The following is a 224,791-nucleotide window of genomic DNA, read 5'->3' as shown; positions in this document are numbered from 1 at the left end:
CGGCCGTGCTCATCCACCACCCGGAAGTTCATGAACAGGTGGGCCGGCAGGGTCTCCAGCTTGAAGTCCGCCGCGGCTGGGCGGATCTGCACCTGGTCCCACATGTCGGCGATGATGGCATCGACCAACCCCTGCTGCGGGTCGGCCTGGCGCTCGAACCAGCGGTCGTAGAAGCCTGCGGCATAGTCCGGCAGCGGCACGCAGTGGCGGCGCAGCTTCTGCGGCAGCGACTTCAGGAGCAGGTGCACCTTTTCCTTCAGCATCCCGGGCACCAGCCATTCGCAGCGCGCCGGATCGATCTGGTTGAGCGCGAACAGCGGCACCGACAGGGTCACACCGTCACGCGGCGAACCGGGTTCGAAGTGGTAATCCAGCGCCATCGACACGCCCTGCCATTCCACCTTCTTGGGAAAGACATCGGTCGTGACGCCCGCGGCCTCGTGGCGCATCAGTTCGTCGCGCGTCAGCAGCAGCTTGGCGGCGGCAGCCTTGTCCAGCCCCGACACCCACTTTTCCAGCGTCGCCGTCTGCGAAATGTCGGCCGGCAGTTGCCTGTCGTAAAAGGCGTGGATCAGCTCGTCGTCGACCAGGATGTCCGGGCGGCGGGTCTGATGTTCCAGCTTTTCGATGCCTGCGATCAGCTTGCGGTTGTGCGCCACGAACGCCAGCCGCGTGTCGATCTCGCCCGGCACCAATGCCTGACGGATGAACAGCTCGCGCGCCTGGGTCGGATTGACCCGGCCGTACTGGATGCGCCGGCCGGTGTAGATGGTCAGCCCGTAAAGCGTGGCCCGTTCATTGGCCACCACCTGCCCGGCCTTCTTTTCCCAACGCGGATCGGACCAGTTCTTGCGGATCAGGTGCGCGCCGACTTTTTCCAGCCACACCGGATCGATGCGCGCCACGCAACGCGCGTACAGCCGCGTGGTCTCGACCAGTTCGGCCGCCACGATCCAGCGCCCCGCCTTCTTCACCAGCCGCGAACCGGGGTGGATATGGAAGCGGATCTCGCGCGCGCCCTGGTAATGACCGCCTTCGTCGCTCTTGAAGCCGATATTGCCCAACAGGCCCGACAGCAGCGCCATGTGCAGCTGCTCGTAGGTGGCCTCGGTCTGGTTCAGGCGCCAGCCCTGCTCGCCCACCAGCGCGGCCAGCTGCGTGTGCACGTCGTGCCATTCGCGCAGCCGGATCGGCGACAGGAAGTTCTGGCGCAGCAGGGCCACCAGCTTGCGCTGCGAGGCCTTGTGCTGCACCTGCTCGCCGTACCAGCGCCACAGCTTCAGGAAGGAGATGAACTCGGACTTGTCGTCGGCGAACTTGGCGTGCGCGGCTTCAGCCGCCTCGCGTTCCTGCATGGGGCGATCGCGCGCGTCCTGCACCGACAGGGCCGAGGCGATGATCAGCATCTCGGCCAGGCACTGGTGTTCGCGCGCGGCCAGGATCATGCGGCCGATGCGCGGGTCCACCGGCAGCTTGGCCAGTTCATGTCCCGTGCGCGTCAGCACGAAGGACGAGCCGGTACGGGAAGCGTCCGTGTCGTCGTCCGAGGCCGACGCCAGTTCGATCGCGCCCAGTTCCTGCAGCAGATGGTAGCCGTCGGCCACCGCGCGCCCGGGCGGCGCCTCGACGAAGGGGAACTGCTCGATGTCGTCCAGCTTCAGGGACTTCATCCGCAGGATGACCGAGGCCAGCGACGAGCGCAGGACTTCCGGGTCCGTGAACGGCGCCCGGTTGTTGAAGTCCAGCTCGTCGTAGAGCCGGATGCAGACGCCCGGCCCGACCCGGCCGCAACGGCCGGCGCGCTGGTTGGCCGAAGCGCGGCTGATCGGCTCGATGCGCAGCTGCTCGACCTTGTTGCGCCAGGAATAGCGCTTGATGCGCGCCAGCCCGCTGTCGACCACGAAGCGGATGCCCGGCACGGTCAGCGAGGTTTCCGCCACGTTGGTGGCCAGCACGATGCGCCGCGCATTGGTGCGCGGATGGAAGATCTGCTCCTGCTCGGCCTGCGACAGGCGCGCGTACAGCGGCAAGACTTCGGTGCCGGCCGGATGGCGCTTGCGCAGCGCCTCGGCGGATTCGCGGATCTCGCGCTCGCCAGGCAGGAACACCAGCACGTCGCCCGGGCCGTGGCGCGCGCACTCGTCCACCGCGTCCACGATGGCGTCGATCAGGTCGCGCTCCTCGTCGCCCGACATCCGTTCGCGGTCCCGGCCGGGCTTGGCCGGGGCGGCCTCGTCTTCCGGGAGCTCCTCGCGCACGGGACGGTAGCGGACCTCGACGGGGTACAGGCGGCCGGACACCTCGATGACGGGCGCGGGCCGGTCCTCGGAAGCGCCGAAGTGCCGGGCGAAGCGCTCGGCGTCGATGGTCGCCGAGGTGATGATGATCTTCAGATCCGGGCGGCGGGGCAGCAGCTGCTTCAGGTAGCCCAGCAGGAAATCGATGTTCAGGCTGCGCTCGTGCGCCTCGTCGATGATGATGGTGTCGTAGCGGCGCAAGAGCGGATCGCGCTGCGATTCGGCCAGCAGGATGCCGTCCGTCATCAGCTTGATGGACGCGTTGGGGCCGGTGCGGTCGTTGAAACGCACCTGGTAGCCCACGACCTCGCCCATGGGGGTGTTCAGCTCTTCGGCGATGCGCTTGGCCACCGACGTCGCGGCCAGGCGGCGCGGCTGGGTGTGGCCGATCATCTTCTGGCGGCCGCGGCCCAGCTCCAGGCAGATCTTGGGCAGCTGGGTGGTCTTGCCCGACCCGGTTTCGCCGCTGACGATCACCACCTGGTGGCTGGCGATGGCACGCGCGATCTCCTGGCGCCGCGCGCTGACGGGCAGGTCTTCGGGGTAGGTCACCACGGGTATGGGCCGCTCGGGGCGCGGCGCGCGGCGCGCGTTCTGCGCGTCTGCCGCTGCCGCCGGAGCCGCCGCGTCCGCGGCCTTGGGCGCACGCGGGCTGGAGGATTCAGGCATGTACGATTAGTCCGGTTAGTCCGGCATTATAAATTTCCGCGAGCCCGCTGCCGGCGCCGCGGGCGCAAACCGGTAAATCCGGCACCAAATTGGCACTCTTTTCCGGCTGCGCCGGGGCGCGACGGTCATATAATTTCGCCACGCCGTCGTCCGACGGCGCTATGGCGCGGCACGGCGCCGCGTTTTTGCTTACTCTCAGGAATCCTTCCGCCCATCATGCCCGACCTGGAACCAGACACCGTCTCCGCCCTTGAAGCCCCAGAATTCGCACCCGCCCAGTTCGTCCGATGGTTCCGAGAAGTGGCGCCTTATGTGCATGCGTTCCGAGGCAAGACGTTCGTGGTGGCTTTCGGCGGTGAACTGGTGCAGGCCGGCGCGCTGAACGCGCTGGTGCAGGACTTGTCGCTGCTGTCCTCGCTGGGCATCCGCCTGGTGCTGGTGCACGGCTCGCGTCCGCAGGTCAATGAGCAGCTGCGCCTGAAGGGCTTTACCCAGCAATTCGACCGCGGCCTGTCGCCCACCGACGCCGCCGCGCTGGAATGCGCCAAGGAAGCCGCCGGCGAAATCCGCCTGGACATCGAGGCCGCCTTCAGCCAGGGGCTGCCGAACACGCCCATGTCGCACGCCCATATCCGTGTCATCTCCGGCAACTTCGTCACCGCCCGCCCGACCGGCGTGCTGGACGGGGTGGACTACAAGCACACCGGCCAGGTGCGCAAGATCGACATCGACGCGCTCAAGTTCGCCATCGAAAAGGGCTCGTCCGTGGTGCTGTTGTCGCCGCTGGGCTTCTCGCCCACCGGCGACGCGTTCAACCTGGCCATGGAAGACCTGGCCACCAGCGTCGCGGTGGCGCTGCGCGCTGAAAAACTCATCTTCCTGTCCAGCTCGCAGGGCGTGCTGAACGACGACGGCACGCTGGACACTGAACTCGCCCGCGTGGACGCCGACGCCCTGCTGGCCGGCGGTGAACTCGACGAAGAGACCCACGCCTTCCTGCAGTACGCCTCGCTCGCGGTCAAGCGCGGCGTGGCCCGCGCCCACCTGCTGCCGTTCGCGCTGGACGGCAGCGTGCTGCTGGAAATCTTCACCCACGACGGCGTCGGCACCATGGTGGTGGAAGACACGCTGGACGACCTGCGCGCCGCCACGATCGACGACGTCGGCGCCATCCTCAGCCTGATCGAACCGCTGGAAGCCGACGGCACGCTGGTGCCGCGTCCGCGCAGCGTGGTCGAGCGCGACGTGGAAAACTTCACCGTGCTGGAGCACGACGGCGTCATCTACGGCTGCGCGGCCCTGCACAGTTTCCCCGAAGAGCAGATGGCCGAAATGGCCTGCCTGATCGTGCATCCGGAATGGCAGGGTTCGGGCGAAGGCGAAATCCTGCTGCGCCACATGGAATCGCGCGCGCGCGCCGTCGGCGCCAAGCGCCTGTTCGTACTGACGACGCGCACCTCGCACTGGTTCATGAAGCGCGGTTTCGTGCAGGGCGGCATCGCCGACCTGCCGCGTGAGAAACAGCACAATTACAACCGTTCGCGCAACAGCCTGGTCTTCATCAAGAAGCTGTAACACCCGGGCTACCCGCAGGGTCCGCAGGGGCTTGGCGCCATCAGGTCGCCAAGCCCGTTAAAATGCAGGATTACTCATTTCTTCCGGCAGCGAACCATGGCCCGTATCGTCAACTGTGTAAAACTGAAGCGTGAAGCCGAAGGGCTGGATTTCCCCCCCTACCCCGGCGAACTCGGCACCAAGATCTGGCAGAGCATTTCCAAGGAAGCTTGGGAAGAATGGAAGGCCATCCAGACGCGCCTGGTCAATGAAAACCGCCTGAACCTTGCGGACGCCCGCGCCCGCAAGTACCTGAAGGAACAGATGGAGCGCTTCCTGTTCGAAGACGGCACCGTCGAAGCGCAGGGCTACGTTCCGCCCTCGGCCTGATCCGGCCGCGCCTTTTCCGGCCGCAAGCTGATGGCGGCCCACCCGATGCAGCCCCTCGCCCGCGAGGGGCTGTTCATTTCCGGCGCCAGCGTCCGACTTGGCGCCGGCCTTAAGATTCAAGTACTGCTGGCCGTATCATCGCTGTCATGAAAGAAGAATCGCGCCTGTCCCCCTCCTCGCCCATCGAACGCGCGCTCGGCATCGCGCCCGACCGCCGCGCGGGCACGCTGCAGGACGTGCAGCACGTGGTGATCCTGATGCAGGAAAACCGCTCTTTCGACCACTATTTCGGCACCTTGCCCGGCGTGCGCGGCTTCGCCGATCCGCATCCCGCCCCCACGCTGACGGGCAATGTGCTGACGCAGGCGGATGGTGCGGCGCAAGTCCGCCCCTATGCCCTGCAGGCCGAATACGCCAGCGATGCACAGGTGGGCTACATCACGCCGCACACCTGGGACGACGCGCAGCGCGCCTGGAACGACGGCCGCATGGACCAATGGCTGCCCGCCAAGAGCCGCCTGGGCATGGGCGCCTACCGTGGCGAGGAGGTGCCGTTCCAGACCGCGCTGGCAAACGCCTTCACCCTGTGCGACGCCTATCATTGTTCGATCCATGCCGGCACCAATCCCAACCGGCTGTTCCTCTGGACCGGCACCAATGATCCGCAAGGCCTGGCGGGCGGCCCAGCCCTGGTGAATACCTTCGACCGCCTGGGGCCCGCCAGCGAAGGCTATGCCTGGACCACCTATCCCGAACGCCTGCAGGACGCCGGCGTGGACTGGCGCATCTACCAGGACATGGCGGACAACTATCACGACAATCCGCTGGCCGGCTTCCAGCAGTACCGCCGGCAGCATGCGGGCGCGGCCGGCGACGCGCCCCTGCGCGACCGCGGCCTGTCCACGTGCACGCTGGACCAGTTGGCCCGCGACGTCGCCGCTGGCACGCTGCCGCAGGTGTCCTGGATCATTGCGCCCACGGCCGATTCCGAACACCCCGAGGTCTCGTCGCCGGCAAGGGGCGGTGCCTACACGGAGCGCGTGCTGGACATCCTGACCCGCAATCCCGAGGTCTGGAGCCGCTGCGTGTTCTTCGTCACCTACGACGAGAACGACTGCTTCTTTGACCACATGCCGCCGCCTGCGCCGCCTGCCCGCGCGGCCGACGGCCTATCGGGCGGCCTCTCCACGGTCGAGCTGGACGGCGAATACCACGATGTGCGCCATGGGCCCAGCGCCGCCACGCCCGACGACCCTGCCGGACTGCATGGGCGCGGGTTCGGGCTGGGGCCGCGCGTGCCGATGCTGGTGGTCTCGCCCTGGAGCCGTGGCGGCTGGGTCAATTCCCAGGTGTTCGACCACACGTCGGTGATCCGTTTCCTGGAAGCGCGATTTGGCGTGCTGGAACCCAATATCAGCGCCTGGCGGCGCGAGATCGCCGGCGACCTGACCTCGGCCTTCGACTTCGCTGCCGCCCGCGGCGCGCACGCCGAAGGCCTGCGCCAGGCTTGCGCCCTGCCGTACGCGCTGGACGTCCAAGGCCGCATGGCTGCCGACGGCGGACATTACCGGCTGACCCTGCGCAATCCCGGCGCCGCAGGCGCGGTGCTGCATGTCTACGACCGCCACGCGCTGGAACACGCGCCGCGCCGCTATACCGTGAGCGCGGGCGCGCGGCTGGACGACGGCTGGCGCCTGCACGCCGATGGCGCCTATGACTTGTGGCTGCTGGGCCCCGACGGCCTGCACCGGCACTTCCGCGGCGATGCGCGCGATGCCGGCACGCTGGAGGCGCAAGTGATGCCGGCGGCGACCGGCCTGAGCCTGCGTCTCGTCAATCGCGGCGAAACGCCGCAGGCGGTAAAAGTGGAGTCGCGCATGGGCGACGGCTGGTGCGCCATGGCGCACGTGCAAGCGGACGGCTCGCTGGATCTTGCCTACGGCGGTTGCCAGGGATGGTACGACCTGGAGATCACCGCGCTTGCCTTGCCGGCATTCGGCCGCAGGCTGGCGGGCCGCATCGACGCCGGCAAAGCCGGCCTGCCGGACCCGCGCCTGCAGGCAGGGGCGACGCTGCCCCTGGACTGACGCTTACTCTTCCGTGTCTTCTTCTTCACCGCGCGCCAGGCGCTCGGTGTTCTTCACGCCGGTATGGCGCACGTCGGCGCCCTTGACCATGTAGATCACGCGCTCGGACATGTTCTTGGCGTGGTCGCCGATGCGTTCCAGCGCGCGCGCGATGAAGATCATGTCGATGGCGCGCGAGATGGTGCGCGGATCTTCGATCATGTACGTGATCAGGTGGCGCAGCGCGCCCTTCCATTCCTTGTCCACTTCCTTGTCGCTGCGCACGACGGCGGCGGCCTGGATGGGATCGAGGCGGGCGAACGCGTCCAGCGCCTGATGCAGCATGGTGCGCACATTGGCAGCCATGTGGCGCAGTTCGATCACCGGGATGTGGCGCAGTTCGGCTTCGTGGATGCGGCGCGCGACGGTGGCGACCTTCTCGGCTTCATCGCCGGAACGCTCCATGTCGGTCAGCATCTTGGACACGGCCATCAGCATGCGCAGGTCGATGGCGGTGGGCTGGTGGCGCGCCAGGATGCGGCTGATGCTCTCGTCGATTTCGACTTCGTGGCGGTTGACTTCCTTTTCACGCTCACGGACTTTCTCGACCAGCGAAATGTCGCCGCTGGCGAGCGCGTCGATGGCCTCCTGGATCATGGCTTCCACAAGGCCGCCCATTTGCAGGAACTGCGAACGGACGCTTTCGAGGTCCGCATCGAACTGCTTGTTTGTATGCTCCGACATCCGGGCTCCCTGCGTGTTTGGTCTCATTGCACTGCCCTGAAAAAAGGATATTACGAGATGGGCCTGCACAACCCGCAAGGTTATGACCCAAGTGTGACAGGATTATGAACACGGACCCCGGCGGCCACAAGGCGGGCCGGCCGGGGCAACGCCGGGAGGCGTCGGCAAGCGGACTCAGGCGCGGCGGTCCAGCCGACGGATGCCGTTTTGCGTGGCCAGCAGGGCCACGTCGGCGCCCGCGATCGCGAACAGGCCGCAGGTCACTACGCCCGCCAGATTGTTGACCCGAGCTTCCAGGCCCGGCGCGTCGGTGATGGACAGGCCGGACACGTCCAGGATGACGTTGCCGTTATCGGTGACGAATCCCTCGCGCAGCTTGGGCTGACCGCCCAGCGCCGCCAGGGCGCGCGCCACGGATGCGCGCGCCATGGGGATGACTTCGACGGGCAGCGGGAACTTGCCCATGGTCTGCACCAGCTTGGACTCGTCGGCGATGCAGATGAAGCGCTCGGCCACCGAAGCCACGATCTTCTCGCGCGTCAGCGCGCCGCCGCCGCCCTTGATCATGTGCAGGTTGGCGTCGATCTCGTCGGCGCCGTCGACGTAGATCGGCATCGTCGTGATGTCGTTCAGGTCCAGCACCTTCAGCCCGTGTCCGGCAAGCCGGGCGGCGCTGCGCTCGGAACTGGCCACCGTGCCGCCGATCCGGCCCTTGAAACGGGCCAGGCCGTCGATGAAGAGATCCGCCGTGGAGCCCGTGCCCACGCCGATGATGGCGTCGGGTCCTGCGACCTGTTCAACGAATTCCAGGGCCGCGTCGGCGGCTTGCTGCTTGAGTTCTTGCTGGGAAAGCATGGCGAAAAATGCGGGAAGGTTGGTCAAGCCAGGAAATTTAGCATGCGGCAGCAGGCCACGCCCGCGCCAGGATGGCCTGCACATCCGCGCCCGCCGCCAGTTCGCCGAACACGCCGCCGCCCGCGTTCAGGCGGCTGGCGACGAAAGCCTGCGCCACCGGCGCAGGCGAATGCTGGATCAGCAAGGCAGCCTGCCACAAGCGCGCCAGGCCGGCGGCGATGCGGCGAGCCTGGAACTCGGCCTGGACGCCATCAGCCAGCAAGGTCCGCCAGCGCGCCAGCGCGTCGTCGAAGTCCTGGTACTGCCCCGCCGCCTGCGCGAACTCGCGCTCCAGCGCGGGCAGCGCTCCGGCCTCGCGCTGCAAGGCGCGCAATACGTCCAGCGCCATGACGTTGCCGGAGCCTTCCCAGATGGAATTGACCGGGGTTTCGCGGTAAAGCCGGGGCATAGGGCCGTCGTCCACGTAGCCGTTGCCGCCCCAGACCTCCATGCATTCGGCCACCGCGGCGATCGCGCGCTTGCAGACCCAGAGCTTGGCGGCCGGCGTGCCCACGCGGACCAGGGCCCGCGCCGCGGCGTCGGCGCGCTCGTCCACGGCGCGCGCCAGCCGCAGGCCCAGCATCATGGCCGCCTCGCTTTCAAGCGCCAGGTCGGCCAGCACGTTGCGCATCAGCGGCTGCTCGATCAAGGGCTTGCCGAAGGCGTGACGGTGGCGCGCATGATGCGCCGACTGCACCAGCGCCTGCCGCAGCAGCGCCGCGCTGCCCAGCACGCAATCCAGCCGGGTGGTGGCGGCCATCTCCAGCAGCACGGCCAGGCCGCGGCCCGGTTCGCCCACCATGACGCCCCAGGCTTCCTCGAATTCGACCTCGGCGCTGGCGTTGCTGCGGTTGCCCAGCTTGTCCTTCAGCCGGCGCACGCGCACGGCATTGCGCGGTCCGTCCGGTATCCAGCGCGGCACGAAAAAGCAACTGAGTCCTTCGTCGGTCTGCGCCAGCACCAGATGCGCGTCGGCCTGCGGCACCGAGAAAAACCATTTGTGGCCGACCAGCAAATAGGCGCGGCCGCGGCCGGGCGCGCCTACTGGCGTGGCGCGCGTGGTGACGGCGCGCAGGTCGGAGCCGCCCTGCTTCTCCGTCAGGCCCATGCCGATCAGGGCCGAGCGCTTCGCGGCCAGCGGCGCGTCGGCGCCGTCGAACTCCCGCGAATACAGGGCGTTCAGCCATTGCCCGCCGAAATCCACGACGCCCGCAGGTTCACGCTGCAACAGCGGCACCGCGGCAAACGTCATGGTGGTGGGACACAGGCTGCCCGCCTCGACCTGCCCCTGCATGACATAGGCCGCGGCCCGCGCCACCTGCGCGCCCGGCTCGGGCTGCGCCCAGGCGCGGCTGTGCAGGCCGCGCGCCATGATGCCGCCCATCAGCAGATTCCAGGACGGATGGAATTCGACGCGGTCGATGCGGTGGCCGCCGCGGTCGTAGCTGACCAGGCGCGGCGTGCAGCGGTTGGCCTGCGCGCCGGCTTCCAGCGTCTGCGCGCGGCCCAGCCAGGCGCCATGCGCCGCCAGGTCCGGCTCCCAGGCTTGCGCGCCTTCGCGCCGCACCGCCTCGCGCAAGGCCGGGTCGGTTTCGTACAAGGAGTAGTCCTCCAGGGGCGGCACCTGGTTGGATACGGTATGTGTCGCGAACGATGACATGGCTGCTCCCTGGATCGGTCCACTGATGCGCCGCCAGCCCGCGGCGCGGTCAGCCCCTTCGGGCCTATCTGGCCATCGGCGCCACCAGGGCCCAGGGCCGCAGCGCCTCGACCTGCGCCGCCAGCTCCAGCAGCAGCGCCTCGCTGCCCAGCGGCCCCATCAGCTGGATGCCGATGGGCAGGCCGTCGGACGACATGCCGAAGGGGATGGAGATGGCGGGCATGCCGGTCAGATTGGCCAAGGGCGCAAACGGCGAATAGCCGATGACGCCCTTCTTGCCCAAACGGTAGGCCAGGTAGTCGGCGTTGTCCATGGCGTAGCGGCCGATGGGCGCCGGCGGCTGCGCCAGCACCGGGCTCAGGAACAGGTCGTAGCCTTGCGCGCCGTCGCGTTCCAGGAAGCGGCCGACCCGGCGCGTGATCTCGTGGCAGGTATCGACGCAGGCCACGTACTGCGCGCCGGAGATGGCGCGGGCGTATTCGCGCGCGCCCAGCGTTGTTGGTTGCAATTCATCGGCGGCCAGGCGGCGGCCGCGCGCGGCCACGAAGGCGTCAATGGCGTTGGCCGCCGCGCTCGCGATCAGCGGCAGCATCGGCGACAGCACCTCCTCGGATCCCACCGGCGGCGCGGCAGGCACGAGTTCATGGCCCAGCGACGCGAAAAGCTGCGCGGCCTCGTCCACGGCGGCCGCCACTTCAGGATGGATGGCCTCGCCCTCGTAGGTCGTGTTGACGAAGGCAATGCGACGCCGTGCGGCCGATTGCGGATCAGCAGCGACGCGCGCCACCACGGCGCGGTAGGAGTCAGCCGGCAGTGCCGGCGCGGCGTAAGGCGCACCCACGTCGGCGCCGGCGCTGATGTCCAGCGACGCGGCGCAGTCGCGCACCGACAGGGTCATCATGTGTTCGGTGGCCAGGCCGCCCCAGCCTTCACCCTTCAGCGGGCCCAGCGGCATCAAGCCGCGCGAAGGCTTCAGGCCCAGCACGCCGCAGCAGGACGAAGGAATGCGGATCGACCCGCCGCCGTCACTGCCATGGGCGATGCGCACCATGCCGCTGGCCAGCGCAGCGCCCGCGCCGCCGCTGGACCCGCCCGCGCTATGGCCCGCCTTCCAGGGGTTCTGGGTGGCCGGCCCGTAGACCGGCGATTCGGTGGTGGGGCTCAGGCCCAATTCGGCGCTGGTCGTGCGACCGAACGGAATCAGGCCCGCGCGGCGGTAGCGCTTGACGATCTCGGCGTCGACGTTCCATTCCACCTGGCCGTACAGCACCGAACCCATGGCGCTGGGCAGGCCCAGCGCCGCCGTGCCCAGGTCCTTGAGCAAGGTGGGTACGCCCAGGAACGGCCGTTTCTGCAATTGCGCCAACCGCTGTTCCTGCGACAGGCCGCCCAGCTCCTCGTCCAATGACTGCGCCAGGCGCAGGCCGATTTCCGCCTGCAGGCCGCAGGCGGCGTTGATCGAGGGATTGCGGGCCGCCACCCGGTCCACCGCCTGCTGCATCGCAGCAAGCGCAGTGGTGACCCCTTGTGCGATATCAGCGCCCAGCGCCGTCGCGTCCAGGGTGGAGGAATCATGGCGTTCAGCGATGCTCATGCTTGCAATGCTCCAGGTGACTGACGGCGGATTGCCGCTGACGCCAGGATATCGGCAGTCGCTGCGGGCAACAAGCTCACGCCCCTGCGATGCCGCCGCGGCCGGATCAGTTCTGGCCTGCGGCCTGGTCTTCGTCGTCGTCCCCGGCGTCGCCCTCGTCCGCAGTGCCGAGCAGGAGCCGGGCGTCGGCTTCGGGTAGCGCCTCGACGGCTTTCAGGTTCTTGAGCATGGCGCGGGTGCGCACTTCCGTCTGGCCGATCTTGTTGCTGGCGGTGTCCAGCGTCTTCTTGACGCTGGCCAGGGATTCACCGAACTTGCCGAATTCCGTCTTGACCGCGCGCAGCACCTGCCAGACCTCGGACGAGCGCTGTTCGATCGCCAGCGTGCGAAACCCCATCTGCAGGCTGTTCAACAATGCCGCCAGGTTGCTGGGGCCGGCCACGTTGACGCGCAGGTCATGCAGCTTATCGAGCAGGCCCGGGCGGCGCAGCACCTCCGCGTACAAGCTCTCGGTAGGCAGGAACATGATGGCGAAGTCGGTGGTGTGCGGCGGCGCCACGTACTTGCCGGCGATCAGGCGCGCCTGCAGTTCCACCGCGCGGCCCAGCGCGGCGCCGGCGTTCTTCACGCCTTCGGTGTCGGCGGCTTCCTGCGCGTCCATGAGGCGCTCGTACTCTTCCTTGGGAAACTTGGCGTCGATCGGCAGCCAGACGGGTTCGCCGCCATCGCCGCGCCCCGGCAGGCGGATGGCGAACTCCACCACGGCATCGCTGCCCGGCACGGGCTTGATGTTGCTGGCGTATTGGTCCGGCGTCATGTTGTCCTCGATCAGCCTGGCCAGTTGCACCTCGCCCCAGGTGCCGCGCGACTTGACGTTGGTCAGCACCCGCTTCAGGTCGCCCACGCCCGCCGCCAGGGCCTGCATTTCGCCCAGGCCCTTGTGCACGGCCTCCAGGCGGTCCGACACCAGCTTGAAGGACTCGCCCAGGCGCTGCTCCAGCGTGGCGTGGAGCTTTTCGTCCACGGTGCGGCGCATTTCGTCGAGCTTGGCGCTGTTGTCGGTTTGCAACGATTGCAGCCGCTGGTCGACCGTGGCGCGCACTTCCATCAGGCGCCGCTCGTTGATCTGGATGAGGCCCTGCAGTTGCTCGGAGAAGCCCGCCGCAAAGCGCGCCAGCGATTCCGCCGACTCCGCGCGCGCGGCCTGGGCGTCACGCGACAACCCGGCGCGCAAATCGCCATGCGACTGCGACAGCTCCACCCTCAGGGCGCGGGTGGAGTCCGCGAATTCGCTGCGCAGGCCGCGCTGCCCTTCCGCGATGTCGGCGCGCAGCGCGCGCTCGGTGCGTTCCAGGCTTTCCAGCAGCGCATCGAGCCGGGCATCCTGCGCGGGCGGGCGCAGCCATGCCAGCAAGGCCGCCAAAAAGGCCAGAACGGCGCCGCCCGCGGCGATCCAAAGCAGATGTATGTCGTTCAAAAGATGCGTCTCCAAAGCCGGGATTGTAGGACTCCGGCCACGCCTTCCCCGGTAAATCCGGCCGAGATTCGGCATCTGGCGGACTCATGCTCCAGCTCAAGGATTAAACTCGGGAGCATCCAAACAGGCTTGATCTCCCCTTGAACCCCGCAGATCCTTCTCTCTGTACGCCCGCGGCGTCTTTCCAGTCCATCTTCGGGCCGCTGGACCTGAACGCCGCCACGCCGGTCGCCTCCGGCCATGACCGGCACATCTTCCAGCACCCCAACATGCCGTCCTTGCTCGTCAAGGTCATGGACATGCGCGCCCGCGCGATTTATCTGGAGGCCCGCCCGTTCAAGCGCTGGTATAAGCAATACCAGCGCGAAAGCGCGTACCGCGTCTACCTGACCGAAATCTACGAATACGTCACCACCACCACCCGCCCCTCGGGCGTATGGCAGGTGCCCATGGCGCGCATACTCGGCGTGGCCCAAACCACGCTGGGCTTGGGCCTGGTCGTCGAGAAAATCCGCGACGCCGACGGCAACATCGCCCCCACCGTGACGGACCTGGCCAGGCAGGGCAAGCTCGACGACGCCCTCAGCGCGCAGCTGGACGAATTCTTCCAGGATCTGGCCGATGCCCACGTGGTTCTGCACGATGTCTCCGCCAGCAACATCGCCTGTGGCCTGAATGCCGACGGCAAGCAGGGCTTGTACCTGATCGACGGCTTCGGCGGCCTGCCGCTGATCCCGATCTATGCCTGGAGCAAGCGCCTGAACAGCCGGCGCATCCACCGCAAGTACGTGCGCATGCGCGCGGCCCTGGCCGAACGTATTGCCACCGGCGGGTTCTGACGCGCCCTGCGCAGACGCGGCCGGGGCGCGGGCCGGTCGGTTACGCCTGCGGCGCCTCTGGCAACACCACGCCCTGGCGGTCCACCCATACGTAGTCGTGGCCGGCGCGCTGTCCGCGGCGCAAGGGATTGCGCGTGCAAAAGGCCGCGTAAGCAGGGTCCACAAAACGGTAGTGCAGGTGTTCGTCCCGGCCCAGCGGAATGCCCAGGCGCGTGGTGCAGATCAGGGCTTCGGGCGACTCCCCCACATCCTCCACATACAGCGCCTGCGGGTCGAAACCGCGTGCGTCCCAGTCCGGCACTTTCAGGCCCAGCGCCCGGCACAGCAGGGTCTGGCCGGCGCACAGGCCGGAGACCGGTCGCGGCCGCCCCTGTGCATCGGGGTTCAACTCCAGCATGCGGGCCAGCGCTTGCGGTCCGGACAGCGCGTCCGTCCAGGGATAGGCGGATTTGATCAGCACGGCATTGCCCGGCCCTCCCGCGCTGAAATTCAGCGAATCCCCGCCGCGGGCGTAATACATGTAGACCGTACCGCCGTCCATGAACAGCGCGCGCCGCTTATGGGTGTACCCCAGCGACGCATGGCTGCCCTTCTCTTCCAGGTAATAGGCTTCGGTCTCGATGATGCGGGCCGACAGCCACAGGTCGCCCACGCGGTGGCGGATGACCTTGCCCGGCAGCTCGCGCGCCAGCTGGGCGGCATCGCGGTCGAAGAAGGCGTCAGGCAAGGCCCGGCCGGACGCGCCCGGCGCCAGGCCGGCCTGGGCCGGCGCCTCAGGCGAAACGTTCGCCGTAGCGCTTTTCGCTGAAGCCAACGCTCACCTCGCCATCGGGCGTGACCGTGACCGGGCGGCGCACCAATGCCGGATACTCGGCGATCAACTGGGTCCACTGCGCATCGGTGTGCGCCGTCTTGCGCTCTTCGGGCAGGTTGCGCCAGGTCATGGACGTGCGGTTGACCAGTTTTTCCCAGCCGCCGACCTGGTCAGCCCAGGCTTTCAGCGTGGCGGCCGGCACCGGGTTGTCGCGGTAGTCCACGAACCCGTGGGCGACGCCATGCGCCGTCAGCCAGTCGCGCGCCTTGACGCAGGTGCTGCACTTGGTCAGGCCATACAGGGTGGTTTGCTTCATTTGGGTTCGGACTCCTTGCGCCATTGCATGCGGTTGGCCAGGATCACGCAAGTGCCGACCGCCAGGATGAAGAGGGTCGCCAGCGCGTTGATCTCGGGTTTCAGGCCCAGGCGCACGCGCGAGAAAACTTCCATGGGCAACGTGCTGGAGCTGGGGCCGGACAGGAACGAGGCCAGCACCACGTCGTCCAGCGACAGGGTGAAGGACAGCAGCCAGGCCGAGGCCAGCGCCGGCGCGATCAGCGGCAGCGTGATCTTGAAGAACACGGTCATGGGCGTGGCGCCCAGGTCCAGCGCGGCTTCTTCCAGCGAACGGTCCAGGTCGCGGATGCGGGTCTGGATGACCACCGCGACAAAGGCCATGCACAGGGTCACGTGGCCGACCCAGATCGTGAAGATGCCGTTTTCGGCGGGCCAGCCCAGGCTGCCGCGCAGTTCCACGAACATCAGCAGTAGCGAGATGCCCAGCACCACTTCGGGGATGACCAGCGGCGCGCTGAGCATGCCCACGTACAAGGCGAAGCCGCGGAAGCGCCCCATGCGCCCCAGCACGTAGCCGGCCCAGGTGCCGATGATGACGGCGGCGGTGGCAGTCATGGCGGCAATGCGGAACGACAGCCAGGCCGCGCGCAGCAGCGCGTCGTCGTTGAACAGCGAGTGATACCAGCGGAACGAGAAACCGGTCCAGGACGTGACGGTGGGCGACTCGTTGAACGAGAACACCATCAGGCTGATGATGGGCACGTACAGGAAAAAGTACCCCAGTCCCAGCACGACGGCGCGCAAAGTCTTGTTGGGCCCGTTCATTTGCGGCCTCCGTTCGCCTGTTCCTGCTGCTTGACCTGGTTGTATTGGAAGTACACCAGCGGCACCAGCAGCAACAGCACCATCACGCAGGTCACGGCCGAAGCCATGGGCCAGTCGGCGTTGTTGAAGAACTCATTCCACATCACGCGGCCCATCATGAGCGTGTTGGCGCCGCCCAGCATTTCGGGGATCACGTACTCGCCCACCGCCGGGATGAACACCAGCATGGCGCCGGCAATCACGCCCTGGCGCGACAGCGGCACCGTGATCTGCCAGAACGCCTGCCAGGGCTTGGCGCCCAGATCGTAGGCGGCTTCCAGCAGGCGCAGGTCCATCTTCACCAGCGTGGCGTACAGCGGCAGGATGAAGAATGGCAGGTAGGCGTAAACCATGCCGATGTAGACGGCGACGTCGGTGCGGTAGATTTCCAGCGGACTGGAAATGATGCCCAGGCCCTGCAGCAGGTTGTTGAGCAGCCCGTCGTTGCGCAGGATGCCGACCCAGGCGTACACGCGCAGGAGCAGCGAAGTCCAGAACGGCAGGATCACACCCAAAAGCAGCAGGTTGCGCACCGCCGGCGACGAACGCGCGATGTAATAGGCGATGGGATAGCCGATCAGCACGCAGAAGAGCGTGGTGATGGCGGCGATCTTCACCGAATTCAGATACGTGGCGAAGTACAGGCTGTCCGTGAACAGCAGGATGTAGCCGCGCAGGTGCAGGCTGAACTGCACCGCCTCGTCCTTGAATTCCGCCAGGGACGTATAGGGCGGAATGCCGAACTTCAGTTCGGCGAAACTGATCTTCAGGACCAGCAGGAACGGCACCAGCAGGAACAGCACCAGCCAGGCGAACGGCGGCACCACCGCCAGCGCCCGGCCCGACGGCAACCAGTCGCGGGGCGAAAAGCGGATCATGACGCCAGCACCGTGGCGCTGTCGGCGTCCCAGCTGACGAAGATCTCTTCATCGATGCCGGGCGCGTCCATCTGGGCCAGCAACTGGCTGGGCACGCTGGCCTCGACCGTCTTGCCGGAATCCAGGCGGATCTGATAGAGCGCGTAGCTGCCCATCCAGGCCATGTGGCTGACCATGCCATGGGCCCAGTTGTATTCGGCTTCGGGCTGCTCGCGCGACACCACCAGCCGTTCAGGGCGGATGGAGACGTGCACTTCCATGCCCAGCGGCTCGCTCACGCCGTGGTTGACGAAGAGCGGACGGGTCAGCTCGCCGCACTCGATGGCGACGTGGTCCGGTTCATCGACCACGATGGTGCCGGTGAACATGTTGGTCGACCCGATGAAGCTGGCGACGAAGCGGGAATTCGGAAAGGCGTAGACGTCCTGCGGCGTGCCGCATTGGACGATCTGGCCTTCGGTCATGACGGCCAGGCGGTGGGCCATGGTCATGGCTTCTTCCTGGTCGTGCGTGACCATGATGCAGGTCACGCCGACCTGCTCCAGGATCTTCACGAGTTCGATCTGGGTCTTCTGGCGGATCTGCTTGTCCAAGGCGGACATGGGTTCGTCCAGCAGCAGCAGCTTGGGCCGCTTGACCAGGCTGCGCGCCAGCGCCACCCGCTGCTGCTGGCCGCCCGACAGCTGGTTGGGCTTGCGGCGCGAATAACCGGCCATCTGGACCAGGTCCAGGGCTTCGAACACGCGGTCATGGATCTCGGCCCGGTCCACGCCTTCCTGCTTCAGGCCGAAGGCCACGTTGGCCTCGACCGTCATGTGCGGGAACAGCGCGTAGGACTGGAACATCATGTTCACGGGCCGGCGGTACGGCGGCACGTGCGTGATGTCTTCGCCGTCCAGGAATATCTGGCCCGAGGTGGCTTCCTCGAAGCCCGCCAGCATGCGCAGCAAGGTGGACTTGCCGCTGCCCGAACTGCCGAGCAGGGCGAAGATCTCGTTGCGCTTGACCGAGAGATTGACGGAACGGACGGCGACCACATCGCCGAAGATCTTTACGACATCGGAAATCCGGACGAACTCGTCCGGATCGGCCGAATGCTGCGCCGAGTAACGGCTATCGCTCATGATGACTTATCTTCCAGACTTCAGCTCGGACCACATCCGGTTTTGCAGGCGTTGGATGTTCAAGGGCAGCGCCTTGATCACATACAGGGTCTTGGAGACGTCCGCCGGCGGGTAGATCATGGGGTTGTCGGCCACGTCCTTGACCACGAACTGCCGCGCCTCTTTGTTGGCGTTGGGATAGAACATGGTGTTGGTGATGGCCGCATGCACCTTGGGCGTTTCGATGTAGTTGATGAAGGCCAGCGCCTCTTCGGGATGCGGAGCATCCTTGGGGATGACCATCAGGTCGAACCACGCGGGCGCGCCGCCCTTCGGAATGAAGTAGTTCACTTCATAGGACTTCTTGGCGTCCTGGGCGCGCTTGCGAGCGATCATCACGTCGCCGGAAAAGCCGTAGACCATGCACAGGTCTCCCACGGCGAGCTCGTCGATATAGCCCGACGAGCTGAACTGGCGGATGTACGGGCGGATCTTCATCAACACGTCCAGCGCGGCCTTGTAGTCGTCGGCGTTGGTGCTGTTGGGATCCTTACCCAGGTACTTCAGCACGGCCGGGAACACCTGGGCGGCTTCGTCCAGCATGGAGATGCCGCACTCTTTCAGCTTGGCGGCGTTCTCGGGCTTGAAGATCATGTCCCAGTTAGCCAGGTCCACGCCGTCGCCCATGATCTGCTTGACCTTGGTGACGTTGTAGCCCAGGCCATTGGTGCCGTAGCCCCAGGGAATGGCGTATTCGTTGCCGGGATCGACGGTGGCGACCAGCGCCATGATTTCGGGATCCAGGTACTTCCAGTTCGGGATCTTGGACTTGTCCAGCTTCTGGAACAGGCCGGCTTCGATCTGGCGCGAGGCGTAATGCGTGGACGGGACAACGACGTCATAACCCGACTTGCCGGCCAACAACTTGGCCTGCAGGGTGTCGTTGCTGTCGTAGACGTCATAGCGGACCTTGATGCCGGTTTCCTTTTCAAAACCGGGAATTGTGTCCGGAGCCGTGTATTCGGCCCAGTTGTAGACGTTGACGACCTTGTTCTGCGCCACCGCCGCCGACGAGGCCGCCATGACCAGCATCGCCCCAAGCGCCAAGCGCATACCCGCCCGTAGTTTCATCACCAGCCCCCTTGCGTTATGCCGTATGTGACAGGAGTACCAAAAGGCGAAATGATAAAGCTTTTTAGCGAGGACCTGCCCAACTTTGCCGGGTGATTGGCGCGATTTGGGCCAGATGGCGGCATTTGGCCGCCCCCGCCGGGATCAGGGCTGGATCCCCACGCCCCAGGCCGTCCAGTAGCTGTCGCGCAGGCGCAGCCAGAAGCGCTCGCCCTCTTCCCCGGCAACCTTGCGCAGCGAACGGCGCAGGCGTTCCAGGTTGGCCTCGCGCTGGCGGTCGGACAGGGAACCTTGCGTGCCGCGGTCGAAATCGATCAGCCAGATGCGACCGTCGCTGCCCACCAGGATGTTGAAGGCATTGAGGTCTGCATGCCAGACGCCCGCCCGGTGCATGCGCACGATGGCCTCGGCCGCCGCCTGCCAGACCGGCTCGGCCAGCACGTGGGCCAGCGGCCGCACGCCGGGAATGCGCTCGACCACGATGGCGGCGCGGTAGATCGGACCTTGCCGCCAATAGGCGGCGGCCAGCGGCGCAGGCACCGCCAGGCCCTGGGCGCGCATGGCGGCCAGCAGGCGGTATTCGCGAAAGCTGCGGGTGCGGGCCTCGCCGTTCCAGAGATAGGCGTCGCGGCTGATGCGCGCGATCATCCCGCCGCGGCGGTAGCGGCGCAGCACGCCCTGCCAGCCCGCCCCCTGCACGAACCAGGCGGCCTGGCGTCCGCCGGCATCCACCGGCCGCGCCCGGTCGCCATAGTGCGCCGGGTTGAACAGGTCCGGGCCGGCTTCTGTCAGGCGCGAGGGATCGCTCAGCATGGCTCCGCCCAGGGGGCCGGACCAGGCCTGGCGCCGTTCACCGGATCGGGAATCGCCTTCAGCCTTCACGATTGCGCATCCAGTCGGCTACGCCGTAGAAGGACTGCAGCAGGCGTTCGACCAGGGCCGGTTCGATCCCCTGGTCTTCCATGGCCCGGCCAATGCAGGTCACCCACTGGTCGCGCTCGACCTCACCGATCGAGAACGGCAGGTGGCGGGCGCGCAGCCGGGGATGGCCGAAGCGTTCTATATAGTGGTCCGGGCCGCCAAAGTAACCGCAAAGAAACCAGAACAGCTTGTCGCGCGCCTGGTCCAGGCTGGGACCATGGGCCGCCCGCAGCTCCTTCAGGTCGGGCTCCATGTCCATTAGGTCATAGAAGCGGTCCACCAGGGCGCGCACGCCCGGCTCGCCGCCAAGTAGGTCAAAAATGCTGCTGGAGTTTTCCACGGGTTCGGTAATCGTATGGACGCGCGTCGGCATCAGGTTTCTCGTAGGGTGACCAGGGGCGGCGTGCGCAACACGCCGCGCAGGGCCAGGGCGCCGCCGGCCCAGGCGCCCAACATGCCCGCGGCGATGCCCGCCAGCCACGGCCAAAGGCTAAGAGTAATAGTGAAATCAAAGACCTGCGTTGACAAAGCCCAAGCGATTGCGGTGGCGCCGGCCGCTGCCAGCAGACCAGCCAGGCCACCCACGGCCCACAGCTCGATGCGCTGGGAGCGCGCCAGCTGGCTACGGGTGGCGCCCAGAGCGCGCAGCACGGCGGCTTCGCGCATGCGCTCGTCGCGCGTGGCCGTCAGCGCCGCGGACAGCACCAGCACGCCGGCGGCCAGCGTGAACAGGAACAACAGTTGAACGGCCTTCCCCACTTCGTTCAGTACTGATTGCAGCTGTTGCAGGATGGCGCCTACGTCGAACACCGTCAGGTTCGGGAACTCGCGCACCAGCGCGGGCAGGACCGAGGCCTTTTCGGGCGGCAGGTAGAAGGACGTGATCCAGCTCTGGGGCATGTCGGCCAACGCGGCGGGCGTCAGGATGGCGAAAAAATTGACGCGCATCGTATCCCAATCGACCCGTCGGGTGCTGGTGACTGCCGCCTCGACCTGCTGCCCCGCCACATCGAAGGTCATCTTGTCGCCCAGCGCCAGGCCCAGGCTCTTGGCCAGGCCTGACTCCAGCGACACCTCGGACGCGCCCGGCTCCAGCCAGCGGCCCTGCTCGATACGGTTGGAAGACGGCAATTCGTCGCCATAGGACAGGTTGAACTCGCGGTCCACCAGCCGCTTGGCGCGGGGCTCCTCGTAGTCGTCCGGCCCCACGGGCTTGCCGTTGATGGCGATCAGCCGCCCGCGCACCATCGGCGCCAGCGTGATGCGGCCCAGGCCTTCGCGGGTGAGCGCGTCGGTCACGGCCTGGCGCTGGTCCGGCTGCACATTGATGAGGAAACGGTTGGGTGCGTCCGGCGGCAAGGTCCGCTGCCAGCCCTGGATCAGGTCGGTGCGCGTCATGGTCAGCAACAACAGCGCCATCAGGCCCACCGCCAAAGCGCACACCTGGGTGATGGTGGCGGCGCGCCGGCGCACTACGCCAGCCAGCGCGAAACGCAGCGCCGGCAGGCCGGCGGCCAGCCGGCGCACGCGTGCCAGGCCCAGGATGCAGAGCCAGGCCACCAGCGCGAACACGGCGAAGGCTCCCAAGAAGCCGCCCGCCACCACGCCGCCCAGCTTGGCGTCGCCGGCAAACCACCAGATCAGCAGTGCGAAGCCCGCGGCCCCCAGGACATAGCCCAGGGCGCTGCGCGCGCTGAGCGCGTCGGCGTCGCGGCGCAGCACCCGGGCCGGCGGCACGTGGCGCAGCTGGGCCAGCGCCGGCAAGGCAAAACCCAGCAACAGCAAAAGGCCGGTCAACAGCCCCTGCAAGGCCGGGATGGCCGAGGGCGCAGGCAAGCTGGTATCGATCAGCGAACCCAGCAGCATGACCAGCACCTGATGCACCGCATAACCCAGCAGGCAGCCCGCGGCCGACGAGAACAGGCCGACCAGGGTGAACTCCAGCGTCAGCATGCGCGACACTTGCGACTGCACCGCCCCCAGGCAGCGCATGACCGCGATGCCGTCGCGGTGGCGCGTCATGTAGCGGCCGGCGGCCAGGGCCACGGCCACGGCCGATATCAGCACCGCCAGCAGCGCGACCAGCGACAGGAAGCGCTGCGCCCGGTCCAGCGTGCGGCGCACTTCGGGCCGGCCGGACTCCAGGGTGGCAACCTTCTGGCCGCGCTTCAGATTCTGCTTGAGCCACGTCGAGTAGCCCGCCACGGCGTCGGGCTGGCCCGCAACCAGCATGGCATAGCCGATGCGGCTGCCCGGCGCGATCAGGCCGGTGGCGGGCAGATCGCTGGCGCGCAGCAGCACCCGCGGCGCCACGTTGACGAATTGCATGCCACGGTCCGGCTCATAGGTAATGACGCGGTCCACCCGCAGGTGGGCGTCACCCACGTTCAGCGTGTCGCCCACCTTCAGGTTCAGCAGGGACAGCAATTGGGCGTCCACCCAGACCGCCCCTTCAGGCGGAATATCGCGAGTCGGGGCATCGGGTTCGAACGGTGCGCCCGCCACGCGCAGGGCGCCGCGCAGCGGATAGCCCGGCTCCACCGCCTTCAGCGCAGCCAGTTGGGTGCCGTCTCCGGCTCCGACCATGGAAGGAAACTGCCAGGTACTGGAGACGGCCAAACCGCGTTCGCGGGCCTGATCCATGAAGACCGCTGGCACCGGCTCGTCGGCGTCCAGCACCAGGTCGGCGCCCAGCATCTGCCCGGCGTCGCGCTCCAGCGCCCGGCCGACCCGGTCCGCCAGGAAGCCGACGCTGGTCACCGCGGCAACCGCCACGACCAGCGCCAGCACCAGCAGCCGCAGTTCCCCGGCGCGGGCGTCGCGCATCATCATCCTGGCGCCCTGGCGCAAGGTGGACCAAAAACCTGGGCGCCTGGCCCGTGACGTATCAGGGAAATCCATCATTCCACAATGTTAACCAACGGCCTAGATCGGGGCCGAATCCCGATATCATCCCGGGGCGGGAGGCTAAGCCACCCATAAAGATACTCAAAACCTGGAGAAGACGATGCGTAAATCCTGGCTTGCCGCCACGATACTGGCCGCCTGCACGGCCGCAACCGCCCTGCCCGCCGTGGCGCAGAACACCCTGAAGATGGCCTACGCGCTGTCCACGTCCTCGCACTATGGCGCCGGCGCCGACGCGCTGGCCAAGTCCATCGAAGCCTCCACGGGCGGGAAGTACAAGGTACAGCAATTCGCCAACAGCGCGCTGGGCGGCGAACGCGAAGTGATCGAAGGCCTGCAGATCGGCACCATCGACCTGGCCATCGTGTCCACCGGCGCCACGCTGAACTTTGTTCCCGAAACCGGCGTGTTCGACATCCCCTTCCTGCTGCGCGACCTGCCGCACGCCCGCAACGTGCTCGACAGCAAGATCGGACAAGATATGCTGGCAAAGTTCCCCAGCCGCGGCATCATCGCCCTGGCCTGGGGCGAACAGGGCTTCCGCCACCTGACCAACAACGTCCGCCCGGTCAAGACGCCGGCCGACGCCAAGGGCCTGAAGATCCGGACCACGGAAAACCCGATCCACATCACGGCCTTCCGCCAGATCGGCATCCTGCCGACCCCCATGGCCTGGCCTGAAGTCGCCACCGCCCTGCAGCAAGGCACCATCGACGGCCAGGAGAACCCGCTGTCGGTGATCACCTCGGCCAAGCTGTCGCAGATGCAGAAATACCTGTCCTTGACCGGCCACGTCTACGGCCCGGCCCTGGTGCTGATGTCGGCCAACGTGTACGAGGGCCTGTCGGCCTCGGACAAGGCCAACTTCGACAAGGCTGGCAAGGAATCCGCCCAGGCCATGCGCGCCTACGTGGACAACATCGAGAAGACGGGCGTCGAACAACTGAAGAAGGAAGGCATGCAGGTGACCGAAGTGGACCGCGCCGCCTTCGCCGCCGCCGTCGAGCCCGCCTACCCCGAGTACTACAAGAAGTTCGACAAGAAGCTGATCGACGCGATCCGCGACACCAAGTAAGCAGGGGTCGCCCCGATCCGGGGCGCATCCCCTTGGCGGCGGGATCCCGGTCCCGCCGCTTTTGTTCCCATCCTTTGCGTACAACGCCAACGGGATTCATCATGCGTTTGCTCTGCGCCTTCGACCGCGGCCTGTTCAAACTGGTCTCGGTCCTTGCCCAACTGCTGCTGGTGGCCGCCGCGGCCGCCGCCTTCTACCAAGTCATCGCGCGCTTCGTGCTGCACTCCCCGGCCGACTGGAGCGAGGTGCTGACCCGCGCCCTCCTGATCTGGACCGTGCTGCTGGGCGTGGCCCTGGCCTTTCGCCACGGCGCCATGATCAGCGTGGAACTGCTGCGCAACCTGCTGGGCGGCACGCGCCGCCGCGTGCTCGAAGCCGTGATCGGCCTGATCTGCGCCGGATTCCTCGGCTTTCTGGCCTGGATTGGCGGCAACATGACCTACCGCGTGCGCTTCCAGACCGTGCCGAGCCTGGACATTTCGATTTCCTGGATCTATCTGGCCATCCCCGTGGGCGCCACCCTGGCCGCCATCGCCGTGCTGGCCCGCTGGTGCGCCGGCGAAGAAGACGACGTGCCTGTGCGCAACGACGCGCAAGGCTGAGCCGCCCCCCACAGAACATAAGCAGCAGATATCGCCATGTCCCAATTAATGATTGTCTCGATGCTGATTTTCTTCGGGCTGTCCGTGCCGGTCGCCGTGTCGATCGGCCTGGCCAGCCTGGCGGGAGTCGGCGCTGCCGGCCTGCCCTGGGTGGTGGTGGCCCAGCAACTCTTCGCCGCGCTGGACAAGTACCCGCTGGTCGCCATCCCCTTCTTCATCCTGGCCGGCAACCTGATGGAAGCCGGCGGCATCTCCGAACGCATGGTGGAGTTCGCCAAGAGCGTGGTGGGCGGCATCCAGGGCGGCCTGGCCTGCACCTGCGTGCTGACCTGCATGATCTTCGCCGCCGTGGCCGGCTCCAGCGTGGCCACCACCTTCGCGGTGGGCGCGATCCTGATTCCCGCCATGATCCGGCACGGCTACCCGGCGCCCTTCGCGGCGTCATTACAGGCCAGCGCGGCGGAACTGGGCGTGATCATCCCGCCTTCGATCCCGATGATCCTGTTCGCGGTGTCCACCGACACCTCGACCGGCGAACTGTTCATCGCCGGCGTCATGCCGGGCATCCTGATCGGCGTGGCGCTGATGCTCTACGTCTGGCTCTACGCCAAGCGCAACAACCTGGGCAAGCGCGACGGCGAAGGCCGCCTGCCGCTGTGGCCTGCGTTCAAGAACGCCTGGCTGGCGCTGATGATGCCGGTCATCATCCTGGGCGGCATCTACGGCGGCATCTTCACGCCAACCGAAGCCTCGGTCGTGGCAGTGATGTACGCCGTGGTGGTGGGCAAGTTCATCTACCGCCGCCTGAGCTTCAAGCAGCTGTCCGCCACGCTGCACAAGTCGGTGGTGTCGACGGCGGTGATCATGTTCGTGATCGCCAATGCCGGCATCTTCAGCTTCCTGCTCAACCGCGCGGGCATCCCGGACGCGCTGGGCGTGTGGCTGGCGCAGATCTTCGACACCAAGTTCACCTTCCTGATGGGCGTGAACGCGGCGCTGTTCGTGATCGGCATGTTCATCGAAACCTCGGCATCCATCGTGGTGCTGGCGCCCTTGCTGCTGCCGGTGGCGCTGAAATTCGGCGTGGAGCCGGTGCACTTCGGGATCATCATGGTGGTGAACCTGGCGCTGGGGATGATTACGCCGCCGTTCGGCGTGAATCTTTTCGCGGCTTGCGCGGTGGCCAAGTTGCCGTTGGAGAGGTTGATCAAGCCGTTGATTCCGTTTGTGGGGGTGGTGATTGTTTGCCTGATGGTCATTACTTATTGGCCGGGGTTGTCGCTGGGGTTGCGGGATCTGGTCTACGCTAAGTAGGTCTGTTTGCAGGTTCTGTTGTAGTGGCGGGCGTCAGGGCTTCTTCGTAGGCCGCTCGCCGGCGCGGGCGCCTTGGCGGCGAGCGCCCACGATTGCGGTCCGGAGCCTTCGCTCCGGACTGCCCCTTCGTCATCTTCGTCCGGGCCTGCGGCCCTCCCTTCAGATTCCCTCGGGCGCATCGAGGTTGCTCGCCGCCAAGGCGCCCGCGCCGGCGAGCTACCGAATTCTTGGCCTGTTGCGCTGCTAGACCTGTGGTTGGTGGCGAGTCTTGCGTTGCCCGCTGCTTGCGGCCGCGCGGGCGGCCGCAAGCAGCATACGTGTTGATGGGCGTCGTGGCTGTCTGCGCTTGCGCGAATACGGGGAACTGTTTGCTAATGGCACCTGCATCTGGGGTGTGGGCGGTGATGGGTGGCGCGCGGCGAGCAGCCGTTCACGCATCGAGATCCGTTCGCGCGCGCCACCCATCCGGCGTCGGAGTTGACATGGCGATTTGGCCGACCTGTACTCATTGGCGGCGGAGTTGAAATGCCAATTGTTGGCCCACTGTGTATTGGCATCCGAAATCAACCACCAACAGTGCGCAGCGTCATTGCAAATCGCAAGACACCGCGTAAGCCCCACGAGGCCGCCCGGGCGGCCGGCATGGGGCGGGCCCCGCAAGACCCGCCATCTCTCACCGCCCGTGACCAGAACGCCAAGAACACCGCCCCCCCCCGATTGACGTCAAGTTTCAAACGCCGGAGCCAGCCGCGCCGTGGGCCTGGGGCGAGCGGGGCGTCGATAAGCCCGAGGGAATCTGAAGGAACCGCCGAAGGCGGTGACGAAGATGACGACGGGGCAGTCCGGAGCGAACGCTCCGGACCGCAATCGTTGCCCCGCTCGCCCCAGGCCCACGGCGCGGCTGGCGCCTTAAGAACCAGGACGCAACAAGCAAACAACGATCAAGCGGCCCGCACCACATCCCAAGCCACCGCATGACACCGTAACTGCCGCCCGCCCACCCCGACAACCACCGGCGCCTCCATCTTGCACTGCTCCCGCGCCATCGAACACCGAGGATGAAACGTACACCCCGACGGCGGCAAGATGGGATTAGGCACCTCACCCCCCATCGGCTCCCGATCCCGCCGCGGATCATCCAGGTCCGGAATCGTATCCAGCAGCATCCGCGTATACGGATGCTGTGGCGAGTCGAACAGCTGATCCGCAGGCGCCTGCTCCACGATGCGCCCCAGATACATCACCGCCACGCTGTCCGACACGTGCCGCACCACCGACAGGTTGTGGCTGATGAACACATAAGTCAGCCCGAACTCCTTCTGCAGATCCCCCATCAGGTTCAGGATCTGCGCCTGCACCGACACATCCAACGCCGAGGTCGGTTCATCGCACACCAGGAATTCCGCCTCCGTCGCCAGCGCCCGCGCGATCGAAATCCGCTGGCGCTGGCCGCCCGAAAACTCGTGCGGAAAGCGGCCGGCGTCGCTGGCGGACAGGCCAACCAGTTCCAGCAGCTCGTCCACCCTTCGTCGCGTTTCCGCCGGCGTGGCTCGCAAGCCCAGCGTCGTGATCGGTTCGGCCACGATATTGCCCACCCGCCAGCGCGGATTCAGGCTGGCGTAGGGGTCCTGGAAGATCATCTGCGGATGCAGCACGCCACCCTTGCGGTTGCGCCCGTAGCGCAGCGTTCCGCGCTTCGGCGCCACCAGCCCAACCAGCAGCTTCGCCAGCGTGGACTTGCCGCAGCCCGATTCGCCCACAATGCTCAAAGTTGTACCGCGCGGCACGGATAGCGACACCCCGTCCACCGCCTTCAAGGTCTGCTCGGGCTGACGCGACAACGTGCGTTCCAGCCAGGGCGGCGACACGTCGAACCAACAGGCCAGGTCATCGGCCCGCAACAACACATCATCGTTAAGCGGCATGGGCGACTCCTCCTTGATGCAGCCAGCAGGCGCTGACGGTGGCGCCGGCCGGAGATGCGGCCAGCGGCGGGCGCTGCTGGCCGCAACGCGGCCCCGCCATCGAGCAACGCGGGTGGAAAGCACAGCCGTCGGGCATGGCGTGCAGGCGCGGCATGGCGCCGTCGATCTGGTTCAACCGGGCAGCGCGCTGGCGCAGGCCGGGAATCGCATTCATCAGGCCCTGCGTGTACGGATGGCCCGGGCGGCGCAGCACGTCCAGCACCGGTCCGATCTCGACGATGCGCCCCGCATACATCACCGCCACGCGGTCCGCGGTCTCGGCGATCACGCCCATGTCGTGCGTCACCAATAGCACCGAAGTGCCCTGCTCGCGACACAAGCGCCGCAACAGCGCCGTGATCTGCGCCTGCACCGACACGTCCAGCGCCGTGGTGGGCTCGTCGGCGATGATGAGCGCCGGCCGCGCCGCCAGGGCCAGCGCAATCACCACGCGCTGGCGCATGCCGCCGGAGAACTGATGCGGATAGTGATCGATGCGCTTGTCCGCCGCCGGGATGCCCACGGCCAGCAGCAGCTCCAGCGCCCGCTGGCGCGCGGCCTGGGCGCTCACCTTGTCATGGTGGCGGATCGTCTCGACCAACTGGTCGCCCACCGTGAACAGAGGATGCAGGCTGGTCAGCGGATCCTGGAAGATCGCGCCGATTTCCTTGCCGCGCAAACGCTGGCGCGCCTTGGGCGGCAGGTTGTCGATGCGCCTGCCCGCCAGGTGGATCTCGCCGCCGCCCAGCCGCCCGGGCGGCTCCAGCAGGCCGATCACCGCCATGCCGGTCAGCGACTTGCCGGCGCCGGATTCGCCGACCATGCCCAGGATCTCGCCCGGCTGGATGTCGAAACTGATGTCGCGTGTGGCGACCAGGACGCCGTGGCGCGTCGGGAACTCGACCGACAGGCCGCGCACCGACAGGGTCGGCGCGGTGTTGGCCGCGGCCGGCGGCTGCGTGGAGTTGGGAACGAGGGCCATCATGACGGACTCCTTGCGGGACGCGGATAGCTGGAGGAAAAAATCTGCTCGGCCGGCGGATGCCCCCAGGTGCGGTCAGGGTAGCGGGCCACCAGCCCGTCGAACTGCGTCTGCGCCTGCTCTTGCGCCAGGCGCGCATCGAAGCCGGGGATCCGCCCGTCCACCATGACGAAGCGGCCGTCGATCACGACCTGCGACACGTCGCGCCCGCTGCCGCTCACCATCAGCGTCTGAATGGGATCGATCAGCTGGCCGTTGCGGTCGTGCGAAAAATCGAACACCACGATGTCGGCCTTGGCGCCCACGGCCAGCCGGCCCAGGTCCGGACGGCCCAGGGCGTCAGCCCCGCCCACGGTGGCGGCGTCGTAGTAGTCCTCGGAGCGGACCGCCTCGGTCGAGCCGTCGGCCACCCGGCACAGCATCATGCCCACCTGCATGTTCAGGACCATGTCGGGCGGCCAGGTGTCCGTACCCATGCCGATGTTCACGCCCAGCTTGCGGTAGCGCGCGAACGATTCCAGCGTGGCGCCATGTCGCCCCGACACCAGCGGGCAATGCACGATGCTGGCGCCGGCGTCGCGGATGATCTCCAGGTCGCGCCCGGGCCGTTCGATATGGCGCGAACCCGACACATAAGTGCCATGCGGCAGCAAAGCGCGCTCGGACAGGAAGTCCAGGCTTTGCAGCCATTCCGGCGGGCTCATGCCATGCTGCTCCAGCACCAGGTCGTACTCCAGGCGCGACTGGCAGCAATGCAGCCGGATCGGGATATTCCGCTCGCGCGCCGCCGCAGCCGATGCGCGCAACAGCGCAGGCGTGCAGGTTTCGATGCGGTCGGGCGACAGCATGGCGCGCACGCGGCCGCTATGACGGCCTTCGATTTCGTCGCAGAAGGCCAGGGCCGCCTCCAGTCCCGCCAAGCCGCGCGCCTCGTCGTAATGACAGCGGATCGTGCCGCCGGCGTCCACATATGTATGGCCGCTGCGATAGGCCGGTCCCAGGTAGACGCGCAGGCCCAGCTCGCCGGCGGCATTGGCCGCAGACAGGAATTCATCGCGGGTCTCGCCCCAAACCCGGTAGAACAGCGACGCGATCGGCAGCGCCGTCGTGATGCCGTTGCGTATCAGCTGGGCAAACGCGTAGCGCTTCTGGAATGCAAGTTCGGCCGCCGTATACATCTCGTACGGCCCCCGCTTCATGTAGGTCTCGGGCCAGATGCGGCCCTTCTTCCAGGCGGGCGAGTTGTCGAAGCCCAGGATGGTCGTGTCCAGGTCGGACAGCGCATCCAGGTCCACGAAACCCGGGCCGATCAGCGCCCGGCCATAGTCGCGACGCTGCGCGACCTGCCCCGGGTAGCGGTGGCCGACGTAGACGATGCGGTCGCCCTCGAACACCACCTCGCCGTTCTCGTACAGGCAATGGCGGCCGTTCTCGTGGCCCACCACCCAGCGGGCGGTCAGCAGGATGGGACCTTGCGGCGCGCTCATCACGGCGCCTCCGCCAGCGCCCGGCCGTTGCGCGCGACCACGCGCCCGCCCTTGACGACCAGCTTGCGTTGCGGGCGCGATACGATCGCTTCGGCCACCGTCTCGGCGTCCACCAGCACGAAGTCGGCGTGGCAGCCTGGCGCCAAACCGTAGTCGGACAGGCCCATGACCTGCGCATTGCCGTAGGTCGCCACGTGCAGCGCCAGATCCAGCTCGTCGTCGCGACGGAAGTTGTTGCGCAGGCCCACCAGCATGGTCCGTTCCAGCATGTCGGGCTTGCCGTAGGGACCCCAGGTATCGCGCATGCCGTCGTTGCCCGTGCAGACCGTGACGCCGGCCGCGTGCAGCTTCGCCACATTGGGCACCGGCCGCGAGGCCGAGCCCGTGGTCATGATGTGCACACCGGCCTTCAGCAAACCTTCCGTCAGGGCCTGCACCGCCTGCGTGTCGGGCATGCCCAGACAGAAGGAATGCGACAGCGTGACCTTGCCCTGCATGCCCAGCGCCAGCACCCGGTCTATGGTCATCTGCATCGAGAACGCGCCGAGTTCGCCCGCTTCGTGCAGATGGATGTCGATGGGCTTTCCATGCCTCTGTGCAAGCCCGAAGATGGCGTCCAGATGGCCCTTGGGATCGCGGTCCATGCTGGCCGGGTCCAGCCCGCCCACCACTTCCGCGCCCATGCGCAAGGCCTCGTCCATCAGTTCCAGCGTGCCCGGGCGGATCAGCAGCCCGCTCTGCGGGAACGCGACGATCTCCACGTCGATCTGGTCGCGATACTGTTCGCGCGCGCGCATCACGCCTTCGATCGCGCCCAGTCCGATGTCCGTGTCCACGTCCACATGGCTGCGGATATGGCTGGTGCCGTCGCCGATCGACATCACCAACTGGCGGGCCGACTGGCGGTACGGATCGATGCCCAGGCGCTTCTTCTCGGCGCGCTCGTTCTCGATCTTGTCGATCAGGCGCGGGCCGACCTCGTTGCGGTACCAGGGCATGCCGTACATGGTCTTGTCCAGGTGCGCGTGGGCGTCGATCAGGCCCGGCAGCATCAGCGCGCCGCCCCCGTCCACCACCGGCACGCCGGCGGGCGCCGGCCCGCCCAGCGCCTGGATGCGGCCGTCGCGCACCAGCACCGAGGTCATCTCGCCGCCGGCCGGGCGGACTTGGGTATACAGCGTTGCGTTTTCCATGGTTCTACTCTTGTCGGTTTGCGTTCAGCGCAGGCGGGGGTTCAGGGCGTCGCGCAGCCAGTCGCCCAGCAGGTTCACCACCAGCACGATCAGGCTCAGGTACAGCGCGGGAAACACCACCACCCACCACTGCCCCGAAAACAGGAACTGGTTGCCCAGGCGGATCAGCGTGCCCAGCGACGGTTCGGTGGGCGGCATGCCCACGCCCAGGAAGCTGAGCGTGGCCTCGATCAGGATCGCCAGGCCCAGGTTCAGGGTGGCCGTCACCATCACCGGCGTCAGCGTGTTGGGCAGGATGTGCGTCAGCATGATGCGCAGCGAACTCACGCGGATCAGGCGCGCCGCCTGCACGTATTCCTTGCCGCGCTCCACCAGGGCCGAAGCCCGCACCGTACGCGCGTATTGCACCCAGTTGGTCATGGAGATGGCCAGGATCAGGATCACGGCCGACAACGTTTCACGCATGCCGGGCGGCAACAGCTGGCGGAATACCGCCGTCACCAAAATCGCGACCAGGATCGTCGGGATGCTCAGCAGCGTGTCACCCAGGCGCATCAGCGCGTTGTCGACCCAGCCGCCGAAATAGCCCGCCGCCAGCCCCACCAGCAGGCCGATGGCCAGCGACAGCACCACCGTGGCCAACCCGATCACCAGCGACATGCGCGAGCCGTACAGGATGGCGGACCAGACATCGCGGCCCTGCGTGTCCGTGCCCAACAGGAACTGCGGGTCCGAGCCGGCCTCCCACACAGGCGGCAGCTCCGCGTTCAACAGGTCCAGCTGCGCCAGGTCGTAGGGATTCTGCGGCGCGATCCAGGGCGCGAACACGGCCAGCAGCACCACCGCCAGCAGCACGATGCCCGCGCCCATGGCCACATAGTCCCGCCTCAAACTCCACCAGAGGTCGCTCTGCAGGAAGCGGGCAAGCCGGCCCTGCCCCGTTGCGGAAAATGGCTTAGTGAGCATTGGCGCCTCCCTTGACGTGCTGGCTGCGCAGGCGCGGGTCGACCACGCCGTACATCATGTCCACCAGCGTGTTCAGCGCCACGAAAATGAAGGACACGATCACCAGATAGGCGGCCATGACGGGGATGTCCACGAACATGACCGATTGGATGAACAGCAGCCCCATGCCGGGCCACTGGAAGACCGTTTCGGTAATCAGCGCGAAGGCGATCAGGTTGCCGATCTGCATGCCGGTCACGGTGATCACCGGCATCAGGCAGTTGCGCAGAGCCAGCCGGAAATGCACGATGCGATCCGGCAGGCCGCGCGCGCGGGCGAACTTGATGAACTCGGTGCGCAGCGTCTCCAGCATCTCGGCCCGCACCAGGCGCATGATGAGCGTGATCTGGAACAGCGCCAGCGTGATGGACGGCAGCACCAGCGCGGCGCGGCCCGAGGGCGTGAGCAGGCCGGTGGTCCACCAGCCGATCTTCACCGTGTCGCCGCGCCCAAAGCCCGGCAGCCAGCCCAGCTGCACCGAGAAGATCAGGATCAGCATGATCCCGACCACGAAGCTGGGCAGCGATATGCCCAGGATGGAAACGAACTGCAGCGCCTGCGCCAGGTGCGACTTGCGGTAGATGGCGGTCAGCACGCCCAGCGGCACGCCGATGACCAGCGACAGCAGGGTCGCCATCAGGACCAGTTCGAACGTGGCGGGGAAGCGTTCGGCCACCAGCGCAAATACGTCCTGCTGGTTGCGGTAGGAAATGCCGAACTCGCCCTGCGCCGCGTTGGTCACGAAGTGCACGAACTGCATGCCCACCGAGGCGTTCAGACCCAGGCGTTCGCGCAATTCATCGCGCTGCGTCTGCGAGGCCTGCTCGTTGAGCATCATGTCGACGGGGTCGCCGACGAACCGGAAAATCACGAAGGCCATCAGCGCCACCGCCAGCATGACGCCGACCGCGTTGAAGACCCGTCTCACTATGAATGCCAGCATGTGCGGCTCCCCTTCAGACCCTAGTCATACGCAGGACCGCCGGCGGGCGGCGGTCCGCGGCGTTACTGCATGCGCACGGTCCACAGGCGCGCCTTGTTGTCCGGCATCTGCAGCACCTCGCCCACGTTCTTGCCCACGGCCCAGGCCATCGGCTGCTGGTGCAGCGGCAGGAAGCGCGCGTCGTCATGCAGCGTCTGCAGCACGTCGGCCATCATCTGCACCCGCTTGGGACGGTCCATCTCGGCCGCGGCCGCGTCGATCCTGGCGTCCAGCGCCGGATCGCCCCACTGGCCCCAGTTGAAGACGCCGGCCGGGCCGCTGCGGCTATGCATCACCTGCAAAAGGATGGACAGCGCGTCGATCTGCGGCTCGTTGGCCCAGCCGTGGATGGTGATATCGAACTCGCCGCGCGAACGCTTGGGGTTCTGCAGGGAACGCGGCCCGCTGGCCAGCGAGGCCTTCACGCCGATGCGCGCCCACATGGAGGCGGCGGCCTGGCAGATTTCCTCCTCGTTGACGAACATGTCGTTCGAACAGAGCAACGACACCGTGAAGCCGTCCGGGTAGCCGGCCTCGGCGAGCAGCTTCTTGGCGCGCGCGGCGTCGAACGGCAGGCGCTCTTCCTGCTTGGGCTCGTAGCCCGGGATGGACGGCGCCACCAGTGCGCCCGTGGTACGCGACAGGCCGCGCATCACGCGTTTCTGGATCAGCTCCGGCGACAGCGCCATGTACAGCGCCTGGCGCACCTTCAGGTCCTTCAGCGGATTCTTGTCGGTGATGTTGGAGCCGACCAGCTTGTCGCCCAGGTTGAAGCCAAAGTACAAGGTGCGCAGCTCGGTCGAGGCCAGCACCTTGACGTTGGACGCCGCGCGCAGCCGGTCCAGGTCCTGCAGCGGCGCGTTCTCGGTGAAATTGATGTCGCCCGACAGCAACGCCGCGACCCGCGTGGGCGCGGACGCAATGGGCGTGAATTCGATGCGGTCCAGGTTGTGGCGCGGCTTGTCCCACCAGGCGGGGTTGACCACCAGCACGGTGCGCGTGTCCGGGCGGTACGACTCCACCTTGAAGGGGCCGGTGCCGTTGGCGTTATGCGTGGCATAGCCTTCGATCTTCTTGGCGGCGTCGGTGGGCTTCAGGCTGTTGTTGTCCACCAGCCATTGGCGGTTGAAGATGAAGATGTTGGTCAGGTCGTTGAGCATCAGCGGATACGGATGCGTCATTTCGATGTCGACGGTGTAGTCATCGACCTTGCGCACCGCCTTGAAGGCCGGCAGGTTGCCCTTCAGCGGCGAGGCTTCGTCCGAAACCCGCGTCATCGACGCCACCACATCGTCCGCCGAGAACGGCGCGCCATTGTGGAACTTCACCCCCTTGCGCAAATGAAAGCGCAGCACCGTGGGCGACGGCGTCTCCCAGGACTCCGCCAGCGCGGGCGTGATGTTGAACTTGTCGTCATAGCGGATCAGCGCTTCATACACATGGTTCAGGAACGCCAGGTTGAAGGTGCTGCCGTAGGAATACGGGTCCAGCGAATCCAGGTCCCGCGCCGCGCCCCACTTCAGCGTGTTGGCGGCGCTGGCCCCCGTGATGGCCGACAGCGCGATCACGGCGCCCGCGGTCCACTTGAGCAAAGTCTTCATGGCTGCAACTCTCCCTTGTGTATCGGTCTGAACTCGCCGGGGTCGAGCCCGGCGCGGTGGGTAAGACGAAAAGACTAGGAATGCGCGCCCTGGCCGATCAGCGACAGCCGCTGCGCGCGCTCCAGGGACGCCAGCGCCAGCACCTGGGCCAGGGCGGCGCGATAGGAATCGATGATGGGCACGGCCGGCAGGCGCGGCAGGCTGGGCAGGTAGCCGGCCAGCGCGGCGCCCGCCACGATCACCACGTCCGCCCCCTGCGCCACTGCGGCGTCCAGCGCACGGCTGACGTGCAAGGCCGACTCGGCCGAACGCGACACGTAGTCCAGGGCATTGCCCGGCAGGGCCAGGATGCCGGCGCAGCGGGACTCCAGCCCCAACTGGCGGATCTGTTCGCGCAGCATGCCCGGCCAGCGCTGCCCCACCGTCACGATGGCGTAGCGGTCGCCGCGCTGCATGGCGCTCAGGATGGAGGCCTCGGCCATGCCCACCACGGGCACGTCCAGGCGTTCACGCACCGCGCCGATGCCGGGTTCGCCAAAGCAGGCCAGCAGGCAGGCGTCGAATCCGCCGTCAGGCGCCTCGCCTGTCGCGCGCTCCACGACGTCCAGCACGGCATGGGCGGCAACGGCCGCCTCCGCGCGGCTGGCGATGTAGGCGGGGCCGAACCCGGCGGTGACCGCATGGATGCGGACCATGTCCCCGTAAAAGGCCTCGGCCTGGCTGGCCAGGCTGGTCGTCAGTTCGGACGTGGTGTTGCCATTGACCACCAGCAGGCGGTAAGGCGCGGAAAGGGACGGCTCGGTTGCGGCGGCCTGCGGTACAGCGGACATGGATCAGCCTTTGTGAATTTGTATACAAACAATCGAACCATTAAAGAACAATCGGATCAGTTTTGTATAAAAATTTGTATACGATTTATGTCGCCAATGTACTCCGCACAATCTCGCAAACAAGCTATCGCTAACCCTTAGCCCCGGGTGTAGTATGCTTTCCAGCACAGAGAAAAATGCGCGCCGGCAGCGCCTGCCAGACCATTCCAACACCCAGAAAAGCGCGCAGGCATAGGAGCCAACAAGAAGATGAAGTCCCTCGCGCCGGCGGCCGACGAGTCTGCCAAGAAAGACATCAGCCGCAACGAAATCGTATACAAAAATTTGCGCAGAGCCATCATCGAGCAGGCTCTGCTGCCCGGCGACAAGCTGCCCGAGGACATCATCGGCGAACGTTTCGGCGTCAGCCGGACCATCGTCCGCAGCGTCCTGACGCGCCTGTTCAGCGAAGGATTGGTGGATTTGCGGCCGAACCGCGGCGCCGCGGTGGCCCGCCCCAGCCTGGAAGAAGCGCACGACATCTTCGAGGCGCGCCGCTGCCTGGAACGCGACGTGGCGCGCCGGCTGTTGCAGCACATCACCGAGGCTGGACTGGCCAGGTTGGAACAGCACGTGGCACAGGAAGAGGAAGCCCGCAAGCGCAACAGCGCCAACGAGTCCATCCGGCTGTCAGGCGAGTTCCATATCCTGATGGCGGAGCTGTCGGGCAATGCGGTGTATGCGCGCTACGTGAACGAGATCGTGTCGCGCTGCTCGCTGATCCTGGCGCTTTACGGCCGGCCGCACTCGAGCGAATGCGCGGTCAGCGAGCACATGGAGATCGTGGCGGGCCTGCGCGCGCGCGACGAGAAGCACGTGCTGCATCTGCTGGAGCACCACCTGGAATCGGTGACCGCGCGCGCGCTGCTGACCGCGGACGGCCAGGGCGTGCGCGATATCCGCAAGATCCTGGACCGCTACGGCACCTAGGGGCGTGCGGCGTCCCCCAACGAAAAAGCGCCCGGTGAGGGCGCTTTTTTGGTTGGGGAGGCTAGATTTCGCGCTCTTCCGTCTTGAGGTTATTGTCGCGAGCGAAATCCACCACGAACTTGTACGCCAGCGGTTCCAGATCGCGCAAACGCAGATCGACCACGATCCCGCGCACGCCGTCGATCACGACGGGCAGCACATAGGGCGAATAGGTGAGGTGGTTACCGGCACAGCCGGCGGGCCGGAATTGTGCCATTACGCCGGCGAGCCGTTCCGCCCAATCGCTGGGGCGAAAGCGGCTACCGCTTTCGGTAACGCCATGAATTACGAATTGTCTGACGCGAGTTGCCATGAGTTCTTCACTACAGCGCGCCCTTCACGAAAGCCGGATCTTCGGCGTGATCAAACATGCGCCCTGCGCCGCGAATTGTATATGATTGATCCTTTGCCCTCTTTCAAAAAGCGATTCGCCTGGGAAAACGAGCTGCCGGCGCTGCCAAACCCGGCGGCATCCCACGGGGACTCCGGCTGAGTCCCGGCGCAATCCGCTTCATCCACGGGAGGATCCGCGATGACTTCGCCTCTGGCCAATATCTACGCCCGGCTGCCGGTATCGTTCACGCACGGCCAGGGCGTCTGGCTGTGGGACGCCGAAGGCCGCAAGTACCTGGACGCGCTGGCCGGCATCGGGGTGTCCTGCCTGGGCCACGCCCATCCGAAACTGGTGGCCGCCATCAGCGAGCAGGCCGCCCGCGTCATCCATACCTCGAACATCTACGAAGTGCCGCAGCAGACTGCGTTGGCCGCTCGTCTGACGCAACTGTCGGGCATGCAGGAGGTCGCATTCAACAACAGCGGCTCCGAGGCCAACGAAGCCGCGATCAAGCTGGCGCGTTATTACGCGTACCAGCGCGGTAACAAGCACGCCCACATCATCACGATGGATTCGTCCTGGCATGGCCGCACGCTGGCCACGCTGGCGGCCACGGGCAGCGAAAAGGCGCGCAAGGGCTTCGAGCCCCTGCCCTCGGGCTTCATCCAGGTGCCCTACAACAGCGTGGACGCGGTGCGCGCCGCCGGCGACGCCGAGCCGCGCGTGGCCGCGGTGCTGCTGGAAGTGCTGCAGGGCGAAGGCGGGATCCGCCCCTCCGACATCGCCTATCTGCAGGAAGTGCGCCGGCTGTGCACCGAGCGCGGCTGGCTGCTGATGATCGACGAAGTCCAGTCCGGCATCGGCCGCACCGGCAAATGGTTCGCCCACCAGTGGGCCGATATCGTCCCCGACGTCATGACGCTGGCCAAGGGCCTGGCGGGCGGCGTGCCCATCGGCGCCATGCTGGCCGCCGGCCCGGCCGCGGGCGTATCCACGCCAGGCAGTCATGGCACCACCTTCGGCGGCGGCCCGCTGGTCTGTGCGGCCGGGCTGGCCGTGCTGGATGCGCTGGAATCCGAAAACCTGCTCGCCAACGCCCACGATGTAGGCAATCACCTGAAAGCCGCCCTGGCCGATGCGCTGGCCGGCGTCGCGGGCGTCACCGACATCCGCGGCCGCGGCCTGATGCTGGGCATCGAGCTGGCGCGCCCCTGCGGCGTGCTGGCCCTGCGCGCCATGCAGGCCGGCCTGCTCATCAACGTCACGCGCGACCGCGTGATCCGCATGCTGCCGCCACTGATCCTCAACCGCGACGAAGCCGACCGCATCGTCGCCATCCTGGTTCCGCTCATCCAGGAATTCCTGGCCGAAACACCATAAAATCAACGTCCCGCCCGGGCCATGAGCCTGGCCGGGCCCCATGACCTGCGACATCACCATGACACCTCCCACGACTCAAAACGGCCCGCTGCGGCACTTCCTGCAGTTCAAGGACTTCTCGTCCGCCGAGATCGCCTACGTGCTGGACCGCGCGCGCCTGATCAAGGACAAGTTCAAACGCTACGAACCCCACATGCCGCTGCACGACCGCACGCTGGCAATGGTGTTTGAAAAGGCCAGCACGCGCACCCGCGTGTCGTTCGAGGCCGGCATGTACCAGATGGGAGGTTCGGTCATCAACCTGACCTCCAACGATTCGCAGCTGGGCCGCTCCGAGCCCATCGAAGACACCGCGCGCGTCATCTCGCGCATGGTCGACATCGTCATGATCCGCACGTTCGAGCAGACCCGCATTGAGCGCTTCGCCTCGCACTCGCGCGTGCCGGTGATCAACGGCCTGACCAACGAATTCCACCCCTGCCAGATCCTGGCGGACATCTTCACCTACATCGAGCACCGCGGCCCCATCGCCGGCAAGACGGTGGCCTGGGTGGGCGATGCCAACAACATGGCCTACACCTGGCTGCAAGCCGCGGAAATGCTGGGCTTCACGCTGCATGTGTCCACCCCGGCCGGGTACGAGCTCGAAGCCTCGCGCATCGGCACGCCGCCCGCCACGGTGCTGCGCCAGTTCAAGGATCCCATGGAAGCCTGCAAGGGCGCGCACCTGGTCACCACCGACGTCTGGACCAGCATGGGCTATGAAGCCGAAAACGAAGAGCGCCGCGCCGCTTTCGCCGACTGGTGCGTGGACGCCGAAATGATGGCCGCCGCCGATCCCCAGGCCGTGTTCATGCACTGCCTGCCCGCTCACCGCGGCGAGGAAGTCACCGGCGAAGTCATCGACGGCCCGCAAAGCGTGGTCTGGGACGAAGCCGAAAACCGCCTGCACGTGCAGAAGGCGCTGATGGAATTCCTGCTGCTGGGCCAGATCAAGTAAAAGGCCACCGCATGCAAGAAAGGCCTGCGCACCGACGGATGCGCAGGCCTTTCTTGCGTTCAAGGCAGGCTGGCAGATGGGAAGAGGCCCCCCATCCACCATCGGGACAACGGCAACAATTGGCGCCTGGACAATTAAAGAACCTTGCGCAAGAAGTCCCGAGTACGTCCATGGCGCGGCTCACCCAGCACTTGCTGCGGCGGCCCCTCTTCCATGATTACGCCCTGATCGATGAACAACACTCGATCTGACACTTCCTGCGCAAAGCCCATTTCATGCGTCACCACAACCATGGTCATGCCCTCTTGCGCCAGCGCCTTCATCACCGTCAGCACCTCACCGACGAGTTCGGGATCGAGCGCCGAGGTCGGCTCATCAAACAGCATGACTTTCGGCTCCATCGCCAACGCGCGCGCAATGGCCACACGCTGCTGCTGACCGCCCGACAACTGATTTGGAAAAGCGTCGATCTTTTCCAGCAGACCGACTTTCTGCAGCAGCCTTTCGGCCAACAGCACGGCTTCTCGACGGGATGCTCTCTTGACTTCAACCGGCGCCATGATCAGGTTTTCCAGCACTGACATGTGCGGGAACAGATTGAATCGCTGAAACACCATGCCCATGGTGGAACGCAGCGCGTTCAGATCGACCTTGGAGTCATTGACCTTGACGCCGTCGACGATAATCTCGCCATCGTTCGCTTCTTCCAGGCCGTTGAGGCACCGCAGAAACGTGCTCTTGCCGGAACCGGACGGACCGATCATACAGACCACTTCACCCTCTTTGATATCGCAGTCGATACCACGCAGGATATGAGCCTGGCCAAATTGCTTTTGCAGGTTTCTGACGTGTATCACCGTGCATCCCCTTTGCCATAGCGGGTTTCAAGATGCCGGACGAGCGCCGACAACAGCAGCGTAATACCCCAGTAGATCAGCGAAATCGTCAGATACGGTTCCCAGTAGCGGGCATAGGCGCCGGACACCGTGCGTGCCGCATACGCCAGTTCCGCCAGGCCGATCGCCGACGCCAACGAGGAATCCTTGACTATGGCAATGGCGTTATTGCCCAGCGGCGGCAACATGCGGCGGAAAGCCTGCGGCAGCACCACCTTGCGCAACGTCTTCATGTAGCTCATGCCGAGTGAGCGCGACGCTTCACTTTGGCCACGATCGATCGACTGGATGCCGGCGCGAAAAATCTCCGACACATAAGCGCCTGAATTGAGCGTGATCGCCAGCACCGCCGATGTGAACGCGCCGTATTGCGAGCGAACTTCACGCGCGATATCGCCGCTCAGGATCAAACCGTCGCTGGGATTGATAAGCAGCGGCATCAGCGCGAAGTGAATCAGCAGAATCTGCACGAACAGCGGCGTGCCACGCACGAAACTGACGTAGATGCGTACGGGCCACTGCACCATATGACGCAGGAAGTATTTCCAGAAACCGTGGCGCGCTTGCGCCAGGCGGCCTACGCCCAAAGCCAGGCCCCAGCACGTCCCCGTGATCACACAGATCAGCGCGACCTTGATGGTCATCCACGTGCCCTCGACAAACAAGGGCAGATACTCGCCGATGATTTCCCATTGAAAGAGAGAATTCATGAATGGAATCCGGATATGAATTCGCTCACGGTCCGCGGCGAGACCGTGGGCATGAAAAGGTCCGTACGTGGCTTACAGCGGCAGCGCCGGCACGTTGAGGTCGAACCATTCCTTGTAGATCTTGGCGTAGGTGCCGTCGGCAACTATCTTCTTCAAACCGGTATTGATCTTGCCTTGCAGTTCGCTGTTGCCCTTCTTGACGGCGATACCGAAGTACTGGCGCGTGAACTTGGCGTCGTTGACCACCTTGAATTGCTTTTCAGGATGGCTCTTGATGTAGAACTTGATCACGCCGACATCGCCGATCGCGGCATCGATACCGCCTCGATACAGCTCTTCCAGCATCAGCGGCGTATTGTCGAAACGGTGAATGGCCGTATTGGACTTGCCGATCTCTTCAGAGATGACGATGTCGCCTGCTGTTGAGTTGACCACGCCGACTTGCAAGGTCTTCAGGTCAGCCAGTGCGGCAACCTTATTGTCGGCGCCAGTGATGATGACTTGCTCCGCCGGGAAATAGGGCAGCGAAAAGTCGACCATCTTGGCGCGCTTTTCAGTGATGGTAATGCCGGAGATGATGATGTCGCGGTCGCCCTGGCCCAGGGTGGCGAAGATGCCTTCCCATGGCGTGCTGACCAGCTTGATCTTGAAGCCGGATGCGTAGGCGATGGCCTTGATGATATCGATGTCGAAGCCGACCAGTTCCTTGCTCGGCGTTTCGAACTCAAAGGGCCGGTAGGTACCCCCTGCACCGACGACGTAAGTCTGATCGGCAGCAGTGACATTGGTAACGGACAACGTCACTGCTAGGGCACAGCTCGCGAGCGCGAAAAAATTCTTGAACGACATGGTTTTCTCCCTGGGATGAAGGCGGTGACGAACACCAACCTGCTCTTGACGGCCGACAAGCAAAGGACGCGCGGACTTCGCCGCGCTCAGACCCTGCTTCGTTGCGGGACTCGCATTTGCACGAACCGCCGGGATACTCCCGGCTGCGCGGAACTCGGCATGTTCCGGCGCTCGTTTCTATGCGTCAACTTATAAATTATTGATTTTTATAGAAAAAAATAGATTTACCAAACAGATTTTGCACCGAATCGACAACCGGCTCGGCGCTCTCGTTACGCGGGCCGGGCAGTGCCTGCCCAGCCATTCTGCATCCGGCCTACAGAATGCGCTTAAACATGGTCCGGCGCGTATTGCGGAACGACGGACGCACACGGCCGCTCCAGTCGCTGGCGCGCACCGCCAGCCAGGGCGGGCTGCCAAAGGTTTCGCGCGTGTGCAGGTCGTAGCAGGCCAGATAGCGCGGCGACTCGTCGCGGCACTCATAGCGCATGGCGCGCACCGTGCCAGGCACCGATGCCAGGCCCGGCAGGTGCTCCTGGTCGTACCAGGCATTCAGGTCGGCGTCGGCCTCGGGCAGCACGTCGGTTTCGACGATGTAATGCCACGGCGCGTCCTGCCCCGCCGAAGCGCCTGCCAGGTCCAGCGTCAGGTGCAGCACGCGGCTGTGCGCGCCCGGGAAGCTCTCGGCCAGGCGCGCCTGCGCTTCGGGGAGAGCCGCCGCCGATCCGCGCAGATAGACGTAGGTTTCGTCCTCTTCCACGGCGGCGTACGCGGCGGCGCACAAGCCTTCCAATCCCTGGGTCAAGGTCTGTTCAAGTTCGCGTGCGCGCGGCTCGTCGAAGCGCTCGCCCAGCGACACCAGCAATACGGTTTCCTGCACTCCAGTCTCCTTTAATGTCCTACGCGCAAAGCCACCAGGAAGCGCGACACCATGTTGTACGCGCCCACGGTCGCCGCCAGTTCCACCAACTGCGTGTCATCGTAGCGCGCGCGCAGCGGCGCGAACACGGCGTCCGGCACCTCGATGTCGCGCGTCATGGCGTCCGTCAACGCCAGCACTTCGGCCTCGCCGGCTTCCAGGCCTTGCAGTTCCGACGGCGCCGGACCGCCGCGCAACGCGTCCACCAGCGCCTGCGGCATGCCGGCAGCCAGCGCGTGCGGCACATGCGCCTCGAACTCGTACGGTGCGTTGTTCAAGGTCGCCACGCGCAGGATGATCAGCTCGCGCAGACGCGGCGGCACCGCCGTGTTCAGGCGGATCGCGGTCAGCATGGCTTCCCAGCCCTGGACCACGGCCGGACTGTTCAACAGCACCTGGTACAGCGGCGAGATGCGCCCCCGCGCAGCCGATATCCGCGCCTCGATCGCGGCCAGTTCCGGGCGGCTGCCCGGCGTCACCAGCCCTACTCTGCATGCGTTCATCTTCACTCCGGACGGATGTTCTTGCGCTGGATCAGCGAGGTCCACTTTTCGCGGTCGGACGCGATCAGGGCAGCCAGTTCCTGCGGGCTGCCGGGAGCGGCCTGGGCCCCGAACTTCTCCAGGCGGGCGCGCACGCTTTCCGTGTTCAGCGCGGCGCGCACGGCCTGGTTGAGCTTGTCGATCGTGGCCGGCGGCGTGGCGGCCGGCGCGACGATGCCGTACCAGTTGTTGGACTCCACGCCGGCGATGCCCTGCTCCGCCAGGGTCTTGACCTCGGGCAGCAGCGGATGGCGGGTCGGCGCGGCGATGCCCAGGGGCTTCAACTTGCCGCCCTGGATATGGCCGATCAGGCCCGGCACGTCGCCGAAGAAGCCGGACACCTGGTTGCCCATCACGTCATTGATGACCGGCGCCGCGCCCTTGTATGGCACGTGCATCACGTTCGCCTTGCTGGAATCGGCGAACATTTCCAGGGTCAGGTGGGGAATGCTGCCGATGCCCGACGAGCCGATCGCGACCGATTGCGAGGCGGCCTGCGACTTCTTGACGAAGTCCGCCGCGTCGACCGCCGGATTGGACGGATTGACCACGAACACCGTGGCGTTGTTGACCACCTTGGACACCGGCGCGAAATCGCGCACGGGGTCATACGGCAGATCCTTGTACAGCGCCGGGCTGATCGCGACCGCGCCCACGCTGGTCAGGAACAGCACCGAGCCGTCGGCGGGCGCCTTGGCCACGTAGGCCGCGGCGATGTTGCCGTTGGCGCCGGCCTTGTTCTCCACGATGACCTGCTGCTTGAGCTCCTTGCCCAATTGCTCGGCCAGCACCCGGCCGACCAGATCCACCGGCCCGCCAGGCGGGAAGGCAATGATGAGGCGCACCGGCCCATCGGCATGGGCGGATCCCAGGGCGGCCAGGCTCAGCAGGCCGGCGGACAGTATTTTCTTGAACATGGTGTCTCCTGATTGAATGGAATTTTCTTGTCGTTCGCGCGCCGCCTGATGGCGGCGGCGTTTGCCGCGCCTACTCGAATCCGTACAGCCGCGCCGGGTTGTCCACCAGGATGCGCTGGCGCAAGGCCGCATCGGGACAAGCTTCAAAAAACAGGTCGACCAGCTCGCCGTCGTCGGGCATATCGCCCGCCACGTTCGGATGCGGCCAGTCCGTGCCCCACAGGCAGCGATCGGGCAACGCCTCGGCCAGCGCGCGCACAAAGGGCAGGCCCTCCGCGAACGGCCGCTTGCCCGATGCGATGCGGTCGATGCCCGACACCTTGACCCAGGCCTGCGGCACCTGCGCCAACCCCAGCAGCGCCTGCATCGCAGGCGACGCCAAGCCATCGCCCGCCTTCAACCGCCCCATGTGGTCGACCACGAAGGGCAGCGGCAGCGCGGCCAGGCGCGGCAGCAGCTCCGGCAGCATCGCGCCGTCCAGGTGCAGGCACAGATGCCAGCCCAACGGCGCGATCAGCGCCACGACCCGGTCAAAGACAGCGGGATCCGGCGCGCCGCCCAAATGCGGCACGAAGTTGAAACGGGCCGCGCACACGCCACCCTCATGCAATTGCCTGACGCCGGCCTCGGTGGCATCCGCTCCCAGCAGGGCCACGCCGCGATAGCGGCCGCCGCTTTGGGCCAGCGCGTCCAGCAAGGCGCGGTGGTCCGAGCCATGGCAGTTGGCCTGCACCACCACCGCGCGCTCCACACCCAGGCGACTGTGCAGCGCCGCCATGGCCTGGTAAGGCGCATCCGGCGGCGTGTACGAGCGCCCCTCGGCGTACGGAAACACGTCGGCCGGCCCGAACACGTGGCAATGCGCATCGCAGGCGCCCGGCGGCAAGGCGTGGCGGGGACGGGAGGGCGCGGCTAGCGGAGGACGGCAATCGGGCACGGGCGGGTTCCTGCGTTGAAAACGCCATGGTCCCGGATTGCCCGCCGCCCAACAATGCTATATCTTTGATTTCAGATATAGATTTTCCAAATATCCGATGGACCTCAAGCAGATCGAATACTTCCTGCGCGTGGCCGAGAGACGCAGCTTCTCGCGCGCGGCCGAAATGCTGGACGTGGCGCAACCCACGCTCAGCCGCCAGGTCCGCCTGCTGGAACTGGAGCTCGGCCAGCATCTGCTCTACCGCAACGGCCGCGGCGCCGAACCCACCGAAGCCGGCCTGCGCTTCCTGGAGCATGCCCGCGCCCTGCTGACCCTGGCCGAACGCGCCAAGGAGGACCTGCAGACCCTGCGCGAGACGCCCACGGGCAAGGTCGTGGTCGGCCTGCCGCCCCGCATCGCGCGCGTGCTCACGCCCCCGCTGGTGCAGGCCTTCCGCCGCAGCTTCCCCGAGGCCTCCATCGCCGTTGCTGAAGGCCTCAGCGCCCAAGTGCGCGAATGGCTGCTGGCCGGCCGCGTCGACCTGGCCCTGCTCTACGACCCCGCGCCCTCGCCCCAGTTGGCCTACGAATCGCTGTTCCGCGAGGACCTGGTGCTGGTGGCCGCGCCCGGCCACCAGCCCCCCCTGCCCCCGCGCATCGCCGTGGCGCAACTGGGCGACTACCCGCTGGTGGTGCCCAGCCTGCCCAACGCCATCCGCACCCTGGTCGAAAGCGTGTGCCGCGCCCAGGGCGTGCGTCTGACCATCGCCGTCGAGGTGGACGCCGTCCAGACCATCGTCGAACTGGCCGCCCAGGGCGACGCCTACGCCATCCTGCCGCGCTCGGCCGCACGCGGCCCGGCGGCGGAACATGAGCTGTCGTTGTGCGACATCGTCGACCCGACCATCACCAATGATCTGGTGCTGGCCAGCGCCCGCCACCGCCCCGCCACCCGGCTGGCCGCCGCCACCGCGCTCCTGATCCGCCAGCTGGAGCTGCCGGCCCTGTTCGCCCCGGCGGCCCGACCGCAGCAAAAGAGTTAAAATAGCGTCCGTTTCTCTTGTTTGGCGGCTAGCAGCTGTCAAAGTCTGCTGTCCAAGTCCTGTTGGCGTCTCACTTCAAACAATGACCACTATCCTCCCGAACCTTCCCACCGGCCAGAAGGTCGGCATCGCCTTCTCCGGCGGCCTCGACACCAGCGCAGCGCTCCTCTGGATGCGCAACAACGGCGCCATCCCCTACGCCTACACCGCGAACCTGGGCCAGCCCGACGAGTCCGACTACGACGAGATCCCGCGCAAGGCCATGGCCTACGGCGCTGAAAAGGCCCGCCTGATCGACTGCCGCGCGCAGATGGTGGCCGAAGGCATCGCCGCCCTGCAATCGGGCGCGTTCCACATCTCGACCGCCGGCATCACCTACTTCAACACCACCCCGATCGGCCGCGCAGTGACCGGCACGATGCTGGTGGCCGCCATGAAGGAAGACGACGTCAACATCTGGGGCGACGGCAGCACCTTCAAGGGCAACGACATCGAGCGCTTCTACCGCTACGGCCTGCTGACCAACCCGGATTTGAAGATCTACAAGCCCTGGCTGGACCAGCGCTTCATCGACGAGCTCGGCGGCCGTTCGGAAATGTCCGAGTACATGCGCCAGGCCGGCTTCGACTACAAGATGTCGGCTGAAAAGGCCTACTCCACCGACTCCAACCTGCTGGGCGCCACCCACGAAGCCAAGGACCTGGAGCACCTGAACTCCGGCATCCGCATCGTCAAGCCCATCATGGGCGTCGCCTTCTGGCGCGACGACGTCGCCGTCAAGGCCGAGGAAGTCACCGTCCGCTTCGAGGAAGGCCACCCGGTCGCCCTGAATGGCGTGGAATACAGCGACCCCGTCGAACTGATGCTCGAAGCCAACCGCATCGGCGGCCGCCACGGCCTGGGCATGAGCGACCAGATCGAAAACCGCATCATCGAAGCCAAGAGCCGCGGCATCTACGAAGCCCCGGGCCTGGCCCTGCTGTTCATCGCCTACGAGCGCCTGGTCACCGGCATCCACAACGAAGACACCATCGAGCAGTACCGCGAAAGCGGCCGCAAACTCGGCCGCCTGCTGTACCAGGGCCGTTGGTTCGACCCGCAAGCCATCATGCTGCGCGAAGCCGCCCAACGCTGGGTCGCCCGCGCCGTCACCGGCGAAGTCACCATCGAACTGCGCCGCGGCAACGACTACTCGCTGCTGAACACGGAATCGCCCAACCTGACCTACGCCCCCGAGCGCCTGTCCATGGAAAAGGTCGAAAACGCCCCGTTCACGCCCGCGGACCGCATTGGCCAGCTCACCATGCGCAACCTCGACATCGTCGACACCCGCGGCAAGCTCTTCACCTACGTGAAGACCGGCCTGCTCGCCTCCTCCGGCAGCTCGCTGCCGCAGCTGAGCGACGAAGGCAAGAAGAAGTAATTCTTCAACGCCATAAACCAGAAAGCCCTTCGGCACGCCGAAGGGCTTTTTGTTTGGCGAAGAGCGATCGGGCGCCAACCTCGATGAGAGCGAGCCCACTAAAGACAGTCACGACCAGCGCGCAGCGTCATCACCTACCGCAAGACACCGCGTAAGCCCCCAAAGGCCGCCTGCGCGGCCGGCCGGGGGCGAGCCCCGCAAGATCGTCCACCACACCCCACCCTAGGCGAGAACGCCAAGCACACCGCCCTCCCCAGCAACGGGACACATTCAGCCGACGCAGCCTGGGGCGGCGGGGGCCTGCCGCGCGCAAGGCGTCGATAAGCCCGAGGGAATCTGAAGGAAAGGCCGAAGGCCTTGACGAAGATGACGAAGGGGAAGTCCGGAGCGAAGGCTCCGGACCGCAATCGTTGCCCCGCGCGCGGCAGGCCCCCGCCGCCCCAGGCGTCAACAGAATGCAAATCACCACCAAGGAGCAAGCAAGAGCCTAAAGCTCCACCTGCATCCCCATCTCCACCACCCGATTAGCCGGAATCTTGAAGAACTTGGTACTCCGAGTAGAGTTCCGCGCCATGAACGAAAACACCGCCCGCCGCCAGCGCCACAGTGCCGGCTTCTTCGCCGCCACCACCGTCTGCCGCGACAGGAAGTAGGAAGTCCGCATCGGCTCCAGATCGATCTCCGGATACGCCTCGGCCACCAGCCGCAGCGCCTCCGGCACATCCGGATCTTCCTTGAAGCCGTAGTTGATCGTCGCCTGCCAACTGGACGCCGACAGCTTGGTCACGGAGAAGCGCTCCTCGGGCGAAACATAGGGCACGTCCGCCACCAGAATGGTCAGGAACAGCACATGGTCATGCAGCACCTTGTTGTGCTTCAGGTTGTGCAGCAGCGCCGGCGGCACATTGCCCGAGTTCATCGTCATGAAGATGGCCGTGCCCGGCACGCGCGACGGCGGGTACTCTTCGAGCTGCGCCATGAATTCCTTGAGCGGCTGGCGGTCCCGCTGCTGCATCTCCGACAGCAGCCGGCGGCCGCGGCGCCACGTCATCATCAGCGTGAACACCACTATCGCCACCAGCAGCGGCAGCCAGCCGCCCTCGTGGATCTTGAACACGTTGGCCGAGAACAGCAGCACATCGAACAACAGCAACAGGCCCAGCGCCACCATCCACAGCACACGCTTGATGCCGGTCGAACCGCGCGGCAACACCGCGAAAGCCAGCACCGACGTCGTGAACATCGTCCCCGTGACCGCGAAGCCATAAGCGGCAGCCAGGTTGTCCGAATTGCGGAACAGCAGGACCAGGATCAGCACCGCGCACAGCAGCAGCGCATTGACCTGCGGCAGATAGATCTGGCCCTTCTCGATGGCCGACGTATGCAGGATCTGCATGCGCGGCCAGAAGCCCAGCTGCACCGCCTGGCGCGTGACCGAATAAGCGCCCGAAATCACCGCCTGCGACGCCACGATGGTCGCAATGGTGGCCAAGGCCACCAGCGGGGCCAGCCCCCATTCCGGCGCCATCATGAAGAACGGATTGCGGATCGCGGTCGGATCGCGCAACAACAGCGCGCCCTGGCCGAAATAGCACAGCGTCAGGGCCGGCAGCACCATGCTGAACCAGGCGCGGCGGATCGCCGGACGGCCGAAGTGGCCCATGTCGGCATACAGCGCCTCGGCGCCGGTCAAGGCCAGCACCACCGCCCCCAGCAGCACGAAACTGATCCACGGAAACTCGACGATGAAACGCAAACCCCACATCGGATTCAAGGCCCGCAGCACTTCCGGCGTCTGCCAGATCTGCCAGCCGCCCAGCGCCGCCAGCGTGCCGAACCACACCAGCATCACCGGACCGAACAGCTTGCCCATGGCGCCCGTGCCGTGCGACTGGATCGCGAACAGCGCAATCAGCACCACCAGCGACAGCGGCACGACCCAGGCATCCAGCTGATGCGACACGATGCCTATCCCTTCGAGCGCCGACAGCACTGAAATGGCTGGCGTGATCATGCTGTCGCCGTAGAACAGCGCCGCGCCGAAAATTCCCAGCACGATCAGCACCCAGCGCAGCTTGCCTTCACGCCCGCGCACCGCCAGTTCCAGCAAGGCCAGCGTGCCGCCCTCGCCGCGGTTGTCGGCGCGCAGCACCAGCGTCACGTACTTGAACGACACCACCACCATCAGCATCCAGAACAGGATGGACAGCACGCCCAGCAGGTGGGCAGGCTCCAGGTCGGTGTGCACGCTCAGTCCCGTCAGACAGGCCCGCAGCGTATACAAGGGACTGGTGCCGATATCGCCGTACACCACGCCCAGCGCCCCCATGATGAGGGCGGCCCGCGACGATGGCGCGTGCCCGCCGAGTGTTTGCCCGTTGGACGACGAAGGAACGCTGGCCGAACCTTGGCTCATGATGTAGGTTCTTGACGAGTAAGTTGGGCGCCCTTGCGGGGGCCGGGAAACACGACGGACAGCCGTGTTCCTGAAAAGTCCGGACGGCTGGTGAGTTTCCACCAGGCGCCATGCGCGTGCGCGATTTCCCGCACGATGGCAAGTCCCAGGCCCGACCCGCCCGCGGTCGCGGTGGGAGAACGGTAGAAGGCCTCGAACACCCGTTCGCGCTCATCGGGAGAAATGCCCGGCCCATCGTCCTCCACGGTCAGCGAAGGCGGATTGGCGCCGACGATCAGCGTGATGCGGCCGGTCTTGTTGCCATAGCGCAGCGCGTTGTCGATGAGATTGCCCAGCAGTTCGGCCAGCAGCAAGGGATCGGCGTCGATCCAGATGGGCGCGTCCGGCGCGACCAGATCCAGCTCGTAATGCGCCTCGCGCACCCGCGGAAACCATTCCGCGCCGTTCGCCCGCACCCATTCGCAAAGGTCGATGCGCACGAAGCTGTCCTGCGGACGGGCGTTAGGATCGGCGCGCGCCAGAACCAGCAACTGCTGCCCCAGGCGGATCATGCGGTCGCTCACCGCCTTGATGCGTTCGGCCCGCGCGCGCACGTCGTCGGGCAAGGGGCGCGCCAGCATCAATTCCGACTCCAGGCGCAACCCCGACAAAGGCGTGCGCAGCTGGTGCGCCGCATGGCCGATGAAGCGGCGCTGCGCCGCCAGCGAGGCATCCAGGCGCAGCAGCAGATCATTGGTGTGCGTGACCAGTGGCTCGATTTCGACCGGCACGCCGGCCACTTCCAGCGGCTGCATGTCGTCGATGGAGCGTTGCCGGATCTCTTCGGACAGGTGGTTGACCGACCGCAGCCCCGAACGCACGCCCTGCATCACCACCCAGGTGAACAGCGCGATCAACGCGACCTGCCCCACCACCATCAGCCAGAAGAAGTCTTCCAGCATCCAGAGCGACATGTCGATCTTGTGCGTGATGACCCAGGTGGCCGCCAGGTCCAACAGGACCAGCAGGAGGATCGGCGGCATCAGGCGGATGACCAGATGCCGCGCCAGCGAACGGGAGGGAAGCAAGGGGCGGGAAACCGGAGTAGCGGTAGGAGTGCGTTCCTGCATCATGACGCAATGCCCTCGCCTAGGCGTATGGATGCGCGCGGCCGGTGCGACGCGGCCGCAGCCGGCCCGTCAGGCCGTTTCCACATCCAGCATGTAGCCAAAGCCGCGCACCGTTTGAATGCTGGCACCAGTGCCTTCCAGGCGCTTGCGCAGGCGGTACACGTAGACTTCGACGGCGTTTTCGCTGAAATCGGCATCCCAGGCCGACAGCGAGTTCACGATCTGGCGCTTGGTCACGACGCGACCGACACGGGCCATCAGCATTTCCAGCACGGAAAGCTCGCGCACCGACAGCGACAGGCGCTGGCCATTGGCGCGGACTTCGCGGCCAACGGTGTCGAACACCAGCGGGCCGACTTCAATCAGGGGCTGCGCCTGGCCGGCGCGGCGCCGGCCGAAGGCGCGCACGCGCGCCGCCAGCTCGGGCAGTTCGAAAGGTTTGGTGACGTAGTCGTCCGCCCCGGCGTCCAGGCCGGCGACGCGGTCCTCGATGCCATCGCGGGCGGTGAGGATCAACACGGGAACCTGGTTGCCGTCCTGGCGCAATTGCCGCAGCACGTCCAGCCCGCTCATGCCCGGAAGGTTGAGGTCGAGCAGCATGAGGTCGTAAGGCTGCCCCGCCAAGGCGCCCAGAACCCGGTCGCCCTCGGTCAGCCAGTCGACCGCATAGCCTTGGTCGGCCAGAAATTCCTGGAGCGCGTGGCCCAGGGTGGTGTCGTCTTCGATTACCAGAACTCGCATGCGGCGATTCTAGCGCGATCCCGGCCGGAACGGGGCGCGAAATGCGCCCCGGGGCCGGGAAGCGTTCAAGGTGCGGACGGAGCCGGGGCGGCCCCGGCCGCAGCGGGCGCTGCTGAGCCGGCGACGCCGCCGGACGGAGGCGTGGTCACGAACCCGATGCGCGTCATGCCCGAACGGCGGGCCGAAGCCATGACCTTGGCCAGGGTCTCGTAACGCGTGTTCTGGTCCGCGCGGATGCGGATCTCGGGTTGCGGCTTGGTGCCGGCGATCGACTTGAAGCGGTTGGGCAGGTCATCGATATTGACCGGCTTCTCGTCCCAGAACAGCGCCCCGCTGGCATCGATGGCCAGGTCGACGGTCTTGGGTTCTTCCTCGATCTGCTCGGCGGCCACCTGGGGCATGTTGATCTTGATCGAATGCGCCAGCAGCGGCGCGGTGATGATGAAGATCACCAGCAGCACCAGCATCACGTCGATCAGGGGCACCATATTGATCTCGGAAACCGTATGGCTTCCGGATCCCTTGCCCTCGAAGCTGCCAAAGGCCATTATTCGCTCCCGCGTTGAGCCGCAGCGCCGTTGCCGTTCTGGCGGCGCAGGGCGCGCACCTTGCCGTCGGACAGAGCGACCTGCTGGCCGGTGGTCAGGAACGCGAACAAGTCATGCGCAAAGGCATCCAGGCGCGACAGGAACACGCGGTTGTTGCGCACGAAGGTGTTGTAGGCCAGCACCGCGGGAATGGCGACCGCCAGGCCCAGGCCCGTCATGATCAGCGCTTCGCCCACCGGACCGGCGATGCGGTTGATGGTCACGCCGTCGGACAGGCCGATGCCGACCAGAGCATGGTACACGCCCCACACCGTGCCGAACAGGCCCACGAACGGCGCCGTCGAACCCACCGAAGCCAGCACGGTCAGGCCGTTTTCCAGCTTCGCGGTTTCTTCGTCGATGACCTTGCGCATGGTGCGCGTGACGAAATCGGAGTTGCTGCCCGACTCTTCAAGCTTGGTCGCGCCGAACTTGTTGTGATGCGCCTGCGCATGCATGGCGTGACTGGCCAGGTGCGAGAACGGATCGCGCGCGCCATGCGTGACGATTTCGTTTTCGACCTGTTCGAGCGAGCTGGCGTTCCAGAACTTGTTCAGGAAGTCCGCGGAGCGCTTGCGCATGCTGACGTTGCTCGCGACCTTGACCAGGATCAGGTACCAGGTCACAAGCGACATCAGGATCAGGATGATGAACAGGCCCTTGCCGACGAAGTCGCTTTGCGCGATGAAGTGCATGAAGCCCATGTCGGGGACCGCGGCGGGGGCCGGCGCGGCAGGCAGCGCCGAGGGCAGCGCGGCGGCGGCGCCGTGCAGCGCGTCGGCCGATTGCTGGACAGCGCCGGCGGCTTGCTGAGCCGTGGCACCGACCGCCGAGGCGGCTTGTTGAGCTGCGGGCGCGGCCGCAGCCGCGGCAGGCGCAGCGGCGGCGGCAGCCGGCGCTGCCGGGCTGGTGGTCGCCTGCGCCACCAGGGTGGCGCTATGCAGTGCGTTGGACATCTCAGTTCCTCATTACGAAATCGAACGGAATTTTGGCTTTGGCGGGATAGGCCACGCCGTTACGGGTATACGGTTTGAAACGACCCTTGCGGGCGGCTGCCAGCGCCGATTCGTCCAGGCGCGGAAAGCCCGAGGACGCATCGATGGTTGCCCGCTCGACCAGCCCCTGGGTGTTGATCTCGACCAGCACCACCACGCGGCCCTCTTCCCGCATGCGGCGCGATGCCATCGGGTAATTGGGCATGGGGCGCGCGCCCTGGAATTCGATGCTGGATACCAGCACCGGCTGATCCGGCGGCGGCCCTTGCTGCGGCCCTTGCGGCGCCTGCGTGCCTTCGGGCGCGCCACTGGGCGGCGCCTTTGGCGCTTCCGGCTTGGGCTCGACCTTGACGTCCTGCTTGGGCTCGGGTTTGGGTTTGGGCTTGGGTGGCGGCTTGGGCTTGGGTTTGGGCGCTGGCATCGGCGGCTTTTCAACCACCGGCTCCGGTTCGGGTTCAGGTTCCGGCTCGGGCTTGAGTTCAGGCTCCGGTTCGGGCTCGACCTCGGGCTCCGGCGGCTCGGGCGGCGTTTCCGTCACCGGCTGCGGCTCCTCGGGAGTGGGCTCGGCCTTGGCGATCTGGGGAATGGGCGCATCCACCACGCTCACCATGATGGCTTCGGGTTCTTCGAGTTCAGGACGATTCTCGGGTGCCATGAAGATGGCGCCTACCACTGCCGCATGCAGCGCCAGGACCGTCAGGCCAGCGCCTGCGCGTATACCGAATGAAGAGCGCGAAGAAGAATTCCAACCGCGTTGAAAACTAGGCATGAATCAGCCAGGGTGCATTGACTTATCCGGCCAGCCAGGAAAGACGCACACGCGATGGCGACGCCGGCTGACCGGTACAAGCCCACAATAATATCTTAAATGCGAATGATTCGCACGTCCTATTTCATCTGATCCCGTCCTACATTTCTGAGCGAGATCAACCGGCACGAGCGATGCGGCGCGCGCAAAACAAAAAACCCGCCACCATGACGTGTGCGGGTTTTGTGTGGAGCGCATATCGGAGCTTTTGGTGGGTGCTACAGGGGTCGAACCTGTGACCTACGCCTTGTAAGGGCGCCGCTCTACCAACTGAGCTAAGCACCCATTTTGATGCAGCCTCAAGACGAAATTCGCGAAAAATCCGTACAAGCAACTGCCAACCGGGGCACTCAAAAGCAATACGCGGGCCGGAGTATACCGGACCGCGCAGTTGTGGGCAAATCGCCAGGCCTGAATGCCTGCGACCCGCCCGCCGTCCATTAGTTGACGGCGTCCTTCAGGGCCTTGCCCGGACGGAACTTCGGCACCTTGGCCTTCTTGATCTTGATGGTTTCGCCAGTGCGCGGATTACGGCCGGTGCGCGCGGCGCGAGCCGACACAGCGAACGTGCCAAAGCCAACCAACGTAACCGTACCGCCCTTCTTCAGGGTGGTCTTGACGGCACCGATCAGGGCGTCGAGCGAGCGACCAGCGGCGGCCTTGGAGATGTCGGCCTTGCTGGCGATGTGATCGATGAGTTCGGTTTTGTTCATTCAGGTGTACCCCTCACAAGGTATGGAGTCTGCCGGAGTGCAGTTCATGGCCGTCATGATGGACGCCGCAGAAGACGCAAAACCGACAAACGACGAACAGACAGTGGATAAACTTTTTTCTTGCGCTGCGAAGCACAACTTTTAAACTGCTGCGCCGCCTGGATTCAATGGCAAATTGCCTTCAAATCACCAGCGACGCAGACGTGTATTAGGCCTTGGCGTGGCGCGGCTGTCAAGCGAAAACCTCACCACAACCCGCGTCAATACTAGCTTTTAGACCGTTTCGCAATAAACAGAAACACGCATTTCGGGGTTTGCGCGACACCCTCGAACGCGATCGTTAACTTGCGTCAGACATCGGCCCATCGACGCAGCAAATTGTGATAAATGCCGGTGAGTTGCACGATGGAGGGATGCCCCGCGGCATCCTGATTCAAGCGCTGTATGGCCACATCCATGTCCAGCAGCAGTGCGCGCTGGCTGTCTTCGCGCACCAGGCTCTGCATCCAGAAAAACGACGATACGCGCGCGCCCCGCGTCACCGGATTGACCTTATGCAGGCTGGTGCCCGGGTACAGCACCATATGCCCTGCGGGCAGCTTCACTGCGCGCGGACCATAGGTGTCGTCGATGACCAGCTCGCCGCCATCGTAGGAATCGGGCTCGGAAAAGAACAGCGTGGCCGAGAGGTCCGTGCGCACGCGCTCAGCCGTGCCGGCGATGCCGCGCACCGCATTGTCCACGTGATAGCCGAATGCCTCCCCGCCCTCATAGCGATTGAACAAGGGCGGAAAGATCTTGCGCGGCAGCGCGGCCGACATGAACAGGTTGTTGGCCGCCAGGCGCTGCAGGATCAGGTTGCCCAACTCCTGCGCCAGGGGATGCTGCTCCGGCAGTTGGCGATTGCGCTTGACCTCGGCCGACTGATAGCCGGCGGTGACCTTGCCGTCGACCCAATCGGCGGCGTCCAGGCGGCGCCGGATCTCGGCCGCCTCTTCTGGCGTGAAAACTTCTGCGATCTGTATGAGCATGGGCGCTATCCCGATTGCGTTGCAGGCGCGCCCGGCCACCGGTCGCGCGCGTGCCGCATTATCCCTGCAGGCAGCCGTTGAGCGCCTGATCGAAATCAAACAGCAGATCGGCCTCGTCTTCGATGCCCACGGACACGCGGATGAGACTGTCCGCGATGCCCATCTGCTTGCGGCGCTCGGCGCCCATCTCGTAATAGATGGTGTGGGCGGCAGGCAGCGCCAGGCTGCGCGTATCGCCCAGGTGAGTCGCCATCAGCACGATGCGCAGGCGGTTCAGGAAATCAAAGCAGTCCACCCCGTCCGCCAGTTCGACGCCCAACAGGCCGCCGAAGCGCGAGCCGAACAACGCCGCCGCGCGCGCATGCTGCGGATGGCTGGCCAGCCCGGGGTAATGCACCTTGGCCACGCCCGGATGATCCTCAAGGAAGCGCGCCAGCGCCAACGCGTTGGCGCAGTGCTTGGCCATGCGCAGGGCCAGGGTCTCGGCGCCTACCGCGATGCGGTGCGCAGGCTCGGCTGCCAGGGTCCCGCCCATGTCGCGCAGGCCCTTCTTCTTGACCTGCGTGAGCCCCCAACTGGTGGACGGTCCCTTGCGATAGGCCTCGTAGATGTTCGCGTAATTCGACCAGTCATACAGCCCCGTGTCCGTGACGGCGCCGCCCAACGCATTGCCATGGCCGCCGATGTACTTGGACAGCGAGTTCATCACCAGGGACGCCCCGACCGAGACAGGCCGGAACATCCAGGGCGAGGTCAGCGTATTGTCGACCACGTAGACCAGGCCCTTCTCGCGGCAGATTTCTCCAATCACGGCCAGGTCAGCAACCTGCGTGCCCGGATTGGCGATGGTCTCGGTGAAAACCATGCGGGTGTTGGGCTGGATCGCCGCACGCACCTGCGCCGAATCCGTCGCGTCCACGAAGGTGATTTCCACCCCCAGTTCCAGCAGCGTGCCCAGCAGGCTGTTGGTGTTGCCAAACACGAACTGGCTGGACACCAGATGGTCGCCTCGGCGCAGCAGCGTGGTGAAGATGGCGGCCAGCGCCGCCATGCCGGTCGCGAAGCTGACCGTGCCCTTGCCGCCTTCCATCTGGTTGACCTTGGCCTCCAGCGCGGTGGTGGTGGGCGTGCCTTGGCGGGCGTAGGTAAAGCCGGCCTTGCCCTGAAAGACCGCGGCCAGCTCACGGGCGTCTTCGTAGGCGAACTCCGAGGACGGATGCATGGGCTTGTGCACCGCTCCGTGCTCGACGGATTGCTTGCGGTCGGAATGGAGGATCGTGGTGGTAAAGCCGTTCTGGTGCATGATGGGCTGACGCGAAGAGGATATGGTCTACAAGATAGGTAAGACGGATGAATCAGGAACGGCGCTGGCGCACGGTTTCATAGAGGCAGACGGCGCTGGCCACGCTGACGTTCAGACTTTCCACCGAACCCAGCATGGGGATGTTCACCAGTTGATCGCAGGTTTCCCGCGTCAGGCGGCGCATGCCCTCGCCTTCCGCCCCCATGACCCAGGCCATGGGCTGGCGCGCATCAATCTGATGCATGCTGTCGGTGGCCTGGTCGTCGGTGCCCACCAGCCACACGCCACGGTCCTTCAGGCTGCGCATGGTGCGCGCCAGGTTGGTCACCATCAGATAGGGCACGGTATCGGCCGCGCCGCAAGCCACGCGCTGCACGGTTGCGTTCAGGCCGACGGCCCGGTCGCGCGGCGCGATGACGGCGTGCACGCCGGCGGCATCCGCGGTACGCAGGCAGGCGCCCAGGTTGTGGGGATCGGTCACGCCATCCAGGATCAACAGCAGCGGCGGGCCTTCGATGACATCGAGTACCTCATCCACGTCCACCGCCAGTTGGCGCTCTTCGGCCAGCGCCACCACGCCCTGATGGCGGGTGCCGCGGGACAGGCCGTCCAGGCGCTCCATAGGGACCGGATGCAGGCGGCAGCCCGCTTTTTCGGCCTGCTCGATGAACGTCTGCATCCGCTTGTCGCGGCGCGACGCCTCTACATAGATTTCCTTGATCGAGTCGGGCGCGTGGCGCAGCCGCGCAACAACCGCGTGAAACCCGGCCAGGACTTGGGTCGACGCCATAAATGCAATACCTTTAGATAAACGAATACCCGCCCCAGAGCGGGGCGGGCCACCGGACCAAGCCGGCCATAGATGCAATGTTACCCCTTATGGCGCAGCCGCCATACGACGGCCTCGCCATAAGGAAGTGTCAGTGGCGCTTGTGCGCGGCCTTCTTGGCCGGCGCTGCGCGCTTGGATGCCTTGGGCGCCCGCGGCGGCTTGCTGGCCTTCTTGGCCTCGGCGCGGCGCTCCTTGGCGGTCTGGCCCTTCAGGGCGGCGGGCTTGGGCGACGCGGCCTTCTTGACACGGCGCGAGGGCTCGTCCGGGCTGCGGGCCGACGCCTTGCGCAAGGCGTCGAAGCTCGTGCCCTGCACCAGGCGGAACTCGATGCGGCGGGCTTCGAGGTCCACGCGCGACACCTGCACCTGCACCTTGTCGGTCAGGCGGTAGCGCATGCCCGTGCGTTCGCCGCGCAACTCGTGCAGGGCGTCGTTGAACTGGAAATACTCGCCGCCCAGTTCGGAAACATGCACCAGCCCTTCGACGTGCAGGGTGTCCAGCGTGACGAAGATGCCGAAGCTGGCGACGCCGGTAACGGTGCCGCTGAAGTCCTCGCCCACGCGCTCCTTGACGAACCAGCACTTGAGCCAGGCTTCGACGTCGCGCGACGCCTCGTCGGCGCGGCGCTCGCTGGCGGACAGCACCAGGCCCATCTTTTCCCAGATGGCATGTTCGTGCTCGCGCTGCGTGCGGCCGATCACCACAGGCTGGTCTTCCAGGCTGGGCACATAGCGCTGACCGGCCAGCAACGCCTTGATGACACGATGCGTCAGCAGGTCAGGATAGCGGCGGATGGGCGAGGTGAAGTGGCTGTAGCCGGGATAGGACAAGCCAAAGTGGCCCATATTGTCGGGGCTGTAGACCGCCTGCTGCATGGAGCGCAGGCACATCGTCTGCAACAGCTGGTAGTCGGGGCGTCCGCGCACCGAATCCAGGAAGTCGCCGTAATCCTTGGCCGTGGGCGTCTCGCCGCCGCCCAGCGACAGGCCCATGGTGCGCAGGAATTCGCGCAGCGACTGCAGGCGTTCGGGCGTGGGGCCTTCGTGGATGCGGTACAGGCCGGGATGCTTGCTGCGGGTCATGAAGTCGGCCGCGCAGGTATTGGCGGCCAGCATGCACTCTTCAATCAGCTTGTGGGCATCGTTGCGCACCGACGGCACGATTTGCTCGATACGGCCGAGCTCATTGCAGACGATCTTGGTCTCGACCGTGTCGAAGTCGATGGCGCCGCGCTTCTTGCGCCCTTGCGCCAGCAGCTGAAAGAGTTCATACAGGTGCTGGACCTGGGGCATGACGCTGCGCATGGCGTGCGCGGCAGGACCGCCGGGCTGTTGCAGGGCGGCCCAGATGTTCGTATAGGTGGTGCGCGCATGCGAGTGCATGACCGCGTTATAGAACTGGTAGGCCGTAACCGTACCAGCCTTGGCGCCGCTGGCCGGAATGACCATGTCGCAAACCAGCACCAGGCGGTCGACGTCCGGGTTCAGCGAACACAAGCCGTTGGACAACGACTCCGGCAGCATCGGGATGACCCGGCGCGGAAAGTACACGCTGGTGCCGCGTTCGATCGCGTCGTCGTCCAGGGCGTCACCCGGACGCACATAGTGGCTGACGTCGGCGATGGCCACCAGCAGGCGCCAGCCCGGGCGCTTGCGCTGGCCCGCGCCCAGCTCCACGGGCTCACAGTACACCGCGTCGTCGAAGTCGCGCGCGTCCTCGCCGTCGATGGTGATGAGCGGCACGTCGCGCAGGTCGACGCGGTCCTTGAGATCGGTCTTCCTGACCACGTCCGGCAGGCGTGCGGCCTGCTTGAGCGCGGCTTCCGAGAAATCGACCGGCACGTCGAACTTGCGCACCGCGATCTCGATTTCCATGCCGGGATCGTCGATCTCGCCCAGCACCTCGGCCACACGGCCCAGCGGCTGCGTGTGGCGAGTGGGCTGCTCCATGATTTCAACCGCGACCACCTGCCCATGCTGGGCGCCGTTGGTGTCGCTGGGCGGAATCAGGATGTCATGCTTGATGCGCTGGTCCTCGGGCACGACGATGGACAGGCCATGCTCGTGCAGGAAGCGCCCCACCAGCTTGTTGGTGCGGCGCTCGATGACTTCGACGATGGTGCCTTCCGGCTTGCCGCGGTATTCGCCAGTGGGTTTGACCAGCACACGGTCGCCATGCAGCACCTTGAGCATTTCGCGCGGCGACAGGAACAGGTCCGGGCCGCCGTCGTCACGCAACAGGAAGCCGAAGCCGTCGCGATGCCCCAGCACCTTGCCGGCGACGAAGTCCAGTTTGGTGGCCAGCAGCAACACGCCCTTGCGGTTGGGCATCAATTGGCCGTCGCGCTCCATGGCGCCCAGGCGGCGCTCAAATCCCACCATCGTCGCGGCGCGCTCGACGCCCATACGTTCGGCCAGTTCCACCGGAGACAGCGGCGAGCCTGCGGCGCGCAGCGCTTTCAGGATGGCTTCACGGGACGGGACATCAGGATCGAAGTCCGGCGGCGCTTCGGGCAAGGGTGTTGATCTGTTGTTATTCGATTCGTTATTCGATCGTTTTGCCAAAGCTAAAATTTCCGTATATAATGCGCAGCTTCTGTGGTTCGCCCAAGGCTGAACACTGAAGCAGAAAATGGTCAGAAGGGCCGGGAAGTTTAAAACCCAGCCGGGGTTTGAAAAGCAAGTTGCTTAAAAACCTTATTGTAGAACCAACTGCACTTTGGACGCATGTTTTAGTTAATGTGTTTTAACTGAAGCGATGCGACTAGAGCGGCAGCGTATCACATACTTCTGACAGTATCTCTCAGTGCCCAGGTGGCGGAATTGGTAGACGCGCATGGTTCAGGTCCATGTGCCGCAAGGTGTGGAGGTTCGAGTCCTCTCCTGGGCACCACGGAATTTCAATCAAGACCATGCAAGGCGGTCTTGATGGCAACGGCTAAAAAGCCCCGGAAATCGCAAGATTCCCGGGGCTTTTGCTTTGCGCCCCGCCACTGCGTGTTTCAACGCCACGGCACCTTGCGATTCAAATGATGCCGCGCGTACAGATCCGCGCCCATGCCTTCGATCTGGCCATCGATCAACGCTTCGAAAGGCCGCAGCAGCGCATCGAAATTCGTCGGCGCTTCAATCGCATTCAAGGCATGCGCCACGGCCTCTATCGTGGACAGCGCGCCCGGCACGTCGGCGTGACGAACCCGGTAGCGCGTGGAAAGCCCCGCGGGCAACATCACGCGCGGCAAGGCGGCCAGCGCCGGGTTGATATGCAGCAGCTTGCGCGCATGTCCCCAGGTGCCGTCAGGCACGATCAATCTGATGGGCGCGCCCAGGTCCTGCCCGTAGCCCGGCGCCAACACCTCGGCGCCCTCGCCCGGAAACAGCAGGCGAGGCAGATGGCCTGGCAGCGCCCAATCCTCTTCCGAAAAATATTCGCCCACCACGCGTTGCGCGCCCGCCAGCCCCAGCACCGCCAGCCTTGCTGTGTTCAAGGCATGGCGCGCCTCGCTCGGATGCTGCAACACCACGACGCGAGTGCGGCAGGAAAGCGAGGGAATCAGCGCGCACAGACAGTGCGACAGAGGACGCAGACAACGCGTGCAGAGGGTACGGGACATGGGGCGACACTATATCGAAAGTTCGAAAGCGCCCGGCAGCAAAAAAATATGAAAAAAAAACCACATGACTTGCACACTTCAAAAAAAGTGTGCATAATCTCATTCCTCTGCTGCTGAACAAGAAACAACGCGAAAGCGAAGCGACAAGTAAAGCATCAGCGCCCAGGTGGCGGAATTGGTAGACGCGCATGGTTCAGGTCCATGTGCCGCAAGGTGTGGAGGTTCGAGTCCTCTCCTGGGCACCAATTATTACATCACGAGGTACCTGCGTGATGCGCCAAAAAAACCCCGAACGCGTAAGCGTCCGGGGTTTTTTCTTTGTGTGGCCCTTTTCTTGCGGCCCTTTTCTTTATCCCGCCTATTTGATTTGCCCGGCCCGCAGGCAGACGCTTTGAGCCGGGCGGCCCGCCCTACTTCAGCATGCGGGTCATGACCACGTGCGGAATACCGGCCTCGACGAATTCCTCGCCTTCCACATTGAAGCCATGGGCCTGGTAGAAACCTGCCGCATGCGTCTGCGCGTGCAGCACCAGCATGCGATGGCCGTCGCCATGGCCCTGTTCGATCAGCGCGTCCAGCAACTGGCTGCCGACGCCCATGCCGCGGGCCTTCTTGTGGACCGCCATGCGGCCGATGTGGCCGTCGGGCAGAAGCCGGCCCGTGCCCATGGGCGTGCCGTCCGGGCCGTAGGCCACGGCGTGGACCGACACCGCGTCATCGTCGTCCAGCTCGACCTCGGGCGGCACTTTCTGTTCGACGACGAACACTTCATGGCGCACCGAATACGCGTCGTCGCGCAAGCGGTCCCAGGTGCCCAGGGCGATACGCACCGTAGATTGTTTGTTGGTCGACATGTCCATCCCTCGCGTGCAGCAAATGAATAAAAGAATCCTAAACCTCATTTTGGCAGGGATGAACAATGGCCAAAAGGGGGTACGATCGCGGCTTGCCCATGTCGTCCATGTTCCGCCACATGCCGCCTGCCGCTCCCCCCGCCTGGTTGAAAGCCGCGCCCGCGCTCTTCCTGCTTCTCTGGTCCAGCGGTTTCGTCGTGCTCAAAGTGGGCCTGGCATATGCCGACCCCATGACGTTCCTGGCGCTGCGCTACGCCTGCGTGGTGCTGATACTTGCGCCCTTCATGCTGTTCCTGCGCCCGCCGCTGCCGCGCGGCGCCAGCGCCTGGGGCCATCTGGCGATGGTCGGACTGCTGTTGCAGGCAGGCTACTTCTGTTTCACCTACTTGTCTCTCAAGCAAGGCATGTCGGCGGGCGGCGTGGCGCTGATCACCTCGTTGCAACCTATCCTGATCGGCCTGCTGGCGCCGGCGATCGCGCACGAGAAAGTCGACGCCCGCCGCTGGGCAGGCCTGGGCCTGGGGGTGTCAGGCGCCGCGCTGGTGATCATCGCCAAGGCTTCGATCGATGTGCTCTCGCCGCTGGGCCTGGCGTTCGCCATCAGCGCCCTGCTCTGCATCACCGGCGGCACGCTGTATGAAAAACGCTATGGCGTGCAAACGCATCCCGTCACGTCCAACATGGTGCAGTACGCGGTCGGCCTGATCGCCACCGCGCCGCTGGCGTACTGGCTGGAGCCGATGCATATCGAATGGACCGGGCCCCTGCTGGCTTCGCTGGCTTATCTGGTCGTGGGCAATTCGCTGGTGGCGATCACCTTGCTGCTGACCATGATCCGCTATGGCGAGGCCTCCCGCGTGTCGGCGCTGTTCTTCCTGGTGCCGCCCTGCACCGCCGTCATTGCGCTGATCATCCTGGGCGAAGCCATTCCCGCGCTGGCCTGGCTGGGCATGGCCCTGGCAGCGCTCGGCATCCTGCTGGTGACGCGCACGGCGCATACCGCTGCCAAGTAGAATGAGCGCCCCTCCAGGTCCCTGTCCATGAACGCTGTCGTTACCTCCGCCCTGCCGGTCTTCGCGCTGATCCTGACTGGCTGGCTCGCCGCCCGCTGGCGCATCCTGGGTCCCGGCGCCACCGACGCGCTGAACCGCTACGTCGTGTATCTGTCGCTGCCCGCGCTGCTGTTCCGCGCCATGACGCAGGTCGATCTGACGCATATGGCGCACTGGGGTTTCGTGGGCGCCTTCGCGGGCGGCATCGCCGTCACGTTCCTCGCCTCGTTTATCGGCGCGCGCGGCTCGCAGCGCGCGCTGACCGACCGTGGCATCCAGGGGCTGGCCGCGTCCTACGCCAACGCCGGCTACATGGGCATTCCGCTGTGCCTGGCGTTGCTCGGCCCTGACAGCATGGCGCCGGCCACCTTCACCACCCTGCTCACCGCAAGCGTGCTGTTCGGCTTTGCCATCGCCTTGATCGAGTTCGACCGCCAACAGACGCCCAATCTGTCCTTGACCCTGCTCAAGGTCGGCCGCGCGCTGCTGCGCAACCCCCTGCTGGCGGCTCCGCTGCTGGGCCTGGCCTGGGCCTTCACCGGCCTGGCGCTGCCGGAAGGCGTGGACCGCTACGTGGCCTTGCTGGGCGCGTCCGCCAGTCCCTGCGCGCTGGTCACGATCGGCCTGTTCCTGGCGCAGACGGAAACGTCCAGTTCGGGACCCGGCGTCATGCGCCTGGTCGCCGGCAAGCTGCTGCTGCAGCCCGCCGTCACGGCGGTGCTGGCGTTCTACGTCTTCGCCATGCCGCCGGTATGGGCCTGGACCGCCGTGCTGATGAGCGCGCTGCCCATCGGCACCGGCCCCTTCATGCTGGCGCAGATGTACGGGCGCGACGCCCGCGTAACCTCGCGCGCCATCCTGGTTTCCACCGTCGCATCGGTGCTGACCGTCAGCCTGCTGGTCGCCTGGATCAGCGCACACCCGATTTCCTGATCGTTCTTCATCATGCTGCTCGCCGTCGCCATCTTCGTACTCACCATCACGCTGGTCATCTGGCAGCCCAGGGGCCTGTCGATAGGCTGGAGCGCCGTGCTGGGCGCGGCGCTTGCCCTGGCCACGGGCGTGGTTCACCTGGCCGACATCGCGGACGTCTGGCGCATCGTCTGGAACGCCACCGCCACCTTCATCGCCATCATCGTCACCAGCCTGATCCTGGATGAGGCCGGCTTTTTCGAATGGTCGGCGCTGCACGTGGCGCGCTGGGGCGGCGGCCGCGGCCGGCTGCTTTTCGTGTTGATCGTGCTGCTGGGCGCCGCGGTTTCGGCGCTGTTCGCCAACGACGGCGCGGCGCTGATCCTTACGCCCATCGTCATGGAAATGCTGGTGGCGCTGGGCTTCGGCCCCGGCGCTTCGCTGGCCTTCGTGATGGCCGCGGGCTTCATCGCGGACACGGGCAGCATCGCATTGATCGTATCCAATCTGGTCAACATCGTGTCGGCCGACTTCTTCAATATCGGCTTCGGCGAGTACGCATCGGTGATGCTGCCGGTAAACCTGATGGCCGTGGCGTCCACGCTGGCGGTACTGCTGCTGTTCTTCCATCGCAGCATTCCGCCGCGCTACGACGTGAGCCAACTGCCCGCGCCCGCTTCCGCGATCCGCGACCTGACCACGTTCCGCGCCGGCTGGGTCGTGCTGACCCTGCTGCTGGCGGGCTTTTTCATCCTGGAACCCATGGGCATCCCGGTCAGCGCCATCGCCGCCGTCGGCGCGCTGGGCCTGCTGCTGATCGCGGGACGACAGCACATCGTCGGCACGCGCCGCATCATGCGCGAGGCGCCCTGGCACATCGTGGTGTTCTCGCTGGGCATGTACCTGGTGGTGTATGGCCTGCGCAACGCCGGGCTGACCGCGCACCTGGCGCAAGTGCTGGACCGGTGCGCCGAGTATGGCGTCTGGGGCGCGGCGATGGGTACGGGCCTGATCACCGCCTTCCTGTCGTCCATCATGAACAACCTGCCCACCGTGCTGGTGGGCGCGTTGTCGATTGCGGACACCAGCGCCACCGGCGCGGTGAAGGACGCGATGATCTACGCCAATATCATCGGCAGCGATCTGGGCCCCAAGATCACGCCGATCGGCAGCCTGGCCACGCTGCTGTGGCTGCACGTGCTGGCGCGCAAGGGCCTGCGCATCACCTGGGGCTACTACTTCAAGGTAGGCATCGTCCTGACCCTGCCGGTGCTGCTGCTGACGCTGGCCGCCCTGGCTTGGCGCCTGCAATAAGCGCCTATATAGCTTTTGGTTATATAAAAGGCATTAATTGGTGGTTTGATCCAAGCGTCCACCGCTTTAGACTTTCAAGCATCACACGGGTGCCTGCGCGCGCCCGTTTTGCTTTCTTACGTATCAAGATCCCGGGACTCGCCCATGAGCACCAACGCCTCGACTCTCCCCCTGCCTACCTCGGCCCTGCCGCCCATCCAGATCAACCGCAAGCCGCTGTGGATCGCCGTGCTGCTGGTGCTGGCAGGCGCCCTGTACCTGCATGAGACCGTCAGTTGGCGCCAGGGCGCGCTGTGGGTCGTCGGCGCGCTGCTGGGCGTGACCCTGTACCACGCCTCCTTCGGCTTCACGCAGGCCTGGCGCGTGTTCGTGTCCGACCGCCGCGGCGCGGGGCTGCGCGCGCAGATGCTGATGCTGGCCGCAGGCGTGCTGCTGTTCTTCCCCTTCCTGGCAGCCGGCACGTTGTTCGGCCAACCCGTCAGCGGCTTCGTGTCGCCCCCGGGAGTCTCTGTCCTGCTGGGCGCCTTCCTGTTCGGCATCGGCATGCAGCTGGGCGGCGGTTGCGCCTCGGGCACGCTGTTCGCAGTCGGCGGCGGCAACACGCGCATGGTGGTCACGCTGCTGTTCTTCATCATCGGCTCGGTCATTGCGACCGCCAACTTCGGCTGGTGGTCGAACTTGCCGGCGCTGGCGCCGACCTCGCTGATCAAGACCTGGGGACTGGCGCCCGCGCTGGCCATCAACCTGGCCGTGTTCGCGCTGATCGCGTGGGCAGCCACGGCGTTGGAGAAGCGCCGCCACGGCCATGTGATTTCGTTCGCCTCGCGTACCGCGCGCCCGGCGTCCCTGCTGCAAGGCCCCTGGCCGCTGATCTGGGGCGGCGTGGCGCTGGTAGTGCTGAACTTCGCCACGCTGGCGCTGGCTGGCCGCCCCTGGGGCATCACCTCCGCCTTTGCGCTGTGGGGCGCCAAGACCCTGGACGCCTTCGGCGGCGACGTGGCCACCTGGGCCTACTGGGCCAAGCAGCCCTCGCTGGCCGCGCCGCTGCGCCAGGACGTCACCACCGTCATGGACATCGGCCTGATGCTGGGCGCGCTTGCCGCCGCCAGCGCCGCCGGCAAGTTCGCCCCCATCTGGAAGGTGCCGGCCCGCTCGCTGGCCGGCGCCGTCATCGGCGGCCTGCTGCTGGGCTATGGTTCGCGCCTGGCCTTCGGCTGCAATATCGGCGCCTATTTCAGCGGCATCCTGTCGGGCAGCCTGCACGCCTGGCTGTGGCTGCCGGCCGCCTTCGCCGGCAGCGCCCTGGGCGTGCGCCTGCGCCCGGCCTTCGGCCTCGCCGTCGAAAAGACCCCGGCGGCGTCCAGCTGCTGAGAAACAGTATTCCAGGACTGTCCGCCGGCACAGGGGGACAGCTCCTGGTGTATGGTTGCTCCATCCCGAAATACGGAGATGGACATGAGCTGGATTTTCGGCCGCTACACGGCTTTTTTACTGACCCTGATCGGCGCCGCAATCACCGCCGCCCTGGCCGCGGCCAGCTCGCCCTGGTGGCTTTGGCTGGCTGTGCCGCTGACGCTGCTGGCCGCGCTGGGCGTCTATGACCTGGCACAGACACGCCACGCCATCCGCCGCAACTATCCGGTCCTGGGCAATCTGCGGTTCCTGTTCGAATTCATCCGGCCCGAGATCCGCCAGTACTTCCTGGAAGACGACACGCAGGCCGCGCCATTCTCGCGCGCGCAGCGCTCCATCGTCTATCAGCGCGCCAAGCGCGAAATCGACAAGCGTCCCTTCGGCACCCAGGAAGACGTCTACGGCGATCGCTACGAATGGATCAACCATTCCATGTCGCCGTCGCAAATCCCCGACATCGACTTCCGCGTCACGGTGGGCGGCCCCGAATGCAAGCAGCCCTACTCCATGTCCGCGTTCAACGTGTCGGCCATGAGCTTCGGCGCCTTGTCGGCCAACGCCGTCCTGGCCCTGAACGAAGGTGCGCGCCAGGGCAACTTCGCGCACGACACCGGCGAAGGCGGCATCAGCCGCTATCACCGCCAGCCGGGCGGCGGCCTGGTCTGGAACATCGGCTCTGGCTACTTCGGCTGCCGCGACGAACACGGCGCTTTCTCCGAAGAGGCCTTCGTCAAGAATGCCTGTACGCCGCAGGTCAAGATGATCGAGATCAAGCTGTCGCAAGGCGCCAAACCCGGCCATGGCGGCATCCTGCCCGCGGGCAAGGTGACGCCGGAGATCGCCGAAGCGCGCGGCGTCGTGGCCTGGCAGGACTGTAATTCGCCGGCCACCCATTCCGCCTTCGATTCGCCCATCGGCCTGATGAAGTTCGTGGCGCGCCTGCGCGAACTGTCCGGCGGCAAGCCGGTGGGCTTCAAGTTCTGCGTGGGCCACCCTTGGGAGTGGTTCGCCATCGTCAAGGCCATGCTGGAAACCGGCATCACGCCGGATTTCATCGTGGTGGACGGGGCCGAGGGCGGCACCGGCGCCGCGCCCGTGGAGTTCGTCGACCACGTCGGCACGCCGCTGCGCGAGGCGCTGCGCCTGGTCCACAACACGCTGATCGGCGTGAACCTGCGCGACCGCATCAAGCTGGGCGCGTCCGGCAAGATCATCACCGCTTTCGACATGGCCCGCGTCATGGCCATGGGCGCGGACTGGTGCAACGCCGCGCGCGGCTTCATGTTCGCCATCGGCTGCATCCAGGCCCAGGCCTGCCACACCGGCAAATGCCCCACCGGCGTCACGACCCAAGACCCGCTGCGCCAGCGCGCGCTGGTGGTGCCGGACAAGGCGCAGCGCGTGGCGAATTTCCACCGCAACACGCTGCATGCACTGGCGGAACTGCTTGCCGCGGCCGGCCTGACCCACCCCGGCCAGCTGCGCCCGCACCATATCGCGCGCCGCATCTCCTCCAGCGAAATCCGGCTGCTGTCGGCCCTGTTCCCGGAACTCGCGCCCGGCGAACTGCTGCGCGGAGAATTCCGCCACCAGGTGTTCCGCGCGGGCTGGGCCATGGCCCAGGCCAGTTCGTTCCAGCCTACCCACGACATCACAACCGCATTGGCGCAAGAACATGCCGCCCATGCCACGCCGGCCGCCGCACAGGTCTGATCCGGCTGGCGCCGGGCGCTACAGCCAGCGCTCGAACATGCGCGAGAAGAACTCCATCGAACGGTCACCCACGCCCCTGGCCTGCCAGGCCTCGGGCGTGATCCGCACCGACTCGGCGAGATCGCGCTGGAACAGCGCCTCCATTTCGGCCGCGAATTCAGGCCCCAGCACTACGGCATTGATTTCGTAGTTCAGCGCAAAGCTGCGCCAATCCAGATTGCTGGACCCCACCGTGGACCACACGCCGTCCACCACCGCGGTCTTGGCATGCAAGAGCGCATCGCGCCGCTCGTAGATTTTCACGCCGGCCCGCAGCAGGTCCGTATAGTGCGAACGTCCCGCATGGAACACCAGCGACGAGTCGCTAAAGCCAGGCAACACCAGCGCCACGTCGACGCCGCGCCGGGCCGCGTCCGTCAGGACTTCGATGAAGGCGGGATCCGGCACGAAGTACGCCATGGTGATATGGATGTATTCCTGCGCGCTTTCAAACGCCGACATCAGCGTCAGGTAGACGGTGTAGCCATCGCTGCGGTCCGGCTGATTGGCCAGTATCCGCACCGTCGTTGCACCCACGGGCGGCGCCACCTGTGAATCGCCCCCCTTGATCGGCTCCTTGGACTGGGATTCCCAACCCGCGCGGATGACCTGCTCCAGCTGGGCCACTGCGGGCCCTTCGATGCGCAGATGCGTGTCGCGCCAGGGCGCCGCCTTGGCGTCTGTGGCTGCCGGTGAATCGGCTTTGCCGGCGCCCTTTCCCGACCCCGACCCCGAGCCCGAACCCGAACCTGATCCAGATCCTGGCGAGGACTCGTAGACGCTGCTCACGTTGATGCCGCCCAGATAGCCGACCTTGCCGTCCACGACCAGCACCTTGCGATGGTTGCGTTGGTTCGGCGACCAGCCCGCACGGCCGCTCGCCGGGTTGACCGGATTGAAGATCGCGACTTGTACGCCCGCATCGCGCAGGCGCTGGAACAAGGCATCGGGCGTCTTGATCGTGCCGACCGCGTCGACCATCAAGGACACTTCGGCGCCGCGGTTGCGCGCCGCAATCAGGGCTTCGGCAAAGCGCGAACCCTCGGCATCGTCATCGAAGATATAGGTTTCCATGTGCACGTACCGGCGGGCCTGCGCGATGGACTGCAGCATGGCGCGGTAGGTGCTGGGGCCGTCCGCCAGCAGCCGGACACGGTTGCCGGCCACCAATGGCGCGCCGCTGACTGCCTGCTCGACAGCAAGGTGACGCGCGAGAAAATCGCTCTTGGGAGTCCGCGGATCGGCGGCGATGCCCTGCCCGCGGCGATAGCTGTCTGACGCCGCGTCGGCCGACAGACTGGCCTGCGATGCGCGCGCGCGGCGCTCCTGCGAGTCAGGAACGCTGGCGCAGGCCGCAAGCAAGACCGCGCACACCAGCGGCAACAGGAGCCGGCGTGCGCGGGCCATCCACGGCCACCAATCCCGCCGCAATCCCGACCGGCGCGCAGCCCCGGGCGGCTTCATGGCGTCAGGGCTTAGCGGCGGCCGCCCGAGGCCAGGAGGCAGCCTAGCAAGGCGCCCACCAGCGCCGCTACGCCCACCGACTTCCAGGCATGTTCATGCACGTACTCGTCAGCATAGGCGGTTGCGCGGCGCGCGCGTTCCCGCGCCGCGCCCTCCCAATCGCCGGCGGACTCGCGCGCGTCGGCCAATTGGCGCTTCAGGCGAGCTCGCGCCGACTCGATCTCGGAGCCCGTATACGACGCCGTCGACCGCAGCAGGTCTTCCGTACCCGCCAGCAATTCGTGGAAGCTGTCGCTCACCCGTTCACGGTGCAGGGCCATTTCGGCGCGTTGATGCTTTCGGTTCATGGTCGCTCCTTGTAATTGTCGGGCCTCGCGGAGTCGGGCCGCCTGATGCGATGCAACACGCCGCATTCACGTGCCTGTGCAACGCAAGATGCCATTGTGACCGCCATCGCCCGACCCCGCCCGAGCTTTGGCAACCAGCCGTAAACCGATATTTCAACGCAAGCAAAAGTATCGCGTGTATCCGCTGCGACGCCCGGCGGCCGGTCTCCTCGCAAGCCTCTTCCAAATTCGTAAAAGTCCATTGCATTCAGCGGCTTGGCGCTTGACACCGGCCCCGCCCTGACGGCCACAATAGACTTTTGCAATGCGCCAGAACCGCCTGGTCTGAGCCTCCCAACGCCGCGCCTCCCGACCGCCAGCCGCCCCATCCGAGGCGCCCCGGCGACGGGCCGTCCCGACGACAGAAAAGGAACAGGACGCATGGTTTCGCCTTCCGCACTGTTTGCCCCCGCCGCGCCGAAATTCATCGCGCAAGAGTCGCAGCCTCCCAGCGCCGAGCAGCTTGAACTGCACGAAGGCTTGGTGGCGCGCCACGCGCACATCGATCCCAAGTTCCTCTATGACGCGCTGGGTTCGGCGCTCTTCACCGCCATCACGCAGCTCCCTGAGTACTACCCGACGCGCTGCGAGTCCGAGATCTTCCAGCTCCACGGCGCCGATATTGCGCGCCACGTCGGACCGGTGCTCTCGATGATCGACCTGGGCGCGGGCGATTGCGTCAAGGCTGAACGCCTGTTCCCCAGCCTGCGTCCGCGTCATTACGTGCCCATCGACATCTCGGCCGACTACCTGCAAGCGGCAGTGCGCCGCCTGCAGCTGTCCTACCCCGACCTGCAAATCACCGCCATCGGCCAGGACTTCACGCACGCGTTGGCTCTGCCGGCCAGCATTCCGGCCGAACAGCGGCTGTTCTTCTATCCCGGCTCCAGCATCGGCAACCTCAGCCCCGCGGACGCGCACGCCATGCTGCGGCGAATCCGCGGACAGTGCGCGGGCGGCGGCTTGCTGGTGGGCGTGGACCGCGTCAAGCCCAAACAAGTGCTGGAGCCCGCCTACGACGATGCGCTGCACCTGACCGCGGCCTTCAACCTGAACCTGCTGCGGCACGTGAACAGCGTGCTGGACGCCGATTTCGACGTGGACGACTGGCGCCATGTGGCGCTGTTCAACAGCGCCGACTCGCGCATCGAAATGCATCTGGAAGCGTTGCGCGCAGTGCGCGTAGCGTGGCCAGGAGGCGCGCGCGCGTTCGGCGCCGGCGAACGCATCCACACTGAAAACTCCTACAAGTTCACTCCCCAAGCCTTCGCCGACCTGCTGCAAAGCGCCGGCTACCGCGACGTCGCGCACTGGTCGGATTCCCGCGGCTGGTTCTCGATTTTCAGCGCCCGCGCATAACCCGGGCCTGCCCTCAACGCCACTGGAGGATCGCCATGGAACCTGCGTGCCTGCTGACTCACCCTGCCACCGGACCTTACGCTGCCGGCCAGGCGGGCCAGCACGACCGCTACGATGCGGTGCGCTCGACCAGCACGGCCCTGGCCGCCCCGCTGAGTCCCGAGGATTGCCAGGTGCAATCCATGCCGGACTGCAGCCCGGTCAAATGGCATCTGGCCCACACCACCTGGTTCTTCGAGACCTTTCTGCTGACGCGCTTTCACCCGTCCTATGCGGTCTTCCATCCGCAGTACCGCATGCTGTTCAACTCCTACTACAACGCCGTCGGCGCCAAGCATCCGCGTCCGCGCCGCGGCCTGCTGTCGCGTCCCGCGCTGACGGAAGTGCAGCACTACCGCCGGCATGTGGACGGCGCGATGCATGAACTGATCTCGCGGCTGGGCGGCAACGATCCCGCCTTCGACGCCTTGTTGGAACTGGGCCTGAATCATGAGCAGCAGCACCAGGAGCTGATCCTGACCGACCTGAAGCACATGCTGTCGGCCAACCCGCTCAAACCGGCCTACGTCGCACCCGGCCCGCCTGCACTGCCGCCCTCCACACCCGCCGGCTGGACGCGCTATGCCGGCGGCATCACCCGCATCGGCCATGACGGCAATGGCTTCGGATTCGACAACGAAGGTCCGGCCCATGACGTGCTGCTGGCCCCGTTCCACCTGGCCGACCGGTTGGTGACCCAGCATGAGTACCTGGCCTTCATCCGGGACGGCGGCTACAAGCGGCCCGAACTCTGGCTGTCGCTGGGCTGGGACATGGTCTGCGCTGAGGGCTGGCGCGCGCCGCTCTACTGGGAAGGACAGCGCGACGATTGGCGCATCTTCACGCTGCGCGGCATGCAGGAACTCGAACTGCAGGCGCCGGTCACGCACGTCAGCTATTTCGAGGCCGATGCCTACGCCCGCTGGGCGCGCGTGCGGCTGCCGCGCGAAGCCGAATGGGAACATGCCGCCCGCCAACTGCCCGAAGGCGCGCTGGCCGGGCGCGCCAACATGCTGGAGAACGGCCACCTGGACACGCGCCCGGCCCCTGCGCGCAACGGCACGGGCGGCCCCGTGCAACTATTCGGCGACGCCTGGGAATGGACCTCCAGCGCCTACGACGCCTACCCCGGCTTCAAACCCGACAACGGCGCGGTAGGCGAATACAACGGCAAGTTCATGTGCAACCAGTACGTCCTGCGAGGCGGCTCCTGCGCCACGCCCAGGGACCACATCCGCCCCAGCTACCGCAATTTTTTCCCGCCCGAGGCCCGCTGGCAGTTCTCGGGCATCAGGCTGGCGCGAGACGCCTGACGCGTTTCTTTGAAATTTGATCGCTGATCGCTTGCACGCATCAAAAATTTCGTGCTAGAATTTCGTTCTTCGTTGATCACTGATTGCGACACAGATGTGACGCAATCCAGGGATTAATCGAAATGGCGCATTAGCTCAGCCGGTTAGAGCGACGGAATCATAATCCGCAGGTCCCCTGTTCGAATCAGGGATGCGCCACCAAGATTCAAAGCCCGGAACCACTTTGGTGGCTCCGGGCTTTTTCGTTGTGGCGCCCGATCTCGGCGCATTCGAAGCCCCCTATCTTCAGGGCAACCGCACCGCGTCGCGCCGCCTCCCGCCCCAGGTCGCCGCCAGACTGGCCACGAAGGCGCCGATCAGCATCGAGGCGAAGCCCCACAGCGCGAATGCTGCCGCGGCCTTGCGGGCCTGGTCTGCGGCCTCCTTGGCCTTTTGCCGGGCGTCGTCGGCAGCCTGTTTCATGTTCTGCACGGCCTGCTCGACGCGGCGCTGCGCCGCCGCCGGCTCCATGCCGGTCTGCGCAGCCACGACCTTCACGACATAGTCGCGGTCCTCGCCCGTCATCGAGCCGCGCGCCGCGCTCATCGCCATGATGCGGCCCACCTCTACTCTCGCGCCGTTGCGGTCGACGCTGGCGTCGGGCCGTTCGGAGCGCAGCAAGGCGTCTGAAAAGTAGCCCTGCATCTGCGACATTCCCTCGCTCCCGCCCGCGGCAGCGGCGGCCGTCGCAGCCGTGCCGGCGCCGGCCGCCACGGCTGCGCCCGCCTTGGCGACGCCCGAAGCCAAGGCCGCGATGGAAGCGCCCAGCAGCACGGCGCTGACGACCGCGCTCAACGCCCACACCAGAAAGCCGTGTGCTGTGTCGCGAAAGTAAACCTCGTCAGAGTGCACGTCGACCCATTTGGTGCGCAGCCGCCCCGCGACGTAGCCGCCGATGCCATAGGCAACGATCTGCGTGGCCAGCATCCACACGATGAGGCCGATGCCTATTGCAGGCGCGGTCGCGCCCTCGCCGCTCCAGGGTGAAACAGAAAGAAAGCCCAGCCCGGTGCCGCCAGCGAACAATGCCAGGGAAAGGGCTGCGGCGATGACCGCCCCGGCGATCACCGCGGCCCAGGATACGGCCGAGATGGCGGATTCCCTGGGCGGTACGCCGCCGGGATAGGGCTGGCTCAATGAAGTTGCGTTTTCCATGGATCTGTTCCTTGTTCACGGTTCATCGCGGCTGCTCGAATACGTACCGCCGCGGCGGAAAACCTCTCGGTTCAATGCCAAAAAAGCGCCAGCAGGATGATGATGGGAATGGGCACGCCCAACAGCCACAGCAAGATGGAACGCATAAAGCCTCCTTGGATGATGTCCTGCGCGTTGCGCGCAGCGCTCAGGCCAGGTCGATCGTGCCGGGCGCGCGCGGATTCGGCGGCGGCTGCACGGGATCGATGACGTCGGGATCTCTGCGCGGCCGCGTCGGATCCAGCGGCGGGTCGTCCGGCGGCGGATTGTTGGGAAAGGCGGGATCGTCGGGTTCGGGCGGGTCGCCCCCGCCGGGTTCGCGATGCATGGACTGGGACATGGCTTGCTCCTGAAAGCGACGCCAGACGCGCCGCCCAGTCCCATCAGCAAACCGCATTCCCGGCCCGTTGCGCGTGAATGCAAAAAAGCCCTCTGTGCGAGGGCTTTCAGGCGTGCGCAGCCGGCGGGGTCAGGATTTGCTCTTGCCTTCCCTGGCCGGTTCGGCGGCTTTCTGCCCGCCGCTGCCCAGGAACTCAACGACGGCGGCCTTGCCCGCGGCGGAGGCTTCGTCCTGGCTGGCATAACGCCTGGGCGAATAATTGGTGCTGCGCACATTGCCGGATTCGGGATCAAACAAGGTGATGATCCAGGCGAATTCTCCCGGCATCAATTGCCTGACTTGCAACGTGGCGCGCGTGCCTGGGCGCAGTTGCGGCATGGGGCGGCCTTTAACGTGACTCGACGCCGCCATCGTAGCGCAAGACGCGCCGGCGCAAGACGCGCCGGCGCAAACCCGGCGCTGGCGACACGGCCATGAATGCTGCGACCGCACATGAATTCATGCTGCACACCCCGCAGCAAAAACACCACAAACCGCGCATTGCGTCAGGAAAACCCTAGGGCCTGTTGCGCCAATACAGGCGCACAATCAATACAAACATCTAGACCGCTCAGCGGCAGCCGCATCCCTTTAATCAGGCGAGGACGGAGACAACATGACTTATGTAGCAGTGGTTATCAGCTGTTTGATGGTTGTGGGTATCGTCGCGTTGGTGATTCAAACGGTTCAAAGCGCAGGGTCCGAACCCTGGCTGAGAATCTCGGCGGCGATTACCAGTTCCTTGTTTGCTTCACTCTTGTTGATTCCGCTCGGATACGCGGTCGCGCAGACCGTGCTGATCGAATAATTCCATCATTGCAATGCATGCGCCTGGGGCTACGCGCCCCGGGCGGCTTTGCCGCGCGTTGCGGCCCAGCACAGCAGCGACCCGGCGGTCACCATGGCCACGCCCTGCCAGAACGACGCGGTCAGGCGGGTCGACAGCCACACCGCGGCAAAGAATGTTGAAAAGACCGGGGTGAAGTAGGACGCCGTGGCCAGCAAGGTCAGGTTGCCTTTGAGTATCCCTACGTTCCACAGCGCATAGCCCGCTGCCATGGCGCCGCCGGTCACCAGCAGCTCCAGCGTGGCGGGCCACGTGAAGGCCAACGCAGGCTCGGCGCCCGACAGGTACTTGATCCACAGGGCAAGCGCGGTCAGCATGAAGAACAAGGCAACGCCGTTCTTGCCATCGGCGAATCGCGTCGTGACGTTGCAATAGACGGCCCAGATCACGGCGCCGCTGAAGGCCAGCCCATAACTGAGGGGATTGCTGGACACGTTGGCGAGGGTGCGCTCCCAGGATAGCCCGCCGGATCCGCCCAGGACCCAGACGATGCCGGCAAGCGACAGCAGTATGCCGGGCACTACCCACGCATTGGCGCGCTGGCCATTGATGAGCATGGCCAGAATCACGGTAAAGCAGGGCCAGAGATAGTTGACGATACCCAGCTCGATCGCCTGCCCCCGATTGGCGGCGAATCCCAGGGAGAGCGAGAGGCAGATCTCGTAGGCAACGAACAGCAGGCTACCGACGATGAGATAGGAACGCGGAAAGGCCCGCAGCTTCGGAAAGCCCAGCAGCAGCACCAGGAACGCCGAACCCGCCGTGTAAATGAGCGCGGCGCCGCCGACCGGCCCAAAGCTTTCGCTGACGCTGCGGATCAGGCCGACCACGGTGCCCCATAGCAGCACCGCCAGCAAGCCCAGTGAAGTCGCCGTGTTCCGGCTCAGGGAGAGTTGCATTACCGATTCCGATTGCCCGCCTTGGGGCGTCAAGCCGGGCAGTTTAGCGAAAAGCCGCACGTCCCGCGGCGGCGCTCCGCCTTGCAATGAAGCCAGCCCCCCCCCGTATTCAGAATGCCCGCCAGAACAATGCAGAAAAAGGAGCAAGCCCCGCATGACCATATCCACACGCAGATTGAGCGACGTGCTGGCCAGCACGGAATCGGGCCGGCTCTACCGAATTGAGGTGTTCTTGCGGGCGGAAATGCCGGGAACAGCCGCGGCCCGGCCTAGCGCGGCCCGGCCTGACGCGGCCCGGCCTGACGCGGCCCGCTACATACACCGCACCACCGAGGGGGAGCTGGTGTTGCCGCTGGATCGGAACCGGTACAGGCTGAAATCGGGCGAAGTCCTGACCGCCCTGGCGCCGCCGCTCTCCGAGTCCTGAGGCGCGCGGAGCTACTGATCCGCCTCCACCCTGCGCTTGCCCTGTCCCTTGGCCTTGTACAGCGCCCGGTCCGCGCGCTCCAGCAATTCGCGCACGGTGACGCCGGATTGCGGATACACGGCAATGCCCACGCTGGCGGACACGGCGACAGTGACGTCGGGATACGGCAGGGACAGGTTTTCGACCAGCGCCTGCGCGACATGCCCGGCGTTTTCCTTGTCCGCGCCCAGCAGCAGGACCGCGAATTCATCGCCCCCAAGCCGCGCCGCCACGTCGGACACGCGGATCGCGTCTGCCATGCGCTCCGCCGCTTCCTGCAGCACGGCATCGCCGGCGGCGTGGCCATGCAGGTCGTTGACCGCCTTGAAGCCGTCCAGATCGATCGCCAGGATGGCGAAGGATTCGCCGCTGCGCTGCGCCACCGCCAGCTCGCGCAGCACCAATTCGTTGAACAGCACGCGGTTGCACAGGCCGGTCAGCGGATCGTAGTGCGCCAGGTGCTGGGCATGCGTCAGCATGCGCGAGGCCTGTACCAGGGCGCCGCCCACTTCCGCAACCTCTTTGACGCGCGTACCCGGCACCGTCACCGCATGCCCCTTGCCCAGCGCCAGCGCCGGCGCGACCAGGCTCTGCACGGACGAGGTCAGGCGGCTGGCCAACCGCAAGGCCAGCAGCAAGCCCAGGCCGAAGGCCAACAAGGTGCCCAGGGCAATCCAGGCGATGGAGCGGTAAAGATCCGTGGTCAGCAGACTCATCGGCGCGCCGGCGGCAACCGTCCAGCCGGATAACGACGAGCGGCTGAAGGCGGTGTAGACGGGCGTGCCTTCCTTGGTAATGGTTTCCAGCGAGCCCTCGCTTTCCTGCTGCACCGCCCGCGCCAGTTCGGGAACGGCCTTCTGGCCCACGAATTTCGAGGTGTCTCGTGTGCGCGCGAGGATCGTGCCGCTGTCGTCCAGCACGGCTGCCACCCAGCCGTCCGGCAGGGCGCGCCTGCCCAGCAGATTGCCGATGCGTTCAGGCAGGATGCCAACGTTCAAGCTGTATGCGACCTCGCCGTTGCGCAGCACCGGCACGCCCAGCGCAATCAGGGGGCCTTGATTGACCCTGCTGGTGAACAGCCCCGTCAGCACCGCCGTGCGCGTCTGGAAAACGTGGGCCAGCTCGGCGGACGCGCCGGTCGGCGGCAAGGCGTTGCCGAACGGCACGGACGTATTGATCAACTGGCGGCCATCCTTGTCGGTCAGGACATAGCTGTCGATGATCTGGAAACGCACGGATTCACGCGCCCGCCGATGAAAACCGGCCAGATCGCCGGCGACGAGATCTGGCGACGACGCCAGCATTTGCAGGCCGGCCTCCACGCCGGTGAGTTCGCGGTCGAGAATCGCGGTGAGATTGCGCGCCAGGAATATCGTGTCGCGGAAGATCCGCTCTTTCTGGATGACGTAGCTTTCGTAGACCGCCACGGACGCCATGACCAGCGCGGGCGTGATACACGCGAACACGAGTGTGAGCAGGCCCGTGCGCATGGAATAGCGGCGCGGCCGACGCGTCCGCGCGACGGCCAGGCTCTCGGCGTCAGCCACGGGGGCCTCGCCTTGCGACGTCCGCAAACGTCGGCCTGCCGATCGAAACCACACCTCTGGACCCATGCGCCTCCCGATACGCTCCGCTCGGCCCACGGCCAGAGGACGAACGAACGTCAGAAATTATTGCAGAAGTTCGCAATCGCACAATCCGCGCCATGGGAATCCCCTCGCCGCGTCAAGACGGATGTGGCGTAACTGGCGCGTCCCCAATTTACTACAGAGGCGCGCCGCCGGGTACGTCTACCGGTCTTCCAGATCCGGGGTGCCGGTGAACTGGGTCTTGAGCAGCGTCAGCGCCCCTTTTTCAGCCAGCGCCTCATTGGGAAACACATGCTTGGTGTCTTCCAGCACCGGGAATCCGAAGACCCGCACCCGGGCGTGGTAGCCGTCGGGCGTCTCGGCGAATTCGATGTCGAAGTTGCGTTCTTCGATCCAGCCCGATCGATGCAGTTTCCATTCCATGTCCGACGCGCTCCCGAAAAGTCGAGGTTGATACGACAGGCCGGCCCCGATGGAAGCCGGCCTGCTACACCATACACCCGTCTTGCAACGGACGGACTGGCGGGCGATCCGCCGCGCCTACTTTCGGGCGCGCGACTTGTCTGCGGCGTCGTCCGTGAATCCTTCCACCGGCGGGGCAAACAAATCCCAGCTTGCCATGAACAGCGCGGCAATCAAGGGGCCGATCACGAAGCCGTTCAGGCCGAACAAAGCCATGCCGCCCAGCGTGGATATCAGCACGACATAGTCCGGCATCTTGGTGTCCTTGCCAACCAGAATGGGGCGCAGCACGTTGTCCACCATGCCGATGACCAGCACGCCGAAGAGGATCAGCACGACGCCTTTGATCGTGGCCCCGGTCAACAGGAAGTAGATCGCGACCGGAGCCCAGATCAACCCCGCGCCGATCGCCGGCAGCAAGGACAGAAAGCCCATGATCACGCCCCACAGCAGCGCACCCTGGATCGACAGGATCGAGAAGATGATGCCGCCCAGCGCGCCCTGCGCCGCGGCCACCGCGACGTTGCCCTTGACGGTGGCGCGCACCACGGTGGTGAACTTGCGCAGCAGATGCTGCTTGTGCGTGTCGCTCAGCGGCATGGCGCGCTTGAGCCGCGCCGATAGCTGCGGGCCGTCGCGCAACAGGAAGAACAGCAGGTACAGCATGATGCCGAAGCTGATCACGAACTGGAACGTGTCCTGCCCTATGTTCAAGGCCTGGGTCGCCAGGAACTGGCTGGCCTGCATGGCGCCCGCGCTGAGTTTTTCCTGCAGGCTCGGTATGTCGGCCAGGTCGAAGCGCGACAGCAGATCATGCACCGACGGCGGCAAAGCCGCCATGGCCTGCTGGAAATAGTCGCCGAAGTTGATCTGCCCGGACTTGACGCTCTGATAGAGGTTCGCCCCTTCGCGCACCAGCGATCCGCTGATGACGATGAGCGGCAGGATCACCAGCAGCAGCACCAGCAGCAAGGTGATCAGCGCGGCCAGGTTGCGCCGTCCGCCGATGCGCGCCACCAGCCGGCGCTGCAGCGGCGCAAAGATGATGGCAAGGACAGCGCCCCAGAAAACAGCGCCGTAGAAAGGCCACAACAACCAGCCGAATGCGATGGTGACCACCACCAGCAGGAGCAGAAAGGTTCTGTAGTGCATGCTGGAAGATTCGCTCATATTACGTCCCAGGCTCGGCTGACGCCGCGAGACCCGCATTGTACAAAGCGCCGTTCAGCGGGCGTCCTGCGGCTGCCCGGCAGCCTGGCGCAAGACGGCGCGCGCGTGCTCCAGAACATCCGACTGCGCGTTCAATCCCTGCAGGCGCAGGTTCAGCTCCTGCTGCAGCGTGGGCGTGGCGACACGCGCCTGCCCGTCCGTCAGCAGGATGTCCTGCGCATGGGCGGCGACGAAATCCGCCACGCCCAGCGCATCGCGCGCCACCGCGTCCATGGCGGCCGCGGCATCCAACACCTCGGCCGCGGGCGCCGTCACGGCTTCGTCATAAACACCGTCGTAGACGGGCGCCAGATCGGCCGGGAGCGCCAGCGCCGCACGCGCCTTATCCGCCTTGGCCTGGGCCCGCTGCACCTCGGCTGCCTGCTCGGCCAGCGTCTTGCGCGCGGCCTCCAGGCGGTCCCGCCGTTCCACGATATCGGCCACGGAACGCAGGGTCTCGGCTTCCGACGCGTCACGCATGGACGCCGCTGCCTGCGTCAGGATTTCCTGAAAATCGGCGATGACCTCATAGGCATCGGCATAGCCGCCGATGGCCTCCTTTTCAGGTTCGCTCAGGCTGCCGATGGGCAGCAGCGACGCGCTGTTCATCCGGCTTTGCAGCAGCTGGATGAAGGCGGCCCGCTCCTGGGGTTCCTTGTTGACGCAGGCCGACAGAAACAGCATCGATGCCATCGCCAGGCCCAGCAGGCAAGCTCGCAGCAATGCCATGCCCATCCTCCTTGCATGCGGGTTCGCGAAACCGGCGCCGCCCGCGAACCGGGCGGCCGCCCTCCGGCAGATTATCCCGAAGGCGCTTTCCGACGCTGCCAGCGGGCGGATTTTGTTGCTATCGAAGCGTGTTGACACAGGGGGCGCCGCCCGCATCATGGCTCCAGGGGATACGCCATGGCGCAGCGGCGGGCAGGATCAAAACCCATGGCCGCCTCATGGCTCAGGCGCGTCCGCAACCCGGGCGAGAGTTCCTCTGTCGCGACGTCGACGAAACCTTGCCGCAGATAAAACGGCCTGTTCCAGGATAGTTCGCGGTCGGTGGTCAGCACCACGAACCGGTAGCAGCCGGCATTGCGGGCATGCGCACACACGGCGGCCAGAAGCGCCCGGCCCAGGCCACGCCCCTGCCACGGCAGCGCTACCGCCATTTCGGCCAGGTAGAGATCGCCATCCATGGGCCGGGTCAGCGCAAAGCCTGCGGCTTGGCCCTCGCCTTCTGCGATCCAAAGCAATCCGGCCGCCTGCGCCTGCGCCAGCTCGGCGTGCGGCGCCGTATCGTCGCCGGCGGCCCACGCCATGTGCGTGCCCAGGAAGCGCCGCGCGGCGGAGCGTTCGATATCGGCCAGGCTGGCCAGGTCTGAAGGTCGTGCGAGTCTGATCATAGGCATGGCAGTATGCCTGATGCGGGCCCGTAGTCCGATCCCATAAAATGGCGTTTTCCGCCATTACGGCCCTGCAACACAGCTCAGCCCCAAGACATGACTCAAAACGCCACCTCCGATACCTGGGGCTTTGCCCATCCCGATTGCCGCGGCGCGGCCGCCCTGCTGTTCTTCATGACCGATCTGGCGCGGGTGGTCAACCAGTACCTGAGCCCTGGGCAATTGTCCGACGAGGCGCTGGCCGACGCGCAAAAGGCGGTCGACGCCTTGCTGGCCCGCTATGTGGAGATCCAGGCCGCCCCCGAAGCCTTCGACAACGAGCGCATCGAACTCGCCCTGGAAACCGAAAACCAGCCGGACGGCCAGACCAGCGCGCAAGTGGCGCTGCGCATGTCGCCGCGCCTGGAAGGCCTCATCATCGAAGCCCAGCGCCAGGCTCGCCCGGCAACCCATTAAAGGCCAAGGACGGGGGAGGAGTCTCCTCCCTACCACAAAACACTTGCCAAAAGCATCAACTGCCTGTAATATTACTGGTTGAGTTCTGCCGTTTTCGCCAAATTCCATACGAAAAAACGCGGTGATAAACGACGGCGCTGGCACTGAGGCCTGTACATCAGCCCCTCCCCAGACGCCGAAGCAGACCCTCGAAAACATCCAAGCCCAAGCATCCCGTCCCATTTGCGAAAACCGCAAATCCGGATTGCGGCCTGGAACAAGACGCCTTCACCAAACCGCCAGTCCGGCTTGGCAAGAAGCAACAAGACAATCAGCGGCGCTTACAACACGCGCAAGCGACGATTACCGATAACCGCGCCGCAATCAGCAGGGCCTGCCTGTCCTGCACGAACCCTCGGGCCGCGTACGTCCGCACGCATGCTTTGCGCATGTTCGCGCATCGCGCAGCCCGAAACGATGCTGTCCCGGACTGATGGACAGCATTGCGCCGCCTGGCCGTGCGCGCAAAACATGAGAATGCGCAAAAGGACGGCGGCAAATATGCGTTAGTGTCACGACACGCCTGTCCGATTCGATACGGCTGGCAGCGGCACGCGGCAGGAATGCTGCACGCCACGCGACCAGACGCGGCTTTTCCCATAACTAGAAACCAAGAGAACAAACACCATGAATACTCGTTTCACGACTTCGGACCTGATCCGACGCCCGGCCCATACCACGCTGGACAACATGCCGATCCATATCGGCGACATCGTTTACCTGAAGCCCGCAAATGGCCCGGAAATCCGCGCCACGGTCATCTACAACGCGCCCATCGACGGCACGACCACCTACACGACGGAAGTCGTGCCCTGCGGCGCACCCGCGCAAAAGGCCCCCGGCCAGCGCATCCGCTTCCGCCATGAGCACGTGCATCGCATCGAACCGGTGCGCAGCGCCACTCACTGAAGCGGTACCCCGCCCCGTTGCGCCAGCAACGGGGCAATTTGTGCGTGATAAAGTCCCCGGCAATACAGCCCTGGCGATCCCACCATGCAGAACAACCGTCTCGCGGTCCACATCTGGGACCTTCCCACCCGCCTCTTCCATTGGGCGCTCGTCGTCTGCATCGTCGGCGCGTTCGTCAGCGTGAAGCTGGGCGGCCTGTACATGGACTGGCACGTGCGCTTCGGCTGTACGGCGCTGGGCCTGATCCTGTTTCGCCTGCTGTGGGGATTCGTCGGCCCGCGCTACGCCCGCTTCTCGCACTTCGTGCGCGGCCCGGCGGCCGTGGCCCGCTATCTGAAGGGCGCCGCGGCGCCCGCAGGCCACAACCCGCTGGGCGCGCTATCGGTGCTGGCGCTGCTGCTGGTCATCGGCTTCCAGGCGCTCAGCGGCCTGTTCACCACCGACGACATCATGACGCAGGGCCCCTTGTTCGGCCACGTCAGCGAATCCATTTCCGCCGCCATGACGTCCTGGCACAAGCTGAACGAGTGGGTCATCCTGGCCCTGGTCGCCCTTCATATTGCAGCTGTGCTCTGGTACGCGCTGGTGCGCCGCAAGCGCCTGGTGCGCGCCATCATCACCGGCAAGGTCGATGCCAAGGACGTGCCCGCCGGCACGCCCCCCACGCAGGACGGTTTCGCTGTCTGGCTGCGCGCGCTGGTGCTGGGCGCCTGTGTCACGGTCCTGGTACTGTGGATCCGGTCGCTGGAAGTCGCGGCCGACATGTCTTTTTCCTGACGGCTCACGCAGCGCGAAAACAGCGCTGCGGCCCACTCAACGCCGCGCCTCGATCAAGTGCCGCGTCGAATGGGCCACGAACGGCTCTCCGCCGCGCATCCGCTCATGCAGCGCCAACAGGGCATCGCGATACTTCGCCACCGAAAAATCGGGCACCCACCACACGCACTTGCGCAGGATCCAGATCACGGCGCCCACGTCATGGAACACCATCTGGCAGCGGGCCGTGCGCAAGTCCGTCACGGTCAATCCCGCAGCCTCCGCGGCGGCCGCTTCATCCTGCGGATCGCGCTGGCGCCGCGCCGCTGGCAAAGGCCCCAGGAAATGCTCGATCAGTTCGAAGGCCGAAGCCGGCCCCACATGCTGGGCGAAGTAATGCCCGCCCGGCCTGAGGACCCGGCGGACTTCTGCCCAATCCGGGCTCACGGGATGCCTGGACGTCACGAGCTCAAACGACGCATCGGCAAACGGCAAGCCAGCGCCCGGCGCAGTCTGCACTAGCCGCACGCCACGAGCGGCCAGGCGTTCATGCGCTTTCCTGGCATTGGCCGGCCAGGCTTCGGTCGCGCACATCGTCGGTGGAAAGTACGGAGCCTCGTCCAGCACTTCGCCGCCGCCCGTATCCAGGTCCAGCGCCGACCGCACTGTGGCCAGGCGCTGCGCAAGCAGCCTGGCGTAGCCCCACGGCGGACGCTCCTCGGAAGCGCGCCCCGTCAGCCAGCCGAAGCCCCACCCGCTGATATCGGCGGCGTCGGCCTCTGCCACCAGTTCATCAAAGGATTTCATCCCCTCTCCCCTGCGCGGGACCGACGCGCAATCCCAGGGACTCACGCTCGGCAACGCCATAAAAAAAAGCGCCAACGGTTACGCTGGCGCCTCTTTGTCCATATGCCGTCCGCGGACGGCAGGCGCTTTATTTCTTCTTGCGATACGCGTCGTGACAGGCCTTGCAGCTTGCGCCGACGTCGCCGAATGCAGCGCGCAGCTTGTCCAGGTCGCCGGCATCGGCAGCAGCCGACAGCTTGACGATATTGTCCTGGAAGGCCTGCTGCTTCTGCTTGAAGCCCGCGGCGTCGCTCCAGACTTCAGGACGCGCGTCACCGCCTTCGGTTCCGGCGCCAAAAGCCGTCCACGGCAAGGCCGACAAGGTCTTCAGCACTTCCACATTGGCCTTGATCTGCGCGGCGTCATAGGGCTGCTGGCCCTTGACCACCGGCGCCATGCGGCCGAAGTGGGAAGCCATCAGCGTCAGCGCCGACTGGCGGTACTTGATGGCGTCCTCGGGCTTGGCGAACTGCGCGGACGCGCTCGTCGCCAGCAGGGGCCCAACCGTCATACAGGCCAACGCGGCGAGCGTGGACAACTTCTTCATTGCAATCTCCCGTAAGGTCAACAGAAGCCGCGCACCCCGGGCGCGCGGCAAGGCGACTATACCGCCCGGGCCAAGTCAGCGGCCAGCCCGATGTAGGAGCGCGGGGTCATCGCCAACAGGCGCGCCTTGGGCTCTTCGGGCAGGGCCAGGCCCTGGATGAATTCTCGCAGGCCTTCCTCGGTGATGCCCTTGCCGCGCGTCAAGGCCTTGAGCTGTTCGTACGGCTGCGGCAGGCCATAGCGGCGCATGACGGTCTGCACCGGCTCGGCCAGCACTTCCCAGCAGGCGTCGATGTCGGCGTCGATGGCGACGGTGTTGACTTCAAGCTTGCCCAGGCCGCGCATGCAGGCATCCCAAGCCACCAGGCAGTAGCCCAGGCCCACGCCCAGGTTGCGCAGGACGGTGGAGTCGGTCAGGTCGCGCTGCCAGCGGGAGATCGGCAGCTTGTCCGCGAGGTGGCGCAGCACGGCGTTGGCCAGGCCAAGGTTGCCTTCGGAGTTTTCGAAGTCGATCGGGTTGACCTTGTGCGGCATGGTGGAGGAACCGACCTCGCCTTCCTTCAGGCGCTGCTTGAAATAGCCCAGCGCCACGTAACCCCAGACGTCGCGATCCAGGTCCAGCACGATGATGTTGGCGCGCGTGATGGCGTCGAACAGGGCCGACATCCAGTCATGCGGTTCGATCTGGATGGTGTGGCGGTTCTGGGTCAGGCCCAGGCCGGCCAGCACGCGCTGGCTGAAGGCGGGCCAGTCGATTTCGGGGTAGGCCGACAGGTGCGCGTTGTAGTTGCCGGTGGCGCCGTTCAGCTTGGCCAGCGGTTCGACGGCCTCGACCGCGGCGATGGCGCGGTTCAGGCGCGCGGCCACGTTGGCGAATTCCTTGCCCAGCGTCGTCGGGCTGGCGGGCTGGCCGTGGGTACGCGACAGCATGGGCTGATCGGCCTGGGCCACCGCCATGTCGTTCAGCTTGGCGGCGAGTTCGCGCAGGCGCGGCACCACGACCTCGTTGCGGGCGCGCGTCAGCATCAGCGCGTGCGAGGTGTTGTTGATGTCCTCGGAGGTGCAGGCGAAGTGGATGAACTCGGCGGCGCGGGCCAGCTCGGCGTCATCGGCCACTTTTTCCTTCAGCCAGTACTCGACGGCTTTGACGTCATGGTTGGTGACGCGTTCGATGTCCTTGATGCGGGCGGCGTCGGCCTCGGAGAAGTCGCGCACCAATTGTTGCAGGCGGGCGCGGGCGGCTTCGGAGAAGGCGGGCAGCTCCGGCAGGCCGGCGTCGGACAGCGCGACCAGCCAGGCCACCTCGACCTCGACGCGGTGCGCCATGAAACCGGCTTCGGAGAGCAGGCCGCGCAGCGCGTCGCCCCGGGAAGCGTACCGGCCATCCAGTGGCGAAAGGGCGTTGAGTTGGCTGAGCTGATCGGCGATTTGCATGGTCTGGAAGAGAAAAAGCGGGGAATGAGCGAATCGGGCGATTTTATCATCCGGAAGCGCGCAACATTGTGGCAAACTGACGAAGATTCCGGCCTTTTGGCCGTCTTGCCGTCATGCGGCCTGCTATACTTCGGCCGCTTTCCGACTCCGCTTGTGACTCCATGAAACTGATCGGCTCGCTTACCAGTCCTTACGTGCGCAAAGTGCGTATCGTCATGGCCGAGAAAAAGCTGGACTACCGGCTTGAACTCGAAAACGTCTGGTCCGCCGACACGCAGATCCAAACGTACAACCCGCTGGGCAAGGTACCTTGCCTGGTCATGGAAGATGGCGGCGCCCTCTTCGATTCGCGCGTCATCGTCGAATACGTCGACACCCTGTCCCCTGTTGCCCGCCTGATTCCTCAGCCGGGGCGCGATCGCGCCGCGGTCAAGTGCTGGGAAGCCATCGCCGATGGCCTCCTGGACGCCTGCGTGACCATCGTCAAGGAAAACCAGCGTCCCGAGGCTCAGCGCAGCCCCGAATGGATCGAGCGCCAGTATTCCAAGATCCATGCCAGCCTTGACGCGATGAACAAGAGCCTGGGCGACAACGCCCACTGCATGGGCATCAACTACAGCCTGGCCGACATCGCAGTCGGCTGCGCGCTGGGCTATCTGGACCTGCGCTTCGCCGCGCTCGACTGGCGCACCAACCACCAGAACCTGGCCCGCCTGTACGACAAGCTGTCGCAGCGCCAGTCCTTCATCGATACCGTTCCAGGATAAGCCCCCCCCGAGGCGCTGCGCGCCTCCCCCCAGGGGGCGCCGCTACGGACCGGCGGAGCCGGATCCGTGCGGCCCGGCTTCTACTTGGCCTCGCCCCTGCTCCGCCCGCGCTTCCGTTCTGCCTTTGCCTCTGCGCCGCCTGTGCTTCTGCATCGGCGGCGCTTTTGCGTGAGCTGCGCCTTTCTATCGGCGCAGCCCTACCTGGCTCAGGCGTTGAACGTCTGCCAGGCCTTGAACAGCATGTACGCGGCCAGCGCGAACAGCAGGCAGGCGAATACGCGCTTCAGGGTCTGCACCGGCAGGCGGTGCGCCATGCGCGCACCCAAAGGCGCCGTCAGCACGCTGGTACACACCAGCGCAATCAATGCCGGCCAGTAGATGTAGCCCAGCATTCCCGGACGTGTCTCGCCCGAGTTCAGGCCCGACACCACGTAACCGACGCTATTGGCCAGCGCGATGGGAAAGCCCAGCGCGGCCGAAGTCGACACCGCGTTGTGCAGGGCCACGTTGCACCAGACCATGAAAGGCACCGACAGGAAACCGCCGCCCGCGCCCACCAGGCCGGACAGAAAGCCGATGCCCGCGCCGGCCGCGCTGGTGCCCACCACGCCCGGCATCTGGCGGCTGGGCTTGGGCTTCTTGTTCTGCAGCATGCTCCAGCCGGAATAGCCGACGAACAGCGCGAAGAACAGCGACAGCCACAGCGTGCTGAGCGCGGCAAAGACCGCGCCGCCCGAAAGGAGGCCGCCGATGATGATGCCCGGCGCCATCGCCCAGACGATGTTCCATTTGATCGTGCCGCGCTGCTGGTGCGCCCGCACGCTGGAAATGGAAGTGAACAGGATCGAGGTCATCGACGTGGCGATGGCGGCATGCACCACCAGGTCGGCAGGCATGCCCTTCCACGCGAACAGCATCGTCAGGAAAGGCACCAGCAACATGCCTCCGCCTATGCCCAGCAGGCCCGCGGCGAAACCCACCACGCCGCCCAGCACCAGCAGGCAAATCACCATCGTTACATCCACAACTGTCTCCTCTTTCTTCTTGGTAATGAACAAAGCCCCAAGGGCCGCGCCCGAGGGGCTTTGATTGAAATCCGTGCACGTCACGCGGCGAATGCCGGCGCGGCGCCCATACCTACAGGATGATGCCGCCGCCCAGGCAAACCTCGCCATCGTAAAGCACGGCGGACTGTCCGGGCGTGACCGCCCACTGCGGTTCGGTAAAGCTCAGGCTGAAGGTGCCGTCGGCAGCGCCAGCCAGACTGCACGCGGCATCGGCCTGGCGGTAGCGCGTCTTGGCGCCATAGGCGCCCGGGGCTGGCGCGTGGCCGGCGACCCAGCTCGCGTCCTGCGCCCGCAGCTCGCCCGACAGCAGCCAGGGATGGTCATGCCCCTGCACCACGTAGAGCACATTGCGCTCCAGGTCCTTGCGCGCCACGTACCAGGCTTCGGCCGTGCCGTCCTCGCGCTGGCGCCCCTTCACCCCGCCCACGCCCAGGCCCTTGCGCTGGCCTAGCGTATAGAACGACAGCCCTTCGTGACGGCCTACCTTCTGACCTTCCGGCGTCATGATCGGACCCGGCTCGGTCGGCAGGTAGCGATTCAGGAACTCGCGGAACGGCCGCTCGCCGATGAAGCAGATACCCGTGGAATCCTTCTTGGCGGCGTTATGCAGGCCGATCTCGTGCGCGATACGCCGCACCTCGGTCTTATGGATCTCGCCCAGCGGGAACATGGTGCGCGACAATTGCGCCTGATTCAGGCGGTGCAGGAAGTAGCTCTGGTCCTTGGACGCATCCAGCGCCTTGAGCAGCTGGAACTGCGTGCCGCCGCCTTCGGCCGGCACCTCGCGCACCCGCGCGTAGTGGCCGGTGGCGATATGCTCGGCGCCCAGCGCCATGGCATGGTCGAGGAAGGCCTTGAACTTGATCTCGGCATTGCACAGCACGTCCGGGTTGGGCGTGCGGCCCGCGGAGTACTCGCGCAGGAACTCCGCGAACACGCGGTCCTTGTATTCGGCGGCGAAATTGACGAACTCGAACTCGACCCCGACCAGATCCGCGACGCTGGCGGCGTCCAGCAGGTCCTGGCGGGTGGAACAGTATTCGGAATCGTCGTCGTCTTCCCAGTTCTTCATGAACAGGCCGACGACCTCGTAGCCTTGCTGCTTGAGCAGCCAGGCGGTGACCGAAGAATCGACCCCGCCGGACATGCCGACGACAACGCGGCCTTTCTTGGTAAGTTTTTGACTCATGATGGGTCTATTTTAGATCGGTCCGTACATCTTCCTGCGGCTGCGGCTCGGCCGCCCGCGACACTTCCATCAGCCAGGTACGGAAAGCCTGCAGGGTGGGCAGGTTGGCCTTCTGCTCCGGATAGCACAGGTAGTACCCCATGCGCGCCCGTATCGGCAGCTGGATGGCGACGGCCAGCTTGCCGTCGCGCAGCTCGTCCTCGATCAGGCAGCGCGGAATCAGCGCCACGCCGAAGCCGGCCGCGGCCGCCTGCGACAGCAGCGCGTACTGGTCGAAGCGCGCGCCTTCCAGGCTGCGCCGGGTATCGCATCCAGCCTGCTCGAACCAGTCGCGCCAGCCTTCCAGCGCCGAGGTATGGTGCAGCAGCGGATAGGCCAGCAGGTCCGCGGGCGCCGCACAGCCGCCCGGGATCAGGCGCGGGCTGCAGACCGGCAGGATTTCGCGGCCGACGATGTAGTCCGCCCCGCTGCCCGGCCAGATGCCTTCGCCGAAGCGCACGGCAGCGTCCAGTTCAGGGGTGGAGAAATCATAGCCCTGGCGGTGAGGCAGGAATTCGACATGGATGTCCGGCCGCAGGCGCATGAAGGCGGTCAGGCGCGGGATCAGCCAGCGCGCCCCGAAAGTCGGCATACAGGTCAGGTTGAGCGTGCCGCCCTGCCCCTGGTGCGCGATCAGTTCCACGGTGGCGGCTTCGATCTGGCCCAGCCCGGCCTGGATCTTGGTCAGGTAACTGCGTCCGGCCTCGGTCAGGACCAGACCTTGCCTGATTCGCAGGAATAGTTCGATGCCGACGAACTCCTCCAGATGTTTCACCTGCTTACTGACCGCGCCCTGCGTGACACACAATTCCTGCGCCGCGCGCGTGAAACTGCTATGTCTCGCGGCGACTTCGAACGCCTGGAGATCCGTGAGTGAGGGACAGAATCGCCGCATGGATAAGGTACGCAAATTGTTTCAGGCCGCGCAACGAAAATGGCCCTGTTCCGGGCCGCCGCGAAAAGAGGCATGAAAAAAAGTCATAGCTTACGGAGAAACTTTCGTTTGCGCAAACCGGACCGCCAGGAAAGAATCGTTGCGTTTGCGTCTGCCTTTGCGCATCCGCTTTCCAATTCATTAGGGGAATCCATGCAACGCCGTAACGTAGTACTGGGCCTGTGCGTCGCCGCCGCGACCCTCGCCGCGCCGCTGACCTCGGGTATCGCGCACGCTGAAGACGCGTATCCGACCAAGCCCATCCGCCTGATCGTTCCCTTCCCGCCCGGCGGCACCACCGACATCGTCGGTCGCCTGTTCGCCGACAAGCTGGGCAAGGAGCTGGGCCAGACCGTCGTGGTGGAAAACCGCGGCGGCGCCGGCGGTTCGATCGGCAGCGCCTTCGTCGCCAGCAGCGCGCCGGACGGCTACACCCTGGGCATCGCCACCGTGAGCACCCACGGCATCAACCCGGCCATCTACCCGAACCTGCCGTTCGATGGCGAGAAGGACTTCACGCCCATCTCGAACCTGGCGGCCGTGCCCAACATCATGACCATCAACCCGAAGGTCCAGGCCAAGAACATCGCCGACTTCATCAAGCTGGCCAAGAGCGAGCCGGGCAAGCTGACCTACGCGTCGGCCGGCAACGGTTCGGTCTCGCACATGATGGGCGAACTGTTCAAGATGGCTTCGGGCACCAACCTGATGCACGTGCCGTACCGCGGCGTGGGCCCGGCGCTGAACGACGCGCTGGCCGGCCAGGTCGACGTCATGTATGACAACCTGCCCTCCTCGCTGCCGCACGTGCAATCCGGCCGCCTGATCGCCATGGCCGTGGCCTCGCCCAAGCGCGTGGCCGCCCTGCCCGACGTGCCCACGTTCGCCGAAGCCGGCCTGCCGGCCGTGAACGACGCGTCCTGGTTCGGCCTGGTGGCTCCCGCCAAGCTGCCGCAGCCCGTGCTGGACAAGCTGAACGCAGCCGTGCAGAAGGTCAGCGCCGAAGCCGACGTCAAGACCCGCCTGGAAGCCCTGGGCGCCGCGCCGGCCGCCAACACTCCGGCCGAATTCGCGGCGCAGATCTCGGCTGAAATCGCCAAGAACAAGCGCATCGCCAAAGAAGCCAACGTGAAGATCGACTAAGCGATCTTCGGTCCTCGCGCGCCCGCCGGTGCGCGAGGACCTCCGATTAACGAACGCAACACCCCCTTATGCGAATTACCCAACCCCTGTCTTACCGGCTCGACCTCCCGCAGCAATATCCTGATTCGGACTCCTCGGCTCCCCTCGTGCTGGACTCCCCGCACAGCGGCACCGCCTACCCCCCCGATTTCGCGGCTGCGGTGGACTTTGGCGCATTGCGCACCGCCGAGGACACCTGGGTTGACGACCTGTGGGGCGACGCCATCGAAATGGGCGTGCCGATGATTGCCGCCGCGTTCCCGCGCGCCTACATCGACGCCAACCGCTCGCCCGACGAAATCGACGAATTGCTGCTGGACGCCGCCTGGCCCGACGCCATCAACGCCTCGCCCAAGGTCAAGCTGGGCAAGGGCCTGATCTGGCGCATGCTGGACGACGGCACGCCGCTCTACAACCGCAAGCTCACGGTCGCGGAAGTGCGCCACCGCATCGACGCCTGCTGGAAGCCCTACCACGCCGCGCTGGGCCAGGTGCTGGACGCAGCCCACAAGAAGTTCGGCAAGGTCTGGCACATCAACTGCCACTCCATGCCCAGCGTCGCCGGCGCCTACGCCACCGACCGCCCGGGCCTGGTCCACCCCGACTTCGTACTGGGCGACCGCGACGGCAGCACCAGCGACCCGGCCTTCCGCGAATTCATCGCCGCCTGGCTGCGCGAACGCGGCTACAACGTCACAGTCAACGATCCCTACAAGGGCGTGGAGCTGGTGCGCGCCTTCGGCCGCCCCGAAGAAGGCCGCCACAGTCTGCAGATCGAGATCAACCGCAAACTCTACATGGACGAAGTTTCGCTGCGTCCTTCCGAAAACTACGGCCGCCTGAAGGCCGATCTGCGCGAACTCACCGCCGCGCTGATCACCTGGACTCGCGCGCAAACGGCTTGACGCCGGACGTTTGCGCGCAGGTGCCGGCCAGCGCAAAAGTCAGACTGGCCGGAGCAGTTGGGTTGCAAGACCCCAGCCCCATGGTTCGCCATGGGGCTTTTTTTCGGCCCGCCGCCGGGCATCAGCGGGCCGATGCAACCTTGGTTCTTCTCCCTCACTTCCCAGGGGCGCGACACCTTTCCTTTCACTTTCCCGTGTATAACTGATGCCAACTAATGAGGAGAGGCGTAGATGCACATCGGGATACCAAAAGAAACCCGAGACGGGGAAACTCGTGTCGCAGCAACACCGGAGACCGTCAAGAAGTACGTAGGCGGAAAACACACCGTCATCGTGGAGCGCGGGGCAGGCACTGCCGCCCGCTATCTCGACGAAGCCTATGAGGCAGCGGGCGCAACGCTCGGCAGCGCCCAGGATGCGTTGGGGGCAGAACTCGTCATGAAGGTGCGCGCGCCTTCTGCCGCGGAACTGCCCCAGATGAAATCCGGCGCCGTCGTGGTCGGCATGCTGGATCCCTTCGACGCCGAAGGCATCCAGCAGATCGCGGCCGCCGGACTCACCGGATTCGCGCTGGAAGCCGCGCCCCGCATCACGCGGGCCCAAAGCCTGGACGTGCTGTCCTCGCAGGCCAACCTGGCCGGCTACAAGGCCGTGCTGCTGGCGGCGCACCACTACGGCCGCCTGATACCCATGATGATGACCGCCGCGGGCACGCTGAAGGCCGCCCGCGCCGTCGTGCTGGGCACCGGCGTGGCCGGGCTGCAGGCCATCGCCACCGCCAAGCGGCTGGGCGCGGTGGTCGAAGCCTCGGACGTGCGTCCCGCCGCGCGCGAACAGGTGGAATCGCTGGGCGCCAAGTTCATCGACGTCCCTTTCGAAACGGACGAAGAACGCGAGATCGCGCAAGGCACGGGCGGCTACGCCCGGCCCATGCCGCCCGCCTGGATGGCTCGGCAGGCCGCGCTCGTGTCCGAACGCTGCAAGCAGGCCGACATCGTCATCACCACCGCGCTGATTCCCGGCCGCCCCGCCCCCACACTGGTGTCCGCGGAAACCGTCGCGGCCATGAAGCCGGGCTCGGTGCTGGTGGACCTGGCGGTCGAGCGCGGCGGCAATTGCCCGTTGTCCGAGAAAGGCCTGGTGGTGGAAAAGCATGGCGTGACGATCATCGGGCTGACCAATCTGCCCGGCCTGGTCGCGACCGACGCTTCGGCGCTGTATGCGCGCAACATCCAGGATTTCCTGAAGCTCATCATCAATGCGGACGGCGCGCTGGCGATCCAGCGCGACGACGAGATCGTCGCGGCCTGCCTGGTGTGCGAAGGCGGCAACGTGGCGCGGAGGAACTAACAGCATGGAAGCGATCAACCCCACCCTGATGAATCTCATCATCTTCGTGCTGGCCATCTATGTCGGCTACCACGTCGTGTGGAACGTCACCCCCGCCCTGCACACGCCCTTGATGGCAGTCACCAACGCCATCTCCGCCATCATCATCGTGGGCGCCATGCTGGCGGCCGCGCTGACCGAAGGCGGACTGGCGCGCGGCATGGGCGTCTTCGCCGTGGCGCTGGCCGCGGTCAACGTGTTCGGCGGCTTTCTCGTGACCCGGCGCATGCTGGAAATGTTCAAGAAAAAGGACCGCAAGGCGGGCAAGGAGGAAGCGAAATGATCTCGCTGAACCTCGTCACCCTGCTGTACCTGATCGCCTCGGTCTGCTTCATCCAGGCGCTCAAGGGCCTGTCGCATCCGACCACGTCGCGACTCGGCAATGCGTTCGGCATGGCCGGCATGGCGATCGCCGTGCTGACCACGGCCGCGCTCATCGTCGGCCTGGCGCGCGACGGCGCCGCCACCATCGGCCTGGGCTGGGTCGTGCTGGGCCTGCTGGTTGGCGGCTCCATCGGCACGCTGATGGCCAAGCGCGTCGAGATGACCAAGATGCCCGAGCTGGTCGCCTTCATGCACAGCATGATCGGCCTGGCGGCGGTCGCCATCGCGGTGGCCGTGGTGGCGGAGCCGCATGCCTTCGGCATCGTGCCCGTCGGCGTGCCGATTCCCACCGGCAACCGCTTCGAGCTGTTCATCGGCACTTTCGTCGGCGCCATCACGTTCTCGGGGTCGGTCATTGCCTTTGGCAAACTGTCGGGCAAGTACAAGTTCCGCCTGTTCCAGGGCGCGCCGGTGGTGTTCTCGGGCCAGCACATGCTGAACCTGGCGCTGGCGCTGCTGATGCTGGCTTGCGGCATCTGGTTCATGCTCACGCAGGAATGGACGCCCTTCATCATCATGACGCTCATCGCCTTCGTGCTGGGCGTGCTGATCATCATCCCGATCGGCGGCGCCGACATGCCGGTGGTGGTGTCCATGCTGAACAGCTACTCGGGCTGGGCGGCGGCCGGCATCGGTTTCTCGCTGAACAACCCCATGCTGATCATCGCCGGTTCGCTGGTGGGTTCCTCGGGCGCGATCCTGTCCTACATCATGTGCAAGGCGATGAACCGTTCGTTCTTCAACGTGATCCTGGGCGGCTTCGGCGGCCAGGCTGGCGGCGCCGCTGCGGCGGGCGATGCGCAGCAGCGCAGCGTCAAGTCGGGCAGTCCCGACGACGCCGCCTTCCTGATGACCAACGCCGAAAGCGTGACCATCGTTCCCGGCTACGGCCTGGCGGTGGCGCGCGCGCAGCACGCGCTGAAGGAACTGGCGGAAAAGCTCACCGAGCGCGGCGTGACGGTCAAGTACGCCATCCACCCGGTGGCGGGACGCATGCCCGGCCACATGAACGTGCTGCTGGCCGAGGCCGAGGTGCCCTACGACCAGGTCTTCGAAATGGAAGACATCAACAGCGAGTTCGGCCAGACCGACGTGGTGCTGGTGCTGGGCGCGAACGACGTGGTCAACCCGGCCGCCAAGAACGACCCGAAGTCGCCCATTGCCGGCATGCCCATCCTGGAAGCCTACAAGGCCCGCACCGTGATCGTGAACAAGCGGTCCATGGCATCGGGCTACGCGGGCCTGGACAATGAGCTCTTCTACATGGACCGCACGATGATGGTTTTCGGCGACGCCAAGAAGGTGCTTGAAGACATGGTCAAGGCCGTGGAGTAAGACGCCCGGCGCCGGATGCCGCCAGGCGTCCGGCGCCTACGCGCCGCGCTGGCCCGCAGGCTGGCGCAATTGCTCGTCAACCACTTCGATCCAATGCCGCACCGGCGTGTCGGTGCCGCTTTGCAAATGGCCGATGCAGCCGATGTTGGCTGACAGGATCACGTCCGGTCCGCCCGCCGCGATCGCGCCCAGCTTGCGGTCGCGCAGTTCCAGCGCAATCTCTGGATTCAATACCGAATAGGCGCCCGCCGAACCGCAGCACAAGTGCTTGTCGGCGAACGGCTGCAACGCAAAACCCAGATCCGCCAGCAATTGTTCCGACAGCGGCCGCAGGCCCTGCCAATGCTGCAGCGTGCATGGCGGATGGAATGCCGCGCGCGTGCCCGCAGGCAGCCGCGCGCGCAATTGCGCCGCATGCGGCGCGACGATCTCGGCCACATCCTTCACCAGCGCCACGATGTCCGCGGCCTTTTGCGCGTAGGCCGGATCGTGCCGCAGGTGATGCGCATACTCCTTGACCATGGCGCCGCAGCCCGACGCGTTCATCACGATGGCCTCGACCTTGCCATCCTGCAGCAGCGGCCACCAGGCATCGACGTTGGCGCGCATCTGCACCAAGGCCTCTTCCTGCGCGTCCAGGTGGAAACTGGCCGCGCCGCAACAGCCGGCGCCGGGCGCGATGCGCGCGCCTATGCCCACCGCGTCCAGCACGCGGATGGTGGCCGCATCGATGGTTGGCATCATGGCGGGCTGCACACATCCCGCCAGCATCAGCACCTGCCGCGCATGGCCCGCCACCTGCGGCAGCGGCCCCGCCGCGCGGCGTTCCGGCACCTTGCGCTTGAGCGCCTCCGGCAGCATGCCGCGCACCGCCTGCCCCAGCCGCATCGCGGGCGCGAACAGCGGCGACAGCATGGTCTTGCGCAACAAGGCGCGTTTGGTCTTGTCGGCCCAGCTGCGCGGCACGCGCTCTTCCACGATCTTGCGGCCGATATCCACCAGATGGCCATACTGGACGCCGGACGGACAAGTGGTTTCGCAATTGCGACAAGTCAGGCAGCGGTCCAGGTGCTGCTGCGTGGATTGCGTGGGCTCGGCGCCCTCCAACACTTGCTTGATCAGATAAATGCGCCCACGCGGGCTGTCCAGCTCGTCGCCCAGCACCTGATACGTCGGACAGGTAGCGGTGCAGAAACCGCAGTGCACGCACCGCCGCAGGATGGCGTCGGCCTCCTTGCCCAGATCGGTATCGCGTGCCCAGGATGCAAGATTGGTTTGCATGATGCCCTATAGATCCAGGACCAGGCGGCCGGGATTGAACAGGCCGGCCGGATCGAGCTCTTGTTTGAGGCGGCGCGTGATCGAGGCGATCCCGGGCGCCAGCGGATGGAATACGCCGTCGGCAGGCGGCTTGCCCTGCCCGGTGCGGAACAGCGTGGCGTGGCCGCCCAGCCGCTCTGCGGTCTCGCGCAGCGCGGCGGCGTCTTGCTCGCCCGACAGCCAGCGCTGGCCTCCGCCCCATTCCAGCAAGGTTGGCCCCAGCGCCAACGCGGCGGCGGTGGGCGGCAACGCCAGGCGCCACAAGGGCCGGCCCGGCGCGAAGAAGGAATGCGTCTGCTCGCGCAGCGACCGCCACCAGGCCTGCGCGGCCTCGGGCGCCATCGGCGCGCCGCCTATCAGTTGGCGGGCGCTGGCGATCGCGGGCGGCGCGCCCGACAGGCGCACGGCCATCTGGCCTTCGGCGCCCGCCTCGTCACCGCTCCAGCTGGTGGCCGAGATCGGCAACGGCTTGCCGCGCCACAGGGCGAAGCTGGCCAAGGCCTGCGCCTGCGTCGCGGGCAACGCCAGGGTGATCTCTTCCATCGGCCGCGGCACGACCTTGAGGGAGACTTCGAGTATGGCGCCGAAGATGCCATGCGAACCGGCCAACAGGCGCGACACGTCATAGCCCGCCACGTTCTTCATGACCTCGCCGCCGAACGAGAGGATGCGGCCTTCCGAATCCAGCAGTTGCGCGCCCAGGACAAAGTCCTTGAGCGCGCCGGCGCTCATGCGGCGCGGGCCTGACAGCCCCGCCGCGACACATCCGCCCACCGTGGCGGACGCCGAGAAATGCGGCGGCTCGAAGGCCAGCATCTGTCCGTTCTCGGCCAGCGCGGCTTCAAGTTCGGCGAGCGGCGTACCCGCGCGCACCGTCACCACCAACTCCGACGGGTGGTAGCTGACGATGCCGCGATAGGGAGTCATGTCCAGCAGGCAGTGGCCGTCCTGCGGCGTCACCGGGCGGTAATTGCCATAGAACGCCTTGCTGCCCCCGCCCATCACAAACAGGGGTTTATGGCCGGCACGGGCCGTCATGACCTGGTCGCACAATTCCGACAGGACGAAATCCATAAGGACAGGTCCTAGAAACGGGCGAGATCGGGGAAGCGCAACTCTCCCGCGTGGACGTGCATCTTGCCGTATTCGGCGCAGCGGGCCAGCGTAGGGATGACTTTTTCAGGATTGAGCAGGCAGGGCGGATCGAAGGCCCGCTTGACCGCCAGGAACGCGTCGAGTTCTTCGCGAGAGAATTGCACGCACATTTGATTTATTTTCTCCATACCCACACCGTGCTCTCCGGTCACGGTCCCTCCTACCTGCACGCACAGCTCGAGTATGGCGGCGCCGAATTTCTCGGCGCGCTCCACCTCGTCCGGCTTGTTTGAATCGAACAGGATCAACGGGTGCAGGTTGCCGTCGCCTGCGTGAAAGACGTTGGCGCAGCGCAGGCTGAATTCGTCCTCCATCTGTTCGATGGCGCCCAGCACGCGCGCCAGATGGCGGCGCGGTATCGTGCCGTCCATGCAATAGTAATCGGGCGATACGCGCCCCGCGGCCGGGAAGGCATTCTTGCGGCCGGCCCAGAACTTCAGGCGTTCGGCCTCTGATGACGAGACCTGGCAGCGCGTGGCTCCGGCCTCGCGGAACACGGCCTCCATGCGCGCGATCTCGTGCTCCACCTCTTCAGGCGTGCCGTCGGATTCGCACAGCAGGATGGCTTGCGCATCCATGTCGTAGCCGGCGCGCACAAAGGGTTCGACCATGTGGGTCGCGCGGCGGTCCATCATCTCCAGGCCCGCGGGTATCATGCCGGCCGCGATCACCTGCGTGACCGCATTGCCCGCTGCTTCCACGCTGGAAAAACTGGCCATGACGACCTGCGCGCAGGCCGGCTTGGGAATGAGCTTGACCGTCACTTCCGTGACCACGCCCAGCATGCCTTCCGAACCGATGAAGACGGACAGCAAGTCCAGGCCCGGCGCATCGGGCGCTTCGGAACCCAGTTCAACCACATCGCCATCGATCGTCACGACCCGCACGCGCAGCACGTTGTGCACGGTCAGTCCGTACTTCAGGCAATGCACGCCGCCGGAATTCTCCGCCACGTTGCCGCCGATGGAACAGGCTATCTGGCTGGAAGGATCAGGCGCGTAATACAGCCCGTAAGGCGCAGCCGCCTCCGAGATCGCCAGATTGCGTACGCCCGGCTGCACGATGGCCGTGGCGCTGGCCAGGTCTATGTGCTTGATGCGATTGAATTTGGACAAGCCGAGCAACACGCCGCGGCTATGCGGCATGGCGCCGCCGGACAAGCCGGTGCCGGCGCCGCGCGCGACCACGGGCGCATTCAGGCGTTTGCAGATGCGCATGACGGCCTGCACCTGCTCTTCCGTTTCTGGAAGGGCGACGACCGCAGGCAGCGCGCGATACAGGGAAAGGCCGTCGCACTCGTAGGGACGCGTATCTTCTTCGCGGAACAACACGCAGTGCGCGGGCAACACGGCCGACAACGCCTCGATGAGCTGCTGCAAGGAATAAGGCGCCTGCACTTGTGCCAGGCCGGTTTCGACCAATGAATTCATGAGCGCAACAATAGCGCGAGCGCCCGTCACTAGCAGACCGGGATTTACCCGCATCCGTGCACCTATGGCACGCCAGATAAGTAACCAGCCGTAATCGCCTGCCGCACCGCGAAAGCCGCCCTCCTCGTTCGCGCCTGAGGACGGCAAGAAAAAAGCCGACGGCGCGCCGTCGGCTTCGGATATCGGCTGCACTGCCGAAGCAGGCTTACCAGGACACGATCTTGCCAGGATTGAGAATGTTGTTCGGATCAAACGCGTGCTTCAGGCTGCGCATCAGATCCAGGGCGTCCTCGCCATGCTCTTCGGCCATGAACTGCATCTTGTGCAGGCCCACGCCGTGCTCGCCCGTGCAGGTGCCGTCGGCGGCGATCGCGCGGCGCACCAGGTTGTGGTTGATGGTTTCGGATTCTTCCCATTCCTTGGCGCTGTCCGCATCGAGCAGCATCAGCACATGGAAGTTGCCGTCGCCGACGTGGCCCACGATCGTGTAGGGGAAGCTGGCGCGGTCGAGTTCTTCGACCGTGTCGCGCACGCAATCGGCCAGGCGCGAGATCGGCACGCAGACGTCGGTAGTGCTGGCGCGGCAGCCGGGGCGCAGTTGCAGGCCGGCGAAGTAGGCATTGTGGCGCGCGGTCCACAGGCGGCTGCGGTCTTCGGGACGCTCTGCCCATTCGAAGTCCATGCCGCCATGGTCTGCCGTGATCGCTTGCACGGTTTCGGCTTGCTCCTGCACGCCGGCGGGACTGCCGTGGAACTCGAACACCAGCAGCGGCGTTTCGCGCAGGGTCAGCTTGCTGTGCAGGTTCACCGCGCGCACGCTGGCCGCGTCCATGAACTCGACGCGCGCGACCGGCACTCCCATCTGGATGATTTCGATCACGCTCTGCACCGCCGAATCCAGCGTGGGGAAATTGCAGACCGCGGCCGACACGGCTTCAGGCTGGGGATACAGGCGCACCGTCACTTCGGTGATGATGCCCAGGGTGCCTTCGCTGCCGACGAAGATGCGCGTCAGGTCATAGCCGGCCGAGGACTTGCGGGCGCGGCCCGCTGTGCGGATGATGCGCCCGTCCGCCGTCACCACGGTCAACGACATGACGTTCTCGCGCATGGTGCCGTAGCGCACGGCGTTGGTGCCGGAAGCGCGCGTGGCCGCCATGCCGCCCAGGCTCGCGTCGGCGCCCGGATCGATCGGGAAGAACAGGCCGGTGTCGCGGATTTCCTCGTTGAGCTGCTTGCGCAGCACGCCTGCCTGCACGGTGGCGGTCAGATCCTCGGCGTTGACCGCCAACACCTTGTTCATCTGCGACAGGTCCAGGCTGATGCCCCCCTGGATCGCCAGAATATGGCCTTCGAGCGAAGAGCCGGCGCCATAGGGAATCAGCGGCACGCGATGCTCGTTGCACAGCTTGGCGATCTCGGCCACTTCTTCGGTCGTGTGCGCGAAGACCACGGCGTCCGGCGGCATGGCCGGATAGGGAGATTCATCGCGGCCATGATGGTCGCGCATGGCGGAGGATTCGGACAGGCGGTCGCCAAAGCGGGCGCGCAAGGCATCCAGACAAGCGGCCGGCACCGGGCGGCGCAACGATTCTGCGTGCAAGGGAGCGTTCATGGTCAGCGTGATCTCGGGTTCGTTAACCTGATTATTCTACGCCGCCGCGCGCACCGCGCCGCAAACCGCCAGGCCTTGGCGATCCGCGGCGCTGCCAGGGGCTTATTTGCCGGAAGTCAGGGCGACGCGGCGGCGTTCGCGCACGGCATGGGCCAGGCGTTCAAGCACGGCGACCGAGGCGTCCCAGTCGATGCAGCCGTCGGTGATGCTCTGGCCGTAGACCAGCGGCGTACCCGGCACCATGTCCTGGCGGCCGCCCAGCAGGTGGCTTTCAACCATGACGCCCACCAGGCGGCTGTCGCCCGCTTCCATCTGACGCGCCACGTCTTCGATGACCAACGGCTGGTTCTCGGGCTTCTTGCTGCTGTTGGCGTGGCTGGCGTCGATCATGATGCGCTGCGCCAGGCCGGCCTTGGACATGTCCTGGCAGGCCGCCTCGATGCTGGCCGCATCGTAGTTCGGCGTCTTGCCGCCGCGCAGGATGACGTGGCAGTCCTCGTTGCCGGCCGTCGACACGATGGCGGAATGCCCACCCTTGGTCACCGACAGGAAATGGTGCGGCTGCGACGCCGCCTTGATCGCGTCGACCGCGATCTTCACATTGCCGTCGGTGCCGTTCTTGAACCCCACCGGACACGACAGTCCCGATGCCAGCTCGCGATGCACCTGGCTTTCCGTCGTCCGAGCCCCGATCGCCCCCCAGGAGACCAGATCCGCGATGTACTGCGGCGTAATCATGTCCAGGAACTCGCAACCCGCCGGCAGTCCCATGCTGTTGATGTCCAGCAGCAGTTCACGGGCGACGCGCACGCCCTTGTTGATGTCGAAGCTGCCGTCCAGGTCCGGATCGTTGATCAGGCCCTTCCAGCCCACGGTGGTGCGTGGCTTCTCGAAGTACACGCGCATCACGATTTCCAGGTCGGCGCTCAGCCGGTCGCGCACGGGCTTCAGGCGCTTCGCATATTCGATAGCCGCGCGGGTGTCATGGATGGAGCAAGGGCCGATCACGACGATCATCCGGTCATCCATGCCGTGCAGGATGCGGTGCATCCCCTGGCGGGCGGCGAACACGGTGTCGGACGCCTCCTTGGTGCAGGCGAACTCGCGCATGACATGCGCGGGCGGGTTCAGCTCTTTGATTTCTCGAATGCGAAGGTCATCGGTATTGTGTGACACGGTACTGCTCCTGGGTTGCCCGCCGCGGGGATGTTCCCGAGATGGTTTCCTCAACTGGCGGCGCAAAAAAAGCCGCCAGTTCGCTGGCGGCTTTTTTGGGGGGATTCTTTCCAAACTTCAGATTGAGCGCGTCCCTTCCTCCGCCAGCGGCTTCAGAAAACCATAAAAATAAAAATAAAAAGCGGGGGACGCGAATTTCATGGGGATTGACTCTAGCACAATTTTTTCGAGCCGTCATCCGTGTTTTTGAGTCAGGCGGTGCCGCCGACGGTCAGGCCTTCCATGCGGACCGTGGGCATGCCCACGCCCACGGGCACGCTCTGGCCATCCTTGCCGCAAGTGCCCACGCCGGAATCCAGCTGCAGGTCGTTGCCGATCATGGTGACGCGGTTCATGGCGTCCGGACCGTTGCCGATCAGGGTGGCGCCCTTGACCGGATAGGTCACCTTGCCGTTTTCGATCATGTAGGCTTCGGACGCCGAGAACACGAACTTGCCGTTGGTGATGTCGACCTGGCCGCCGCCGAAGTTGACCGCGTACAAGCCGCGCTTGACGGAAGACACGATTTCCTCGGCCGGTTTGTCGCCCGCCAGCATGTAGGTATTGGTCATGCGCGGCATGGGCAGATGCGCGAACGATTCGCGGCGGCCGTTACCGGTGGCGGCGGTCTTCATGAGGCGCGCGTTCAGCGTGTCCTGCATGTAGCCGCGCAGGATACCGTCCTCGATCAGCACGTTGCGCTGGGTGGCATTGCCTTCGTCGTCGATATTGAGCGAGCCGCGGCGATCCGGGATCGTGCCGTCGTCGACCACGGTCACGCCCTTTGAGGCCACGCGCTCACCGATGCGGCCGGAGAACACGCTGGAGCCCTTGCGGTTGAAGTCGCCTTCCAGCCCGTGGCCGACGGCCTCGTGCAGCAGAATGCCGGGCCAGCCCGAACCCAGCACGACGGTCATTTCACCCGCTGGCGCCGGACGCGCTTCCAGGTTCACCATGGCCTCGTGCACCGCGCGCTCGACATAACCCTGCAGCATTTCGTCCGTGAAATAGGCCAGGCCCAGGCGGCCGCCGCCGCCCGCGTGACCCATTTCGCGGCGGCCATTGCGTTCGGCAATGACAGTCAGCGACAGGCGCACCAGCGGACGCACGTCGGCGGCCAGGCGGCCGTCGCTGCCGGCCACCAGCACCACGTCATATTCGGCGCCCAGCCCCGCCATGACCTGGATCACGTGCGGATCGCGCGCGCGCGCCATGCGCTCCACGCGTTCCAGCAGCGCGACCTTCTCGGGAGCGCTCAAGGTGGCAACCGGATCGATATCGGCATACAGGCTGCGGCCGATCTCGGCTTCGACCTGCGCCGCCACCTTTACCTTGCCAGCGCCGCGGCGCGCAATGCCGCGAACCGCGTGCGCGGACGACAACAGCGCTTCGGGCGACAGCGAATCCGAATAGGCGAAGGCGGTTTTCTCGCCGCTCACGGCGCGTACCCCGACACCCTGGCTGATCGAAAAACTGCCGGTCTTGACGATGCCCTCTTCCAGGCTCCAGCCCTCGCTGCGCGTGTACTGGAAATACAGATCGGCGTAGTCGACCTTGTGCGTGAAGATCTCACCCAGCGCGCGCGCCATGTCCGCCTCGGTCAGGCCCCAGGGGTCGAGCAGCAGAGATTTGGCGGTGGCGAGGGAAGCAATGGCGGGATCGATGATTTTCATGGGGCTCTGTACAGGAGACGGCGGCGCGCTGGCGCGCGCTCGCGGTGATACTCGAGATCATATCGTAACGCTGGCGCGGCCCGGCGACATGGCGCCAGCCACGGATCTCCGGAAGGTACGCGTCGGCGGCCAAAAATACCGCGGGCATTATCTGCGGAGGTATGCATGGGGCCGGAATATTACATATCAAGTTGAATTGACGAGCTCAAACGATGTTCGATGCGCCCCTTTTTCCTGGTCGCCATGGAGCATTTGCAGCCACCTGGCATATAGGCAAAGGGATTCAGACATCTCGGGCCAAACTCGTCATACAACCTGACATCAAAATGAAATATGCCAAACAGCTCGCAGGGCTCGCAGCGCGAGGACCCCATCTGATCAGGTTGGACCAATATCAGACTGCTAGACAATTCATTCGTTCCCGCCATCACGTCATCAGACTTCTGGGAACGCCTCGCACACCGCTTGCTCGAGGCAGGCGCCAAGCCTGGAAGCCCCGCATTTGCGCGCTTTGCGAGACAAATCGAGCAGATGCAAGGGCACGCGCGGCTATTCGTCCGCCTCGTGAACCAATACCCCTATTGTTTCAAGTTGTCCCAAATTCGAGAATATCCTTCCCAATACTTGGCTCGTCGCGGGCACTCGCGCGCCTGAAAACGGTATCGGACTCTTTTGATACAAAGTAATTGCTTCAGAAACCAGGAAGTCAAGCCGTAACTTCTGTATTATGCGAGGCACAACAATTACACAATAACTTCGCCGGCGATTACAGCAGTTCCATAATCAGGAATAAACCATGGCCCGAGAATCCTACGCAGCACTGCAAGCAAAGATCGAAAAGGAAATCAACAAGCTACAAAAGAAGGCTGAAGTCCTGCAAACCAAGCGTCGCAAGCCCGTGATCACGCAGATCATCACGTCGATGCGCGAGTACGACATCACGCCTGAAGAAATCGTCGCAGCCTATGGCGCCGGCAAACCCGCCCGCGCCGCCACCGGCGGCCGCCGCAAGGCTGGCGCCGCTGCCCGTCCGGCCAACGCCGCCAAACGCGCCGTTGCGCCCAAGTACCGCCATCCTCAAACAGGGGAAACGTGGAGCGGCCGTGGCAAGGCTCCCCGCTGGCTCGCCGCGGAAGAAGCCGCAGGCGCGACCCGCGACAGTTTTCTTATCAAAGAATAAGAACCTATTCGCCAGTAAGAAAAAAATCGGCGCACCATTTTGGTGCGCCGATTTTATTTAAAGGCGGGACCGAAAAGCCACGCCGATTTCATTGCACGGGGAAGCGGATTTCGCGTTCCGCGCCATTATTCCCGGGAAAATTATCAAATATTGCGCGCACCAGGTACGGCATGGTACGCAGGAAATCGTCGCGCTCGCTCAATATGAAAGCGCTGGAACGGTATACCTCGGCGCCGCTGCGCTGCGTGTCGTAGATATGCAGGGTGAGGGTATTGCGCTGCACGACCATGGGCACGTCCACCCAGTCCGGCCCCCAGTAGCCATATCCCGCTCCCCACGGACGCGGACCGTAGAAACCTCCGTAGCCGTAGCCGCCGTAGAAATATGGGTCGTACGGACGCTGCACCATTATCTGGGTCTGCGAGGTGCCGTAGTTGAACGACACGTCGAAACGACCCTTGGCGCCAGGCTTGGCCTCGACCAGGCCGGTTGCGCCTATGCCGGCCCGCACCATGTCCTGATAGGACTGATATTCGAGATTATTGTTTTGCGAGGCGTCGGCGGCAATGAACTGGTAGGTTTGCCCCTCCACGCCTGCGGGCCATTGCTGAAAGGAAGTGACCCGCGCGGAAACCGTGGGCGCGGCACAACCCGTCAGGGCAAACGCCCCCGCCACGGCCAGCAGACCGGCCCAGCGGCGCATATTGAACATGGACAACCTCGACATTTGACACCCCTCTGGCGCGCGACGGCGCCATGATACTGACTTTGACTCAGACCGCTACAAAAAGTTTACGGTACGCCAAACGGCCCAGGTCGGCGCGTCTTGCCCAGCCACTACAATAGAACCCTCGTTCATACAGGACTGCAATCCCATGCGCACAGACACGCCCGTAACCGTATATCGCAAGGATTACCAGCCCTACCCCTACGACATTCCCGAAGTCGCCCTCGCCTTCGACCTCGCGCCGGACGCGACCGAAGTGCGCTGCACGATGCAAGTGCAACGCAAGGCCGGGGCCAGCGCCGACGCCGCCCTGATCCTGGACGGCGAAGACCTGGAACTCGTCTCGGTAGGCGTGAATGGCACGGCCCTGCCCGCCGACAGTTACCGCCTTTCCGAACACAGCCTGGCCCTTTACGGCCTGCCCCCCGCCGCCACGGTGGAAATCGTCAGCCGATGCAAACCGTCGGCCAATTCCACGCTGATGGGCCTGTACGTCTCGGGCGGCAACTTCTTCACCCAATGCGAAGCCGAAGGTTTTCGCCGCATCACCTGGTTCGCCGACCGGCCCGACGTGATGTCGCGCTACCGCGTGACCTTGCGCGCCCAGCCCGAGTATCCGGTGCTGCTGTCCAACGGCAACCTGCTGGCCACGCGCCAGTTGCCCGACGGCCGCAACGAAGTCGAATGGGAAGATCCCTTCCCCAAGCCCTGCTACCTGTTCGCGCTGGTGGCAGGCAAGCTCACCCACCGCGAAACCACCGTGAAGACGTCCAGCGGCCGCGACGTGCTGCTGCAGGTCTACAGCGACCCGGGCTCGGAATCCAAGACCGAATGGGCGCTGGATTCGCTGGTGCGCGCGCTGCGCTGGGACGAAAGCCGCTTCGGCCTGGAGCTGGACCTGGACCGTTTCATGATCGTGGCCGTCCATGACTTCAACATGGGCGCGATGGAAAACAAGGGCTTGAACATCTTCAACGCCGCCTACGTGCTGGCGGATGCGGATACGGCCACGGACGCCAACTATGAAGGCATCGAATCCGTCATCGGACACGAGTACTTCCACAACTGGACCGGCAACCGCGTCACCTGCCGCGACTGGTTCCAGCTGAGCCTGAAGGAAGGCCTGACCGTCTTTCGCGACCAGGAATTCAGCGCCGACATGATGGCCCACGGCATGGATGCCGCCGAGGCCGCGAGCGCCCGCGCGGTCAAGCGCATCGACGACGTTGTGGCGTTGCGCGCCGCCCAGTTTCCGGAAGACGCCGGTCCCATGGCCCATCCGATCCGGCCTGAAAGTTACCAGGAGATCGGCAACTTCTACACGGCCACCGTGTACGAAAAAGGCGCCGAAGTCATCCGCATGCAGCACACTCTGCTGGGCGAGGAAGGCTTTCGCGCCGGCATGGACGAGTACTTCCGCCGCCATGACGGCCAGGCCGTGACCTGCGACGACTTCGTCGCCGCCATGGAATCCGTCTACGTGCGCCAGCATCCGGACCGCGACCTGTCCGTGTTCCGCCGCTGGTACCGCCAGGCCGGCACGCCGCGCGTGACCGTCAAGCTCGACCACGACGCCGCCGCGCGCCGCTGCACCGTGACGCTCACCCAGGAATGCCCGCCGGTCGGCGTGGAGAAGAAGGCCGGCGCCGACTACGTCAAGGCCCCCTTCCACATCCCGTTCGCCATCGGCTTGCTGGACCGCGACGGCCGCGCGCTGCCGCTGCGCCATGCTGGCGCGGTCCTGGACACCGCGCTGCTGGAACTGACGCAGCAAAGCCAGCAATGGGTATTCGAGGATATCGCCGAGCGTCCCGTGCCGTCGCTATTGCGCGACTTCTCGGCCCCGGTCATCGTGGACTACGACTGGACCAACGAAGAACTGGCCCTGCTGTCGGCGCACGACGGCAATCCCTTCGCGCGTTGGGAGGCCGGCCAGGAATTCGCCACCCGCCAGATCCTGGCGCTGGCCGAGGCCCGCCAGGCCGGCAAGACCCTGCATGCCGACGCCGCCTTCATCGAGACCTGGCGCGCGTTGCTGACCGATCCGGCGCTGGACGCCGCCTATCGCGCCCGCGCCCTGGCCCTGCCGTCCGAAAAGACCCTGGCAGAACGCATGCAGCAGGTGGACCCGCCGGCCCTCGCGGTCGCGCGCGACTTCCTGCGCGCCGAACTGGGACGCCAGTTGTCCGCCGAATTCCGCCAGGCATTCGACGACAACCAGACCCCGGGCGAATACAGTCCGGCGCCGGTTCCGGCCGGCAGGCGCGCCTTGAAGAACCTGGCGCTCAGCCACCTGATGGCGGCGGGCGAACCGGATGCCCAGCGCCTGGCCGAGCAGCAGTACGAGAAGGCCGGCAACATGACCGACAGCATGGCGGCGCTGTCCGCGCTGATCAATTTCGGCCAGGGCGACTTCCCGCACAAGGCGCTTGCCGCTTTCTACGACAAATGGCGCGACAACGCCCTGGTGGTGGACAAGTGGTTCGCCCTGCAGGCTGCGGCCCGCTCGACCACCGTGCAGACCGCGCGCGAGCTGATGCAGCACCCCGCGTTCACCTTGCGCAACCCGAACCGCGCGCGCTCGCTGATCTTCCAGTTCTGCCTGAACAACGCCCGCGGCATGCATCACCCCGATGGCACCGGCTACGCCTTCTGGGCCGAGCAGGTGCTGGCGCTGGATGCCCTCAACCCCGAGATTGCCGCCCGCCTTGCGCGCGCGCTGGACAACTGGGCACGCTTCGTGCCCGCCCTGCGCACGCCTATGCAGGCCGCCCTGCAGCGGGTGCGCGCACAGGAAGGCCTGTCGCGCAATGTGCAGGAAATCGTATCCAAGGCTTTAGAATTCGCAGCATAGGAGGTTCCTTTGAAACGTAAAACACTGACCCAATACCTGGTGGAGCAGCAGCGCTCCGCCCAAGCCCTCGCGCCGGAAGTGCGGCTGCTCATCGAAGTGGTCGCGCGCGCTTGCAAGGCCATCAGCCATGCGGTGAGCAAGGGCGCGCTCGGCGGCGTCCTCGGCAGCCTGGAAAGCGAGAATGTCCAGGGCGAAGTGCAGAAGAAGCTGGACGTGCTGTCCAACGAAATCCTGCTCGAAGCCAATGAATGGGGCGGCCATCTGGCGGCCATGGCCTCGGAAGAGATGGAAACCATCCATCTGATTCCGAACCGCTACCCCAAGGGCGAATACCTGCTGCTGTTCGATCCCCTGGACGGCTCTTCGAACATCGACGTCAACGTCTCCATCGGGACCATCTTCTCGGTGCTGCACGCCCCGCATGACGTATCGGGCGCGCCGGTGTGCGAGCAGGACTTCCTGCAACCGGGCGACAAGCAGGTCGTGGCCGGCTATGCCGTCTATGGTCCGCAGACGATGCTGGTGCTGACCATCGGCAATGGCGTGGTGGGCTTCACGCTGGACCGCGAAATGGGCTCGTGGGTGCTGACGCACGAGAACATCCGCGTGCCGGAGGACACCAAGGAATTCGCCATCAACATGTCGAACATGCGCCACTGGGCTGCCCCGGTCAAGCGCTACGTCGACGATTGCCTGGCCGGCACGACCGGTCCGCTGGGCAAGGACTACAACATGCGCTGGATCGCCTCCATGGTGGCCGACGTGCATCGCATCCTGACCCGCGGCGGCATCTTCATGTACCCGTGGGATGCCCGCGAACCTGGCAAGGCCGGCAAGCTGCGCCTGATGTACGAAGCCAACCCCATGAGCTTCCTGGTCGAACAGGCCGGCGGCGCCGCGATCAACGGCACGCAGCGCATCATGGAGATCCAGCCTGACAAGCTGCACCAGCGCGTCAGCGTGATCCTGGGCTCGAAGAACGAAGTCGACCGCGTCGGCCGCTACCACGCCGAAGACGCAGCCAAGCAGTAACGCTGCGGGCGCCCTGCGCCAACGAAAAAGCCCCGGCGCCTTGAGCGGCCGGGGCTTTTTGCATGGACAAGCATATCGGAACGGCGGTCACTTCACCTGTTCGATCGACTTCACGTCGTCCTTGTTGATCTGGACCTTCTTGCCGTCCTTGTCGTATTCGTACATGCCCGAATCCTTGTCGTACTCGGGCTTGTCCGGCGTCACGGTCGAGCTGCCATCCCGCTGCTGAATGACCGACGGAGACGAGCATCCCGCCAGCACTCCGAATCCGGTCACGGCCAGGGCGAGCGTCATGGTCTTCAGTTTCATGGGCGTGTTCTCCGAAAGTGAATCGTGAATTCACTGTATCTGACACTGTCCCCGCATTCGTGACGGGTTGTGGTCAAAATGCATGCGAAGGTAAAGCCGCTGACCCGCCAAAATGAAAGAAACCCCTCGAAGGCCCGGCCTGCGAGGGGTTGCACACGCATACAAGACGCAAGCGGCCTTTACACCTTGGCGTTCGCCTCGATGAAACGGCGCACGGCGCCCGCATCGCAATCCATGAGTTCGACGCGCTGCGGCAAGGATTCAAGATCGGCCAGGTTGCCCGGCGGCGTGGCCGGACGGCCCAGGGCCTCTTCAATGGTTTCCGAGAACTTCGCCGGCAAGGCGGTTTCCAGGACCAGCATGGGCACGCCGGGCTCGACGAATTCACGCGCGACCTTGACGCCATCGGCGGTGTGCGGATCGATCAGCACGCCGGTTTCGTCGTAGACCGAACGGATCGTCGCGAGGCGGTCTTCGTGCGTGCTTGCGCCCGACACGAAGCCATAGCGTTCCTCGAACTGCGGCTTCAGGGCGGACAGATCGAAAGACCCGTCGCGCGCCATGCCGGCCCACAGTTCCTTGACGCGCGCCGCGTCGCGGCCGACCAGGTCGAACACGAAGCGCTCGAAATTCGACGCGCGCGAAATGTCCATGGACGGGCTGGAGGTGGCGTAGGTCTGCTCGGCGGGACGCGGACGATAGACGCCCGTGCGGAAGAACTCTTCCAGCACGTTGTTTTCGTTCGTGGCCAGCACCAGGCGGCGGATCGGCAGGCCCATGCTGCGCGCGATGTGGCCGGACAGGATGTTGCCGAAATTGCCCGAGGGCACCGCGAACGAAACCTGCTCGCCGGCCTTGCTGGTGGCGCGCAGCCAGCCGTGGAAGTAGTACACCACCTGGGCGGCGATGCGCGCCCAGTTGATGGAGTTGACCGCGCCCAGGCGGTACTTGCTCTTGAACTCGAGGTCGCCGGCCAAGGCCTTGACGATGTCCTGGGCTTCGTCGAACACGCCGCGCACGGCGATGTTGTGGATGTTCTCGTCCTGCAGCGAATACATCTGCGCGCGCTGGAAGGCGCTCATGCGGCCGTGGGGCGACAACATGAACACCGCCACGCCCTTCTTGCCGCGCAAGGCGTACTCCGCCGCCGAACCCGTGTCGCCGGAGGTGGCGCCCACGATGTTCAGGGTGGTGCCGCGCTTGGCCAGCACGTATTCGAAGACCTGGCCCAGGAACTGCATGGCCATGTCCTTGAAGGCCAGCGTCGGCCCTTCGGACAGGCCCAGCAGCGACAGGCCGCCGTCCAGCGGACGCAGCGGGACGATGTCCTCGCTGTTGAAGGTCTGCTGGTTGTAGGCCGCGCGCGTCAAGCGGCGCAGGTCGTCGGCCGGAATGTCGGTGGCGAACAGCGACAGCACTTCGAACGCCAGGTCGGCATACGGCAGGCCGCGCCAGGACTCCAGCGTTTCCGCCGAAACCTGGGGCAGTTGCTCCGGCACGGCCAAGCCGCCGTCCGGCGCCAGGCCTTCCAGCAGGATGTCCGAGAACTGCAGCGGCGTCATGCCGCCGCGGGTGGAGATGTATTTCATAGCAAATTTTCCACGCGCAGGCGCGTCACTTTCGAGCGCACGAACGGCAGGGCTTCGATGCGCTCGATCGCCTGATTGACGTTGCCTTCAACCGCTTCATGCGTCAGGAAGATGATGTCGGCGCCGCCGATGTGCGACGGCTGCTGGATCATCGAACCGATGGAGATGGAACGGTCGGCCAGGATGCGGGCGATGTCGGCCAGCACGCCCGGCTGGTCGTCCACGCGCAGGCGCAGGTAGTACGAGGTGCTGACATCTTCGATCGGCAGGATCGGCGTATCGGACATGGCGTCCGGCTGGAACGCCAGGTGCGGCACGCGGTTGCCCGGATCGGCGGTGTGCAGGCGGGTCACATCGACCAGGTCGGCCACCACGGCCGAGGCGGTGGGTTCTTCGCCCGCGCCCTGGCCGTAGTACAGCGTGGGGCCGACGGCGTCGCCCTTGACCAGCACGGCGTTCATCGCGCCTTCGACGTTGGCCAGCAGGCGCTCGGCCGGCACCAGCGCGGGATGCACGCGCAGTTCGATGCCGTCCGGACGGCGCTTGGTGACGCCCAGCAGCTTGATGCGGTAGCCCAGGCGTTCGGCATGCTCGATGTCCTCGGCGGCCAGCTGCGAAATGCCTTCGATGTAGGCGCGGTCGAACTGGACCGGCACGCCGAAGGCCAGCGACGCCAGCAGGGTCAGCTTGTGCGCCGCGTCCACGCCTTCCACATCGAACGTGGGGTCGGCTTCGGCGTAGCCCAGGCGCTGCGCCTCGGCCAGCACGTCGGCGAACGGCAGGCCGCGCGACCGCATTTCCGACAGGATGAAGTTGGTGGTGCCGTTGATGATGCCAGCCACCCACTGGATGCGGTTGGCGGTCAGGCCTTCGCGGATCGCCTTGATGATGGGGATGCCGCCGGCGACGGCCGCTTCGAAGGTCACCATCACGCCGCGCTCATGGGCCGCGGCGAAGATCTCGTTGCCGTGCTTGGCCAGCAGCGCCTTGTTGGCGGTCACGACGTGCTTGCCGTTGGCGATGGCTTCCAGCACCAGCTCGCGCGCCAGCGTGTCGCCGCCGATCAATTCGACCACGATGTCGATTTCGGGATCGCGCACCAGCGCGCGCACATCGGTGTCGACCAGGATGGCGTCGCCCACGCGCGCACGCGCCTTGGCCACGTCGCGCACGGCGGCGCGAGTCACTTCAATGCGGCGACCGGCGCGGCGTGCGATTTCTTCAGCATTGCGCGACAGCACCGACCAGGTGCCTCCGCCAACCACGCCCAGGCCGAGCAGGCCGACTTTCATGGGTTTCATCGCGGCGCCTTCTGCAGGCGGGCGTTGAGGGGAATTCATTTTCGGTTCTCCATAACTGCTGTACGAAAGACTCCACACTTGGCAGCGCCACGCGGGGCCGCGCGGAGCCGGCTTTGCCGGTCCGCTGCGGCGCCCCCTTGAGGGGGAAGCGCGCAGCGCTTCGGGGGTGGGCCTAGCGCAGCAATCCGTCCTTGCGGAACATGTCTTTGATGCCTCGCACCGCTTGCCGGGTGCGCTGCTCGTTTTCGATCAAAGCGAAGCGCACGTATTCGTCGCCATACTCGCCAAAGCCGATCCCGGGGGACACGGCCACCTTCGCATCCGACAGGACGCGCTTGGCAAATTCCAAAGAGCCCATCGCCCTGTAGGGTTCGGGGATCTGCGCCCAGATGTACATGGACGCCTTGGGAATTTCCACATTCCAACCTGCTTCATGCAAGCCGCGCACGAGCACGTCGCGGCGGCTTTGGTACTGCGCCACGATTTCGTTCACGCAGTCCTGCGGACCGTCCAGCGCGGCGATGGACGCCACCTGGATCGGCGTGAACGTGCCGTAGTCGTGATAGCTCTTGATGCGCGCGAGCGCGTTGACCAGCTCGCGGTTGCCGACCATGTAGCCGATGCGCCAGCCCGCCATGTTGTAGCTCTTGCTCATCGTGAAGAACTCGACGGCGACATCGCGCGCGCCGGGCACCTGCATGATGGACGGCGCCACGTAGCCGTCGAAGGTGATATCGGCGTAGGCCAGGTCATGCACGACCAGGATGTCGTGTTCCTTGGCCAGCGCCACCACGCGCTCGAAGAACGACAGGTCCACGCATTGCGCGGTCGGGTTGCTGGGAAAGCCCAGCACCATCATCTTGGGCTTCGGGATGGACTCGCGCACGGCGCGTTCCAGTTCCTCGAAGAAGTCCACCCCCGGCGTCATGCGCACGGAACGGATATTGGCGCCGGCGATGACCGCGCCGTAGATATGGATCGGATAGCTGGGGTTGGGTACCAGCACGGTGTCGCCGCGGTCCAGCGTGGCCAGCATCAGGTGGGCCAGGCCTTCCTTGGAGCCGATGGTGACGATGGCTTCGGAATCCGGATCGAACTCGACCGCATAGCGGCGCTGGTACCAGTCACAGATCGCCTTGCGCAGGCGCGGAATGCCCTTGGACACGGAATAGCCGTGCGTGGTCGGGCGGGTCGTCGCTTCCACCATCTTGTCGACGATGTGCTTGGGAGTCGCGCCGTCCGGGTTGCCCATCGACATGTCGATGATGTCTTCGCCACGCCTACGCGCCGCCATCTTGAGCTCGCCGGTAATGTTGAAAACGTACGGGGGCAGACGCTCGATGCGGGAGAACTTCCTCATGATGGGAATCCTTAGGGGGCGATAAAAAGGGCGAAAAAACCAGGGCGCGAATGCGCGAAGGGGAAAAGGGTCCGAAACGCTGCGCCGGCAAGGGATTGCAGTGCAGCAAAACCCTGTAATCTAGCGCAAGGAGGGCTGTGCGGCAAATGGGGAAAAAAAGGGGCCGATTTCAGGGTCCGCCCGAGGGAAATCGCGTGGCAAAGAAGCCCTGTTTTGCCGCCGGGCCGTCCCAAGGCACCCCCCCCCCTCGGGGGCAGCAAGCGAGCGCAGCGAGTGCGGCGTGGGGGCCTCGGTTCTCCGCCGGGCCGCCCCAAGGCAAAACGCGCCCCCTCTTGGGGGCAGCAAGCGAGCGCAGCGAGTGCGGCGTAGGGGTCTCTCTCGTGGATACCCTGCAACATGGCGTCATCCCGATGCGCTATTATCGGGCCATATAGCCGGAGTTTTTATTGAAGCTGCATACCGATCCTGCGACGGCCGCTCTGAATACCGTCACCGCCTATGGCGATGGCTATATCGAGGTCAACCAGGTACGTTTTTCCTCCTCGGTCGCGTTCGGCCCCGAAGGCGAAGTGACCCACTGGCCTGTTGAGTCGCCGGCCGACATCACCCCCACTCTCTTGCGCCAGGCGGCCGGATTGTCCGAGCCCGTCCGCGACCCCATGGACTTTCTGGACGAACCGGAAGCCAGCCCCAGCCGCCCCGCGAATGCGCCGGAAGTGCTGCTGGTGGGCACGGGCGCGCGCCAGCAGTTCCTGCGCCCCGAGGTGCTGCGCCCCCTGCTGGCGGCCGGCATCGGCGTCGAGATCATGGACACGCACGCCGCCTCGCGCACCTACAACATCCTGATGGCGGAGGGCCGGCGCGTGGTCGTGGCCCTCATCCCCCCCAACGGAGAATCCCAGAAATGACGCCGACCATAGGCAAACCCGCCCCGCTGTTCACCGCCGAAAGCACCATAGGTCCGATCAGCCTGGAGCAATGCCAGGGCCGCGCCGTGATCCTGTATTTCTATCCCAAGGACAACACGCCTGGCTGCACCACCGAAAGCCAGGATTTCCGCGACCTGCACGCCGAATTCCTGGCGGCCAGCGCGGTGGTCATCGGCATCTCGCGCGATTCATTGAAATCGCACGAGAACTTCAAGGCCAAGTACGAGCTTCCCTTCCCTCTCATCTCCGACGCCGACGAAACCGTCTGCAATCTGTTCGGCGTCATCAAGCAGAAGAACATGTACGGCAAGCAGGTGCGCGGCATCGAGCGCAGCACCTTCCTGATCGATGCCTATGGCGTGCTGGTGCAGGAGTGGCGCGGGGTGAAGGTCCCGGGCCACGCCAAGGAAGTCCTGCAAGCAGCGAAGAGCATCGGTTAGCCGTCAGCACAGGTTTTACCCGTCAGGCGCTATAGCCGGCCCACACTGGAGAGTGACAAATATGCCGCTTCCGAAGTTGCCCACCCGTCCCGCAGCCATCCTGACCTTCCCCTCGGGCGAATCCGCCCGGGCGCAGGCCCGCAGCACCAAGACCGCCGCTGCGCGGTCCAGTACCCAGGCAGTCCTCGCCGAGGACAACGAAGACGAGCTCCTCGTCCAGCCCGAACTTGAAGGCCTGGCCGCACCGGCCCGCAAGGCGCAGATCCCCGCGCCCGCCCGCCAGGTGCCGCCGCCGGCGCCAGCCGCTCCCGCTGCGCGCGCCGAAACGCGCCGCGCCAAGCCGGCGCCCGCCAAGCGCACCAAAGCCCGCGCCCAGAACGAACCGCGCAAGCTGTTCGTGCTGGACACCAACGTGCTGCTGCACGATCCCAGTTCCCTGTTCCGCTTCGAAGAGCACGACATCTTCCTGCCGATGATGACGCTCGAAGAGCTGGACCATCAGAAGAAGGGCATGTCGGAAGTGGCGCGCAACGCGCGCCAGGTCAGCCGTTCGCTGGACGCGCTGGTGCAGGACGCGACCCAGCTGGACGAAGGCCTGGAGCTGACCAAGCTGGGCAACAAGGACGCCACCGGCCGCCTGATGTTCCAGACGACCGCGATCCACAGCACGCTGCCGTCCGACCTGCCCATGGGTAAGGCCGACAACCAGATCCTGGGCGTCGTGCGTGCCCTGCAGGAAAAGTACCCGCAGCGCGAAGTCGTGCTGGTGTCCAAGGACATCAACATGCGCCTGAAGGCGCGCGCGCTGGGCATGGCCGCTGAAGACTACTTCAACGACCATGTCATGGAGGACTCGGACCTGATGTACTCGGGCGTGATGCAGCTGCCCGAGGACTTCTGGAACAAGCACGGCAAGGACGTGGAATCCTGGCAACAGGGCGGCACCACCTTCTACCGCATCCATGGCCCGCTGTGCTCGCAGTTCGTGGTCAACCAGTTCGTCTACTTCGAAGGCCAGATGCCGCTGTACGCGCAGGTGCGCGAGGTCAGCGGCAAGATGGCGGTGCTGGCCACGCTGCGCGACTACACCCACGGCAAGAACAACGTCTGGGGCATCACCGCGCGCAACCGCGAGCAGAACTTCGCCATGAACCTGCTGATGAATCCGGAGTGCGACTTCGTGTCGCTGCTGGGTCAGGCGGGCACGGGCAAGACGCTGCTGGCGCTGGCCGCGGGCATCACCCAGGTGCTGGAAACCAAGCGCTACACCGAAATCATCATGACCCGCGTCACGGTGCCGGTCGGGGAAGACATCGGTTTCCTGCCGGGTACGGAAGAAGAGAAGATGCTGCCCTGGATGGGCGCCCTGGAAGACAACCTGGACGTCCTGAACATGGGTGAAGGCGAAGGCAACGGGGACTGGGGGCGCGCCGCCACCATGGATCTGATCCGTTCGCGCATCAAGGTCAAGTCCCTGAACTTCATGCGCGGCCGCACCTTCCTGAACAAGTACCTGATCATCGACGAGGCGCAGAACCTGACGCCCAAGCAGATGAAGACGCTGGTCACGCGCGCGGGCCCGGGCACCAAGGTGATTTGCCTGGGCAACATTGCCCAGATCGATACGCCCTACCTGACCGAAGGCAGTTCCGGCCTGACCTTCGTGGTCGACCGCTTCAAGGGCTGGCCGCATTCGGGGCACGTCACCCTGCAGCGCGGCGAGCGTTCGCGCCTGGCCGACTATGCTGGAGATGTGCTGTAGGCCTCGCCCCCATGCGCCTCCTGCCGCAGGCGACCAGCGCAGGCTCGGCCCAAGGAATGAACGCCCGATGAATCTCATCGGGCGTTTTTTTTGGCAGTCCCCATATAGTAAAGATGGCCATGGGGCGGAAGGGAAGAATGCCCCCCTTACATGAACATGTTGAACCCCACCAGAAAATTCAAGGCATTGTTGTCCACGGGCACGAATGACGGGGATCGGATGTAGCTGAGTCCCGTGCTCAGATAGACGCCGGGATAGAGGCGCGCCATGTAGGACACCATGGCCGCACTGCTCGAGTTGGCCGTGTCCACGCCCCGCTTGCCGAACGCGTCCTTCGCGGTATCGCTGAAATCCGACCAGGTGACCGTGGCGGATAGCATGTCATAGGGTCGCGATGGAAACGTCCCTATCGTATATAGCCTGGCCTCCACGAACTTGGTGTACAGATTCTGATCCGCGGGAGCAAGGTGCAAGGAAAGGCCGGCGTACCATCCCTGCGCAGACGAGGAGTTGGGCGTCAGCCGCGAAATCTGCTGGTCTCCCGCGGCATAGAGCGCGTAGTTGTTCGAGCTGCGCTGGCGGGAATCGAACCTGGCGTAGTCGGACGTATTGAAAATCCCCCCGATCCGAAACCATCTCGAAGGGTTGTCGGGACTTGCTTGCTGCTTCACTCCGGTTTCGTTGATCGCCAACCACCCGCTTCCCGGCGTTTTCCACTTCAGCCCATGCTGATGTTCCGACTCTTCGGCCTCTGCTCCATAGGGGCTTATGCTGCGCTGAATTCCGGTCTTGTTGTAGAAGCCGCCAGAGCCGTTGTAGGTCACGTTTACGCCCGGGGTGGCGAAAGGCAGGCGTGACAGGCCGACCTGAAAGGGAATGATGGCATTCATCCCTTGCGCGCCGACCGCCAACGAACCGCCAACGTACAAGCCCACGAACTCCAGGGCATTGCTGAGATAGCCTGCCTTCAACTCCCACTGACGGTTGTTGAATGTGGTGAAGTACGCCAGCCGGCTCAGCGCAATGTCCGCCGAAGGCCCCTTCGGCGCCCAGCTCGCGTGCCCCGTCATGGCGCTGAAAATCAATTGGCTTTGATCGTTTCCGTGCTGACCCAGGTCATAAGTCAGGACAAGCTGCTGTGTCTCCGCGACGGTGGGAACCTGGCCGTTGTACGACTGCTTGCGATGCGTCCTCGGGTTTCCGCCTTTGAGGTCGTAAGCCGCGGAGTTCAAGCTGACTATCTGAAAACCTATCCCGTGCCGCGCCAGGTCGGAACGAAATCCGCCGGCATCCCGCAGCACTGTGTCTCGAATCGACGGAATCCGGACCAGCGCGCCCTGCTCCATCAGGCGCTCAAGAGACGCAAAATCAGACGCAGGCGGCGGCGCGGATTCCGCGACCGAGGCCTCGGATGAGGGCCGTAGCTGAGCGACGGTTCCGCGCTCGAGCCCCGTTCGGGATTCAGAGGCATTGCAGTCCCATGCAATCGCCCCCATGGCGGTAAAGATCGACACGATCGAGTGCGCCGGCACTTTGACCTGGCGCGAATTGATGATCTGGTTTGGCACGCGGCCTCCTTCAATCCCGGATTTCTCGCTGGTTCTCTGAAAAATCTGGATTGTTTAGACATAACAATCGGGCATGTACGCATAGGTCATGGTCGATGCAAGAATTCAGGGAGGGGAGGCATCCCGATAGCGCGTCCGCAGCCGTCTCAATAGCCCGGCCCGGATGCTCCAAGCTTGGGGCCAATTGAGATATTTCATGCCGACCGGTGTCGAAAGTTGATCACTGGGCGAACCACCTCCATTCCGTGCAGCCTGCTGCTGGTCACGACGTTGTTGGCAGCGATCCATGCACCCTCTGATCAGCATCCCGCCTCTTCAACGCCTTATTCCCGGCCGGGAATATGGCGTTGAAGTTAGTGTTACGATCAACTGAGGTCAAGCAGGGTTTTCCTCAGGATGTGCCATGCTTTCCGCGCTCAAGCAGACTTGAGGCGGCCTGCTTGTTGACCAAACATCACGCCGAAAAGACGATGAAAAAAGACGTTTTAGGGGAAGTTGAGCGCGGAAGAGGAGAACGAGCCGGCCTTGATCTGGACCGGATCTTGCGGGCGGCAAGGCGCATCGGTCACGACAAATTGTCGATGCAGGCACTGGCGGATGCGCTCAATGTGGACCGGAAGGCGCTCAACTATCACGTGAAAGATCGCCAGACGCTGCTGGCGCTTGTCGCGAAGGACACGCTGACGGCCAGCTTCAGCAGCGCCGACATCGCTCACGCGGCCACATGGCAAGACGCATGCAGGACCTACGCGACCCACCTGGTCGACGCAGCCGTCGCCATGGGGGGCTTGGCGGAACATCTTCGCTTTGACGATTCCGAGCTGATGAGCTGGAACCTGCTGCCGACCGAGGAATTGCTCGAACAGCTGAATCGGGCGGGCTTCAGCGAAGCGGCCGCGGTGCGCCTGGCCGTGCTGCTGGCCGCCCTCTGCGTTGGCCATGTGAAGGATATCTGGCAGGCCAGGTCAGCGGTCGATCGCACCAGACCTCGCCAGCTTCAGAAATGGCTGGATTCGGTCGATGGAAAGTCCTATTCACGGCTACGCCAGGCCGTCGCACTGGGAATCGACACCTACGGGCCCGAGCAACTCGATTTCTCACTCTGGATTTTCATAGCGGGCGCAGAAGCACACCTTGCTTCCTAGCGCCTGAACGTGCAAAGGCCTGAGCGGGGCGTGACTCCCAACTCAGGCCTTCTCAAAACCGCCCCGGCAATTACTTGTCGGCGGCGTTGGTAATGGCGTTGCCTGCCTTCGACATGTCCTTGCCCATGCCCGCGACGGTGTTGCAACCGGCGAGAACGAAGCCGAACACGACGAAGGCGGTCAGCACGATCTTGCTGCGCATGCTGGCGCTCCTGAAGTGGTGAAAACGGATCCGGGGCGTACTTTAAACGATCTGGACGCGCAGTTCACCCAGGCCTTCGACGCCGCCGGTGATCACGTCGCCTTGCAGCACGGCGCCCACGCCTTCGGGCGTGCCGGTGAAGATGAGGTCGCCGGGTTGCAGTTCGAACAGGCCGGACAGGTAGGAAATGCTCTCAGGAATGTTCCACAGCATCTGCGAAATGTCGCTGGACTGCTTGCGCTGGCCATTCACGTCCAGCCAGATGGCGCCCTTTTCCAGGGTGCCGACGACGCTGCGCGGATGGATCGGACCCAGCGGCGCGGACAGGTCGAAGGCCTTGCCGATTTCCCAGGGGCGGCCCTGCTTCTTCATTTCGCCTTGCAGGTCGCGGCGGGTCATGTCCAGGCCCAGCGCATAGCCCCACACACACTCATTGGCCTGTTCGACCGGGATGTCGCGGCCGCCCTTGCCCAGCACCACGACCAATTCCATTTCGTAGTGCAGGTTGGAGGTCTTGGGCGGATACGGCATCTTGCCGGTTTCGCCGTCGGCCACGCTCAGCACGGCGTCGGCCGGCTTGCAGAAGAAGAACGGATCCTCGCGGCCCGTGAAGCCCATTTCCTTGGCGTGTTCGGCATAATTGCGGCCGACGCAATAGACGCGACGCACCGGAAACAGCGCGGCGCTGCCGGCAACGGGAACCGCGACGGGCGGCTGAGGGGGCAATACGTAGTCCATGTTCACTCGACCTATGAAGAATACGTGGCCGGAATCCGGCAATAGAAAACAGCCAGCCCCGCGAGGCGCCCGCTACCGCGGGCGGCCTGCCCTGCAGGCGGCCAGACGATGAAAAGTCATCCGCGAGTTTATCCCTTTCCGGGAGCCCGGGCGCGGTTCGGGCCATTCAGCTGAACGTAGGAATTTCCCCGTCATACACCACCAGGCGCTCGATGAAGCCGGCCATGTAGGCCTTCATCTCCTGGTGCGCGGGCGAGACCTGGTATCGGTCATGCGCGGGGCTGTCCGCAAAGGCCGCCACCACGGCGTGGGTCAGGCCGTCCGAGCGGCTGGCTTCGTTGGGCCGGAAGGCGTAGCCCGCCACGCCTTCGCATTCGGCCAGGATGCGTTGGCAATAGCCCTGGACGCGGTCATGGAAGCGCGCGTCGGCGGCCTCGGACAGCTGCAGCATTACGACATGCAAGTACATCAGGATTCCTTTTTCGTACGGGTAAGCGCCAGCCAGGCTCGCGAGACCAATCCCATGATGCCGTCGCGGAACAGGAGGACGCAGAGGACGAAGATTGCGCCCTGGACGATGAGCACCCAGGAGCCCAGCGGCGCCAGGTAGTTCTGCAGCGACACGAAGGTGAACGCGCCGGCCAGCGGGCCGAACACCGTGCCGATACCGCCCAGCAGCGCCATCAGCACCACTTCGCCGTTGGCGTGCCAATGCACGTCCGTCAACGACGCGACGCCGAACACCAGCACCTTCAGGCCGCCGGCCAGCCCCGCCACCGAGGCCGACAGCGTGAACGCCATCAGCTTGTAGCGCGAGGTGGAATAGCCCAGCGAGCGGGCGCGCTGCTCGTTGTCGCGCACCGAACGGATCACCTCGCCAAAGGGCGAGTTCAGCACGCGCAGCACAAAGGCATAGCCCAGCGCGAACACGGCCAACGTGAAGTAATACATCGGCATCACGCCTTCAAGATCGAAGATGCCGAACAGCTTGCCGCGCGGCACACTCTGCAGGCCGTCCTCGCCGCCGGTAAAGCCCGCCTGGACCGCGATGAAATAGACCAGTTGCGACAACGCCAGCGTGATCATCGCGAAGTAGATGCCCTGGCGCCGGATCGCGACGGCGCCAAACGCCAGACCCAGCAGCCCCCCCGTCAGCACCCCGGCCAGGAGGCCGAGTTCGGGCGTGGCGCTCAGCAGCTTCATCACGATGCCTGTCGCGTAGGCGGCCGCGCCGAAGAACGCGGCATGGCCGAACGACAGCAGGCCCACGTAGCCCACCAGCAGATTGAAGGCCGCGGCAAACAGCGCGAAGCACAGCACCTTCATCAGAAAGGTCGGATAAATGAACCAGGGCGCGGCGATGGCGGCCACGGCCAGCGCCGCCATCGCCACGCGCATGCCGCGGCGGCTCAGCTGCACCGGCTCGCGCGTGGCCTCGGCGGCCAGCACGTTCTGCACCTGCAGCGGCTTGCCGAACAGGCCCGCGGGCTTGCACAGCAGCACCAGCACCATGATGATGAAGATCGCCAGGTTGGCGGCCTCGGGATAGAACACCTTGGTCAGGCCTTCGATGATGCCCAGCCCGAAACCACTGATGATGGCGCCCATGATGGAGCCCATGCCGCCGATCACCACCACCGCGAACACCACCACCACGAGGTTGGAGCCCATCATCGGACTGACCTGGTAGATCGGCGCGGCGATCACGCCCGCCACCGACGCCAGCGCCACGCCCAGCGCGTAGGTCAGCGTGATGAGCAGCGGCACGTTGATGCCGAAGGAGCGCACCACCGTCGGATTCTCGGTGGCCGCGCGCAGCATCGCGCCCACGCGGGTCTTCTCGATCAGCACCCACACGGCCAGGCACAGCACCAGCGACACCGCCACCGCCCAGCCGCGATACCAGGGCAGGAACATGAAGCCCAGGTTGACGCCGCCAGACAACGCCTTGGGTATCGTGTAGGGCAACCCCGATACGCCATAGGCCTGACGCAGGCCGCCTTCGATCAGCAGCGCGATGCCAAAGGTCAGCAACAGCCCGTACAAGTGATCCATGCGGTAGGTGCGCGAGATCAGCAGGCGCTCGACCACGATGGCGAACACGGCCATGATAAGCGGCACCAGCACCAGCGCTGCCCAGTAGTTCACGCCCAGATAGTTCAGCAGCATCCAGGCCAGGAATGCACCCGCCGTGTACTGCGCGCCATGGGCGAAGTTGATGATGTTCAACAGGCCGAAGATCACCGCCAGCCCGATCGACAGCAGTGCGTAGAACGAACCGTTGATCAGGCCGAGCAGCAGTTGGCCGAATAGTGCCGTGGACGGCACGCCGAATATTTCGAACACGTGGATTCTCCCCTCAGACGCCCAGGCGGCGCTTGATCCGCTCGGGATCGTTGCGCGCTTCTTCTGCCGACAGCTGGTCGACCACGCAGCCGTGCTCCATGACGTAGTGGCGGTCAGCCACCTTGGTCGCGAAACGGAAGTTCTGCTCGACCAGCACGATGGTGAAGCCCCGCTCCTTCAGGGTGCGGATGGCATGCCCGATCTGCTGCACGATGACGGGCGCGAGGCCCTCGGTGGGTTCGTCCAGCAGGATGAGCTGGGCGCCGGTGCGCAGGATGCGCGCGATCGCCAGCATCTGCTGTTCGCCGCCCGACAGGTTGCCGCCGGAACTGGCGCTGCGTTCGCGCAGGTTGGGAAACAACGTGTAGATTTCGTCCAGCGACATGCCGCCATCGGCCAGGCGCGGCGGCAGCATCAGGTTTTCGGTCACGTCCAGGCTGCGGAACACGGCCCGTTCTTCGGGGCAATACACCACGCCCAACCGCGGAATGCGGTGCGCCGCCATGCCCACGGTCTCCTGGCCGTTCAAGCGGATGGAACCGCGCCGCTTGTCCATGATGCCCATGATGGCGCGCAGCGTGGTGGTCTTGCCCGCGCCGTTGCGGCCCAGGATGGTGACGAGTTCGCCGCGCCTGACTTCCATGTCCACGCCGTGCAGCACGTGGGATTCGCCGTACCAGGCGTTGAGGTCCTTGATAACCAGCATCTCAGTGCGCCTCCTCGTCGGAGCCCATGTAGGCCGTGATGACGCGCTCGTCGCTCGACACGGTGGCGTAGTCGCCCTCGGCCAGCACCGCGCCGCGCGCCAGCACCGTGATGGTGTCGGACAGATCCGCGACTACCGACAGGTTGTGTTCGACCATCAGGATGCTGCGGTTGGCGGACGCGCGCCGGATCAGCGCGGCGATGCGGGTCACGTCCTCCTGGCCCAGGCCCGCCATGGGCTCGTCCAGCAACATGATTTCCGGCTCCAGCGCCAGAGTCATCGCGATTTCCAGTGCGCGCTTGCGTCCATAAGGCAGCAGCGCCGCGGTGGTGTGCGCCAGGCCGGAGAGGCCGACCGCGTCCAGCAGTTCCATGGCGCGGCCGTTCAGGCGGTCGATGCTGCTGCGGCTGCGCCAGAAGCGCCAGCCATCGCCGTGCTGGCGCATCAGCGCCACGCGCATGTTCTGCAGCGCCGTCAGGCCCAGGAACACGGCGGATATCTGGAACGAGCGGACGATGCCCAGGCGCGCGATCTGCTCGGGCGCCAGCGCCGTGATGTCGCGGCCGCGATAGTGGATGACGCCCGCGTCGGGCGCGAGGAACTTGGTCAGCAGGTTGAAGCAGGTGGTTTTGCCTGCGCCATTGGGGCCGATCAAGGCATGGATGGAGCCTTCACGCAGGGACAGGGACACGCCGTCGACGGCATTGAAGCCGCCGAACCGCTTGACCAATCCCTGGGCGGACAGGACCGCTGGGGTGTTCATGGGCGCGCTCCTACATGCGGGCCAGCAGGCCGCCGTCGATCGCCAGGACGTGTCCGTTGACGAACGCGGCGCCCGGCGAGGCCAGGTAGACCACCGCGGGTGCAATGTCTTCCGGCGCGGCCCAGCGGCCGGCGGGCACCGCCGTGGCCAGGAAGGACTGGAACTGCGGATTGTCCTGCAGCCCCTGCGTGAAATCGGTGCGCACGAAACCGGGCGCCAGCGCATTGCAGGTGATGCCGCTGGCGCCGTATTCGACCGCCAGCGCGCGCGTGAAGGCCGCGATCGCGCCCTTGGCCGTGGCGTAGGCGGCGATGTTGGGCATGGTGGCCTGCCCCGCCACGGACGACATCAGCACGATGCGGCCGAAGCCGCGCTTGCCCATGCCGGGCAGCACGGCCCGCGCGCAATGGAAGGCGCCGTTGACGTGCACGTTCTGCAAGGCCTGCCATTCGGCGGAGCTCATCTCCACCACGGGCTTGCGGTTCTGGTTGCCGGCATTGCTGACCAGTACGTCGACCGCCAGCCCCGCGTTATCCAGTTGCGCGACGGCATCGGCCACGGCCTTTTCGTCGGCGACATCGAAAGGCGCCCCGTGGGCCTTGATGCCTTCGGCCGCCAGGCGCTCGCAGGCGGCCGCGCAGGCCTCGCCGGAAAGATCGTTGATTACCACCTGGGCGCCAGCCTGGCCCAATGCTCGCGCGATGGCGTAGCCCAGTCCCCTTGCTGCGCCCGTCACCAGCGCGACGCGCCCCGCCAGACCGAACGTGCGGTCCAGATAGTCGTGTTTCAAGCTTGTCTCCTTGGTCTTATATGCGCCGGATTTCTTGGCCCGGCCTGTGTCGCTGCATGCTTGCGCCAGGCGAAAACATGATTGACATAAATCTCAATATACGCGACTATTTTTAAACACTCAATAACAAGATTTTTTCTTTATCTCTCATAAAGAGTTCTGGTAGGAGACATCATGGCCCTGGAAACTCCCGGCTGCCCCGCAGTCAACGCCTTGCCGCCCCTGGCTTCACGCTTCCTCAAAGTTGCCGATCTGCCGTGGAAACCGACGCAAGTGGAAGGCATAGACATGAAGGTGCTGATGCAGGACAAGGAGACCGGCTTGCTGACCGCCCTGTTCCGCTGGCAGCCCGGCACCGAGCTGCCGCTGCATGAGCACGTGGAGGTCGAACAGACCTTCGTGCTGGAAGGCTCGATCGTCGACGCCGAAGGCGAGGTCTGCGCTGGCGACTACGTGTGGCGTCCGCGCGGCAACCGGCACGTGGCGCGCGCGCCCAATGGCGCTTTGGTGCTGAGCTTCTTCCTGAAACCCAATATGTTCATCGACGCCTACGCCGGCCAGACGCTGGAGTAAGCGGCCCCGGCGCGACCGTCCGGCACAGGACGGCGCGCAAAGAAACTAGCCCCCGAGGAGACATACCCATGAAGACCCGTTTGAAGAACAGCCTGGCCGCCTGCGTGCTGGGCGCCCTGTCCGTATCGGCCCAGGCGCAGGTATCCGATGACGTCGTGAAGATCGGCGTGCTCGGCGACCAGTCCGGCATGATGGCCGACCTGTCCGGCAAGTTTGGCGTGGAAGCCGTGAAGATGGCCGTCGAGGATTTCGGCGGCACCGTGCTGGGCAAGCCCATCGAAGTGATCTCGGCCGACCACCAGAACAAGGTCGACATCGGCGTGGCGACCGCGCGCCGCTGGTACGAGAATGACAAGGTGGACCTGATCCTGGACGTGCCCAACTCCGCGATCGCACTGGCGGTGCAGGACCTGACCCGCCAGATGAAGCGCGTGGTGATCTTCACCAGCGCAGGCTCCGCCGACCTGACGGGCAAGGCCTGCTCGCCCAACGGCATGCACTGGACCTACGACACCTATGCCTATGCCACCGGCGTGGCCAACGGCGTCATGGAAGACGGCGGCAAGAGCTGGTACTTCATCACTTCCGATTACGCCTTCGGCCATTCGCTGGAGCGCGACGCCATGGCGGTGGTCAAGGCCAAGGGTGGCCAGGTCGTAGGCAGCGTGCGCCACCCGATCGCCAGCGCGGACTTCTCCTCGTTCCTGCTGCAGGCGCAGGCCTCCAAGGCCCAGGTGATCGGCCTGGCCAACGGCAGCGGCGACACCATCAACAGCATCAAGCAGGCGTTCGAGTTCGGCATCATGGGCAGCAAGCAGCGCGTGGCCGCCCTCTTCATGAGCATCGTGGACGTGCGCAGCGTGGGGCTGGAATACGCGCAGGGACTGAACCTGGTGGAACCCTTCTACTGGGACCTGGACGACAAGTCGCGGCAATGGTCCGAGCGTTATTTCAAACGCACCGGCCGCATGCCGTCCATGGTCCAGGCCAGCAACTACAGCGCCGCCATGCACTACCTGAACGCCGTCAAGGCGGCGGGCACGGACGCGTCCGAGCCGGTGCTGAAGAAGATGCATGAGACGCCCATCAACGACTTCATGACCGAGAACGGCCGCATCCGCGAGGACGGCCGCATCATGCGCGATCTCTATCTGTTCCAGGTCAAGAAGCCCTCGGAATCCAAGCGCGACTGGGACTACTACAACCTGGTGCGCAAGATTCCGGCCGAACAGGCCTTCCGTCCGCTCAAGGACGGCGCCTGCCCGCTGGTGAAATCGTGATGGACGGCGCGCTTGGACTGCTGGCCGGCAAGCGCGCCATTGTCACCGGGGGCGCCAACCCCCGTGGCATAGGCGCCGCCATCGTCGAGCTCTTCATCGCCCAGGGCGCCACGGTCGCGGTGTTGGATCAGGCCTATCCGGAAGGCGCCGGCGCGGCGCTGGCCGCGAGCCGCATCGACCTGCACTGCGACGTGTCCCGTTCGGCCTCCTGCGAGGCGGCGATTGCCCGCGCCCGCGAGGCGCTCGGCGGCATCGACGTGCTGGTCAACAACGCCGGCATCGTCGCGGCCACGCGCATCTGGGACCTGCCCGAGGACGAGTTCCGCCGCATGGTGGAGGTGAACCTGACCGGCACCTACAACGTCACGCATGCGGCGCTGCCGGAATTGCTGCAAAGCGCGCGGCGTCCGGCCATCGTCAATCTGGGCTCCACCGCCGCCTTGCGCGGCGGCGGCCTGCTGGGCGGCTCGCATTACGCCGCATCCAAGGGCGGCGTCATCAGCTTCACCAAGGCGCTGGCGCGCGAGCTCGGTCCGCGCGGGGTGCGCGCCAATTGCGTGGCGCCCGGCATCATCGAAACGGACATGACGCTGGGAAAATTCGGCGAAAATTGGGAACAAGAACTCAAACAGGGCATTCCGCTACAGCGTTTCGGCTCGCCCGCCGAAGTCGCCCAGGCCATACTTTTCCTGGCCTCGGACCTGTCCTCCTACTCAACCGGCATCGTGGTCGACGTCAATGGCGGCTTCCACATTCACTAGGCGCGCCCTCCCGCAATGAGCACTCCAGACCGCATGTTGTCCATCCTCGACCTCTTTCGCGACGACACCACCGCCGCGTTCCAGGAAGACGTCATGGCGCATCTGGACTGCTCGCGCGCCACGGCTTACCGCTACCTCAAGTCGCTGACCGAAAGCGGGCTGCTGGCACCCACCTCGGGCGGCGCCTACGTGCTGGGGTCGCGCATCATCGAGCTGGACCGCCATCTTCGCCAGCACGATCCGCTGATGCGCGCGGCGCGCGAGGTCATGCGGGCCACCGGCGACGAGCTGCACACCAACCTGATGCTGTGCAACTACTACGGCGACAAGGTCATGTGCGTGGACCGCTACTGGACCGATGATTCCATCGAATCGAGCTACGCGCGCGGCCGTCCCTACACCATGTTCCATGGCGCCACCGCCAAGCCCATCCTGGCCAACCTGCCGCCGTACCAGCTGCGCAACCTGATGCTGTGGCACGCCGCGGAAATCCGCGAAGCCGGGCTGGGGGAGGATTGGGACGAATTCCGCGCCAACCTCAAGCGCCTGCGCGCAGCCGGCGTCTACGTGTCGCACGGCGAGGTCGACCCTGGGCTGATAGGCATAGGCTCGGCCATCTTCAGCGCCGAACAGAAAGTCGTGGGCAGCCTGGTGTTCATCGCCGCGGAAGCGCGCACCTCGGCCGAGCGGCTGGAGGTACTGCAGGCGCGCATCCAGATCGCGGCCGCGCAGGTGTCGCGCAATCTGCAGGCTCCGCAAAGCAACGGCGCGGCGGCGATCGGCATCATGCCGTCGCGGCCGCGCCGCATCAAGACGTCAGCCGGCGGCGCTGCGCCGGCCAAATCCAGGAAGCCGTAATCAGGCCTTGTTGTAGCGCTCGGCGCTGCGGACGATTTCCTCGTGCGCGGCGTCCAGGCCCTTCCAGCCCTTGACCTTGACCCACTTGCCCTTTTCCAGGTCCTTGTAGTGCTCGAAGAAATGCTGGATGCGGGAGATGTCTTCCGCCGGCAGATCTTCGTAGGACTTGATGTTGCGGTACGGGGGGTACAGCTTTTCGATCGGCACGGCCAACAGCTTGGCGTCGCCGCCCGACTCGTCGTCCATTTCCAGCACGCCGATGGCGCGGCAGCGCACGACCGCGCCGATCTGGATCGGGAACGGGGTCAGCACCAGCACGTCGGCGGGGTCGCCGTCTTCGGACAGGGTTTGCGGGATGTAGCCGTAGTTGCACGGATAGTGCATGGCAGTCAGCATGAAGCGGTCAACGAAAATCGCGCCCGTGTCCTTGTCGACCTCGTACTTCACCGGGTCGGCGTTCATGGGGATTTCGATGATGACGTTGAAGTCTTCCGGCAGCTTCTTGCCAGGGGAGACGCGATCAAGACTCATGATTCAACCTTGTTGTGTGTCTGAAGGATTGTTCAAATCGAGCCGTCGTCCTTGAACGGCGGCTTGGTAGCCGGCACGGGCGCGGCGGCAGGCGCGGGCTTGGACCCAGCGGGCGTAGCCGGAGCGTACGTGGGCACGGGATCATCGAAAGCCGCCGCCGGGATGGGGGCGCTGTCGAAGTACTCGTCGATGTCGGAGGTGCCGCCGCCGGCCAGCGGGGCATCCTCGGGAGCCAGCGCACGCTCGCGCTGTTCTTTGTTCTCGCGGGCGTCCGGATCCAGCACGTAGTCGGAGGCCGACGCCGCCACGGCCGGCGGCAGCGCGGGGTAATCGCCGCCGAGTTCGGTGTCGCTGTCGACGTCGGACAGGCCCACCGCATAGCCGCCTTCGGCGTCCACGCGGTAAGGATCCGAACCGGTGTCCGCGGCCGGCAAGGCGGCATCCGCCGCCAGCACCGGCAGCGCCATGCTGGCCGCCGTTGCCAGGCGCCAGTGGCGCACTGCGTCGGCGGGACGGTCCAGGCGGTCGTACAGGCTGCCCAGCAGCGCATGCGTCTGCGCATCGCTGCGGCGGCTCAGGCTGCGCAACAGATAGCGTTCGGCCTGGCCCCAGAGCTGGCCGTTCAGGCACAGCATGCCCAGCGCGGTAAGCAGGTCCGGATCGGTGGGACGCTGTTGCAGCCAGGTTTCGGCACGGGCCAGCCGGCGCGACACCTGCTCGGCCTCGCAGCGGGCGTAGGCCGCCACCAGGGCGGGATTGAACTTCACGGCGACTGCGGCTTCCAGCACGCGTGCGGCCTCGCTGGCTTCGCCGGCGGCCTCGAACGCCGCCGCGCCCGCCAGCGCGATTTCCGGCAGGAGGCGCTCCTCGGCCTTGAGATCCTTCCAGATGGCGCGCCAGGCGTCGCTGCCACCTGCGGCGGCGGCGCGCAGCCGCGCCGCGCCCGAAGCGTCGATCAATTGATCGGCTTCGGAACGGGCCAGCGCATTGCGGCGCACCAGGCCCCGCGCCAGCGTGAACACCTGTTCGTCATGATGCAGGGCGGTGTGCGCACGCAGCAGCAGGCGCATGGTGTGCAGATGGCGCGCGCCGCCGTCGGCCAGCGGCTCCAGCACGGCCAGCGCGCGCTCGGCGCGGCCCTGGTCCAGCAACATGTCGGCCGACACGGTGGCAGTGGCTTCGATCAGGCCGGCATCCGTGCCGGCTTGCTCCTGCGCGATCGCCAGCAGGCGGTCGCGGCGGTCGAACTCGCCCAGGCCATGCGTGGCGCGGGCGGCGGACAAGGCCGCCAGCACGCGGCGCGTCTGGACCTTGGTCTGGTCCAGCAGCTTGGTCAGGTCTTTTTCGGCGGTGGTGTAACGCCCTTCCAGCAGGCCGATCCAGCCGCGCTCCAGCAATTCGTGGTCGCGCGCCTGGGCGCGCTTGCCGCGCCAGGCCCGCACGCGGTCGGGAATGGCCAGCAGCCACGCCAGCAGGCGCAGGCCCACGTACAGCACGATGAAGGCCGCGACGATCAGCAGGACCGCCAACGTCAGCGACATGCTGATGCGCCACGGCCAGACCAGCAACAGCACGTTGCCGGAGTGCGAACGCAGCACCACCGCTAGGGCGACGGCGACGACGGCGAGCAGCAGTGTCCAGAACCAGGTACGCATAAGCCTCAGTCCTGTCCGCTGGTCTTGAAGCCCGCGGCGCGCAGCGCGGCCACGGCGTTCAGGCTGTCGGCCACTTCCGGCATGCGCACGGCAATGTCGGTCTGCGCCAGTTCGCGTGCCAGGGTCTGGGCCGCGACGGTGTCGGGGGACCGGCCGTCGAAATACTTGGCGAGCGTGACGCCGACGTTGTCGAGTTCGCTCTTCCAGACGGCGGGCTGGCGCATCAGCATGGCCAGTTGCGCCGTCAGCAGGCGTTGGCGCAGCGTGCCGCGCACCTGGTCGGCCTGGTCGGGCGACAGCAGCAAGGCAGCCGGCTCGTCCACGCGCTGGATCGTGATCAGGCCGCCCAGTTCATGCGCCAGCGCGGAGCCGGCGCGGCCGGGCCAGGAGGCCATCTCGGCGCGCCAGCGCTGCCACCAGGGCGCGTCGGCCGGCAAGCCCGCCAGCGGATCGACCGCGGGGGCGGGTGCGGCCGCCGGCGCGGCTTCGCCGGCAGGCGCCACACCCGGGGCGGCAGCGTCCGGCACCAGCAGCGGCGCCTTGCCGATCAGCGCCACGAGGCGGTCGATGCGGGCCGACTGGGCAGGGATATCCACGGTGGACACGGCGCGCAAGCGGTCCAGGTCGCCGTTGATGGCTTGCTGCAGGCTGGAGAAGCGCGGGCGGTCGGCGCGCGCCAGGCGCGATTGCGCCGTTTCCAGCGCCACGATCGCGTTGGAGACATTGCCGGCCAGCCGCAGTTGCTGGTTGGCGATGGTCAACAGGCGCTCGACGTCGTTGGCAAGCAGTTCGTCGCTGGCGCTGTCGTTGAAGTTCTGCCAAGCCAGCTGCAAGGCGTTGTACTGGCTTTGGGTTTCGCGCACGGTGTCTTCAAGTTCGCCGACGCGGCCGGCCTGGGCTTGGGCCAGGGCCAGGGCCTCGCGGGTGTCCTTGCGGGCTTGCGCCAGATCGGTGGTCAGCGTTTCGAGGCGCGTGGCGACCTCGCGGCCGGCGGACACGAACTGGGTGCGCTGCATCCAGAGGGCGTAACCCAGGCCGGCGGCCAACAGGATCAGGATGATGAGGGCGGGGACCAGCGGGCCACTGCGGCGCTTGGCCGGGCGGGCCTTGACGGAATCGGCCGGGGCCGACGCGGGCGCGCTTGCACCCGGGGCGGCCGTCGGAACGACCGGATCGGTAGCGGGAGTCTTGTCTGTCATGACGCGATTGTATTCGGTGTCAGTCCGATGCAACGAATCAAGCAGCAACAAAAGCCTGGAATATCGACTCGTCGTTGGGCAAGCAGATTTTTACCATCGGCCGCGCCCCGCCTTCATGACAGGGCTGTGGCAGCCGGCGCTCCAGGGAGGGATGCGTCAGCACAAAGCTGCACCGCGCCCACCAGTCCGCCAGGCCAGCCGCCTCCAGACCTGCCCGCAACGCATCCGCGCCCTCGCCGCTGGTGATCAGCCAAGTGGCCGGAATGCCCGCGTCCGCCCAGCGCCGCAGGCTGGCAACCTGATCGGCGCCCCAGCTCGCGGGGCGCCGCAGGTAGGCAGCATGGCGCGTCACGGCCGCGCCGTGCGCCTCGAGCTTGTCACCAAGCCAGTCGCGGCCCTGCGTGCCGCGCACCAGCAGCACGCGCGCGGGCATTTGCGGCAGCCCCAGCAAAACCGCCCAGAGCGCCTCGGAATCGTGGCTGGGCGCGCTTTCAGGGGGATGCAAAACTGTTGTATTCGCGCCAAAGCAGGGGGACAGGCGCAAGGCCTGCGCACTGGCCGGCCCGACTGTGGCGGCGATGACGCCCGCCGGCCAGGGAGCCGGCCCGTCCGCCTGCGCCCATTGTTCCAGGTACAGCTTGGCCGCATTGCCGCTGACGAACACGACCATGTCGTAGTCGGACGGACGCGGCGGCCCGCCGGTCGCGGCCGGCAAAACCTGGATTTCCAGGGCGGGAAGAATGCAGGGCGTCCAGCCGGCGCTCTGCAGGCGGCCTGCCAGGGCCTCGTTGCGGCCGTCGGGCCGCGTCAGGATGGCGACCCGCGGCGGTTCGGCGGCTGCGGACGCCATGACCATCAGTCGGCCCTGGGCGGGTCTTGCAGCAGTTCGCGCAGGATGTCCTGGGCGCCTGCGTCCAGCAGCGCCTGCGCCGCGGCCTCGCCGATGGCCTGGGCCTCGGCCACCGGGCCGCTGCGGGCCGTATGGACCATGCGCACGCCGTCGGGCGACGCCACCAAGGCGCGCAACGACAAGGTGCCGCCGGCAATTTCAGCGTACGCCGCCAGGGGCACCTGGCAGGATCCGCCCAGCTTGCGGGACACGGCGCGCTCGGCCACCACACAGGACGTGGTGTCGGCGCTGACCAAGGGGGCCAGCCAGGCGCGCATGTCGTCGCGGTCGTCGCGGATCTCGATGCCCAAGGCGCCCTGCCCGGCCGCCGGCAGGCTGTCTTCCGGTTCGAGCAGGCTGCGGATGCGCGAGCCCAGGCCCAGCCGCTCCAGGCCGGCAGCGGCCAGCACGATGGCGTCATATTCGCCCTTGTCCAGCTTGCCCAGGCGCGTATCGAGATTGCCGCGCAGCGGCTTCACGACCAGCTCGGGATAGCGCGCACGGATCTGGGATTCGCGGCGCAGGCTGGACGTGCCGACGACGGCGCCCGCGGGCAGGTCGGCCAGCGAGCCATGGGTATTGGAGACGAAGGCATCGCGCGGATCCGCGCGATCGAGGACAGCGCAAAGCTCGAACGGCGCCTGCAGATCGACCGGCACGTCCTTCAAGGAGTGCACGGCCAGATCGGCGCGGCCGTCGAGCAGCGCGTTTTCGAGTTCCTTGACGAAGAGACCCTTGCCGCCCACCTTGGAGAGCGTGCGGTCGAGGATCTGATCGCCTCGGGTCGTCAGGGTGAGTAGCTCAACCGCGCACGCCGGGTACAGCGTGCGCAGCCGGTCGCGCACATGCTCGGCTTGCCACAGGGCAAGCCGGCTGGCGCGGGTCGCGATGACCAGGCGTTGCGGTAGAGACACGAGACGGCATCAAACGAAATTGGAGACGATGACCGTCGCGACCACCCCGAGGATGGCCAGCACGAAAAGGCCCTGAAGGAGGCTCAGGCCCGATTCGGATTGCTGGGGATCGGTGGATCTACGCAGACTCATGTGCTGATTCCTTGGAAGCGGTTTTGCGGCTTGCCAGCCACCGTCCAAGGACAACAACGAGCAAGGCGCCAATGATTTCTGCGCCGATTTTAACCGCAGTGGGCTGCACGCCGAATTGACGCTCGACAACCACGTCGGTGATCAGCATGCCGCCGGCGATCCAGCCCAGCAAGGCCGCGCCGAAGGTGACGACCAGCGGATAGCGGTCGATGAGCTTGAGCACCAGGGTGCTGCCCCAGATGATGATGGGCACGCTGACGATCAGGCCGAACGCGACCAGGCCGATCTGGTGGTCGGCGTGGGCGTTCTGGGCCGCGCCGGCAATGGCGATCACGTTGTCCAGGCTCATCACGAAGTCGGCGATGATGATGGTCTTGATCGCGGCGGCGATGGATGTGCCGCCCTTGATGTTGCCATGGGCATCGTCCTCGGGAATCAGCAGCTTGACGCCGATCCAGACCAGCAGCAGGCCGCCCACGACCTTCAGGAAGGGGATCGACAACAGCGTCAGGGCGAAGGCGATCAGGACCACGCGCAGGATGATGGCGCCCGCGGTACCCCACAGAATGCCTTGCATGCGCTGCTTGGGCGCCAGATTGCGGCAGGCCAGCGCGATCACGACGGCGTTGTCGCCGCCGAGCAGGATGTCGATGAGGATGATCTGGAATACCGCTGTCCAACTCAGCGTCTGGAAAAACTCAAGCACTATGAACCCCCGAAGGCATTTATGAAAAGAGTGGCCGGTCCCGGTCCGGCAAAGCCCGCCGCGCGCGACGCGGCGGGCTTATTCAGTACAACGTATTAGTATAATTCAGCTTTCAGTCAGCTTTCTGGCGCATCAGCAAAACTTTGCCGATAGCCAGCACCAGCACCGCGCCCAACGCGCCTGTCATCAGCGCAAAACTGTGCTGCGTCACGCCCAGGGCAGCGTCGATGCGCGCCACCGGTTCCTGCAAGGCCGGATCGCCCACCAGCAGTTCGCCCGCGATGAAACCCAGCAGCGCCGCCCCCACCCAGACGATGACCGGGAAGCGCTCGATGACCTTCAGGAGCAGCGTACTGCCAAAGATGACCAGCGGAATACTGATGGCCAGACCCAACACCAGCAAGGTCGTGTCGCCCATGGCGGCGGCGGCAACGGCCACCACATTGTCCAGGCTCATGACCAGGTCGGCAATCATGATAGTGCGGATTGCGGTCAGCAGATTGCCTTGCGTCTTGCCGGCCCCGTCTTCCTCGCCCTCGGGCAACAGCAGCGTCACGCCGATATAGACCAGGAGCAGCGCGCCGATGAGCTTGAGCCAGGGCAGCAGGAGCAGCTTGGCCGCTACCAGCGTCAGCACGATACGCATGATGATCGCCGCGGCGGAGCCGACCACGATCGCTTTTTTCTGTTGGGCCGGAGGCAGCGAACGCGCCGCCAGCGCAATAACCACGGCGTTGTCGCCCGATAGCAGAATGTTGACCCAAATGATCTGGAGCAATGCTATCCAGAATGCCGCTGAACTGAGTTCCATGCCTCTCTTTCCTAGGTGTGATCCCCCTAGGACAAACCAAATGAATGGGTGAAATAAGACGAAAAAAAACGTACTGGCCGTCTTGGTGCGAGCCCGACGGCATTCTTGCTGGGTACGTGCAGAATTTCTTTCATTATAGTTTCGTTCAGCTTTCCGTATGTTTGCCAGGCCGCGACGTGGACGCGGGATTTCCCTAGGATTACGGAAAAAAAGACGAAAAAAAGCCCGCCGGAGCGGGCTTCGATGGGCGGATGCCAGTTGCCGGGAGCCAGGGGTTTGACGCCGGAAGCGGGACTTCCGCCAGCAGGCCGCGGGCGCCGGACGCAAGCAGCGTCCGGACGCGCGGCCAGGCGCTTTTTACAGCACCGACTTGAGCAGCTTGCCCATTTCGGACGGGTTGCGCGTGGTGCGGATGCCGCAGGCTTCCATGACTTCCAGCTTGGCGTCGGCAGTGTCGGCGCCGCCGGAGATCAGCGCGCCGGCGTGGCCCATGCGCTTTCCGGGAGGAGCGGTGACACCAGCGATGAAGCCGACGACCGGCTTCTTCATGTTGTCCTTGGCCCACTCGGCAGCGTTGACTTCGTCGGGTCCGCCGATTTCGCCGATCATGATGACGGCGTCGGTGTCGGGATCGTCATTGAACATCTTCAGCACGTCGACGTGCTTCAGGCCGTTGATGGGGTCGCCACCGATGCCGACGGCGCTGGATTGACCCAGGCCCAGCTCGGTGACTTGCGCCACGGCTTCGTACGTCAGGGTGCCCGAACGGCTGACGATGCCGATGCGGCCCTTGCGGTGGATGTGACCGGGCATGATGCCGATCTTGATTTCGTCGGGGGTGATCAGACCCGGGCAGTTCGGGCCCAGCAGCAGGGTCTTGCTGCCCTTGGCCTTCATGCGGTTCTTGACTTCCAGCATGTCACGGACCGGGATGCCTTCGGTGATGCAGATCACCAGATCCAGTTCGGCCTCGACGGCTTCCCAGATGGCGGCAGCGGCGCCCGCGGGCGGCACGTAAATGACGGACACGGTGGCGCCGGTGTCAGCCTTGGCGTCCTTCACCGAAGCGAAGATCGGCACGCCTTCGAAGTCTTCACCCGCCTTCTTGGGGTTCACGCCGGCCACGAAAGCGGCCTTGCCATTGGCGTACTCACGGCACATACGGGTGTGGAACTGGCCCGTCTTGCCCGTGATGCCCTGGGTGATGACCTTGGTGTCCTTGTTGATCAGAATCGACATTTGTGAATCCTTGGATTTTTCTTTACTTGACGGCGGCTACGACGCGGGTGGCGGCTTCGGCCATCGTGTCGGCGCTGATGATCGGCAGACCGGAGTCAGCCAGCATCTTCTTGCCGAGTTCTTCGTTGGTGCCCTTCATGCGGACGACCAGCGGCACGTTCAGGTTGACGGCCTTGCAAGCAGCGATCACGCCTTCGGCGATGACGTCGCAGCGCATGATGCCGCCGAAGATGTTGACCAGGATGGCCTTCACGCCCTTGTTCTTGAGCATGATCTTGAAGGCTTCCGTGACCTTCTCGGCCGTGGCGCCGCCGCCGACGTCCAGGAAGTTGGCCGGCTCGCCGCCGAACAGCTTGATGGTGTCCATGGTGGCCATGGCCAGGCCGGCGCCGTTCACCAGGCAGCCGATGTTGCCGTCGAGCTGGATGTAGGCCAGGTCGAACTTGCTGGCTTCGATTTCAGCCGGATCTTCTTCGTCCAGGTCGCGGTAGGCGACGATTTCCGGGTGACGGAACAGGGCGTTGGAGTCGAAGTTGAACTTGGCGTCCAGGGCGATGATGTTGCCCTTGCTGTCGCGGTTCAGCGGATTGATTTCGACCAGGGAGGCGTCGGTGTCCATGTAGCACTTGTAGAGCTTCTGGAACACGTCCACGGCCTGGGCGGTGGAGTCAGCGGGCAGGCCGATCGCGTTGGCGATCTTGGTGGCTTGCTCGGCCGACAGGCCGGTCAGCGGGTCGATGTATTCGGTGATGATCTTCTCGGGAGTGGAGTGGGCCACTTCCTCGATGTCCATGCCGCCTTCGCTGGAGGCGATGAAGGCAACCTTCTGGGTGGCGCGGTCGGTGACCAGCGACACGTAGTATTCCTTCTGGATGTCGGCGCCGTCTTCGATGTACAGGCGGCGGACCTTCTGGCCTTCCGGGCCGGTCTGGTGCGTGATCAGCTGCATGCCCAGGATTTCCGAGGCCAGCTTGCGGACGTCGTCCAGCGAGCGCGCCAGCTTCACGCCGCCGCCCTTGCCGCGGCCGCCCGCGTGAATTTGTGCCTTGACGACCCAAACCGGTCCACCCAGCTTTTCAGCGGCAGCCACGGCCTCGTCGACGGAAAGAGCGGGAATCCCGCGCGGCACGGGGACGCCAAATTGCTTCAGCAGTTCCTTGCCTTGATACTCGTGGATTTTCATGTGTTACCTGTCAGGACGTATGAGAAAAAGAAGGTGAATCGGAGGACGAATCGGCCGATGCCTCAGCGCTACCCCCGGTGTACCACTTGGGATAGTGCTCAGCCACCACCGGGCCGCTGGTGCTTAGCGCGTGGCAGCCGTCCAGTTGGAATGGACGCCGGTTCGGGTTGTTTTCCTGCCGCCGGCGGTTGGCCATGGTCTGCACCGCCGCGGTGGGTAGCACCTGCGACAGTTCGGTCATGTGCGTACAGCCCTCCACGTGCCCGAACCGCTCCTTGACCTGCCGGCGGAACCCCTTGAGCAGGTTCATTCCGATCAGATCAGTGTAAGCCGGTTCGATGGCCATGCAATGCTCGCCGTAGGGAGCGGCGTCATAGACGGCCTGCGCCGCCACGATCGAGAAGTTCTCGTCGATGGTGATGCGCAGATGCATGTGGTGGATGGGTTGTCCGGCCTTGAACATCTCGCCGTCGCGCTTGGGGAAATCGTACGCCTTGACGTCGATCAGCTCGGCTTCCAGGTCCCAGTGCCCGTCTTCGCGCGCATACGACTGCACGCGTATGGAACGCGTGTGCAATGGTTGGCGAGGATAGTCCGGCGGTGGCAAGGGCATGCTGGGGGCCTGCGGGGCGAGATGCCTGCGCATGGTGCGCGGCAACAAAACCTTCAAAGTATAGCGCAGGCGGCCTGCGATCAAGCCCCCTGACTGGCGCCTGACGCGCCGCCGCAGAGTGCGGCTGCCGCCCATAGGCCCTGGTGCGGGAGCTGGCAGGTGATGCGGGCAGCGGCCAGGTGCCGCTCGCGCTCCGGGGAGTATTCCTCCAGTCCCCGCCGGCAGGCTTTCAGGCGCGCCTCCAGCGCGCTCCAGGCGCGGGCGAAGGCGTCCGCCCGGGCGGCCGGCGGACTGGCGGCCAGTTCGGCGGCGGCCTGCGGGCCGCAATAGAGGCGGATCACGTCCGCATCGCCCGCCCAGGCCTGCGCGCCGGTCAGGTCCACGCCCGGCAGGCCCAGCCGGGACAGGCCGCAGAGAATATAGGGGCCATAGTAAGAGAAGGAACTGTTCCAGCGCGCGCCTGCGGGCATTTGCGGACCCTTGGACGTTTCCGTCCAGCCGGGCGCGGCTTGCGGATCGCGCCGCGCCAATTCCGTGGCCAGCCAATTCCGGGCTGCCTCCCGTTGCCTGTGGCGGGAGGCAGGCAGGTGCAGCAGCCACAATTCGACCGGGGCGCCCTCCCCGGTCAGCCTCCGGGGTCCGATCACCGCTGCTCCCAAGGCGTGGCCGGACTGCCGATCCAGGCCTGGCCCGCCGGAATGGCCTCGCCCTTGAGCACCAGCGTCAGCGGCCCCAGGCGCGCGCCCGCTTCGACCCGAGTGTCATACAGGATGGTGCTGCGCGGCCCGACGTTGACGGCATCGCCGATGCGGACCATGCCGATCTTCATCACGCGGTCTTCGAACAGATGGGTCTGCGGTCCGGACCAGGCGTGCAGCACCGCGTCGTCGCCGATCGACACGCAGTCGTACTCGGTGATGTCGGTGGTGTCCATGAAGACGCGCTTGCCGATGCGGGCGCCCATGCAGCGCAGGGCCAGCGGCAGCCAGGGCGTGGCCCGCAGGAAGTTGAAGAAGTTGGGCACCGCTATGGATTCATACAGGCTGGTGACCGCTTCGCTCTTCCAGACGAACGGCGTCCACATGGGCTCGGCGCGCGGCTTGTAGCGGCCGATCAAGGCCCATTTCAGCGCCACCAGGAACAGGAACGCGCCGACGCCGTACAACACGCCGGCCAGCATCAGCTCGTCGAAAGCGGAGACAAAGCCTTCGCGGGCGGCCATGGGGATGACTTTCATCACGGTCAGATAGCCCACCGCGATCACCACGGCCAGCGGCAGGACCATGCGCATGCCCTCGACGCCGCCGCGCAGGATCTTGCGCCCCAGGCTGGGGCGGAAAGTCAGGTGCGCCGGAAAGCCCGCGGTCTGTTCGCGAGCCGGCAGCGCCAGCGGCGGATTGCCCAGCCAGGTCTGGCCGCTGGCCATGCGGGCATTGGCCGGCGCGCGGCTCTGCACGCCGATCAGGACGTCGTCGGGCAGTACCGAGCCGTCCGGCACATAGGCGCCGTTGCCGACGAAGCTGCGGTTGCCGATGACGGTGGGCCGCAAGGTCATCCAGCCGGCGTCGATTTCCTCGTCGCCCAGCATGACGCCGTCGGCGATGAAGCTGTCTCGGCCGAGGGTCAGCATGTCGGGCACCACGCCCATGGCGGTGGAAATTTCGGTGCCGCGCCCGACCTTCGCGCCCAGCAGGCGATACCAGTTGCCCGCGTAGATCGACGCGTACAGGCCGTGCAGCACGCTCAGGCTCGATTCCTGGATCTGGTTCGTCAACCAGCGCCGCAGGTAGATCTGGCCGTATACAGGCCAGCGGCCGCTGGCCAGACGCGGCAACAGCGTCCATCGCAGCAACGCCGATACCAGCACCGTCAGCATCAACAGCAATGCGCTGGCAGGCAAGGCCAGCAGCAGATAGCTCAGGAAGGCTTGAGGCCAGGGCACTCGCGCGCCCATCAGGTCCAGCCAGCGCGCGTCGATCCAGTCGATCAGCACAAAGCTCGGGAACACCGGCATGAAGAACAGCGCGGCGATCAGCGTACCGCCGGCCGCATAGGCCATGCAGTCGAGCCGGCTCCAGATGCCGTGGCGTTGCGGCCGCGGCGGCAATTCGGGAGCGCGGGCCTGCGGATCGTGGCGCGCTGGCGCCCCGCTCCAGATCTGGCCCGCAGGCACGCGGGCGCCCTGCGCCAGCGCAGACAGTCCGTCCAGCCGTGCGCCCTCGCCCATCGCCACGTCGCCTTGCAGCACCGAATAGGAACCGATGTAGGTGTTGTCCGCCAACGTGATCGGCGCCACCGTCCACTCGCCGCCGCGCACCGAGAAATTCTCCAGGTTGACCGCCGCGCCGATGCTCACGCCGTTGCCCACCGACAGCAGATCGGGCGCACGCACGGACACCCGGCTGATGGCAGCGTCGCGGCCGATGTGCGCGCCCAGCGCCCGCAGGTACCAGACCTGCAACGGGGATCCCGCAAGCAGATGCGCGGGCGGAATGTCCATCACCCGGTCCACCAGCCACCAGCGGTAGAACAGCCAGCCGTACATCGGATAGCTGCCGGGCTTGAGCCGGCCAAGAATGCCCCACTTGCAGGCCACGGCCACGCCGAAGCTCAACAGATTGCAGGCCAGATAGCTGGCGATGGACAGGACCACCGCACGCCAGACCGAGTCGCCTTCGTCGCCCGTCCAATAGTGATACGTGAAGAACGGCGTCAGCCAGATCAGCATGCGTACGCCGATCAGCAGCGGCAAGGCCGCCAACTGCGCCAGGCCGCAGGTCCAGCGGCGCCACTCGGGCGCGGGCGCGGGATCGGCGCCAATGCCGGCGACGCCCGCCGCTCGGGCCGCGTCGCTTTCGGCCGAAGCCAGCGCGTCCAGCCGGGCCGCAAGCGTCGCCAGCACAGGATGCTGGTAAAGCTCGTGCATGGTCAGCGCGGAAAAATGCGGATGCTTGCGCAGCGACGACACCAGGCGCGCGGCCAGCAGCGAATGGCCGCCCAGGTCGCGGAAGAAGTCGCTGGCCAGCCGCAGCGGCTGTCCCGGGAACAGCGGACGCAAGGCGTCGAACAAGGCCCGCTCGCCCGGCGTGACGGGTTCGTCGTCTTCGCCGCCGGGCTCGGACACGGCCACCAGTTCGCGCGCCTTCAGCGCCTTGCGGTCGATCTTGCCCGAGGTCAAACGGGGAACATCGGTCACCAGTTCGAAGCGCGCCGGAATCATGTAGGCGGGCAGGTCCGCGCCCAGCGCGGCGCGCATCGCATGCGGGTCCAGCCGCGCCTCGCCCTCGGGCTTGAGGAAAGCCACCAGCTGCTCGATGCCCGCGAGATCGCGCAGCACCACGGCGGCCGCGCCCACGCCCGGCAGGCGGTAAAGCGCGGCCTCGATTTCCCCGAGTTCGACCCGGAACCCCCGCACCTTGACCTGATCGTCGCTGCGGCCCAGGCAGTGGATCTGCCCGTGCTCGTCGATGCGCGCCAGGTCGCCGCTGCGGTACATGCGCGTGTCGTGATCGCCGGCCGGACGCGGATTGGCCAGGAATTTCTCGGCCGTCAGCTCGGGCCTGCCCAGATAGCCGCCAGCCACGCCGGGGCCTGTGATGCACAGCTCGCCCACCTGCCCTTGCGGCAGCACCGCGCCATCCTCGCCGCGCACCAGCATGCCGTAGTTGGGCAGCGGCGTGCCTATGGTCACGGGCTGGCCGGGCAGCAGTTCGGCCAGGCTGGCGGACACCGTGGTCTCGGTGGGGCCGTAGGTATTGAATAGGCGCCGGCCGGGCGTGGCCCAGCGCGGCACCAGGAAGTCCGGACAGACCTCGCCGCCCAGGTTGACGATGCGCAATCCGGGCACGTCGCGCGCGAACAGCGCCAGCAAGGTCGGCACGGCGTGCAACACGGTAATGCCTTCCCGCACCAACGCGTCCGGCAGGCCTTCGGGGTCCGTGGTCAGCATCTTGGGCGCCACCCACAGGGACGCGCCGACCAGATAGCTGATCCAGATCTCTTCGAACGACATGTCGAAGGCTACCGAGAAGCCCTGGTAGACCTTGTCTTCGTGGCGCACGCCCAGCACCGCGTTTTCGCTGCGCAGGAAGTGGCAGATGCTGGCATGGCTGACAGGCACGCCCTTGGGCTTGCCGGTGGAGCCCGAGGTGTAGATGACGTAGGCGGGATGCTCGGGCAGCAGCCCTTCCCGCCTGCGCAAAGCGCCTTCGACCGGCTCCGACAAGGCCCAGGTGGTCCAGGTGGCCATGCCGTCCAGCCGGACCTCGGCGCCCGCGATCAGCCCGCGAGCGCCCGCGTCCTGCAGGCAGACCAGCATGCGGTCCGCCGGCGTGTCGGACTCGAACGGCAGCCAGGCCGCGCCCGCCTTCGCGATGGCCGCCTGCATCACCAGCAGGTCGGCGCCGCGCGGCAGGCACAGGCCCACGATATCGCCAGGCCGCACGCCGGCCTGCATCAGATGATGCGCGGCCAGATCGGCGCGCTGGCCGAGCATGTCGTAGGTGAGAGTGTGATCCAGCCAATGAATGGCGACGGCGGCGGGATGCCGGCGGATCGTGGCTTCCAGAATGTCGGGCAGCGTCTCTGCGAGCAGCAGGTCGGGCCGACAGGGGCCTTGGAGAATCATAGGAACGACAAGGATCCAGCAATGGGATTTTTGCGTATTGACCCCCGCCGCGGAATTTCGTTCAAGCAAGTTTGAAAAAAAACATCCACGCTGCGCGCAGCCTGTGGCTTGCAGCCATCAGAAGGATCTTGCGGCTGCAGAGAAAAAAGCCCTGCTCCGCGCGCGACATGCACGGATCAGGGCTGGCGCCGGACCCTTGGGATCCCGGCGGCGTCAGGGCAAGCTGCTTGCTCAGGCCGCCTGGCGCAAGGCTCGGGCCGCCTGCACCATGCCAAGCAGCGCAGCTTCGGTTTCAGGCCAGGCGCGCGTCTTCAGGCCGCAGTCAGGATTGACCCACAGGCGCTCCTTGGGCAGGCGGGCCGCGGCCTTCTGCATCAGGCCGACCATCCAGTCCACTTCGGGCACGTTCGGCGAATGGATGTCGTACACGCCGGGGCCGATATCGTTCGGATAGCGGAAGTCCTCGAACGCCTTGAGCAGCTCCATGTTGGAGCGCGAGGTTTCGATCGTGATCACGTCCGCGTCCATGGCGGCGATGGACTCGATGATGTCGTTGAACTCCGAATAGCACATATGGGTGTGGATCTGCGTTTCGTCGCGCACGCCGGCGGTCGACAGGCGGAAGCAATCCACGGCCCAGTCCAGGTAGGCCTGCCAATCGGCGCGGCGCAGCGGCAGGCCTTCGCGGATGGCGGGCTCGTCGATCTGGATGACGCTGATGCCGGCGGCTTCCAGGTCCACCACCTCGTCGCGCAGCGCCAGCGCCAATTGGCGGCAGGTCTGCTCGCGCGGCTGGTCGTCGCGCACGAACGACCATTGCAGGATGGTGACCGGCCCGGTCAGCATGCCCTTGACCGGCTTGTCGGTCAGCGACTGCGCGTACGACGACCAGCCCACCGTCATCGGCGCCGGGCGCGCAACGTCGCCAAAAATGACGGGCGGTTTGACGCAGCGCGAGCCATAGCTCTGAACCCAGCCGTTCTTGGTGAAGGCGAAGCCGGCCAGCAGCTCGCCGAAGTACTCCACCATGTCGTTGCGCTCGGGTTCGCCGTGCACCAGCACGTCCAGGCCTACCTTTTCCTGGAAGCGGATGACTTCCTCGATCTCCTTGCGGATGGCGGTCTCGTAGCCCGAGTCCGTCAACGCGCCCGACTTCCAGTCGCGGCGCAAGGCGCGGATTTCCGCGGTCTGCGGGAAGGAGCCGATAGTCGTCGTCGGGTAGGCGGGCAAGCCCAGCTGTTCCTGCTGGCGGGCGATGCGGCCGGCAAACGGCGCGCGATCGCGCGACACGGCCGCAGCGCCGGCCATGCGCTGGGCGACGGCCGGATTGTGGATGCGGGTCGAAGCGCGGCGGGCGGCGAGCGCGGCGCGCTGCCTGGCCAGGCCTTCCTGCGCGGCCGCTTGCGTGGCGCCGTCCAGGGCGCGGCCCAGCAGGCTCAGTTCTTCGAGCTTCTGCGCGGCAAACGACAACCAGCTCTTGAGTTCCGCGTCCAGCTCGGTTTCATGCGCCAGGTCCACCGGCACGTGCAGCAGCGAGCACGACGGCGCCAGCCACAGGCGGTCGCCCAATTGCTGCTTGATCGGGGTCAGCGTGGCAATGGCCGAATCCAGGTCGGTGCGCCAGATGTTGCGGCCGTTGATGATGCCGGCGGACAGCACCTGCCCGGAGCCCAGGCCCGCAACCACTTCCGCCAGTTGCTCGGGTGCGCGGACCAGATCCACATGCAGGCCGGCCACGGGCAGGCCCAGGGCGGTCGGCAGGTTGTCCTTCAGGCCGTCGAAGTAGGTGGCCACCAACAGCTTGACCGGGCTGGAGGACAGCTGGTCGTAGGCCTGCTTGAACGCGCGGCGCCAGGCTTGCGGCAGATCCAGCGCCAGGATGGGTTCATCGATCTGCACCCACTGCACGCCCAGCTTTGCGAAGCGCGCCAGCACTTCCTGGTAGACCGGCAGCAGCGCGGCCAGCAGTTGCAGCTTGCCCTCATCGGCGGCGCCGGCGGCAAAGGCGTCGCCCTTGCCTTGGTACAGCCAGGTCAGCGGGCCGGGGATCACGGGCTTCACGGCGTACCCCTGGGCCTGCGCCTCCTGGACCTGTTCGAACAGCGATTCGCGGGCGATGCGGAAGGTCTGGCCCGGCGCCAGTTCCGGCACGATGTAGTGATAGTTGGTATCGAACCACTTGGTCATTTCGCAGGCGGCGGCGGGCTTGCCCGACGGCGCGCGTCCACGGCCCATGCGGAACAGCGTGTCCAGCGTGACGGGTTCGTTGTCGTGCTGGCCGAAGCGGGCAGGCACGGCGCCCAGCAGCGTGCTCCATTCCAGGATCTGGTCGTACCAGGCGAAGTCGCCCACCGGCACGAACTTCAGGCCGGCGGCGGCCTGCAGCTTCCAGTGCCTGGCGCGCAGCTCGCGGCCCGTCTGTTCCAGTTCCTCGGCGGTTTGCCTGCCGGCCCAATAAGCTTCGACTGCGCGCTTCAGTTCACGCTGGGCGCCGATGCGGGGGAACCCCAAATTATGAATCGTAGTCATGGATCACCACCGTTAGACAAAATCTGTTCAAGTGACAGCCATTCTGAGGCCAAATCAAAATGAATCAAAATCAATGTCTACATTCATAAAATGAGCAAATCTCATAGAATATGAGCTTATTCCCAAATCCTGCGGTCACCCATGCTTGAAATCCGCCACCTTGAAACGCTTTCCGCCATCCGCGACGGCGGCAGCCTGCAGGAAGCCGCTGAGCGCCTGCACCTGACCCAGTCGGCCCTGTCGCACCAGTTGCGCGACCTGGAAACCCGGCTGGGCACGCCGTTGCTGAACCGCCGCACGCGGCCGGCTCGGCTGACGACGGCGGGACTGCGGGTGCTGGCGCTGGCGGATGACGTGCTGCCGCGCATCCGCGCGACGGAACGGGACCTGCAGCGGCTGGCCGCGGGCCGCACCGGCCGGCTGCATTTGGCCATCGACTGCCATTCCTGCTTCCAGTGGCTGATGCCGGCCCTGGATGCCTTCCGCGTGCAATGGCCGGACGTGGCGTTGGACCTGTCGGCGGCGTTTTCCTTCGCCCCCCTGCCCGCTCTGGTGCGCGGCGACCTGGACCTGGTCATCACGTCAGATCCCCAGCCGCTCGAGGCGGTGGAATACCTGCCGTTATTCAAGTACGAGCTGGTGCTGGCCGTGTCGGAATCCAATCCGCTGGCAGGCAGCAAGTTCGTCATGCCGGAGCAATTGGCCGACCAGACGCTCATCACCTATCCCGTGGACAAGCAGCGCCTGGACATTTTCACGGCCTTCCTCGACCCCGCCGACGTGGAACCGGCCGCCGTCCGCCGCGCGGAACTCACTCCCATCATCGCGCAACTGGTAGCCAGCAACCGCGGCGTGGCCGCGCTGCCCAACTGGGCGCTGACGGAATACATGAATCAGGGTTGGCTGCGGCTGTGCCGGCTGGGCCCGCAAGGCGTATGGCGCACGCTGTACGCGACGGTACGCAGCGAAGACACGGACGCGTCGTACATCGATGAGTTCCTGACCATTACCCGGGATGTCTGCTTCAAGACGCTGTCGGGGATCAAGTCGGCAAAGTAAGAGGCCAGGCGCTTCGGGCGTAGCGCTCAGTCCTCGTCGCCGCCTGCACCCAGGATGCGGCGGATCACGTCATGCGCGAACCCGCGGCTGGCCAGAAAGCGGGCCTGCTTGGCATAGGCCGCGCGGTCTTCCGGCTTGGCGCTGAAGCGCTTCTTCCAGACTTCCAGCGCGCGGTCGTACTCGGTGGCCCGCAGTTGTTCGCGCAATTCGGCGACCTGGTTGTCGTCCACGCCATGTTGCCGCAATTCCTGCACGATGCGCGCCGCCCCCTGGCGCGACGCGCGGCGGTGCACCAGGCTTTGCGCAAAACGTTCGGTGGACAGCCAGCCTTCTTTTTCCAGGGCATCCAGCACGGCCTCGACTTCGCCCGAGTCCTCGGCGTAGGCGGCAAGCTTGCGCGCCAACTCTTCGCGGGCATGCTCGCGCCGCGACAGATAGCCCACGGCCCGCATCTTCAGCGATGGCCCCTTGCGGGCGGACTGGCCGTCCGCGTCCGGGCCGTCCTCGGCAGCGGCGGCGCGCCGGCCTCGGCGCACATTGCCGGCTTCCGAGCTGCGGCTCCATTGCTCTGCCGCATCGCTGGATTCCGCTTCCTGATCGCGGCGCGCATCCGAAGTGCGGCGCAAGCCCTGGGGCTTGGCCACGGTTTCGAATTCATCGTCCAGCTTGGCGCGTAGGCGCTCGGCTGAAGCGGGCGGCGATTTCCAGCTCATGCGTTTCCTGCTTGGTATGCATAACGGCAGGCCCGTCCTGGCGCCTGCCGCAACTGTTCGGGCTGCCCCGACGCGATAGGCGGTCCGTTTGCGGCGAACTTGAATTACGCCGCGCCAGGCCCGCCACCAATCCGATTACTCTTCGGAGGTATCTTCCGCGGTGGGCACGAATTCTGCCGCGCGGCTGACGATGCCCTGGTTTTCGCGAACGCGGTTCTCGATTTCGATGGCCAGTTCCTTGTGCTCTTTCAGGTACTCGCGGACATTGTCCTTGCCCTGGCCGATGCGGTTGCCGTTGTAGCTGTACCAGGCACCGGACTTGTCGACCACGTTGGCGGCCACGCCCAGGTCGATGATTTCGCCTTCGCGCGAGATGCCGGCACCATACATGATGTCGAATTCGGCCTGCTTGAACGGCGGCGCGACCTTGTTCTTCACGACCTTGACGCGGGTTTCGTTGCCGACGACCTCGTCGCCCTTCTTGATGGAGCCGATGCGACGGATGTCCAGGCGCACGGAGGCGTAGAACTTGAGCGCGTTGCCGCCGGTGGTGGTTTCGGGGTTGCCGAACATCACGCCGATCTTCATGCGGATCTGGTTGATGAAGATGACCATGCAATTGGTCTTCTTGATGGTGGCGGTGAGCTTGCGCAGCGCCTGGCTCATCAGGCGGGCTTGCAGGCCGGGCAGGGAATCGCCCATTTCGCCTTCGATTTCGGCCTTGGGGACCAGTGCGGCCACCGAGTCGACCACGATCAGGTCGACCGAGCCGGAGCGCACCAGCGCGTCGGTGATTTCCAGCGCCTGTTCACCCGTGTCCGGCTGCGAGATCAGCAGGTCGGCCAGGTTCACGCCCAGCTTGGAGGCGTATTGCACGTCGAGCGCGTGTTCGGCGTCGACGAAGGCGCAGGTGCCGCCCAGCTTTTGCATTTCAGCGACCACCTGCAGCGTCAGCGTGGTCTTGCCCGAGGATTCCGGACCGTAGATTTCGACCACGCGGCCTCGCGGCAGGCCGCCGACGCCCAGCGCGATGTCCAGGCCCAGGGAGCCCGTGGAAACCACCTGGATGTCGTGCGACACCTCGTTGTCGCCGTAGCGCATGATCGAGCCCTTGCCGAACTGCTTTTCGATCTGCGAAAGCGCGGCGGCAAGCGCCTTGGCCTTTTCCGATGCGGCGGCCTTGGTGGTTTTGTCGTCCATGTAGAGTCCTGTCTGTAACGTATCTGGTGTCTAGGGAAGTGCCGCAGGGTTAGGCGGGTGCTTTGAGCAACGGGTCAGATTATGGCATCGGATTATACTGTACATAAAACCAGTGTGCCAGTGTTTTGCACGTATACCCTGAGTGGCAAGCATGGCGCCCTATGCCAGAATGCCAGACGAACCCGGCGTTTTGTCCCCTTTGCGCCGCGGGGCCTTTTCTCACTGTAGCCCATGCGTATCCTGATCGCCGAAGACGACAGCATCCTGGCCGACGGCCTGTCCCGTTCGTTGCGCCACAACGGCTATGCCGTGGATGCGGTGCGCGACGGACTGGCGGCCGACTCGGCGCTGGCGGCCCAGGCATTCGACCTGCTCATCCTCGACCTGGGCCTGCCGCAACTGGCCGGACTGGAAGTGCTGCGCCGCCTGCGCGCCCGCAATTCCGCCCTGCCGGTGCTCATCCTGACGGCTGCCGACAGCATCGAACAGCGCGTCAAGGGCCTGGACCTGGGCGCCGACGACTACATGGCCAAGCCTTTCGCGCTGTCCGAGCTCGAGGCCCGCGTGCGGGCCCTAACCCGGCGCGGCGCGGGCGGCGGCGCCACCATGATCAAGCATGGCCGCCTGCTGTTCGACCAGACCGGCCGCGTCGCCATGGTCGACGACCAGACCCTGGACCTGTCGGCGCGCGAAGTCAGCCTGCTCGAGATCCTCCTGACCCGCAGCGGCCGCATGGTCAGCAAGACCCAGCTGGTCGACCACCTGTGCGAATGGGGCGAAGAGGTCAGCACCAATGCCATCGAGGTCTACGTCCATCGCCTGCGCAAGAAGCTGGAGCCCAGCGGCGTGAAGATCGTGACCGTGCGCGGCCTGGGCTACTGTCTTGAGCGGGACCAGGGTGCGGCGTACCTCGCAAGCTGAAGCGGCGCCGCCGGAAGCGCTGAACCAGGAAGCACTGGATGTCATGCGGGCGGGGGCCAAGGGCCCCAGCTTCGCGCCGCCGCAGCGCTCCCTGCTGGGCGAAATCCTGGACTGGATGCTGGCGCCGCTATTCCTGCTGTGGCCGATGAGCGTGGCCATCACCTATGTGGTGGCGCAGAACATCGCCAACGTGCCCTACGACCGTGCGCTGGCCAATAATCTTCATGTGCTGACGCTGCAGGTACATGCGCAGGACGGCCGGGCCGTGCTGAAGATGACCAACACCGCGCGGGAAGTACTGCACGCGGACGAGACCGATAGCGTGTTCTGGCTGGCGCTGGGCAGCCGCGGCGAATACCTGGGCGGCGACCGCGCCCTGCCCCTGCCTTCCACCGTGGGCCAGCCCCGGCCCGGCGAAGTGCAGTACGAGGACGCGACCTTGCGCGGCTTCGGGGTCCGGCTGGCGTTCACCTGGGTGGACCTGCATCTGCCCGATACCCAGCCGGCGCTGCTGATCGCGGCCGAGACCGTCGAAAAGCGCACCCAGCTGGCCAACGACATCATCAAGGGCGTGATCATTCCGCAGTTCGTGGTGCTGCCTGTCGCCGTGCTGCTGGTGTGGTTCGGGCTGTCGCGCGGGGTGGCACCTTTGAATGCATTGCAGCAGCGCCTGCGGGCCCGCCGGCCCGACGACCTGTCGCCCATCGACGAGCGCGCCGCGCCCACCGAGATCGCGCCCCTGGTGGCCGCGATGAACGACCTGCTCGACCGGCTTTCGTCCAACGTGCAGGCGCAGCGCCGCTTCGTCGCGGACGCCGCGCACCAGCTGAAAACCCCGCTGGCCGGCCTGCGCACCCAGGCCGAACTGGCCCTGCGCGACGCCAGCCCCGAGGAAATGCAGTCCAGCCTGCGCCAGCTCGTGACCGGTTCCGAGCGCGCCACGCGCCTGGTGAACCAGTTGCTGTTGCTGGCCCGGGCCGAAAACCCCAGCGCCATCGGCATGACCCGCACGGACATCAACGCCATCGCCTACGAACAGGCCATGCATTGGGTGCCGCAGGCTCTCTCGCTGAGTACCGACCTGGGCTTCGAAGGCTCGGACCACCCGGTCGAGATCAACGGCAACCCGCTGCTGCTGGCCGAACTGCTCAACAACCTGGTGGACAACGCGCTGCGCTACACGCCGCGCGGCGGCCACATCACGGTGCGCACGCAGATCCTGGGTGCGCATGCGGTGTTGGAGGTAGAGGATTCCGGCCCCGGCATCCCGCCTGAAGAGCGCGAACGGGTGTTCGACCGCTTCTACCGCGTGCTGGGCACCCAGTCCGACGGCAGCGGCCTGGGGCTGGCCATCGTTCGGGAGATCGCCCAGAAGCACCAGGCCAGCGTCGAAATCAGCGATCACCCCACGACGTATTCGAACCTCCCCGGTATGCGGATTCGCGTGATCTTTCCGCTTTACGCCGAGTTGTCAGACCTCTCCGACGTCTCCTAGGACTATCCCTAGCCTCCCAGGGAGCAGTTACTTTCAGTTTCAATTTTAAGACTCAAGTAAGTATCCCGTCAGAACCTCGTCAGCCTCACCCCCCAATGTTGCATATAGCTCAATGTCGGCTCGCCGGCGGCGGGCGCAGCACGGCGGACCACCGCCGGCCATAAAACCGAGGAGACATCATGAGCACAACAACCATGGCAGGCCGCGGTCCATCCGCGGATCCGCGCCCGATGACCAAGGATGAACGCCGCGTCATCTTTGCGTCGTCGCTGGGCACGGTTTTCGAGTGGTACGACTTCTACCTGTACGGCTCGCTAGCCGCCATCATCGCGCAACACTTCTTCTCGGGCGTGAACCCCACCGCGGGCTTCATCTTCGCCCTGCTGGCGTTCGCCGCCGGTTTCGCCGTGCGTCCGTTCGGCGCACTGGTGTTCGGCCGACTGGGCGACCTGGTCGGACGCAAGTACACCTTCCTGGTCACGATCGTGATCATGGGCCTGTCCACGTTCCTCGTGGGCGTGCTGCCCAGCTACGCCAGCATCGGCCTGGCCGCTCCCGCCATCCTGATCGTCCTGCGCCTGCTGCAAGGCCTGGCGCTGGGCGGTGAATACGGCGGCGCGGCGACCTATGTCGCCGAACACGCGCCGCATGGCCGCCGTGGCTTCTACACGTCCTGGATCCAGACCACCGCGACCCTGGGCCTGTTCCTGTCGCTGCTGGTCATCCTCGGCATCCGCACGTTCATGGGCGAAGACGACTTCAAGGCCTGGGGCTGGCGCATTCCGTTCCTGATCTCGGTCGTCCTGCTGGGCATCTCGGTGTGGATCCGGTTGCAGTTGAACGAATCGCCGACCTTCCAGCGCATGAAGGACGAAGGCAAGGGTTCCAAGGCGCCGATCGCCGAATCGTTCGGCCAGTGGAAGAACCTGAAGGTCGTGATCCTGGCGCTGCTGGGCTTGACCGCCGGCCAGGCCGTGGTCTGGTACACGGGCCAGTTCTACGCCCTGTTCTTCCTGACGCAGACGCTGAAGGTCGACGCCAACACCGCCAACATCATGATCGCGATCGCGCTCCTGATCGGCACGCCCTTCTTCGTGATCTTCGGCGCGCTGTCCGACAAGATCGGCCGCAAGCCCATCATCATGGCCGGCTGCCTGATCGCCGCGGCGACGTACTTCCCGATCTTCCAGGGCATCACGCACTTCGCCAACCCGGCGCTGGAAAAGGCCCAGGCTTCGGCGCCGGTCACCGTGATCGCGGACCCGGCCACCTGCTCGTTCCAGTTCAACCCCGTGGGCACCGCCTCGTTCACCAGCTCTTGCGACGTGGTCAAGTCGTTCATGGCCCGCAACTCCGTGAACTACAAGAACGAAGCGGCCCCGGCCGGCTCGGTCGCCAAGGTCAAGATCGGCAACGACGAGTTCGCCTCGTTCGACGGCAAGGCCCTGGCGCCCGCCGACTTCAAGGCCAAGGCCGCCGAACTGGACAAGTCGCTCACCACCGCCATCCGCAGCCACGGCTACCCCGCCAAGGCTGATCCGGCCCAGAGCAACAACGTCATGGTCGTGGTGCTGCTGACCATCCTGGTGATCTACGTGACCATGGTCTACGGCCCGATCGCCGCCATGCTGGTGGAAATGTTCCCGACGCGCATCCGCTACACGTCGATGAGCTTGCCTTACCACATCGGCAACGGCTGGTTCGGCGGCTTCCTGCCCCCGGTCGCCTTCGCCGTGGTTGCCGCCACCGGCAACATCTACGACGGCTTGTGGTATCCGATCATCATTGCAGTCATGACCCTGGTCATCGGCACGCTGTTCGTGCGCGAATCCAAGGACAACGACATCAACGCTTAAAAGGCCATCCCCCGCCGGACGGGACTGCTGCGCCCGCCCGGCCTTTCAAAAGCTCCTTATGGAGCTTTTTTTTTGCGCGCGCATTGGGGGCTATGGATAGCTCATCGTGAACGTCGCCCGGCCATTGGCCGATCCACCCTTGACCGTGGCCCCGGTTTGCACGTAGCTCGCCGACAGCGGGATCAGGAACGTGCCATTGGCGGCCGCCCCCGCGTACCAACGATTGGGGTTGTCCTGCGCAGCCGAGTCGGGGCCATAGCTGATAAGCGTCGTCCCGCTCTTGACCTGAATGCCTAAACCCTGCGCCGTTGACCCCGAGGTCAGCGACAGCACGGCCGTGCGGTTGGAAGGCGCAGTCTGGTCGGTCAAGGTCAGATGGATGTCGGTGGTGCGGCCGGCGTCGCCACCCGAGCACTGCAATGCGATGTTGAAGCTCTCGGACTTCGAAGTGCTTCCCACCCCAGAGAACTTGCTGGCTGGAATGGTGCCGAGCGGGACGGGAATGGACGGCGTGGCGACTTTGCAGGTAGGGATCACCGGCTTGACGGTGACACTGCCCCGCCAACTGTAGCGCAAGTACTGTTCAGCGCCGACCTTCCATTCCGCGAATATCCCGCTCAACGTTCCGCCGGTTGTGATCGGCCCGGTCTTCACCAGTTCGACCAGAAGGCTGTGAGTACCCATCGTGCCCGACCATGAGTCGGTGCACGAAGACGGCCACCAGACTTTGGTGCAAGATCCCGAGCTTGTGAACTTCAGCCTGTAGCCGATCCCCGAAATCCCAGAATCGTAGAGATTGTTTCCCTGGTAGGTCTTCGAACCCACGAAATCAATCCTGAACGTACCGGAACTGCAGCCACCGCTACCGCCACTGGATGCATTGACAGAACCGCTCCAAAGCGTGGCGCCGACAGTAAGCGCAGGGTCGAAGGCAATAGAAGCGGGACCTTGAAGCGTGAACGCGTACGGATTCGTACAAATTGCCGCCGAGCTGTCGTTTGCAAACAAGTGCGACAGGACAATTGCGCCAGCCGCAGCCAGGAGCCGGACTGCTTTCTTCATGTTTCACCTCGCATCACGCATCACCTCGCCGAAAAGTACGAGTTCTGAGTACCGAAGACCGGCATCGACAAACCTCGATAGCGAGAGAAAAGTGTATTTTTTCGACCCGAGGCGGAAAATCAGCCCAGTCCCAGACCAAGGTCGCCGACGATAGGCCCTGTCCGAATTCGCCTATGTCGCTCCATCGCAATTGAGTCCGCACTTTCAGGACCATGTCAGACCCGCGCCATTAGACTGGGCGCTCAGATTACGGCCTTGCGCCAGATTGACCGACGATTGATCCCCCTGTCGGACGATTGCAGGGCCAGTGTTCTGACACCGATACCGCGTTCCCCGCGAGCCTTTTATGACGCGGTATTGCGTGCTCCCGTACCGGCCCGGCCCTCAATGAGCCGGGCCGCTTTTTTTTGCCTGCGCGCGCAAAAATGGCGACCCTGCGGTCGCCATCGGCGGATCTTGCAGACAGCCCGCAGTCAGCGGCGCATGCCGACGCCGATCGCCACCACGCCGGCCACGATGGCCGCAATGCCGGCCCAGGCCGGAATCGCCACCGACTTCTCGGTCTCGGCGGTGGCCTTCACCGAACCGATCTGCAGCACGGTCTCCTCGGACTTGTAGTTGAAGCCCTTGTAGGCCAGGGCGGCGATACCCAGGACGATCAGAATGGCGCCGATGATCTTCATTTTTTATCTCCAGTTCGACTTGCTGCGCGGACAGTAGCGCATCGGCCCGCCGCTGTCAGTGACAGAAGGTGTCGCGTCACGCTGCGGTATTGCCGCACTTCGGCAAAGCGGCCGGGTCGTATAGAATCAACCCTTTTGGCCGACGCTCATGTGGTTCAAGAATCTCAAGATTTATCGCCTCTCCTCGCCGTGGACGCTGGTCGGCGACCAGCTTGAAGAAACGCTCGCGCGGCATGCCTACCAAAGCGGCAACAACCTCGAAATGCAAAGCCTGGGCTGGGTTCCTCCGCGCGAGAACGGCGGCCTGGCGCATGTGGTCAACGGCCAGATCCTGCTGAGCCTGCGCGCCGAAAAGAAGCTGCTGCCTGGCACCGTGGTGAACCAGGTCGCCAAGGCCCGCGCCCAGGAAATCGAAGAGCAGCAAGGCTACAAGCCGGGCCGCAAGCAAATGAAGGAAATCAAGGAACGCGTCACCGACGAGCTCCTGCCGCGCGCCTTCAGCGTGTACCGCGACACGCGCGTCTGGATCGATCCGCAGAACCATTGGCTGGTGATCGACGCGGCCGCCTCGGCCAAGGCCGACGAAGTCATCGGCCTCCTGGCCAAGTGCGTGGATCCGTTCCCGCTCGAAAACCTGTACGTGGCGCAGTCGCCGGCTTCGGCCATGACCGGCTGGCTGGCCGAGGACGAGGCTCCGGCCAACTTCTCGATCGACCAGGACACCGAGCTGCGTTCGTCGGGCGAAAGCGGCGCAGCGATCCGCTACGTCAAGCATTCGATCGACGCCGATGACGTGCGCCGCCATATCCAGTCGGGCAAGCAGTGCACCCGCCTGGCCATGACCTGGGCCGACCGCATTTCGTTCGTGCTGACCGAAGGCCTGGACGTCAAGCGCGTCGCGCCCCTGGACGTGCTGAAGGAAGGCAACGAAGGCGTGGCCGCCAACGACGACGAGAAGTTCGATTCCGACATGATGCTGATGACGGGCGAATTGGCCAAGATGATGGCCGAACTGGTCGACGCGCTCGGCGGCGAAAAGAAGGTGTAAGCCGCGGGCGCCATGGCGCCAGGCAAACCGCGGGCCGCCCCTGACCGGGCGGCCTTTTTCATGCGCGCGCCGGGCCTCAGGCCGCCACGGCGCGGTCGCGGCCGGCCTGCTTGGCCTGGTAGAGCGCCTGGTCGGCGCGGTCGATCAGATAGGCATAGTCCGGGTGGCCGTCGAAGGTCGCCACGCCGATGCTGGCCGTGATATGCAGCGGCCCCGCCTCGGGGATGTTGAACACATGGCGGCGGATCTCCGCGCCCAGCTTCTCGGCCGTCGCCAGCGCGGCCTCCTGCTGCGCATCCACCAGCACCACGAGGAATTCCTCGCCGCCGTAGCGGAACACGAAATCGCTGGAGCGGCACGATTGGTGCAGCACTTCCGCAAACTGGCGCAACACCTGGTCGCCGCCCGAATGGCCGTGCTGGTCGTTGATGGCCTTGAAATGGTCGATGTCCAGCAACAGGACGGAGAATGCGCTGCGCTGGCGCCGCGCGATCGAGATTTCGCGCCCGACCACCGAGGGCAGGAAGCGCCGGTTCAGCACATTGGTCAGGGGATCGCTGCCGCTCTCGATTTCGGCCACCATGTCGAACAGGCCGTTGAGCAGATGCTTGATGCGCGCCACCAGCTCCTGCAATTCGCGCACGTGGTCCGGCATCGAGGCGGCGAGCCCCTGTTCTTCGCCCCGCATCAATTGCGGCAGCACTACCGAGTCCAACTGCGCGACGGCGTCCGTGATCTGCTGCAGGCCCGGAGCGCTTTCGAACATCGCCCCGCCCTTGTGCTGCAGCCACAGCCCGAATTCCGAGGCCGCCAGCCGCGGCAGGCTTTGCCCTGGCGCACGGTAATGCAAGCCGATCAGCACCGCCTGGCTCCATTCCAGCAAGGCGGCGCGCTGGCGTTCGCGTTCCGTGGAAATGTTCTGGCCCAGGGCGAAAAGGCGATAGGCCTCGTCGTTGCGGGCGCCGCGGCTGATGTCGCGCATGAAGGCGCGGCTCATCTGCTCGACCGCCAGGTCGAACAGATTGCACACGTACTGGGTGGCGACCGATGCGGCCATGCCGTCCAGGTCGCTGGCGCGCAGGCGCAGCGCGATCTCGTTCTTCAGGATGCGGGCGCCCGCCATCACCAGATGGATCGGAATGTGGACGCGGGCGTGCACCTCGCCCACTTTTTTCTGCGTAGCCATCAGGACGGCGATGTCGCCCTGGTCGCGCACGCACAGCAGCCCCTTGAGCCAGCGGGTCATGCCCGCGTGCAAACGGCTGGATACGATGTCGTGGGACAGGCGGGGGCCGGCTTCGGCGTCGGCCAGCAGCGTGGAATAAAAGGCGTCGACCAGGGCGGACAGGCTGTCGCCCACCACTGCGGCGACCTGCCCGCGCGTATAGGCGTCAACCGACTGGTAGACCGCTATCCAGGCCTGCTCGTCGGATGCGCTCAGGTAGCACGCCTGGCCGGATGCGCCGGCGTGCCGATCGGAAGATGGCACGACGCCAACACTGCTAGTAGACATAGATAATCCGTCCGTAGGCCCTACGGCGTGTCCGGAAACGACACGCGACAGAAAAAGCCAGCGCGGATTATGCTTGAAAACCCCGGCTCCAGGCCGCGTAGCGGCTGGAGTCCAAGGGGTATTCGACCCGGCGCCGCGCGCTTATTCGAGTCCGTGGAAAGCGGAATCGTCCGGACCCACGTGCGACGGATGCTGCCAGGTCACGTCGCGCAAGGAGTGCTGCACCAGGCCCTCCACGCCCAGCAGAACTGCGAAGATCGCCATGCGGATGGGAATGCCGTTGTCGGTCTGGCGGAAGATGGCCAGGCGCGGATCGTGGTTCAGGTCCACGCTCAGGTCGTTGGCGCCGGGACGGCTGTCGCGCGGCAGCGGGTGCATCACGATGGTATCGGGGCCGCAGTAGGCGTCGATGATGGCGCGGCTGATCTGGAAATCCGGCGTGTAGCCTTCGTTTTCTTCGTTGGCGAAGCGCTCTTTCTGCACGCGCGTCGCGTAGATCACGTCGGCGCCGGCCAGGCCTTCGGCCAGCGTGCTCTTCTGCTCGATGATGTTGCCGTTGCGGCTGGCCTGCTCGATGATGTAGGCCGGCATTTCCAGGCCCTTGGGCGACACCAGCGAGAACTTCACGTTCTTGTACAGCGCCATCAGCTTGATGAGCGAGTGCACGGTGCGGCCGTACTTCAGGTCGCCGACCATGGCGATGTGCGCGCCGTCCAGCAGTTTGCCCAGGCGCGAGAACTCGGTCAGGATCGTGTACAGGTCCAGCAGGGCCTGGCTAGGGTGTTCCCCCGGGCCGTCGCCGCCGTTGACCACGGGGATGTTGGTGGCGCGCGCGAATTCCGCGACGGAACCCTGGTCCGGATGGCGGATGACCATGGCGTCGACGTAGCCGCTCATGACGCGGCTGGTGTCGTAGATCGACTCGCCCTTGGCCATGGACGAGAACGTGAAGCCGGTGGTGTCGCAGACCGAGCCGCCCAGGCGGCAGAATGCCGAACCGAAGCTCACGCGGGTACGGGTGCTGGCCTCGAAGAACAGGTTGCCCAGCACCGCGCCTTCCAGCACGCGCGACACTTTCTGACGGCGGGCGATGGGCTGCATCATGTCGGCCACGCGGAACAGGTCCTCGACCGATTCACGGGTGAACTGGTCCACCGACAGCAGCTGGTGCTTGCCTTCCACGGCGATGCGGTCACGCAGCGGACCTTCTTGTACGCTTTGCGTATATTTTTCCAGCAAAACACCGTTCTGGACGATTTCGCTCACGAAGCGCTGCACCACTTCCGGCATGGCGCGGAATTCCTGCGAGCCCTCGGGCAGCAACCAGGTATCAAGCGCCCGGCGTTTGACGCCGATGCGGGTCGCGAACACGTCGCGGGTGAGATTCAGGCGCCGCATGGCGTCGCGCAGGAAGGCTTGCTGGGAAATGGTCATGACGGGCCCCGAACAGGAGATTTATATACGCACTGCGCATATTATTCTCAACACAAATTCAAGTCCAACACTTTTGCGCACACGGGTTTACCCGCAACTACCGCCTCGCATAGGCGGTCGTCGTCTGAGGCGCATCCGTGACCGCCTGTCCAGCCGCCAGCCAGCAGGCGGCGCAGAAGGCAAGCGCACTGATCAGATAACAAACCATGGCCAGAAGCTGCGCGGGCCAGTGGGCACGCGTCAGATGTCCGGTGTAGCCCTGGCGCAACAGGCTGACCTGCGCCAGGTAGGCAAACAGAATTCCCAGGCAGGCGGCCAGCAGGCCGCCCAGCAGCAGCGCCAGCGGCAGTTGCAGATCCGGCGCGGCGATATCGCCGCCGACCACGCCCAGCGAAAACCCCGTCAGGACCAGCGCCGCGCCCCCATTGAGCCAGCCCAGGAAGCGGAACGCCCCCGCCAGCAGCGAGAACGACAGGCCGCTAGCACGGATCTGCTGGGCGCGGGCATCCATGGATCAGCCTTCGCCGCCCTTGCGGCAGACCGGCGTTGCGCTCTGGATGGAGGCGCGGGCAGCGGCGATTTCAGCAGCGTCCCAACGCCCTTCGCCCAAGACCGTGATGGTTACCTTGGCGGTGGAGGGGCTGGCGCTTTCGGCGGCAATCAGTTCCAGCACCTTGGCGGGTTCCGTCACCTTATAGAGCTGCACTTCGTCCGGCGCACCCTTTTCGCCCTTCACGTGGCGCCAGGCATAGGCGACGTTATAGGCGTGCTGCACTTGCACGTGGCAGGTGCGCACGTACTCGCCGGCCCGGCGGAAAGCCGCTTCGTAGTTGGTATTGACGGTGAAGGTCTCCGTGACGACGGCATCGGATTCGTAGACCCCTTTGCTCGCGCAGCCGGCCAACAAGGCCGCAAACGCCATTCCCAACCACAAAGACTTGCGCATGACACTTCCCACGATCGAATTCAACTCCGCGAATTATGCCAGGGGGAAAGCCCTCGCACCGCCTCCCGCTTGCAGCCCCTTTCTACGTAGCGCGCCAACAAAAAAGCCGCGAGAGGGATGCCAAGGCATGTCTCGCGGCTTCCAGGCCGGATTGCGGCGCAGGGCGCGGGCCTACTTGGTGGCGGCGCCCTCTATCTTCTCGCCGCCCCGCTGGATGTCCTTGCCTGCCCCCGCTACGGTGTTGCAACCGGCCGAGAGCGCGGCGATCGAAAGCAACATGACGAGAAAGACTTTGTTCTTCATAGACATCTCCTGTCTGGGCTTGGAAAGTGAAGCCAGCATACCCCAAAGACCCTCATTTGCGCATCGACCGGATCGGCTCGCGGCGGCTCCCCTATGGGAGGCTGAGCCGGGATCAAACGCCGTTGGAAAGGCTTGCGTTCGCCTGTCGCGCATTTAGCGCCAATCGATTAGGATGCGGACATGACCAAGAAACACACATCGCAAAGCGCCGGCTCGGCCCACCAGGGCTGGGGCTGGGAACAGCCGCAGTGCCGCGGGCAGGCGGCTTTGGCGCTCTTCATCGACGATCTCCATCGCATTTTGCAGGCGCATGCCGCTGGCAAGCTGGCTGAAAGCAGCACGCTCGCCGACGCGCAGCAGAACGTGAACGAATTGCTGGCCCGCTACAACGAAATTGGCGCCGCACCGGATATTTTCCTCGGCCAATCGGTCGAACTCAAAGAGGGCGTCGACCGCGATGGGGTGTCCCATACGGTACCGATTTTTTCGGCACGCCTGAAAAAGTCATTGGTATCGATGCTGGGCCAAGGCCCGGCCTGAAACGCCGCCCGGCTTGCCTGCAGGCTCAGGGCCATAACCAGAACAGTCACCACAGGAGACCGCACAATGAAGAATACCGACAACGTCGTAGAGTTCCTGCGCCTGCTGTCGCTGGATGTCTCCCTGGGAGCCGCCGCCCAGCATGCGGCCAGCCAGGCAGACGCGCCGCTGGCCCTGGCCCGCCTGGCCACCGCTCACGGCTTGCCTTGCAACGCATCGGACTGGTCGGCCTTTGCCCGCAGCTGCCTGGACAGCTCCGACCTGACCGAACAGACCGCAGTCCCCGAAGAAGCCACCATCTGGCAACTGGTGCAGGATCCCGCGCACGGCACGGACATTCCGGCCAGCGCGATTACCCGCGTCATCGGCATCGTCACGCAACCGGAAGGGGGCGAACCCGTCGTGGGCCACGTCGTCGGCGATCTGGCGCCGCGCGCGCCGCTGGGCCTGGCGCCCTATTCCTCGGGCTCCTGAGCTCATGCGGCTTCAGGCATCCGCCTGGCCGCGCCCACCCGATCGCAAGAATTCAATCGCTCCGGCCGCGGCGGCCACGCCGCTCGCCATGCAGGCCGTCAGCAGATAGCCGCCTGTCGGCGCCTCCCAATCCAGCATTTCCCCTGCGCAGAACACGCCTGGGATTTCGCGCAGCATCAGGCCGGAATCCAGCGCGGCGAACGACACGCCGCCTGCGGTGCTGATCGCTTCGTCGATAGGCCGCGCACGCAGCAGACGCAGCGGCAAGGCCTTGATGCGCAGGCCCAGCAGCTCGGGGTCGCGGAAATCTTCCGCCGAGGCGCATTCGCGCAGCAACCCCGCCTTGACCCCGGTCAGCCCCAACCGGCTTTGCAGATGGCTGGACATTGACCGCGAGCCGCGCGGGTGCGTCACGGCAGCCATCACTTTCTCCTGCGACCAGTCCGGAGCCAGATCCAGCATGGCGACGGCATGGCCTTGGGCATCGATACGGTCGCGCAGCGGCGCGGACAGGGCATACACCAGGCTGCCTTCTATGCCGGTTTCCGACACGACGAACTCTCCCTGACGGGCGGGAGCCACGCCGGCTGCGGTTTCGCAGGCCATGGCCACGGATTTCACGGGCTGTCCCGCATAGCGTTCGCGAAAATGATCCGACCACGCCACGTCGAATCCGCAATTGGCCGGCCGTAGCGGCGCGACCGTAACGCCGTGCGCTTGCAGGCCGTCGACCCAGGCGCCATCCGATCCCAATTTGGCCCAGCTGCCTCCGCCCAGCGCCAGCACCACGGCGTCAGCCGCGTAGCACTGCTCGCCCTCGGGCGTATCAAAGCGCAGCGCGCCCGGGCCAGGCCGGGAACCCGCCGGCCATCCCAGCCAGCGGTGCCGCATGTGCAGGCGCACGCCGCCGGCGCGCAGCCTGGCCAGCCAGGCCCGTAACAGGGGCGCCGCCTTCATCTCCTGGGGAAAAACCCGGCCGGACGAACCCACGAAGGTCTGGATGCCCAGTCCGTGGGTCCATTCCCGCAATCCGTCCGCGTCGAGCGCCTGCAGCCAAGGCGCGACATGGGACGCGCGGTCGCCGTAACGCGCCAGGAACGGCTCGGCCGGCTCGCTGTGGGTCAGATTCAGGCCGCCCCGCCCCGCCATCAGGAACTTGCGGCCGACCGATGGCATCGCATCGAACACATCCACCTGCACGCCTTGCGCGCTCAGGCGCTCGGCGGCCATCAGACCGGCGGGACCGCCGCCGATGACGGCGACGCGCGCGACAGCTGGACTCATGGCGTCGGCGCCTTCAGGCCGCAGGAATGGATACGCGTAGCACTAAGCATGGGGAACGGACCGGGAGGGAATGGCAAAACAGGGGCGGGCACGCCAGGGAGGGAAAAGATTGTCGCATAGCCGGACCGTCGTGCAGGAGGGAAGCAATAAACGCCCCAGTGGGGCGTTTATTGACCGGCGTTACCAAGTCATTGTTCTGGCAGGGAAAACCCGAAATGCGCAGAGGCTATCCCAAGGCTTGTCCACAGTTGCTGTGGGTAATTCAACCTGGGCTCGCGGCCAGGATTCAGGCGTGGGCGGCCGACTGCATCGGGCCGGACCAGGGTTCGGCGTCGATCTGGAAACGCAGTTCCTGGTATTCGCCATCCACCGAGACGGACGGCAACAGGCCCGCACCCAGCGCCTGGCCCAGCGCACGGCGGCAAAGGGTTTCAGGATCGTCGGGCAAGGACTGGAACACCCCGTCCGGTATGCGCAGGCGCAGCATCGCCTGGGGATCGCCACGTTCGGCGGGCCTGCCGATATGGATATGGGCGGGATAGCCGTGGGGGCACCAGATGCCCACGTGGTACTTGCCGTCAGCGCCCGTATCGGCGACATAGCCGGGATGATCGTATTTTGCTGTTCCCATGGACCCTCCTCGAGTGCGGCAACCTAGCGCGCGTGACCCATGGTAGCGCAGGGCTGCGGGCCTGTGCGGCCGTGAACACCAGGGAAAGTCCGGACTGGAACAAAGGTTTGACGCAGAGCAAGCGGCGCGGGAAATCCTGCCGCAAGACGAAAAAAAGCCGCGATGAATATCGCGGCTTTCTTCTGCTTGAAACTGGTTGCGGGGGCAGGATTTGAACCTACGACCTTCGGGTTATGAGCCCGACGAGCTGCCAGACTGCTCCACCCCGCGTCTGATGTGTGAATCATACATCATTTTGAAATCTTGTGCAGCGCACCGAGGGAATTTTTTCGGTTTTTGGCTAAATCCAGCCGAAAAAATGCGGCCGCCGCCTGAAAAAAGCGCTGCGCATAGCCCGGTACGTCCAGGCATATCACCTCGGCCTGGCCGATGGCCGTGACCTGCGCCACGCCGCCGTAGCCCAGGCCATGCCCCTCACCCGCATTAATGCGCACCGATACCGGGCGAGGCAGTCCGCCCGCGGCTTCCGGGCCATTCACGGGTTCCTCGATCCGCACGCTGCCGCTGACGCACACCAGCGTGGCGCCGGCGCGCAGGACCAGTTTCCGGCTGGCGCCGGCGGCAAGTTCCAGCCGGCGGGCCTGGGCATCTGGGGTGTAAGTCGCAATCATCGTCGTCTCCTGTGGGACAACTACAGACTACGCGCGCCCTGCTATGCGCAACAGTCACACCCCCGAGGTTTCTGTACCGATGCAGATCCTCGATTTCCGCGCTGTTATGGTGTACTTTGCTTGAATCTGTGCCTAGTCTCACACCAACCTCGGGGAGCATGATCGGCGCATGGATCCGCAACCGCTCTATCTACGCCTGGCCAACCATTACCGGCGCGCCATCCAGACCGGCGTGCTGGCGCCCGCCCAGCGCATGCCCTCGGTCCGCACGCTGGTGCGCACCCACCACGTCAGCCTGTCCACGGCCTTGCAGGCCTGCCGCCAGCTGGAAGACGACGGCCTGATCGAAGCGCGGCCCCGCTCGGGCTACTTCGTGCTCAAGCCCCGCCGCAACACCATCCCGCCCGTGGACGAGCCGGACATCCGCCAGGCACTGGGCGCGGCGCAATACGTGGGCATCCACGATCGGGTCTCGGACTTCGTGGCCAAGTGCGAAGCGCATCCGGTCAGCGCCAACTTCGCCCTGGCCGCGGCAGTGCCCGAAGCCTATCCGCTGGAAGAACTTAAGCAGGCCATGATCCGCGCTCTGCGCCAGTCGCCGCAGGTGCTGGTCAGCCCGGTTCCGCCGCAGGGGCATCCGGACCTGCGCACCGTGCTCGCCCGCCGCGCACTGGCAAACGGCATCAACGCCACGCCGGACGACGTCATCGTCACGCATGGCTGCATAGAAGCGCTGAACCTGGCGCTGCGCGCGGTGGCGCGGCCCGGCGACACGATTGCGGTCGAATCGCCCGCCTACTTCGGCCTGCTGCAGATCCTGGAAAGCCTGGGCATGCGGGCGCTGGAGATTCCCACCAGCCCGCAGCACGGCCTGTCGATCGAAGCGCTGGACCTGGCGTTCCAGACCCACGGCAACATCCGCGCCGTGGTGGTGGTGCCCAATTTCCAGAACCCGCTGGGCTGCGTCATGCCCGACGCGGAAAAGGCGCGGCTGGTTGCGCTGTGCGAACGCCAGCAGGTGCCCCTGATCGAAGACGACACCTACGGCGCGCTGACGGACGACGACACGCCGCTGGCCGCCGCCAAGTCCTGGGACGCGACCGGCAACGTCATCTATTGTTCGTCCATGCACAAGACGCTGGCGCCAGGCATGCGCCTGGGCTGGCTGCTGGGCGGCCGCTGGAAGGCCCGCATCGCCATGCTGAAGTTCGCCCAGAGCCGGCCCAACGAACCATTGGCGCAAATTGCCGTGGCCGAGTTCATGGGCTCGCGCGCCTACGACCGCCATCTGTCGCGCCTGCGCCGGCACCTGAAGATGCAGCGCGACCAGACGGCCGAGACCATCGCTGCGCACTTCCCTTCCGGCACCCGCCTGAGCGTGCCGCAGGGCGGCATGCTGCTTTGGGTGGAGATGCCCGACGGACGCTCGGGCATGGACGTGTTCGAAGCCGCGCTCCGGCAAGGCATACGGGTCGCGCCGGGCGCCATGTTCTCCAATGGCACACGCTACAACCATTTCCTGCGCATCAGCTGCGGACAACGCACCACGCCCGAGATCACCGCTGCGCTGCAAACGCTCGCGCGCATCGTGGGCGAGCGGCCCAGATGAATCCCGCCCTGCACCAGTTCATCGTCGACTACGGCCTGTGGGCGGTGCTGGCCGGCACGCTGCTCGAAGGCGAAAGCGTGGTCGTTTTCGCCGGCTTCCTCGCACACCAGCACCTGCTGCACCTGCCCTATGTGGTGCTGTGCGCGTTCGCCGGTTCATTCCTTGCGGACCAGGCCCTGTTCCTGCTGGGCCGCCGCTATCGCGATCATCGCTATGTCCGGCGCATCCGCGAGAAGCCCGCTTTCGAAAAGGCCTTGGCCGCGGTGGACCGCTATCCGCACGGCTTCATCCTGAGCCTGCGTTTCCTGTACGGCCTGCGCACGGTGGGGCCAGTGGCGCTGGGCGTGTCGAATGTGCCGCCGCTGCGCTTCCTGGTGCTCAACGCCATCGCCGCCGCCATCTGGGCGGTGTGCTTCAGCACCCTGGGCTATCTGTTCGGCCAGACGATCGAATCCATGCTGGGACGCCTGCACGGCGTCGAGACCAAGCTGGCCGTGGCCATCGCGATCGGCGTGCTCATCTGGCTGGCTTATCACCTGCTGGGCAGGCGCCGCAAATAACTGCGCTCAGACCACCAGCTTGCCGCTGGCGCGCAGCACATAACGGCGCCGCGCGTTGCGGTACCAGCGGCCCACCAGGGGCAAGCGCGCCAGGCGGCGCAGGATGGGGTGGCGCTGGTCGAAGTCGTGCCAGGCCTTGAAGCCATGCCCCATGCGCTCCCAGCTCTGGCGCGCCTCGGGGGAAAGTTTGCCGGGGTCGAACGCCGCCAGCTTTGCTGCTTCCGAGACGCGCATCGCGATCGATCCGCCCCGGCATTCCAATGAATACTGATTCCGCATGGGGCCGCATATTACCCGGCTTGCGTGACCTGCGGCAGCGTGCAGCAAGCGCTGCCGCAGCGAGCAAATGGAGCCAGCTTTGACCGCCCCATGCAAGCCTTTGTAATTAAAGGAAAATGAACATCTATGCCCGCACTATCCCAAGGCTTGTCCACAGAAGTTGTGGGTAACTCCCGCAAGCCTGGACCCGCAAGCCAGCCTATTTCAAGGCGCCCAGAATCATGTCGCGCACGCTCTCGAAACCGGCCACGTACTGCGGATTCTCGGAGCGGGCCAGCAGGCTGGAATAGTTCTGTTCGAGCTGGGCTTCGATGGCCTCGCGCAGGCCGGGAGAAGCCTTGGCCAGATGCAGCATCGACAGCACGGTCGAATTCAGCGCATCGATGCGGCCGCCTTGATGCGAAATGGTATGCACGATGACGGCGATTTGTTCCTGGATGTCCATGTGTAAGCCTCCTGGCATTGAAGTCGGCGCAAATCCTAGCACGGCGCCACGCCGGCCCATGCTAGGCAAGCCCTGCGCGCCGCGCTAGCATGAAGCGTAGCCGCAGAGGCACGGCGGCGCACGTCACCGGCTCCGTCTCCAGGGCTGCGCGCCCGCGAGCATCCGGTGCAACCGGAGGCCTCCGATGAAGACGATCCAGAACTACGTTGCGCCGGACGCCCAGTCCATGCGGCGCCTGCAGGACCGGCTGGGATACAGCGACGCGCGCATGGCGGAGCTGGCCGGACTCGACGCAGCCATTCCCTGGCACAGTTTCATCGGCGGCCCCGAACCGCGCTCGCTGGGCCGCCAGCGCCTGTTCTACGTGGCGGCCCGCCTCACCTTGGACGAAGCGCAATGGCAGCGCGTGCTGGCCGCCATGCATGACCTGGGCGCGCGTTTCGATTATCAGGACACCCGGCATCCCGACGCCCTGCCCGCGCCGGAACCCGTCGCCGACGAAGAGCGCAAGTTCGGCATGTTGCTGGTCAGCCGTAACGGCTCCTTCCACGAAATGGAGCAGTTGCGCGAATTCGCGCATTTCGCGCACGAGGCCGATGTCAGCCGCTATGTGCATTCGGCCTTCTACGATAGCGACATCGATCTGTGCCGCTTCAGCTTCGCCGACCACGACGGCCTGGACGATGCCAGCCGCGATCGCATCTTCGATGCTGCGCGCAAGACCATCACGCGCTTCGAGTTCGACGGGCGCATCTATCAAGGCGGCATTCCACCCGAATCCGATGGCTAGCGCCTGGCGCCATGCTGGCGTGCGAGGGCCGGCTGCGCATTGACGCGGGCAGGCCCGGGCCTGTACCGTCGGCACTCGCGCCCTCTCGCTCCATGCCGCCCATTTCCGTATGAACGAACGACTCGACGCCATCGACCGGCAACTGCTCAGCCTGCTGCAAGCCAATGCGCGCGAACCCGCGGCCATCCTGGCGCGCAAGCTCGGCCTGGCCCGTACCACGGTGGTGGCGCGCATTGCGCGGCTCGAACGCGAGCACATCGTGGCGGGCTATGGCGTGCGCCTGGGGCGCTTGCTGGAAGAAGCGGCGGTGCGCGCCTATTGCTTCATCAGCGTACTGCCCAAGACTCCCGCCGCGGTAATACGCGAACTGGAGAAGATGCCCGAAGTCGAGGAGGTCTCCTCGGTCAGCGGCCCCTACGATTACCTCATCTTCCTGCGCTGCGAAACCCACGAACAGCTGGACGAACTGCTGGACCGCATCGGCCTGATCGACGGGGTCAAGCAGACCCAGACTTCCATCGTCCTGAGCCGCAAGCTCGATCGCCGCAGCGCCGTGGCCGCACCATGAAATGATGGTGTAATTGAGGTAATCGCCATTCCAGGACGCCTCATGTTTGCACGCCTTGCCCCCGCCGCCGTATTGCTTGCCCTGCTGACCGCCTGTTCCAGCATGAGCGAGGTCACGCCCGCCGGCAAGGACACCTACAGCGTCACCCACAGCTCCGGCTCGCAGATGATGACCTGGGTGGAAATCAAGAACCAGGCCCTGCTGCGGGCCGAACAGTATTGCCAGTCGATCGACCGCAAGCTGGTCAAGCCCAAGATCACCTCCAACCACGCGACCGGCCTGGGCCCCAAGCGCGCCACCGTGACCTTCGAATGCGGCGTCATCGAGCCGCCCAAGAATTCCTCGAAGTAAGGCGGCGGCCCACCCAGATCCGCAACACAACCTCAGTCCCCGCATCGTGAACACCTCCCTGCCCGTAGGCATCACCATGGGCGATGCCGCCGGCATCGGTCCCGAAATCGTCGTCAAGGCCTACGCGCAAGGCCTGAACGCGCCTTGCGTGGTGTATGGCGATGCGGGCGCGCTGCGCCGCGCCGCCGCCCAGCTGGGCGCAAGGCTGGAGATCGTCGAGGTCGCCGACGTCGGCCAGGCAGCGCCGGGCGCGGACCACATCAACGTCATCGCCTGCAGCCCCGCCCTGCCCGCCGACCTGCCCCTGGGGCAGATCAGCGCGGCCGCGGGACGCGGCGCCTACGATTATGTCTGCGCCGCCATCGACGACGCGCAGGCCGGCCGCATCCGCGCCATCGTCACCGCGCCGCTGAACAAGAAATCCATGCATGCCGCCGGCATCGACTATCCCGGCCACACCGAGATCCTCGCGGAACGCTCGGATACGCAAGACTTCGCGATGATGCTGGCCAACGACGAGTTGCGCGTGCTGCTGGTGACCATACACGTGGCGCTGGCCGACGTGATCCCGCGCATCACGCCGCAGGCGGAACTGACTGCCATGCGGCTGGCCGACCAGGCCTGCCGCCAGATGGGCATCGCCCAGCCGCGCGTCGCGGTCGCGGGCCTGAATCCGCACGCGGGCGAAGGCGGCAAGTTCGGCCGCGAAGACATCGACATCATCGAGCCCGCAATCGCCGCTGCCCGCGCGCAAGGCATAGACGCGAGCGGGCCCTGGCCCGGCGACACGATCTTCATGCGCGCCCGGCGCGGCGAGTTCGATATCGTGGTGGCGCAATACCACGACCAGGGACTCATTCCGGTCAAGTACCTGGGCCTGGACCACGGCGTGAACGTGACGGTAGGCCTGCCTTTCGTGCGCACCAGCGTGGACCACGGCACTGCCTTCGACATCGCGGGCAAGGGCCTGGCCGACCATGCCTCGCTGGTCGCGGCGTTCGACCTGGCGCTGGCCATGACGCCCTGAGCGCCGCGCTGCGGCGCTGCCACGACCTGCAGCGCTGACAACTGGCTGTCAGGAAGCAAGACGTCCCGGGGACTACAATACTGCCCGTTTACGGCGCCCGCGGCGCTTTCCGTCCGCCCTCCCCCTTCCATCCCTCATGTCACGCCTTGCCCGCCTTCTTCCCGATCGCTTCACCCTCTACCTGATCTGCACCGTCATCATCGCCAGCATCGTGCCCGCTCATGGGCAAGGCGTGGTGGTGTTCGGCTGGATCACCAACATCGCGGTCGGCCTGCTGTTCTTCCTGCACGGCGCGCGCCTGTCGCGCGAGGCCATCATCGCCGGCCTGACGCACTGGAAGCTGCACCTCACGATCTTCTCCGCGACCTTCCTCATGTTCCCGCTGCTGGGCCTGGCGCTCAAGCCGGTGCTGGAACCGCTGGTCACGCCCGAACTCTATCTGGGCATCCTGTTCCTGTGCTGCCTGCCCGCCACGGTGCAATCGGCCATCGCCTTCACCTCGATGGCGCGCGGCAACGTGCCGGCTGCCGTGTGCAGCGCCTCCGCCTCCAGCCTGCTCGGCATCTTCATCACCCCGCTGCTGGTGGGCACGGTGGTCGCCAACGCGGGCAGCGCGCCGATCTCGTTCGACGCCGTCGGCAAGATCATGCTGCAACTGCTGTTGCCCTTCGTGCTGGGCCAGTTCGCCCGCCGCTGGATCGGCGCCTGGGTGCACAAGCGCAAGGCCATGCTGAAGTTCGTCGACCAGGGCTCCATCCTGCTGGTGGTCTACACGGCGTTTTCTGAAGCCATCAACGAAGGCCTGTGGAGTTCGACCCCGATCCCCGCGCTGGCGGGCCTGGTGGTGGCTTGCGCCGTCATCCTGGCGCTGGCGCTGGGTCTGTCGGCCCTGGCCGGCCGCGTGTTCGGCTTCAATGTCGAAGACCGCATCACGCTGCTGTTCTGCGGCTCGAAGAAAAGCCTGGCCAGCGGCATTCCGATGGCGCAGGTGCTGTTCGCCGGCCACGCCGTGGGCGCGATCGTGCTGCCGCTGATGCTGTTCCACCAGATCCAGCTGATGGTGTGCGGCGTGCTGGCCGCGCGCTTCGGCAAGCGTCCCGAGGCGCAAGCCTGAAGCGGGTTCGCAGCTGCAATGCAAAACCGCGCCGAGGCGCGGTTTTTTCTTGGACCGGACAGGTTCAGTACATGTCGCGCGGCTGCGCGCCCGAGAAGTTCAGGAAGCGCGTACTGGAGCCCTGGAAGGTCAAACGCACGGAACCAATGGGACCGTTACGCTGCTTGCCGATGATGATCTCGGCGGTGCCCTTGTCCGGCGAATCGGGGTTGTAGACTTCGTCGCGGTAGATGAACAGGATCACGTCCGCGTCCTGTTCGATAGCGCCGGATTCGCGCAGGTCGCTCATCACGGGGCGCTTGTTGGGACGCTGTTCCAGGCTTCGGTTCAGCTGCGACAGCGCGATCAGCGGGCAGTTCAGTTCCTTGGCCAGGCCCTTGAGCGAGCGGCTGATTTCCGACACTTCGGTGGCCCGGTTTTCGCCCGAGCCATTGCCCGACATGAGCTGCAGGTAGTCGATGATGATCAGGCCGAGCTGGCCGCATTGGCGCGCCAGACGGCGCGCGCGCGCCCGCACTTCCATCGGGCTGAGCGCCGGCGATTCGTCGATGTAGACCTGCGCGTCCTGCATCAGCTGGACTGCGTGGGTCACGCGTGGCCAGTCCTCGGCGATCAGCTTGCCGGTCCGCATGCGATGCTGGTCCAGCAGGCCCACGGAGCCCAGCATACGCATGGCCAGCTGGACCGCGCCCATTTCCATGGAGAACACCGCCACCGGCAGCCCTTCCTCGATGGCGACGTGTTCGCCGATGTTCATCGAGAACGAGGTCTTGCCCATGGACGGGCGGCCGGCCACGATGATCAGGTCGCCGCCCTGCATGCCCGAGGTCATCTTGTCCAGATCGGTGAAGCCCGTGGGCACGCCGGTCACATCGGAGGTACTCTCGCGGTGATAGAGCTCGTCGATGCGCTCCACCACCTGCGTCAGCAGCGGCTGGATTTCCTGGAAGCCCGCGGCGCCGCGTGCGCCTTCCTGGGCGATCTGGAACACCTTGGACTCGGCCTCGTCCAGCAGTTGGCGCGCTTCCTTGCCCTGCGGGCTCATGGCGGCCGCGGAGATCTCGTCGGCGATCGCGACCAGCTTGCGCAGCATGGCGCGCTCGCGCACGATCTCGCCATAACGGCGGATGTTGGCGGCCGACGGCGTGTTGTGGGCCAGCGCGTTCAAATAGGCCAGGCCGCCGGCATCCTCGGCCTTGCCGGCGCTGACCAGCGACTCGTGGACGGTGATGACGTCCGCCGGGCGCGCCAGCCCGATCAGGCGGGCAATATGGTGCCAGATAAGCCGGTGGTCGTGCCGGTAGAAATCCTCTTCGACCAGCACGTCGGCGATGCGGTCCCAGGCTGCGTTGTCCAGCAGCAGGCCGCCCAGAACCGACTGTTCCGCCTCGATGGAATGGGGGGGAACGCGCAGGTATTCGAGCTGGGAGTCGGCAGGTGTATTCATGACTTCAATAGTAACGGCTGCAGGATGTCCGCGACGCGGAAGAATCCCTGGATATCGCGCGAGGGCAATCGGCCCAGCACCACGCGCAAGGGCGCGGCAATGCCGCAGAGCACGCGCGCCAGGCGCGTCAGGCGGGCTCGGACCTCGGGGTCGGGGTTGCTTTCGAAATAGACTTCGAACGCCAGTTTACCCAGCGTGCGGGCCACGTCGTCCGGCAATTTACGCAAAGACACCAGAGAGGCCAGCATCTGGAACAGGTCATAGGCCTGGGCCAGCGGGCGCGACAGGGTCGAACCGATGTTCTCTTCGAAATCGATGCGCCACAGCTCGCCGTCCTGCAGGGTGATGTTGCGGATCTGGGCGCCGCCATGCCACATGCCGCGGGCATGGAAAGCGGCCAGATCTGCTGCCGCGGCGCGCGCCAGCCACAAGCGGGACGTCGTGTCCTCGTTGCGGATCAGGTCGGCCAGGTCTTCGCCCACGTATTCCAGCACCAGCAGGCCTTGCTCCTGCCACCAGACCTCGGGCACGCGGCAACCGGCCTTGAGCAGTTGCGCCAGGCGCTGCGACTCGTGCGTCAGGCCGTTGCGCAGCAACACGCCCGGACGTGGAAACTCGCCGAGGAAAATCTTGCATCCCACGCCCAGGAACAGGGCGCGCACATAGCGCAGCGCGTAGCTCACGCCCTGACCGATGCCGGGACGGCGGCGCTTGATGATGCAGCGCACGCCATCTATCGTCACATCCCTCACCGAAGGTTCACGCGACGCATCCACGCTATCCAACCAGGCTCGCAGGCCGGGGGGCGCGTTGTGGTGAACGGGGGGCTGAGTCAAGACGTCCTCTGAGGAATGCGGCGCGGGGCCTGGATCGTGGAGTCCGAAGACTACACGCAATACGCGATGGACAAAAAGAAAAAAAGCCGGCGCGCGGGCCGGCTTCTTTTTTACTGCGGGTACCGGCTTAGGACAGTTCGCCTTCGACCAGGATCGTCACGTCGACCAGGACGTCGGCGTGCAGGGCAACCTGGGCCGGGAACTCGCCGATCGACTTCAGCTGGCCGTTGGGCAGGCGGATTTGCGCCTTTTCCACGGCTTCGAAGCCGGCCTTGCGCAGGCCTTCAGCGATGTCGGCGTTGGTGACCGAGCCGAACAGACGGCCGTCGACGCCAGCCTTCTGGACGATCTTCAGCTGGAAGCCGGCGACGCGCTCGCCCAGAGCCTGGGCGGCGGCCAGCTTTTCAGCCTGGGCCTTTTCCAGTTCGGCGCGGCGCGCTTCGAATTCCTTCAGGGCGGCGTCGGTTGCGCGACGGGCCTTGCGCTGGGGGATCAGGAAGTTGCGAGCGTAGCCATCACGCACGCGGACGACTTCGCCGAGGTTACCCAGGTTGACGACTTTTTCGAGCAGAATAACTTGCATTTCAGTGCCCCGGATTAGTTGTGGTTGTCGGTGTAAGGCAACAGGGCCAGGAAGCGCGCGCGCTTGATGGCGGTGTCCAGCTGACGCTGGTAGATTGCCTTGGTGCCGGTCAGGCGAGCCGGGATGATCTTGCCGTTTTCTTGCACGAAGTCGCGCAGGGTGTCCAGATCCTTGTAGTCGATCTCTTCCACGCCGGCAGCGGTGAAGCGGCAGAACTTACGACGCTTGAAGAGCGGGTTCTGCTGCGTGAATTTGCGTTTTTCCTTGCGTTTTCCGAAGAAAGCCATGATATGTGCCTCTTTGTTTGAGGGGGCCGGGTTCTACCCAAAACGGGCCCAAACCCCCATAACCTATCCGTAATCAGAAGGCGCTCATCGCGCCTCTTGCCCAATTCCCTTCAAGCCACCAGCGGATCGCGCCCTGCGCTGCCGCTGATCCTGCGTGCCTGCTGCAAATGCAGCTTGACCTTCACCGAGTCCTTGCGGGTGGGAGCCAGAAACCCCTGCACCAGCAATTCGGACCCTAGCGCGGTGTCCTTCAGCAGCAACGCCAGATCGCCCAGTGCCACGGCCGCGATAGTCAGTTCGACGCGGCGCGGGTGGCCTGCTTCGATGACTTCGGACTCGTGCGCCAGCACCATTTCCAGTGCGGGCAAACCGGCGGGAGTGTGGCGCAAAGGCTCGCATTCGAGAACGCGGGCGCTGAGTTCCAGCTTGTTCATCCTGCCAGGCACCGAGGGGACTTCATGGGATGAGCTCTGCGTGAGCCCTGCTTACTCGGCCTGAGCCGGCGCTGCTGCTTCAGCCGAAGCCTTGCGGGCTTCTTCGCGTTCGACCGACTTCATCATGATCGAGGGCGTGGCTTGAGCCTTCTTGGTCTTGATGACCAGGTGGCGCAGAACGGCGTCGTTGTAGCGGAACGAGTGTTCCAGCTCATCCAGCGTGGCTTGGCCGCACTCGATGTTCAGGCAGACGTAGTGAGCCTTGACGAGCTTCTGGATCGGGTAGGCCAGTTGACGGCGACCCCAGTCTTCCAGGCGGTGAACCGAGCCGCCTTGGCCCGTGACCAGCGCTTGGTAACGCTCGACCATGGCGGGCACTTGCTCGCTTTGGTCGGGGTGAACGATAAACACCACTTCGTAGTGACGCATGAGTAAAACTCCTTGAGGATGTCTCGCTGGCCGACCGTCCTGCGCCCCCGCTTTCCATCAGGGGCGGATCGCAATATGCATCTTGAACAGTGGCCCGCAAGGGGCAGCCCGCTACCCAAAAACCATGGGCGGTCGAGCAAGAAAGCTCTCGATTATCACCGATTGAGCGGTCAGACGCAAGCCAGAGGCAGGTCAGGAAATAAGGGACGGACTATTTCCATCGCCCTGCCCCGCCTGCCGAGGCAAATCGGCAACATCGATTTCCTGGGGACGGTTGACCACGCCGACCATCACGTAGCTGATGATCATCAGCAGGAACCATGAGCCCAGCTTGGCGATGGACACGAGTTGCCAGCCCTGCGACTGGTTTGGATAGCGCCAGGCGTTGGCGAAGGTGCCGATGTTCTCGGCGAACCAGATGAACAGGGCCACTAGCACGAAACCCAGCAGCAGCGGCATGCGGCGGTAGACTCGCCAAATGCGGAAATACACCCAGGTGCGGGCGAACAGGATGGCGGTCAGCGCGAACAGCGCCCACCGGATATCCATGATGTAGTGGTGCGCGAAGAAGTTCAGGTAGATCAGCACCGACAGCGCCACGCAGGCCGCCAGCGGCGGATGCGCGCGGAAGCGGAAGTCGAACAGGCGCCAGACGCGGGCGAGATAGCTGCCCACCGCCGCGTACATGAAGCCCGTGAACAGCGGCACGCCGCCGATGCGCAGCACGCTGGCCTCGGGATAGATCCACGAACCCGCGGCGGTCTTGAACACTTCCATGCCCGTGCCCACCACATGGAACAGCAGGATCACGCGGGCTTCGCTCCAGGTTTCCATGCGCAGCGCCAGCAGCAGCGCCTGGATGCCCAGCGCGGCCAGGGTCAGGAAGTCGTAGCGGGCCAGCGCGGCGTCTTTCGGATACCACCAGTGCGTGCCCAGCAGCAGCGCGCACATCAGGCCGCCGAACAGGCAGGCCCAGGCCTGCTTCACGCCAAAGCGGAAGAACTCGTAAAGGGCCACGCCAAAACGGCCGCGGCCGGCCAGATTGCTGGCCAGCCGCGATTCCCACTCCTGCAGCCCCGCGATGAGCGGCCAGTCATTGGCCGCCGGATGGCTCACGGAAAGCTCAGCCTTCCACGACGGCGTAGGCCGAGTGGTTGTGGATGGATTCGAAGTTCTCGGCTTCCACGCGGTAGCGGGCGATGCCGGGATGCGCGTTCAGGCGGGCAGCCACGTCGCGCACCAGGTCCTCGACGAACTTGGGATTGTCGTAGGCGCGCTCGGTGACGTACTTCTCGTCCGGGCGCTTGAGCAGGCCCCACAGTTCGCACGAGCCTTCTTCTTCGATCAGGCGGATGACGCCGTCCATGCCGATGTCGGCATTCAGGATGGCCGACACCGTGACGTGCGAGCGCTGGTTGTGCGCGCCGTATTCGGAGATGGCCTTGGAGCAGGGACAGAGGCTGGTGACGGGCACCTGCACGATCAACTCGAACTCGACCTCGTCGCCCTGGGCGCGGGCGATCCATTGCACTTCGTAGTCCAACAGGCTTTGCACGCCGGAAATCGGGGCGGACTTGTTGATGAAGTACGGGAAGGCGGCGGTGATGTCGCCGCGCTCGGCATGCAGCAGCGGCAGCATGTCGGCAGCCATGGCGCGGAACAGGGTCGGCGTCATAGGGATGCTGCGGTACTTTTCCAGCAGGGCCACGAAGCGGGACATGTGCGTCCCTTTTTCTTCGGGCGGCAGCGCCACCGTGAGCGTCCAGTTGGCCACGGTGCCTTGGGGCGAGCCGTCGCCGCTTTCAATCAACATGGGGTGGCGCACGCCACGGATGCCCACGCGCTGAATCGGGATGTGCCGGGTGTCCGCCGAACTCTGGACGTCGGGCATCACGATGGCGGGGTCGATCGGAGAATTCATTTCGGCTTACCTGTCTAGGCAATCAGTCGTGAAAACGCACGGGCCTAGGAATCTTTGAGAAGGGGGCCATTATCGCCCATAGTCCGCGGATCGCCAGGGAAAACCCTTTTATCCGTAGGTTGGCGGGGCCGGAACAGTGTGTTTCATTGCCGCGGACAGTGGCCTGGCCCCTGCCCGCGGAATCGGGCCGGATTCAGCCCAGCAGATTGGCGTAACGGGCGCGGATCGCGCTTTCGATGCCCGCCGCGTCCAGGCCGATGCCGGCCCACAGCGCCGACTGCTCGCCGTGGTCGATGAACTCGTCGGGCAGGCCCAGTTGCAGGACCGGGATCGCAACCCCCGCCGCGCTCAGCGTTTCCAGCACGGCGCTGCCGGCGCCGCCCATGATGGAAGCGTCTTCCAGCGTAACCAGGGCGTCATGGCGGCTGGCCAGGTCGAGGATCAGTTCGCGGTCGATGGGCTTGACGAAGCGCATGTCGGCCACGGTGGCATCCAGCTTTTCAGCCGCGCCCAACGCGGCCTGAAGCAGCATGCCGAAACCCAGGATGGCGATCTTGCGGCCCTCGCGGCGCACCACGCCGCGGCCGAGCTCGACCGTGTCCAGGCCGGGCGCTTCAGCCGCGCCGCAGCCCGCGCCGCGCGGATAGCGCACCGACGCCGGGCCGGGATACTGATAACAGGTCGACAGCAGCAGCCGCGTTTCGTTTTCGTCCGAGGGCGTGGCCACGACCATGTTGGGCACGCAGCGCAGGAAGGCGATGTCGTAATTGCCCGCATGCGTGGCGCCGTCCGCGCCCACCAGGCCGGCGCGGTCCAGCGCGAAGGTCACGTCCAGGTTCTGCAGGGCCACGTCGTGGATGAACTGGTCGTAGCCGCGCTGCATGAAGGTGGAGTAGATCGCGACCACGGGCTTCTGGCCTTCGCAGGCGATGCCCGCGGCGAACGTCACGGCGTGCTGCTCGGCGATGCCCACGTCGAAGTAGCGCTGCGGAAAGCGCTTTTCGAATTCCACCAGCCCGCTGCCCTCGCGCATGGCGGGCGTGATGGCGACCAGGCGCGAATCCTGTTCGGCCATGTCGCACAGCCACTGGCCGAACACCTGCGTGAAGCTGCGCTTGCCCGGCGCCTTCGATTGCTGGATGCCGACGGCCGGATCGAACTTGCCCGGACCGTGGTACAGCACCGGGTCGGCCTCGGCCAGCTTGTAGCCCTGGCCCTTCTTGGTGACCACGTGCAGGAACTGCAGGCCTTCCAGGGCCTTGAGGTTCTGCAGCGTGGGCACCAGCGCGTCCAGGTCGTGCCCGTCGATCGGGCCGACGTAGTTGAAGCCGAATTCCTCGAACAGCGTGGCCGGCGTGACCATGCCCTTGGCATGCTCTTCGAAGCGGCGCGCCAGTTCCAGCACCGGCGGCACGTGTTGCAGCACCGCGCGGCCGACGTTCTTGGCGGCCGCATAGAAGCGGCCCGACATCAGGCGCGCCAGGTAGCGGTTCAGCGCCCCCACTGGCGGCGAGATCGACATGTCGTTGTCGTTCAGGATCACCAGCAGGTTGATGTTGGGCGTGACGCCGGCATTGTTCATGGCTTCGAAGGCCATACCCGCCGACATCGCGCCGTCGCCGATGATGGCGATGTGCTGGCGCTGCACGCCGGCGTTGCGCGAGGCCACCGCCATGCCCAGCGCCGCCGAGATGGAAGTGGACGAATGCGCGGTGCCGAAGGCGTCGTACTCGGATTCACTGCGCTTGGGGAAACCCGAAATCCCGCCCTGCTGGCGCAGCTTGGCCATGCCGGCGCGGCGGCCAGTCAGGATCTTGTGCGGGTAGGACTGGTGGCCTACGTCCCAGACGATGCGGTCATGCGGCGTGTCGAACACCTGATGCAGGGCCAGGGTGAGCTCGACCGTGCCCAGGTTGGACGACAGGTGCCCGCCCGTTTTGGACACCGATTCCAGCACGAAGCCGCGCAGCTCGTCGGCCAGCTTCTTCAGCTCGCGGCGATCCAGGCGCTTGAGGTCAGCCGGGGATTGAATGCGGTCCAGTAAATCTGTCGTCATGCTTTTATGTGGTTCGTTGGCCCGGCCTGCCTCCAGCCCGGGCTGGTCCCGGTTCAGCGGTCTCGTAGGACGATGAAGTCGGCCAGTTCAGCCAGGCGCGATCCGGCCTCGCCCAGCGGAGCCAGGGCGGCCAGCGCGTCCTCACGCAGTTCCTGGGCGAACGCGCGCGCGCCGTCCAGGCCCAGAAGCGATACATAGGTGGGCTTGTTCTCGGCGGCGTCCTTGCCCGGCGTCTTGCCCAGGCTGGCGCTGTCGGCGGTCACGTCCAGGATGTCGTCGACCACCTGGAAGGCCAGGCCCACCGCCTGCGCGTAGGCGTCCAGCGCCTGGCGCGAGGCCGAACTGGCGCCCGCCACGATGCCGCCCAGGGCCACGCTGCAAGCCAGCATGGCGCCCGTCTTCATGCTGTGCATGGTTTGCAGCTCGTCGCGCGACAGCGCGCGGCCGACGCTGAACAGGTCAATGGCCTGGCCGCCGGCCATGCCCTGGCTGCCGGCGGCGCGCGCCAGCGACTGAGTGGCCTGCACGATCAGCGCGGGCGCGATCGGCATGGAAGCCAGCAGATCGAAGGCCAGCGGTTGCAGCGCATCGCCCGCCAGCATGGCGGTGGCTTCGTCGAACTTCACGTGGGTGGTGGGACGGCCGCGGCGCAGCGTGTCGTCGTCCATGCAGGGCAGATCGTCATGCACCAGCGAATAGGCGTGGATCAGTTCCACCGCCGCGGCGGCGCGGTCCAGCGAGGCCTGCACTGCCAGCACGCTGCCGCTGACGGGGCAGGCCTGCCCCGCCGCGTAGACCAGCGCGGCGCGCACCCGCTTGCCGCCGCCAAGCACGGCGTAGCGCATGGCTTCATGCAGCCGCGCGGGCAACGCGTCCGCCGGGGGGAGCAGATCGTCCAGGACGTCTTCGACGTGCTGGACACGGCCTTGCAACCATTCCGGGAAGGCGAGTTGAATTTGCTTCATCGGGTTCTTATTCGTCATCCAGCGCCGCCGGGTCCAGCGGACGCAGCAAGTCGCCCTCCAGGACCTTGACCTGCTGTTCGGCCTGCGCCAAGCGTTCCTGGCAGACCCGCGTGAGCGCCACGCCGCGCCGGTAGGCGGCCAGCGACTGCTCCAGCGGCAACGAGCCGTCTTCCATGGCCGCTACCAGCGATTCGAGTTCGGCCAGCGCCGTTTCGAAATCCTGGGGCAAGGGACGGTCATCGATCTGCGGATCGGCTTGTGAAGATTTGGCCAAACGGGTCTCCGAGGGCGCTAGGGGTGGATCAATCCGTGAATTGTACGAGATACCCGCAAGGCCGTCGGGCTTGCCGCCGCGCGCGGCGCGTCTCAGGCCGCAGCGCCTGCCAGCCCCGCAATGGCGCCCTGCAGCAGCGGCGCCACGCGCGTACGCAGGTCCGCCTCGGGCAAGAGGCTGGCGGGCCCGCCGCAGCTCATGACGAAGACGCCCTCGCCCGTGATGGAGGCAAACGGCACGGCGACCGCATTGATCCCCGACTGCCATTCGCCGATGGCGTAGCAGCAGCCCGTGTCGCGCAGTTCGGCGCGGGCGCGCTCCATGGCGGCCGCGTCCGGCGCGGTCTCGCCCAGCCGGGCCAACGCGTCGGCGCAGGCCTGGGGCGGCAGGCTGGCCAGGTAGGCCCGGCCCATGGCGCTGTCCAGGCTGGCGCGATAGCCGACGGGCAGGCGCAGGTAGAGCGCCGAAGACCCATGGATGGCCTCGACGTAGGTCATGGCATCGCCATCGAAGGCGCCCAGGGCCACCGCGCCGCCGGTGGCGCGCGCCAGCTCGGTCATCGAGGCCTTGGCCAGTTCGCGCACCTCCAGCCCGGCCAGCAGACCGAAGCCCAGCGCCAGCACGCCATAGCCAGGCGAATATTTGCCGGTGTCCGGGTGATAGCGCAGATAACCCAATTCAGTAAGGGTGTAGGTGATGCGGCTGATGGTGGGCTTGGGCAAACCGGTCAGGCGCGCCAGGTCCAGATTGCCCAAGGCCGTCACGCCATGGCGAAAACAGCGCAGTACATCCAGCCCGCGCGCCAGTGCGGTAATGAAATCAGGCGAGTTGGCGCCCACGCCCGCGCCGGCGGCGCGCTTGCGGCGCGCGGGCAGGCTGAGTTCGACCTTGCCGTCCGGTTTGGCGGCGGGATGGGCGATGCGCTTGGCGTCAGAAAAAGATTGCATTTCTATTCGCTTCGTTTTTATAGTTTATTTCGAATAACAAAATTAAATTCCATTTTACGGAATTTAATGCACCCAAGGAGACTTGGCAAGCGCTACCCGCAGCGCCAAGCCAGGCCCGAACATCCACTCATGCACGCGATTTCAAGGGGAAAACATGATTCGCACTAGCTTCAAACTGCTGGCCACTCTGCTGCTCAGCGCCGCCGCGCTGGGCGCCCAGGCCGAAACCTATCCGGCCCGGCCGATCAAGGTGGTCTCGCCCTTCCCCGCCGGCGGCGCCACCGACGTGCTGACCCGCATCCTGGCCGAGCGCATGGCCAAGACGCTGGGCCAGCCCATGATCGTCGAGAACAAGGCAGGCGCCGGCACCTCGATCGGGGCGGCCTTTGTTTCGCGCGAAGCGCCGGACGGCTACACCATCCTGATGGCGACCAACTCCACGCTGGTCACCAACCGCTATCTGTACAAGGAACTGCCCTACGATCCCGATGGCTTCGCCCGCATCGGCATGGTCGGCGTCGGGCCGCTGGTCCTGCTGTCCAGCCCCAAGCGGCCGTTCAACAGCACCCAGGACGTGGTGGCCTACGCCAAGCAGAATCCAGGCAAGCTGACCTTCGCCACCTTCGGCCCGGGCACGTCCTCGCACCTGGCGGGCGAACTCTTCAAGGAACGCGCGGGCATCGACATCCTGCACGTGCCCTTCAAGGGCGCGACCCAGGCCCTGCCCGCCCTGGTCAGCGGCGACGTGGACCTGTTCTTCGACATGGTGGCCACCGGCATGCCGCAGGCCGATGCCGGCAAGGTCAAGGTCTTCGCCATCACCAGCCCGGGCCGCCTGGCGACGCAGCCCAAGCTGGCGACGCTGGCCGAACAAGGCTATCCCGCGTTCGACATGACCGCCTGGTTCAGCTTCGTGGCGCCCAAGGGCACCCCCGCCCCCGTGATGGAAAAGCTGCAGCAGGCCCTGGCCGAGACCCTGCAGGACGAGACCATCAAGAAGCGCATGCTGGACATGGGCATCGACCCGCGCTCGGGCACGGCTGCCGAACTGGACAAGCAGATCAAGACCGAACAGCCGATCGTGGCGCAACTGATCAAGCAGGCCAATATCGTCCTGCAATGATGGCGCGGCTGGTTTCGTGACAAAACGTAGGCGGGCCCGCGCCCGCCCGTGAATGCGCCGCGCCGCGCGGCGTCCGCCGGCAGAGGGCTCCAGCGCCCCTGCCGGTTTTTCATGCGCGTCGATATGCCCTCTAACCCCTGGATACAGAACCAGGACGCTGCCCGCTGCTATGGTGAAAAAGTAGACACCGCCATGGGAGCCCGATGCCGTACGCCGAAGAGAAATATGCGCGCCTGGATGCCGCCCGCTGGTTGGCGGCGGTAGCCGTCGTGCTGCTGCACAGCGCCGCCATGGTGGTAAGCAACCCCGCGGTGTACGGCGGGGGAGCGTGGCTGGCGGCCAATCTGTACGACTCGGCGGCGCGCTGGTGCGTGCCCGTGTTCGTCATGGTCAGCGGCGCCCTGCTGCTGGATCCCGACAAGCCGCAGGACGCGCGCCAGTTCTACAGCCGGCGCATGGCGCGGATCTGCGCGCCGCTCTTGTTCTGGACGTTTTTCTATCTGGCCTGGCGCACGGCGCTGGATTGGTGGGACGACGGCCGCATCGATTTTTCGTTCTGGCCGCGCAAGCTGGTGCAGGGAGAGCCGTACTACCACCTGTGGTACCTGTACATGATCGTGGGCCTGTATCTGTTCGCGCCGCTGGTGCGCGTCCTGTATGCGCGCAGCACGCCGCGCGCCCGCGCCTTGTGGGTGGTCGGCATCCTGGGCGTGGCGATCCTGGACGCGCTGTACCGCCGCGCGCTGGGCGCGCCCGCGGGCTTCTTCCTGACCTGGTTCCTGCCCTATCTGGGCTACTTCGTGGCGGGCCGCCTGATCTTCGACGGCCAGATGCGCATCCCGCGTCCCGGCCTGATGCTGGCGGCCAGCGTCGCCGCGACCGCGCTGGGCGTGTACACGATGTCGAGCAACCGCGCGCTGGATACCTACTTCTACGATTACTTCAGTCTCACGGTGCCGTTCATGTCGCTGGCCGCATTCCAGTGGATCGTTGGGTCGCCGCGCCTGCCGCGGCTGGCCTCGCTGGCGCCTTTGACCTTCGGCGTCTACCTGATCCATCCACTGTTCCTGGACGTGGCGCATCGCGCCGGCGCCTTGACGGGCGCGCGCAACGAGGCCTGGACGCTGCCCATGCTGGCGGTGGCCGTGTTCATGTTGTCGGCGGCCAGCAGCTGGCTGATGAGACGCCATCCGGCCACCCGGCGCTTCGTCTGAAAGGCCTACATCTTCAAGGGGTTATGCCTCGCGCAGCGCGTGCACGACGGCTACGGCATAACTTCACGAAGCTTCGCAGATCTTCACGGGCGCGGGGTAAGGGCTTGGGGTACAATTCACGGCTTATTTGATCGGCCAGACACCGATTTTTCTTCGCGCCAGCACGGAACGCATCCTGCGGATTTCAAAGCCGCCAGGCAAAAGCCCCTCCGTCCTGGCTTTTTTATCCGAGCGGGGGGAATCATGACCGACATCGGTCGGATGGCACATGTAGTGCCAGCTCGCACCCAGCTACCCGTCAGCGCGTATTTTGACGAAGCCCTCTTTGCCCGCGAGCAAGAACTCATTTTCAAGCAATCCTCACAATACGTCGGCCACCAGAAAGTGGTGCCCGAAATCGGGGATTGGCGTACGTTGGTCCAGGAAGACGGAGGACGCGTGCTGGTTCGCAACCAGCAAGGCGTCGAACTCATCTCAAATGTCTGCCGCCACCGCCAGGCGCTGATGCTTGGCGGCGAAACCGGCAATGTGGCCGGCAACTGCAATACGCATGGCAATCTGAAGGCAACCGGCGGCAATATCGTCTGCCCCTTGCATCGTTGGACGTACAACAACCAGGGCGAGTTGTTGGGCGCGCCCCAGTTCGCCACCACGCCCTGCATGAACCTGCAGAAGTTCCGCCTGCGCGACTGCCATGGCCTGCTGTTCGAAGGCCCGCGCGATCCGGCCGCCGACATGGCGCCGCTGTTCTCGCGCCCGGAATTCGACTTCGGCGACTACGTGCTGGACCACGTCGAAGTGCACCAGTGCAACTACAACTGGAAGACCTTCATCGAGGTCTATCTCGAGGACTACCACGTCGGTCCGTTCCATCCGGGCCTGGGCCGCTTCGTCACCTGCGACGACCTGAGCTGGGAGTTCAACGACTGGTACAGCCTGCAGAAGGTCGGCGTGCACAACGCCCTGGCGCAGCCGGGGTCCGACGTGTACAAGCAATGGCACGACCGCCTGCTGGCGTTCCGCGAAGGCGATGCGCCTGATTTCGGCGCGGTCTGGGTCACGTACTTCCCGACCCACATGATCGAGCTGTATCCGCATGTGCTGGTGCTCTCCACGCTGTATCCGAAGGGCCCGCAGGAAACTGTGAACGTGGTCGAGTTCTACTACCCCGAGGAAATCGCCGCCTTCGAACGCGAATTCGTCGAGGCGCAGCGCGCCGCCTACATGGAAACGGCGATCGAGGACGACGAGATCGCCGAGCGCATGGACGCGGGCCGCAAGGCGCTGATGCTGCGCGGCGTGAACGAAACCGGTCCCTACCAGTCGCCCATGGAAGACGGCATGCAGCACTTCCATGAATGGTATCGCCGCATCATGCAGGAGCGGGTCTGAAGCCTGGCTCCGGCGCCTGTCCCATGCAAAAAGGCCTCGCACATGCGAGGCCTTTCTTCTTTCCGGCTGCCGCGATCAGCGGCCCAGCACACCCGCCACCGTGCGCTCGCCGATGGCCAGTCCCACCGTCATGCCCACGCCCGAATGCATCACCGCAACCGTCGTGGCCGGGTCCACCGGCATGACCGAGAACGGCGCGGGGCCATGCGCACCATAGACGCCCTGCCAGCGCTCCAGCACGCGCAGGCGCGCGCCCAGCGCCTGGGTCGCCAGGTCCAGCATGGCATTGTCGACCGCCTCGTCGTTGAACGGCGGCGCGTCCTGGCCGTAGCGGTGCGAATCGCCGATGATCAGTTCGCCATAAGGCGTGGGGCTGATCAGCAGGTGGATGCCGTTCTCCAGCAGCATGGGCGTGCGCGCCTGGATCACGTCGCGCAACGCCAGCGCCGACGGCAGGTCCGAGAATGCGCCGTAATGCACGCAGGACAGGCCGGTCAGCAAGGGGCGGTCCAGCGCGATGGGATTAGTCTCGAACGCGGCGCGCAACATCTGCAGGCGCGTGACCTCCAGGTTCATCGGCGCAAAGCGCTCGGGCAGCAGGGTCAGGTAGTCATGCCCGGGGCAGACGAACACGTGCCCGCCCTTGAATTCGCCAGCCGAGGTACACACCAGCCCGCCCTCGACCGCGCGCGCCAGCGTGCCGGTGATGAACTGCACACCCAGCGATTCCGCAAGGTAGCGCGTGATGGCCGGCAGCGCCTCGCGCGAATAGATCTGCAGATCGTCATGACCTTGCAGGCCCGCGCAGTGGTGCGCGAGCTGGCCGCCGTACAACCGGGCCACCTCGCGGGCCGACAGCAGGTCGGCCCGATAGCCTTCCTGGCGCATGCGCGTGTCGGCGAATTCCTGCAGCACGTCCGCCTCTTCGGCATTGCGCGCCAGCACCAGGGCGCCGTTGGCGCGCACATGGAAACCCGCGCGGTCCGCCAGTTCCAGCCACAGTTCGCGCGCCTGCTGGGCGTGCGACAGCATCATGCCGGGGGCCTGGCCCGTCACGATGACCTGGCCGAAATTGCGGATGGTGGCGCCATGCGCCTGGCGGCTGCGCTCGATCACGGCCACCGACAGGCCGCGCTTGGCGGCGGCCCAGGCGTGGGCGATGCCCAGCATGCCGGCGCCCACCACGACTACGTCGAAATTTTTCATCTGTGGAACATTGCAAAGGGAAATGCGGCGGGAGCCGCCCTGGCGGGCGCCCCCGGGGCGCGGCGGCGTCCGGCGCCGCCGCGGTCAAACGGACTTACTTCTTCTTCGGCTCGGACTTGCCGTCGTAGCGCTTGGTCCACTCGGCGATGATGCGGTCGCGGTTGGTGGCGGCCCAGGTGAAGTCGTTCTTGATCATGCGTTGCATCAGGTCGGCCGGCAGGTTCGGATTGGACGTAGCGATCGACGGGATGGCCAGCACGGCGAAGTTGGCCTTGTACAGTTCGTTGGCTTCGCGGCTGGCGGAGAAATCGGCCAGCTTGCGGGCGGCTTCCAGGTTCTTGGTGCCCTTCATGATGGCGGTGGCTTCCACTTCCCAGCCCAGGCCTTCCGAGGGGAACACGGCTTCGACGGGCGCGCCGTCGGCCTTCAGCTTGGCGGCGCGGTAGTCGAACGACACGCCGATCGGGAATTCGCCGGCGGCAGCCATGTTGCAGGGCTTGGAGCCCGAGTGCGTGTACGAACCGATGTTCTTGTGCAGGGCGTCCATGTAGGCCCAGCCCTTCTCTTCACCGAAGATCTGCAGCCAGGCGCTGACGTCCAGGAAGCCGGTGCCCGACGAAGCCGGGTTCGGCATCACGATCTTGCCGGCGTACACCGGCTTGGTCAGGTCCTGCCACGAAGTGGGCTTGGGCAGCTTCTGCTTTTCGGCTTCGATGGTGTTGAAGCAGATGGCGGCGGCGAAGCCGTCCATGCCGACCCAGCTGGGCTCGGCCTTGGCGTCGCGCATGTTGGCGGCGATCTGGTCCAGGCCCTTGGGGGCGTAGGGCTGCAGCATGCCTTCCTTGTCCATCAGGCCCAGCGAGGTGCCGGCCAGGCCCCAGATGGCGTCGGCCTTGGGGTTGTTCTTTTCGGCCAGCAGCTTGGCGGTGATGATGCCGGTGGAGTCGCGCACCCACTGGATCTTGATGTCGGGATTGGCCTTCTCGAACGCGGCCTGGTAGGCCTTGATCTGGTCGGCTTCGAGCGCGGTGTAGACCGTCAGCGTGGTCTCGGCGGAGGCGGCGCCCATCACGCCCGTCAGGGCGGCGGCCAGTGCAAGCAGCTTGTAGCGATTCATGAAGTACTCCGTGGGTAGGCGGAAAAAGGCTGAGGGAGGCCCCCGGGGCTGGCGCGAACCGGCCCCGGCAAGCGGTGCAGACAGGTGAGAGGGTTAGGGGCGCTGGCCTGCGGACAAGCGGGCTTCGATATCGGAGATCACGCCAGGCAGGTCGGCGACGGTATCGATCAGGTAATGCGGCGCGGCGGGCGACAGCTCCAGGCTGGCGGCGGTGCGCGCTTTCTGGCGGCCTGCGTCGTCCAGGCTCAGGTATTCCTCCAGCGTCAGGCCGGCGGCGTTGCCCGACAGCAGCAGGCCCACGGTCCACATGCCGGCGCGGCGTCCTTCTTCGATGCCGGGCGCGGTGTCGTCGACCTTGACGCAGGCGGCCACGTCGGACAGGCCGAGTTCGACCACATTCTTCAGCGCCATCGCGGGCGCCGGGCGCGCGCGCGGCACGTCGTCGCTGGCGACGATGCAATCGGGCTCCAGGCCTTCGGTGGCGGCGCGCTCGACCACGCGGCGCATGACGCTGGCGGGGTAGCCCGAGCACGAGCCGATCTTCAGGCCGTGCTGGCGCAGAGCGCGCAGCAGTTCTGCCGCGCCGGGGATCGCCGCCGAATACTGGGCAACCTTGTCCAGCTGCATCGGCAGGAAGCGCTCGTAGATGGCGGTCACGTCGTCATCGGTGGGCAGGCGGCCGAACTGGGCCTGGTACTGGCTGGCGATGACCGGCTCATTGCAGAGCGTGCGGATGTGGTCCCACTTGCCCATGCCCATCGGGCCGCGGGCCTGCGCCAGCGACATTTCCACGCCGAACTGCGAGAACGCGTCCACGAACACCTTGGTGGGCGCGAAGGAACCGAAGTCGACCAGCGTGCCGGCCCAGTCGAAGATCACCGCCTCCAGGCGGACGGGCAAAGGCGAAACAGTCATGAGGGTCATCCTTGAAAAATCGTTCAATGGGCCGCGGGGCGGCGCCAGGCCTGGCTGCGCGCCACCAGCGCGCGGCTGGCCAGGTGCAGGACCAGGGCAGCGACGGCCGAACTGGCCATGATCACGGTGCACATGGCGGCGGCGGGACCGATGAAGCCGGCGTCGTCCATGTTCAGCACCGCGACCGCGGCCAGCACCGTCGACGGGCTGTACAGGAACACGACCGCGGACACCGTGGTCATGGCGGAAACAAACAGATAGCGGGCCACGTCCAGCGCGGCCGGCAGGCACATCGGCAGCGTCACGCGCAGGAAGGTCGTCAGGCGCGGCACCTTGAGCGACGCGGAGGCCGCTTCGAATTCGGGGTCCAGCGCATTGAGCGCGGTGGCAGCCGTGAGGTGCGCGCTGGTGTAGAAGTGGACGATGGTGCACAGGACCAGCAGCGGCATGGTGCCGTACAACACGTTCAGCGGGTTCGACAGGCTGTTGAAGAAGAAGATGTAGCCCAGGCCCAGCACCAGGCCCGGCACCGCCATGGGCATCAGCGCCAGCATGCCGACCATGCCGCGCAGGCCGCGCGCAAGCTGGCCGCGGGCGGGCACCTTCTCCATCATCCATGCGCCGGTGAAGACCACGGCCGTGCCGGCCAGGGCGGTGCAGAACGCCAGCTGCAGGCTGTTGCGCCAGGCGAGCCAGCCGCCGCCGTCCATATTGTCGAAGTCGTACGAACGCAGCGACATCGACAGGTTGTAGGGCCACATCTTCACGAAGGACGCCCACACCGCCACGCCGATGATCAGCAGCAGGAACGCCGCCAGCACGCCGGCCAGCGCCAGGAACGCGGCATCGCGGCGGCGGTTGACGCCCGCGGCATAGGGCTGGGCCCGGCCGCTCAGCTGAGCGCCTTGTCGGGCGCGCAGCCGCCGGTCCAGGGCGAAGGTCAGGATCGCGGGAAGCAGCAGCAGGATGCCGATGGCCGCGCCCTTGGGAAAGTTCTGCTGGCCGACCACGGCCTTGTAGGCTTCCATCGCCAGCACGTTGTAATCGCCGCCCACGACCTTGGGCACGCCGAAGTCGGTCACCGTCAGCGTGAACACCACGCAGCAGGCCGAAAACACGGCGTAGCGGGTGCCCGGCAGGGTCACGGTCAGGAAGGTGCGCCAGGGGCCGGCGCCCATGGCGCGGGCGGCGTCATAAAGACGGCCGTCGGCCAGGGCCAGGCCGGTCAGGAGAATCATCAGCGCATGCGGGAAGGTATAGAAAGCCTCGCCCACGACGATGCCCCAGAAACCGTAGATGGTCGCGCCGCCCGTCAGGCTCTTGAGCAGACCCTGGTTGCCTAGCAGGTACACCAGCGCGATACCCGGCAGCAGCGACGGCGCCAGCAGCGGCAGCAAGGCGACGGTGCGCAGCAGGCCCTTGCCCGGCAGGCGCGTGCGGGTCAGGCCATAGGCGAATCCATAGGCGCAGGGCACGACCAGCAGGGTCGTCACCACGCCCACCGCGAGGCTGCGCGCGACCATGGCCATGAAGCCGTCGCCGCCGATGATGTCCGCAAGCACCGACAACCCGGCCCAGGCGCCATCGCTGTCGGTCACAGACTTGAGCAGGATGGCGGCCAGCGGCAGCGCCAGGAATAGCAACAGGCCCAGCGCCAGGGCGCCCTGCCCGGTGGCCAGGCCGAAGGCGCCAACCCAGGCCGGCAGCGGGCGGCGGCCCAGCGCCGGGGCCTGCATGGGCGCTGCGATAATTCCAGCAGCCGGCGCGGCGGCGTTGGAGGAACGGTTCATGGCCGGATCAAGCGTAGGCGCGTATCGCATGGCGCGGCAGCTCCACCCAGCAGCGGCTGGCGGCGTGAGGGCCCAGCAGGGCGTCTCCGATTTCGGGGGACACGATGGAATGCACCGTGCTGCCGGGCACGCCCTCAAGGCGCAAGGCCAGGCGATAGCCGCGGCCAAGGAACACGCCGTCCAGCACATCGGCCAGCATGGCGTTGGGCTGATCCGGGCGCGCGGTGCTGACGCGCACCGCTTCCGGGCGCACGAACAGCTTGCCGCTGGCGGCGTCCAGCGCCTCGTCCACGGCCAGCTCCTGGCGTCCGACGCGGGCGCGGTGCGCGTCCACGCGTTCGAACGGCAGCCAGTTCGCCTCGCCCACGAAATCGGCGATGAAGGCCGAGCCGGGCTGGCGGTAGAGTTCCCGCGGCGTGCCGTACTGCTCGATGATGCCGCCATTCATTACGGCGATGCGGTCGGCCATCACCATGGCCTCTTCCTGGTCGTGCGTGACCATCAGCGTGGTGATGGACAGGCGCTTCTGCAGGGCCCGCAGCTCGATGCGCAGATGCTCGCGCACGCGGGCGTCCAGCGCCGACATGGGCTCGTCCAGCAGCAGCAGGGACGGCGATGGCGCCAGCGCGCGCGCCAGGGCCACGCGCTGCTGCTGTCCGCCGGAAATCTGTCCCGGATATTTATCCGCCGCGCCCGCCAGGCCGACCAGCGTCAGCATTTCCTCGACGCGGTTGGCGACGTGGTTGCGGTGGGCGCGCTTGCCGCTCAGGCCGTAGGCCACGTTCTGGGCCACCGTCAGGTTGGGAAACAGCGCGTACGACTGGAACAGGATGCCGTAGTCGCGCGCCTGCGGTTCGGCGTGCGAGATGTCGCGCCCGGACAGCACGATGGTGCCGCTGTCCTGGCGCTCGAGGCCGGCGATGGCGCGCAGCAAGGTGGTCTTGCCGCAGCCCGAGGGGCCCAGCAGGCACACCAACTCCCCGGCGCGGATGTCGAGCGAGACGTCCGACAGCGCGGTGTGGCTGCCAAAGCGCTTCACCAGATGCCTGACAGAGAGAAATGCGGTATCGCGTTCGGCCATGGGGCCTCCGGTTTGGGAACGAAGGCAGTATGGAAGACGCGTATTGAGTGTTTATGACACTTCGCGCAAATGCAGTAATAAAAACATCAAATTATTTTGGTGTACTGGCGGTCTTGCGCATTGCGCCCCTATTCCGCCCCCTGCACCGTGCTTGTCGCCGAACTCAAATCCTTCTACGCCGTGGCCCGCTGCGGCACCGTCACCAAGGCCGCCGCCCAGTTGGGCGTCAGCCAGCCCACGGTGACGGGGCAATTGCGCCAGCTGGAGTCGCGTTACGGCGTCGAACTGTTCCACCGCCAGGGGCGCGGCATGCGCCTGTCGGACGCCGGCCACAGCCTGATGCCCATGGTGGAAAAGCTGGTCCAGCAGGAAACCGAGATCGACTTCCGGCTGCGCGACGCCAGCGACCTGCGCGAAGGCAATCTGCGCATCGGCGCCACCGGCCCCTACTACATCATGGACACGGTGCGCGCCTATAACCAGCGTTATCCGGGCATAGACCTGACGCTGGCTATCGGCAATTCGCAAAGCATGCTGCAGGCGCTGCATGACTATCGCATCGAGATTGCCACGTCGTCGTTTCTGATGGATGACAAGCACCTGTACCGCCGCATGATCGCGGCCGACCCCATCCGGGTGGTGGCGCATCGCGACCATCCCTTGGCGCGCCACGGCCACGTCCGCCTGGCCGACCTGGCCGAACACGCGCTGCTGCTGCGCGAACCCGGCTCCATGACGCGGCAGCTGACGGAGGACGCCTTGCAGGCGGCCGGCGTCACGGTAAGCCGCACGCTGGAAATCGGCAGCCGCGAGTCCATCCGCCAGGCCATCCTGTGCGGCCTGGGGATCAGCCTGATCCCATCGCGCGAAATCCCGTCCCATCCCGATCTGGCGGCCCTGGATATCGAGGGCGCCGACATCGTGATGCACGAATACCTGTACTGCCTGCGCGAGCGCCAACCGGTGCAGCTGATCGCGCGCTTTCTGGAGATGGCGCCAGCCGCCGGCTGAGCGCCGCCCTCCCCTATGCGGCCACCCAGGAGACAACCATGGCCTTGACCTTGCAAGATATCGAGCAGATTTTCCTGGAGCGCGGGCACCGCTCCTATGACGGCGAATCCGTCAGCCACCTGCGGCATGCGCTGCAGACCGCGGCGCTGGCCGAGCGCAACGGCGCCGGCGCCCACCTGATCACCGCCAGCCTGCTGCACGACCTGGGCCATCTCATCGCCGACCGGCCTGGCACGCCGACGCTGCGCGGCATCGACGACAAGCACCAGTACTTCGTCCTGCCCTTCCTGCGCGGCCTGTTCAGCTCGGCGGTGCTGGACCCGATCCGGCTGCACGTGGAAGCCAAGCGCTACCTCTGCTATGTGGAACCGCAATATGAAGCGTCGCTCTCGGAGGATTCGAAACGCAGCCTGGCGCTGCAGGGGGGCAGTTTCGATGCGAGCCAGGCGGTGGAATTCGCGAGCATGCCGGGCGCGCCGGATGCGATCCGCCTGAGGCGCTGGGACGACATGGCCAAGGTTCCGGGGCTGGCAACGCCGCCCCTGGACCACTTCCTGGAAATCGCCGAGAGCATCTCGGGCCGGGTCAAGCTGGCTGCCATCTGGTAGGGCTGGCCGGAAAGCCGTGCGTCCTGGCGGCCCAGACCACCGCCAGCGTCGCCGCCAACAGCGCCAGCAGCACCGGTACGAACGCGGCCACGCCCAGGCGTTCGAGCAACGCGCCGCCTACGATCCCGCCTGCGGCAATCGCCGTGTTCCACGCGGTCACCAGCATGGACTGCGCCACGTCCGCGGCATCGCCCGACGTCTTGGCCAGCGCGGTCTGGAACAGCGTCGGCGAGCCGCCGAACGCCACGCCCCAAGCCCCCACCGACAGATAAAGCATGGCCGGCATGCCGCCCGCGATACCCAGCGCCAGCGCGGCCAGGCCGAACAGGGCGATGCAGGCCAAAGTCAGCGCCCGCAGATGACGGTCGATCAACGTCCCGATCAGCCAGATGCCGGCCAGGGAGCTGAGTCCGAACACCAGCAGCACCAGCTCGGTGTTTGCAGCCATGCCCAGCGATGCCAGGAACGGCGCGATATAGATGTAGAGAATGTTGTGCGCCAGGACGAACGCCAGCACCGCGAACAGCACCGGGCGCACGCCGGGCAGCAGGAATACGCGCCGCAGCGGCAGTTGCCGGCCCCGGGCCTGTCCCGCAAAGTCCGGCACCCGCAAACGCACCCAGACCATCAGGACCAAGGCCAGCCCGCTCATGATGCCAAAGCCTGCGCGCCAGCCCCACAGCGCGCCCAGGAACGTGCCGGCCGGAACGCCCAGCGACAGCGCCAGCGGCGCACCCAGCATCGCCACCGCGATCGCGCGCCCTTGCTGATGTGCGGGCACCATGCGCGCGGCGTAACCGGCCAGCAGCGCCCACAACAGTCCCGCCGACACGCCGGCCAGGAAGCGCGCGGCCAGGGTCAGCACATAGCCGGATGACAGCGCGGTCACCGTGTTGGCCAGCACGAACCCGGCGATCGCCGCCAGCAGCAGCGGACGCCGCCGTACGCCCTGGGTCGCGGCGACCAGCGGGATCGCCGCCACCAACGACCCGATCGCGTAGATGGTGACGGTCTGGCCGATGCTGGCCTGGGACACGGCCAGGCCCTGCGCCATCTGCGGCAGCAGCCCGGCCGGCAGCGCCTCGGTCAGGATGGTGATGAAGCCGGCCATCGCCAGCGCCAGCAAGGCGCCCAGCGGCAGGCGGTCGCGACCGGCGGGGGGATGCGTGGGCGCAGTACGCGGACGCGGGGAATTCGTGGTTTTTTTCATCTCAGGCACCTTGGTTGAAGCTTGGTGCCGAGACGATAGAGCCCCCCGGATTAAAGAAAAAGTAGGCTACATTTCCTTCTTATGCGGAACTGTATGTCCGCAATCGAGGAAACGGATGGATAGCCTCAATGGCTTTGTCGTGTTCGTGCAGGTCGCCGAAACGCGCAGCTTCGTCGCCGCCGGCCGGCTGCTGGGCGTGTCGGCATCCGCCATCGGCAAAAGCGTGGCGCGGCTGGAAGAAAAACTGGGCGTGCGCCTGTTCCACCGCAGCACGCGCAGCGTCACCTTGACGGCCGAGGGGGCGCTGTTCCTGGAACGCAGCCGCCGCATCCTGGCCGAGATCGAAGCGGCCGAACTGGAGCTGTCGCAGGCCGCCGCCGCGCCGCGCGGACGCCTTCGCGTCAGCCTGCCGCTGGTCAGCGGGCTGGTGCTGCCGGTGCTGGGCGAGTTCATGCGCGAGTATCCCGAGATCGAACTCGACCTGGATTTCACCGACCGGATGGTGGACGTGATCGAAGAAGGCTTCGATGCCGTGGTGCGCACGGGCGAGCCGGCCGACTCACGCCTGTCGGCGCGCCGCCTGGGCGCCTTCCAGATCCTGCTGGTCGCCTCCCCCGCCTACCTGGCCAGCCGCGGCACGCCCAAAACGCCGGCCGACCTGCTGCGCCACAGCTGCCTGCACTACCGCTTTCCCAGCAGCGGCAAGCTGGAGACCTGGGCCCTGCGGCAAGCCGACGACGAGCCTGAACTGCAGTTGCCCGTCTCGATGATCTGCAACAACATCGAGACGCGCGCCTGCTTCGCGCTGCAAGGATTGGGGATTGCCTACCTGCCGGACTTCGCCATCCGCGAACCCCTGGCGGACGGCCGCCTGGTGCAGGTCCTGAAAGGAAAATCGGAGCGGACCAACGTCTTCCACATCCTGTGGCCCGCCAGCAAGCACCCGTCGCCGAAGGTCCGGGCGCTAGTGGACTTTCTGGGTTCCCGGGTCTTTGCCGACGCCCGGGCGTCCAGGCCCGGGCGTCAGGCCCAGGCCTCGGGTCACTGAGCGCCCGTAGCCACCGGGCGGGACGGATCGCTGCACCACTCGCTCCAGGAGCCCGGGTACAGGCGCGAACCGGACAGGCCCGCGATCTCCATGGACAGCAGGTTGTGGCAAGCCGTGATGCCCGAGCCGCACTGGTGCACGATGGCAGCCGGATCGCGGCCGTCCAGCAGCGTGGCGAATTCCTCGCGCAACTGCGCGGCCGGCTTGAAACGGCCGTCGGCCTGGAGGTTCTCGCCGTTGGGGCGGTTCAGCGCGCCCGGAATGTGGCCGGCGACCGGGTCCATGGGCTCGACCTCGCCGCGGTAGCGGTTGGCCGCGCGCGCGTCGATCACGGTGAAGGCCTGGCGGGGAATGTTGTCCAGCACCGCCTGTGCATCCACCGAACCCGCCAGCGAGGCGCCCGGCTCGGCGGGCTGGCCCGCGCGCACGGCGGCGCCCGCCTCGGTCGTGGTCGGCAAACCGGCCGCCGTCCAGGCCTGCCAGCCGCCGTCCAGCACTGCCACCTGGTCATACCCCAGCCAGCGCAGCATCCACCACAGGTGCGCGGCGTACATGCCGCCGCTGGCGTCATAGGCCACCACCAGGGTCTTGGGCGACACGCCGTGGGCGGCCATGAGCGCGCCGAACGCGGCGCGCGACGGCAGCGGATGACGGCCGTTCTTGCCGGTGCGGACCGCGGCCAGCTCGGTTTCGTGGTCCAGGTAGCGCGCGCCGGGGATGTGGCCTGCGTCATAGGCCTGACGGCCGGCCGCATGGTTGGTCAGGTCGTGGCGCACGTCGAACACGCGCACGTCCGGCGCATCCAGGCGCGCGGCCAGGTCGGCGGCGGAAATCAGGGTCATCGTCATTCGGTGTGCTCCTGTAAGGGTGTTGGGCGACCGCGGCTCAGGCCGGCTTGGGATCGCGCATGGTGCGCCAGATCGACAACAGGCCCGCGAAAATGATCAAGCCCATGCCGGCCCAGGCCAGGGCGTCCAGCTGTTCGCCCCAGAAACCCATGCCCAGCAGGGCCGCGAAGATGATGGTGCTGTACTGCAGCGCCGCCGTCAGCAGCGCCGACCCCAGGCCGAAGGCGCGGGTCATGGCCAACTGGCCGAACAGGCCCGTCACGCCCACGCCCAGCAGCGACAGGTAGCCGGTCCAGTCGGCGTGGCCCCAGCCCTCGAACAACAGTCCGGCCAGGCTGGACACGCAAACGGCCACGGAGAAGAACAGCACCGTGCGCCATTCGGGTTCGCCGACCCGGCCCAACTGGCGGATCTGCATCATGGCGATGGCCGACATGGCGCCGGCGGTCATCCCCAGCAGGGCAGCCAGCCACTGGTCCTCGTTGATGCTGGGCCGCAGCACCGCGATCACGCCCAGGAACCCCAGCGCCACCGCCACGATGCGCACGGGGTCGCGCTGCGCGCCGCCCCAGCCCAGCATCCAGCAGGCGATGAACAGCGGCGCGGTGTAGTTCAGGCTGGTGGCGGTGGCCAGGGGCAGATGGGCGATGGCGAAAAAGCCCAGCCACATCGAGGTGACGCCGGACAGGTTGCGCCACAGGTGGAGTTTCCAGCTGACGGGGATGATGGACTGGCGGCCGGCGCGGGCCCAGATCAGCAGCAGGATGACCGACGGCAATCCGCGAAATAGAACGACTTGCGGCAGCGAGGCGCCGTGTTCGGTGCCGAGCTTCACGAACGAACCCATGATGGCGAACATGGCGGACGCCAGCAACATCCAGAGTGCCTGCATGGGGGTCTACGCTAAGGGAAAAGTGAGGAGGAATAAGGGAAAGCGATACTATACTCTCCGTCACCGGAAGCGGCGCCGCGAGTCGGGGAACTGGCGGCCCGCAGCAGTGTCGAATCCCGGCATATCCTGCTCGCAGAGGAACACAAAAAACATGAAACGCATTGTCCTGTTCGTCCTGACCAACCTGGCTGTCATGCTGGTGCTGTCGGCCACGCTGCGCATCCTGGGCGTGGACCGCTACATCACCGCCAACGGCCTGAACCTGAACGCCCTGCTGATTTTCTCGGTGGTGGTCGGTTTCACCGGCGCGATCATCTCGCTCCTGATCAGCAAGCCCATGGCCAAGTGGAGCACCGGCGCCCAGGTGCTCGACCCGAATTCGCCCCGCAACCAGCGCGAAGCCTGGCTGGTCGACACCGTGCACCAGCTGGCCGACCGCGCCGGCATCGGCCGCCCGGAAGTCGCCATCTATGAAGGCGCCCCCAACGCCTTCGCCACCGGCGCCTTCAAGAACGACTCGCTGGTCGCGGTGTCCACCGGTCTCCTGGAAAGCATGAGCGAGGAAGAAGTCGCCGCCGTGCTGGCGCACGAAGTCGCGCACATCGCCAACGGCGACATGGTCACGCTGACGCTGATCCAGGGCGTGGTGAACACCTTCGTCGTGTTCCTGGCCCGCGTGGTCGGCTACTTCATCGACCGCGTGGTGTTCAAGAACGAACGCGGCATCGGCCCGGGCTACTACATCACCGTGCTGGTCTGTGAAATCATCTTCGGCGTGCTGGCCTCGATCATCGTGGCCTGGTTCTCGCGCCAGCGCGAGTACCGCGCCGACGCCGGCTCGGCCCACCTGATGGGCGCCCGCGAACCCATGATCCGCGCCCTGGCCCGCCTGGGCGGCCTGGAACCGGGCGAGCTGCCCAAGTCCTTCGAGGCCTCGGGCATCACCGGCAAGGGCGGCCTGGCCGCGATGTTCGCCTCGCACCCGCCGATTCCGGCCCGCATCGCCGCGCTGCAGAATGCGCGCGTGATCTAAGCCTTTCGCTCAGACGGGCCTCGCGCCCTGCAGCCCTGACTCGATGGCCCGCTTGCGCGGGCCATCGTCTTTTCCGGCTCCGGCCAAAAAAGGTCCCCAGGATGCGAGGCAGACCCCGAAGACGACCAACGATCAGACATTCCTGCTTCAATGGGGTGGGCGCATAATTTCAGGGGCCTGGCGCCGGTCCTGGCCGTATGGATAGACGTGATGTCGAGGGCAGACCGTGGCTGAATCGAGTACGCACTCCCCGGCCCGCGGAACGGGCAGCTGGCTGGTTGCCGTGGGCACGTATACGCGGCCGATGCCGCATGTGCACGGCATAGGGCGCGGCATCCACTTGCTGAGGTTCGACGCCGCGACGGCCACGCTGCGTGAATTGCAGGTGGACAGCCATGGCGTCAATCCCTCTTACCTGTGCCATTCCGCGTCCCTCGGCCTGCTGTACGGCGTGAGCGAGCAGGAAGTAGGCGCCAGCATCGACGTCTACGCGGTCGACGGCGCGGCCACGCTGCGGCATTTGCTCAATGTGCCTACGCCTGGCGCCAGCCCTTGCCACATCAGCCTGACGCCTGCGGCGGACCGCCTCTTCGTATCCAACTATGGCAGCGGCGAACTCCTGAGCTACCGGCTCGACCGGCAGGGGTTGCCCAGCGCCCCGCCCGACATCATCGTGCGCCATGGCAGCGGTCCGCGCAGCGACCGCCAGGCGAGCCCCCATGTGCATTGCGCCCAGCCGACCCCGTCCGGCGATGCGGTCTACCTGTGTGACTTGGGTACCGACAGCGTCGCCCGCCATGCCTTGCGGGGCGCCGCGCTGGATCTGCTCCCGGACCTGCAGGTGCAGATAGGACCAGGTTCCGGGCCGCGCCACCTGCGGCTGAATCCGGCCGGTACCCGCGCCTTCGTGCTCAACGAACTGTCCAATAGCGTGACCGTCGTTCAACTGCCCACGGCACGCGATCCCCATGCACACGCGCTCGCCCGGATCGGCACGCTGCCGGCAGATTGGCAAAACGCCAACTCCGCGTCCGCGCTTTGCCTGCATCCGAGCGGACGCTGGCTCTACGCGACCAACCGCGGCCACGACAGCATCGCAGGATTTCGGCTATTGGAATCCGCCCCTTGGCTTGAGCCGATAGGCTTGTGGCCCGCCGGCGGGCGCACCCCGCGGGACGCCGCCATCACCCCGGACGGCGGCTTCCTGCTGGTCGCCAGCCAGGACGAGCACCGCATTTCCTGCCTGCGCATCGACCCGGACAGCGGCCAGCTGCAGCCTGCAGGCGTGCCGTTTGCCATTTCCTCCCCGGCCTGCGTTCTTCCCTTGCTTCGGAAAGAAACCCCGAGGCCATGACAGCCGCTCGCCCTCCCGCATCGTCGTCACCCCGTGCCCTCAGCACTCGACGATGTTCACCGCCAGCCCGCCGCGCGCGGTTTCCTTGTACTTGGTCTTCATGTCGGCGCCGGTCTCGCGCATGGTCTTGATGACGGAGTCCAGCGACACGTAGTGCTGGCCGTCGCCGCGCAGCGCCATGCGGGCAGCGTTCACGGCCTTGATGGAGGCCATGGCGTTGCGCTCGATACAGGGGATCTGCACCAGGCCGCCCACGGGGTCGCAGGTCAGGCCCAGGTTGTGCTCCATGCCGATCTCGGCCGCGTTCTCGACCTGTTCGACCGTGCCGCCCAGGGCCGCGGCCAGGCCGCCCGCCGCCATCGAGCAGGCCACGCCGACCTCGCCCTGGCAGCCGACTTCGGCGCCCGACAGCGAGGCGTTGTACTTGTACAGCAGGCCCACGGCCGCCGCGGTCAGCAGGAAGTCGCGCACGCCCTCGCGGTTGGAACCAGGCACGAAGCGGTCGTAGTAATGCAGCACTGCCGGGATGATGCCGGCCGCGCCATTGGTCGGCGCCGTCACGACGCGCCCGCCCGCGGCGTTCTCTTCGTTGACCGCCATGGCGTACAGATTGACCCAGTCCATCACGGACAGGGGATCGGACAGGGTGCGCTCGGCGCGCTGGGTCAGGTTGCGGTAAAGCTCGGGCGCGCGGCGGCGCACGCGCAGGGGACCGGGCAGTTCACCGTCCGCTTCCGGATAGTTGATGCCGCAGCCACGCGACACGCAGTCCTGCATGACCTGCCAGATGCGGTCCAGCCCGGCGTGCACCTCGGCCTCGTCGCGCCAGGTCAGCTCGTTCTTCATCATCAGCTGCGCCACCGACAGGCCGCTCTCGCTGCACATGCCCATCAGTTCGCGACCCATGCGGAACGGGTACGGCAACTGGTCGTGCGCGGCGATGACCTGGCTGTTGGACGCGCCGGCCGTCACCACGAAACCGCCCCCCACCGACAGGTAGCGGGCCTCGCGCAGGGATTCGCCATTGGCGTCAAAGGCGTGAAACTTCATGCCGTTAGGATGTTCCGCCATGGCTTCGCGGCGGTAGAACATCATGTGTTCCTTTTCGACGAAAGGAACCGGATAGCGTCCCAGCAGCGGCAATTGGCGGCTGGCCCGCACCGACGCGATCATGCCGGCGATGGCGGCGGGATCGACGGTATCGGGGGCTTCGCCCATCAGGCCCAGCAGCACGCCCTTGTCGGTGCCGTGCCCCTTGCCCGTGGCGCCCAGCGAGCCGTAAAGCTCGGCGCGCACCGTGGCCACATTGGGCATCAGGCCGTCGCGCTCCAGGCCTTGCGCGAACAACAGGGCGGCCCGCATGGGGCCCACCGTATGGGAGCTAGACGGGCCTATGCCTATCTTGAACAGGTCGAATACGGAAACAGCCACGCAAAACTCCATTGCATCTGCGATTGATGAGGCAATGATACGCGTAGGCCAGCCCACGCGCAGCTAGCGTCCTGCCCCGCAGATGCGCCCGCAGGCGTATGCTGTATTGCGGGGACAGGCTCCCCCGGCAGCGCCGCGCATGCGATCATTACAGAATTATTACTTGTCATAAAAGAATGGAAATACGCCAGGATGTCCGGACTCATTACCCTGCTTGACTTCGCCGGCTACGTCGCCCTGCTCCTCTGGGGCGTGCATATGGTCCAAACAGGCGTGCAGCGCGCCTTCGGGGCCGCCCTGGGCGCGGCGTTGGGCAAGGCCTTGGGAACCCGGCTGCGGGCATTCGCCGCCGGACTGGGCATTACCGCCGCGTTGCAGAGCAGCACCGCCACGGGCCTGATGATCACCGGCTTCGCGGCCGGCGGCGTCGTCGGCCTGGCGCCGGCCCTGGCCGCCATGCTGGGCGCCAACGTCGGCACCACGCTCATCGTCCAGCTGCTGTCCTTCGACCTGACCTCGCTCGCCCCCATCCTGATCCTCGCGGGCGTATGGATGTTCCGCCGCTACCCGCCGGGCCGCACGCGCGACCTGGGACGCGTCTTCATCGGCCTGGGCCTGCTGTTGCTGTCGCTGCACCAACTGGTCGAACTGTTCCAGCCCTTCCAGACCGCGCCCATGCTGGGCATGATCCTGGACGCGCTGGCGACCCAGCCCGTGGCCACGGTACTGCTGGCGGCCGCCTTCACCTGGGCGGCGCATTCCAGCGTGGCCGTGGTGGTGCTGGTCATGTCGCTGGCCAGCCACCACATGGTGGCCCCGCACGTAGCCTTCGCGCTGGTGCTGGGCGCCAACCTGGGCACCGCCATCAACCCCATGATCGAAGGCGTGACCGGAGACGACCCCGCCGCGCGCCGCCTGCCCCTGGGCAACCTGCTGACCCGGGTGCTGGGCGTGCTGATCGGGCTAATACTGCTGCCCTACCTGCAGCCGATGATGAGCGATCTGGCCTCCGACCCAGCCCGCGCCGTGGCCAACTTCCACACCCTGTTCAACGCCGTCATCGCCCTGGTGTTCCTGCCGCTGTTGACGCCCTACGCCGCCCTGCTGACGCGCTGGCTTCCCAAGCGCGCGGATCCGAACGACCCGTCGCGCCCGCAGTACCTGGATGAATGGGCTCATGACGTGCCCGCCGTGGCCTTGGGCAACGCCGCGCGCGAGGCCCTGCGCATGGCCGACATGCTGCAGACGCTGCTGCTCTACGCCCGCGCCGGCTTCAAGCGCGACAACCGCCACCGCATGGTGCAGGCGCGCCAGCTGGACGCCGCGCTGGACAAGCTGGAAAACGCCATCACCACCTACCTGGCCACCCTGGACCAGGAGAACATGACGCGCGAGGACATCCAGCGCCTGGACGACATCCTGGCCTTCACCAGCAATATCGGCCATGCCGGCGACATCGCCCACCACGGCCTGCTCAGCCACGTCGCCAAGCTGCGCAAGCAGGGCTGGATCTTTTCGCCCGAACAGCGCGCCAGCCTGGACGACACGCTGGGCCAGCTCATCGCCAACCAGCGCACCGCCGCCGCCCTGTTCGTCAACGACGACCTGCGCCAGGCCCGTGCGCTGGCGGGTGAAAAGGCGCGCTTCCGCTCGATCGAAACCCATGCCGCGGACACGCACCTGCAGAAAATCAAGGGCGGCGAGGTCGACGCCGCCGAGGTGGGCGCGCTCTACCTGGACATCCTGCGCGACATGAAGGGCATCAATTCCCATCTGGTCGGCGCGGCGGCCTATCCGCTGCTGGCGCGGCACGGCGAACTGCTGCCCAGCCGCTTGCGCGAGGCTGGGAACTGAGCAGAACGAAAAAGCCGACCTTATGTGGTCGGCTTTTTTCACCGCGCTCTTGGGCAGCTTTCGCTGCCCCGCATCCTACAAATAGCGCTTGAACCACTCCAGCATGCGCTTCCAGCCATCCTGCGCGGCCTCGGCCTTGTAGCTGGCGCGGTAGTCCGCCAGGAAGGCGTGGTCGGCCTCGGGATACACCACGAATTCCGAGCGCCGGGCGTTGTCGTTGCCGGCGGCCAGCTTGGATTTCATGGTTTCGACGTCGGCCAGCGGAATGCTGGCGTCCTTGCCGCCATACAGGCCCAGCACCGGGGCGTGCAGTTCGTTGACCACGTCGAAGGCAACGCGCTTGATCAGCGGGCCATGGCCCACGCTGAGCTTGCCGTACCAGGCCACGCCCGCCTTCACGTCGGGGTTGTGCGCGGCGTACATCCAGGTCAGGCGACCGCCCCAGCAAAAGCCCGTCACCGCCACGCGCTTGGGATCGCCGCCGTGCGCGGCCGCCCAGGCCACGCTGGCGTCCAGGTCGGCGAACACCTGTTCGTCCGGCACCTTGCTGACCAGCTCGGCAATGAGTTTCGGGATGTCGGTGTAGACCGAGGCATCTCCCTGGCGTTCGTACAGATTGGCGGCGACGGCAAGGTAGCCGGCCTTGGCGACCCGGCGGCACAGGTCCTTGATGTGCTCGTGCACGCCGAAGATCTCCTGCACAACCAGCACGATGGGCAGGTCGCGCTTGCCTTCGGGCGCGGCGTAATAGGCGGCGATCGTGCCGTCGGCCACGGGCAGTTTGAAATCCCCGTGGACCAGGCCCTGGGTGTCCGTGTGGATCACGGTGGGCGCGACGTTGCCGGCTGCGGCGGAAAAACTCATGAAGAACTCCTGTGTAGGGATGATCAACCAAGCCGGATATCCCGTCAGCGCCTGCACGGCCCCGCGCCTGTCCTAGTGCCGGTGGCCATGCTCCACTTGCGGCGCGGCCTGGCCGGCTTCGGCCTCGTGGTCGTGCCCATGGTGCATCACCGTGGTGACGCTGTAGATCAGCACCACGCCCACGCCGACCAGCAGCAATTGCGGGACGGCATCGGCCAGGGATACCCGTTCGTGCATCTGCGGCATCAGGTCGGCCACCGAAATGTAGAGGAAGCTGCTGGCTGCAACCACCAGGACATACGGCACCCATTGCTGCGCCTGCTGCAGCACGAAGTACCCTATTATGCCGCCCACGGCTGAACACAAGCTGGTGAACAGGATCAGGGAGAACGCGCGGCGGCGCGCCAGGCCTGCGTTGAGCAACACCACGAAGTCACCCAGCTTGTGCGGCACCTCATGGATGATGATGGACGCCGCGGTCAGCACGCCCAGCAGCGGATCGGTCAGGAAAGCCGCCGCCACCAGCACCCCGTCGCACAGGTTGTGCAGCGAGCTGCCGATCAGGATCAGCACGCCGCCGCGGCCCGCCTCGTGGCGGTCATGCCCCTTGTGGTGGTGATGGCCGTCGCCCTCGTGGTGATGGCTGTGGCGCAGCAGCGCAATCTTCTCCAGCACGAAAAAGCCGATCAGCGATGCCAGCATCAGGCCGAACAGCACGTGGGCATCGCCCACCCCCGTCTCGAAGGCCTCGGGCAGCAGGTGCAGCAGCGCCACCGACAGCAGCACCCCCACCGACAGGCTGACCATGTGGTGCAGGTATTGCGCGAAAACCTTGTAGGCCAGCCAGCTGGCGACAAGGACGGCGATAAGCCCGCCGGTGACGGTGGCGAGCAAAATCCAGAGCAGCAACATTTTTGGGGGGACGCTTTAAGGCGGGGGGAAGCGAAACATTATATTGTTTCAATACCAAAAACGGAAATGGGCCGCCCGCAGGCGGCCCATGTGTCCTGGGACCGGGTGCTTACGGCCCTAGTGGGCCTGCTCCCAGTTCTTGCCCATGCCGACTTCCGCCACCAGCGGCACGCGCAGTTCCGCCACGTTGCACATGAGGCGCGGCAGCGCTTCCTTGACCAGTTCCAGCTCGGCGTCGGGCGCTTCCAGCACCAGTTCGTCGTGCACCTGCATGATCATGCGCGTCTGCAGCTTTTCGGCTTCCAGCCAGTCCTGCACCGCCACCATGGCCATCTTGATCAGGTCGGCCGCCGTGCCCTGCATGGGCGCGTTGATGGCCGCGCGTTCGGCTGCCTGGCGGCGCGGACCCGAGGCGCCGCGGATTTCCGGCAGCTGCAGGCGGCGTCCGAAGACGGTTTCCACGTAGCCCTGCTCGCGCGCGCGGCGGCGGGTGTCGTCCATGTACATGGCCACGCCGGGATAGCGGGCGAAATAGCGGTCGATGTAGGCCTGCGCGGCATCGCGCGTGATACCCAGGTTGGACGCCAGGCCGAACACCCCCATGCCGTAGATCAGGCCGAAGTTGATGGCCTTGGCGGCGCGGCGCTGGTCGGTGGAGACGTCGGCCAGCGACACGCCGAACACTTCCGAAGCGGTGGCGCGGTGGATGTCCTCGCCCGCTGCGAAGGCGCGCTGCAGGTTGGCGTCGTCCGACACGTGCGCCATGATGCGCAGCTCGATCTGGGAATAGTCCGCCGACAGCAGCATGCCCTGCTCGGCGATGAACGCCTCGCGCACGCGCCGGCCGGCCTCGGTGCGCACGGGGATGTTCTGCAGATTGGGATCGGACGAAGCCAGGCGGCCGGTAATCACCGCGGCCTGCGAATAATGCGTGTGCACCCGCCCGGTATCCGGGTTGATCATGCGCGGCAGCTTGTCCGTATAGGTGGACTTCAGCTTGGACAGGCCGCGGTACTCCAGCAGCACCTGCGGCAGCGGATAGTCCTGGGCCAGCTTGCTCAGCACCTCTTCGTCGGTGGACGGCGCGCCGCTGGCGGTCTTGCGCACCACCGGCAGCTGCATGCGGCCGAACAGGATCTCGCCCAGCTGCTTGGGGGAATTCAGGTTGAAGGGCTGGCCGGCCAGTTCATAGGCCTTCTGTTCCAGCTGCAGCATCTCCTGGCCCAGCTTGTGGCTCTGGCGGCCAAGCTCCGCGGCGTCTACCTTGACGCCGTTGCGCTCGACCGTGGTCAGCACCGAGGACACCTGCATTTCCAGCAGGTAGATACGGTTCAGTCCCGCATCGGCCGTCACCATGGGGCGCAGCACCTGGTGCAGCTGCAAGGTGAAGTCCGAGTCTTCGGCCGCGTAATGGCCCGCCTTGTCCACCGCCACTTCGTCAAAGCCGATCTGCTTGGCGCCCTTGCCGCAGAGGTCCTCGTAGGACACGCCGCTGCGGCCCAGATAGCGCTGGGCCAGGTCGTTCAGGCCCACGCCGCGGTGCGATTCCAGCACATAGGCCTGCAGCATCGTGTCTTCGGCGATGCCGGCCAGCTTGATGCCTTCGTTGGCGAACACGTGCGCGTCGTACTTGGCGTGGTGCAGCAGCTTGGCGCGGGACGCGTCTTCCAGCCAGGGCTTCAGGCGCGCCAGCACCTCGGCCTTGGGCAGCTGCGGCGCATTGTCCGGACCGCGATGCGCGACCGGGATGTAGCACGCCACGCCCGGCGCCACCGCCAGCGACATGCCCACCATCCTGGCCTGCATTTCGTCCAGCGAGGTAGTCTCAGTGTCCACCGCGACCAGGGGCGCGTCCTTCAGCTTTTCCATCCAGGCGTCGAACGCGGCCCAATCGGAAATGATCTGATAATCCAGCTCCACGGGCGCGGCGGGCGCCTCGTGCGCGACGCGGGCGTCTCCTGCGGGCACGCGCTCGGCGTCGCCCGTCAGGTCGCGTAGCCAGGTGCGGAAACCGTAGCGCTCATAGAGTTCGGTCAGCGTCGCCTCGTCGCGCGGGCGCGGCGTCAGATCGTCCACGCTGTCCACGTGGCCGGCCAGGTCGCAGTCGTACTTCACGGTCAGCAATTGGCGCGTCAACGGGAAGTTGGGAATGGCTTCGCGCAGGTTGCTGCCCGCCACGCCCTTGATGTCTTCCGCGCCTTCCACCAGCTTGTCTATCGAGCCGAATTCCGTAAGCCATTTGACCGCCGTCTTCGGACCCACCTTGGTCACGCCGGGGACGTTGTCCACTGCGTCCCCCACCAGCATCAGGTAATCCACGATGCGGTCGGGCGGCACGCCAAACTTGTTGACCACGCCGGCCTCGTCCAGCACTTCGCCCGTCATGGTGTTGACCAGGGTGACGTGGCTGTTGACCAACTGCGCCAGATCCTTGTCGCCGGTGGACACGATGGTGTGCACGTCATGCTCGGCGGCGCGCTTGGCCAGGGTGCCGATCACATCGTCGGCCTCGACGCCCTCGATGGCCAGCACCGGCCAGCCCAGCGCGCGCACGGCGCGGTGGATGGGCTCGATCTGCGCGGCCAGGTCTTCCGGCATGGGCGGGCGATGCGACTTGTATTCCGGATAGATATCGTCACGGAAGGTCTTGCCGCGGGCATCGAAAATACATGCGGCATACTCTGCCTTATGATCAGAGACAAGTTTGCGCAGCATATTCACCACGCCGTAGAGCGCCCCCGTGGGTTCGCCTTGCGCGTTGCGCAAATCAGGCATAGCGTGGAAAGCGCGGTACAAGTAACTTGAACCGTCGACCAGTAATAAGGTTTTTTTCATGGTTACAAAGGCAGATATGGCAATAGCTGCGGAAACACCCGCCAACAAACAAATTCCGCTGATTATGTCAGAGATACGGACGGCGGCAGACAAGCTCGCGAACATCGGGCCTGCTGTCAGCGTCTTCGGCAGTGCGCGAGTCAGCCGTAATTCCCCCCACTATGAAACCACCGTCGCAATTTCCGCCGCCCTGGCGGATGCGGGTTTCGCGGTGATCGCCGGCGGCGGTCCCGGCATCATGGAGGCAGCCAACAAGGGCGCGTTCGAAGCAGGCGGCACCAGCATCGGTCTGAACATCAGCCTGCCCCACGAAGCGCACAACAACGAATACCAAACCATCAGCCTGTCATTCGAGTATTTTTTCTCGCGCAAGGCAACCTTCTTCATGCACAGCTTCGCCTATGTGGCGATGCCTGGCGGTTTCGGCACCCTGGATGAACTCTTCGAAGCGCTGACGCTCATCCAGACGGGCAAGGTCCCGCCCGCTCCCATCGTGCTGGTGGGCAGCGAGTACTGGTCCGGACTGGTCGAATGGCTGGGCGGCCAGGTGCTGGCCAATGGCATGATAGGCGCGCATGACCTGGATCTCTTCATCATCGAAGACGATCCCGTCAAGGTGGTGCGCAAGGTGGTGGAATTCCACGCCAAGGTCAATTCGGACGCGCAATACGCGCCGTCCCTGCCGGCCTGAAATCGCATGTAGCTCAAGGCCCGCTTGCCGCCCCCTCGGAGGGGCAGCAAGCGCGCGAAGCGTGCGCAGCGTGCGCAGCGTGGGGGCCCTTTCCCTGTTATTTGCGCATGAACGAGGGCAGCACGTCCGGCGGAATCGGGCAGACGTAAGGTTGCCCGCGGCGCGTCTCCATCAGTTCCTCCTTGGCGCGCGCCAGCGCCTCGGGCTGCGTGTACAGATCGGCGGCGGTCGCCGCGATGATCTTGGCCGCGTGCACCATGCCCTTGTGCGCCATGGACATCTTGCCCTGCGCCACCATCTGCCAGGAATGGAACGGCGTGCCGTAGGCGTAGCAAGCGCCCCAGCATTGCGCAGTGGGCGCGACCCAGCTCACGTCGCCCACGTCGGTGGAACCGTAGGTGATCTCAGCCTTGCCGGGCTCGTAGGGCGCCACGCCGGCAAACAGCGGCGTGGGATTGCGCAGCACCGCGCCCAGGTTCTTGCCGGCGTTGTCGATGTCGTCCGTAGAGATCGCATCCCACATGCGGCGAGCGGCCTGCTGCTCGCCCGCGGTGTAATCGGGCCCCTGCAAGGCCAGCATGTTGGCGTACATGATCTGGTTCAACACGCCGTTGGGAATGTAGTTCGAGCAGGCTTTGTCGAACACGATTTCCAGTTCGCAACCCGTCATCAGCGCCGCGCCACGCGCCACGTTCTGCACGCGCTCGTACAGCTCAGACGCCTGCGAATTGATGGGTGCGCGCACCAGGTACAACACTTCGGCGCGGGCCTGCACCACGTTCGGTGAAATGCCGCCGCTGTTGGTCACGGCGTAATGCACGCGCGCATCCGGCACCATGTGCTCGCGCAGGTAGTTCACGCCCACGTTCATCAGCTCGACCGCGTCCAGCGCGCTGCGGCCCAGGTGCGGCGAATTGGCCGCGTGCGCGGCAACGCCGCGAAAACGGAAATAGGCCTGGATGTTGGCAAGCGAGGACTGGTGGAAGATCCCGGTGTGCGATGCGGGATGCCAGGTGAGCGCCGCATCCACGTCGTCGAACAGGCCCGCGCGCGCCATGAAGGTCTTGCCCGAGCCGCCCTCTTCGGCCGGACAGCCGTAGAAGCGGATGGTGCCGGGCAGGCCGTTGGCCTCCAGGAATTCCTTCACCGCCACCGCCGCAAAATGCGCGGCCGTGCCCAGCAGATGATGGCCGCAGCCGTGGCCGTTGCCGTTCGGCGTTTCCGGCGAAGGCTGGCAGGCGTAGGCGCCGCTCTCCTGGCTCAGGCCCGACAGCGCGTCGTACTCGCCCAGGATGCCGATCACCGGGCCGCCGTTGCCGGCCTCGGCCACGAAGGCGGTGGGAATGCCGGCGGCGTCGCGCGTGACGCGGAAACCCGCTACTTCCAGCATCGCGATGTGCAGCTCGGCGGACTTGTGTTCGTCGTAGCGCAGTTCGGCCAGGCTCCAGATGCGGTCGCTCAGTTCCGCGTAGCGCTCGCTGCGCGCGTCGATGAACGGCGCAAGTTTATCGATGGCACCCATTGTTTCTCCTGTGGCTGTAATGGCGGGGAAAAAACCGGTCAGGTCACTCGTCGAGCTTGATGCCGGCAGTTTCAATGATTTTGCGGTTGGCGGCCAGCGTCTGCGCGATGCGCTCGGCAAAGGCCTGCGGCGTGCCGGCGTCGGGCTGCGCGCCCATGCCCGCCAGGCGCTGCACCAACCCGGGCTCGGCCAGCGCACGCACTGCGGCCTGATTCAGGCGCTGCACCACGGCATCGGGCGTACCGGCGGGCACGACCAGGCCGAACCAGGTCTGGCCCAGCGCGTTCAACTGCGGATAACCCAGTTCCGTCATGGTCGGCAGGTCCGGCATGTCAGGCATCCGGGCGGGCGCCGACACGGCGATGGCGCGCAGCTTGCCGGCCTTGACCAGCGATTGCGCGGACGCGTACTGGTCCTGCTGCACCTGCACCTCGCCGCCCACCGCGGCGGTCAGCGCCGGCCCCATGCCGCGGTACGGCACGTGCAGCACATCGACCTTCAGATCGGCATTCATCGCCGCCAGATTCAGGTGGCCAAGCGAACCGACTCCGGGCGAACCATAGGAATACTTGCCCGGATGAGCCCGCAGCTCAGCCAGGAACTGCGCAAAATCCTGCGCCGGAAACGCCGGATTCACCATCCACACGACCGGCACCGTCGCCACCGAGGCCACTGGTTTGAGCTGCGTTTCGGGGTTGACCCGCTTGGTGCCGTACAGCAGCGGATTGACGGCCATGGTGCTGACCGTGGCCATGCCCAGCGTGTAGCCGTCAGGTTCGGCCCGGGCCACCGCCTCGGTGCCGAGCAGGCCGCCCGCGCCGGCACGGTTCTCCACCACCACGCTCTGGCCCAGTTCCTTGCGCAGGCCCTCGGCCACCGCGCGGGCCAGCGCGTCCGTGGACCCGCCGGGCGCGAACGGCACGATCAGCCGCAAGGGCTGGGAGGGATAGGCATCCTGGGCGGCGGCCAGGGACGAAACACTGAAAGTTACGGCGCAAACCAGCGCGTGCAGCAGACGGGACTTCATGGACCAGCCACTCCTGGGGAACGGGAAGCGATGTAAGGGATCGCTGCATTGTGTCCAGGGCATATCCTTATTTCAAATACATTAATGCGTGGATATATTCGTATTTTGAATAGCTTTCCGCCCTGCGCCATGGACGTCGCTCCCGCCACCCTGCTGTCCCGCCTGCTCGCCAAAGGCCGCCTGCGCCACCTGCAATTGCTAGCCAGCATCGCCGACCTCGGCAGCATTCAGCAGGCGGCCAGCCATATCGGCCTGAGCCAACCCGCGGCCACCCATGCGCTGGCCGACATCGAAGATCTGCTGGGCGTGCAACTGTTCGAGCGCCATGCCCGCGGCATGCGCACCACGCGCAGCGGCCAGCTCATGGCGGAGTGCGCCCGCAGCATGCTGACGACGCTGCGCGCTTCCACCGATTCGGTGGCGGCCCTGCGCCAGGGCGCCACGGGCAATCTGCGCCTGGGCGCCATCCCGGCAGCCACGGGCGGCCTGCTGGCCGAGCGCCTGCCCGCCTACATGAACGCGCGGCCCGGACTGCAAGTAGAGGTGGTGGAAGGCAGCCGCGAGCAACTACTGCCGCAAGCCGCCAGCGGCAGCCTGGACATGTTGCTGTGCCGGCGTCCGGAAGCCGTGCCCGCCGGCCTGGAATTCGTGCCGCTGCAGGAAGACGCGGCCGTGATCGTGGCTGCTGCCGGCCACCCGCTGCTGGATCCGGACGACGCCCCCACGCTGGCGCAGGTGGCATCCCAACTATGGATAGAACCTCGCCCGGAATTGGCCATCCATGCGGTCTTCAAGGCCTTCTTCGAACGCGCCGGCGTGGTGCCGCGGCTGTGCCGGCTGAGCAGCGCCGCCCCGCCCATGCCGCTGCTCATCGCCGTCATGCAGGCGCAGAAGGCCTTGGCCATGGTGCCGCAGACCCTGGGCAACTGGTACATGCAGCACGGACATTTCCAGCGCGTGCGCATCGAATCGCCTGGTTCATTCCAGCCCATCGGCGCGATCGTGCGCGACCAGGGACCGGGCCGCGACTTCCTGGACTGGCTGGCGGCCGGGCGCAAGGCCAGCTGAGCCAGCCCGGTCTTCAGCCTATGTCGCCGCCCGCCACATACATGATCTGCCCGGTGATGTAGGACGCCTCGGGCGCCGCCATGAAGCAGATCGCCGCGGCGACTTCCTCGGCCTGGCCCAGGCGGTCCTGCGGCGTGTCGCGCAGGCAGGAGGCATACATCTCGCTGACCCAGGCGGCTTCCTGCGCGGATGGCGTCTCGTGATTGCGCGGAATCGCGCGCACGCCGTTGTCCAGCGCGCCCGGCGACACGCAATTGACACGCACGCCCGACTTCGCCAGCTCCAGCGCCATGCAGACGGTGGCGGCGTGCACGCCGCCCTTGGAGGCCGAATACGGCACCCGGTAGATGCCGCGCGTGGCGTTGGAACCCACGTTGACGATGGCGCCCGCGCCCTGCGCCCGCATCACCGGTATGACTTCACGGCAGGACCACAGCGTGGGCCACAACGAACGGTTGACCTCGCGCTGCATCTGCTCCGGCGTGTATTCCCAGAACGGCCGGGTCCAGATCGTGCCGCCCACGTTATGCACCGACACGTCGATGCGGCCGTTGATCTCCAACGCGGCGCGCACCATGGACTGCGCGCCCTCATGGGTTTCCAGATCGGCCTGTGCGAAGCTCGCACGTCCGCCCGCGGCGCGGATCTCCTCGGCCACGGCGGCGCCCTGCTCCTCCGCCCGGTCCACCACGACCACGTGCGCGCCTTCAGCCGCCAGGCGCCGGGCCGTTGCCCGGCCCACACCCTGGGCGGCGCCGGTGACCAGGGCCACCAGGCCCTCGAAGCGTAGATGTGTGCTCATGCTTGTATCGTCCTTTGCTATATCAATGGGCCGCCGAAAGCGCGCCGTCCGGCCGCGCGTGCTTGAGCTTGAGGCTCAGCACCGCCAGGGCCGCGACCGCCAGGGGCATCGCCAACGCGATGAAGAATCCCGACGGTCCGCCCCAGGCCAGGAAGCTGCCGCCGATGGCCGAACCCGCGATCGCGCCCGCGCGGCCCATGCCGATAGCCCAGCCGGTGGCGGTGGCGCGCAAGGCGGTGGGGTAAGCGCCCACGACCAGGTAGTTCAGTGCAATCTGCTGACCACCGATGCCGAAGCCGGCCGCGCCGACCAGGATGAAGACCAGCGTCCAGTTGTCGCCGGCCTGGCTCAGGCCTACGGCCACCACGATGCCCAGCGCGAACATGCCGCCAAGCAGCCTCCTCGTGTTGACGCGCGGCAGCACGAAGGACAGCGGAATCGCGCAGATGATGAAGACGGCGTTGACGATGACCGTGCCCATGGGCGCCTGCTCGGCGGGCAGGCCCGCGGCCTTCAGCACCGTGGGCAGCCACGACAGCAGCATGAACCACGCCACCCAGTTCAGCAGGTACACCGCCCAGATCGCCACGGTCTTGGCGCCGTGGCCATCCGAGAACAAGGCGCCGACGCCGGCGCGCGCGACGGATTCCTCCGGCACGGTGAACTGCGTGTCGGCGTCCAGCTTGCGGCGCGAGATGGCCGACAAGACGCGCGCGATGTAGCGCTGGCTTTCCGGATCGCGGCGCGTGGCCTTGAAGTACAGCGACTCGGGCAGCATCAGAAAGGCGACGGCAAGCAGGACCAGCGGCGCCAGGCCGCCCACGATGAAGATGCCTTCCCAGCCGATGACGGGCAGCATGCGGGCGGCCAACAGGCCGCCCAGCATGGCGCCGGCCGGCAGGCCCAGCAGCACGCCGGTCATGATGGCGCCGCGCAAACGGGCCGGACCGTACTCGGCGGCCAGCGCCAGCAGCACCGGCGTGCAGCCGCCCATGCCCAGGCCGGCGATGAAGCGCAGCACCAGGATATGCGTGGTGTCGGTGGCCCAGGCCGTCGCGAGCGTGGACAGGCCGAACAGGGCCAGGCCCAGCATGATGGCCGGACGGCGGCCGATGCGGTCGCCGATCAGGCCCAGGGTCATGGCGCCCACCGTCATGCCGACGATGCCAGCGGTCAGGATGGGCGCCAGCGCGCCCGCCTTCAGATCGAAGGCGGCCAGGATCGCCGGCCCGGTGAAGGCGATCGCCTGTGTGTCGAAGCCGTCGAACAGCGCGATCAGAAAGCACAGGATCAACACGCGCCATTGAAAGGCGCCCAGTCGTTCCTGGTCGATCAGCGTCGGAATCGACCAGCTGGAAGTCGCGGTCATGATGGTTGTCTCCATGGCGCGGCCGAACCCGGCCTCGCGCCTGCGGGTTGTTCTAGGTGATTTGGGGGAAAAAATGGCGGCGCCGCTTGCGGGCGCCGCCCGGGCATCGGTCAGGCGGTGGCGCGGTCCATGCGGGCTTGCGGACGGGCCTCGTCGGCGTCCAGCGCCGGCTGCAGCACAAAGTCGAAACAGACGCGCGTGAACGGCGCGTTCACGCCCAGGCTCTCATAGCCGGCGGCCGGCGTATTGGGCTGCAGTTCGACCACCAGGCCGTCGCGCGTGGCAAAGGCGAAGTCATCGTCCAGGAAGGTGTCGCCCGGGATGTTGACCTGCGTGGTCAAGGTGCGCTGCCCGTCGGCCGCCACCAGGAAGTGGATGTGGGCCGGCCGGTTGCCATGGCGGCCCAGCGCCCCGAACAGTTCGGACGTGGGGCTGTTCGGCGGAATCGCGTAGCCCGGCGGGATGAAGCTGCGAAAGCGGTAGCGGCCTTGCGCGTCGGTCTTGATCTTGCGGCGCAGGTGGTAGTCCGCCTGGTCGGGATCGAAGTGCGAATAACGCCCCAGCTCGTTGGCGTGCCACACGTCCACCAGCGCGCCGGCGACGGGATTGCCGTCCACGTCACGCACCTGCCCTTCCATCACCAGCACCGTGCCGGCTGCGGGATCCTCGTCCAGGCGGGCTTCGCCGTCGGACAAGGGTGCGCCCGCGATGTAGAGCGGTCCCTCGATCGCGCGCGGCGTGCCGGCGGCGCGGCCGGCGGCCTCGTCGGCCTCTTCCTCGCGGATGTCGATCAGGCGGTCAAAGCCCAGGCCTGCGGTGATCAACCCCAGTTGGCCGCTGCCGCCCAGGCGCGCAAGCCAGTCCACGCCCGCCCAGAATTCATCGGGCTTGATGTCGAGATCGTCGATCGCGCGGAACAGGTCCGACACGATGCGCTGCGTGATCTGCCGCACGCGGTCGTTGCCCGGATTGACCTGGGAGCTGTTGACCAGATCCAGTAGTTGTTGCTGGGTATATTCAGCCATGATGCGTCTCCTGCTTTTTGGAATGATCGGGAAAGTGATGGGTCAGGTCGCAGCGGCCTCGCCGCGGCGGCCGAAGTCGACCGTGGCGGGCGTCAGGCCCGCCCTTGCGCGGTCAAAACGTTCCAGCCGTTTTTCGTCGACGACGACGCCAAAGCCGGGGCCGTCGGGAAGGTGGAGTTCGAAGTCGCGCACGGTCATGGGCTGCTGGACGATGTCGTCGACCAGCAATTGCGGGCCGAACAGTTCGCAACCGTGGTGCTGGTCGGACAGCGTGGCGAACACGTGCGCCGACGCCGCGCTTCCCAGCGAGGTTTCCAGCATGGTGCCGCCGTACCAGCCGATGCCGGCCGCTTGCGCCACGGCCGCGACCTCGCGCGTGCGCAGCAGCCCGCCGTGCTTGGCGACCTTCAGGGAAAACACATGGCAGGCGCGCTGCGCGGCCAGCATGTAGGCGTCCTGCGCGGAGCACACGGTTTCATCCGCCATGATCAGCGCGGCCGAACCCAGCGACTGCGTCGCTTCGCGCAGCGCCTGCACGTCCCACTTCGCCACGGGCTGTTCGATCAGGGTCACGCCGGCCTCCACCAGTTGCGGCAGATAGCGGCGGGCGGTGTTGCCGTCCCAGGCCTGGTTGACGTCCACCGTCATGTCGGCGCGGCCGTCCAGGCCGCGCGCAATGCGCGTCACGTGCGCCACGTCGTCCGCCGGACTGCGCGCGCCGATCTTGAGCTTGAAGAGGCGATGGCGGCGCGCCTGCATCATCTGCTCGGCCTCCTCCAGATCGCGTTGCGAATCGCCGCTGGCCAGCGTCCAGGCCAGCGGCAGGCGTTCGATGCGCTTGCCGCCCAGCAATTGCCAGGCCGGCACGCCCAGGCTGCGCGCCACGGCGTCCAGCAGCGCCATCTCGACCGCGCTCTTGGCGAAGGTATTGCCCTTGCAGACCGCATCGAAGCGGTTGAGGTGTTCGGCGAATCTGCGCGCATCCGCGCCGGCCACGGCGGGAGCCAGGTAGTTCTGGATCGCATGCAGGATGGTTTCCGGCGATTCCTCGTTCCACGACGGGCCGCCTATCGTGGCCGCTTCGCCAAAACCGCAGGCGCCGTTGGCTAGCCAGAGCTGCACGATCACCGGGCTTTGCCGGTTGATGGCGCCGAACGAAAACTTGTGCGGCCGGATCGTCGGGATGTCGACGATTCTTGCGTGGATGCGCTCGATGCGCCAGGTGGCATCGTCTGCCGTGATCGGAGCCGGGGTCGAAACGGATGTCATAAAGCCTGAAGCCCTGCGTGAGTGATGCGGCAAGGTTAGGGCTCGGCCGGTTTTGCATCCAATGATTTATATTGCATTTATCATTCGATATGATCGAACGATACACTTACAATCATCGACCGCCCAGACCGGCATAGCGCCAGGAGCCCCTCGATGGAATTGCGCCAGCTGCGCTACTTTCTCAGCGTCGCCGACACCGAGCACCTGACCCGCTCGGCCGACGCCCTGCACGTCACCCAATCCACCCTGTCGCATGGCCTGCGCCAGCTGGAAGAAGAGCTGGGCATGCCCTTGTTCGACCGCATCGGCCGGGGGCTGCGCCTGTCGCAGGCGGGCCGGGTGCTGCGCGACCACGCCAGCCGGGCGCTACAGGAAATCGAAGCCGGCAAGATGGCCCTGGCGGATCTGGCCGGCCTGCAGGCGGGGTCCCTGACCATAGGCGTCATCCCCACCTTCCTGACCCATTTCGTGCCGGACGCGGTGGCCGGGTTCAGCCTGGCCTTTCCCAAGGTCCAGATCCAGGTGCGCGATCTGCGGGCTGGCCCCATTGAAGACCTGCTGGTCAGCGGCCAGCTGGACCTGGGCATTTCATTCCATCCGGCGCTGCGGGAAGAAATCGAGGCGCAACCCCTGTTCGACGAACGCCTGCAGGTCGTGGTTGGCAAAAACCACCCGCTGGCCTCGCGGCGCAGCCTGCGCATGCGCGATCTCGCGGGCGTGCCGCTGGCGCTGCTGCCGCGCAGTTTCGCCACGCGCCGCATGATAGACGCGGCCTGCGCCCAGGCTGGGCTGACGCCCGACGTGCGGGTCGAAATGGAGTCGGTGGACGCCTTGATCCACCTGTGCCGGCAGGGCGAACTGGCGACCATCGCCGCCGAGCATGCGGCGGGCGCGGCCGGATCGGGGTTGAAGAGCATCGCGCTGACCGACCCCACCACCATCCGCCGCGCGGCCATCCTGTGGCGCAAGGAAGCCTCGCGCAGCCGCGCCGCCCAGGAGTTCGCCGCCCGGCTGCTGGACGCGGTGCAGCGCCTGCCTGGCGCGGCAAGCGCGAACCGCCCCTGACACTGCGGCCCCAAAAAAAACGCAGCCCGAAGGCTGCGTTTCTTTGTAGCAGCGCAGCCAAGCTGCGCGCCGTGCCATCAGACGGCGGATTCGCGCGCGGCGCGCTTGCGCTCGTTTTCCAGCAGGAAGCGCTTGCGCAGACGGATCGACTTGGGCGTGATTTCCACGAGTTCGTCGTCGTCGATGAATTCCACGGCGTATTCCAGCGACATCTGGATCGGCGGAACCAGGCGCACGGCTTCGTCGGTGCCCGAGGCGCGCACGTTGGTCAGCTGCTTGCCCTTGATGGGGTTCACGACCAGGTCGTTGTCGCGGCTGTGGATGCCGATGATCATGCCTTCGTACAGCGCATCGCCCGGGCTCACGAACATGCGGCCGCGATCCTGCAGCTTCCACAGGGCGTAGGCCACGGCGTCGCCGTGATCCTGGCTGATCAGCACGCCATTGCGGCGCTCGCCGATCGAGCCTTCCTTGATGGGCGCGTATTCGTGGAAGATGTGGCTCATCAGGCCGGTGCCGCGCGTCAGCGTCAGGAACTCGTTCTGGAAACCGATCAGGCCGCGAGCCGGGATCAGGTATTCCAGGCGGGTACGGCCGCGGCCGTCCGGCTGCATGTCCTGCAGGTCGCCCTTGCGGCGGCCCAGCTCTTCCATCACGCCGCCCTGGTGGGCGTCTTCGACGTCGACGGTCAGCGATTCGAACGGCTCGCACTTCACGCCGTCGATATCCTTGAACACCACGCGCGGACGCGACACGGCCAGCTCGTAGCCTTCGCGGCGCATCGTTTCCAGCAGAATGGTCAGGTGCAGTTCACCGCGGCCCGACACCTCGAACACCGTGTCGTCGCCCGTGTCGCGCACGCGCAGCGCCACGTTCGACTTCAGTTCGCGGTCCAGGCGGTCGCGCAGCTGGCGGCTGGTCACGAACTTGCCTTCGCGGCCGGCCAAGGGCGAGGTGTTCACCATGAAGTTCATGGTCAGGGTGGGCTCGTCGATGCGCAGCATCGGGAACACGTCCTGATTGGCGGTGTCGGTCACCGTGCAGCCGATGCCCAGCTCTTCGATGCCGTTGATCAGCACGATGTCGCCGGCTTCGGCTTCGTCCACGACGATGCGCTCCAGGCCGTGGAACTTCAGCACCTGGTTGATGCGGCCGCGGCCGCCCTGGCCTTCAGGACCGAACTTGTAAGCCACTTCCATGCCGGGACGCATGCGGCCGCGGTTGATGCGGCCCACGCCGATCTTGCCGACGTAGCTGTTGTAGTCCAGCGAGATGATCTGCATCTGCAGCGGACCATTGGGATCGTCGTCGCGCTGCGGCACGTGTTCGAGGATGGCTTCGAACAGCGGGCGCATGTTGCCTTCGCGCACTTCAGGATTCAGGCCGGCGTAGCCCGACAGGCCCGAGGCGTAGATCACCGGGAAGTCCAGCTGCTCGTCGGTGGCGCCCAGCTTGTCGAACAGGTCGAAGGTGGCGTTGATGACGAAATCGGTGCGGGCGCCCGGACGGTCGACCTTGTTGACCACGACGATGGGCTTCAGGCCCAGGGCCAGCGCCTTGCGGGTCACGAAGATGGTCTGGGGCATGGGGCCTTCAACCGCATCCACCAGCAGCAGCACGCCGTCGACCATGGACAGCACGCGCTCGACTTCGCCGCCGAAGTCCGCGTGTCCCGGGGTGTCGATGATGTTGATGTGCGTGCCTTCGTATTCGACGGCACAGTTCTTGGCCAGAATCGTAATGCCGCGTTCTTTTTCCAGGTCGTTCGAGTCCATGACCCGTTCGGTCAGCGCCTGGTTTTCGCGGAAGGTGCCGGATTGGCGCAGCAGCTGGTCGACCAGGGTGGTTTTACCGTGGTCCACGTGGGCGATGATGGCGACGTTGCGCAAGGCGCGAGTCATAGCGAGTCCTTTAAGGTCAGGGTGGAGGGCAGCAAGCCCTCCGGCAATTCGTTCAATGCAAGCAATGCCTGCTTGGGGTCTGGCATGGCCTGCAAGGCATCCAGCGCAACGGCGCGTTCCAGGGAAAACGGCCCGACGTGCGTGCGCCGCAGCGCCGTCAGGTGGGCGTAACAGCCCAGCACGCGCCCGATGTCCTGGGCCAGCGTCCGGATGTATGTGCCTTTACTGCATGCCACATCGATCTCTGCCTCGGTTCCGTTCAGGGACAGCAGTTCGATGCGGTAAATCGTGATCTGGCGCGGCGGCCGTTCCAGCTCGATGCCGGCGCGCGCGTACTCGTACAAGGGCTTGCCGTCGCGCTTGAGCGCCGAATACATGGGCGGAATCTGCTCGATCGTGCCCGAGAAACGTGACAGCGCGTCGCGCAGCGCCTGCTCATCCACGGTAAAGCCCGGCTCGGCGGTGGACACGACATTGCCGGTCAGGTCGCCGGAGTCGGTTTCGGAGCCAAATTGCAGCGTAGCGCGATATGCCTTGTCGGCGTTGAGCATCGCGCCGGAAATCTTGGTTGCGCGTCCCATGCAGCACACCAGCAGACCGGTGGCGAAGGGATCCAGCGTGCCAGTGTGGCCGGCTTTTGCCGCGTCCATGGCGCGTTTGGCGCGTTGCAGGGCGTGGTTGCTCGACAAACCCACGGGTTTGTCGAGCAACAGCACACCGTCGAGCGTAAGCCCGCGTCGTTTAGCCATCGTCGGAATCCGGTTTAAAGCAGTGACGACAGCCCGATCAGGACTGGTCTTCAGGTTCGTCGGGCACGCCCGAATGCGGGCCGGGCCGGTTTGCGCGGTCGATGAGGATCGACATTTCGATGCCACGGGCGATCTGCTCGTCGTGGAAGAAGCGCAAAGTGGGGACAGTATGTATGTGCAGCAGCTTGTACAGCTGGGAATGCAGCCAACCGGCTTTCTCGTTCAGCAAGGCGGTCGCGGCTTCGGGCTCGGCGCCCAGAACCGTGAAATACACCTTGGCATGCGCGTAGTCGGTCGACAATTCCACACCAGAGAGCGTGATCAGTCCAGCGCGGGTCGTGTCGATCTCGCGCTGGATGATCCCGGCCAGATCCTTCTGGATCTGGTCGGCCAGCCGCAGATTGCGGCCGGGGATGGCTTTGGACTTGTGACGGCTCATTAGAAAAAATGCCTCGCGGTCGCCTTACAGCGTACGCGCGATTTCCTTGATTTCAAAGACTTCCAGCTGGTCGCCCACCTGGATGTCGTTGTTGCCGCGCAGCGTAAGGCCGCAGTCGAAGCCCGACTTGACTTCCTTGACGTCGTCCTTGAAGCGGCGCAGCGAATCGAGCTGGCCGGTCCACTGGACCACGTTGTTGCGCAGCAGGCGGACTTGCGAATCGCGACGCACCAGGCCGTCCAGCACCATACAACCGGCGATGTTGCCGATGCGGGAAATGCTGTAAACCTCGCGGATCTCGACCAAGCCGATGACTTCTTCCTTTTTCTCGGGCGCCAACATGCCCGACATGGCTGCCTTCACTTCATCCACGGCGTCGTAGATGATGTTGTAGTAGCGCACGTCGATGCCGTTGTTCTCGGCCAGCTTCTTGGCGCTGGCTTCGGCGCGGACGTTGAAGCCGATGACGACGGCGTTCGAGGCGATGGCCAGGTTGATGTCGCTTTCCGAGATGCCGCCCACGGCGGCGTGCACGACCTGCACGCGCACTTCGTCGGTCGACAGCTTGACCAGGGACTGCACCAGCGCTTCCTGCGAACCCTGGACGTCGGTCTTCACGATCAGGGCCAGGGTCTGCGTGCCCTCGCCCAGGTTGTCGAACATGGACTCGAGCTTGGCGGCCTGTTGGCGGGCCAGCTTGACGTCGCGGAACTTGCCCTGGCGGAACAGCGCGATTTCGCGCGCCTTGCGCTCGTCGGACAGCACCATCAGCTCGTCGCCAGCGGCCGGCACTTCGGTCAGGCCCTGGATTTCCACGGGGATCGACGGACCGGCTTCCTGGATAGGCTTGCCGTTTTCGTCCAGCATGGCGCGCACGCGGCCAAAGCTTGCGCCGGCCAGCACCACGTCGCCACGGTGCAGGGTGCCGCTTTGCACCAAGATGGTCGCGACCGGGCCGCGGCCCTTGTCGAGACGAGCTTCGATCACCAGGCCCTTGGCGGGCGCGTCGACGGGAGCCTTCAGTTCCAGCACTTCGGCCTGCAGCAGCAAGTTTTCCAGCAGATCGTCGATGCCTTCGCCGGTCTTGGCCGACACGGACACGAACGGCACGTCGCCGCCGTATTCTTCCGGCACCACTTCCTCGGCAACCAGTTCCTGCTTGACGCGGTCGGGGTTGGCGGAAGGCTTGTCGATCTTGGTCATGGCCACGACCATCGGAACGCCTGCGGCCTTCGCGTGGTGGATGGCTTCGCGGGTCTGCGGCATCACGCCGTCGTCGGCCGCGCAGACCAGGATGACGATGTCGGTCGCCTTGGCGCCGCGGGCACGCATGGCGGTAAACGCCTCGTGGCCCGGGGTGTCAAGGAAGGTCACCATGCCGCGTTCGGTCTGAACGTGGTAGGCGCCGATGTGCTGAGTAATGCCGCCGGCTTCGCCCGCGGCAACCTTGGCGCGGCGGATGTAGTCCAGCAGCGAGGTCTTGCCGTGGTCGACGTGGCCCATGACGGTGACAACCGGCGCGCGCGGCAGCTGTTCGGCTTCCGACACGCTCGCGGTTTCGTCCAGGAAGGCTTCCGGGTCGTCCAGCTTGGCGGCGATTGCCACGTGGCCCAGTTCCTCGACCACGATCATGGCGGTTTCCTGGTCCAGCACCTGGTTGATGGTGACCATCTGGCCCAGCTTCATCAATTGCTTGATGACTTCTGCGGCCTTGACGGACATCTTGTGGGCCAGGTCGGCCACGCTGATGGTTTCCGGCACGTGAACTTCACGCGCGATGAATTCCTGCGGCGCCGGCTCGTTGCGGCGATCGTTCTGCTGGTTGCGGCCGCCTCGGCCGCCCTTGCCGCCGCCCTTGCCGCCAGCGCGCCAGCCGTCGCGGCTGGCCGGGGCTGCCGGCTTGTCCGCGGGCTTCTTGCGCGAAGCGTCATCGGACCAGGTCGAAGCGACTTCGGCGGTCTTGATGGTCTTCTTCGCACCGGGAGCGGCGGGCTTGGCGTCCTTCTTGGCGCCGGGAGCGGCGCCCGGCTTGCCAGCCGGCTTGTGCAGCGTGCCGGAGATCGGCGCGGCAGCGGCGGGCGCTTCCGGTTCGGGAGCGCGCAGCACCTTGCGCGGACGGTTCAGCATCTCGCGCAGAGCGGCGGCTTCAGCCTCGGCCTTGCGGCGGGCCTCGTCGCGGGCCGCCGGCGCGGCGGAAGCCGCGAGAGGCGGGCCGGCGCGGCGGTTGTCCGCACGGTTGCCAACCTTGACGGCGGGCGCGGCGGGCTCGGGCTTCGCGGCGGTTTTGACGGGTTCGGACTTCGCGGCAGGCTGAGCCTGGGCGACAGGCGCGGCGGCCTGGGAGGAAGATGGTTCGGACTTATTGGCTAGCACAACGGGTTCCGGCTTGGCTTCTTCAGCCTTGGGCTCGGTGGATTCAGTCTTGACTTCGGGCTTGGCCTCTTCGGCCACGGGCTCGGCAGGAGCAGGCGCCGGCGTCGGTTCGGGTTCAGGCTGGGCCTGGACTTCGGCGGCTTTCGCCTCGACGGGAGCGGGCGCTTCGGCCGCGACGGATTCAACAGGCGCGGGCGCTTCGACCGGCGCGGGCGCTTCTGCAGCAACGGGCTCTTCCGCCTTGGCCGGGGCAATAGCCTCAGCCTGGACGGGAGCGGTCTCGCGAGGAGCGGCAGCTTCGGGTGCGACGGGCGCCGACACTTCCTGCGGCGCCGCTTCGGCGGCTGCCTCATCTTCGGCACGCGCGGACGCGGCCTGTTCCAGGGCGATTTCGGAGGGATCACGCTTGACGAACACGCGCTTCTTGCGCACTTCGACCTGGATCGTGCGCGAACGGCCGGTGGCATCCGCCTGGCGGATCTCGGACGTCTGGCGGCGCGTCAAGGTGATCTTCTTGCCTTCGGTCGCGCCGTGGGCGCGACGCAGCGATTCGAGCAATTTCGCCTTGTCGCTGTCGGTGACGGAATCGTCGACCGATTTGAGGTCAACGCCAGCCGAGCGCAGCTGATCCAGCAGCACATTGGCAGGCATTTTCAGCTCGGTAGCGAACTGCGCGACGGTATTACTCGACATTAGGCTCTCTCTTCCCTATATGCAGCTATTACAAACAACGTGAACTCGCGGCGGCGGATATTCCGTCCGCCGCGGACCCGTGTCCTTTTGGTTATTCCTCGTCGAACCAATGGGCGCGGGCACGCATGATGAGATCGCTGGCTTCCTGCTCGGTCAGACCGGCGATTTCCGCCAGTTCGTCCGTCGCCAGTTCGGCCAGATCATCACGCGTATGCACTTGGCGCTCGGCCAGCTTGGCAGCCAGTTCGGGCGTCATGCCTTCGAGTTCGAGCAAATCCTGCGCGGTCTCAAGGCGCTCTTCCTGGGCGATCGCCTCGGTCAGCAGCGCATTGCGGGCGCGGGCGCGCAACTCATTGATGGTGTCTTCGTCAAAGGCCTCGATTTCCAGCAGTTCCTGCATGGGCACGTAGGCGATTTCCTCGATACCGGTAAAACCTTCGTCGATCAGGATGTCAGCGACTTCCTCGTCGACGTCCAGCTTGCTCATGAACGTGGCGCGCAGGCCCGAACGCTCGACTTCCTGGCGGTTCAGGCTTTCTTCCGGCGTCATGATGTTGATCTGCCAGCCGGTCAGCTCGGAAGCCAGGCGAACGTTCTGACCCTTGGCGCCGATGGCCTTGGGCAGGTTTTCCTCGTCCACCACGACGTCCATCGCGTGCTTGTCTTCATCAACGACGATGGACTCGACGTTGGCCGGCGCCAGGGCGCCGATGACAAACTGCGCGGGGTCTTCCGACCACAGCACGATATCGACCTGTTCGCCGCCCAGCTCGTTGCGCACGGCGGTCACGCGCGAACCGCGCATGCCCACGCAGGTGCCGATCGGGTCGATGCGCTTATCGTATGCCACCACGGCGATCTTCGCACGCACGCCGGCGTCGCGGGCCGCGGCCTTGATCTCCAGCAGGCCCTGCTCGATTTCG

Annotated in this window: 210 protein-coding genes and 5 tRNA genes (2 of these 215 cut by a window edge); 70 read left to right on the top strand and 145 right to left on the bottom strand. The window is 65.9% G+C overall.

The annotated features are described in order from the left end of the window. On the bottom strand, positions 1-2,966 hold the 5' portion of the coding sequence (gene hrpA / locus HV793_RS24500; RefSeq protein WP_175214047.1) for an ATP-dependent RNA helicase HrpA. 964 nt of this gene lie to the left of the window's left edge; only the first 2,966 of its 3,930 coding nucleotides appear in the window; the start codon lies at positions 2,964-2,966; the stop codon falls past the left edge of the window. 216 nt (positions 2,967-3,182) lie between these two features. On the opposite strand from hrpA, the gene argA reads away from it, so the two are divergent. The 3 genes from argA to HV793_RS24485 all read left to right on the top strand — a co-directional run bounded on the left by argA (position 3,183) and on the right by HV793_RS24485 (position 6,997). Next, on the top strand, positions 3,183-4,541 hold the full coding sequence (argA, locus tag HV793_RS24495; RefSeq protein WP_054451170.1) for an amino-acid N-acetyltransferase: 1,359 nt from the start codon (positions 3,183-3,185) through the stop codon (positions 4,539-4,541). Between the two features lie 96 nt (positions 4,542-4,637). Further along, the gene (locus tag HV793_RS24490; protein WP_054451169.1) at positions 4,638-4,910 is read left to right on the top strand and encodes an oxidative damage protection protein; all 273 of its coding nucleotides are present in this window, start codon (positions 4,638-4,640) and stop codon (positions 4,908-4,910) included. Positions 4,911-5,056: 146 nt separating this feature from the next. Further along, positions 5,057-6,997 (top strand): phosphocholine-specific phospholipase C, encoded by a 1,941-nt coding sequence (locus HV793_RS24485; RefSeq protein ID WP_175214046.1) that lies wholly within the window; start codon positions 5,057-5,059, stop codon positions 6,995-6,997. A 3-nt stretch (positions 6,998-7,000) separates the two neighbouring features. On the opposite strand, the gene phoU is transcribed toward HV793_RS24485, so the two are convergent. The 5 genes from phoU to HV793_RS24460 form a co-directional block, all read right to left on the bottom strand. Then, entirely contained in the window at positions 7,001-7,720 is a 720-nt protein-coding gene (gene phoU, locus HV793_RS24480; protein WP_054451167.1) for a phosphate signaling complex protein PhoU, read from the bottom strand. A gap of 174 nt (positions 7,721-7,894) precedes the next feature. Next, on the bottom strand, positions 7,895-8,575 hold the full coding sequence (gene rpiA / locus HV793_RS24475; RefSeq protein ID WP_054451340.1) for a ribose-5-phosphate isomerase RpiA: 681 nt from the start codon (positions 8,573-8,575) through the stop codon (positions 7,895-7,897). 37 nt (positions 8,576-8,612) lie between these two features. Further along, a complete protein-coding gene (locus tag HV793_RS24470; RefSeq protein ID WP_175214045.1) occupies positions 8,613-10,274 on the bottom strand; it encodes an isovaleryl-CoA dehydrogenase in 1,662 nt (553 codons plus the stop codon). A 64-nt stretch (positions 10,275-10,338) separates the two neighbouring features. Next, complete coding sequence (locus tag HV793_RS24465; RefSeq protein ID WP_175214044.1) at positions 10,339-11,868, bottom strand: amidase; 1,530 nt, start codon at positions 11,866-11,868, stop codon at positions 10,339-10,341. A 106-nt stretch (positions 11,869-11,974) separates the two neighbouring features. Continuing rightward, the gene (locus HV793_RS24460; protein WP_119450496.1) at positions 11,975-13,345 is read right to left on the bottom strand and encodes a DNA recombination protein RmuC; all 1,371 of its coding nucleotides are present in this window, start codon (positions 13,343-13,345) and stop codon (positions 11,975-11,977) included. A 140-nt stretch (positions 13,346-13,485) separates the two neighbouring features. On the opposite strand from HV793_RS24460, the gene HV793_RS24455 reads away from it, so the two are divergent. Next, positions 13,486-14,184, top strand: a complete 699-nt coding sequence (locus HV793_RS24455) for a PhoP regulatory network YrbL family protein (protein WP_054451163.1) — start codon at positions 13,486-13,488, stop codon at positions 14,182-14,184. Positions 14,185-14,224: 40 nt separating this feature from the next. Here HV793_RS24455 and HV793_RS24450 read toward each other — a convergent pair whose 3' ends face one another. From HV793_RS24450 to HV793_RS24410, 9 genes are all read right to left on the bottom strand, one after another. Then, positions 14,225-14,938 carry a DNA-3-methyladenine glycosylase gene (locus HV793_RS24450; RefSeq protein WP_125473255.1) on the bottom strand — a complete coding sequence of 238 codons (714 nt, stop codon included), beginning with the start codon at positions 14,936-14,938 and terminating at the stop codon, positions 14,225-14,227. A gap of 19 nt (positions 14,939-14,957) precedes the next feature. Continuing rightward, a complete protein-coding gene (locus HV793_RS24445; protein ID WP_175214043.1) occupies positions 14,958-15,314 on the bottom strand; it encodes an arsenate reductase in 357 nt (118 codons plus the stop codon). Beyond that, positions 15,311-16,120, bottom strand: coding sequence for an ABC transporter permease subunit (locus HV793_RS24440; protein WP_042792726.1), 810 nt, complete (start codon positions 16,118-16,120; stop codon positions 15,311-15,313). Before HV793_RS24440 ends, HV793_RS24445 begins: the two co-directional genes overlap by 4 nt. Beyond that, positions 16,117-17,037 (bottom strand): ABC transporter permease subunit, encoded by a 921-nt coding sequence (locus tag HV793_RS24435; protein ID WP_119450498.1) that lies wholly within the window; start codon positions 17,035-17,037, stop codon positions 16,117-16,119. Before HV793_RS24435 ends, HV793_RS24440 begins: the two co-directional genes overlap by 4 nt. Beyond that, complete coding sequence (locus HV793_RS24430) at positions 17,034-18,161, bottom strand: ABC transporter ATP-binding protein (RefSeq protein ID WP_054451160.1); 1,128 nt, start codon at positions 18,159-18,161, stop codon at positions 17,034-17,036. Before HV793_RS24430 ends, HV793_RS24435 begins: the two co-directional genes overlap by 4 nt. A gap of 6 nt (positions 18,162-18,167) precedes the next feature. After that, on the bottom strand, positions 18,168-19,271 hold the full coding sequence (locus tag HV793_RS24425) for a polyamine ABC transporter substrate-binding protein (RefSeq protein WP_119450499.1): 1,104 nt from the start codon (positions 19,269-19,271) through the stop codon (positions 18,168-18,170). Between the two features lie 144 nt (positions 19,272-19,415). Next, on the bottom strand, positions 19,416-20,153 hold the full coding sequence (locus tag HV793_RS24420) for a 3-deoxy-D-manno-octulosonic acid kinase (protein WP_119450500.1): 738 nt from the start codon (positions 20,151-20,153) through the stop codon (positions 19,416-19,418). Further along, positions 20,143-20,565 carry a group II truncated hemoglobin gene (locus HV793_RS24415; RefSeq protein ID WP_054451157.1) on the bottom strand — a complete coding sequence of 141 codons (423 nt, stop codon included), beginning with the start codon at positions 20,563-20,565 and terminating at the stop codon, positions 20,143-20,145. Before HV793_RS24415 ends, HV793_RS24420 begins: the two co-directional genes overlap by 11 nt. Beyond that, entirely contained in the window at positions 20,565-23,096 is a 2,532-nt protein-coding gene (locus HV793_RS24410) for an ABC transporter permease (protein WP_175214042.1), read from the bottom strand. The genes HV793_RS24415 and HV793_RS24410 overlap by 1 nt, the downstream gene beginning before the upstream one ends. A 103-nt stretch (positions 23,097-23,199) precedes the next feature. On the opposite strand from HV793_RS24410, the gene HV793_RS24405 reads away from it, so the two are divergent. From HV793_RS24405 to HV793_RS24395, 3 genes are all read left to right on the top strand, one after another. Next, positions 23,200-24,174, top strand: a complete 975-nt coding sequence (locus HV793_RS24405; RefSeq protein WP_175214041.1) for a TRAP transporter substrate-binding protein — start codon at positions 23,200-23,202, stop codon at positions 24,172-24,174. 101 nt (positions 24,175-24,275) lie between these two features. Next, entirely contained in the window at positions 24,276-24,776 is a 501-nt protein-coding gene (locus tag HV793_RS24400; protein ID WP_054451154.1) for a TRAP transporter small permease, read from the top strand. Between the two features lie 36 nt (positions 24,777-24,812). Further along, on the top strand, positions 24,813-26,090 hold the full coding sequence (locus tag HV793_RS24395; protein WP_054451153.1) for a TRAP transporter large permease: 1,278 nt from the start codon (positions 24,813-24,815) through the stop codon (positions 26,088-26,090). A gap of 941 nt (positions 26,091-27,031) precedes the next feature. Here the strand turns inward: HV793_RS24395 and HV793_RS24390 are convergent. The 8 genes from HV793_RS24390 to HV793_RS24355 form a co-directional block, all read right to left on the bottom strand. Beyond that, a complete protein-coding gene (locus HV793_RS24390) occupies positions 27,032-28,015 on the bottom strand; it encodes an ABC transporter ATP-binding protein (RefSeq protein ID WP_175214040.1) in 984 nt (327 codons plus the stop codon). After that, a complete protein-coding gene (locus tag HV793_RS24385) occupies positions 28,005-29,039 on the bottom strand; it encodes an ABC transporter ATP-binding protein (protein WP_119450505.1) in 1,035 nt (344 codons plus the stop codon). The genes HV793_RS24390 and HV793_RS24385 overlap by 11 nt, the downstream gene beginning before the upstream one ends. Further along, the gene (locus tag HV793_RS24380; protein ID WP_175214039.1) at positions 29,036-30,523 is read right to left on the bottom strand and encodes an amidohydrolase family protein; all 1,488 of its coding nucleotides are present in this window, start codon (positions 30,521-30,523) and stop codon (positions 29,036-29,038) included. Before HV793_RS24380 ends, HV793_RS24385 begins: the two co-directional genes overlap by 4 nt. Continuing rightward, entirely contained in the window at positions 30,523-31,716 is a 1,194-nt protein-coding gene (locus HV793_RS24375; protein WP_175214038.1) for an amidohydrolase family protein, read from the bottom strand. Before HV793_RS24375 ends, HV793_RS24380 begins: the two co-directional genes overlap by 1 nt. Positions 31,717-31,740: 24 nt before the next feature. After that, complete coding sequence (locus tag HV793_RS24370; RefSeq protein WP_175214037.1) at positions 31,741-32,682, bottom strand: ABC transporter permease; 942 nt, start codon at positions 32,680-32,682, stop codon at positions 31,741-31,743. After that, positions 32,672-33,664: an ABC transporter permease gene (locus tag HV793_RS24365; protein WP_175214036.1), complete on the bottom strand. Its 993-nt coding sequence runs from the start codon at positions 33,662-33,664 to the stop codon at positions 32,672-32,674. The genes HV793_RS24370 and HV793_RS24365 overlap by 11 nt, the downstream gene beginning before the upstream one ends. Positions 33,665-33,726: 62 nt before the next feature. Further along, positions 33,727-35,304, bottom strand: coding sequence for an ABC transporter substrate-binding protein (locus HV793_RS24360; protein WP_119450508.1), 1,578 nt, complete (start codon positions 35,302-35,304; stop codon positions 33,727-33,729). Between the two features lie 74 nt (positions 35,305-35,378). Next, positions 35,379-36,134: an aspartate/glutamate racemase family protein gene (locus HV793_RS24355; RefSeq protein ID WP_125473254.1), complete on the bottom strand. Its 756-nt coding sequence runs from the start codon at positions 36,132-36,134 to the stop codon at positions 35,379-35,381. 249 nt (positions 36,135-36,383) lie between these two features. Between HV793_RS24355 and HV793_RS24350 the strand changes: the two genes are divergently transcribed. Beyond that, positions 36,384-37,103: a GntR family transcriptional regulator gene (locus HV793_RS24350; protein WP_054451138.1), complete on the top strand. Its 720-nt coding sequence runs from the start codon at positions 36,384-36,386 to the stop codon at positions 37,101-37,103. Between the two features lie 61 nt (positions 37,104-37,164). On the opposite strand, the gene HV793_RS24345 is transcribed toward HV793_RS24350, so the two are convergent. After that, complete coding sequence (locus HV793_RS24345; protein ID WP_013392635.1) at positions 37,165-37,455, bottom strand: DUF3579 domain-containing protein; 291 nt, start codon at positions 37,453-37,455, stop codon at positions 37,165-37,167. Positions 37,456-37,674: 219 nt separating this feature from the next. Here HV793_RS24345 and HV793_RS24340 point away from each other — a divergent pair, with 219 nt between their 5' ends. Together HV793_RS24340 and argF are read left to right on the top strand one after the other, a co-directional pair. Further along, a complete protein-coding gene (locus HV793_RS24340; protein ID WP_175214035.1) occupies positions 37,675-38,856 on the top strand; it encodes an aspartate aminotransferase family protein in 1,182 nt (393 codons plus the stop codon). Positions 38,857-38,914: 58 nt separating this feature from the next. After that, positions 38,915-39,856, top strand: a complete 942-nt coding sequence (gene argF, locus HV793_RS24335; RefSeq protein WP_054451338.1) for an ornithine carbamoyltransferase — start codon at positions 38,915-38,917, stop codon at positions 39,854-39,856. 134 nt (positions 39,857-39,990) lie between these two features. Here the strand turns inward: argF and HV793_RS24330 are convergent, their stop codons facing one another. The 7 genes from HV793_RS24330 to HV793_RS24300 form a co-directional block, all read right to left on the bottom strand. Next, positions 39,991-40,713, bottom strand: a complete 723-nt coding sequence (locus HV793_RS24330; protein WP_175214034.1) for an amino acid ABC transporter ATP-binding protein — start codon at positions 40,711-40,713, stop codon at positions 39,991-39,993. Then, a complete protein-coding gene (locus HV793_RS24325; RefSeq protein WP_125473605.1) occupies positions 40,710-41,462 on the bottom strand; it encodes an amino acid ABC transporter permease in 753 nt (250 codons plus the stop codon). The genes HV793_RS24330 and HV793_RS24325 overlap by 4 nt, the downstream gene beginning before the upstream one ends. Positions 41,463-41,534: 72 nt before the next feature. Next, positions 41,535-42,311 (bottom strand): basic amino acid ABC transporter substrate-binding protein, encoded by a 777-nt coding sequence (locus HV793_RS24320; RefSeq protein ID WP_125473604.1) that lies wholly within the window; start codon positions 42,309-42,311, stop codon positions 41,535-41,537. 316 nt (positions 42,312-42,627) lie between these two features. Continuing rightward, complete coding sequence (locus tag HV793_RS24315) at positions 42,628-43,191, bottom strand: DUF4286 family protein (RefSeq protein WP_054451136.1); 564 nt, start codon at positions 43,189-43,191, stop codon at positions 42,628-42,630. An 11-nt stretch (positions 43,192-43,202) separates the two neighbouring features. Then, positions 43,203-43,733: a carboxymuconolactone decarboxylase family protein gene (locus tag HV793_RS24310; protein ID WP_054451135.1), complete on the bottom strand. Its 531-nt coding sequence runs from the start codon at positions 43,731-43,733 to the stop codon at positions 43,203-43,205. A gap of 2 nt (positions 43,734-43,735) precedes the next feature. Beyond that, complete coding sequence (locus HV793_RS24305; RefSeq protein WP_119450511.1) at positions 43,736-44,689, bottom strand: Bug family tripartite tricarboxylate transporter substrate binding protein; 954 nt, start codon at positions 44,687-44,689, stop codon at positions 43,736-43,738. 70 nt (positions 44,690-44,759) lie between these two features. After that, complete coding sequence (locus HV793_RS24300) at positions 44,760-45,626, bottom strand: amidohydrolase family protein (RefSeq protein WP_175214033.1); 867 nt, start codon at positions 45,624-45,626, stop codon at positions 44,760-44,762. 97 nt (positions 45,627-45,723) lie between these two features. On the opposite strand from HV793_RS24300, the gene HV793_RS24295 reads away from it, so the two are divergent. Together HV793_RS24295 and argG are read left to right on the top strand one after the other, a co-directional pair. Beyond that, positions 45,724-46,650, top strand: a complete 927-nt coding sequence (locus HV793_RS24295; protein WP_175214032.1) for a LysR family transcriptional regulator — start codon at positions 45,724-45,726, stop codon at positions 46,648-46,650. Positions 46,651-46,732: 82 nt separating this feature from the next. Next, the gene (argG, locus tag HV793_RS24290) at positions 46,733-48,073 is read left to right on the top strand and encodes an argininosuccinate synthase (protein WP_013392627.1); all 1,341 of its coding nucleotides are present in this window, start codon (positions 46,733-46,735) and stop codon (positions 48,071-48,073) included. A 487-nt stretch (positions 48,074-48,560) separates the two neighbouring features. On the opposite strand, the gene HV793_RS24285 is transcribed toward argG, so the two are convergent. From HV793_RS24285 to rnr, 12 genes are all read right to left on the bottom strand, one after another. Next, positions 48,561-50,489: a potassium transporter Kup gene (locus HV793_RS24285; protein WP_175214031.1), complete on the bottom strand. Its 1,929-nt coding sequence runs from the start codon at positions 50,487-50,489 to the stop codon at positions 48,561-48,563. Next, positions 50,486-51,601 carry a sensor histidine kinase gene (locus HV793_RS24280; protein WP_225589140.1) on the bottom strand — a complete coding sequence of 372 codons (1,116 nt, stop codon included), beginning with the start codon at positions 51,599-51,601 and terminating at the stop codon, positions 50,486-50,488. Before HV793_RS24280 ends, HV793_RS24285 begins: the two co-directional genes overlap by 4 nt. A 66-nt stretch (positions 51,602-51,667) precedes the next feature. Further along, the gene (locus HV793_RS24275) at positions 51,668-52,339 is read right to left on the bottom strand and encodes a response regulator transcription factor (RefSeq protein ID WP_006218435.1); all 672 of its coding nucleotides are present in this window, start codon (positions 52,337-52,339) and stop codon (positions 51,668-51,670) included. A gap of 65 nt (positions 52,340-52,404) precedes the next feature. Further along, on the bottom strand, positions 52,405-52,887 hold the full coding sequence (locus HV793_RS24270) for an ExbD/TolR family protein (protein WP_054451131.1): 483 nt from the start codon (positions 52,885-52,887) through the stop codon (positions 52,405-52,407). Next, positions 52,887-53,882, bottom strand: coding sequence for a MotA/TolQ/ExbB proton channel family protein (locus HV793_RS24265; RefSeq protein ID WP_054451130.1), 996 nt, complete (start codon positions 53,880-53,882; stop codon positions 52,887-52,889). The genes HV793_RS24270 and HV793_RS24265 overlap by 1 nt, the downstream gene beginning before the upstream one ends. Position 53,883: 1 nt before the next feature. Continuing rightward, entirely contained in the window at positions 53,884-54,690 is an 807-nt protein-coding gene (locus HV793_RS24260; RefSeq protein ID WP_175214030.1) for an energy transducer TonB, read from the bottom strand. Positions 54,691-54,938: 248 nt separating this feature from the next. Then, positions 54,939-55,014, bottom strand: a tRNA-Val gene (locus HV793_RS24255). Positions 55,015-55,169: 155 nt separating this feature from the next. Next, entirely contained in the window at positions 55,170-55,442 is a 273-nt protein-coding gene (locus HV793_RS24250) for an HU family DNA-binding protein (RefSeq protein ID WP_003812968.1), read from the bottom strand. Positions 55,443-55,792: 350 nt separating this feature from the next. After that, positions 55,793-56,473: a Fe2+-dependent dioxygenase gene (locus tag HV793_RS24245; RefSeq protein WP_119450515.1), complete on the bottom strand. Its 681-nt coding sequence runs from the start codon at positions 56,471-56,473 to the stop codon at positions 55,793-55,795. 58 nt (positions 56,474-56,531) lie between these two features. After that, on the bottom strand, positions 56,532-57,776 hold the full coding sequence (locus HV793_RS24240; RefSeq protein WP_054451127.1) for a cystathionine gamma-synthase family protein: 1,245 nt from the start codon (positions 57,774-57,776) through the stop codon (positions 56,532-56,534). A gap of 52 nt (positions 57,777-57,828) precedes the next feature. Then, positions 57,829-58,566, bottom strand: a complete 738-nt coding sequence (rlmB, locus tag HV793_RS24235; protein WP_013392619.1) for a 23S rRNA (guanosine(2251)-2'-O)-methyltransferase RlmB — start codon at positions 58,564-58,566, stop codon at positions 57,829-57,831. 130 nt (positions 58,567-58,696) lie between these two features. Next, positions 58,697-61,171, bottom strand: coding sequence for a ribonuclease R (gene rnr, locus HV793_RS24230; protein ID WP_119450517.1), 2,475 nt, complete (start codon positions 61,169-61,171; stop codon positions 58,697-58,699). A gap of 243 nt (positions 61,172-61,414) precedes the next feature. Here rnr and HV793_RS24225 point away from each other — a divergent pair. Further along, positions 61,415-61,499 (top strand) — tRNA-Leu (locus tag HV793_RS24225). A 109-nt stretch (positions 61,500-61,608) separates the two neighbouring features. On the opposite strand, the gene HV793_RS24220 is transcribed toward HV793_RS24225, so the two are convergent. Beyond that, positions 61,609-62,220 carry a tRNA-uridine aminocarboxypropyltransferase gene (locus HV793_RS24220; protein ID WP_054451125.1) on the bottom strand — a complete coding sequence of 204 codons (612 nt, stop codon included), beginning with the start codon at positions 62,218-62,220 and terminating at the stop codon, positions 61,609-61,611. 160 nt (positions 62,221-62,380) lie between these two features. Here HV793_RS24220 and HV793_RS24215 point away from each other — a divergent pair. After that, positions 62,381-62,465, top strand: a tRNA-Leu gene (locus tag HV793_RS24215). A gap of 165 nt (positions 62,466-62,630) precedes the next feature. On the opposite strand, the gene HV793_RS24210 is transcribed toward HV793_RS24215, so the two are convergent. Then, positions 62,631-63,080 (bottom strand): GNAT family N-acetyltransferase, encoded by a 450-nt coding sequence (locus HV793_RS24210; RefSeq protein WP_425321811.1) that lies wholly within the window; start codon positions 63,078-63,080, stop codon positions 62,631-62,633. 113 nt (positions 63,081-63,193) lie between these two features. Here HV793_RS24210 and HV793_RS24205 point away from each other — a divergent pair, with 113 nt between their 5' ends. From HV793_RS24205 to HV793_RS24185, 5 genes are all read left to right on the top strand, one after another. Beyond that, on the top strand, positions 63,194-64,087 hold the full coding sequence (locus HV793_RS24205) for a DMT family transporter (protein WP_175214074.1): 894 nt from the start codon (positions 63,194-63,196) through the stop codon (positions 64,085-64,087). A gap of 27 nt (positions 64,088-64,114) precedes the next feature. Beyond that, a complete protein-coding gene (locus HV793_RS24200; RefSeq protein WP_175181687.1) occupies positions 64,115-65,059 on the top strand; it encodes an AEC family transporter in 945 nt (314 codons plus the stop codon). A 12-nt stretch (positions 65,060-65,071) separates the two neighbouring features. Next, positions 65,072-66,352: an arsenic transporter gene (locus tag HV793_RS24195; RefSeq protein ID WP_054451123.1), complete on the top strand. Its 1,281-nt coding sequence runs from the start codon at positions 65,072-65,074 to the stop codon at positions 66,350-66,352. Between the two features lie 144 nt (positions 66,353-66,496). Beyond that, positions 66,497-67,723 (top strand): YeeE/YedE family protein, encoded by a 1,227-nt coding sequence (locus tag HV793_RS24190; RefSeq protein ID WP_119450519.1) that lies wholly within the window; start codon positions 66,497-66,499, stop codon positions 67,721-67,723. Between the two features lie 84 nt (positions 67,724-67,807). Continuing rightward, positions 67,808-69,478: an FMN-binding glutamate synthase family protein gene (locus tag HV793_RS24185; RefSeq protein WP_175181688.1), complete on the top strand. Its 1,671-nt coding sequence runs from the start codon at positions 67,808-67,810 to the stop codon at positions 69,476-69,478. 18 nt (positions 69,479-69,496) lie between these two features. Here HV793_RS24185 and HV793_RS24180 read toward each other — a convergent pair whose 3' ends face one another. Together HV793_RS24180 and HV793_RS24175 are read right to left on the bottom strand one after the other, a co-directional pair. Next, positions 69,497-70,924: a phospholipase D-like domain-containing protein gene (locus HV793_RS24180; RefSeq protein ID WP_125473629.1), complete on the bottom strand. Its 1,428-nt coding sequence runs from the start codon at positions 70,922-70,924 to the stop codon at positions 69,497-69,499. Between the two features lie 68 nt (positions 70,925-70,992). Next, on the bottom strand, positions 70,993-71,328 hold the full coding sequence (locus tag HV793_RS24175) for an ElaB/YgaM/YqjD family protein (RefSeq protein WP_054451119.1): 336 nt from the start codon (positions 71,326-71,328) through the stop codon (positions 70,993-70,995). 420 nt (positions 71,329-71,748) lie between these two features. Here HV793_RS24175 and egtD point away from each other — a divergent pair, with 420 nt between their 5' ends. The 3 genes from egtD (at position 71,749) to HV793_RS24160 (ending at position 74,279) form a co-directional block, all read left to right on the top strand. Continuing rightward, positions 71,749-72,726: an L-histidine N(alpha)-methyltransferase gene (gene egtD / locus HV793_RS24170; RefSeq protein WP_175214028.1), complete on the top strand. Its 978-nt coding sequence runs from the start codon at positions 71,749-71,751 to the stop codon at positions 72,724-72,726. 35 nt (positions 72,727-72,761) lie between these two features. Beyond that, positions 72,762-74,078 (top strand): ergothioneine biosynthesis protein EgtB, encoded by a 1,317-nt coding sequence (gene egtB / locus HV793_RS24165; protein WP_125473627.1) that lies wholly within the window; start codon positions 72,762-72,764, stop codon positions 74,076-74,078. Between the two features lie 124 nt (positions 74,079-74,202). Next, positions 74,203-74,279: transfer RNA gene (locus HV793_RS24160), tRNA-Met, on the top strand. An 84-nt stretch (positions 74,280-74,363) separates the two neighbouring features. On the opposite strand, the gene HV793_RS24155 is transcribed toward HV793_RS24160, so the two are convergent. The 3 genes from HV793_RS24155 to HV793_RS24145 form a co-directional block, all read right to left on the bottom strand. Beyond that, complete coding sequence (locus tag HV793_RS24155; protein ID WP_175214027.1) at positions 74,364-75,272, bottom strand: hypothetical protein; 909 nt, start codon at positions 75,270-75,272, stop codon at positions 74,364-74,366. 187 nt (positions 75,273-75,459) lie between these two features. Beyond that, the gene (locus HV793_RS24150) at positions 75,460-75,651 is read right to left on the bottom strand and encodes a hypothetical protein (RefSeq protein WP_054451115.1); all 192 of its coding nucleotides are present in this window, start codon (positions 75,649-75,651) and stop codon (positions 75,460-75,462) included. A gap of 129 nt (positions 75,652-75,780) precedes the next feature. After that, a complete protein-coding gene (locus HV793_RS24145; protein ID WP_119450523.1) occupies positions 75,781-76,029 on the bottom strand; it encodes a hypothetical protein in 249 nt (82 codons plus the stop codon). Between the two features lie 277 nt (positions 76,030-76,306). Between HV793_RS24145 and HV793_RS24140 the strand changes: the two genes are divergently transcribed. Next, positions 76,307-76,498 (top strand): hypothetical protein, encoded by a 192-nt coding sequence (locus tag HV793_RS24140; protein WP_054451113.1) that lies wholly within the window; start codon positions 76,307-76,309, stop codon positions 76,496-76,498. 29 nt (positions 76,499-76,527) lie between these two features. Here the strand turns inward: HV793_RS24140 and yddG are convergent, their stop codons facing one another. Then, entirely contained in the window at positions 76,528-77,436 is a 909-nt protein-coding gene (gene yddG / locus HV793_RS24135) for an aromatic amino acid DMT transporter YddG (RefSeq protein ID WP_280528345.1), read from the bottom strand. A gap of 154 nt (positions 77,437-77,590) precedes the next feature. Here yddG and HV793_RS24130 point away from each other — a divergent pair, with 154 nt between their 5' ends. Beyond that, positions 77,591-77,863, top strand: coding sequence for a hypothetical protein (locus HV793_RS24130; RefSeq protein WP_054451111.1), 273 nt, complete (start codon positions 77,591-77,593; stop codon positions 77,861-77,863). Between the two features lie 11 nt (positions 77,864-77,874). Here HV793_RS24130 and HV793_RS24125 read toward each other — a convergent pair whose 3' ends face one another. The 5 genes from HV793_RS24125 to HV793_RS24105 form a co-directional block, all read right to left on the bottom strand. Next, positions 77,875-79,449, bottom strand: a complete 1,575-nt coding sequence (locus HV793_RS24125; protein WP_054451110.1) for a GGDEF domain-containing protein — start codon at positions 79,447-79,449, stop codon at positions 77,875-77,877. A gap of 243 nt (positions 79,450-79,692) precedes the next feature. Next, positions 79,693-79,914, bottom strand: a complete 222-nt coding sequence (locus HV793_RS24120; RefSeq protein WP_054451109.1) for a hypothetical protein — start codon at positions 79,912-79,914, stop codon at positions 79,693-79,695. Positions 79,915-80,031: 117 nt separating this feature from the next. Further along, positions 80,032-81,123, bottom strand: coding sequence for an AI-2E family transporter (locus tag HV793_RS24115; RefSeq protein WP_175214026.1), 1,092 nt, complete (start codon positions 81,121-81,123; stop codon positions 80,032-80,034). A 54-nt stretch (positions 81,124-81,177) separates the two neighbouring features. Further along, complete coding sequence (locus HV793_RS24110; protein ID WP_175214025.1) at positions 81,178-81,891, bottom strand: DUF3053 family protein; 714 nt, start codon at positions 81,889-81,891, stop codon at positions 81,178-81,180. A 155-nt stretch (positions 81,892-82,046) separates the two neighbouring features. Then, the gene (locus HV793_RS24105; RefSeq protein WP_244958690.1) at positions 82,047-82,562 is read right to left on the bottom strand and encodes a GNAT family N-acetyltransferase; all 516 of its coding nucleotides are present in this window, start codon (positions 82,560-82,562) and stop codon (positions 82,047-82,049) included. A 90-nt stretch (positions 82,563-82,652) separates the two neighbouring features. Here HV793_RS24105 and HV793_RS24100 point away from each other — a divergent pair, with 90 nt between their 5' ends. The 3 genes from HV793_RS24100 (at position 82,653) to HV793_RS24090 (ending at position 84,737) form a co-directional block, all read left to right on the top strand. Continuing rightward, the gene (locus HV793_RS24100; RefSeq protein ID WP_119450525.1) at positions 82,653-83,012 is read left to right on the top strand and encodes a hypothetical protein; all 360 of its coding nucleotides are present in this window, start codon (positions 82,653-82,655) and stop codon (positions 83,010-83,012) included. A gap of 666 nt (positions 83,013-83,678) precedes the next feature. Then, positions 83,679-83,960: a hypothetical protein gene (locus HV793_RS24095; protein WP_054451105.1), complete on the top strand. Its 282-nt coding sequence runs from the start codon at positions 83,679-83,681 to the stop codon at positions 83,958-83,960. 84 nt (positions 83,961-84,044) lie between these two features. Then, the gene (locus HV793_RS24090; RefSeq protein WP_054451104.1) at positions 84,045-84,737 is read left to right on the top strand and encodes a cytochrome b/b6 domain-containing protein; all 693 of its coding nucleotides are present in this window, start codon (positions 84,045-84,047) and stop codon (positions 84,735-84,737) included. 36 nt (positions 84,738-84,773) lie between these two features. Here HV793_RS24090 and HV793_RS24085 read toward each other — a convergent pair whose 3' ends face one another. The 3 genes from HV793_RS24085 to purB form a co-directional block, all read right to left on the bottom strand. Beyond that, complete coding sequence (locus tag HV793_RS24085; protein ID WP_175214024.1) at positions 84,774-85,523, bottom strand: class I SAM-dependent methyltransferase; 750 nt, start codon at positions 85,521-85,523, stop codon at positions 84,774-84,776. Between the two features lie 127 nt (positions 85,524-85,650). Then, positions 85,651-86,109: a c-type cytochrome gene (locus HV793_RS24080; protein ID WP_054451102.1), complete on the bottom strand. Its 459-nt coding sequence runs from the start codon at positions 86,107-86,109 to the stop codon at positions 85,651-85,653. A 56-nt stretch (positions 86,110-86,165) separates the two neighbouring features. Then, positions 86,166-87,542, bottom strand: coding sequence for an adenylosuccinate lyase (purB, locus tag HV793_RS24075; protein WP_054451101.1), 1,377 nt, complete (start codon positions 87,540-87,542; stop codon positions 86,166-86,168). 161 nt (positions 87,543-87,703) lie between these two features. On the opposite strand from purB, the gene HV793_RS24070 reads away from it, so the two are divergent. Further along, on the top strand, positions 87,704-88,309 hold the full coding sequence (locus HV793_RS24070) for a glutathione S-transferase (RefSeq protein WP_054451100.1): 606 nt from the start codon (positions 87,704-87,706) through the stop codon (positions 88,307-88,309). Between the two features lie 206 nt (positions 88,310-88,515). On the opposite strand, the gene HV793_RS24065 is transcribed toward HV793_RS24070, so the two are convergent. The 3 genes from HV793_RS24065 to gcvA form a co-directional block, all read right to left on the bottom strand. Beyond that, on the bottom strand, positions 88,516-89,334 hold the full coding sequence (locus HV793_RS24065) for a sulfite exporter TauE/SafE family protein (RefSeq protein ID WP_054451099.1): 819 nt from the start codon (positions 89,332-89,334) through the stop codon (positions 88,516-88,518). A gap of 112 nt (positions 89,335-89,446) precedes the next feature. Continuing rightward, the gene (mnmA, locus tag HV793_RS24060; RefSeq protein WP_054451098.1) at positions 89,447-90,565 is read right to left on the bottom strand and encodes a tRNA 2-thiouridine(34) synthase MnmA; all 1,119 of its coding nucleotides are present in this window, start codon (positions 90,563-90,565) and stop codon (positions 89,447-89,449) included. A gap of 7 nt (positions 90,566-90,572) precedes the next feature. Then, positions 90,573-91,499 (bottom strand): transcriptional regulator GcvA, encoded by a 927-nt coding sequence (gene gcvA / locus HV793_RS24055; RefSeq protein WP_054451097.1) that lies wholly within the window; start codon positions 91,497-91,499, stop codon positions 90,573-90,575. Positions 91,500-91,691: 192 nt separating this feature from the next. On the opposite strand from gcvA, the gene HV793_RS24050 reads away from it, so the two are divergent. From HV793_RS24050 to HV793_RS24030, 5 genes are all read left to right on the top strand, one after another. Then, complete coding sequence (locus HV793_RS24050; RefSeq protein WP_054451096.1) at positions 91,692-92,681, top strand: Bug family tripartite tricarboxylate transporter substrate binding protein; 990 nt, start codon at positions 91,692-91,694, stop codon at positions 92,679-92,681. 68 nt (positions 92,682-92,749) lie between these two features. Then, entirely contained in the window at positions 92,750-93,625 is an 876-nt protein-coding gene (locus HV793_RS24045) for an N-formylglutamate amidohydrolase (protein ID WP_054451095.1), read from the top strand. Between the two features lie 231 nt (positions 93,626-93,856). Next, a complete protein-coding gene (locus tag HV793_RS24040) occupies positions 93,857-94,975 on the top strand; it encodes a Re/Si-specific NAD(P)(+) transhydrogenase subunit alpha (protein ID WP_054451094.1) in 1,119 nt (372 codons plus the stop codon). A gap of 4 nt (positions 94,976-94,979) precedes the next feature. Then, on the top strand, positions 94,980-95,297 hold the full coding sequence (locus tag HV793_RS24035; RefSeq protein ID WP_013392581.1) for an NAD(P) transhydrogenase subunit alpha part 2: 318 nt from the start codon (positions 94,980-94,982) through the stop codon (positions 95,295-95,297). Continuing rightward, entirely contained in the window at positions 95,294-96,733 is a 1,440-nt protein-coding gene (locus HV793_RS24030) for an NAD(P)(+) transhydrogenase (Re/Si-specific) subunit beta (protein WP_054451093.1), read from the top strand. Before HV793_RS24035 ends, HV793_RS24030 begins: the two co-directional genes overlap by 4 nt. A 36-nt stretch (positions 96,734-96,769) precedes the next feature. Here the strand turns inward: HV793_RS24030 and glcF are convergent, their stop codons facing one another. The 6 genes from glcF to tldD all read right to left on the bottom strand — a co-directional run bounded on the left by glcF (position 96,770) and on the right by tldD (position 105,141). Beyond that, on the bottom strand, positions 96,770-98,014 hold the full coding sequence (glcF, locus tag HV793_RS24025; protein WP_175214023.1) for a glycolate oxidase subunit GlcF: 1,245 nt from the start codon (positions 98,012-98,014) through the stop codon (positions 96,770-96,772). A gap of 6 nt (positions 98,015-98,020) precedes the next feature. Continuing rightward, the gene (glcE, locus tag HV793_RS24020; protein WP_054451091.1) at positions 98,021-99,127 is read right to left on the bottom strand and encodes a glycolate oxidase subunit GlcE; all 1,107 of its coding nucleotides are present in this window, start codon (positions 99,125-99,127) and stop codon (positions 98,021-98,023) included. A gap of 11 nt (positions 99,128-99,138) precedes the next feature. Continuing rightward, positions 99,139-100,638, bottom strand: a complete 1,500-nt coding sequence (locus HV793_RS24015) for an FAD-linked oxidase C-terminal domain-containing protein (RefSeq protein ID WP_054451090.1) — start codon at positions 100,636-100,638, stop codon at positions 99,139-99,141. Positions 100,639-100,843: 205 nt separating this feature from the next. Beyond that, entirely contained in the window at positions 100,844-102,253 is a 1,410-nt protein-coding gene (locus HV793_RS24010) for an FAD-binding oxidoreductase (protein WP_119450530.1), read from the bottom strand. A gap of 102 nt (positions 102,254-102,355) precedes the next feature. Continuing rightward, a complete protein-coding gene (gene aroG / locus HV793_RS24005; protein WP_054451088.1) occupies positions 102,356-103,429 on the bottom strand; it encodes a 3-deoxy-7-phosphoheptulonate synthase AroG in 1,074 nt (357 codons plus the stop codon). Positions 103,430-103,680: 251 nt separating this feature from the next. After that, a complete protein-coding gene (tldD, locus tag HV793_RS24000; protein ID WP_013392574.1) occupies positions 103,681-105,141 on the bottom strand; it encodes a metalloprotease TldD in 1,461 nt (486 codons plus the stop codon). Positions 105,142-105,937: 796 nt separating this feature from the next. Here tldD and HV793_RS23995 point away from each other — a divergent pair. Then, positions 105,938-106,321, top strand: coding sequence for an H-NS histone family protein (locus HV793_RS23995; RefSeq protein WP_054451087.1), 384 nt, complete (start codon positions 105,938-105,940; stop codon positions 106,319-106,321). 88 nt (positions 106,322-106,409) lie between these two features. Here HV793_RS23995 and HV793_RS23990 read toward each other — a convergent pair whose 3' ends face one another. Beyond that, positions 106,410-107,048, bottom strand: coding sequence for a DUF4136 domain-containing protein (locus HV793_RS23990; RefSeq protein ID WP_175214022.1), 639 nt, complete (start codon positions 107,046-107,048; stop codon positions 106,410-106,412). A 148-nt stretch (positions 107,049-107,196) separates the two neighbouring features. Here HV793_RS23990 and pepN point away from each other — a divergent pair, with 148 nt between their 5' ends. Both pepN and HV793_RS23980 read left to right on the top strand, forming a co-directional pair. Beyond that, positions 107,197-109,902 (top strand): aminopeptidase N, encoded by a 2,706-nt coding sequence (pepN, locus tag HV793_RS23985; protein WP_175163229.1) that lies wholly within the window; start codon positions 107,197-107,199, stop codon positions 109,900-109,902. Between the two features lie 9 nt (positions 109,903-109,911). Then, positions 109,912-110,934 carry a class 1 fructose-bisphosphatase gene (locus tag HV793_RS23980; RefSeq protein ID WP_054451085.1) on the top strand — a complete coding sequence of 341 codons (1,023 nt, stop codon included), beginning with the start codon at positions 109,912-109,914 and terminating at the stop codon, positions 110,932-110,934. Between the two features lie 87 nt (positions 110,935-111,021). Here HV793_RS23980 and HV793_RS23975 read toward each other — a convergent pair whose 3' ends face one another. From HV793_RS23975 to alaC, 4 genes are all read right to left on the bottom strand, one after another. Next, a complete protein-coding gene (locus HV793_RS23975; RefSeq protein WP_054451084.1) occupies positions 111,022-111,243 on the bottom strand; it encodes a YgdI/YgdR family lipoprotein in 222 nt (73 codons plus the stop codon). Positions 111,244-111,422: 179 nt separating this feature from the next. Continuing rightward, a complete protein-coding gene (thrC, locus tag HV793_RS23970) occupies positions 111,423-112,832 on the bottom strand; it encodes a threonine synthase (protein WP_119450532.1) in 1,410 nt (469 codons plus the stop codon). Then, positions 112,829-114,133: a homoserine dehydrogenase gene (locus HV793_RS23965; protein WP_175214021.1), complete on the bottom strand. Its 1,305-nt coding sequence runs from the start codon at positions 114,131-114,133 to the stop codon at positions 112,829-112,831. The genes thrC and HV793_RS23965 overlap by 4 nt, the downstream gene beginning before the upstream one ends. A gap of 172 nt (positions 114,134-114,305) precedes the next feature. Beyond that, on the bottom strand, positions 114,306-115,493 hold the full coding sequence (gene alaC / locus HV793_RS23960; protein ID WP_054451081.1) for an alanine transaminase: 1,188 nt from the start codon (positions 115,491-115,493) through the stop codon (positions 114,306-114,308). A gap of 446 nt (positions 115,494-115,939) precedes the next feature. Here alaC and HV793_RS23955 point away from each other — a divergent pair, with 446 nt between their 5' ends. The 3 genes from HV793_RS23955 (at position 115,940) to HV793_RS23945 (ending at position 118,624) form a co-directional block, all read left to right on the top strand. Beyond that, the gene (locus HV793_RS23955; protein WP_119450533.1) at positions 115,940-116,401 is read left to right on the top strand and encodes an Mth938-like domain-containing protein; all 462 of its coding nucleotides are present in this window, start codon (positions 115,940-115,942) and stop codon (positions 116,399-116,401) included. After that, positions 116,398-116,862 carry a peroxiredoxin gene (locus HV793_RS23950; RefSeq protein WP_054451079.1) on the top strand — a complete coding sequence of 155 codons (465 nt, stop codon included), beginning with the start codon at positions 116,398-116,400 and terminating at the stop codon, positions 116,860-116,862. Before HV793_RS23955 ends, HV793_RS23950 begins: the two co-directional genes overlap by 4 nt. A gap of 61 nt (positions 116,863-116,923) precedes the next feature. Further along, positions 116,924-118,624: a PhoH family protein gene (locus HV793_RS23945; protein ID WP_054451078.1), complete on the top strand. Its 1,701-nt coding sequence runs from the start codon at positions 116,924-116,926 to the stop codon at positions 118,622-118,624. 146 nt (positions 118,625-118,770) lie between these two features. Here the strand turns inward: HV793_RS23945 and HV793_RS23940 are convergent, their stop codons facing one another. After that, positions 118,771-120,192, bottom strand: a complete 1,422-nt coding sequence (locus tag HV793_RS23940) for a carbohydrate porin (protein WP_125470877.1) — start codon at positions 120,190-120,192, stop codon at positions 118,771-118,773. 440 nt (positions 120,193-120,632) lie between these two features. On the opposite strand from HV793_RS23940, the gene HV793_RS23935 reads away from it, so the two are divergent. Next, complete coding sequence (locus HV793_RS23935) at positions 120,633-121,337, top strand: TetR/AcrR family transcriptional regulator (protein WP_175214020.1); 705 nt, start codon at positions 120,633-120,635, stop codon at positions 121,335-121,337. A 70-nt stretch (positions 121,338-121,407) separates the two neighbouring features. Here the strand turns inward: HV793_RS23935 and HV793_RS23930 are convergent, their stop codons facing one another. The 7 genes from HV793_RS23930 to HV793_RS23900 form a co-directional block, all read right to left on the bottom strand. Then, positions 121,408-121,539, bottom strand: a complete 132-nt coding sequence (locus HV793_RS23930) for an entericidin A/B family lipoprotein (protein WP_042792660.1) — start codon at positions 121,537-121,539, stop codon at positions 121,408-121,410. Positions 121,540-121,581: 42 nt separating this feature from the next. After that, the gene (locus HV793_RS23925; protein ID WP_054451075.1) at positions 121,582-122,277 is read right to left on the bottom strand and encodes a fumarylacetoacetate hydrolase family protein; all 696 of its coding nucleotides are present in this window, start codon (positions 122,275-122,277) and stop codon (positions 121,582-121,584) included. 166 nt (positions 122,278-122,443) lie between these two features. After that, complete coding sequence (locus HV793_RS23920; protein ID WP_054451074.1) at positions 122,444-122,746, bottom strand: Dabb family protein; 303 nt, start codon at positions 122,744-122,746, stop codon at positions 122,444-122,446. Further along, positions 122,746-124,623, bottom strand: a complete 1,878-nt coding sequence (locus tag HV793_RS23915) for an ABC transporter permease (protein ID WP_119450536.1) — start codon at positions 124,621-124,623, stop codon at positions 122,746-122,748. The genes HV793_RS23920 and HV793_RS23915 overlap by 1 nt, the downstream gene beginning before the upstream one ends. Positions 124,624-124,636: 13 nt before the next feature. Further along, positions 124,637-125,329, bottom strand: coding sequence for an ABC transporter ATP-binding protein (locus HV793_RS23910; RefSeq protein WP_054451072.1), 693 nt, complete (start codon positions 125,327-125,329; stop codon positions 124,637-124,639). A gap of 1 nt (position 125,330) precedes the next feature. After that, positions 125,331-126,092: an ABC transporter ATP-binding protein gene (locus HV793_RS23905; protein WP_119450537.1), complete on the bottom strand. Its 762-nt coding sequence runs from the start codon at positions 126,090-126,092 to the stop codon at positions 125,331-125,333. Positions 126,093-126,102: 10 nt separating this feature from the next. After that, the gene (locus tag HV793_RS23900; RefSeq protein WP_054451070.1) at positions 126,103-126,882 is read right to left on the bottom strand and encodes an SDR family NAD(P)-dependent oxidoreductase; all 780 of its coding nucleotides are present in this window, start codon (positions 126,880-126,882) and stop codon (positions 126,103-126,105) included. Positions 126,883-127,056: 174 nt separating this feature from the next. Here HV793_RS23900 and HV793_RS23895 point away from each other — a divergent pair, with 174 nt between their 5' ends. From HV793_RS23895 to HV793_RS23880, 4 genes are all read left to right on the top strand, one after another. After that, a complete protein-coding gene (locus HV793_RS23895; RefSeq protein WP_175214019.1) occupies positions 127,057-127,455 on the top strand; it encodes a cupin domain-containing protein in 399 nt (132 codons plus the stop codon). 68 nt (positions 127,456-127,523) lie between these two features. Continuing rightward, the gene (locus HV793_RS23890; protein WP_054451068.1) at positions 127,524-128,735 is read left to right on the top strand and encodes an ABC transporter substrate-binding protein; all 1,212 of its coding nucleotides are present in this window, start codon (positions 127,524-127,526) and stop codon (positions 128,733-128,735) included. After that, the gene (locus HV793_RS23885; RefSeq protein WP_054451067.1) at positions 128,735-129,496 is read left to right on the top strand and encodes an SDR family oxidoreductase; all 762 of its coding nucleotides are present in this window, start codon (positions 128,735-128,737) and stop codon (positions 129,494-129,496) included. Before HV793_RS23890 ends, HV793_RS23885 begins: the two co-directional genes overlap by 1 nt. 15 nt (positions 129,497-129,511) lie before the next feature. Further along, a complete protein-coding gene (locus HV793_RS23880) occupies positions 129,512-130,354 on the top strand; it encodes an IclR family transcriptional regulator (RefSeq protein ID WP_175214018.1) in 843 nt (280 codons plus the stop codon). Here the strand turns inward: HV793_RS23880 and ppa are convergent, their stop codons facing one another. The 14 genes from ppa to metE form a co-directional block, all read right to left on the bottom strand. Then, complete coding sequence (gene ppa, locus HV793_RS23875; RefSeq protein ID WP_013392552.1) at positions 130,355-130,885, bottom strand: inorganic diphosphatase; 531 nt, start codon at positions 130,883-130,885, stop codon at positions 130,355-130,357. A gap of 32 nt (positions 130,886-130,917) precedes the next feature. After that, the gene (locus HV793_RS23870; RefSeq protein ID WP_119450539.1) at positions 130,918-132,540 is read right to left on the bottom strand and encodes a heme biosynthesis HemY N-terminal domain-containing protein; all 1,623 of its coding nucleotides are present in this window, start codon (positions 132,538-132,540) and stop codon (positions 130,918-130,920) included. A gap of 5 nt (positions 132,541-132,545) precedes the next feature. Continuing rightward, the gene (locus tag HV793_RS23865) at positions 132,546-133,739 is read right to left on the bottom strand and encodes a uroporphyrinogen-III C-methyltransferase (protein ID WP_054451064.1); all 1,194 of its coding nucleotides are present in this window, start codon (positions 133,737-133,739) and stop codon (positions 132,546-132,548) included. Between the two features lie 37 nt (positions 133,740-133,776). Continuing rightward, complete coding sequence (locus HV793_RS23860) at positions 133,777-134,595, bottom strand: uroporphyrinogen-III synthase (RefSeq protein ID WP_054451063.1); 819 nt, start codon at positions 134,593-134,595, stop codon at positions 133,777-133,779. Continuing rightward, positions 134,595-135,542, bottom strand: coding sequence for a hydroxymethylbilane synthase (gene hemC / locus HV793_RS23855; RefSeq protein WP_119450542.1), 948 nt, complete (start codon positions 135,540-135,542; stop codon positions 134,595-134,597). Before hemC ends, HV793_RS23860 begins: the two co-directional genes overlap by 1 nt. Positions 135,543-135,551: 9 nt before the next feature. Beyond that, positions 135,552-135,674 (bottom strand): hypothetical protein, encoded by a 123-nt coding sequence (locus HV793_RS31255; RefSeq protein WP_042792647.1) that lies wholly within the window; start codon positions 135,672-135,674, stop codon positions 135,552-135,554. Beyond that, positions 135,661-136,380 (bottom strand): TerC family protein, encoded by a 720-nt coding sequence (locus HV793_RS23850; protein ID WP_054451061.1) that lies wholly within the window; start codon positions 136,378-136,380, stop codon positions 135,661-135,663. Before HV793_RS23850 ends, HV793_RS31255 begins: the two co-directional genes overlap by 14 nt. A 112-nt stretch (positions 136,381-136,492) precedes the next feature. Continuing rightward, positions 136,493-137,191: a TerC family protein gene (locus HV793_RS23845; RefSeq protein ID WP_054451060.1), complete on the bottom strand. Its 699-nt coding sequence runs from the start codon at positions 137,189-137,191 to the stop codon at positions 136,493-136,495. Between the two features lie 357 nt (positions 137,192-137,548). Further along, complete coding sequence (gene sucD / locus HV793_RS23840) at positions 137,549-138,430, bottom strand: succinate--CoA ligase subunit alpha (RefSeq protein WP_013392545.1); 882 nt, start codon at positions 138,428-138,430, stop codon at positions 137,549-137,551. A 22-nt stretch (positions 138,431-138,452) separates the two neighbouring features. Then, entirely contained in the window at positions 138,453-139,613 is a 1,161-nt protein-coding gene (gene sucC, locus HV793_RS23835) for an ADP-forming succinate--CoA ligase subunit beta (RefSeq protein WP_054451059.1), read from the bottom strand. A 10-nt stretch (positions 139,614-139,623) separates the two neighbouring features. Then, positions 139,624-140,226 (bottom strand): DUF2889 domain-containing protein, encoded by a 603-nt coding sequence (locus tag HV793_RS23830; protein WP_054451331.1) that lies wholly within the window; start codon positions 140,224-140,226, stop codon positions 139,624-139,626. A gap of 80 nt (positions 140,227-140,306) precedes the next feature. Further along, complete coding sequence (locus HV793_RS23825) at positions 140,307-140,873, bottom strand: 4'-phosphopantetheinyl transferase superfamily protein (RefSeq protein WP_175214017.1); 567 nt, start codon at positions 140,871-140,873, stop codon at positions 140,307-140,309. Beyond that, entirely contained in the window at positions 140,870-144,853 is a 3,984-nt protein-coding gene (locus HV793_RS23820; RefSeq protein ID WP_175214016.1) for a Pls/PosA family non-ribosomal peptide synthetase, read from the bottom strand. The genes HV793_RS23825 and HV793_RS23820 overlap by 4 nt, the downstream gene beginning before the upstream one ends. A 231-nt stretch (positions 144,854-145,084) precedes the next feature. Further along, entirely contained in the window at positions 145,085-147,382 is a 2,298-nt protein-coding gene (gene metE, locus HV793_RS23815; protein WP_175214015.1) for a 5-methyltetrahydropteroyltriglutamate--homocysteine S-methyltransferase, read from the bottom strand. A 141-nt stretch (positions 147,383-147,523) separates the two neighbouring features. Here metE and HV793_RS23810 point away from each other — a divergent pair, with 141 nt between their 5' ends. After that, a complete protein-coding gene (locus HV793_RS23810) occupies positions 147,524-148,441 on the top strand; it encodes a LysR family transcriptional regulator (protein WP_054451055.1) in 918 nt (305 codons plus the stop codon). 26 nt (positions 148,442-148,467) lie between these two features. Here the strand turns inward: HV793_RS23810 and recX are convergent, their stop codons facing one another. Beyond that, positions 148,468-149,154: a recombination regulator RecX gene (recX, locus tag HV793_RS23805; protein WP_175214014.1), complete on the bottom strand. Its 687-nt coding sequence runs from the start codon at positions 149,152-149,154 to the stop codon at positions 148,468-148,470. Positions 149,155-149,289: 135 nt separating this feature from the next. Further along, positions 149,290-150,354 carry a recombinase RecA gene (gene recA, locus HV793_RS23800; RefSeq protein WP_054451054.1) on the bottom strand — a complete coding sequence of 355 codons (1,065 nt, stop codon included), beginning with the start codon at positions 150,352-150,354 and terminating at the stop codon, positions 149,290-149,292. Between the two features lie 231 nt (positions 150,355-150,585). Here recA and HV793_RS23795 point away from each other — a divergent pair, with 231 nt between their 5' ends. The 3 genes from HV793_RS23795 to HV793_RS23785 all read left to right on the top strand — a co-directional run bounded on the left by HV793_RS23795 (position 150,586) and on the right by HV793_RS23785 (position 154,626). After that, the gene (locus HV793_RS23795) at positions 150,586-151,275 is read left to right on the top strand and encodes a response regulator transcription factor (RefSeq protein ID WP_013392535.1); all 690 of its coding nucleotides are present in this window, start codon (positions 150,586-150,588) and stop codon (positions 151,273-151,275) included. A 115-nt stretch (positions 151,276-151,390) separates the two neighbouring features. Further along, a complete protein-coding gene (locus tag HV793_RS23790; RefSeq protein WP_156337320.1) occupies positions 151,391-152,770 on the top strand; it encodes a sensor histidine kinase in 1,380 nt (459 codons plus the stop codon). 194 nt (positions 152,771-152,964) lie between these two features. After that, positions 152,965-154,626: an MFS transporter gene (locus HV793_RS23785; RefSeq protein ID WP_054451052.1), complete on the top strand. Its 1,662-nt coding sequence runs from the start codon at positions 152,965-152,967 to the stop codon at positions 154,624-154,626. A gap of 90 nt (positions 154,627-154,716) precedes the next feature. On the opposite strand, the gene HV793_RS23780 is transcribed toward HV793_RS23785, so the two are convergent. After that, the gene (locus HV793_RS23780; protein WP_082400689.1) at positions 154,717-155,688 is read right to left on the bottom strand and encodes a fimbrial protein; all 972 of its coding nucleotides are present in this window, start codon (positions 155,686-155,688) and stop codon (positions 154,717-154,719) included. A 473-nt stretch (positions 155,689-156,161) separates the two neighbouring features. Then, on the bottom strand, positions 156,162-156,371 hold the full coding sequence (locus tag HV793_RS23775) for a hypothetical protein (RefSeq protein ID WP_059379226.1): 210 nt from the start codon (positions 156,369-156,371) through the stop codon (positions 156,162-156,164). Between the two features lie 148 nt (positions 156,372-156,519). Between HV793_RS23775 and HV793_RS23770 the strand changes: the two genes are divergently transcribed. Beyond that, positions 156,520-157,419, top strand: coding sequence for a recombination-associated protein RdgC (locus tag HV793_RS23770; protein ID WP_054451049.1), 900 nt, complete (start codon positions 156,520-156,522; stop codon positions 157,417-157,419). A gap of 76 nt (positions 157,420-157,495) precedes the next feature. Here the strand turns inward: HV793_RS23770 and HV793_RS23765 are convergent, their stop codons facing one another. The 5 genes from HV793_RS23765 to HV793_RS23745 all read right to left on the bottom strand — a co-directional run bounded on the left by HV793_RS23765 (position 157,496) and on the right by HV793_RS23745 (position 161,615). Further along, the gene (locus HV793_RS23765) at positions 157,496-158,932 is read right to left on the bottom strand and encodes a diguanylate cyclase (RefSeq protein ID WP_175181702.1); all 1,437 of its coding nucleotides are present in this window, start codon (positions 158,930-158,932) and stop codon (positions 157,496-157,498) included. Between the two features lie 141 nt (positions 158,933-159,073). Then, positions 159,074-160,366, bottom strand: a complete 1,293-nt coding sequence (locus HV793_RS23760; protein WP_054451047.1) for an aspartate carbamoyltransferase — start codon at positions 160,364-160,366, stop codon at positions 159,074-159,076. A 97-nt stretch (positions 160,367-160,463) separates the two neighbouring features. After that, the gene (locus HV793_RS23755) at positions 160,464-160,877 is read right to left on the bottom strand and encodes a hypothetical protein (protein WP_054451046.1); all 414 of its coding nucleotides are present in this window, start codon (positions 160,875-160,877) and stop codon (positions 160,464-160,466) included. 3 nt (positions 160,878-160,880) lie between these two features. Beyond that, positions 160,881-161,312: a BPTD_2524 family lipoprotein gene (locus tag HV793_RS23750; RefSeq protein ID WP_054451045.1), complete on the bottom strand. Its 432-nt coding sequence runs from the start codon at positions 161,310-161,312 to the stop codon at positions 160,881-160,883. 171 nt (positions 161,313-161,483) lie between these two features. Continuing rightward, entirely contained in the window at positions 161,484-161,615 is a 132-nt protein-coding gene (locus HV793_RS23745) for an entericidin A/B family lipoprotein (protein WP_042792633.1), read from the bottom strand. A 180-nt stretch (positions 161,616-161,795) separates the two neighbouring features. Here HV793_RS23745 and HV793_RS23740 point away from each other — a divergent pair, with 180 nt between their 5' ends. Together HV793_RS23740 and HV793_RS23735 are read left to right on the top strand one after the other, a co-directional pair. Further along, positions 161,796-162,155: a hypothetical protein gene (locus tag HV793_RS23740; RefSeq protein ID WP_054451044.1), complete on the top strand. Its 360-nt coding sequence runs from the start codon at positions 161,796-161,798 to the stop codon at positions 162,153-162,155. Between the two features lie 66 nt (positions 162,156-162,221). After that, positions 162,222-162,629, top strand: a complete 408-nt coding sequence (locus tag HV793_RS23735; RefSeq protein WP_054451043.1) for a hypothetical protein — start codon at positions 162,222-162,224, stop codon at positions 162,627-162,629. 12 nt (positions 162,630-162,641) lie between these two features. Here the strand turns inward: HV793_RS23735 and HV793_RS23730 are convergent, their stop codons facing one another. The 4 genes from HV793_RS23730 to HV793_RS23715 all read right to left on the bottom strand — a co-directional run bounded on the left by HV793_RS23730 (position 162,642) and on the right by HV793_RS23715 (position 165,215). Then, the gene (locus HV793_RS23730; RefSeq protein ID WP_175214013.1) at positions 162,642-163,913 is read right to left on the bottom strand and encodes a TIGR03862 family flavoprotein; all 1,272 of its coding nucleotides are present in this window, start codon (positions 163,911-163,913) and stop codon (positions 162,642-162,644) included. A 286-nt stretch (positions 163,914-164,199) separates the two neighbouring features. Further along, positions 164,200-164,544 carry a hypothetical protein gene (locus tag HV793_RS23725; RefSeq protein ID WP_054451041.1) on the bottom strand — a complete coding sequence of 115 codons (345 nt, stop codon included), beginning with the start codon at positions 164,542-164,544 and terminating at the stop codon, positions 164,200-164,202. A gap of 193 nt (positions 164,545-164,737) precedes the next feature. Beyond that, positions 164,738-164,814, bottom strand: a tRNA-Met gene (locus HV793_RS23720). Between the two features lie 20 nt (positions 164,815-164,834). Further along, entirely contained in the window at positions 164,835-165,215 is a 381-nt protein-coding gene (locus HV793_RS23715; RefSeq protein WP_175214012.1) for a hypothetical protein, read from the bottom strand. 169 nt (positions 165,216-165,384) lie between these two features. On the opposite strand from HV793_RS23715, the gene HV793_RS23710 reads away from it, so the two are divergent. Beyond that, complete coding sequence (locus tag HV793_RS23710; protein WP_054451039.1) at positions 165,385-166,824, top strand: aminotransferase-like domain-containing protein; 1,440 nt, start codon at positions 165,385-165,387, stop codon at positions 166,822-166,824. Further along, complete coding sequence (locus HV793_RS23705; RefSeq protein WP_054451038.1) at positions 166,821-167,384, top strand: DedA family protein; 564 nt, start codon at positions 166,821-166,823, stop codon at positions 167,382-167,384. The genes HV793_RS23710 and HV793_RS23705 overlap by 4 nt, the downstream gene beginning before the upstream one ends. A 6-nt stretch (positions 167,385-167,390) precedes the next feature. Here the strand turns inward: HV793_RS23705 and HV793_RS23700 are convergent, their stop codons facing one another. Continuing rightward, complete coding sequence (locus tag HV793_RS23700; protein ID WP_223283424.1) at positions 167,391-167,618, bottom strand: hypothetical protein; 228 nt, start codon at positions 167,616-167,618, stop codon at positions 167,391-167,393. A gap of 244 nt (positions 167,619-167,862) precedes the next feature. Continuing rightward, a complete protein-coding gene (locus HV793_RS23695) occupies positions 167,863-168,108 on the bottom strand; it encodes a hypothetical protein (RefSeq protein WP_054451036.1) in 246 nt (81 codons plus the stop codon). A gap of 184 nt (positions 168,109-168,292) precedes the next feature. On the opposite strand from HV793_RS23695, the gene HV793_RS23690 reads away from it, so the two are divergent. The 5 genes from HV793_RS23690 to HV793_RS23670 all read left to right on the top strand — a co-directional run bounded on the left by HV793_RS23690 (position 168,293) and on the right by HV793_RS23670 (position 171,958). Further along, a complete protein-coding gene (locus HV793_RS23690; protein WP_054451035.1) occupies positions 168,293-168,898 on the top strand; it encodes a hypothetical protein in 606 nt (201 codons plus the stop codon). 109 nt (positions 168,899-169,007) lie between these two features. Then, positions 169,008-169,466: an Lrp/AsnC family transcriptional regulator gene (locus HV793_RS23685; protein WP_054451034.1), complete on the top strand. Its 459-nt coding sequence runs from the start codon at positions 169,008-169,010 to the stop codon at positions 169,464-169,466. Positions 169,467-169,508: 42 nt separating this feature from the next. Continuing rightward, positions 169,509-169,817 (top strand): hypothetical protein, encoded by a 309-nt coding sequence (locus tag HV793_RS23680; protein WP_054451033.1) that lies wholly within the window; start codon positions 169,509-169,511, stop codon positions 169,815-169,817. A gap of 46 nt (positions 169,818-169,863) precedes the next feature. Continuing rightward, positions 169,864-170,844 carry a 4-hydroxythreonine-4-phosphate dehydrogenase PdxA gene (gene pdxA, locus HV793_RS23675; RefSeq protein ID WP_175214011.1) on the top strand — a complete coding sequence of 327 codons (981 nt, stop codon included), beginning with the start codon at positions 169,864-169,866 and terminating at the stop codon, positions 170,842-170,844. A gap of 136 nt (positions 170,845-170,980) precedes the next feature. Further along, a complete protein-coding gene (locus HV793_RS23670) occupies positions 170,981-171,958 on the top strand; it encodes a bile acid:sodium symporter family protein (RefSeq protein ID WP_054451031.1) in 978 nt (325 codons plus the stop codon). Between the two features lie 64 nt (positions 171,959-172,022). On the opposite strand, the gene HV793_RS23665 is transcribed toward HV793_RS23670, so the two are convergent. The 12 genes from HV793_RS23665 to HV793_RS23610 form a co-directional block, all read right to left on the bottom strand. After that, the gene (locus tag HV793_RS23665; protein WP_054451030.1) at positions 172,023-173,405 is read right to left on the bottom strand and encodes a replicative DNA helicase; all 1,383 of its coding nucleotides are present in this window, start codon (positions 173,403-173,405) and stop codon (positions 172,023-172,025) included. Continuing rightward, the gene (locus HV793_RS23660; RefSeq protein ID WP_054451029.1) at positions 173,402-174,241 is read right to left on the bottom strand and encodes a BUD32 family EKC/KEOPS complex subunit; all 840 of its coding nucleotides are present in this window, start codon (positions 174,239-174,241) and stop codon (positions 173,402-173,404) included. The genes HV793_RS23665 and HV793_RS23660 overlap by 4 nt, the downstream gene beginning before the upstream one ends. Positions 174,242-174,368: 127 nt before the next feature. Next, a complete protein-coding gene (gene rplI, locus HV793_RS23655) occupies positions 174,369-174,824 on the bottom strand; it encodes a 50S ribosomal protein L9 (protein ID WP_054451028.1) in 456 nt (151 codons plus the stop codon). 14 nt (positions 174,825-174,838) lie between these two features. Further along, positions 174,839-175,111, bottom strand: a complete 273-nt coding sequence (gene rpsR / locus HV793_RS23650) for a 30S ribosomal protein S18 (protein WP_006218308.1) — start codon at positions 175,109-175,111, stop codon at positions 174,839-174,841. A gap of 110 nt (positions 175,112-175,221) precedes the next feature. Further along, the gene (gene priB, locus HV793_RS23645) at positions 175,222-175,545 is read right to left on the bottom strand and encodes a primosomal replication protein N (RefSeq protein WP_054451027.1); all 324 of its coding nucleotides are present in this window, start codon (positions 175,543-175,545) and stop codon (positions 175,222-175,224) included. Between the two features lie 51 nt (positions 175,546-175,596). Beyond that, positions 175,597-175,974 carry a 30S ribosomal protein S6 gene (gene rpsF / locus HV793_RS23640; protein WP_013392507.1) on the bottom strand — a complete coding sequence of 126 codons (378 nt, stop codon included), beginning with the start codon at positions 175,972-175,974 and terminating at the stop codon, positions 175,597-175,599. A 192-nt stretch (positions 175,975-176,166) separates the two neighbouring features. Then, a complete protein-coding gene (locus HV793_RS23635) occupies positions 176,167-177,090 on the bottom strand; it encodes a DUF817 domain-containing protein (protein WP_119450556.1) in 924 nt (307 codons plus the stop codon). Between the two features lie 7 nt (positions 177,091-177,097). Next, positions 177,098-177,895 (bottom strand): GTP cyclohydrolase FolE2, encoded by a 798-nt coding sequence (gene folE2, locus HV793_RS23630; protein WP_054451025.1) that lies wholly within the window; start codon positions 177,893-177,895, stop codon positions 177,098-177,100. Positions 177,896-178,088: 193 nt separating this feature from the next. Beyond that, positions 178,089-179,951 (bottom strand): 1-deoxy-D-xylulose-5-phosphate synthase, encoded by a 1,863-nt coding sequence (dxs, locus tag HV793_RS23625; protein ID WP_175162470.1) that lies wholly within the window; start codon positions 179,949-179,951, stop codon positions 178,089-178,091. A gap of 53 nt (positions 179,952-180,004) precedes the next feature. Further along, positions 180,005-180,916, bottom strand: coding sequence for a polyprenyl synthetase family protein (locus HV793_RS23620; protein ID WP_054451023.1), 912 nt, complete (start codon positions 180,914-180,916; stop codon positions 180,005-180,007). A 7-nt stretch (positions 180,917-180,923) separates the two neighbouring features. After that, a complete protein-coding gene (locus HV793_RS23615; protein WP_054451022.1) occupies positions 180,924-181,190 on the bottom strand; it encodes an exodeoxyribonuclease VII small subunit in 267 nt (88 codons plus the stop codon). A 92-nt stretch (positions 181,191-181,282) separates the two neighbouring features. Beyond that, entirely contained in the window at positions 181,283-182,137 is an 855-nt protein-coding gene (locus HV793_RS23610; protein WP_175181706.1) for an IclR family transcriptional regulator, read from the bottom strand. A 154-nt stretch (positions 182,138-182,291) separates the two neighbouring features. Here HV793_RS23610 and HV793_RS23605 point away from each other — a divergent pair, with 154 nt between their 5' ends. The 3 genes from HV793_RS23605 to HV793_RS23595 all read left to right on the top strand — a co-directional run bounded on the left by HV793_RS23605 (position 182,292) and on the right by HV793_RS23595 (position 185,866). Next, the gene (locus tag HV793_RS23605; protein ID WP_054451020.1) at positions 182,292-183,260 is read left to right on the top strand and encodes a Bug family tripartite tricarboxylate transporter substrate binding protein; all 969 of its coding nucleotides are present in this window, start codon (positions 182,292-182,294) and stop codon (positions 183,258-183,260) included. A 203-nt stretch (positions 183,261-183,463) separates the two neighbouring features. Continuing rightward, positions 183,464-184,474 (top strand): acyltransferase, encoded by a 1,011-nt coding sequence (locus tag HV793_RS23600; protein WP_054451019.1) that lies wholly within the window; start codon positions 183,464-183,466, stop codon positions 184,472-184,474. A gap of 243 nt (positions 184,475-184,717) precedes the next feature. Then, the gene (locus HV793_RS23595; RefSeq protein WP_054451018.1) at positions 184,718-185,866 is read left to right on the top strand and encodes an aromatic ring-hydroxylating oxygenase subunit alpha; all 1,149 of its coding nucleotides are present in this window, start codon (positions 184,718-184,720) and stop codon (positions 185,864-185,866) included. 75 nt (positions 185,867-185,941) lie between these two features. Here the strand turns inward: HV793_RS23595 and HV793_RS23590 are convergent, their stop codons facing one another. From HV793_RS23590 to HV793_RS23570, 5 genes are all read right to left on the bottom strand, one after another. After that, positions 185,942-187,072: a TIGR03364 family FAD-dependent oxidoreductase gene (locus HV793_RS23590; RefSeq protein ID WP_175214010.1), complete on the bottom strand. Its 1,131-nt coding sequence runs from the start codon at positions 187,070-187,072 to the stop codon at positions 185,942-185,944. 94 nt (positions 187,073-187,166) lie between these two features. Continuing rightward, the gene (locus tag HV793_RS23585) at positions 187,167-188,189 is read right to left on the bottom strand and encodes a putative 2-aminoethylphosphonate ABC transporter substrate-binding protein (protein WP_054451016.1); all 1,023 of its coding nucleotides are present in this window, start codon (positions 188,187-188,189) and stop codon (positions 187,167-187,169) included. Positions 188,190-188,282: 93 nt separating this feature from the next. Further along, entirely contained in the window at positions 188,283-189,104 is an 822-nt protein-coding gene (gene phnX, locus HV793_RS23580; RefSeq protein WP_054451015.1) for a phosphonoacetaldehyde hydrolase, read from the bottom strand. 23 nt (positions 189,105-189,127) lie between these two features. Next, on the bottom strand, positions 189,128-190,894 hold the full coding sequence (locus tag HV793_RS23575; RefSeq protein WP_244958689.1) for a putative 2-aminoethylphosphonate ABC transporter permease subunit: 1,767 nt from the start codon (positions 190,892-190,894) through the stop codon (positions 189,128-189,130). 7 nt (positions 190,895-190,901) lie between these two features. Further along, entirely contained in the window at positions 190,902-191,975 is a 1,074-nt protein-coding gene (locus HV793_RS23570) for a putative 2-aminoethylphosphonate ABC transporter ATP-binding protein (RefSeq protein ID WP_054451013.1), read from the bottom strand. A gap of 147 nt (positions 191,976-192,122) precedes the next feature. Between HV793_RS23570 and HV793_RS23565 the strand changes: the two genes are divergently transcribed. Together HV793_RS23565 and HV793_RS23560 are read left to right on the top strand one after the other, a co-directional pair. Then, entirely contained in the window at positions 192,123-192,986 is an 864-nt protein-coding gene (locus HV793_RS23565; protein ID WP_054451329.1) for a LysR family transcriptional regulator, read from the top strand. Between the two features lie 38 nt (positions 192,987-193,024). Further along, positions 193,025-193,594 (top strand): phosphonate degradation HD-domain oxygenase, encoded by a 570-nt coding sequence (locus HV793_RS23560; RefSeq protein WP_054451012.1) that lies wholly within the window; start codon positions 193,025-193,027, stop codon positions 193,592-193,594. Here the strand turns inward: HV793_RS23560 and HV793_RS23555 are convergent. Continuing rightward, positions 193,572-194,804, bottom strand: coding sequence for an MFS transporter (locus tag HV793_RS23555; protein WP_370539854.1), 1,233 nt, complete (start codon positions 194,802-194,804; stop codon positions 193,572-193,574). The two genes, HV793_RS23560 and HV793_RS23555, sit on opposite strands and share 23 nt — an antisense overlap. Before the next feature lie 115 nt (positions 194,805-194,919). Between HV793_RS23555 and HV793_RS23550 the strand changes: the two genes are divergently transcribed. Then, positions 194,920-195,852, top strand: coding sequence for a LysR family transcriptional regulator (locus HV793_RS23550; RefSeq protein ID WP_054451011.1), 933 nt, complete (start codon positions 194,920-194,922; stop codon positions 195,850-195,852). Here the strand turns inward: HV793_RS23550 and HV793_RS23545 are convergent. Beyond that, complete coding sequence (locus HV793_RS23545) at positions 195,846-196,700, bottom strand: sulfurtransferase (protein ID WP_175214008.1); 855 nt, start codon at positions 196,698-196,700, stop codon at positions 195,846-195,848. The two genes, HV793_RS23550 and HV793_RS23545, sit on opposite strands and share 7 nt — an antisense overlap. 37 nt (positions 196,701-196,737) lie before the next feature. Beyond that, a complete protein-coding gene (locus tag HV793_RS23540) occupies positions 196,738-197,592 on the bottom strand; it encodes a DMT family transporter (protein ID WP_054451009.1) in 855 nt (284 codons plus the stop codon). 151 nt (positions 197,593-197,743) lie between these two features. Here HV793_RS23540 and htpX point away from each other — a divergent pair, with 151 nt between their 5' ends. Next, positions 197,744-198,625 (top strand): protease HtpX, encoded by an 882-nt coding sequence (gene htpX / locus HV793_RS23535; RefSeq protein ID WP_013392481.1) that lies wholly within the window; start codon positions 197,744-197,746, stop codon positions 198,623-198,625. 226 nt (positions 198,626-198,851) lie between these two features. Continuing rightward, the gene (locus HV793_RS23530) at positions 198,852-199,979 is read left to right on the top strand and encodes a lactonase family protein (protein WP_175214007.1); all 1,128 of its coding nucleotides are present in this window, start codon (positions 198,852-198,854) and stop codon (positions 199,977-199,979) included. Positions 199,980-200,018: 39 nt separating this feature from the next. Here the strand turns inward: HV793_RS23530 and HV793_RS23525 are convergent, their stop codons facing one another. Then, entirely contained in the window at positions 200,019-201,410 is a 1,392-nt protein-coding gene (locus HV793_RS23525; protein WP_119450578.1) for an L-serine ammonia-lyase, read from the bottom strand. A 192-nt stretch (positions 201,411-201,602) separates the two neighbouring features. Between HV793_RS23525 and HV793_RS23520 the strand changes: the two genes are divergently transcribed. Next, entirely contained in the window at positions 201,603-203,264 is a 1,662-nt protein-coding gene (locus HV793_RS23520; RefSeq protein WP_054451007.1) for a Na/Pi cotransporter family protein, read from the top strand. Between the two features lie 75 nt (positions 203,265-203,339). Here HV793_RS23520 and HV793_RS23515 read toward each other — a convergent pair whose 3' ends face one another. From HV793_RS23515 to polA, 3 genes are all read right to left on the bottom strand, one after another. Beyond that, on the bottom strand, positions 203,340-204,128 hold the full coding sequence (locus HV793_RS23515) for a dienelactone hydrolase family protein (RefSeq protein WP_125470911.1): 789 nt from the start codon (positions 204,126-204,128) through the stop codon (positions 203,340-203,342). A 72-nt stretch (positions 204,129-204,200) separates the two neighbouring features. Beyond that, entirely contained in the window at positions 204,201-205,040 is an 840-nt protein-coding gene (locus HV793_RS23510) for a ZIP family metal transporter (protein ID WP_054451005.1), read from the bottom strand. Between the two features lie 117 nt (positions 205,041-205,157). After that, positions 205,158-207,875 (bottom strand): DNA polymerase I, encoded by a 2,718-nt coding sequence (gene polA / locus HV793_RS23505; RefSeq protein WP_175214006.1) that lies wholly within the window; start codon positions 207,873-207,875, stop codon positions 205,158-205,160. Here polA and HV793_RS23500 point away from each other — a divergent pair. Then, the gene (locus HV793_RS23500; RefSeq protein ID WP_444978601.1) at positions 207,874-208,566 is read left to right on the top strand and encodes an LOG family protein; all 693 of its coding nucleotides are present in this window, start codon (positions 207,874-207,876) and stop codon (positions 208,564-208,566) included. The two genes, polA and HV793_RS23500, sit on opposite strands and share 2 nt — an antisense overlap. A gap of 97 nt (positions 208,567-208,663) precedes the next feature. Here the strand turns inward: HV793_RS23500 and HV793_RS23495 are convergent, their stop codons facing one another. Both HV793_RS23495 and HV793_RS23490 read right to left on the bottom strand, forming a co-directional pair. Beyond that, positions 208,664-210,088: a M20 family metallopeptidase gene (locus tag HV793_RS23495; RefSeq protein WP_054451003.1), complete on the bottom strand. Its 1,425-nt coding sequence runs from the start codon at positions 210,086-210,088 to the stop codon at positions 208,664-208,666. 43 nt (positions 210,089-210,131) lie between these two features. Then, positions 210,132-211,115, bottom strand: coding sequence for a Bug family tripartite tricarboxylate transporter substrate binding protein (locus HV793_RS23490; RefSeq protein ID WP_082400683.1), 984 nt, complete (start codon positions 211,113-211,115; stop codon positions 210,132-210,134). A 129-nt stretch (positions 211,116-211,244) separates the two neighbouring features. Here HV793_RS23490 and HV793_RS23485 point away from each other — a divergent pair, with 129 nt between their 5' ends. Next, entirely contained in the window at positions 211,245-212,183 is a 939-nt protein-coding gene (locus tag HV793_RS23485) for a LysR family transcriptional regulator (RefSeq protein WP_054451001.1), read from the top strand. A 13-nt stretch (positions 212,184-212,196) separates the two neighbouring features. Here the strand turns inward: HV793_RS23485 and HV793_RS23480 are convergent, their stop codons facing one another. From HV793_RS23480 to HV793_RS23465, 4 genes are all read right to left on the bottom strand, one after another. Then, a complete protein-coding gene (locus HV793_RS23480; protein WP_054451000.1) occupies positions 212,197-212,985 on the bottom strand; it encodes a 1,6-dihydroxycyclohexa-2,4-diene-1-carboxylate dehydrogenase in 789 nt (262 codons plus the stop codon). 22 nt (positions 212,986-213,007) lie between these two features. Continuing rightward, positions 213,008-214,354 (bottom strand): MFS transporter, encoded by a 1,347-nt coding sequence (locus tag HV793_RS23475; RefSeq protein WP_175214005.1) that lies wholly within the window; start codon positions 214,352-214,354, stop codon positions 213,008-213,010. A 110-nt stretch (positions 214,355-214,464) separates the two neighbouring features. Then, complete coding sequence (locus HV793_RS23470) at positions 214,465-215,379, bottom strand: dioxygenase family protein (protein ID WP_175214004.1); 915 nt, start codon at positions 215,377-215,379, stop codon at positions 214,465-214,467. 42 nt (positions 215,380-215,421) lie between these two features. After that, entirely contained in the window at positions 215,422-216,648 is a 1,227-nt protein-coding gene (locus tag HV793_RS23465; RefSeq protein ID WP_175214003.1) for a muconate cycloisomerase family protein, read from the bottom strand. A 153-nt stretch (positions 216,649-216,801) separates the two neighbouring features. Between HV793_RS23465 and cynR the strand changes: the two genes are divergently transcribed. Next, on the top strand, positions 216,802-217,713 hold the full coding sequence (cynR, locus tag HV793_RS23460) for a transcriptional regulator CynR (protein ID WP_054450996.1): 912 nt from the start codon (positions 216,802-216,804) through the stop codon (positions 217,711-217,713). A 77-nt stretch (positions 217,714-217,790) separates the two neighbouring features. On the opposite strand, the gene typA is transcribed toward cynR, so the two are convergent. From typA to nusA, 5 genes are all read right to left on the bottom strand, one after another. Next, a complete protein-coding gene (typA, locus tag HV793_RS23455) occupies positions 217,791-219,614 on the bottom strand; it encodes a translational GTPase TypA (protein WP_054450995.1) in 1,824 nt (607 codons plus the stop codon). Continuing rightward, complete coding sequence (truB, locus tag HV793_RS23450) at positions 219,611-220,363, bottom strand: tRNA pseudouridine(55) synthase TruB (RefSeq protein WP_054450994.1); 753 nt, start codon at positions 220,361-220,363, stop codon at positions 219,611-219,613. Before truB ends, typA begins: the two co-directional genes overlap by 4 nt. A gap of 37 nt (positions 220,364-220,400) precedes the next feature. Then, positions 220,401-220,802, bottom strand: coding sequence for a 30S ribosome-binding factor RbfA (gene rbfA, locus HV793_RS23445; RefSeq protein WP_006388333.1), 402 nt, complete (start codon positions 220,800-220,802; stop codon positions 220,401-220,403). A 24-nt stretch (positions 220,803-220,826) separates the two neighbouring features. After that, positions 220,827-223,868 carry a translation initiation factor IF-2 gene (gene infB, locus HV793_RS23440; protein WP_054450992.1) on the bottom strand — a complete coding sequence of 1,014 codons (3,042 nt, stop codon included), beginning with the start codon at positions 223,866-223,868 and terminating at the stop codon, positions 220,827-220,829. A gap of 91 nt (positions 223,869-223,959) precedes the next feature. Further along, on the bottom strand, positions 223,960-224,791 hold the 3' portion of the coding sequence (nusA, locus tag HV793_RS23435; RefSeq protein ID WP_054450991.1) for a transcription termination factor NusA. 647 nt of this gene lie beyond the right edge of the window; 832 of the gene's 1,479 nt are visible here — the last part of the coding sequence; its start codon lies off the right edge, out of view — the gene reads right to left on this strand; it ends in the stop codon at positions 223,960-223,962.

It is taken from the genome of Achromobacter aegrifaciens (assembly GCF_902859965.1).
Lineage (GTDB): Bacteria > Pseudomonadota > Gammaproteobacteria > Burkholderiales > Burkholderiaceae_B > Achromobacter > Achromobacter aegrifaciens.
This window is presented reverse-complemented; position numbering and strand designations above follow the sequence as displayed.

What these genes read in the sequence shown, in the direction of transcription:
- argA (WP_054451170.1), top strand. Translation starts at nt 3,183, where the DNA reads ATGCCCGACCTGGAACCAGACACCGTCTCCGCCCTTGAAGCCCCAGAA.
- HV793_RS24490 (WP_054451169.1), top strand. Translation starts at nt 4,638, where the DNA reads ATGGCCCGTATCGTCAACTGTGTAAAACTGAAGCGTGAAGCCGAAGGG.
- HV793_RS24485 (WP_175214046.1), top strand. Translation starts at nt 5,057, where the DNA reads ATGAAAGAAGAATCGCGCCTGTCCCCCTCCTCGCCCATCGAACGCGCG.
- phoU (WP_054451167.1), bottom strand. Translation starts at nt 7,720, where the DNA reads ATGTCGGAGCATACAAACAAGCAGTTCGATGCGGACCTCGAAAGCGTC.
- rpiA (WP_054451340.1), bottom strand. Translation starts at nt 8,575, where the DNA reads ATGCTTTCCCAGCAAGAACTCAAGCAGCAAGCCGCCGACGCGGCCCTG.
- HV793_RS24470 (WP_175214045.1), bottom strand. Translation starts at nt 10,274, where the DNA reads ATGTCATCGTTCGCGACACATACCGTATCCAACCAGGTGCCGCCCCTG.
- HV793_RS24465 (WP_175214044.1), bottom strand. Translation starts at nt 11,868, where the DNA reads ATGAGCATCGCTGAACGCCATGATTCCTCCACCCTGGACGCGACGGCG.
- HV793_RS24445 (WP_175214043.1), bottom strand. Translation starts at nt 15,314, where the DNA reads ATGAAGCAAACCACCCTGTATGGCCTGACCAAGTGCAGCACCTGCGTC.
- HV793_RS24440 (WP_042792726.1), bottom strand. Translation starts at nt 16,120, where the DNA reads ATGAACGGGCCCAACAAGACTTTGCGCGCCGTCGTGCTGGGACTGGGG.
- HV793_RS24435 (WP_119450498.1), bottom strand. Translation starts at nt 17,037, where the DNA reads ATGATCCGCTTTTCGCCCCGCGACTGGTTGCCGTCGGGCCGGGCGCTG.
- HV793_RS24430 (WP_054451160.1), bottom strand. Translation starts at nt 18,161, where the DNA reads ATGAGCGATAGCCGTTACTCGGCGCAGCATTCGGCCGATCCGGACGAG.
- HV793_RS24425 (WP_119450499.1), bottom strand. Translation starts at nt 19,271, where the DNA reads ATGAAACTACGGGCGGGTATGCGCTTGGCGCTTGGGGCGATGCTGGTC.
- HV793_RS24415 (WP_054451157.1), bottom strand. Translation starts at nt 20,565, where the DNA reads ATGCCGACGCGCGTCCATACGATTACCGAACCCGTGGAAAACTCCAGC.
- HV793_RS24410 (WP_175214042.1), bottom strand. Translation starts at nt 23,096, where the DNA reads ATGATGGATTTCCCTGATACGTCACGGGCCAGGCGCCCAGGTTTTTGG.
- HV793_RS24405 (WP_175214041.1), top strand. Translation starts at nt 23,200, where the DNA reads ATGCGTAAATCCTGGCTTGCCGCCACGATACTGGCCGCCTGCACGGCC.
- HV793_RS24400 (WP_054451154.1), top strand. Translation starts at nt 24,276, where the DNA reads ATGCGTTTGCTCTGCGCCTTCGACCGCGGCCTGTTCAAACTGGTCTCG.
- HV793_RS24395 (WP_054451153.1), top strand. Translation starts at nt 24,813, where the DNA reads ATGTCCCAATTAATGATTGTCTCGATGCTGATTTTCTTCGGGCTGTCC.
- HV793_RS24390 (WP_175214040.1), bottom strand. Translation starts at nt 28,015, where the DNA reads ATGCCGCTTAACGATGATGTGTTGTTGCGGGCCGATGACCTGGCCTGT.
- HV793_RS24385 (WP_119450505.1), bottom strand. Translation starts at nt 29,039, where the DNA reads ATGATGGCCCTCGTTCCCAACTCCACGCAGCCGCCGGCCGCGGCCAAC.
- HV793_RS24380 (WP_175214039.1), bottom strand. Translation starts at nt 30,523, where the DNA reads ATGAGCGCGCCGCAAGGTCCCATCCTGCTGACCGCCCGCTGGGTGGTG.
- HV793_RS24375 (WP_175214038.1), bottom strand. Translation starts at nt 31,716, where the DNA reads ATGGAAAACGCAACGCTGTATACCCAAGTCCGCCCGGCCGGCGGCGAG.
- HV793_RS24370 (WP_175214037.1), bottom strand. Translation starts at nt 32,682, where the DNA reads ATGCTCACTAAGCCATTTTCCGCAACGGGGCAGGGCCGGCTTGCCCGC.
- HV793_RS24365 (WP_175214036.1), bottom strand. Translation starts at nt 33,664, where the DNA reads ATGCTGGCATTCATAGTGAGACGGGTCTTCAACGCGGTCGGCGTCATG.
- HV793_RS24360 (WP_119450508.1), bottom strand. Translation starts at nt 35,304, where the DNA reads ATGAAGACTTTGCTCAAGTGGACCGCGGGCGCCGTGATCGCGCTGTCG.
- HV793_RS24355 (WP_125473254.1), bottom strand. Translation starts at nt 36,134, where the DNA reads ATGTCCGCTGTACCGCAGGCCGCCGCAACCGAGCCGTCCCTTTCCGCG.
- HV793_RS24350 (WP_054451138.1), top strand. Translation starts at nt 36,384, where the DNA reads ATGAAGTCCCTCGCGCCGGCGGCCGACGAGTCTGCCAAGAAAGACATC.
- HV793_RS24345 (WP_013392635.1), bottom strand. Translation starts at nt 37,455, where the DNA reads ATGGCAACTCGCGTCAGACAATTCGTAATTCATGGCGTTACCGAAAGC.
- HV793_RS24340 (WP_175214035.1), top strand. Translation starts at nt 37,675, where the DNA reads ATGACTTCGCCTCTGGCCAATATCTACGCCCGGCTGCCGGTATCGTTC.
- argF (WP_054451338.1), top strand. Translation starts at nt 38,915, where the DNA reads ATGACACCTCCCACGACTCAAAACGGCCCGCTGCGGCACTTCCTGCAG.
- HV793_RS24325 (WP_125473605.1), bottom strand. Translation starts at nt 41,462, where the DNA reads ATGAATTCTCTCTTTCAATGGGAAATCATCGGCGAGTATCTGCCCTTG.
- HV793_RS24320 (WP_125473604.1), bottom strand. Translation starts at nt 42,311, where the DNA reads ATGTCGTTCAAGAATTTTTTCGCGCTCGCGAGCTGTGCCCTAGCAGTG.
- HV793_RS24310 (WP_054451135.1), bottom strand. Translation starts at nt 43,733, where the DNA reads ATGAACGCATGCAGAGTAGGGCTGGTGACGCCGGGCAGCCGCCCGGAA.
- HV793_RS24305 (WP_119450511.1), bottom strand. Translation starts at nt 44,689, where the DNA reads ATGTTCAAGAAAATACTGTCCGCCGGCCTGCTGAGCCTGGCCGCCCTG.
- HV793_RS24295 (WP_175214032.1), top strand. Translation starts at nt 45,724, where the DNA reads ATGGACCTCAAGCAGATCGAATACTTCCTGCGCGTGGCCGAGAGACGC.
- argG (WP_013392627.1), top strand. Translation starts at nt 46,733, where the DNA reads ATGACCACTATCCTCCCGAACCTTCCCACCGGCCAGAAGGTCGGCATC.
- HV793_RS24285 (WP_175214031.1), bottom strand. Translation starts at nt 50,489, where the DNA reads ATGAGCCAAGGTTCGGCCAGCGTTCCTTCGTCGTCCAACGGGCAAACA.
- HV793_RS24280 (WP_225589140.1), bottom strand. Translation starts at nt 51,601, where the DNA reads ATGATGCAGGAACGCACTCCTACCGCTACTCCGGTTTCCCGCCCCTTG.
- HV793_RS24275 (WP_006218435.1), bottom strand. Translation starts at nt 52,339, where the DNA reads ATGCGAGTTCTGGTAATCGAAGACGACACCACCCTGGGCCACGCGCTC.
- HV793_RS24270 (WP_054451131.1), bottom strand. Translation starts at nt 52,887, where the DNA reads ATGGCCTTTGGCAGCTTCGAGGGCAAGGGATCCGGAAGCCATACGGTT.
- HV793_RS24265 (WP_054451130.1), bottom strand. Translation starts at nt 53,882, where the DNA reads ATGTCCAACGCACTGCATAGCGCCACCCTGGTGGCGCAGGCGACCACC.
- HV793_RS24260 (WP_175214030.1), bottom strand. Translation starts at nt 54,690, where the DNA reads ATGCCTAGTTTTCAACGCGGTTGGAATTCTTCTTCGCGCTCTTCATTC.
- HV793_RS24250 (WP_003812968.1), bottom strand. Translation starts at nt 55,442, where the DNA reads ATGAACAAAACCGAACTCATCGATCACATCGCCAGCAAGGCCGACATC.
- HV793_RS24245 (WP_119450515.1), bottom strand. Translation starts at nt 56,473, where the DNA reads ATGCTCATACAGATCGCAGAAGTTTTCACGCCAGAAGAGGCGGCCGAG.
- HV793_RS24240 (WP_054451127.1), bottom strand. Translation starts at nt 57,776, where the DNA reads ATGCACCAGAACGGCTTTACCACCACGATCCTCCATTCCGACCGCAAG.
- rlmB (WP_013392619.1), bottom strand. Translation starts at nt 58,566, where the DNA reads ATGGCGTCGACCCAAGTCCTGGCCGGGTTTCACGCGGTTGTTGCGCGG.
- HV793_RS24220 (WP_054451125.1), bottom strand. Translation starts at nt 62,220, where the DNA reads ATGTCCCGTACCCTCTGCACGCGTTGTCTGCGTCCTCTGTCGCACTGT.
- HV793_RS24210 (WP_425321811.1), bottom strand. Translation starts at nt 63,080, where the DNA reads ATGGACATGTCGACCAACAAACAATCTACGGTGCGTATCGCCCTGGGC.
- HV793_RS24205 (WP_175214074.1), top strand. Translation starts at nt 63,194, where the DNA reads ATGCCGCCTGCCGCTCCCCCCGCCTGGTTGAAAGCCGCGCCCGCGCTC.
- HV793_RS24200 (WP_175181687.1), top strand. Translation starts at nt 64,115, where the DNA reads ATGAACGCTGTCGTTACCTCCGCCCTGCCGGTCTTCGCGCTGATCCTG.
- HV793_RS24195 (WP_054451123.1), top strand. Translation starts at nt 65,072, where the DNA reads ATGCTGCTCGCCGTCGCCATCTTCGTACTCACCATCACGCTGGTCATC.
- HV793_RS24190 (WP_119450519.1), top strand. Translation starts at nt 66,497, where the DNA reads ATGAGCACCAACGCCTCGACTCTCCCCCTGCCTACCTCGGCCCTGCCG.
- HV793_RS24185 (WP_175181688.1), top strand. Translation starts at nt 67,808, where the DNA reads ATGAGCTGGATTTTCGGCCGCTACACGGCTTTTTTACTGACCCTGATC.
- HV793_RS24180 (WP_125473629.1), bottom strand. Translation starts at nt 70,924, where the DNA reads ATGGCCCGCGCACGCCGGCTCCTGTTGCCGCTGGTGTGCGCGGTCTTG.
- HV793_RS24175 (WP_054451119.1), bottom strand. Translation starts at nt 71,328, where the DNA reads ATGAACCGAAAGCATCAACGCGCCGAAATGGCCCTGCACCGTGAACGG.
- egtD (WP_175214028.1), top strand. Translation starts at nt 71,749, where the DNA reads ATGGTTTCGCCTTCCGCACTGTTTGCCCCCGCCGCGCCGAAATTCATC.
- egtB (WP_125473627.1), top strand. Translation starts at nt 72,762, where the DNA reads ATGGAACCTGCGTGCCTGCTGACTCACCCTGCCACCGGACCTTACGCT.
- HV793_RS24155 (WP_175214027.1), bottom strand. Translation starts at nt 75,272, where the DNA reads ATGGAAAACGCAACTTCATTGAGCCAGCCCTATCCCGGCGGCGTACCG.
- HV793_RS24150 (WP_054451115.1), bottom strand. Translation starts at nt 75,651, where the DNA reads ATGTCCCAGTCCATGCATCGCGAACCCGGCGGGGGCGACCCGCCCGAA.
- HV793_RS24145 (WP_119450523.1), bottom strand. Translation starts at nt 76,029, where the DNA reads ATGCCGCAACTGCGCCCAGGCACGCGCGCCACGTTGCAAGTCAGGCAA.
- HV793_RS24140 (WP_054451113.1), top strand. Translation starts at nt 76,307, where the DNA reads ATGACTTATGTAGCAGTGGTTATCAGCTGTTTGATGGTTGTGGGTATC.
- yddG (WP_280528345.1), bottom strand. Translation starts at nt 77,436, where the DNA reads ATGCAACTCTCCCTGAGCCGGAACACGGCGACTTCACTGGGCTTGCTG.
- HV793_RS24130 (WP_054451111.1), top strand. Translation starts at nt 77,591, where the DNA reads ATGACCATATCCACACGCAGATTGAGCGACGTGCTGGCCAGCACGGAA.
- HV793_RS24120 (WP_054451109.1), bottom strand. Translation starts at nt 79,914, where the DNA reads ATGGAATGGAAACTGCATCGATCGGGCTGGATCGAAGAACGCAACTTC.
- HV793_RS24115 (WP_175214026.1), bottom strand. Translation starts at nt 81,123, where the DNA reads ATGAGCGAATCTTCCAGCATGCACTACAGAACCTTTCTGCTCCTGCTG.
- HV793_RS24110 (WP_175214025.1), bottom strand. Translation starts at nt 81,891, where the DNA reads ATGGCATTGCTGCGAGCTTGCCTGCTGGGCCTGGCGATGGCATCGATG.
- HV793_RS24105 (WP_244958690.1), bottom strand. Translation starts at nt 82,562, where the DNA reads ATGCCTATGATCAGACTCGCACGACCTTCAGACCTGGCCAGCCTGGCC.
- HV793_RS24100 (WP_119450525.1), top strand. Translation starts at nt 82,653, where the DNA reads ATGACTCAAAACGCCACCTCCGATACCTGGGGCTTTGCCCATCCCGAT.
- HV793_RS24095 (WP_054451105.1), top strand. Translation starts at nt 83,679, where the DNA reads ATGAATACTCGTTTCACGACTTCGGACCTGATCCGACGCCCGGCCCAT.
- HV793_RS24090 (WP_054451104.1), top strand. Translation starts at nt 84,045, where the DNA reads ATGCAGAACAACCGTCTCGCGGTCCACATCTGGGACCTTCCCACCCGC.
- HV793_RS24085 (WP_175214024.1), bottom strand. Translation starts at nt 85,523, where the DNA reads ATGAAATCCTTTGATGAACTGGTGGCAGAGGCCGACGCCGCCGATATC.
- HV793_RS24080 (WP_054451102.1), bottom strand. Translation starts at nt 86,109, where the DNA reads ATGAAGAAGTTGTCCACGCTCGCCGCGTTGGCCTGTATGACGGTTGGG.
- purB (WP_054451101.1), bottom strand. Translation starts at nt 87,542, where the DNA reads ATGCAAATCGCCGATCAGCTCAGCCAACTCAACGCCCTTTCGCCACTG.
- HV793_RS24070 (WP_054451100.1), top strand. Translation starts at nt 87,704, where the DNA reads ATGAAACTGATCGGCTCGCTTACCAGTCCTTACGTGCGCAAAGTGCGT.
- mnmA (WP_054451098.1), bottom strand. Translation starts at nt 90,565, where the DNA reads ATGAGTCAAAAACTTACCAAGAAAGGCCGCGTTGTCGTCGGCATGTCC.
- gcvA (WP_054451097.1), bottom strand. Translation starts at nt 91,499, where the DNA reads ATGCGGCGATTCTGTCCCTCACTCACGGATCTCCAGGCGTTCGAAGTC.
- HV793_RS24050 (WP_054451096.1), top strand. Translation starts at nt 91,692, where the DNA reads ATGCAACGCCGTAACGTAGTACTGGGCCTGTGCGTCGCCGCCGCGACC.
- HV793_RS24045 (WP_054451095.1), top strand. Translation starts at nt 92,750, where the DNA reads ATGCGAATTACCCAACCCCTGTCTTACCGGCTCGACCTCCCGCAGCAA.
- HV793_RS24040 (WP_054451094.1), top strand. Translation starts at nt 93,857, where the DNA reads ATGCACATCGGGATACCAAAAGAAACCCGAGACGGGGAAACTCGTGTC.
- HV793_RS24035 (WP_013392581.1), top strand. Translation starts at nt 94,980, where the DNA reads ATGGAAGCGATCAACCCCACCCTGATGAATCTCATCATCTTCGTGCTG.
- HV793_RS24030 (WP_054451093.1), top strand. Translation starts at nt 95,294, where the DNA reads ATGATCTCGCTGAACCTCGTCACCCTGCTGTACCTGATCGCCTCGGTC.
- glcF (WP_175214023.1), bottom strand. Translation starts at nt 98,014, where the DNA reads ATGCAAACCAATCTTGCATCCTGGGCACGCGATACCGATCTGGGCAAG.
- glcE (WP_054451091.1), bottom strand. Translation starts at nt 99,127, where the DNA reads ATGGATTTCGTCCTGTCGGAATTGTGCGACCAGGTCATGACGGCCCGT.
- HV793_RS24015 (WP_054451090.1), bottom strand. Translation starts at nt 100,638, where the DNA reads ATGAATTCATTGGTCGAAACCGGCCTGGCACAAGTGCAGGCGCCTTAT.
- HV793_RS24010 (WP_119450530.1), bottom strand. Translation starts at nt 102,253, where the DNA reads ATGAACGCTCCCTTGCACGCAGAATCGTTGCGCCGCCCGGTGCCGGCC.
- tldD (WP_013392574.1), bottom strand. Translation starts at nt 105,141, where the DNA reads ATGAAAATCATCGATCCCGCCATTGCTTCCCTCGCCACCGCCAAATCT.
- HV793_RS23995 (WP_054451087.1), top strand. Translation starts at nt 105,938, where the DNA reads ATGGCCCGAGAATCCTACGCAGCACTGCAAGCAAAGATCGAAAAGGAA.
- HV793_RS23990 (WP_175214022.1), bottom strand. Translation starts at nt 107,048, where the DNA reads ATGTCGAGGTTGTCCATGTTCAATATGCGCCGCTGGGCCGGTCTGCTG.
- pepN (WP_175163229.1), top strand. Translation starts at nt 107,197, where the DNA reads ATGCGCACAGACACGCCCGTAACCGTATATCGCAAGGATTACCAGCCC.
- HV793_RS23975 (WP_054451084.1), bottom strand. Translation starts at nt 111,243, where the DNA reads ATGAAACTGAAGACCATGACGCTCGCCCTGGCCGTGACCGGATTCGGA.
- thrC (WP_119450532.1), bottom strand. Translation starts at nt 112,832, where the DNA reads ATGAAATACATCTCCACCCGCGGCGGCATGACGCCGCTGCAGTTCTCG.
- HV793_RS23965 (WP_175214021.1), bottom strand. Translation starts at nt 114,133, where the DNA reads ATGAAACCCATGAAAGTCGGCCTGCTCGGCCTGGGCGTGGTTGGCGGA.
- alaC (WP_054451081.1), bottom strand. Translation starts at nt 115,493, where the DNA reads ATGAGGAAGTTCTCCCGCATCGAGCGTCTGCCCCCGTACGTTTTCAAC.
- HV793_RS23950 (WP_054451079.1), top strand. Translation starts at nt 116,398, where the DNA reads ATGACGCCGACCATAGGCAAACCCGCCCCGCTGTTCACCGCCGAAAGC.
- HV793_RS23945 (WP_054451078.1), top strand. Translation starts at nt 116,924, where the DNA reads ATGCCGCTTCCGAAGTTGCCCACCCGTCCCGCAGCCATCCTGACCTTC.
- HV793_RS23930 (WP_042792660.1), bottom strand. Translation starts at nt 121,539, where the DNA reads ATGCGCAGCAAGATCGTGCTGACCGCCTTCGTCGTGTTCGGCTTCGTT.
- HV793_RS23925 (WP_054451075.1), bottom strand. Translation starts at nt 122,277, where the DNA reads ATGGACTACGTATTGCCCCCTCAGCCGCCCGTCGCGGTTCCCGTTGCC.
- HV793_RS23920 (WP_054451074.1), bottom strand. Translation starts at nt 122,746, where the DNA reads ATGTACTTGCATGTCGTAATGCTGCAGCTGTCCGAGGCCGCCGACGCG.
- HV793_RS23910 (WP_054451072.1), bottom strand. Translation starts at nt 125,329, where the DNA reads ATGCTGGTTATCAAGGACCTCAACGCCTGGTACGGCGAATCCCACGTG.
- HV793_RS23905 (WP_119450537.1), bottom strand. Translation starts at nt 126,092, where the DNA reads ATGAACACCCCAGCGGTCCTGTCCGCCCAGGGATTGGTCAAGCGGTTC.
- HV793_RS23895 (WP_175214019.1), top strand. Translation starts at nt 127,057, where the DNA reads ATGGCCCTGGAAACTCCCGGCTGCCCCGCAGTCAACGCCTTGCCGCCC.
- HV793_RS23890 (WP_054451068.1), top strand. Translation starts at nt 127,524, where the DNA reads ATGAAGACCCGTTTGAAGAACAGCCTGGCCGCCTGCGTGCTGGGCGCC.
- HV793_RS23885 (WP_054451067.1), top strand. Translation starts at nt 128,735, where the DNA reads ATGGACGGCGCGCTTGGACTGCTGGCCGGCAAGCGCGCCATTGTCACC.
- HV793_RS23880 (WP_175214018.1), top strand. Translation starts at nt 129,512, where the DNA reads ATGAGCACTCCAGACCGCATGTTGTCCATCCTCGACCTCTTTCGCGAC.
- ppa (WP_013392552.1), bottom strand. Translation starts at nt 130,885, where the DNA reads ATGAGTCTTGATCGCGTCTCCCCTGGCAAGAAGCTGCCGGAAGACTTC.
- HV793_RS23870 (WP_119450539.1), bottom strand. Translation starts at nt 132,540, where the DNA reads ATGCGTACCTGGTTCTGGACACTGCTGCTCGCCGTCGTCGCCGTCGCC.
- HV793_RS23865 (WP_054451064.1), bottom strand. Translation starts at nt 133,739, where the DNA reads ATGACAGACAAGACTCCCGCTACCGATCCGGTCGTTCCGACGGCCGCC.
- HV793_RS23860 (WP_054451063.1), bottom strand. Translation starts at nt 134,595, where the DNA reads ATGGTCATGGCGTCCGCAGCCGCCGAACCGCCGCGGGTCGCCATCCTG.
- HV793_RS31255 (WP_042792647.1), bottom strand. Translation starts at nt 135,674, where the DNA reads ATGAGTCTGCGTAGATCCACCGATCCCCAGCAATCCGAATCGGGCCTG.
- HV793_RS23845 (WP_054451060.1), bottom strand. Translation starts at nt 137,191, where the DNA reads ATGGAACTCAGTTCAGCGGCATTCTGGATAGCATTGCTCCAGATCATT.
- sucD (WP_013392545.1), bottom strand. Translation starts at nt 138,430, where the DNA reads ATGTCGATTCTGATCAACAAGGACACCAAGGTCATCACCCAGGGCATC.
- sucC (WP_054451059.1), bottom strand. Translation starts at nt 139,613, where the DNA reads ATGAAAATCCACGAGTATCAAGGCAAGGAACTGCTGAAGCAATTTGGC.
- HV793_RS23830 (WP_054451331.1), bottom strand. Translation starts at nt 140,226, where the DNA reads ATGCCCTTGCCACCGCCGGACTATCCTCGCCAACCATTGCACACGCGT.
- HV793_RS23820 (WP_175214016.1), bottom strand. Translation starts at nt 144,853, where the DNA reads ATGATTCTCCAAGGCCCCTGTCGGCCCGACCTGCTGCTCGCAGAGACG.
- metE (WP_175214015.1), bottom strand. Translation starts at nt 147,382, where the DNA reads ATGACTACGATTCATAATTTGGGGTTCCCCCGCATCGGCGCCCAGCGT.
- HV793_RS23810 (WP_054451055.1), top strand. Translation starts at nt 147,524, where the DNA reads ATGCTTGAAATCCGCCACCTTGAAACGCTTTCCGCCATCCGCGACGGC.
- recX (WP_175214014.1), bottom strand. Translation starts at nt 149,154, where the DNA reads ATGAGCTGGAAATCGCCGCCCGCTTCAGCCGAGCGCCTACGCGCCAAG.
- recA (WP_054451054.1), bottom strand. Translation starts at nt 150,354, where the DNA reads ATGGACGACAAAACCACCAAGGCCGCCGCATCGGAAAAGGCCAAGGCG.
- HV793_RS23795 (WP_013392535.1), top strand. Translation starts at nt 150,586, where the DNA reads ATGCGTATCCTGATCGCCGAAGACGACAGCATCCTGGCCGACGGCCTG.
- HV793_RS23790 (WP_156337320.1), top strand. Translation starts at nt 151,391, where the DNA reads ATGCTGGCGCCGCTATTCCTGCTGTGGCCGATGAGCGTGGCCATCACC.
- HV793_RS23785 (WP_054451052.1), top strand. Translation starts at nt 152,965, where the DNA reads ATGGCAGGCCGCGGTCCATCCGCGGATCCGCGCCCGATGACCAAGGAT.
- HV793_RS23780 (WP_082400689.1), bottom strand. Translation starts at nt 155,688, where the DNA reads ATGAAGAAAGCAGTCCGGCTCCTGGCTGCGGCTGGCGCAATTGTCCTG.
- HV793_RS23775 (WP_059379226.1), bottom strand. Translation starts at nt 156,371, where the DNA reads ATGAAGATCATCGGCGCCATTCTGATCGTCCTGGGTATCGCCGCCCTG.
- HV793_RS23770 (WP_054451049.1), top strand. Translation starts at nt 156,520, where the DNA reads ATGTGGTTCAAGAATCTCAAGATTTATCGCCTCTCCTCGCCGTGGACG.
- HV793_RS23765 (WP_175181702.1), bottom strand. Translation starts at nt 158,932, where the DNA reads ATGTCTACTAGCAGTGTTGGCGTCGTGCCATCTTCCGATCGGCACGCC.
- HV793_RS23760 (WP_054451047.1), bottom strand. Translation starts at nt 160,366, where the DNA reads ATGACCATTTCCCAGCAAGCCTTCCTGCGCGACGCCATGCGGCGCCTG.
- HV793_RS23755 (WP_054451046.1), bottom strand. Translation starts at nt 160,877, where the DNA reads ATGGATGCCCGCGCCCAGCAGATCCGTGCTAGCGGCCTGTCGTTCTCG.
- HV793_RS23750 (WP_054451045.1), bottom strand. Translation starts at nt 161,312, where the DNA reads ATGCGCAAGTCTTTGTGGTTGGGAATGGCGTTTGCGGCCTTGTTGGCC.
- HV793_RS23745 (WP_042792633.1), bottom strand. Translation starts at nt 161,615, where the DNA reads ATGAAGAACAAAGTCTTTCTCGTCATGTTGCTTTCGATCGCCGCGCTC.
- HV793_RS23740 (WP_054451044.1), top strand. Translation starts at nt 161,796, where the DNA reads ATGACCAAGAAACACACATCGCAAAGCGCCGGCTCGGCCCACCAGGGC.
- HV793_RS23735 (WP_054451043.1), top strand. Translation starts at nt 162,222, where the DNA reads ATGAAGAATACCGACAACGTCGTAGAGTTCCTGCGCCTGCTGTCGCTG.
- HV793_RS23730 (WP_175214013.1), bottom strand. Translation starts at nt 163,913, where the DNA reads ATGAGTCCAGCTGTCGCGCGCGTCGCCGTCATCGGCGGCGGTCCCGCC.
- HV793_RS23725 (WP_054451041.1), bottom strand. Translation starts at nt 164,544, where the DNA reads ATGGGAACAGCAAAATACGATCATCCCGGCTATGTCGCCGATACGGGC.
- HV793_RS23715 (WP_175214012.1), bottom strand. Translation starts at nt 165,215, where the DNA reads ATGATTGCGACTTACACCCCAGATGCCCAGGCCCGCCGGCTGGAACTT.
- HV793_RS23710 (WP_054451039.1), top strand. Translation starts at nt 165,385, where the DNA reads ATGGATCCGCAACCGCTCTATCTACGCCTGGCCAACCATTACCGGCGC.
- HV793_RS23705 (WP_054451038.1), top strand. Translation starts at nt 166,821, where the DNA reads ATGAATCCCGCCCTGCACCAGTTCATCGTCGACTACGGCCTGTGGGCG.
- HV793_RS23700 (WP_223283424.1), bottom strand. Translation starts at nt 167,618, where the DNA reads ATGCGCGTCTCGGAAGCAGCAAAGCTGGCGGCGTTCGACCCCGGCAAA.
- HV793_RS23695 (WP_054451036.1), bottom strand. Translation starts at nt 168,108, where the DNA reads ATGGACATCCAGGAACAAATCGCCGTCATCGTGCATACCATTTCGCAT.
- HV793_RS23690 (WP_054451035.1), top strand. Translation starts at nt 168,293, where the DNA reads ATGAAGACGATCCAGAACTACGTTGCGCCGGACGCCCAGTCCATGCGG.
- HV793_RS23685 (WP_054451034.1), top strand. Translation starts at nt 169,008, where the DNA reads ATGAACGAACGACTCGACGCCATCGACCGGCAACTGCTCAGCCTGCTG.
- HV793_RS23680 (WP_054451033.1), top strand. Translation starts at nt 169,509, where the DNA reads ATGTTTGCACGCCTTGCCCCCGCCGCCGTATTGCTTGCCCTGCTGACC.
- HV793_RS23670 (WP_054451031.1), top strand. Translation starts at nt 170,981, where the DNA reads ATGTCACGCCTTGCCCGCCTTCTTCCCGATCGCTTCACCCTCTACCTG.
- HV793_RS23665 (WP_054451030.1), bottom strand. Translation starts at nt 173,405, where the DNA reads ATGAATACACCTGCCGACTCCCAGCTCGAATACCTGCGCGTTCCCCCC.
- rplI (WP_054451028.1), bottom strand. Translation starts at nt 174,824, where the DNA reads ATGCAAGTTATTCTGCTCGAAAAAGTCGTCAACCTGGGTAACCTCGGC.
- rpsR (WP_006218308.1), bottom strand. Translation starts at nt 175,111, where the DNA reads ATGGCTTTCTTCGGAAAACGCAAGGAAAAACGCAAATTCACGCAGCAG.
- priB (WP_054451027.1), bottom strand. Translation starts at nt 175,545, where the DNA reads ATGAACAAGCTGGAACTCAGCGCCCGCGTTCTCGAATGCGAGCCTTTG.
- rpsF (WP_013392507.1), bottom strand. Translation starts at nt 175,974, where the DNA reads ATGCGTCACTACGAAGTGGTGTTTATCGTTCACCCCGACCAAAGCGAG.
- folE2 (WP_054451025.1), bottom strand. Translation starts at nt 177,895, where the DNA reads ATGAATTCTCCGATCGACCCCGCCATCGTGATGCCCGACGTCCAGAGT.
- dxs (WP_175162470.1), bottom strand. Translation starts at nt 179,951, where the DNA reads ATGACGACAGATTTACTGGACCGCATTCAATCCCCGGCTGACCTCAAG.
- HV793_RS23620 (WP_054451023.1), bottom strand. Translation starts at nt 180,916, where the DNA reads ATGAAGCAAATTCAACTCGCCTTCCCGGAATGGTTGCAAGGCCGTGTC.
- HV793_RS23610 (WP_175181706.1), bottom strand. Translation starts at nt 182,137, where the DNA reads ATGCAATCTTTTTCTGACGCCAAGCGCATCGCCCATCCCGCCGCCAAA.
- HV793_RS23605 (WP_054451020.1), top strand. Translation starts at nt 182,292, where the DNA reads ATGATTCGCACTAGCTTCAAACTGCTGGCCACTCTGCTGCTCAGCGCC.
- HV793_RS23600 (WP_054451019.1), top strand. Translation starts at nt 183,464, where the DNA reads ATGCCGTACGCCGAAGAGAAATATGCGCGCCTGGATGCCGCCCGCTGG.
- HV793_RS23595 (WP_054451018.1), top strand. Translation starts at nt 184,718, where the DNA reads ATGACCGACATCGGTCGGATGGCACATGTAGTGCCAGCTCGCACCCAG.
- HV793_RS23590 (WP_175214010.1), bottom strand. Translation starts at nt 187,072, where the DNA reads ATGAAAAATTTCGACGTAGTCGTGGTGGGCGCCGGCATGCTGGGCATC.
- HV793_RS23585 (WP_054451016.1), bottom strand. Translation starts at nt 188,189, where the DNA reads ATGAATCGCTACAAGCTGCTTGCACTGGCCGCCGCCCTGACGGGCGTG.
- phnX (WP_054451015.1), bottom strand. Translation starts at nt 189,104, where the DNA reads ATGACTGTTTCGCCTTTGCCCGTCCGCCTGGAGGCGGTGATCTTCGAC.
- HV793_RS23575 (WP_244958689.1), bottom strand. Translation starts at nt 190,894, where the DNA reads ATGAACCGTTCCTCCAACGCCGCCGCGCCGGCTGCTGGAATTATCGCA.
- HV793_RS23570 (WP_054451013.1), bottom strand. Translation starts at nt 191,975, where the DNA reads ATGGCCGAACGCGATACCGCATTTCTCTCTGTCAGGCATCTGGTGAAG.
- HV793_RS23560 (WP_054451012.1), top strand. Translation starts at nt 193,025, where the DNA reads ATGGCCTTGACCTTGCAAGATATCGAGCAGATTTTCCTGGAGCGCGGG.
- HV793_RS23555 (WP_370539854.1), bottom strand. Translation starts at nt 194,804, where the DNA reads ATGAAAAAAACCACGAATTCCCCGCGTCCGCGTACTGCGCCCACGCAT.
- HV793_RS23550 (WP_054451011.1), top strand. Translation starts at nt 194,920, where the DNA reads ATGGATAGCCTCAATGGCTTTGTCGTGTTCGTGCAGGTCGCCGAAACG.
- HV793_RS23545 (WP_175214008.1), bottom strand. Translation starts at nt 196,700, where the DNA reads ATGACGATGACCCTGATTTCCGCCGCCGACCTGGCCGCGCGCCTGGAT.
- HV793_RS23540 (WP_054451009.1), bottom strand. Translation starts at nt 197,592, where the DNA reads ATGCAGGCACTCTGGATGTTGCTGGCGTCCGCCATGTTCGCCATCATG.
- htpX (WP_013392481.1), top strand. Translation starts at nt 197,744, where the DNA reads ATGAAACGCATTGTCCTGTTCGTCCTGACCAACCTGGCTGTCATGCTG.
- HV793_RS23520 (WP_054451007.1), top strand. Translation starts at nt 201,603, where the DNA reads ATGTCCGGACTCATTACCCTGCTTGACTTCGCCGGCTACGTCGCCCTG.
- HV793_RS23515 (WP_125470911.1), bottom strand. Translation starts at nt 204,128, where the DNA reads ATGAGTTTTTCCGCCGCAGCCGGCAACGTCGCGCCCACCGTGATCCAC.
- HV793_RS23510 (WP_054451005.1), bottom strand. Translation starts at nt 205,040, where the DNA reads ATGTTGCTGCTCTGGATTTTGCTCGCCACCGTCACCGGCGGGCTTATC.
- HV793_RS23500 (WP_444978601.1), top strand. Translation starts at nt 207,874, where the DNA reads ATGGTTACAAAGGCAGATATGGCAATAGCTGCGGAAACACCCGCCAAC.
- polA (WP_175214006.1), bottom strand. Translation starts at nt 207,875, where the DNA reads ATGAAAAAAACCTTATTACTGGTCGACGGTTCAAGTTACTTGTACCGC.
- HV793_RS23495 (WP_054451003.1), bottom strand. Translation starts at nt 210,088, where the DNA reads ATGGGTGCCATCGATAAACTTGCGCCGTTCATCGACGCGCGCAGCGAG.
- HV793_RS23490 (WP_082400683.1), bottom strand. Translation starts at nt 211,115, where the DNA reads ATGAAGTCCCGTCTGCTGCACGCGCTGGTTTGCGCCGTAACTTTCAGT.
- HV793_RS23485 (WP_054451001.1), top strand. Translation starts at nt 211,245, where the DNA reads ATGGACGTCGCTCCCGCCACCCTGCTGTCCCGCCTGCTCGCCAAAGGC.
- HV793_RS23480 (WP_054451000.1), bottom strand. Translation starts at nt 212,985, where the DNA reads ATGAGCACACATCTACGCTTCGAGGGCCTGGTGGCCCTGGTCACCGGC.
- HV793_RS23475 (WP_175214005.1), bottom strand. Translation starts at nt 214,354, where the DNA reads ATGACCGCGACTTCCAGCTGGTCGATTCCGACGCTGATCGACCAGGAA.
- HV793_RS23470 (WP_175214004.1), bottom strand. Translation starts at nt 215,379, where the DNA reads ATGGCTGAATATACCCAGCAACAACTACTGGATCTGGTCAACAGCTCC.
- HV793_RS23465 (WP_175214003.1), bottom strand. Translation starts at nt 216,648, where the DNA reads ATGACATCCGTTTCGACCCCGGCTCCGATCACGGCAGACGATGCCACC.
- cynR (WP_054450996.1), top strand. Translation starts at nt 216,802, where the DNA reads ATGGAATTGCGCCAGCTGCGCTACTTTCTCAGCGTCGCCGACACCGAG.
- typA (WP_054450995.1), bottom strand. Translation starts at nt 219,614, where the DNA reads ATGACTCGCGCCTTGCGCAACGTCGCCATCATCGCCCACGTGGACCAC.
- truB (WP_054450994.1), bottom strand. Translation starts at nt 220,363, where the DNA reads ATGGCTAAACGACGCGGGCTTACGCTCGACGGTGTGCTGTTGCTCGAC.
- rbfA (WP_006388333.1), bottom strand. Translation starts at nt 220,802, where the DNA reads ATGAGCCGTCACAAGTCCAAAGCCATCCCCGGCCGCAATCTGCGGCTG.
- infB (WP_054450992.1), bottom strand. Translation starts at nt 223,868, where the DNA reads ATGTCGAGTAATACCGTCGCGCAGTTCGCTACCGAGCTGAAAATGCCT.